Annotated in this window: 191 protein-coding genes, 5 tRNA genes and 1 pseudogene (2 of these 197 cut by a window edge); 137 read left to right on the forward strand and 60 right to left on the reverse strand. The window is 65.6% G+C overall.

The features are described 5' to 3' along the window. Positions 1–996: the 5' portion of a 5-methyltetrahydropteroyltriglutamate--homocysteine S-methyltransferase gene (metE, locus tag ACLD02_RS07605; RefSeq protein ID WP_410298347.1), read on the reverse strand. It extends 1,293 nt beyond the left edge of the window; the window shows 996 of its 2,289 coding nt (coding positions 1–996); its start codon is at positions 994–996; its stop codon lies off the left edge, out of view. A 92-nt stretch (positions 997–1,088) separates the two neighbouring features. Here metE and ACLD02_RS07610 point away from each other — a divergent pair, with 92 nt between their 5' ends. Then, the gene (locus ACLD02_RS07610) at positions 1,089–2,006 is read left to right on the forward strand and encodes a LysR family transcriptional regulator (protein WP_203100451.1); all 918 of its coding nucleotides are present in this window, start codon (positions 1,089–1,091) and stop codon (positions 2,004–2,006) included. Positions 2,007–2,015: 9 nt separating this feature from the next. On the opposite strand, the gene ACLD02_RS07615 is transcribed toward ACLD02_RS07610, so the two are convergent. The 3 genes from ACLD02_RS07615 to ACLD02_RS07625 are packed head-to-tail and all read right to left on the reverse strand — an operon-like array spanning position 2,016 to position 3,238. Continuing rightward, positions 2,016–2,192, reverse strand: coding sequence for a hypothetical protein (locus ACLD02_RS07615; RefSeq protein WP_203100453.1), 177 nt, complete (start codon positions 2,190–2,192; stop codon positions 2,016–2,018). Continuing rightward, positions 2,179–2,643, reverse strand: a complete 465-nt coding sequence (locus tag ACLD02_RS07620) for a CYTH domain-containing protein (protein ID WP_203100455.1) — start codon at positions 2,641–2,643, stop codon at positions 2,179–2,181. The genes ACLD02_RS07615 and ACLD02_RS07620 overlap by 14 nt, the downstream gene beginning before the upstream one ends. Positions 2,644–2,662: 19 nt before the next feature. Then, on the reverse strand, positions 2,663–3,238 hold the full coding sequence (locus tag ACLD02_RS07625; protein ID WP_203100457.1) for a lipocalin family protein: 576 nt from the start codon (positions 3,236–3,238) through the stop codon (positions 2,663–2,665). A 213-nt stretch (positions 3,239–3,451) separates the two neighbouring features. Between ACLD02_RS07625 and ccmA the strand changes: the two genes are divergently transcribed. From ccmA to ACLD02_RS07665, 8 genes are all read left to right on the forward strand, one after another. After that, positions 3,452–4,006 carry a cytochrome c biogenesis heme-transporting ATPase CcmA gene (ccmA, locus tag ACLD02_RS07630; RefSeq protein ID WP_410298348.1) on the forward strand — a complete coding sequence of 185 codons (555 nt, stop codon included), beginning with the start codon at positions 3,452–3,454 and terminating at the stop codon, positions 4,004–4,006. Then, positions 4,003–4,674, forward strand: a complete 672-nt coding sequence (gene ccmB / locus ACLD02_RS07635; RefSeq protein WP_203100459.1) for a heme exporter protein CcmB — start codon at positions 4,003–4,005, stop codon at positions 4,672–4,674. Before ccmA ends, ccmB begins: the two co-directional genes overlap by 4 nt. A gap of 23 nt (positions 4,675–4,697) precedes the next feature. Next, positions 4,698–5,465 carry a heme ABC transporter permease CcmC gene (ccmC, locus tag ACLD02_RS07640; protein WP_410298349.1) on the forward strand — a complete coding sequence of 256 codons (768 nt, stop codon included), beginning with the start codon at positions 4,698–4,700 and terminating at the stop codon, positions 5,463–5,465. Positions 5,466–5,467: 2 nt separating this feature from the next. After that, positions 5,468–5,683 carry a heme exporter protein CcmD gene (gene ccmD / locus ACLD02_RS07645; protein WP_203100470.1) on the forward strand — a complete coding sequence of 72 codons (216 nt, stop codon included), beginning with the start codon at positions 5,468–5,470 and terminating at the stop codon, positions 5,681–5,683. Further along, complete coding sequence (gene ccmE, locus ACLD02_RS07650; protein ID WP_203100472.1) at positions 5,667–6,164, forward strand: cytochrome c maturation protein CcmE; 498 nt, start codon at positions 5,667–5,669, stop codon at positions 6,162–6,164. The genes ccmD and ccmE overlap by 17 nt, the downstream gene beginning before the upstream one ends. Positions 6,165–6,264: 100 nt before the next feature. Next, entirely contained in the window at positions 6,265–7,770 is a 1,506-nt protein-coding gene (locus tag ACLD02_RS07655) for a RimK family protein (RefSeq protein ID WP_410298350.1), read from the forward strand. A 23-nt stretch (positions 7,771–7,793) separates the two neighbouring features. Then, positions 7,794–9,020 carry a DUF2157 domain-containing protein gene (locus ACLD02_RS07660; protein WP_410298351.1) on the forward strand — a complete coding sequence of 409 codons (1,227 nt, stop codon included), beginning with the start codon at positions 7,794–7,796 and terminating at the stop codon, positions 9,018–9,020. Then, the gene (locus ACLD02_RS07665; protein WP_203100478.1) at positions 9,017–9,541 is read left to right on the forward strand and encodes a GDYXXLXY domain-containing protein; all 525 of its coding nucleotides are present in this window, start codon (positions 9,017–9,019) and stop codon (positions 9,539–9,541) included. The genes ACLD02_RS07660 and ACLD02_RS07665 overlap by 4 nt, the downstream gene beginning before the upstream one ends. 19 nt (positions 9,542–9,560) lie before the next feature. On the opposite strand, the gene ACLD02_RS07670 is transcribed toward ACLD02_RS07665, so the two are convergent. Then, complete coding sequence (locus ACLD02_RS07670; RefSeq protein WP_410298352.1) at positions 9,561–10,214, reverse strand: glutathione S-transferase family protein; 654 nt, start codon at positions 10,212–10,214, stop codon at positions 9,561–9,563. A gap of 213 nt (positions 10,215–10,427) precedes the next feature. Here ACLD02_RS07670 and ACLD02_RS07675 point away from each other — a divergent pair. After that, positions 10,428–10,503, forward strand: a tRNA-Glu gene (locus ACLD02_RS07675). Positions 10,504–10,710: 207 nt separating this feature from the next. Then, positions 10,711–10,786, forward strand: a tRNA-Gly gene (locus ACLD02_RS07680). 159 nt (positions 10,787–10,945) lie between these two features. Here ACLD02_RS07680 and ACLD02_RS07685 read toward each other — a convergent pair. Then, on the reverse strand, positions 10,946–11,260 hold the full coding sequence (locus tag ACLD02_RS07685; RefSeq protein WP_410298353.1) for a hypothetical protein: 315 nt from the start codon (positions 11,258–11,260) through the stop codon (positions 10,946–10,948). Between ACLD02_RS07685 and ACLD02_RS07690 the strand changes: the two genes are divergently transcribed. The 7 genes from ACLD02_RS07690 to ACLD02_RS07720 all read left to right on the forward strand — a co-directional run bounded on the left by ACLD02_RS07690 (position 11,238) and on the right by ACLD02_RS07720 (position 19,681). Continuing rightward, the gene (locus tag ACLD02_RS07690) at positions 11,238–11,759 is read left to right on the forward strand and encodes a TRAP transporter small permease subunit (RefSeq protein WP_203100484.1); all 522 of its coding nucleotides are present in this window, start codon (positions 11,238–11,240) and stop codon (positions 11,757–11,759) included. The two genes, ACLD02_RS07685 and ACLD02_RS07690, sit on opposite strands and share 23 nt — an antisense overlap. Next, positions 11,752–13,125 (forward strand): TRAP transporter large permease subunit, encoded by a 1,374-nt coding sequence (locus ACLD02_RS07695; RefSeq protein ID WP_203100485.1) that lies wholly within the window; start codon positions 11,752–11,754, stop codon positions 13,123–13,125. The genes ACLD02_RS07690 and ACLD02_RS07695 overlap by 8 nt, the downstream gene beginning before the upstream one ends. A gap of 82 nt (positions 13,126–13,207) precedes the next feature. Beyond that, positions 13,208–14,290, forward strand: a complete 1,083-nt coding sequence (locus ACLD02_RS07700; protein ID WP_203100487.1) for a TRAP transporter substrate-binding protein — start codon at positions 13,208–13,210, stop codon at positions 14,288–14,290. Positions 14,291–14,370: 80 nt separating this feature from the next. Then, positions 14,371–16,719 carry a xanthine dehydrogenase family protein molybdopterin-binding subunit gene (locus ACLD02_RS07705; RefSeq protein WP_410298355.1) on the forward strand — a complete coding sequence of 783 codons (2,349 nt, stop codon included), beginning with the start codon at positions 14,371–14,373 and terminating at the stop codon, positions 16,717–16,719. After that, positions 16,716–17,546 (forward strand): FAD binding domain-containing protein, encoded by an 831-nt coding sequence (locus tag ACLD02_RS07710; protein ID WP_203100491.1) that lies wholly within the window; start codon positions 16,716–16,718, stop codon positions 17,544–17,546. The genes ACLD02_RS07705 and ACLD02_RS07710 overlap by 4 nt, the downstream gene beginning before the upstream one ends. Beyond that, positions 17,543–18,709 carry a 2Fe-2S iron-sulfur cluster-binding protein gene (locus ACLD02_RS07715; protein ID WP_410298356.1) on the forward strand — a complete coding sequence of 389 codons (1,167 nt, stop codon included), beginning with the start codon at positions 17,543–17,545 and terminating at the stop codon, positions 18,707–18,709. The genes ACLD02_RS07710 and ACLD02_RS07715 overlap by 4 nt, the downstream gene beginning before the upstream one ends. Then, positions 18,710–19,681: an XdhC family protein gene (locus tag ACLD02_RS07720; protein ID WP_410298357.1), complete on the forward strand. Its 972-nt coding sequence runs from the start codon at positions 18,710–18,712 to the stop codon at positions 19,679–19,681. A gap of 61 nt (positions 19,682–19,742) precedes the next feature. On the opposite strand, the gene ACLD02_RS07725 is transcribed toward ACLD02_RS07720, so the two are convergent. Both ACLD02_RS07725 and rnk read right to left on the reverse strand, forming a co-directional pair. Beyond that, entirely contained in the window at positions 19,743–22,586 is a 2,844-nt protein-coding gene (locus ACLD02_RS07725) for an autotransporter domain-containing protein (RefSeq protein ID WP_410298358.1), read from the reverse strand. 77 nt (positions 22,587–22,663) lie between these two features. Next, positions 22,664–23,044 carry a nucleoside diphosphate kinase regulator gene (gene rnk / locus ACLD02_RS07730; RefSeq protein WP_410298359.1) on the reverse strand — a complete coding sequence of 127 codons (381 nt, stop codon included), beginning with the start codon at positions 23,042–23,044 and terminating at the stop codon, positions 22,664–22,666. A 291-nt stretch (positions 23,045–23,335) separates the two neighbouring features. On the opposite strand from rnk, the gene ACLD02_RS07735 reads away from it, so the two are divergent. The 5 genes from ACLD02_RS07735 (at position 23,336) to ACLD02_RS07755 (ending at position 27,137) form a co-directional block, all read left to right on the forward strand. Beyond that, positions 23,336–24,010 carry a histidine phosphatase family protein gene (locus ACLD02_RS07735; protein WP_410298360.1) on the forward strand — a complete coding sequence of 225 codons (675 nt, stop codon included), beginning with the start codon at positions 23,336–23,338 and terminating at the stop codon, positions 24,008–24,010. Between the two features lie 74 nt (positions 24,011–24,084). After that, positions 24,085–25,035, forward strand: a complete 951-nt coding sequence (locus ACLD02_RS07740) for an ABC transporter ATP-binding protein (protein WP_203100510.1) — start codon at positions 24,085–24,087, stop codon at positions 25,033–25,035. Beyond that, positions 25,032–25,805, forward strand: coding sequence for an ABC transporter permease (locus ACLD02_RS07745; protein WP_203100512.1), 774 nt, complete (start codon positions 25,032–25,034; stop codon positions 25,803–25,805). Before ACLD02_RS07740 ends, ACLD02_RS07745 begins: the two co-directional genes overlap by 4 nt. Positions 25,806–25,839: 34 nt before the next feature. Beyond that, positions 25,840–26,664 carry an NADPH-dependent 7-cyano-7-deazaguanine reductase QueF gene (gene queF / locus ACLD02_RS07750; RefSeq protein WP_203100514.1) on the forward strand — a complete coding sequence of 275 codons (825 nt, stop codon included), beginning with the start codon at positions 25,840–25,842 and terminating at the stop codon, positions 26,662–26,664. A gap of 23 nt (positions 26,665–26,687) precedes the next feature. After that, complete coding sequence (locus tag ACLD02_RS07755) at positions 26,688–27,137, forward strand: DUF4870 domain-containing protein (RefSeq protein WP_203100516.1); 450 nt, start codon at positions 26,688–26,690, stop codon at positions 27,135–27,137. Positions 27,138–27,215: 78 nt separating this feature from the next. On the opposite strand, the gene ACLD02_RS07760 is transcribed toward ACLD02_RS07755, so the two are convergent. Together ACLD02_RS07760 and ACLD02_RS07765 are read right to left on the reverse strand one after the other, a co-directional pair. Beyond that, positions 27,216–28,694 (reverse strand): AbgT family transporter, encoded by a 1,479-nt coding sequence (locus tag ACLD02_RS07760; RefSeq protein WP_410298362.1) that lies wholly within the window; start codon positions 28,692–28,694, stop codon positions 27,216–27,218. A 54-nt stretch (positions 28,695–28,748) separates the two neighbouring features. Continuing rightward, complete coding sequence (locus ACLD02_RS07765) at positions 28,749–30,287, reverse strand: adenylate/guanylate cyclase domain-containing protein (protein WP_203100520.1); 1,539 nt, start codon at positions 30,285–30,287, stop codon at positions 28,749–28,751. 150 nt (positions 30,288–30,437) lie between these two features. Between ACLD02_RS07765 and ACLD02_RS07770 the strand changes: the two genes are divergently transcribed. From ACLD02_RS07770 to ACLD02_RS07780, 3 genes are all read left to right on the forward strand, one after another. Beyond that, a complete protein-coding gene (locus ACLD02_RS07770) occupies positions 30,438–31,001 on the forward strand; it encodes a nitroreductase (protein ID WP_410298364.1) in 564 nt (187 codons plus the stop codon). Further along, complete coding sequence (locus tag ACLD02_RS07775) at positions 30,994–31,464, forward strand: YiiD C-terminal domain-containing protein (RefSeq protein ID WP_203100524.1); 471 nt, start codon at positions 30,994–30,996, stop codon at positions 31,462–31,464. Before ACLD02_RS07770 ends, ACLD02_RS07775 begins: the two co-directional genes overlap by 8 nt. Positions 31,465–31,747: 283 nt before the next feature. Further along, positions 31,748–31,835, forward strand: a tRNA-Ser gene (locus ACLD02_RS07780). A 401-nt stretch (positions 31,836–32,236) separates the two neighbouring features. Here ACLD02_RS07780 and ACLD02_RS07785 read toward each other — a convergent pair. From ACLD02_RS07785 to ACLD02_RS07805, 5 genes are all read right to left on the reverse strand, one after another. Continuing rightward, positions 32,237–32,587, reverse strand: a complete 351-nt coding sequence (locus ACLD02_RS07785) for a helix-turn-helix domain-containing protein (RefSeq protein ID WP_203100531.1) — start codon at positions 32,585–32,587, stop codon at positions 32,237–32,239. Beyond that, the gene (locus ACLD02_RS07790; RefSeq protein ID WP_410298366.1) at positions 32,565–32,831 is read right to left on the reverse strand and encodes a type II toxin-antitoxin system RelE family toxin; all 267 of its coding nucleotides are present in this window, start codon (positions 32,829–32,831) and stop codon (positions 32,565–32,567) included. The genes ACLD02_RS07785 and ACLD02_RS07790 overlap by 23 nt, the downstream gene beginning before the upstream one ends. A gap of 149 nt (positions 32,832–32,980) precedes the next feature. Beyond that, on the reverse strand, positions 32,981–35,374 hold the full coding sequence (locus ACLD02_RS07795) for a TonB-dependent receptor domain-containing protein (protein ID WP_238400798.1): 2,394 nt from the start codon (positions 35,372–35,374) through the stop codon (positions 32,981–32,983). A gap of 97 nt (positions 35,375–35,471) precedes the next feature. After that, entirely contained in the window at positions 35,472–36,395 is a 924-nt protein-coding gene (locus tag ACLD02_RS07800; protein ID WP_410298368.1) for a FecR family protein, read from the reverse strand. A 52-nt stretch (positions 36,396–36,447) separates the two neighbouring features. Next, positions 36,448–36,954, reverse strand: a complete 507-nt coding sequence (locus ACLD02_RS07805) for an RNA polymerase sigma factor (protein ID WP_203100536.1) — start codon at positions 36,952–36,954, stop codon at positions 36,448–36,450. A gap of 286 nt (positions 36,955–37,240) precedes the next feature. Between ACLD02_RS07805 and ACLD02_RS07810 the strand changes: the two genes are divergently transcribed. The 4 genes from ACLD02_RS07810 to ACLD02_RS07825 all read left to right on the forward strand — a co-directional run bounded on the left by ACLD02_RS07810 (position 37,241) and on the right by ACLD02_RS07825 (position 41,447). After that, positions 37,241–37,735: a spore coat U domain-containing protein gene (locus ACLD02_RS07810; RefSeq protein ID WP_410298369.1), complete on the forward strand. Its 495-nt coding sequence runs from the start codon at positions 37,241–37,243 to the stop codon at positions 37,733–37,735. Between the two features lie 92 nt (positions 37,736–37,827). Next, positions 37,828–38,481, forward strand: a complete 654-nt coding sequence (locus tag ACLD02_RS07815; protein WP_410298371.1) for a molecular chaperone — start codon at positions 37,828–37,830, stop codon at positions 38,479–38,481. A 45-nt stretch (positions 38,482–38,526) separates the two neighbouring features. Further along, positions 38,527–41,046, forward strand: a complete 2,520-nt coding sequence (locus ACLD02_RS07820) for a fimbria/pilus outer membrane usher protein (RefSeq protein WP_410298372.1) — start codon at positions 38,527–38,529, stop codon at positions 41,044–41,046. Continuing rightward, complete coding sequence (locus ACLD02_RS07825) at positions 41,019–41,447, forward strand: spore coat protein U domain-containing protein (RefSeq protein ID WP_410298373.1); 429 nt, start codon at positions 41,019–41,021, stop codon at positions 41,445–41,447. Before ACLD02_RS07820 ends, ACLD02_RS07825 begins: the two co-directional genes overlap by 28 nt. Here the strand turns inward: ACLD02_RS07825 and ACLD02_RS07830 are convergent. Beyond that, positions 41,441–42,400 carry a formate/nitrite transporter family protein gene (locus ACLD02_RS07830; protein ID WP_410298374.1) on the reverse strand — a complete coding sequence of 320 codons (960 nt, stop codon included), beginning with the start codon at positions 42,398–42,400 and terminating at the stop codon, positions 41,441–41,443. The genes ACLD02_RS07825 and ACLD02_RS07830 overlap by 7 nt on opposite strands. A gap of 331 nt (positions 42,401–42,731) precedes the next feature. Then, positions 42,732–43,724 carry a sodium:calcium antiporter gene (locus tag ACLD02_RS07835; protein WP_410298375.1) on the reverse strand — a complete coding sequence of 331 codons (993 nt, stop codon included), beginning with the start codon at positions 43,722–43,724 and terminating at the stop codon, positions 42,732–42,734. 179 nt (positions 43,725–43,903) lie between these two features. Between ACLD02_RS07835 and ACLD02_RS07840 the strand changes: the two genes are divergently transcribed. Next, a complete protein-coding gene (locus ACLD02_RS07840; RefSeq protein WP_410298377.1) occupies positions 43,904–44,863 on the forward strand; it encodes an OmpA family protein in 960 nt (319 codons plus the stop codon). Here ACLD02_RS07840 and ACLD02_RS07845 read toward each other — a convergent pair. The 3 genes from ACLD02_RS07845 to ACLD02_RS07855 all read right to left on the reverse strand — a co-directional run bounded on the left by ACLD02_RS07845 (position 44,860) and on the right by ACLD02_RS07855 (position 48,242). Then, positions 44,860–45,816: an alpha/beta fold hydrolase gene (locus ACLD02_RS07845; protein WP_203100549.1), complete on the reverse strand. Its 957-nt coding sequence runs from the start codon at positions 45,814–45,816 to the stop codon at positions 44,860–44,862. The genes ACLD02_RS07840 and ACLD02_RS07845 overlap by 4 nt on opposite strands. Before the next feature lie 20 nt (positions 45,817–45,836). Further along, positions 45,837–47,468, reverse strand: a complete 1,632-nt coding sequence (locus ACLD02_RS07850) for a long-chain-fatty-acid--CoA ligase (protein WP_238400800.1) — start codon at positions 47,466–47,468, stop codon at positions 45,837–45,839. A gap of 531 nt (positions 47,469–47,999) precedes the next feature. Beyond that, positions 48,000–48,242, reverse strand: coding sequence for a hypothetical protein (locus ACLD02_RS07855; protein WP_410298379.1), 243 nt, complete (start codon positions 48,240–48,242; stop codon positions 48,000–48,002). On the opposite strand from ACLD02_RS07855, the gene ACLD02_RS07860 reads away from it, so the two are divergent. From ACLD02_RS07860 to ACLD02_RS07920, 13 genes are all read left to right on the forward strand, one after another. Beyond that, positions 48,241–49,461: a branched-chain amino acid ABC transporter substrate-binding protein gene (locus ACLD02_RS07860; protein WP_410298381.1), complete on the forward strand. Its 1,221-nt coding sequence runs from the start codon at positions 48,241–48,243 to the stop codon at positions 49,459–49,461. The genes ACLD02_RS07855 and ACLD02_RS07860 overlap by 2 nt on opposite strands. Before the next feature lie 71 nt (positions 49,462–49,532). Continuing rightward, positions 49,533–50,474, forward strand: coding sequence for a branched-chain amino acid ABC transporter permease (locus ACLD02_RS07865; RefSeq protein WP_203100555.1), 942 nt, complete (start codon positions 49,533–49,535; stop codon positions 50,472–50,474). Between the two features lie 20 nt (positions 50,475–50,494). Next, complete coding sequence (locus ACLD02_RS07870) at positions 50,495–51,745, forward strand: branched-chain amino acid ABC transporter permease (RefSeq protein WP_238400801.1); 1,251 nt, start codon at positions 50,495–50,497, stop codon at positions 51,743–51,745. Continuing rightward, positions 51,742–52,488, forward strand: a complete 747-nt coding sequence (locus tag ACLD02_RS07875; protein WP_203100559.1) for an ABC transporter ATP-binding protein — start codon at positions 51,742–51,744, stop codon at positions 52,486–52,488. The genes ACLD02_RS07870 and ACLD02_RS07875 overlap by 4 nt, the downstream gene beginning before the upstream one ends. After that, positions 52,485–53,183 carry an ABC transporter ATP-binding protein gene (locus ACLD02_RS07880; RefSeq protein ID WP_203100561.1) on the forward strand — a complete coding sequence of 233 codons (699 nt, stop codon included), beginning with the start codon at positions 52,485–52,487 and terminating at the stop codon, positions 53,181–53,183. Before ACLD02_RS07875 ends, ACLD02_RS07880 begins: the two co-directional genes overlap by 4 nt. Before the next feature lie 350 nt (positions 53,184–53,533). Further along, positions 53,534–54,760, forward strand: a complete 1,227-nt coding sequence (locus tag ACLD02_RS07885; protein WP_203100563.1) for a branched-chain amino acid ABC transporter substrate-binding protein — start codon at positions 53,534–53,536, stop codon at positions 54,758–54,760. A 90-nt stretch (positions 54,761–54,850) separates the two neighbouring features. Beyond that, positions 54,851–55,792 carry a branched-chain amino acid ABC transporter permease gene (locus tag ACLD02_RS07890; protein WP_203100564.1) on the forward strand — a complete coding sequence of 314 codons (942 nt, stop codon included), beginning with the start codon at positions 54,851–54,853 and terminating at the stop codon, positions 55,790–55,792. Continuing rightward, positions 55,789–57,030, forward strand: coding sequence for a branched-chain amino acid ABC transporter permease (locus ACLD02_RS07895; RefSeq protein WP_203100566.1), 1,242 nt, complete (start codon positions 55,789–55,791; stop codon positions 57,028–57,030). The genes ACLD02_RS07890 and ACLD02_RS07895 overlap by 4 nt, the downstream gene beginning before the upstream one ends. Beyond that, a complete protein-coding gene (locus ACLD02_RS07900; RefSeq protein ID WP_410298383.1) occupies positions 57,027–57,776 on the forward strand; it encodes an ABC transporter ATP-binding protein in 750 nt (249 codons plus the stop codon). Before ACLD02_RS07895 ends, ACLD02_RS07900 begins: the two co-directional genes overlap by 4 nt. Further along, positions 57,776–58,471: an ABC transporter ATP-binding protein gene (locus tag ACLD02_RS07905; RefSeq protein WP_194296618.1), complete on the forward strand. Its 696-nt coding sequence runs from the start codon at positions 57,776–57,778 to the stop codon at positions 58,469–58,471. Before ACLD02_RS07900 ends, ACLD02_RS07905 begins: the two co-directional genes overlap by 1 nt. 17 nt (positions 58,472–58,488) lie before the next feature. Next, the gene (locus ACLD02_RS07910) at positions 58,489–60,066 is read left to right on the forward strand and encodes a carboxylesterase/lipase family protein (RefSeq protein WP_410298385.1); all 1,578 of its coding nucleotides are present in this window, start codon (positions 58,489–58,491) and stop codon (positions 60,064–60,066) included. Next, on the forward strand, positions 60,063–61,628 hold the full coding sequence (locus tag ACLD02_RS07915; RefSeq protein WP_203100572.1) for an AMP-binding protein: 1,566 nt from the start codon (positions 60,063–60,065) through the stop codon (positions 61,626–61,628). Before ACLD02_RS07910 ends, ACLD02_RS07915 begins: the two co-directional genes overlap by 4 nt. Before the next feature lie 35 nt (positions 61,629–61,663). Next, positions 61,664–62,392: a TetR/AcrR family transcriptional regulator gene (locus tag ACLD02_RS07920; RefSeq protein ID WP_194296615.1), complete on the forward strand. Its 729-nt coding sequence runs from the start codon at positions 61,664–61,666 to the stop codon at positions 62,390–62,392. A 185-nt stretch (positions 62,393–62,577) separates the two neighbouring features. On the opposite strand, the gene ACLD02_RS07925 is transcribed toward ACLD02_RS07920, so the two are convergent. Genes ACLD02_RS07925 through ACLD02_RS07945 form a run of 5 tightly spaced genes read right to left on the reverse strand, consistent with a single transcriptional unit; the run spans position 62,578 to position 67,562 of the window. Beyond that, entirely contained in the window at positions 62,578–63,780 is a 1,203-nt protein-coding gene (locus ACLD02_RS07925; protein ID WP_203100574.1) for an acetyl-CoA C-acyltransferase, read from the reverse strand. Positions 63,781–63,832: 52 nt separating this feature from the next. Continuing rightward, on the reverse strand, positions 63,833–64,753 hold the full coding sequence (locus tag ACLD02_RS07930) for an SDR family oxidoreductase (RefSeq protein WP_203100576.1): 921 nt from the start codon (positions 64,751–64,753) through the stop codon (positions 63,833–63,835). 39 nt (positions 64,754–64,792) lie between these two features. After that, entirely contained in the window at positions 64,793–65,260 is a 468-nt protein-coding gene (locus tag ACLD02_RS07935; RefSeq protein ID WP_203100578.1) for a MaoC family dehydratase, read from the reverse strand. Between the two features lie 19 nt (positions 65,261–65,279). Beyond that, complete coding sequence (locus ACLD02_RS07940; protein ID WP_203100580.1) at positions 65,280–66,365, reverse strand: acyl-CoA dehydrogenase family protein; 1,086 nt, start codon at positions 66,363–66,365, stop codon at positions 65,280–65,282. A 12-nt stretch (positions 66,366–66,377) separates the two neighbouring features. Next, the gene (locus ACLD02_RS07945) at positions 66,378–67,562 is read right to left on the reverse strand and encodes an acyl-CoA dehydrogenase family protein (protein ID WP_203100582.1); all 1,185 of its coding nucleotides are present in this window, start codon (positions 67,560–67,562) and stop codon (positions 66,378–66,380) included. 280 nt (positions 67,563–67,842) lie between these two features. Between ACLD02_RS07945 and ACLD02_RS07950 the strand changes: the two genes are divergently transcribed. Continuing rightward, entirely contained in the window at positions 67,843–68,469 is a 627-nt protein-coding gene (locus ACLD02_RS07950) for a TetR/AcrR family transcriptional regulator (RefSeq protein ID WP_203100584.1), read from the forward strand. A 122-nt stretch (positions 68,470–68,591) separates the two neighbouring features. Here ACLD02_RS07950 and ACLD02_RS07955 read toward each other — a convergent pair whose 3' ends face one another. Next, complete coding sequence (locus ACLD02_RS07955; RefSeq protein ID WP_203100586.1) at positions 68,592–69,371, reverse strand: enoyl-CoA hydratase/isomerase family protein; 780 nt, start codon at positions 69,369–69,371, stop codon at positions 68,592–68,594. A gap of 192 nt (positions 69,372–69,563) precedes the next feature. Here ACLD02_RS07955 and ACLD02_RS07960 point away from each other — a divergent pair, with 192 nt between their 5' ends. From ACLD02_RS07960 to ACLD02_RS07990, 7 genes are all read left to right on the forward strand, one after another. Continuing rightward, positions 69,564–70,241 carry a histidine phosphatase family protein gene (locus ACLD02_RS07960; RefSeq protein ID WP_203100588.1) on the forward strand — a complete coding sequence of 226 codons (678 nt, stop codon included), beginning with the start codon at positions 69,564–69,566 and terminating at the stop codon, positions 70,239–70,241. A gap of 40 nt (positions 70,242–70,281) precedes the next feature. Continuing rightward, on the forward strand, positions 70,282–71,490 hold the full coding sequence (locus ACLD02_RS07965) for an acyl-CoA dehydrogenase family protein (protein WP_203100589.1): 1,209 nt from the start codon (positions 70,282–70,284) through the stop codon (positions 71,488–71,490). A gap of 136 nt (positions 71,491–71,626) precedes the next feature. Then, positions 71,627–72,658, forward strand: a complete 1,032-nt coding sequence (locus ACLD02_RS07970) for a phosphotransferase (RefSeq protein ID WP_203100591.1) — start codon at positions 71,627–71,629, stop codon at positions 72,656–72,658. 21 nt (positions 72,659–72,679) lie between these two features. After that, positions 72,680–73,444 carry an SDR family oxidoreductase gene (locus tag ACLD02_RS07975; protein WP_203100593.1) on the forward strand — a complete coding sequence of 255 codons (765 nt, stop codon included), beginning with the start codon at positions 72,680–72,682 and terminating at the stop codon, positions 73,442–73,444. A gap of 22 nt (positions 73,445–73,466) precedes the next feature. After that, a complete protein-coding gene (locus ACLD02_RS07980; protein ID WP_203100594.1) occupies positions 73,467–74,246 on the forward strand; it encodes an SDR family NAD(P)-dependent oxidoreductase in 780 nt (259 codons plus the stop codon). 60 nt (positions 74,247–74,306) lie between these two features. Then, entirely contained in the window at positions 74,307–75,107 is an 801-nt protein-coding gene (locus tag ACLD02_RS07985; RefSeq protein WP_410298387.1) for an SDR family NAD(P)-dependent oxidoreductase, read from the forward strand. A 2-nt stretch (positions 75,108–75,109) separates the two neighbouring features. Then, positions 75,110–76,030 carry an SMP-30/gluconolactonase/LRE family protein gene (locus ACLD02_RS07990; protein WP_410298389.1) on the forward strand — a complete coding sequence of 307 codons (921 nt, stop codon included), beginning with the start codon at positions 75,110–75,112 and terminating at the stop codon, positions 76,028–76,030. 48 nt (positions 76,031–76,078) lie between these two features. Here ACLD02_RS07990 and ACLD02_RS07995 read toward each other — a convergent pair whose 3' ends face one another. Together ACLD02_RS07995 and ACLD02_RS08000 are read right to left on the reverse strand one after the other, a co-directional pair. Continuing rightward, positions 76,079–76,927 (reverse strand): crotonase/enoyl-CoA hydratase family protein, encoded by an 849-nt coding sequence (locus ACLD02_RS07995; protein ID WP_410298390.1) that lies wholly within the window; start codon positions 76,925–76,927, stop codon positions 76,079–76,081. 13 nt (positions 76,928–76,940) lie between these two features. Beyond that, positions 76,941–78,368, reverse strand: coding sequence for an aldehyde dehydrogenase family protein (locus ACLD02_RS08000; RefSeq protein WP_410298391.1), 1,428 nt, complete (start codon positions 78,366–78,368; stop codon positions 76,941–76,943). A gap of 183 nt (positions 78,369–78,551) precedes the next feature. Between ACLD02_RS08000 and ACLD02_RS08005 the strand changes: the two genes are divergently transcribed. The 6 genes from ACLD02_RS08005 to ACLD02_RS08030 all read left to right on the forward strand — a co-directional run bounded on the left by ACLD02_RS08005 (position 78,552) and on the right by ACLD02_RS08030 (position 84,269). Next, on the forward strand, positions 78,552–79,340 hold the full coding sequence (locus ACLD02_RS08005) for an SDR family NAD(P)-dependent oxidoreductase (RefSeq protein WP_203100604.1): 789 nt from the start codon (positions 78,552–78,554) through the stop codon (positions 79,338–79,340). A 133-nt stretch (positions 79,341–79,473) separates the two neighbouring features. Beyond that, complete coding sequence (locus ACLD02_RS08010; protein ID WP_161383141.1) at positions 79,474–80,280, forward strand: IclR family transcriptional regulator; 807 nt, start codon at positions 79,474–79,476, stop codon at positions 80,278–80,280. Positions 80,281–80,293: 13 nt separating this feature from the next. Next, on the forward strand, positions 80,294–80,737 hold the full coding sequence (locus tag ACLD02_RS08015) for a PaaI family thioesterase (protein WP_203100606.1): 444 nt from the start codon (positions 80,294–80,296) through the stop codon (positions 80,735–80,737). Between the two features lie 201 nt (positions 80,738–80,938). After that, on the forward strand, positions 80,939–81,613 hold the full coding sequence (locus tag ACLD02_RS08020) for a response regulator (RefSeq protein WP_410298393.1): 675 nt from the start codon (positions 80,939–80,941) through the stop codon (positions 81,611–81,613). 75 nt (positions 81,614–81,688) lie between these two features. Continuing rightward, the gene (gene nosP / locus ACLD02_RS08025; RefSeq protein ID WP_410298394.1) at positions 81,689–82,855 is read left to right on the forward strand and encodes a nitric oxide-sensing protein NosP; all 1,167 of its coding nucleotides are present in this window, start codon (positions 81,689–81,691) and stop codon (positions 82,853–82,855) included. After that, positions 82,824–84,269: a hybrid sensor histidine kinase/response regulator gene (locus tag ACLD02_RS08030; RefSeq protein WP_410298395.1), complete on the forward strand. Its 1,446-nt coding sequence runs from the start codon at positions 82,824–82,826 to the stop codon at positions 84,267–84,269. Before nosP ends, ACLD02_RS08030 begins: the two co-directional genes overlap by 32 nt. Here ACLD02_RS08030 and ACLD02_RS08035 read toward each other — a convergent pair. The 3 genes from ACLD02_RS08035 to ACLD02_RS08045 are packed head-to-tail and all read right to left on the reverse strand — an operon-like array spanning position 84,235 to position 87,330. Then, the gene (locus ACLD02_RS08035; protein WP_410298396.1) at positions 84,235–84,774 is read right to left on the reverse strand and encodes a rhodanese-like domain-containing protein; all 540 of its coding nucleotides are present in this window, start codon (positions 84,772–84,774) and stop codon (positions 84,235–84,237) included. The genes ACLD02_RS08030 and ACLD02_RS08035 overlap by 35 nt on opposite strands. Continuing rightward, positions 84,771–85,439 carry a pentapeptide repeat-containing protein gene (locus tag ACLD02_RS08040; protein WP_410298397.1) on the reverse strand — a complete coding sequence of 223 codons (669 nt, stop codon included), beginning with the start codon at positions 85,437–85,439 and terminating at the stop codon, positions 84,771–84,773. Before ACLD02_RS08040 ends, ACLD02_RS08035 begins: the two co-directional genes overlap by 4 nt. A gap of 49 nt (positions 85,440–85,488) precedes the next feature. After that, positions 85,489–87,330 (reverse strand): PQQ-dependent methanol/ethanol family dehydrogenase, encoded by a 1,842-nt coding sequence (locus tag ACLD02_RS08045; protein ID WP_410298398.1) that lies wholly within the window; start codon positions 87,328–87,330, stop codon positions 85,489–85,491. 202 nt (positions 87,331–87,532) lie between these two features. On the opposite strand from ACLD02_RS08045, the gene pedF reads away from it, so the two are divergent. From pedF to ACLD02_RS08075, 6 genes are all read left to right on the forward strand, one after another. Next, positions 87,533–87,976: a cytochrome c-550 PedF gene (pedF, locus tag ACLD02_RS08050; RefSeq protein WP_410298399.1), complete on the forward strand. Its 444-nt coding sequence runs from the start codon at positions 87,533–87,535 to the stop codon at positions 87,974–87,976. Beyond that, the gene (locus tag ACLD02_RS08055) at positions 87,966–88,739 is read left to right on the forward strand and encodes a quinoprotein dehydrogenase-associated SoxYZ-like carrier (protein ID WP_410298400.1); all 774 of its coding nucleotides are present in this window, start codon (positions 87,966–87,968) and stop codon (positions 88,737–88,739) included. Before pedF ends, ACLD02_RS08055 begins: the two co-directional genes overlap by 11 nt. After that, positions 88,726–89,682 (forward strand): quinoprotein relay system zinc metallohydrolase 1, encoded by a 957-nt coding sequence (locus ACLD02_RS08060; protein ID WP_410298401.1) that lies wholly within the window; start codon positions 88,726–88,728, stop codon positions 89,680–89,682. The genes ACLD02_RS08055 and ACLD02_RS08060 overlap by 14 nt, the downstream gene beginning before the upstream one ends. Positions 89,683–89,776: 94 nt before the next feature. Continuing rightward, positions 89,777–91,297, forward strand: coding sequence for an aldehyde dehydrogenase family protein (locus tag ACLD02_RS08065; RefSeq protein WP_410298402.1), 1,521 nt, complete (start codon positions 89,777–89,779; stop codon positions 91,295–91,297). A gap of 73 nt (positions 91,298–91,370) precedes the next feature. After that, positions 91,371–92,399: an alcohol dehydrogenase AdhP gene (gene adhP / locus ACLD02_RS08070; protein WP_410298403.1), complete on the forward strand. Its 1,029-nt coding sequence runs from the start codon at positions 91,371–91,373 to the stop codon at positions 92,397–92,399. Between the two features lie 198 nt (positions 92,400–92,597). Then, positions 92,598–93,026, forward strand: coding sequence for a host attachment protein (locus ACLD02_RS08075; RefSeq protein WP_203100621.1), 429 nt, complete (start codon positions 92,598–92,600; stop codon positions 93,024–93,026). A gap of 97 nt (positions 93,027–93,123) precedes the next feature. Here ACLD02_RS08075 and ACLD02_RS08080 read toward each other — a convergent pair whose 3' ends face one another. From ACLD02_RS08080 to ACLD02_RS08100, 5 genes are all read right to left on the reverse strand, one after another. Beyond that, positions 93,124–95,187, reverse strand: a complete 2,064-nt coding sequence (locus tag ACLD02_RS08080; RefSeq protein WP_410298404.1) for a TonB-dependent receptor family protein — start codon at positions 95,185–95,187, stop codon at positions 93,124–93,126. 107 nt (positions 95,188–95,294) lie between these two features. Beyond that, complete coding sequence (locus ACLD02_RS08085) at positions 95,295–96,914, reverse strand: AMP-binding protein (protein WP_410298405.1); 1,620 nt, start codon at positions 96,912–96,914, stop codon at positions 95,295–95,297. Further along, positions 96,907–98,601, reverse strand: coding sequence for an AMP-binding protein (locus tag ACLD02_RS08090; protein ID WP_203100627.1), 1,695 nt, complete (start codon positions 98,599–98,601; stop codon positions 96,907–96,909). Before ACLD02_RS08090 ends, ACLD02_RS08085 begins: the two co-directional genes overlap by 8 nt. 85 nt (positions 98,602–98,686) lie before the next feature. Continuing rightward, entirely contained in the window at positions 98,687–100,201 is a 1,515-nt protein-coding gene (locus ACLD02_RS08095) for an aldehyde dehydrogenase family protein (RefSeq protein WP_203100629.1), read from the reverse strand. A gap of 2 nt (positions 100,202–100,203) precedes the next feature. Beyond that, complete coding sequence (locus ACLD02_RS08100) at positions 100,204–102,345, reverse strand: PQQ-dependent dehydrogenase, methanol/ethanol family (protein ID WP_203100631.1); 2,142 nt, start codon at positions 102,343–102,345, stop codon at positions 100,204–100,206. 221 nt (positions 102,346–102,566) lie between these two features. On the opposite strand from ACLD02_RS08100, the gene ACLD02_RS08105 reads away from it, so the two are divergent. Then, positions 102,567–104,444, forward strand: a complete 1,878-nt coding sequence (locus ACLD02_RS08105; protein WP_410298406.1) for a sigma-54-dependent Fis family transcriptional regulator — start codon at positions 102,567–102,569, stop codon at positions 104,442–104,444. On the opposite strand, the gene ACLD02_RS08110 is transcribed toward ACLD02_RS08105, so the two are convergent. The 4 genes from ACLD02_RS08110 to ACLD02_RS08125 form a co-directional block, all read right to left on the reverse strand. Beyond that, positions 104,432–105,010: an acyloxyacyl hydrolase gene (locus ACLD02_RS08110; RefSeq protein ID WP_410298407.1), complete on the reverse strand. Its 579-nt coding sequence runs from the start codon at positions 105,008–105,010 to the stop codon at positions 104,432–104,434. The two genes, ACLD02_RS08105 and ACLD02_RS08110, sit on opposite strands and share 13 nt — an antisense overlap. A gap of 159 nt (positions 105,011–105,169) precedes the next feature. Continuing rightward, on the reverse strand, positions 105,170–106,654 hold the full coding sequence (locus ACLD02_RS08115; protein ID WP_410298408.1) for an efflux transporter outer membrane subunit: 1,485 nt from the start codon (positions 106,652–106,654) through the stop codon (positions 105,170–105,172). Continuing rightward, on the reverse strand, positions 106,651–109,800 hold the full coding sequence (locus ACLD02_RS08120; protein WP_410298409.1) for an efflux RND transporter permease subunit: 3,150 nt from the start codon (positions 109,798–109,800) through the stop codon (positions 106,651–106,653). Before ACLD02_RS08120 ends, ACLD02_RS08115 begins: the two co-directional genes overlap by 4 nt. Before the next feature lie 27 nt (positions 109,801–109,827). Continuing rightward, a complete protein-coding gene (locus ACLD02_RS08125) occupies positions 109,828–111,072 on the reverse strand; it encodes an efflux RND transporter periplasmic adaptor subunit (RefSeq protein WP_410298410.1) in 1,245 nt (414 codons plus the stop codon). A 116-nt stretch (positions 111,073–111,188) separates the two neighbouring features. Here ACLD02_RS08125 and ACLD02_RS08130 point away from each other — a divergent pair, with 116 nt between their 5' ends. From ACLD02_RS08130 to ACLD02_RS08260, 27 genes are all read left to right on the forward strand, one after another. After that, positions 111,189–111,857, forward strand: a complete 669-nt coding sequence (locus tag ACLD02_RS08130) for a TetR family transcriptional regulator (protein WP_410298411.1) — start codon at positions 111,189–111,191, stop codon at positions 111,855–111,857. Between the two features lie 115 nt (positions 111,858–111,972). Further along, positions 111,973–113,175: an acyl-CoA dehydrogenase family protein gene (locus ACLD02_RS08135; protein WP_203100649.1), complete on the forward strand. Its 1,203-nt coding sequence runs from the start codon at positions 111,973–111,975 to the stop codon at positions 113,173–113,175. Between the two features lie 17 nt (positions 113,176–113,192). Further along, on the forward strand, positions 113,193–113,957 hold the full coding sequence (locus ACLD02_RS08140; protein WP_203100651.1) for an SDR family NAD(P)-dependent oxidoreductase: 765 nt from the start codon (positions 113,193–113,195) through the stop codon (positions 113,955–113,957). A gap of 88 nt (positions 113,958–114,045) precedes the next feature. Next, positions 114,046–115,101: a phosphotransferase family protein gene (locus ACLD02_RS08145; protein ID WP_410298412.1), complete on the forward strand. Its 1,056-nt coding sequence runs from the start codon at positions 114,046–114,048 to the stop codon at positions 115,099–115,101. Positions 115,102–115,156: 55 nt separating this feature from the next. After that, positions 115,157–115,963 carry a 5'/3'-nucleotidase SurE gene (surE, locus tag ACLD02_RS08150; protein ID WP_203100655.1) on the forward strand — a complete coding sequence of 269 codons (807 nt, stop codon included), beginning with the start codon at positions 115,157–115,159 and terminating at the stop codon, positions 115,961–115,963. A 334-nt stretch (positions 115,964–116,297) separates the two neighbouring features. Continuing rightward, positions 116,298–117,974, forward strand: a complete 1,677-nt coding sequence (locus tag ACLD02_RS08155) for a long-chain fatty acid--CoA ligase (RefSeq protein WP_203100657.1) — start codon at positions 116,298–116,300, stop codon at positions 117,972–117,974. Positions 117,975–118,099: 125 nt separating this feature from the next. Continuing rightward, positions 118,100–118,963: a branched-chain amino acid ABC transporter permease gene (locus ACLD02_RS08160; protein WP_203100659.1), complete on the forward strand. Its 864-nt coding sequence runs from the start codon at positions 118,100–118,102 to the stop codon at positions 118,961–118,963. A gap of 11 nt (positions 118,964–118,974) precedes the next feature. Further along, the gene (locus ACLD02_RS08165) at positions 118,975–119,991 is read left to right on the forward strand and encodes a branched-chain amino acid ABC transporter permease (RefSeq protein WP_238400804.1); all 1,017 of its coding nucleotides are present in this window, start codon (positions 118,975–118,977) and stop codon (positions 119,989–119,991) included. A 2-nt stretch (positions 119,992–119,993) separates the two neighbouring features. Then, positions 119,994–120,779 carry an ABC transporter ATP-binding protein gene (locus ACLD02_RS08170; protein ID WP_238400805.1) on the forward strand — a complete coding sequence of 262 codons (786 nt, stop codon included), beginning with the start codon at positions 119,994–119,996 and terminating at the stop codon, positions 120,777–120,779. Continuing rightward, positions 120,766–121,473, forward strand: a complete 708-nt coding sequence (locus tag ACLD02_RS08175) for an ABC transporter ATP-binding protein (protein WP_203100663.1) — start codon at positions 120,766–120,768, stop codon at positions 121,471–121,473. Before ACLD02_RS08170 ends, ACLD02_RS08175 begins: the two co-directional genes overlap by 14 nt. A 71-nt stretch (positions 121,474–121,544) precedes the next feature. Next, on the forward strand, positions 121,545–122,708 hold the full coding sequence (locus tag ACLD02_RS08180; RefSeq protein ID WP_203100664.1) for an ABC transporter substrate-binding protein: 1,164 nt from the start codon (positions 121,545–121,547) through the stop codon (positions 122,706–122,708). A gap of 252 nt (positions 122,709–122,960) precedes the next feature. Then, positions 122,961–125,045, forward strand: coding sequence for a 3-hydroxyacyl-CoA dehydrogenase NAD-binding domain-containing protein (locus tag ACLD02_RS08185; RefSeq protein ID WP_410298413.1), 2,085 nt, complete (start codon positions 122,961–122,963; stop codon positions 125,043–125,045). A gap of 31 nt (positions 125,046–125,076) precedes the next feature. Beyond that, on the forward strand, positions 125,077–126,276 hold the full coding sequence (locus tag ACLD02_RS08190) for an acyl-CoA dehydrogenase family protein (protein ID WP_203100668.1): 1,200 nt from the start codon (positions 125,077–125,079) through the stop codon (positions 126,274–126,276). 13 nt (positions 126,277–126,289) lie between these two features. Further along, complete coding sequence (locus tag ACLD02_RS08195) at positions 126,290–127,441, forward strand: acyl-CoA dehydrogenase family protein (RefSeq protein WP_410298414.1); 1,152 nt, start codon at positions 126,290–126,292, stop codon at positions 127,439–127,441. A gap of 148 nt (positions 127,442–127,589) precedes the next feature. Next, positions 127,590–128,621, forward strand: a complete 1,032-nt coding sequence (locus ACLD02_RS08200; protein WP_203100672.1) for an NADP-dependent oxidoreductase — start codon at positions 127,590–127,592, stop codon at positions 128,619–128,621. Positions 128,622–128,630: 9 nt separating this feature from the next. Beyond that, positions 128,631–130,079 (forward strand): MDR family MFS transporter, encoded by a 1,449-nt coding sequence (locus tag ACLD02_RS08205; RefSeq protein ID WP_203100674.1) that lies wholly within the window; start codon positions 128,631–128,633, stop codon positions 130,077–130,079. After that, positions 130,079–130,999, forward strand: coding sequence for a ketopantoate reductase family protein (locus tag ACLD02_RS08210; RefSeq protein WP_203100676.1), 921 nt, complete (start codon positions 130,079–130,081; stop codon positions 130,997–130,999). The genes ACLD02_RS08205 and ACLD02_RS08210 overlap by 1 nt, the downstream gene beginning before the upstream one ends. A 96-nt stretch (positions 131,000–131,095) precedes the next feature. After that, positions 131,096–133,573, forward strand: coding sequence for a TonB-dependent siderophore receptor (locus ACLD02_RS08215; protein ID WP_410298415.1), 2,478 nt, complete (start codon positions 131,096–131,098; stop codon positions 133,571–133,573). Between the two features lie 16 nt (positions 133,574–133,589). Continuing rightward, positions 133,590–133,847, forward strand: a complete 258-nt coding sequence (locus tag ACLD02_RS08220; RefSeq protein WP_203100680.1) for a hypothetical protein — start codon at positions 133,590–133,592, stop codon at positions 133,845–133,847. Beyond that, positions 133,847–134,152, forward strand: coding sequence for a hypothetical protein (locus ACLD02_RS08225; protein WP_410298416.1), 306 nt, complete (start codon positions 133,847–133,849; stop codon positions 134,150–134,152). The genes ACLD02_RS08220 and ACLD02_RS08225 overlap by 1 nt, the downstream gene beginning before the upstream one ends. 2 nt (positions 134,153–134,154) lie before the next feature. After that, complete coding sequence (locus tag ACLD02_RS08230; RefSeq protein WP_410298417.1) at positions 134,155–135,798, forward strand: PepSY-associated TM helix domain-containing protein; 1,644 nt, start codon at positions 134,155–134,157, stop codon at positions 135,796–135,798. A 100-nt stretch (positions 135,799–135,898) separates the two neighbouring features. Then, entirely contained in the window at positions 135,899–136,819 is a 921-nt protein-coding gene (locus ACLD02_RS08235; protein ID WP_203100686.1) for a LysR family transcriptional regulator, read from the forward strand. A gap of 139 nt (positions 136,820–136,958) precedes the next feature. Further along, on the forward strand, positions 136,959–137,642 hold the full coding sequence (locus tag ACLD02_RS08240) for a class II aldolase/adducin family protein (RefSeq protein WP_203100688.1): 684 nt from the start codon (positions 136,959–136,961) through the stop codon (positions 137,640–137,642). Next, positions 137,639–138,226, forward strand: a complete 588-nt coding sequence (locus ACLD02_RS08245; protein WP_410298418.1) for a TRAP transporter small permease — start codon at positions 137,639–137,641, stop codon at positions 138,224–138,226. The genes ACLD02_RS08240 and ACLD02_RS08245 overlap by 4 nt, the downstream gene beginning before the upstream one ends. Before the next feature lies 1 nt (position 138,227). Next, positions 138,228–139,487, forward strand: a complete 1,260-nt coding sequence (locus ACLD02_RS08250; protein WP_203100692.1) for a TRAP transporter large permease — start codon at positions 138,228–138,230, stop codon at positions 139,485–139,487. A 1-nt stretch (position 139,488) separates the two neighbouring features. Further along, the gene (locus ACLD02_RS08255; RefSeq protein ID WP_203100694.1) at positions 139,489–140,412 is read left to right on the forward strand and encodes a 3-hydroxyacyl-CoA dehydrogenase NAD-binding domain-containing protein; all 924 of its coding nucleotides are present in this window, start codon (positions 139,489–139,491) and stop codon (positions 140,410–140,412) included. 36 nt (positions 140,413–140,448) lie between these two features. Further along, positions 140,449–141,432, forward strand: coding sequence for a TRAP transporter substrate-binding protein (locus ACLD02_RS08260; RefSeq protein ID WP_203100696.1), 984 nt, complete (start codon positions 140,449–140,451; stop codon positions 141,430–141,432). A gap of 73 nt (positions 141,433–141,505) precedes the next feature. On the opposite strand, the gene ACLD02_RS08265 is transcribed toward ACLD02_RS08260, so the two are convergent. Together ACLD02_RS08265 and ACLD02_RS08270 are read right to left on the reverse strand one after the other, a co-directional pair. After that, complete coding sequence (locus ACLD02_RS08265) at positions 141,506–142,261, reverse strand: class II aldolase/adducin family protein (RefSeq protein ID WP_203100698.1); 756 nt, start codon at positions 142,259–142,261, stop codon at positions 141,506–141,508. Positions 142,262–142,410: 149 nt separating this feature from the next. Further along, positions 142,411–143,376 carry a zinc-binding dehydrogenase gene (locus ACLD02_RS08270; protein WP_203100700.1) on the reverse strand — a complete coding sequence of 322 codons (966 nt, stop codon included), beginning with the start codon at positions 143,374–143,376 and terminating at the stop codon, positions 142,411–142,413. 104 nt (positions 143,377–143,480) lie between these two features. Here ACLD02_RS08270 and ACLD02_RS08275 point away from each other — a divergent pair, with 104 nt between their 5' ends. Continuing rightward, on the forward strand, positions 143,481–144,509 hold the full coding sequence (locus tag ACLD02_RS08275) for an MBL fold metallo-hydrolase (RefSeq protein WP_203100702.1): 1,029 nt from the start codon (positions 143,481–143,483) through the stop codon (positions 144,507–144,509). Positions 144,510–144,661: 152 nt separating this feature from the next. Here ACLD02_RS08275 and ACLD02_RS08280 read toward each other — a convergent pair whose 3' ends face one another. Next, positions 144,662–145,813, reverse strand: coding sequence for an acyl-CoA dehydrogenase family protein (locus ACLD02_RS08280; protein WP_256245497.1), 1,152 nt, complete (start codon positions 145,811–145,813; stop codon positions 144,662–144,664). A 202-nt stretch (positions 145,814–146,015) separates the two neighbouring features. On the opposite strand from ACLD02_RS08280, the gene ACLD02_RS08285 reads away from it, so the two are divergent. Next, positions 146,016–147,221: a 3-oxoadipyl-CoA thiolase gene (locus ACLD02_RS08285; RefSeq protein WP_203100706.1), complete on the forward strand. Its 1,206-nt coding sequence runs from the start codon at positions 146,016–146,018 to the stop codon at positions 147,219–147,221. Between the two features lie 85 nt (positions 147,222–147,306). On the opposite strand, the gene ACLD02_RS08290 is transcribed toward ACLD02_RS08285, so the two are convergent. Next, on the reverse strand, positions 147,307–147,723 hold the full coding sequence (locus tag ACLD02_RS08290; RefSeq protein ID WP_410298419.1) for a GntR family transcriptional regulator: 417 nt from the start codon (positions 147,721–147,723) through the stop codon (positions 147,307–147,309). A 187-nt stretch (positions 147,724–147,910) separates the two neighbouring features. On the opposite strand from ACLD02_RS08290, the gene ACLD02_RS08295 reads away from it, so the two are divergent. From ACLD02_RS08295 to ACLD02_RS08365, 15 genes and pseudogenes are all read left to right on the forward strand, one after another. Further along, positions 147,911–148,714, forward strand: a complete 804-nt coding sequence (locus ACLD02_RS08295) for an AraC family transcriptional regulator (RefSeq protein ID WP_410298420.1) — start codon at positions 147,911–147,913, stop codon at positions 148,712–148,714. Between the two features lie 174 nt (positions 148,715–148,888). Then, positions 148,889–149,455, forward strand: a complete 567-nt coding sequence (locus ACLD02_RS08300) for a hypothetical protein (protein ID WP_203100711.1) — start codon at positions 148,889–148,891, stop codon at positions 149,453–149,455. A gap of 58 nt (positions 149,456–149,513) precedes the next feature. Beyond that, a complete protein-coding gene (locus tag ACLD02_RS08305) occupies positions 149,514–149,969 on the forward strand; it encodes a MarR family winged helix-turn-helix transcriptional regulator (RefSeq protein WP_203100713.1) in 456 nt (151 codons plus the stop codon). Positions 149,970–150,180: 211 nt separating this feature from the next. Beyond that, the gene (locus ACLD02_RS08310; RefSeq protein ID WP_203100715.1) at positions 150,181–150,609 is read left to right on the forward strand and encodes an organic hydroperoxide resistance protein; all 429 of its coding nucleotides are present in this window, start codon (positions 150,181–150,183) and stop codon (positions 150,607–150,609) included. Positions 150,610–150,701: 92 nt separating this feature from the next. Further along, positions 150,702–151,463: a sulfate transporter CysZ gene (gene cysZ / locus ACLD02_RS08315; RefSeq protein WP_203100716.1), complete on the forward strand. Its 762-nt coding sequence runs from the start codon at positions 150,702–150,704 to the stop codon at positions 151,461–151,463. Positions 151,464–152,000: 537 nt separating this feature from the next. Next, on the forward strand, positions 152,001–153,566 hold the full coding sequence (locus ACLD02_RS08320) for a ShlB/FhaC/HecB family hemolysin secretion/activation protein (protein WP_203100718.1): 1,566 nt from the start codon (positions 152,001–152,003) through the stop codon (positions 153,564–153,566). Positions 153,567–153,615: 49 nt separating this feature from the next. After that, positions 153,616–165,552: a filamentous hemagglutinin N-terminal domain-containing protein gene (locus ACLD02_RS08325; RefSeq protein WP_410298421.1), complete on the forward strand. Its 11,937-nt coding sequence runs from the start codon at positions 153,616–153,618 to the stop codon at positions 165,550–165,552. A gap of 119 nt (positions 165,553–165,671) precedes the next feature. Further along, positions 165,672–166,067: a hypothetical protein gene (locus ACLD02_RS08330; RefSeq protein WP_410298422.1), complete on the forward strand. Its 396-nt coding sequence runs from the start codon at positions 165,672–165,674 to the stop codon at positions 166,065–166,067. Between the two features lie 139 nt (positions 166,068–166,206). Further along, on the forward strand, positions 166,207–166,605 hold the full coding sequence (locus tag ACLD02_RS08335) for a hypothetical protein (RefSeq protein ID WP_410298423.1): 399 nt from the start codon (positions 166,207–166,209) through the stop codon (positions 166,603–166,605). A gap of 54 nt (positions 166,606–166,659) precedes the next feature. Next, positions 166,660–167,061, forward strand: coding sequence for a hypothetical protein (locus ACLD02_RS08340; protein ID WP_410298424.1), 402 nt, complete (start codon positions 166,660–166,662; stop codon positions 167,059–167,061). A 202-nt stretch (positions 167,062–167,263) separates the two neighbouring features. Beyond that, positions 167,264–174,448: an RHS repeat-associated core domain-containing protein gene (locus ACLD02_RS08345; protein ID WP_410298425.1), complete on the forward strand. Its 7,185-nt coding sequence runs from the start codon at positions 167,264–167,266 to the stop codon at positions 174,446–174,448. Positions 174,449–174,463: 15 nt separating this feature from the next. Further along, complete coding sequence (locus ACLD02_RS08350; protein WP_410298426.1) at positions 174,464–175,054, forward strand: hypothetical protein; 591 nt, start codon at positions 174,464–174,466, stop codon at positions 175,052–175,054. A gap of 357 nt (positions 175,055–175,411) precedes the next feature. Further along, positions 175,412–176,684, forward strand: a pseudogene (locus ACLD02_RS08355) (IS5 family transposase). 216 nt (positions 176,685–176,900) lie between these two features. Continuing rightward, positions 176,901–177,314: a hypothetical protein gene (locus ACLD02_RS08360; RefSeq protein WP_410298427.1), complete on the forward strand. Its 414-nt coding sequence runs from the start codon at positions 176,901–176,903 to the stop codon at positions 177,312–177,314. A 252-nt stretch (positions 177,315–177,566) separates the two neighbouring features. Then, positions 177,567–177,968 carry a hypothetical protein gene (locus ACLD02_RS08365; protein WP_410298428.1) on the forward strand — a complete coding sequence of 134 codons (402 nt, stop codon included), beginning with the start codon at positions 177,567–177,569 and terminating at the stop codon, positions 177,966–177,968. A 248-nt stretch (positions 177,969–178,216) separates the two neighbouring features. Here the strand turns inward: ACLD02_RS08365 and dbpA are convergent, their stop codons facing one another. After that, complete coding sequence (gene dbpA / locus ACLD02_RS08370; RefSeq protein WP_410298429.1) at positions 178,217–179,599, reverse strand: ATP-dependent RNA helicase DbpA; 1,383 nt, start codon at positions 179,597–179,599, stop codon at positions 178,217–178,219. 354 nt (positions 179,600–179,953) lie between these two features. On the opposite strand from dbpA, the gene smc reads away from it, so the two are divergent. The 6 genes from smc to ACLD02_RS08400 all read left to right on the forward strand — a co-directional run bounded on the left by smc (position 179,954) and on the right by ACLD02_RS08400 (position 188,479). Continuing rightward, complete coding sequence (gene smc, locus ACLD02_RS08375) at positions 179,954–183,460, forward strand: chromosome segregation protein SMC (protein ID WP_410298430.1); 3,507 nt, start codon at positions 179,954–179,956, stop codon at positions 183,458–183,460. A 73-nt stretch (positions 183,461–183,533) separates the two neighbouring features. After that, positions 183,534–184,559: a cell division protein ZipA gene (gene zipA / locus ACLD02_RS08380; RefSeq protein WP_410298431.1), complete on the forward strand. Its 1,026-nt coding sequence runs from the start codon at positions 183,534–183,536 to the stop codon at positions 184,557–184,559. A 192-nt stretch (positions 184,560–184,751) separates the two neighbouring features. Beyond that, entirely contained in the window at positions 184,752–187,094 is a 2,343-nt protein-coding gene (gene ligA, locus ACLD02_RS08385) for an NAD-dependent DNA ligase LigA (RefSeq protein ID WP_203100729.1), read from the forward strand. Positions 187,095–187,206: 112 nt separating this feature from the next. Next, positions 187,207–187,785 carry a hypothetical protein gene (locus tag ACLD02_RS08390; protein WP_203100731.1) on the forward strand — a complete coding sequence of 193 codons (579 nt, stop codon included), beginning with the start codon at positions 187,207–187,209 and terminating at the stop codon, positions 187,783–187,785. 12 nt (positions 187,786–187,797) lie between these two features. After that, the gene (locus tag ACLD02_RS08395; protein ID WP_203100733.1) at positions 187,798–188,226 is read left to right on the forward strand and encodes a hypothetical protein; all 429 of its coding nucleotides are present in this window, start codon (positions 187,798–187,800) and stop codon (positions 188,224–188,226) included. Between the two features lie 13 nt (positions 188,227–188,239). After that, on the forward strand, positions 188,240–188,479 hold the full coding sequence (locus ACLD02_RS08400; RefSeq protein ID WP_410298432.1) for a YheU family protein: 240 nt from the start codon (positions 188,240–188,242) through the stop codon (positions 188,477–188,479). A gap of 289 nt (positions 188,480–188,768) precedes the next feature. On the opposite strand, the gene ACLD02_RS08405 is transcribed toward ACLD02_RS08400, so the two are convergent. Together ACLD02_RS08405 and mnmC are read right to left on the reverse strand one after the other, a co-directional pair. Beyond that, a complete protein-coding gene (locus ACLD02_RS08405; protein WP_410298433.1) occupies positions 188,769–189,161 on the reverse strand; it encodes an MAPEG family protein in 393 nt (130 codons plus the stop codon). A 12-nt stretch (positions 189,162–189,173) separates the two neighbouring features. Next, positions 189,174–191,036, reverse strand: coding sequence for a bifunctional tRNA (5-methylaminomethyl-2-thiouridine)(34)-methyltransferase MnmD/FAD-dependent 5-carboxymethylaminomethyl-2-thiouridine(34) oxidoreductase MnmC (gene mnmC, locus ACLD02_RS08410; RefSeq protein WP_410298434.1), 1,863 nt, complete (start codon positions 191,034–191,036; stop codon positions 189,174–189,176). A gap of 91 nt (positions 191,037–191,127) precedes the next feature. Here mnmC and ACLD02_RS08415 point away from each other — a divergent pair, with 91 nt between their 5' ends. After that, on the forward strand, positions 191,128–192,006 hold the full coding sequence (locus ACLD02_RS08415) for an AEC family transporter (RefSeq protein ID WP_203100739.1): 879 nt from the start codon (positions 191,128–191,130) through the stop codon (positions 192,004–192,006). A 183-nt stretch (positions 192,007–192,189) separates the two neighbouring features. On the opposite strand, the gene ACLD02_RS08420 is transcribed toward ACLD02_RS08415, so the two are convergent. Beyond that, positions 192,190–192,813 carry a hypothetical protein gene (locus ACLD02_RS08420; protein WP_410298435.1) on the reverse strand — a complete coding sequence of 208 codons (624 nt, stop codon included), beginning with the start codon at positions 192,811–192,813 and terminating at the stop codon, positions 192,190–192,192. Between the two features lie 101 nt (positions 192,814–192,914). On the opposite strand from ACLD02_RS08420, the gene ACLD02_RS08425 reads away from it, so the two are divergent. The 5 genes from ACLD02_RS08425 (at position 192,915) to ACLD02_RS08445 (ending at position 200,174) form a co-directional block, all read left to right on the forward strand. After that, positions 192,915–195,440 (forward strand): ATP-binding protein, encoded by a 2,526-nt coding sequence (locus ACLD02_RS08425; RefSeq protein ID WP_203100742.1) that lies wholly within the window; start codon positions 192,915–192,917, stop codon positions 195,438–195,440. 79 nt (positions 195,441–195,519) lie between these two features. Next, on the forward strand, positions 195,520–196,902 hold the full coding sequence (locus tag ACLD02_RS08430; RefSeq protein ID WP_410298436.1) for a TolC family protein: 1,383 nt from the start codon (positions 195,520–195,522) through the stop codon (positions 196,900–196,902). After that, positions 196,899–197,876, forward strand: coding sequence for an HlyD family secretion protein (locus ACLD02_RS08435; protein ID WP_203100744.1), 978 nt, complete (start codon positions 196,899–196,901; stop codon positions 197,874–197,876). The genes ACLD02_RS08430 and ACLD02_RS08435 overlap by 4 nt, the downstream gene beginning before the upstream one ends. Position 197,877: 1 nt before the next feature. After that, positions 197,878–198,996, forward strand: coding sequence for an ABC transporter permease (locus tag ACLD02_RS08440; RefSeq protein ID WP_410298437.1), 1,119 nt, complete (start codon positions 197,878–197,880; stop codon positions 198,994–198,996). Then, positions 198,993–200,174: an ABC transporter permease gene (locus tag ACLD02_RS08445; RefSeq protein ID WP_410298438.1), complete on the forward strand. Its 1,182-nt coding sequence runs from the start codon at positions 198,993–198,995 to the stop codon at positions 200,172–200,174. Before ACLD02_RS08440 ends, ACLD02_RS08445 begins: the two co-directional genes overlap by 4 nt. A gap of 180 nt (positions 200,175–200,354) precedes the next feature. Here the strand turns inward: ACLD02_RS08445 and ACLD02_RS08450 are convergent, their stop codons facing one another. The 3 genes from ACLD02_RS08450 to ACLD02_RS08460 all read right to left on the reverse strand — a co-directional run bounded on the left by ACLD02_RS08450 (position 200,355) and on the right by ACLD02_RS08460 (position 203,561). Next, entirely contained in the window at positions 200,355–201,590 is a 1,236-nt protein-coding gene (locus ACLD02_RS08450; protein ID WP_203100747.1) for an NADH:flavin oxidoreductase/NADH oxidase family protein, read from the reverse strand. Positions 201,591–201,658: 68 nt separating this feature from the next. Then, the gene (cmoB, locus tag ACLD02_RS08455; protein WP_410298439.1) at positions 201,659–202,627 is read right to left on the reverse strand and encodes a tRNA 5-methoxyuridine(34)/uridine 5-oxyacetic acid(34) synthase CmoB; all 969 of its coding nucleotides are present in this window, start codon (positions 202,625–202,627) and stop codon (positions 201,659–201,661) included. Between the two features lie 214 nt (positions 202,628–202,841). After that, positions 202,842–203,561 (reverse strand): hypothetical protein, encoded by a 720-nt coding sequence (locus ACLD02_RS08460; RefSeq protein ID WP_410298440.1) that lies wholly within the window; start codon positions 203,559–203,561, stop codon positions 202,842–202,844. 183 nt (positions 203,562–203,744) lie between these two features. On the opposite strand from ACLD02_RS08460, the gene ACLD02_RS08465 reads away from it, so the two are divergent. Beyond that, a complete protein-coding gene (locus tag ACLD02_RS08465) occupies positions 203,745–204,050 on the forward strand; it encodes a hypothetical protein (protein ID WP_410298441.1) in 306 nt (101 codons plus the stop codon). Positions 204,051–204,081: 31 nt separating this feature from the next. Here ACLD02_RS08465 and ACLD02_RS08470 read toward each other — a convergent pair whose 3' ends face one another. Continuing rightward, positions 204,082–204,831, reverse strand: coding sequence for an SCP2 sterol-binding domain-containing protein (locus ACLD02_RS08470; protein WP_203100755.1), 750 nt, complete (start codon positions 204,829–204,831; stop codon positions 204,082–204,084). A gap of 281 nt (positions 204,832–205,112) precedes the next feature. Between ACLD02_RS08470 and ACLD02_RS08475 the strand changes: the two genes are divergently transcribed. From ACLD02_RS08475 to ACLD02_RS08485, 3 genes are all read left to right on the forward strand, one after another. Continuing rightward, entirely contained in the window at positions 205,113–206,333 is a 1,221-nt protein-coding gene (locus ACLD02_RS08475) for a DUF445 domain-containing protein (protein ID WP_203101401.1), read from the forward strand. Between the two features lie 2 nt (positions 206,334–206,335). Continuing rightward, complete coding sequence (locus ACLD02_RS08480) at positions 206,336–206,629, forward strand: hypothetical protein (protein ID WP_238400806.1); 294 nt, start codon at positions 206,336–206,338, stop codon at positions 206,627–206,629. 82 nt (positions 206,630–206,711) lie between these two features. Continuing rightward, positions 206,712–207,164: a phasin family protein gene (locus ACLD02_RS08485; protein WP_203100757.1), complete on the forward strand. Its 453-nt coding sequence runs from the start codon at positions 206,712–206,714 to the stop codon at positions 207,162–207,164. Positions 207,165–207,799: 635 nt separating this feature from the next. Here ACLD02_RS08485 and ACLD02_RS08490 read toward each other — a convergent pair. From ACLD02_RS08490 to ACLD02_RS08520, 7 genes are all read right to left on the reverse strand, one after another. Beyond that, positions 207,800–209,629, reverse strand: coding sequence for a long-chain-acyl-CoA synthetase (locus ACLD02_RS08490; protein WP_203100760.1), 1,830 nt, complete (start codon positions 209,627–209,629; stop codon positions 207,800–207,802). Positions 209,630–209,869: 240 nt separating this feature from the next. Next, positions 209,870–211,813, reverse strand: coding sequence for an acetyl/propionyl/methylcrotonyl-CoA carboxylase subunit alpha (locus ACLD02_RS08495; protein WP_410298442.1), 1,944 nt, complete (start codon positions 211,811–211,813; stop codon positions 209,870–209,872). A 106-nt stretch (positions 211,814–211,919) separates the two neighbouring features. After that, positions 211,920–212,735 carry an enoyl-CoA hydratase/isomerase family protein gene (locus tag ACLD02_RS08500; RefSeq protein ID WP_410298443.1) on the reverse strand — a complete coding sequence of 272 codons (816 nt, stop codon included), beginning with the start codon at positions 212,733–212,735 and terminating at the stop codon, positions 211,920–211,922. Between the two features lie 63 nt (positions 212,736–212,798). After that, positions 212,799–213,956 carry an acyl-CoA dehydrogenase family protein gene (locus ACLD02_RS08505; RefSeq protein ID WP_410298444.1) on the reverse strand — a complete coding sequence of 386 codons (1,158 nt, stop codon included), beginning with the start codon at positions 213,954–213,956 and terminating at the stop codon, positions 212,799–212,801. Between the two features lie 38 nt (positions 213,957–213,994). Further along, positions 213,995–215,605: an acyl-CoA carboxylase subunit beta gene (locus tag ACLD02_RS08510; RefSeq protein ID WP_203100768.1), complete on the reverse strand. Its 1,611-nt coding sequence runs from the start codon at positions 215,603–215,605 to the stop codon at positions 213,995–213,997. Further along, entirely contained in the window at positions 215,602–216,477 is an 876-nt protein-coding gene (locus ACLD02_RS08515; protein WP_410298445.1) for an SDR family oxidoreductase, read from the reverse strand. The genes ACLD02_RS08510 and ACLD02_RS08515 overlap by 4 nt, the downstream gene beginning before the upstream one ends. Before the next feature lie 93 nt (positions 216,478–216,570). After that, entirely contained in the window at positions 216,571–218,364 is a 1,794-nt protein-coding gene (locus tag ACLD02_RS08520; protein ID WP_203100772.1) for an acyclic terpene utilization AtuA family protein, read from the reverse strand. Between the two features lie 203 nt (positions 218,365–218,567). Here ACLD02_RS08520 and ACLD02_RS08525 point away from each other — a divergent pair, with 203 nt between their 5' ends. The 10 genes from ACLD02_RS08525 to ACLD02_RS08570 all read left to right on the forward strand — a co-directional run bounded on the left by ACLD02_RS08525 (position 218,568) and on the right by ACLD02_RS08570 (position 227,933). After that, positions 218,568–219,161 carry a TetR/AcrR family transcriptional regulator gene (locus ACLD02_RS08525; protein WP_203100774.1) on the forward strand — a complete coding sequence of 198 codons (594 nt, stop codon included), beginning with the start codon at positions 218,568–218,570 and terminating at the stop codon, positions 219,159–219,161. Continuing rightward, positions 219,158–219,346 (forward strand): hypothetical protein, encoded by a 189-nt coding sequence (locus ACLD02_RS08530; protein ID WP_203100776.1) that lies wholly within the window; start codon positions 219,158–219,160, stop codon positions 219,344–219,346. Before ACLD02_RS08525 ends, ACLD02_RS08530 begins: the two co-directional genes overlap by 4 nt. An 87-nt stretch (positions 219,347–219,433) precedes the next feature. After that, positions 219,434–219,509: transfer RNA gene (locus ACLD02_RS08535), tRNA-Val, on the forward strand. Positions 219,510–219,545: 36 nt separating this feature from the next. After that, positions 219,546–219,622, forward strand: a tRNA-Asp gene (locus tag ACLD02_RS08540). Between the two features lie 607 nt (positions 219,623–220,229). Beyond that, positions 220,230–221,591 (forward strand): hypothetical protein, encoded by a 1,362-nt coding sequence (locus ACLD02_RS08545; protein WP_410298446.1) that lies wholly within the window; start codon positions 220,230–220,232, stop codon positions 221,589–221,591. A gap of 62 nt (positions 221,592–221,653) precedes the next feature. Continuing rightward, positions 221,654–222,727 carry a cyclic nucleotide-binding domain-containing protein gene (locus ACLD02_RS08550; protein WP_203100780.1) on the forward strand — a complete coding sequence of 358 codons (1,074 nt, stop codon included), beginning with the start codon at positions 221,654–221,656 and terminating at the stop codon, positions 222,725–222,727. Between the two features lie 48 nt (positions 222,728–222,775). After that, positions 222,776–223,666, forward strand: a complete 891-nt coding sequence (locus tag ACLD02_RS08555) for an NAD(+) kinase (protein WP_203100782.1) — start codon at positions 222,776–222,778, stop codon at positions 223,664–223,666. A gap of 207 nt (positions 223,667–223,873) precedes the next feature. Further along, positions 223,874–224,158 carry a YeaC family protein gene (locus tag ACLD02_RS08560; protein WP_203100784.1) on the forward strand — a complete coding sequence of 95 codons (285 nt, stop codon included), beginning with the start codon at positions 223,874–223,876 and terminating at the stop codon, positions 224,156–224,158. Continuing rightward, positions 224,158–226,788, forward strand: coding sequence for an aminopeptidase N (gene pepN / locus ACLD02_RS08565; RefSeq protein ID WP_203100786.1), 2,631 nt, complete (start codon positions 224,158–224,160; stop codon positions 226,786–226,788). Before ACLD02_RS08560 ends, pepN begins: the two co-directional genes overlap by 1 nt. A 146-nt stretch (positions 226,789–226,934) precedes the next feature. Next, positions 226,935–227,933, forward strand: coding sequence for a quinone-dependent dihydroorotate dehydrogenase (locus tag ACLD02_RS08570; RefSeq protein ID WP_410298447.1), 999 nt, complete (start codon positions 226,935–226,937; stop codon positions 227,931–227,933). A 245-nt stretch (positions 227,934–228,178) separates the two neighbouring features. Here the strand turns inward: ACLD02_RS08570 and rmf are convergent, their stop codons facing one another. Next, positions 228,179–228,382, reverse strand: coding sequence for a ribosome modulation factor (gene rmf / locus ACLD02_RS08575; RefSeq protein ID WP_194297037.1), 204 nt, complete (start codon positions 228,380–228,382; stop codon positions 228,179–228,181). A gap of 180 nt (positions 228,383–228,562) precedes the next feature. Between rmf and rlmKL the strand changes: the two genes are divergently transcribed. Then, the gene (rlmKL, locus tag ACLD02_RS08580; protein WP_410298448.1) at positions 228,563–230,674 is read left to right on the forward strand and encodes a bifunctional 23S rRNA (guanine(2069)-N(7))-methyltransferase RlmK/23S rRNA (guanine(2445)-N(2))-methyltransferase RlmL; all 2,112 of its coding nucleotides are present in this window, start codon (positions 228,563–228,565) and stop codon (positions 230,672–230,674) included. A 10-nt stretch (positions 230,675–230,684) separates the two neighbouring features. Beyond that, positions 230,685–230,686 carry a 2-nt sliver of a glutaredoxin family protein gene (locus ACLD02_RS08585; RefSeq protein WP_410298449.1) on the forward strand. 259 nt of this gene lie beyond the right edge of the window, so only 2 of the gene's 261 nt are visible here; the start codon is cut by the window's right edge — 2 of its three bases fall inside, at positions 230,685–230,686; its stop codon lies beyond the right edge, outside the window.

Consider the following 230,686-nt stretch of genomic DNA (forward strand, 5'->3'; position numbering starts at 1 on the left):
CAGCGAGCAGGAGGGTGCCAGCCACAGCCGGTCGCCCAGTTGATCACGCAGCGGCGCCAGGGTTTCCAGCAGGGCGTCGAGATCGGCGCGCCAGATGTTGCGACCGTTGATCACGCCCAGGGACAGCACCTTGTCGCCCAGCCGTGGCAGCACCTGTTGCAGGTCGTCGTCACCACGCACCCGATCCAGGTGCAGGCCGGCCACCGGCAGTTGCAGGGCGGTGAACAGGTTGTCGCGCAGCCCTTCGAAGTAGGTGGCCACCAGCAGTTTCAGGTCACTGGCGCCGGCCAGGCTGTCGTAGACGCGCAGGTAGGCGCGCTGCCAGTCGTCGGGCAGGTCCAGGGCGAGGATCGGCTCGTCGATCTGTACCCAGGTGACGCCCTGGTCGGCGAAGCGCCGCAGGATGTCCCGGTACACCGGCACCAGCCGTTCCAGCAGGGCCAGCTTGGCGCTGTCGGCGGCGCCGTCGAACGCCTCGCCCTTGGCCAGGTAGAGGTAGGTGAGCGGGCCGGGGATCACCGGCTTGGCGTCGTGACCCAGGGCCCGGGCTTCCTGCACCTGCTCGAACAGGCTGCCCCGGGCGATGCGGAAGTCCTGGTCCGCCGCCAGTTCCGGCACGATGTAGTGGTAGTTGGTGTCGAACCACTTGGTCATCTCGCAGGCCGCCGCTGGCGTGCCGCTGGGGGCACGGCCCCGGGCCATGCGGAACAGGGTGTCCAGATCCACGGGCTGGTCGGCGCCGTGATTGAAGCGCGCCGGGACCACGCCCAGCAGGCAGGAGAATTCCAGAATCTGGTCGTACCAGGCGAAATCGCCCACTGGCACCGGTGAGACACCGGCCTCGGCCTGCAGCGCCCAGTGGCGTTCGCGCAGGCTGCGGCCCACGTGTTCCAGTTCGCTCTGCTGCAGGGTGCCGGCCCAGTAGGCCTCCAGCGCCTGCTTGAGTTCCCGGCGCGCACCGATGCGCGGAAAGCCGAGGTTGTGTAAACGGGTCATGATGGCGTCCTTTCGATTTGAATGGCGCTATTGTGGTGGCGGTGCTACATGAGACAAAATCAAATCCCTAATTCTTAATATGAGGATTGCTCATGTTGGAGCTGCGCCATCTGAACACCCTGCTGGCGATTCAGGAGGCCGGCAGCCTGGTGGACGCCGCCGAGCGGCTGCACGTGACCCAGTCCGCCCTGTCCCATCAGCTCAAGGATCTCGAGCACCGGCTTGGCGTGTCGCTGATCGTGCGCCGTACCCGGCCGATCCGCTTCACGCCGGCGGGGCAGCGGGTTCTGGAGCTGGCTACCCAGGTGTTGCCGCTGGTACGCCGCACCGAGACCGAGTTGCGGCGGCTGGCCGCCGGTCGCAGCGGGCGCCTGCACATCGCCATCGAATGCCACTCCTGTTTCCAGTGGCTGATGCCGGCGCTGGACCGGTTCCGGGAAGGCTGGCCGGAGGTGGAGCTGGATCTGTCCGCCGCCTTCAGCTTCACGCCGCAGAGCGCCCTGGTGCGCGGCGATCTGGACATGGTGATCACTTCCGATCCGGTCGGTGACGAGGCGGTGCGCTATCTGCCGTTGTTCCGCTATGAGCTGGTGCTGGCGGTGGCGCGCGGGTCGGCATTGTCGCAGCGGCGTTTCGTCAGCGCGGAGGAACTGGCCGACCAGGTGCTGATTGCCTACCCGGTGGAGCACGAACGGCTGGATGTGTTCACCGCCTTCCTGGACCCGGCCGGGGTGGCGCCGGCGTCGGTGCGCACCGCCGAGCTGACGCCGATGATGGTGCAGTTGGTGGCCGCCGGGCGGGGCGTGGCGGCGCTGCCCAACTGGGCGCTCACCGAGTACCTGGATCTCAAGCTGGTGGAGGCGGCGCGGCTTGGCGAAGCGGGGGTTTGGCGCACCCTATACGCGGCGGTGCGCGATGGTGATGAGTCGGTGCCGTTCATTCAGGAGTTCATGGAGACCGCGCGCACCTTGTGCTTTCAGAACCTGTCGGGCATCAAGCGGGCCGATTGAGGGCCGCCCTCAGGAGGGCCCCTGGGGCGCCAGGGGTTTGACCCAGTAAAGTTGCTTGTGGCCACGTTTGCGGTAGCGTTCGCAGACCCGCTCGGCCTGGTCGCGGGAGTGGAAGCGCTGCATCACGAACAGATTGCCGTTGTCGTCCTGGCGCCACAGGATGTACTGCACGTTACCAGCGGCCATAGGGGCTGCGGCTCAGGGCGCTGTTGTAGTAGCGCGGGTCCTCGGTGACCTCCTCGCCCAGCCAGCCAGGGTGGCTGAAGGCTTCGTCCTCGTGCCGCAGTTCGATTTCCGCCACCACCAGGCCTTCGTTGTCGCCATGGAACACGTCCACCTCCCAGACGTGGCCGTCCAGGGGCAGGCGGTAGCGGGTTTTGTCGATTACTCCTTCCGGGCACATTTCCTCGAGCATGGCGCGGGCATCGTCCGCCGGAATCGGGTATTCGAATTCACTGCGCCGCGCGCCGTGGGTCTCGCCCTTGATGGTGAGCCACGCCTGGTCATCGCGCACCCGTACCCGCACGGTGGCCTGGCGGGCATGGCTCAGGTAACCCTGCACCAGGCGTTCGCCGTCCAGGCCGTCGAGAAAGTCGGTGCGCGTGACGCGGAATTTACGTTCGATCTCCACCGCCATGGGAATCTCCGGGTCCGTTTCAGCCTTCCGCCGGGGCCGGGGAGGTCGGCACCAGGTCGCGGTTGCGCTCGAGTTCGTCCACCGGGAAGCCCTTTTCCCGGGCGCTGGACACCAGGGCCTGATATTGATCCTCGGGCAGGCGCGGTTGCCGGGCCAGAATCCACAGGTATTCTCGGCCCGGCTCGCCGATCACCACGGTCCGGTAATCCTTGTCGAGAGCGATGATCCAGTAGTTGCCCTCGGCGATCCGGGGCAGCAGCCGGGAAAACCAGTTGTCGAAGCGCACCTTGAGTTTGGCGTTGCCGGAATCCGGCACCACCCGGGCTTCACCCTCGGCGACGCTGGGGCCGTCCTTGCGCTGACAACGGTTGATCACGCGCAGGCCGCCGTCGTCCATGGGTTCGTAGGTGGCCGTGGAGTTGTAGCAGCCGCGTTGGAACCATTGCGGCAAACGGGCGATTTCATGCCAGGTGCCGGCGTAGCGTTGCAGGTCCACCTGGTCGACGGTGGCCAGGGGGCGGTCGTCGCCGCCGCAGGCGGTGAGCAGCAGGGCGAACAGGGCACCGGCGGCGCCACGGAGAGTCGGGAAACGCATGGTCGGAATCCTTTCGGCGCGGAACAGGGCGCCCTAGTCTAGCCTAAATCGGGCGCCCTCGTCCGGGGCGCCCCGAATCCGATCTGGATCAAGGCCACGGGGCATCCGGGGCGCTATCGCCATGCTATACTGCCGCGCCGATTCAGGGAGGTTCTGACTATCACTGCGCCACGCCTCACAGTGCGCCGTTTAAGCTGCGAGCGGGATGACCGGATGCTGTTCCGGGACCTGGATTTTTCCGCCCACGACGGCCAGATCTGGCAAATCACCGGCGCCAATGGCGCCGGCAAGACCACCCTTTTGCGAATCCTCGTGGGCCTGCACGGTTTCTACGAAGGAGAGGTGCGCTGGGACGGGCCGCTGGCGCCATCGCTGCTTTATCTGGGCCATCAGCCCGGCGTGCGTGAGGAACTCACCGCCCGGGAAAACCTCCGATACAGTCAGGCCCTGGCGGGCCAGAGCGGCGACCTGGACGCGGCCCTGGACGCGCTCGGCCTGTACGGCTTCGAGGACGTGCCCGCCGGGCGGTTGTCCGCCGGCCAGAAGCGGCGCATTGCCCTGGCCCGGTTGTGGCTGGGCGACAAGCGCGTCTGGGTGCTGGACGAGCCCTTCACCGCCATCGACCAGGACGGTGTGGCGCGGCTGGATGCGCGCCTGCGCGAGGCCGCCGCCGCCGGCACTCTGGTGCTGTACACCTCCCACCACCGGGTGGGCGAGGACGTGCACCGCCTGCACTTGAGTGGCGCCGGCGCCGAGGTGCTGGCATGAGCGCTATCTGGTGGGCGTCGTTGCGCCGTGAGCTGACCTTGATCTGGCGGGCGCCCGCGGACATGGTGCAGCCGCTGTTCTTCTTCGTGGTGGTGGTGAGCCTGTTCCCGCTGGGGCTGTCGCCGAAGCCGGAGCTGCTGGCCCTGGTGGCGCCCGGCGCGGTCTGGGTGGCGGCCCTGCTGGCGGTGATGCTGTCCCTGGATGGCCTGTTCCGCCGTGATCAGGAAAGCGGCGCCCTGGACCAGATGCTCACGGCCCCCGTGGTAACGGTGGTGCCGGTGAGCGCCAAGCTGCTGGCGCACTGGCTGCTCACCGGCCTGCCGCTGGCGCTGATCGCGCCGCTGCTGGGCTACATGATGCAACTGCCGGTGGCGGTGCTGGACACGCTGATGGTGAGCGTGCTGCTGGGCACGCCGACCCTGACCGTGGTGGGCGCCATCGGCGCCGCGCTCACGGTGGGGCTCAACCGTGGCGGTATTCTGCTGGCGGTGCTGGTGCTGCCGCTGTACATCCCGGTGCTGGTGTTCGGCGCCGGCGTGGTGCGCACCGCCCAGGACGGGTTGCCCACCGACGGGCTGTTGGCGGTGCTGGGCGCGATTCTGGCGCTGGCCCTGAGCCTGGGGCCGGTGGCCGTGGCGCTGGGCCTGCGCATCAGCGCCGGGGATTAGTCAGAGCGGTTTTAGGGGCTTTTATGTGGAAAACAATTAAACGCTGGTACCACCAGCTTGGTTCACCCCGCTACTTTTACGGCTTCTGCAACGCCGTGCTGCCCTGGCTGGTGCCCATCGCTCTGGTGGTGCTGGTGGTGGGGCTGGCCTGGGGCCTGGCCTGGGCGCCGGTGGAGCGCTACCAGGGCGACAGTTACCGTATCATCTACATTCACGTGCCCGCCTCCAGCGGCGCTTTGATGGGCTATATCGCCATGGGCGTGGCCGGCCTGGTGGCGCTGGTCTGGCGCATGAAAATGGCGGAGGTGATGCTCAAGGCCCTGGCGCCGTTCGGCGCCGTGCTGGCGGCGGTGTCCTTGATCACCGGCGCGCTTTGGGGCAAGCCCACCTGGGGCACCTACTGGCAGTGGGACGCGCGCATGACCTCGATGCTGATCCTGCTGTTCCTGTACCTGGGCATCATCGCTCTGCAGAGCGCCATCCGTGACCCGCGCCAGGCGGCCCGGGCCGCTTCGCTGCTGGCGGTGGTGGGGGTGATCAACGTGGTGATCGTCAAGTATTCCGTGGAGTGGCTGCAGACCCTGCATCAGGGCGCCACCCTGAAGATGGTGGGCGAATCGTCCATCAACGATGCCATGAAATACCCGCTGCTGATCAGCATGCTGGGCCTGTGGCTGCTGTACGCCGCCAACGTGCTGATCCGCGCCCGCGCCGAGGTGCTCAGCCGCGAGCGGCGCAGCGGCTGGGTGCGCAAGCTGGTGGCGCCGGACGACGGCAAGGGCGGGAGATAGCCATGTATTTCGACAGCTTCGCCGACTTCCTGGCCATGGGCCGGCACGGCTTCTATGTCTGGACCGCCTACGGATTGAGCGCGCTCCTGATCACCGCCAACATGCTGCTCGCGCTGCGCCAGCAGGGACGGGTGCGCGCCGAGCTGGCGCGCCGCGCGCGCCGCGATGCCCGCGACAACGCAACCTCTTCGGAGCACCTTGATGAATCCGGTTCGTAAACAACGTCTGATGGTGGTGCTGGCCATTCTGGTCGGCCTGGCCATCGCCGTGGGGCTGGCGGTCTACGCCCTGCGCCAGAACATCAATCTGTTCTATACCCCGCAACAGGTGGTCAGTGGCGAGGCGCCGGTGGGCACCAAGATGCGGGTCGGCGGGCTGGTGGAGGAAGGCTCGGTACGCCGTGATCCGCAGACCCTGGACGTGACCTTCGCGGTCACCGATGGCAAGGGCACCTTCGATATTCACTACCAGGGCATCCTGCCGGACCTGTTCCGCGAAGGGCAGGGGGTGGTCGCCAATGGCACCCTGGTGAGCCGCGACCGGTTCGAGGCCGACGAGGTGCTCGCCAAGCACGACGAGACCTATATGCCGCCGGAAGTACAGGACGCGCTGGAGAAAGCCGGCCACCCCGGCAACGCCGGAAAAACCGGCCAAAACGGCGAAGCCGGAAGCTACGGCGGCCAGTACGGCGACCCCTGAGTCGCGGGCCCGGCCGGGCCGGCGCGAAAGTGATTGTCGGCCCGCCGGGCCTGGCATACAGTGCGCCGGACCACCCCTTACGCGAGGCCATCCGGGCACCATGAGTCAGGTCATCATCCTGGTCGACGATCCGGCCGACTGGGCCGCCTATTACCCCACCCGCCATCTGCTCGCCGCCCGCGATTATCTGCAGGCGGCGACGCCGGTGTGCACCGACAAGAAAGTGCAGGTGATCAACCTGTGTCGGGGCTACAAGTACCTGTCGCCGGGCTACTACTGCTCGCTGCTGGCGGAGGCCCGTGGCCAGCGGGTGATGCCCTCGGTGCGCACCGTCAACGACCTCAGCCGCAAGGCCCTCTACGGCTTGCACTTCGGCCACTTCGAGAATGCCCTGGACCGGGTGATCAGGAAGCGCGCCCCGGGCAAGCAGGGCGAGGACGCCACCCGGCTCACCCTGACTCTGTATTTCGGCCACACTGAACAGGAAGGCCTGGCGGAGCTGGGCCGGCAGATTTTCGATCAATTACCGTGCCCGATCCTGCGCGTGGCGTTCCGGCGCCGCGACGACCAGTGGATTCTGGAATCGATTCGCACGGTCAGTCTCAAGCAGCTCAAGGGCGATGAGGAAGACGCCTTTGCCCGTGCCCTGGAGCGCTTCGACGCACGCGTCTGGCGCAACCCGCGCCGCCGTCGTGGCGACCGCTATGAGCTGGCCATGCTGGTGGACGAACGGGAAGCCCTGCCGCCCAGCAACAAGACCGCCCTGAAGCGTTTCATCAAGGCTGGCCGCGAACTGGGCATCAAGGTGGAGCCGATCGACCGCGACGATTACGCGCGGCTGGGCGAATACGATGGCCTGTTCATCCGCGAAACCACCGGCCTGGACCACCACACCTACCAGTTCGCCCGCAAGGCGGAGCAGGAAGGCATGGTGGTGATCGACGACCCCGGCTCGATCCTGCGCTGCACCAACAAGATTTACCTGGCGGAACTGATGCAGGCCAACAAAGTACCGGTGCCGCCCACCGCCTTCGTGTTCGACGATTCCGATGCCCAGGTGGAACGTCTCATCGACGAACTGGGGCTGCCCATGGTGCTCAAGATTCCGGACGGCAGTTTTTCCCGGGGCATCAGCAAGGTGGCCGATCGCGACGCCCTGCGTGACGCCCTGCGCCAGTACCTCAAGCAGTCCGCGGTGGTGCTGGCCCAGGCCTTCATGTACACCGATTACGATTGGCGCATCGGCGTGCTCAACAACCGGCCGCTGTTCGCCTGCCAGTATTTCATGAGCAAGGGCCACTGGCAGATCTACCACCACAAGGACGGTGGCAAGACCAGCTCCGGCGGCTTTCGCAGCCTGGCGGTGCGCGACGTGCCGCCCAAGGTGCTGCGCACCGCCCTCAAGGCGGCGCGGATGATGGGTAACGGCCTGTATGGCGTGGACCTGAAACAGTCCGGCGACGAGGTGGTGGTGATCGAGGTGAACGACAACCCCAACGTGGACGCTGGCGTCGAGGACCTGTGGCTGGGCGAGGATCTGTACCGCCAGATCATGCTGGAGTTCCTGCGCCGGCTGGAGGCCAAGCGGCTCGGCCTGCCCCTGTAGGAAGCGGGAGTGAGAGAGCGAGGATGCGACGATATCTGATCCGCCGGGCGATTCGAAACTGGTACGCCGACGGCGACATCGACGAAGCCACCGCCCGGCGTCTGCTGGCCCGGTACGGCTCCGCTCTGGACGAGCGGCCGCCATCCGCCGCCGGGCCGGTGCTGGCGGTGGCCGGGCTGTTCCTGGGGCTGGCCTTGCTGCTGGTGGTGTCCGCCAACTGGGAACAGCTGCCGCGGGGCTTGCGGCTGGCCGGTCTGATGTCGCTCACGGCGCTGCTCAACGGCGTCGGCGTGGCGCGCTATCTGCGCCATAGCGCCGGGGCCTTCTGGCTGTTGCTGGGCGGCTTCGCCTACGGCGCCTCGGTGATGCTGATCGGCCAGATGTACCACCTCGGCGAGCATTTCCCCAACGGTCTGTTGCTGTGGGCGTTGGGGGGGCTGCCCCTGGCGTTGCTTACCCGGAGCCGCCTGCTGGCGCTGCAGACCCTGGCGGTGGCGGTGGCCTGGATGGTGATGGAGAACCGCTATGGCATGCCCTGGGCCATGCCGCTGTTTCTGGTCGCGGCCGCCGGGGTGGCGCGCTATCGGAACAGCGCCGTGCTCACCCTGGCCACCCTGGCGGCCGCCGCTGGTTGGGGCAACCTGATGCTTACCTGGGCCTACGCCACCGACTTCGGCCCGGACACCGCCGAGGGCATGATCAGTTTCAACCTTGCCTTGCTGGTGCTGGCGGTGGCGCTGTCCCGGCGCCCGCGCTGGTTCGGCGCCGCCGGCCCGTTGCTGGCCGTGGGCGTGCCGCGCCTGGTGCTGTTGGCGTTGCTGCCGTTCACCTTCGTGGACATCTGGCGCGACTATCTGGCACTGGCCTGGACCTGGCTGGACCCGGGGCTGTGGGCCGGTCTGGCGGTGCTGGTGCTGGCCGCGCTCGCCGGTCAGCCGTTACTGGCCGCGGTCAGTGCCGGCCTGCTGGCATTGGTGCACACCGGCGGCCTGCCACACCAGGCCCTGGCATGGGCGGTGGCGGTGAATCTGCTGGTTCTGGCCCTGGCCCTGCGCTGGCTGCACCGGGGGCTGGTGGAAGGGCAGGCGGGTCTGTTCTTCACCGGTCTGGTGGCGATGCTGCTGCTGGCGGCGCTGCGTTACCTGGATCTGATCGGCGGCTACCTGGGCGCCGCCGGCTTGTTCATCGCCATGGCCACGCTGCTGTTGTTGGTGGCGTTCTACTGGCGCCGTCGGGAGGCACGGTCATGAATCGCCTGTTGAACCGTTCCCTGCTGAAGGTGGCGCTGATCACGGCGGTGGTGGCGCAATTGCTGGTGCTTGGCGGCCTGGCCGGCTACAGCCAGTATCCGTTGTGGGTGGGCAGGGAGGTGAAGGTGGCGACGCTGCCGGTGGACCCCCGGGACTGGTTCCGGGGCCAGTATGTGCGGCTGGACTATCCGTTCAGCCGCCTGCCGATTCCCGATATGGAACTGCCTCGCGGTGGCGATTCGGTATTCGTGCCGTTGCACCGGGAAAAAGGGCTGTGGCGGCCAGGCCGCGCCCGCCTTCGTGAACCGGATAACGGCCCCTACCTGCGCGGTCGCATCACCTCGGTCAGCGGCGGACGCATGCACGTACGTTATGGCATCGAGGCCTGGTTCGCATCGCCGGAGGAGGCCCGCCGGCTGGAAGCGGATCTGCGCGACGGTGGCGTTGCCCGGCTGCGGGTGGCCCCGGGCGGGCGCGCCGCGCTGGTGGCGGTGGAGCGGGGCGCCGGGCCGGCGCCCTGAACTCAGCCGGGTCTCTTCTTCAGCCGAGCACTTTTTTCAGGAAGCCGCTTTCCTTGGCGATGGTGTCGGCGAACGGTGCCAGGTCATGAAGGCGCCGGGTGTGGGCGGCCAGGTTGGGGTGGCGACCGTCGTCGGGGCGCTCGCCGCCGTGGGCGAAGTTGACCATCTGGCTGGCCACGGCGATGTCGGCCACGGTGGGCCGGTCCCCGACCAGATAATCCTTGCCTTCCAATTCCCGCTCCAGGTAGTCGAGCAGCGGAGGAATGCGGTGAGCGAGGGCGTCGCGGGCCTGCTCCTCGTCGCATTGCTGGCCAATCAGCGGCTTTACCACCCGGTTGCGGAACACCATGAAGGTGCACTGCGGCGCGAGCTCGTAGTCGGCGTATTTCTCGAACCACAGGGTGCGTGCGTACTCGTAGGGGTCGGTGGGGTAGAGCGCCGGCTCCGGCTGGATGCGCTCCAGATAGGCGCAGATCACCGCCGAATCCGCCAGGTAGCGGCCATCCACTTCCAGGGCGGGAATGCGGCCCAGCGGGCTGATCGCTTCATAACCTTCGGGTTTGTTGTTCGGGTCCACCATCACCGATTCGTACTCCAGGCCCTTGAGGGCCAGCACCATGCGGGTCTTGCGGACGAAAGGCGACAGAATGGCGCCGTAGAGTTTCATGGGCATGCGTCTCTCCCGGTCGGGGCCCCCAACGGCGGGGCCGATTTCGAAGCCTCAGGGATATAGCAGCGGGCCGGGGTGGTCAATGGCCCATTGTGCTTGCGGCGGGGTGGTGGATGAGCGAATTGGCGAAAGATTCGGCAGACGCGCGCCGCCGGTGAATTTCTCCTTGACGATGGGGGCGCCGATTTCTATTCTACGCGCCGCTTGAGAGCACGGGTCCCCTTCGTCTAGTGGCCCAGGACACCGCCCTTTCACGGCGGTAACAGGGGTTCGACTCCCCTAGGGGACGCCACTCAATCTGGCCGATCACACAGCAGCTTGCCGTGGCAGGCAGCGGTTGAAGGCCAGAAGTCGAACTGCCTTAATGGGGTTCGACAAGGAGCCGGCATGGCCGGCGACGAAGAATGGCCTCGCGTGCGAGGGCAGCCCCGGAGGGGTGAGGCGCGAAGCGCCGAATACTCCCCTAGGGGACGCCACTCAATCTGTTCACAAGCGCCAAGCGGGAATAGCTCAGTTGGTAGAGCACAACCTTGCCAAGGTTGGGGTCGCGAGTTCGAATCTCGTTTCCCGCTCCATTTTCTCCCCCTGGAACCGCCCCGGTTCCACCTCGACGTGCTTCTTTTCCTGCCCGGACCTTGCCCGGATTCGTTCGCCCCTGAAGCGGTCTGGCCGGTGATGGTCCGCCTGCTGAAACGCTCTTCCCGAAACACTGTTGCAAAGGCCTCTTGATTCGTTTAGCGTTGATTATAGTCAGTGTACTGATAAATAAATCGTGATACGCGATTCAGAAAGAATAAAAAAATAACAGCAATAACAAAGGGTTGAGAAAAATGACCGAGGAGCCAACGCACCACCTGTCCATAAAAATAGGTGCTACCCATCCTAATTTGGCGTTCCAGCGCGCCGCTTTCCCCGCCGCCCATGGCCGCGGAAAACCCAGGGACATCGACATGATCGTGGAGCCATTTAGCGGTGCCCGCTGAACGGGCACGACGTTGTAACGGCGATGGGCAGGAGAAAAGCGGTATGGAGAGGTTGGCGGGTCTCATTGATGGTCTCAATGATGGCATCGGTGAAATCCTTAAATGGGGCATGCCGGTCATCGCGGTGATCTGCGCGGTGGTGGCGGTGCTCCGCTACGGTTTCGAACTAGGGTTTCCCTGGCTGTCGGAAATCTATATCTGGCTCAATGGCGCCCTGTTCACCCTGGGCTCCGCCTATGTGCTGCGCCACGAAGGTCATGTGCGCGTGGATCTGTTCTACAACCTGCTCTCCGTGCGTGGCAGGGCCTGGATCAATCTGCTCGGCACCCTGGTGCTGCTCTATCCGATGCTCTACTTCATCGCCGTCAAGGCGTGGCCGGGCATCCAGCGTTCCTGGGCGCGTCTGGAAACGTCACCTACCATCGGCGGGCTGCCGTTCATGTACCTGCTGAAAAGTTGCCTGTTGGGGTTCTGCCTGCTGCTGGCCTTGCAGGGGCTGAGCCTGGTGCTCCGTTCCATTCTCGTGATTCGCGACCCGTCCGCTGGAGAGAAAGGCCGTGGCTGAGCTGTTCCTGCTGATTCTGCTCGTTGTTCTGATTGTTGCTCTGCTAAGCGGTTTTCCGGTGGCGTTCGCCATTGGCGGGGCCTCCATTCTGGTGGCGGCGCTGGCGTCGTGCTTCGGCGCTTTCGACATGCTCATGCTTGGCGCGTTGCCAGGGCGCATTTTCTCCATCATGACCAACGAAACCCTGCTGGCGGTGCCGTTGTTCGTGTTCATGGGGGCGATTCTGGAGCGCTCGCGCATCGCCGAGAATCTGCTTACCACCATGGGCCAGTTGTTCGGGCGGGTACCGGGCGGTCTGGGGGTGGCGGTGATCATCGTTGGCGCGCTGCTGGCCGCGTCCACCGGCGTGGTGGGCGCCACCGTGGTGGCGATGGGGCTGATCAGCCTGCCCGCCATGCGCCGCGCCGGTTATGACGAGCCCCTGGCCAGTGGCCTGATCTGCGCCGCCGGTTCCACCGCCCAGATCATTCCGCCCTCCACGGTGCTGATTCTGCTCGGCATCATGCTCCAGGACGCCAATACCCAGGCGATGCTCAGCCAGGGCGGCTTCAACGGTACCCAGATTGGCGTTACCGATCTGTTCACCGCCGCGCTGGTACCCGGTTTGCTGCTGGTGTTTTTCTACCTGCTGGTGATGGGCGTCCGTGCCGTGTTCAACAGTGAATCCTGCCCGCCGCTGACCATGAACGACGAGGAGCGCCGCACCCTGCCCAAGCGGGTGCTGTTCACCATGCTGCCGCCGCTGGCGCTGATCGTGCTGGTACTGGGCTCGATTCTGTCCGGCATCGCCACCGCCACCGAATCCGCCGCCCTGGGCGGCGTGGGTGCCTGCGTTCTGGCGATCCTGGGCCGGCAGTTTTCGTTCAAGGTGCTCAAGGAAGCCAGCCGTTCCTCGCTGTCCATGAGCCTGATGATCTACGCCATCCTGATCGGCGCCACCATTCTGTCGCTGGTGTTTCGCGCCCTGGGCGGGGAGGACGTGATCGCCGAGCTGCTGGGCGCGGTGCCTGGCGGTGTCACCGGCGCCATTCTGTTCGTGCTGCTGGTGATGTTCGTGCTTGGCTTCATCCTCGACACCTTCGAGATCATCTTCATCGTCGTGCCGATCTTCGCGCCACCGCTGATCATGATGGGCGCCGACCCGCTGTGGCTGGGCGTGGCATCCGCCATCGTCCTGCAGACCAGCTATCTGACCCCACCGTTTGGCTACGCCATCTTTTTCCTGAAGGGGGCGGTTACCGACCTCAAGCTGACCACCGTGTATCGAGGTGTGATCCCATTCGTGATCCTGCAATTACTGGGCGTGGTGGCGATCTGGATCTGGCCGGATCTGGTGTTGTGGCTGCCGGGATTGCTGGCTGACTGATTACCGTCACTCCGCCGGCGGTGACCGCGTCGTCGGTGGAGGTTTTTGCGCATTTCACCGCGGAGATTGAGGAGCTACACCCATGAAGAGACGTGATTTTCTGTTCAAGGCCGGTGTCGCCGGCACCGTCGGCGCCGCCGCCGCCACCGTCAGTTTTCCCGCCATCGCCAAGGGCGCCATTGAATGGCGCATGCAAAGCACCTGGCGGCGCAACTCGCCGTTGCTGTCCACCGGCCCTGACCTGGTGGCGGACTACGTCAACAAGGCTTCCGGTGGTCGTATGAAACTCAAGGTGTACACCGCCGGCGAAGTGGTGGGGCCGCTGGAAGTGTTCGACGCGGTCGCCGATGGCACGCTGCACATGGGGCACGGCTATCCGGCATTCTGGTCCGGCAAGCACCCCGGTTTCCAGTTCCTGGCGCCGTTGCCCTTTGGCATGACCTCCCAGGAACAGAACGCCTGGTTCGCCTACGGTGGCGGGCAGCAGCTCATCGATGAGTTGTACGGCGAGTTCGGGCTCAAGTTCTTCCCCAGTGGTAACACCTCGGTGCAGGGCATCTGGCTGAACAAGGACATCAACGCCGCCGCTGACTTCAAGGGCATGAAGATTCGTACCGGCGCCCTGGCCGGCAGCGTGCTACAGGAGTTCGGCGCGGTGCCGGTGCAACTGCCCCTGGGCGAGGTCACCCAGGCGCTGCAGAACGGCACCATCGACGGCGCCGACTATGTGGGCCCGTTCAACGACATGGCGTTCGGCCTGCCGCAGGTAGCGCGCAACTATTACTGGCCCGGCTGGATGGAGCCCAACGGCGTGCTCGACTGCTTCGTTAATCAATCCGCCTGGGACAAGCTCGACAGCGACCTCAAGGAAGTGCTGGTCGGTGCCAACGCCTACGCCAACCAGATGGTGCTCAGCGAATTCGTGGCCAAGAACGCCCAGGCGCTGCAGCAAATCAAGAAGGACTATCCGAAGGTCAATGTCACCACCTTCAACGCCGACACCCTCAAGGAGCTTAAGAAGGTGTCCGGGGACGTGGTCGCCGGGGTGGCGAAGAAGGACGCTCTGGCCAGCAAGATCCACCAGTCAATGTCTGATTTCATGGCGGTGGTACGGCCTTATTCGGAAATCACCGAAATGGAATACATGACCGCGCGGGCGAACTGATCCGATGCGATGCGACGCGCGGGCGGGTGCCTTCGGGCGCCCGCCCGCGCCGTTGGTTTTTGAAGGATGCGAGGTAGAGGATGAATAAGACCGGTATTGGTGCCCGTGTACGTCGGTTGGAAGACGACCGTCTTGTTCATGGCAGAAGCCGTTATGTGGGCGATATAAAAATGCCGGGCATGTGTGACGTGGCGTTTTTGCGCAGCCCGCTGGCCCATGCCCGGATCAAGGCGGTGAACAAACCGGAGGGGAAGGAAAGCCGCGTTCTGTGCGCCGCTGATCTGGACGGCGTGCGACCGATCGTCGCCGAATCCACCTTGCCCAGTTACCGGGTTTCCGAGCACTGGCCGCTGGCGCGGGACAAGGTCCGTTTCGTGGGCGAGCCGTTGGCCATGGCGATCGGCCGCAACCGCGCCGAGGCCGAGGACCTGCTGGAGGAAATCGATCTGCGGCTGGAGGCGTTGCCGCCGGTGATCTCGCCGACCGTGTCGATGGCCGATGACGCCGCGCTCGTGCACGAGCAATGGGACGACAACATGTTCCTGAAGCTGTCGGTGGGTCAGGACCCGGCGAATGCCCGCGACAACGCCGACGTGGTCATCAAGCGCGAATACCGCACCGCGCGCCAGGTCATGAACCCGATGGAAGGCAAGGGCGTGGTGGCCTGGTGGGATTACCGCGACGGCCAGCTGGTGGTGACCTCATCCACTCAGGTGCCGCATATCATCCGCAACGGTCTGTCCCGTTGCCTGGGCATCGACGAATCGCTGATCCGCGTGATCGCCCCGGAAGTGGGCGGCGGCTTCGGCTACAAGTGCATTCTGCAGCCCGAGGAAATCGCCGTGGCCTGGCTGGCCTGGACCCGGCGTAAACCGTTCCGCTGGCTGGAGGATCGCCGCGAACACCTGACCGCGGGCGCCAACACCCGCGAACACTATTATTCCATCACCGCCTACGCGGACAAGCGCGGGCGGGTGCTGGGCATGGACGCGGAAGTCACCGTGGACGTGGGCGCCTATTCGGTGTGGCCGTTCACCGCCGGCCTGGAAGCGGCCCAGGCCGGCGGCAATCTGCCCGGCCCCTATGATTTTCGCGAGTACCGCTGCCAGGTTAACGCGCCGGCCACCAACAAGCCGCCGTTCACGCCCTATCGCGGGGTGGCGCGCCCCGGTGTGTGCTTCGCCATGGAACTGACCATTGACGCCATTGCCCGGGAAGTGGGCCGTGAACCCTGGGAGGTGCGCGCCGAGAACCTGGTGCCGGCGGACGCCATGCCCTATGTGAACGTCACCAACAAACACTACGACACCGGCGACTATCCCGGTTCGTTGATGCGCGCCAAGGAAGCGATCCGTTTTGATGAGGTGCGCGAGCGACAGAAAACCCCGGAGCCGGATGGCCGTTTGATCGGCATCGGCTTCGCTACCTACACCGAGCAATCCGCTCACGGCAGCAAGGTATTCGCGCAATGGGGGCTGGCGTTGATTCCCGGCTACGACGAGGCGCGCATGAAGCTGACGCCGGACGGCGGTGTCGAGGTTCGCGTCGGCATTCAGAGCATCGGCCAGGGGCTGCAGACCACGCTCGCCCAGGTGGCCTCGGAGATTCTTTCCATCCCGGTGGATCGCATCCGCGTGTTGATGGGGGACACCGGCACCACGCCGTATTCCTACGGGGCGTTCGCGTCGCGGGGCATCGTGATGGCCGGCGGCGCGGTGTCGCGGGCCGCCGAAGCGCTCGCCGAACGCATCCGTGTCATGGCCGCCCGGCCGTTGCGGTGCGCTCCGGAGGAGGTCCGGTTGGAGGGCGATCGAGTGCACGGCCCCAACGGCAGCCTGAGTTTCGCCGAGGTGGGCCGGATCTGGTATCTGCGCCCGGACGAACTGCCGGAGGGTGACCGTCACGGTGGCCTGGAAGTCACCGAGGCCTACCGGCCGAAAACCGACAACGGGGTGTTTTCCTATGCCTCCCACGCGGTGGTGGTGGCGGTGGACCCGCAGACCGGCAAGGTCGAGTTGCTCGACTATGTGATCGTCGAGGACGCCGGCCGGGTGGTGAACCCGATGATCGTGGAAGGCCAGACCATCGGTGGCACGGTGCAGGGCATCGGCACCGCCCTGTTCGAGGAGGTGCTTTACGACGATCAGGGCCAGCCGCTCACTTCCACCCTGGCCGACTATCACCTGCCGGGCGCGGCGGAAGCGCCGCACATCCGCATTCAGCACACCGAGAGCCCGTCGCCGCATACCGCCCACGGTATCAAGGGCGTGGGCGAGGGCGGCGCGATCGCCCCGGGCGGCGCCATCGTCAATGCCATCAACGATGCGCTGGCCGGTCTCGGCGTGGAACTCAACCGCATTCCCGCCACCCCGGAGCGTGTTCTGACGGCGATTCTCGGCGCCCGCTCCGGCAAGGAGAACGCATCATGAAACCCGTGAAGTTTGATTACCTGCCGGCCCGGGACGGCGCCGAGGCGGTGCGGCTGCTCACCGAACATGGCGACGAGGCCAAGTGCATCGCCGGCGGCCAGTCCCTGGGGCCGATGCTCAACCTGCGCCTGGCGCGACCGGCGGTGCTGGTGGATCTGCACCGCGCCGAGGACCTGACCGGCGTGGAGGAAAGCCGCGACGCCATCGTCTATGGCGGCGCCGTGCGTCACGCCGACTTCGAGGACCGGAGGGTGGCCGACGCCGCCCGTGGCATGTTGCCGTTCGTGGCCTCGCGCATCGCCTACCGGGCGGTGCGCAACCGCGGCACCCTGGGCGGCAGCCTGTCCCACGCCGATCCCGCCGCGGACTGGGTGTGCGTGATGACCGGCCTGGGCGCCACCTATTTGTTGCGCGGCAAGAAAGGCGTGCGTGAGGTGCCGGCGGAAAAATTCATCCACGCCGCCTTCATGACCGAGCTGGCGCCCAACGAAATTCTGGCCGGCGTGCGGGTGCCCCGGCTTAGCGAAAGCGCGCGCTGGGGCTACTACAAGTTCTGCAAGAAAGTGGGCGAATTTTCCCAGGCCACCGGGGTGGTGGTGGTGGACCCGGAACGGGGTTACTGCCGGGTGCTGGTGGGCGCCCTGGACAGCCCGCCGGTGCCCCTGGAGCCGGTGGCGGAAGCGCTCGCCGCCGAGGGGCCGACGGCGGCCCTGGCGGTACTGGACGCGGCGGTGGACACGGCCCTGGGTGATTATCCCGAGGTTAACCGCCAGCTTTACAAGGTCGCGGTGCGGCGCGCCCTGGCACGGATTGGAGCTACTCGATGAGCACGAAACCGTCTCTCTCTGAACTGACCCTGGACGTCAATGGCGAGGCCGTCAGCGGCCAGGTGGAAGGGCGCACCAGCCTGGCGGATTTTCTGCGCGACGATCTGGACCTGACCGGCACCCATCTGGGTTGCGAGCACGGTGTGTGCGGCGCCTGCACGGTGGAAATGGACGGCCAGCCGGTGCGGGCCTGCATTACCCTGGCGCGGGCCTGCGAAGGGCGCAGCGTGCGCACCATCGAGGGTGGCGACGACGATCCGGTGATGGCGGCGCTGCAGGAGGCGTTCATGCAGTTTCATGGCCTGCAGTGCGGCTTTTGCACGCCGGGCATGCTGGTAGCCTGCCGCGACATTATCCTGCGCCACCGGACGCTGAGCGATGAGCGGATCCGCATTGCCCTGGGCGGCAACATCTGCCGTTGTACCGGCTACGTGGGCATCGTCAACGCGGTGCGCTCGGTGTTCGAGCGCCGCGATCAGTTGCTGGCCGACGCCACCGAACCAACGGCGCCGCCGGAGGAGCCGGCCTGGGAGGGTACTCCGTTCAGGCCGTTCAAGCGTCGCGCCGGGCAGATGACGGCGGTTACCGCCACGCCGTCGGACGGCGACGACGATGACCAGACTCTGCGTGAATCGATCACCGTGCGAAAACCGGCGGACGAGGTCTGGGCCTTTCTCAGTGATGTGGAACGGGTGGTGCCCTGCGTGCCGGGGGCGCGTTTGCTGTCGGTCAATGGCAATGAACTGGAAGTGGAGATGGAAGTGTCCCTGGGTGCGATCCGCGCCCGTTTCCGGGGCAACGGCCGTTTCCACTTCGACGACCAGACCCGCAAGGGGCGCATGGAAGGCGAAGGGCGGGACGCCCGCAGCGGCTCCAGTGCCAGCGGCGCCATGGATTTCGCCGTGATCGCCGACGACGGCGACCAGCGCTGCCGCATTGAGTTCGTCGCTTCCTACAGCGTCACCGGGCCGTTGTCCCAGTTCAGCCGTGGTGGTCTGGTGAAGAGCTTCGTCGGCGCCATGGCGCGGATGTTCGCCGACAATGTGCAGACGGTGCTGTCCGGAGGGCAGGTGTCCGAGGGCGGAGGCGCGGGCCTGAGTGTGGTACGGCTGACGCTGAATGTGATCAAATCCTGGTTCCAATCCCTGTTCCGGCGAGAATGAATGCAACACCTTGATCTTCAGGTCGTCTCCCAGGCCCGGGCCTGGTTGAGTGAAGGCGAGGCGCTGTGGTTTTGCACGGTCCTTTCCACTTTCGGTTCTTCCCCCCGGGAGCCCGGCTCCCTGTTCGTGGCGCGCGCCAACGGCGCCCATGCCGGCTCCCTGTCCGGCGGCTGCGTGGAGGAGGATTTCCTGGCGCGGATCGCCGCCGGGGAATTCCAGGCGCCGGCCATGGTGGTGCGCTACGGCGGCGACAGCGTGGACGCACCGGGGGTGACGCTGCCCTGCGGCGGCTCCCTGGACGTGTTGGTGGAGCACTGGCTTCCCGACGCGGCGCGACGCGAGCATCTGGCCGCGCTGCATGAGGTGATGGCCGGGCGCACCCCCCGGCGGCGGCGGGTGTCGTTGCGCGACGGCGCCGCGTCGCTGGAAGAGGCGCCGCCCCAGGGCGCGGCGGTGGAACGTCACGGCGACCAGGTGCTGATCCGGGTGGGGCCCACGCGGCGTTTGATCATCGCCGGCATTTCGCCGGTGTCCCGTTTCTGCGCGGAGTTCGCCACCGCCATGGGGTTCGAGGTGATCGTGTGTGATCCGGACCCGGAGGCCTGCGCGGACTTCGCGGTGGCCGGGGTGACGGTGCGCGAGGTGTTGCCGTCGCTGTTCATCGAGGCGGAGGGCTGCCACGCGGCCACCGCGGTGGTGGCCTTGACCCATGATCCGCGCATCGACGATCTGGCGATGATGGAGGCGGTGCGCACGCCGGCCTTCTACATCGGCGTGATGGGGTCCCGGGCCACGTCCGCCAAGCGGGCGGAGCGGTTGCGCCGTTCCGGCCATTTGAGCGAGTCGGAGATCGAGCGGTTGCACATGCCGATCGGGTTGGCGCTGGGCAGCAAGACGCCGGCGGAGATCGCCTTGGCGGTGATGGCGGATATTTTGCGGGTCTACCGGGGTAAGGGGCGTTCTTTGCTCTAGGGTGGTTGGGGCCCCGGAAGGGGCCCACGCCCGGACGCTTCGCGGTAGCGTCCCCGGCGTATCAGAACGCAAGGTTCAGGGTGAGGTTGGCGCCTTGTTGTCGGGTGTCGCTGGCGAAGCGGCCCTGGTAGGCGAGGCCGAGACGGGTGCGCGGCGTGGGCGCCAGGCTCAGGCCGGCTTCCAGCAGGGCCGCCTCGTCGGCCACCGGCAGGCCGGTGACGGTGAAGCGTTGCCCGCCGGCGAAGCCGTGCTCGGTGCGCGGGTTCACGTCGCCGGTGGTGCGTTGCCAGCCCAGGGTGCCGTGGGCGCGGGCGTCCAGGCCGGCGAGGCCGAGGCCGGTGCCCAGGCGCAGGCCCAGGGTGGCGACGTTGAGGTCGGCGTCCTCGCCGCCGCCGCTGAGGGCGGCCGGGTCGCCGGTTTCCCGGTGGCGGTCTTCCTGGTAGCGCACCCGGGCCAGGCCGGCGAAGGGTTCCAGGGCCACCGGGCCGGCGTCGAAGCGGTAACCGGCTTCGGTGAACAGCTGGGTGGTGGTCGCGTCGTAGCGGTCGCCGGCGCGGCCCTGGTAGCCGTCGAAGGCGATCCCGCGTTCGGTGTCCACTTGGTGGCGGCTGTGGCCCAGGCCCAGGCTGAGCCGCAGGCGGTCCAGGCGGGTGCCGGCGAACAGGCCCAGGTGGTAGTCGTCGCTTTCCGCCCGGTTGTCGCCGCCGTCCACGTCCAGCCGGGTCTGGCCGTAGCCGGCCAGCGCGCCCAGGCGCCAGCCCGGCGCCGGGCGGGCGTCGGCGCCCAGGAACAGGCCGCCGGCGCGGTGTTCGGTGCCGGCCACGCCGCCGCCCGCGTCGCGGTCCGCCCAGGCGCCATAGGCGCGGGTCCAGACGGTGGCGCCGCTGTCCGCGTCGCGGGCCAGCAGGGTGGCGCCCGGGGCGCCGGGGCCCTGGGTGGCGCGCAGGCGGTCGCCGGCGGCCTGGCGCAGGAAGCGGCTGTCCTCGATCAGCGCCGCCCGGGTGGAGGCATACACCGCCCCGGCCAGTTGGTCGAAGGCGTCGCGCACGGCGGCGCCGTCGGCGGCCTGCAGCAGCAGGGCGTCGTGCACCGGGTCGCCGATGCCGCGTTGCTCGGCGGCGTTGGCGGCGGCGCTCTGGTTGGCGGTGCGCGCCATGCCGGCGAAGGTGGCGTCGTTGCGCACCAGGCGCAGGCTCACGGTGTTGCTGTCGTAGTCCAGCAGCGGCTGCAGGAACGCCAGGTTGGTGCTGACCTGGTCGAAGCGGCCGGTGACGCCCTGGTCGGCGTCGATCAGGGTGTAGCGGGTGAACGGCTGGTAGTCGCCGCCGGCGTCGATGTGCGCCACGCTGCCGCCGTTCAGGGTGGCGCCGCCGGTGACCCGCACCCGGTCCGCCGAGCCGTCCCCGGCGCCTTCCACCTGGAACACCGAGCCGGACTCGAACACCAGATCGCCGTCCACGGTGAGGGTGCCGATGGAATTGCCCGGCGCCAGGGTGGCGCCGTCGGTGAGGCGGGCGCCGCCCAGGGTGCCGGTGCCGCCTAGCAGGGCGCCGTCGGTCACGGTCACCGTGGAGCCGGCCACGGTGCCGTTGACGATCAGCGCGCCGCCGTCCACCCGGGAGGCGCCTCGGAACAGGTTGTTCCCGTTCAGCACCAGGGTGCCGGTGCCGGCCTTGGTGAGGCCGCCGTCGCCGTCCAGGGCGGTGTTGATGATCAGGTCGTGGCCGTTGCTGTCGATGATCGCGCCGCCGGCCCGGATCACCACGTCGCCGTCATTGAAGTTGAGGAAAAGGCGGTCCTGGTCGCTGCTGGCGAGGAAGCGGCCACCGTCGAAATAAAAGGTGCCGGCGCCCGCGTCCCGATCCACCCAGGGGGTTTCCAGGGTGCCGCCTTCGCCCAGCGTCAGCGAGCCGGTGCCCGAAGCGTTCACCCCGACCACCACGCCGTTTGCGCGTACCGTGCCGCCATCGGCGATAGTGAGTTCGCCGTTGCCGTTGTTGCCCAAAAGAATGGCGCCCCGGTTGTTCCACAGCGCGCCGTTACCGAGCACCGTCACGCTCCCCGACGAGCCCGCCTCGCTGCCCACGAAGGCTACCCCGTTGGACAGGGTGGCGCCGGCGTTGACGGTGATCTCGCCGCCGCCCTGGCTGCCCACCACCAGGTTCGAGGCCATTTCCCAGCCGGCGTCCGCGCCGCCCAGGCTGACCCGGCCCTGGCCGCCGGCGCCGCTGCCAACGAAGCCGTTGTCGCTGATCACGGTGCCGCCGGCGCCGACGCTTACCTGGCCGTCGCCGGCGCCGCCGACCACCAGATCACCGCGGTTCTCCCAGCGGCCGCCTTGTACCTGGACCAAGCCTTCTCCGTCCTCGAAGGAGCCCACGTAGCCGATGTCATTGGTGACCGTGGTGCCGGCGCCCAGGGCCAGGGTGCCCGGGCCGATCTCGCCCACCGACAGGGTGTTGCCCGAGTCCAGGCGGCTGCCGTCGCCGCTGAGCACCACCTGGCCGTCGCCCAGGTCGCTGCCGATGTAGGTTTGCAGGGCGGTGACCCGGCCGCCGTCCTCGATGTCGAGGACGCCGTCGCTGAGGTCGCCAACGTAGAGAACGCCGCTGTTGGCCCAGAGCGCGTCGGTGCCGGTGACGGTGGCGGAGCCGGTGGCGCCGTTGGTGAAGTCGCTGCCGATGTAACCCTGGCCGTTCTCCACGGTGCCACCGGCGCCGACGATCAGCTCGCCGCCGATCTGCAAAAAGGAACCGGCCTGCCAGGGGCTGGGGCGGGTGCCGCCGGCGGCGGCCACGGTTTCCCGGTCCCCCACATCGATGCTTTCAGCGCCCACCGGCGTGGTGATCGGCGCCAGCAGCCCGATTCCCACCAGCAGCCGTGACGCCAGGGAAGTTGTTGTCATGTCGTTCGCTCCTGTTCAAGGAACGAATCGCACCACAGAGAGCGCCGGCGCAGCAGTCCCCTAAACAGGGGAGGGCGTCAGGCCGGGGTCACCGCGATCAGGGTCAGGTGCAGGGTCTTGCCCTTGCTGGGCCACTCGATGGTATCGCCCACGCCCAGGCCGAGCAGGGCGGCGCCCACCGGGCTGAGAATCGACAGACGGTCCTCGCCGGCGCCCACCTCGGTGGGCAGGCACAGCACCAGTTCGTGGGTCTTGCCGCTGTCCTCGTGGAGGAAGCGGGCGCGGCTGTTGAGTCGTACCACGGTGTCGGGCATGGCGTCCGGGGCCAGGTAGTGGGCCCGGTCCAGTTCATCGTAGAGGTGGTCCACCACCTCCTCGTCGCCGCGGTGTTTTTCCAGCAGGGCGTACAGGCGATCCCGGTCCAGGGTGGAAACGGTAATCGGGGGCAGGGCGGTCATGGCGCGCTCCGTTCAGTGTTCGCTTGGAATGAGAGTTGTATCGGGGCCCCGGAGCGCCGGACCCCCGGGGCGATACTGAACCGGGTCCGGCGTTAGGGGAGGAAGACGCGCAGGCGCGCGCCGGCGCGGGACGCGCGGGCGGAAACAATGGGAGCGGGGCGGGCGCCGGGTCGGCGTTGCGTGAAAATCATGACGCCCACCATAGCAGGGCGGCGCGGTTTTGCCAGCGCCGCGTGCGCGGTTGGCATTGCCGTCGCGCGTCCGTAAGATGAGTGGGCGCAGAGAGAAGACATGGCCCGATTACATCCCCGCCTCCACGATGCCTTGCAAATGCTGCCGGAAGACCGGCCAGCCCACCTGTTGACCCGCCACTCGGTTCGCGAACTGGCCAAGAACGGGTTCGCCGATTACCGTCTGCCGCTGACACCGGAAGGCGTGGCCATGGCTCGGCAGTGGGGCGCGCGTCTGGAGCGGCCGGTGGCCGGCTTCTATTCCAGCCCGGTGGGTCGCTGCGTGGATACCGCCACGGCCATGGCCGAGGGGGCTCGCGAAGCCGGCCTGATTGATCACCTGCCCGAGGTGATCACCGACGCCACCCTGGTGGAGCCGGGCTGTTACGTGGAAGACCTGAACCGGGTAGGGCCCACCTTCCTGAAGATGGGCGCGCTGCGGTTTCTCAACGCCCATCTGCGCCGCCCGTTCGACGGCATGCTGACGCCGGCGGCGGGTCGCGCCAAGCTGGCCGCCTACCTGCGGGAACGGGAGCCGGCGCCGGGTGCCCTGGCGGTGCACGTGACCCACGACACCATCCTCGCGGTGCTGGTGGCGGAGCTGGAAGGCCGCGACGCCATTGATGAAGGGCACTGGCCGTGGATGATGGAAGGGCTCTGGTTGTGGTTCGAGGAGCACCATCTTCACTGGGTATGGCGTGGCGAGCACGGCCACCGCCCGCTGGACGAGGCTTGAAAGCCGGCATCGCGGTCCCCACGTAGGGCTTTTCCCTGACCTTTTTATCCGACTATCCGACGGCGAGGTGATTCTTGTCCGCCCTGACCATTCGCAATCTCAGAAAAACCTACGCCAATGGCGTGGAAGCCCTCAAGGGCATCGATCTTACGGTGGAGAAAGGCGACTTCTTCGCGCTGCTGGGGCCCAACGGCGCCGGTAAGTCCACCACCATCGGCATCGTCAGTTCCCTGGTCAACAAGACCAGTGGCGAGGTGAGCATTCTCGGTTACGACCTGGACCGCCAGCGCGCCCTGGCCAAGCAGAAAATCGGCGTGGTGCCGCAGGAGTTCAACTTCGGCCAGTTCGAGAAGGTGTTCGACATCGTCGTCACTCAGGCCGGCTTCTACGGCATTCCGGCACGCATCGCCCGGGAGCGCGCGGAAAAGTATCTGCGCCAGCTCGGCCTGTGGGACAAGCGCAAGAATCAGGCGCGCACTCTCTCCGGTGGCATGAAGCGCCGGCTGATGATCGCTCGTGCCCTGGTGCACGAACCGGACCTGCTGATCCTCGATGAGCCCACCGCCGGCGTCGACATCGAACTGCGCCGTTCCATGTGGGATTTCCTGATCGGCCTGAACAACGAGGGCCGCACCATCATCCTCACCACCCATTATCTGGAGGAGGCGGAGTCCCTGTGCCGGCATATCGCGATCATCGACCATGGCCAGATCGTCGAGAACACCGACATGAAGTCCCTGCTCGAGAAACTCCAGGTGGAAACCTTCATTCTCGACCTGGCCAGGCCGGTCACCGAGGCACCGCGCCTGCCCGGCTTCCAGGTGCGCCTGCGTGACGCCGCCACCCTGGAGGTGGAGGTGCCGAAGACCGAAAACCTCAACCGCCTGTTCGTGGAGCTGGCGGAGCTGGATCTGCGCGTGATGAGCATGCGCAACAAGGCCAACCGGTTGGAGGAGTTGTTCGTGCGGCTGGTGGAGCAGAATCTGCCCGGCCAGGCGGCGCCCGCCGAGGAGGTGGCCTCATGAGTGCCTATCAGCAATGGGTTGCCTTCTGCACCATCGTGGTCAAGGAAATCCGTCGTTTCACCCGCATCTGGCCGCAGACCCTGCTGCCGCCGGCGATCACCATGAGCCTTTATTTCGTGATCTTCGGCAACCTGGTGGGCCGGCGCATCGGTGACATGGGCGGCTTCGACTACATGCAGTACATCGTGCCGGGTCTGATCATGATGAGCGTGATCCAGAACAGCTACGGCAACGTGGTCAGCTCGTTCTTCTCCACCAAGTTCCAGCATTCCATCGAGGAGATGCTGGTGTCGCCGATGCCCAACTACGTGATTCTCACCGGTTTCGTGGTCGGCGGCATGGCACGCGGCATGGCGGTGGGGCTGATCGTCAGCGTGCTCAGCCTGTTCTTCACCGACCTCACCATGCAGCACGCCTGGATCACCGTGTCGGTGGTGGTGATGACCTCGGCGTTGTTCTCCCTGGGTGGTTTTCTCAACGCCACCTTCGCGCGTAATTTCGACGACATCAGCATCATCCCGAATTTCGTGCTGACGCCGCTGACCTACCTGGGCGGGGTGTTCTATTCTCTGGATCTGCTGCCGGACTTCTGGCGCGCGGTGACCCTGATCAACCCCATCGTTTACATGGTCAACGCCTTCCGTTACGGCGTGCTGGGTGTGAGCGACGTCAACGTCTACGCGTCACTGGGCGCTATCCTGGTGTTCGTGCTGGTGTTTTACTCGCTGGCGTTGTGGTTGCTGAACCGCGGCACCGGCATCCGGGGATGAACAGGGAAAAGAACAAGGACAAGGAGAGCAGGCCATGAGCTATCTCAAGGACACGCCGCTGGGGCGCAACAGTGATTTCATCGATGAGTACACGCCGTCGCTGCTGTGCCCGGTACCGCGCTGGGACGCCCGCGAGTCGCTGGAGCTGGAGGATACCACGCTGCCGTTCCACGGCATGGACATCTGGAACGCCTATGAATTGTCCTGGCTCAACGAGAAGGGCAAGCCCCTGGTGGCCCTGGCGGAGCTGATCGTGCCCTGCACCTCGCCCAACATCATCGAGTCAAAGTCGCTGAAACTGTACCTCAACAGCTTCGCCAACAGCCGCTTCGACAGCCGCGACCGGGTGGTGGCGACGATCGCCAAGGATCTGGCCGAGGTGGCCGGCGCGCCGGTGGACGTGCGCGTGCTGACCCTGCGCGAAGCGGAACGGGAACCGGCCTGGGAAGAGCACGGCCAGTTGGTGGATACCCTGGACGTGGCCTTTGACCACTTTGAGTACCGCCCGGAGCTGCTGCTCACCGACCAGGGCCCGGAGCAGACCGGCGTGCTGGTCTCGCACCTGCTGCGCAGCCACTGCCCGGTGACCAACCAGCCCGACTGGGGCACCGTGCAGGTGCGCTACACCGGACGCCCGATCAGCCCGGCCAGCTTCCTGCGCTACGTGGTGTCGCTGCGCAACCATCAGGGCTTTCATGAGCAGATCGTGGAGCAGGTGTTCGTGGATTTGTCCCGCCACTGCGCGCCGCGCCAGTTGTCCGTATATGGACGTTTCACCCGCCGTGGCGGGCTGGACATCAATCCGTTCCGGTCCAATTATGAAGACACCCCGGCCAACCGACGTACCATCCGCCAATAAACCCACTACATAGGATCTTTTTCATGAGCGACAACGAAACGCCGGACAATACGCCGAAACCCGACAACGTGACGCCGCCGCAAACCGCGCCCGGGCCCGCGTCCGGCGCGGACAACGCGAGCGCGGATGGCGCGCCGCCCAAGGAGGAGCGTAACCTGGGCATGGCGTGCCACCTGCTGGCGCTGGCCGGGCTGGTGCTGCCGCTGGGCAACATCATCGGGCCGCTGATCATGTGGCTGGTGAAGCGCGAGGAGAGCGCCTTCGTCGACGAGCAGGGCAAGGAGGCGCTGAACTTCAATATCACCATCGCCATCGCCGGCTTTGTATCGTTCCTGCTCACCTTCGTGGTGATCGGCGCTCTGTTGCTGCCCGCCGTGTTCATCTTCTGGATCGTGATGACCATCATCGCCGCGGTGAAAGCCAGCGGCGGCGAGCACTACCGCTACCCCCTCACCCTGCGCCTGATCAACTAGCACCGCCGTCGCGCGGGATGCCGTATAACCCGGCGCCCGCGCGATAACGCCGCCCGCCGCTCCTGCGGCAGGGTTTCCCTACGCCCCCAGGGGCCAGCCGAAGCCGATCCACACCGCCAGCAGAATCGACCAGCCCAGCAGCAACGCCAGGCTGTAGGGCAACATCAGCGCGATCAGAGTGCCGATGCCGGTGTCCGCCCGGTAACGCCGGGCGAAACCCAGCACCAGGGCGAAATACGGCATCAGTGGCGTGATGATGTTGGTGCTGGAATCGCCTACCCGATAGGCGGCCTGGGTGGCCTCCGGATCAATGCCGAGCAGCATCAGCATGGGCACGAACACCGGTGCCAGGATCGACCACTTCGCCGAGGCGCTGCCGATCATCAGATTAATCAGCGCCGCCAGGCCGACGAACAGCAACAGCAGCAGCACCGTGGGCAGCTCCAGCCCGCCCAGCCAGGCCGCGCCCTTCACCGCTAGAACCAGCCCCAGCTGACTGTAGCCGAACCAGGCCACGAACTGGGCGGCGAAGAACATCAGCACCAGATAGCCGGACATCGACGCCATGGTGGTTTCCATCGCCTGAATGATGCCGGCGGCGGAGCGAAAGGTGCCGCTGACGCGGCCGTACACGGCGCCGCAGGCCGCCGCCAGCAGAGCGATCAGTACCACCAGCGAAGACATGAACGGTGACTGCAGAATGGCGCCGTCCTCACCGCGCAGTGGCGCGCCGGCGGGTACCACCAGGGCGGCGATGCCGGCCAGGCCGAGGGTCAGGGTGACCAGGGTCCAGCGGGCCGCGCGCCGGTCCACCCGGGGCGCCAGGTCCTCGCTCTCGGCGTCCGCGTCGGTGCTCGCCACCCGCTTCTCGGTGACGCGCAGGGTGATCAGCGACACCAGGGCGGTGACCAGCACCGTGGACACCATGATGAACCAGTAGTTGCCCGCCGCCGACACCTCGCGCCGGCCATCCACCAGATGGGCGGCTTCCGTGGACAGGCCGGCCAGCACCGCGTCCACCGGCCCGAGCAGCAGATTGGCGCTGTAGCCCCCGGACACCGCCGCGAACGCCGTGGCGATACCGGCCAGTGGCGAACGGCCGGCGAGCTGGAACAGGAAGCCGGCGAGCGGAATCAGCACCACGTAGCCGGCGTCGAAGGCGATGCTCGACATTACTCCGGCGAAGGCCACGGTCACCACCAGGGTACGGTGGGAGGCGCGCCGCACCAGCGCCGCCAGGCCGGCGCCGAGCAGGCCGGAATGCTCGGCGATGCCGAGCCCGAGCATGGCCACCAGCACCACGCCCAGGGGCGCGAAGCCGGTGAAGTTGCCGACCAGATGGGTAAGCACGTACCGCAGCCCCTCGCCATCCAGCAGCGAGCGCACCACGATGCTCCGTTCCTCCAGAGGGTGCTCGGCGGTGACGCCGAGCAGCGCCAGCAGCGCGCTCAACGGCAGCATCAACAGACACAGCCAGACGAACAACAGGGTGGGGTGGGGCAGGCGATTGCCCGCGCGTTCTAGCCAGCCCAGCCAGCCTGAAGACGGTGAGTGCATGATGGTCCCGGTGGTGTTGAGTTCAGGGGTATAACTTGCAACGCCTTTCTTGTATCACATCCGCACCCGGTCCTGAATACGCTGGGCCGCCTGGCCGAGCATCTCCACCACCTTCTCCTGGTCGCGCTCGCGCAGTCGCTTGGCGTCCACGTACAGGGCGAAGCCCTCGGTCTCATAGCGCAGGGTCACCGGCTGGCCTTTCTTCAGTTCGGCGGCGCAGCCCGCCAGGGTCTTGAGAATGGTCTTCTTGTCGAAGTTGTGGATGCGCTCCAGATCCACATGCAGCCCCAGCCCGGCGCTGTCCACGGTGACGAAGCGCCGCTTGCTGCCGGCATGGCGTTTGAGTTCGTGGGCTTCGTACACGGTCACCGGGCGGTTGAACCCCTTCACCTGGATCTCGCCCACGCTACGGCAACGCACCCGGTCCTTCACCAGCCGGTGGGTGCCCTCGGAAATCAACACCTGGCCAGGCCGGCAGGCGGATTCCAGGCGGCTGGCCAGGTTCACGTCGGTGCCGAGGATGGTGTAGTCCATGCGGCTGTCGGTGCCGAAGTTGCCCACGGTGACGAAGCCGGTATTGATGCCGATGCGGATCTCCAGCTTCTGATCAATGCCCTCGTGACGCCATTTCATGCGCAGGAAGCGCATGTATTCCTGCATTTCCACCGCCATGGCCACGCAGCGGAAAGCGTCTTCCTGGGCGCCGGCGCTTTTCGGGTCGCCGAAGAACACCATCACCGCGTCGCCGATGAACTTGTCGATGGTGCCGCCATAGTGCAGGGCAATGCGCGTCATTTCGCTCAGGTAGGTGTTGAGCATGCGCGTGAGGGTATCCAGCGGCAACTCCTCGGAGATGGTGCTGAAGCCACGGATGTCGGAGAAGAAAATGGTCAATCGTTTGCGGCGCGTTTCCAGCTTGGCGTCGCGCTTGCCGGAAAACAGCGAGCCCCACACCTGGGGCGGCAGATACTTGGCCAGCTTGCGGGACAGCTCCACCGCCTGTTGTTGCTGCTCGCTCACCCGTTCCTGGGCCTCGCGCAGAATGCGCGTCTGGTGGTTGGCGTAGAAGGAACTGGCGCCCACATGCAGGGCCAGGCCCACCAGCGACAGCACCGACAGACTCTGCGGCACGGGCGTGGGCTGCCACGGCACGTTCAGTGCCAGCGCTCCCGCGACGGCACCGGCGGCGGTCATCAGCAGGTTGAGCAGCCAGGCCTTGAGGCCGCCGCTGCTCGCCGAATTGGCGTGCACGATGATCAGCAACACCAGGCAGGGCACCACCGAGAAGTGCAGCAGAGCACAGGCCACGCCGACAACGGCGGCGTCGAGCTGCATCAGCACCCGGGACACTCGCTCGGCCCGCACGTCCCGGCGCTGGGCCATGAACACCGCGGTCTGGGCCAGTAATGGCCAGGCCAGCAGTGCCGCCACGCCGAGCAGGAACGCGGAGGGGTACAGCCCCAGGCTGATGCCCGCGAACAGCAGGGTGGCCGCTACCACGAAGGCCAGCAGGCGAATGTAGTTGCTTAGCCGCTGCGCGCGCTGCTTGGGGTCCAAGTACGGGCGCCGGGGGCGATGCTTGGGTGTGCTCATGAAGCGCAATCTGGACGCAATGTTCGAAGGAGCTTACCCAGTTGTGCGTTCAGAAAAAAGACTGATCGAAATTTGCACGCGGGCCGCCGCCGGGGTTCATCGCTTCCATGGGAAGCGGTTACACTACGGCGTTCTCAAGCAGGAGCCACCATGGACACCCTTACCGCTCTGACGCAACGCGTTTCCGTGCCCCGTCTCACCGAGCCCGGCCCCGACGACGATCAGTTGCGCCGGCTGCTGGAGGCGGCCATCCGCGCCCCCGATCACGGCATGCTGCGTCCCTGGCGGTTCATCGTGCTGCGCGGCGAGCAGCGCCAGCGCCTCGCCGACATCATGGAGTGGCGGCTGCTCAAGCGTCAGCCGGACGCCGACCAGGCCGCCCGCGACAATATTCGTGGCAAGGCCCTGCGCGCGCCGGTGATCATCGTTGCCGTGGCCGAGGTCACCGAAGATCACAAGGTGCCGGTCTGGGAGCAGGTGCTGGCGGTGGGTGCCGCCGTACAGAACATCATGGTGGCCGCCCATGCCATGGATTTCGGCGCCATGTGGCGTACCGGGGACCTGGCCAACGACGAAAGCGTCAAGGAGAAGTTTGGCTTCGCCGACAAGGACCAGGTGGTGGGCTTCATTTACCTGGGCACGCCGGCGGTACCGGCCAAGCGGCTGCCCGACGAAAGCCCGGACGACTTTCTGCGCGAGCTGCCCCGTGGCTGACCTGGAGGCTTTGGCCGGGCGGGTGCGCGCCGCCATCCCGCTGACCCGGCATCTGGTATTCCGTTATACCGGCTTCGACGGTGATGCCCTGACGCTGGCCGCGCCCCTGGCCCCCAACCACAACGATAAGGGCACCTTCTTCGCCGGCAGCCAGGTGGCCCTGCTGACTCTGGCGGGCTGGTCCTGCACCACCCTGATCGCCGAGGCGGTGATCGCTGGCACGGACGATCCAGGCCGCGCCGTGGATGTGGTGGCGGTGGAGGGCAGCCAGCAGTATCGGCTGCCACTGAAGGACGATCTCACCGTCACCGCCTGTCCGGCGCCGGGCCAGCGTGAACGTTTCAACGAACGACTGATCCGGCGTGGTAAGGCCACCCTGACGGTCCAGGCCCGCGCCACCAATCCAGCCGGCGACACCGTGTGTGAATTCCAGGGCCTCTACCTGGCCCGGCTGGTGGACTGAGCGCTGTACAAACCCTCGCCAAACGAACCGCGCCGGCCTTGCCAGCATCGCGCCCCTCGGGTACCCTACGCGCCCTCTGCACTGGTCGCAGCCGACCGTTCAGCTGTGTGGAGCACAATCAGTTTTGGTGAGGTGTCCGAGTGGCTGACGCCTTGCCGAAGGCAAGCGAACGTCGCTGCTAGGCAGCGACGGCCCCGAAGGGGTGAGGGCAGAATGCCCGAATAGCGAGCACGCTTGCGTGCGACTGCCAGAGCAGGCGCAACCGGTAGTGACAATCAGTTTTGGTGAGGTGTCCGAGTGGCTGAAGGAGCACGCCTGGAAAGTGTGTATACGGCAACGTATCGAGGGTTCGAATCCCTCCCTCACCGCCAAATAAAGAACCCCGCGCAAGCGGGGTTTTTTATTTGGCGGTGAGGGAGGCTCTGGTAAGAACCCTCCGGTTCGACAAGCCGGCCAAAGGCCGGCGCAGGACGCCACAGCAGGTGGCGCCCCGAAGGGGTGAGACGGCGAAGCCGTCGAATCAATCCCTCCCCCCTGCAGCCCTTTGTAGACGTAGCCAAGTTCCGGGTTTTTTATTTGGCGGTCAGGGCGGCTCTGGTAAGAACCCTCCGGTTCGACAAGCCGGCCAAAGGCCGGCGCACCTTCCCTGACGACCTATGATGCTGTAGGAGCGGCTTTAGCCGCGATCCGGCGTTGGGTGCCGCCCAATCGCGGCTGAAACGGAACGCCGCCCGGCCGCTCCTACTGCGATAGATAGTCCCACAGCCAGCCATCACCCGGTCAGCTGCGCCACCTCGCACTCCAACGCCCGCGCCCAGGCGCGCAGGGTTTCCACATGGGGCCTGTTGCCCGCTTTCTCGGCCTGGGCCACGGCGCCCTGGGTGACGCCCAGCTTCTCGGCCAGGCGCGCCTGGGACAGGCCCCGGTGCTTGCGCCAGGCGGCCATGGGGCTGAGATCCTTGGCGACCATCAGCGTCACCACCTCGTGGGGCAGGGTGACGCGATTGTCGGCGTCCAGCAGCTTCTGGTATTCATCGAACGGCACCACGGCGTACAGTGGGTTGCCGCTGTCATCCCGAATGATCTGCGCGTTACCGTTGTCAGCCTTGGTAGGTTCGCTCATCTCGCTTTTTCACCTCTTGTACCGTAATGATCCGTACTCCGTTGTTCAGATCGAACAACACCCGGTAACGGCCAACGCGAAGCCGGTAGCCGGCCTGGCGCCCCTTCAGGGCCTTAACGTTGGCGGCGTTGGTCGGGCAATCCGCGAGGCGCGCCACCGCGCCGAGAATCGCCATCCGCTGTTTGTGCGGTTGAATCCCGCGCAACTGCTTCACCGCCGTTTTCGTCCATTCGATACCGTACATTCGTCATCCATGACCTGATTTCTTATTTTTTTAATTGAATTATTAGTATTTGGTCATTTTATCTAATTAAAGTCAAGGGGCCGCCGTCCCCGGGGTGGGGACGGCGGTGGTGGGGCCGGAGGAGGATGGGAGATTGGAGGGGGCCGGGCTCAGAAGTCGACGCTGTAGCCCAGGCTGTAGACCCGGCCACGGCCGGTGAAGTAGAAGTCCGGGCTGACCCGGCCGGCCTGGGAGTAGTAGGTCACGTAGTCCTTGTCGAACAGATTCTCCACGCCCAGTTTGACGCGGCCCACCGGCAGGGTGCGCACCAGGGAGGCGTCCACCAGGGTGTAGCCGTCGAAGTCCAGGCCGTCCTGGTCGAAGCTGCGGTCGCGATAGTGGTTGACCTGCACCAGCGAGCGCAGGGTGTCGTTCCAGCTTGCGTTCCAGGTGGCGCCGATGCGGTCGGGGGCCACGCTCAGGCCGTTCAGGGTGGTGTCCACGTCGCCGTCGCCGTCGGTGTCGGATTCCCCTTCCTGGTGGGTGTAGGTGAGGCCCAGCTCATGGGCGTCGGTGACGCGCCAGTCCAGGGTCGCTTCCACGCCCTTGATTTCCACTTTTTCCCGGTTGACCACGAACACGCCGTTCTCCTCGGTGAGACGCTCGCCGTAGTCGGAATCCGATTCAAAGTAGCTCACCTCGAAGCGGGTGCGCTCTCCGTTGAATCGCAGGCCCACCTCCCGGTTGTCGGTGACGATGGGTTTCAGGGCCAGCAGGTTGTCCACGTCCTGGCCGGTTTCGTCGATGCCGCGCAGCACCCGGCCCACGTCGGGCATGCCGAAGCCTTCGGAATAGTTGGCGAACAGCTGCACCTGGTCGGTGAGCTGGTAGGTGGCGCCGATGTTGTAGAGCATCTCGTCGAAGTCCGGATCGCCGCCGCGCACCAGTACGCCGTTGTTGGCTTCCACGGTGCGGTAGTCGTCCACCTTCAGCTTGGCGTACTCATAGCGGGCGCCGCCGGAGAAGGCGAGCCGGTCCAGGGGGCGCAGGTCCAGTTGCACGAAGCCGGCGTAGTTGCGGTATTCGGTTTCCGGCACGTAGACCCGGTCGGTGAGCACCAGGCTCTGGCGGGTTTCGTCGCTGAGCACGTCGAAGCCGGTGGCCAGGTCCAGATGGTCGCGGAGCAGCCCTTGGCGCTTGAGGGTGAACTGGCTGCCCATCTTCTCGGATTCGTTGCGGGTCTGGTCGAGCAGCGTGCCCACCGGGGCCAGGGCCGGGTCCTGGAAGGAGCCGGAGCGCAGCGCGCCAAACTGGCCTTCGAAATCCTGGTAGTAAACCTGGGCGTCCAGTTCATTGCCCAGCCAGTTGCCATGGCTGTAGCTGAGTCGGGTGGTGGTGACCTTGTTGAACATGGGCTCGCCTTCGGCACCGCCTTTCTCGGCGCTGGTGGGAATGCCGTTGGCAAGGTCGCCGGGCACCGCCCGGTAGTCGTGGTCGCCTTCCAGTTCGAAGCGATTGGCGCTGAACGTGATGTTCTGGTTGTCGTCCAGCCAATAGCCCGCCTTCAGAAACAGATCGTGGCTGGTGGAGTCCTGGATCTCGCCGGGGTAGGCGAAGCCGATGGCGCGGTCGCGGCCATCATAGAACAGCCCGCGCTCCTGGCGGCTGGCGGCGGCGACGATGTCCCAGCGTTCGGTCTGCCCGGTGAAGCGGTAATCCAGCTTGTGCCCCAGGCCATCACTCTGGAAGTCGTCGTCGCTGGTCAGGCTGACCCCAACGTGCTGCTGGAAGCCGGGCTTCTCCGGGCGGCGGGTGACGAAGTTGATGATGCCGCCGGTGGCGCCCAGGCCGTATTCGGCGCTGGCGCCGTGGATCACCTCGATGCGTTCCACCATGCTCAGGTCGATGGTGTAGCTGGCGCGCCCGCCGTTGCGCAGCGGGTTCGATTGGGGCACGCCGTCGATCAGAAACTGGGGGGTGCGGCCACGGAAGGTCTCGCCGGTATTGGACAGTTTCTGACGGCTCGGCGAGTAGGACGGAATCAGGTTGGCCAGCACCGCGCCGGGATCATCACTGATCGCCATCTGCTCCTCGATCTGCTGGCGGGAGATCATGGTGATCTTGCGCGGAGATTTGCCGGCCACGGTGTGGCTGCGGGCGGCGGAGACCACCACGTCTTCCAGTTGATGGGCGCTGCTCCGGGCCGGCGGCGCCGGGATCAGGTGCACGGTGAGCCGGCCACTGTCCGGGGTCTGGTTGGTGCGGTAGCCCACGCCGGTGCCGGCCAACAGGACGTCGAGCGCGCCGTTGACACTGTACTGGCCGCGCAGCGGGGCGCTTTGTCGGCCTTCCAGGTCCGCGCCGCCAACGATCAGGTCCACGCCGGCCTGTTCGGCGAAGCTCAGCAGGGCGGAGCGCAGCGGTTGGGCGGGCAGGTCATAGGTGCGCTCCGCCGGCGCGGTGAGTGTGCTCTCGGGTGTTTCGGCCTGGGCCTGGAGCGCGGGGGACAGCAGCATCAGGGCAAGCCCGGCGCCGCCCAGGCGGCGAGAAAACGTCAAAGCCATAACCGGTCGATCCTTACATCAATGGAAATGAGAAGCGTTGTTGTTGAGGGCTATGACGTTTGAATGCGCGGATGCAGTAAATTTTTTTCGTGATCGTTCAATAGAGCAGGGTCAGGCCGGGCAGGTTCTGGCTCTTCAGGCCCAGGCTGGTGGCCAGGGCGGGCACGCCGCTGTCCAGGTTGTCCAGGTGCAGCACCGCTTCCACCGGAGTGCCACCGCGGGCGCGGTCGAGCAGTACCACCGGGCGCGACCGGAAATCGTTGATGCGCGCCAGCGCGGTACTTAGAGGGGTTTGCTCGAACACCAGCACGCCTTGAGCCCAGCCCGCTTCGCGGGCCGGGTCCAGCGGCAGCGGGCGGATGCCGTCCTGGTCCGTGAGGCGGGCGGCATCGCCGGCCTCCAGCAGGCGCTCCCGGCCACCGGGCAGGCGCGCGCGTACCCGGTGCTCGGTGACGCCCACCTGTTCGGCGCCGTCACGATGACGCACCCAGAACGCGGTGCCCCGGGCGGTGAAGTCCGCGTCGCCGCTGTGCACCGTGAACGGGCGCGGTTCATCGGCGTTGATCGGCGCTGGCCGGAACAGGGCCTCGCCGCGCAGCAGTTCCAGGTTCCGGGCACGGTCGTTGTAGGCCACCCGCACGGCGGCGCCCGGGGCCAGGTCCAGACGGCTGCCGTCGGCCAGGGTCAGGGTGAGCGGCGTGGCACCGGCCAGGTAGTCCGCCCTTGCCCGCAGCCACCAGTCCGGCGCCTGCCAGGCGATTACCAGTAGCGCCGCCGCCGCCACCGCGAGCCAGGCGGTGGCCCGGCGTGGCTTGGTGGTGGCGCCGACCGTGGCCGGTGGTACCTCTCCGGCCAGTTCCCAGTGCATCTCCAGCTCCGCCAGGGCTTCGCCGTGGGCCGGGTCGGCGGCCAGCCAGGCCTCCAGGCGGTGCTGCTCCCCGGTGTCCAGAGGGCCGGCCTGGCAGCGCAGCCACCAGTCACGGGCGGTGCGTTCCACGGTGTTGGAGAAAGGCTGGGGCATGGCGTGCGGTCCGTGCGGGAGCTTCCCAGGAGTGGGTTGAGGGGCGCTATTGTCAGTCATCGGCACGGGTCTGGTCGAGGATGTAACGCATGGCCAGCGCCAGGTGCTTCTGAATCGAACTGGTGGACAGGCGCAGGGCCCGTGCCGCCTCGCCGTGGGTGTGACCCTCGATACGGCACAGCTCGAACACCCGCCGGGAACGCTGCGGCAGCCGCTCCAGGGCCGCCGCCACCGCGTCCACCCGGCGTTGGCTTTCGTAAAGGATATCGGGACGCTCGCTGTCGTCGAGCAGGTCGTCCCACTGCTCCGGGGTCAGGGTGTTGGTGCGCCAGGTCTCATGACGGCGACGGTGATCGGTGAGCAGGCGGCCGGCCAGGGTGTACAGGTAGGGCAGGGGACGTTCGATGGTTTGCCGCCGGCTGTGCGCCAGCAGGCGGGCGAAACACTCCTGGGTAAGATCCTCCGCCAACTCCGGGTCGCCGGTACGCAGCCACAGATAACGATGGATCTTGTGGCGGCACCGCGCATACAGATGCGGCATCGGAGGCTGGGAGGTCATGGCTGCCCGTGCGGGAAATCAAACCGTAATTGTTATTGATTCTTATTCCTTTGTCCAGGCACCTCATTATTGGTGAGCTTGGGGTGAGAGAGAGAGAGGCAGTAATAAATAACTAGTGAATGTCAAGATATAGGCTATTGGTATTAATTATTTCTTCTTATTCGTGTGAACTGTATCACGAATAAATAGTGAACTCTGTATTTAGAATCCGCCCGGTGGAGGACGAATCATTTTGTTCTTCACCCCTCAAAACCGAGTCCTAAAGGACCAATCAGGAGTGACTCCGATGAAACAACTTCAGCTTGCCATACTGTCCACCCCCCTGCTGCTGGTCGGCGCGTCGGCGCTGGCCGCCACCACCACCGACACCTTCCAGGTCTCGGCCACGGTGCTGGACGCCTGTTCAGTGACCGCCGGTGATCTGGCCTTCGGTAACGTGGACCTGCTTAGTGGTACCGACGTGGACGCCACGTCCAGCATCGAGGTGACCTGTTCCACGGGTACCGCCTACGATGTGGGCATCGGCCCCGGCACCGCCGATGGCGCCACCACCAGCAGCCGCCAGATGGGCGACGGCGGCACCGGCGCGCTTGATTACGCTCTGTACAGCGACGGCACCCGGGACACCAACTGGGGCGACGTGGTGGATACCGACACCGTGGCCGGCACCGGCGACGGCGGCGTCCAGACCCTGACCGTTTTCGGCCGTGTTCCCAGCGGGCAAACCGGCGTCGCCGCTGGCGCTTACACGGACACCGTCACCGTGACCGTGACCTATTGATGCGGTCGTTTCTCCTCGTGGTAAAGCGGGCGGGAGCGCGAAGCGCGCTCTCGTTCGCCGTTTTGCTGGTTTTGTCGTTTTGGCTGGCGCCGATGGTGGCGTGGGCCGGCGGCATGCGAGTGACGCCGATCCTGCAGGCGCTGCCCCACGATCGCGCGATGGCGGTCTATCGGATTCATAACCTGCGCGATGCGCCGCTCACCGTGCAGATTCGAGCCTGGCGCTGGCAACGGGAGGCCGGTGGTCGCCAGCTTGAGGACGCCCCGGACCTGCTGGTGGTACCGCCGCTGGTGACCCTGGCGCCGGGCCAGCAGCAGTTGGTACGCATCGCCCGGCGCGGCGCGGACCGGGACCGGGAGTTGGCCTATCGGGTCCGTTTTCAGGAAATCGCCGAACGTTCGGCGGGTGCCGGCCTGGCGGTGGGCACCACCGTGACCATGGACGTGCCATTGTTCTTGCTGGCGCCCGCCCCCCGGAAGCAGTCGGAATGGCGTGTGATCCGCGACGGCGGCGAGCCGCGCCTGCGGATCACCAATACCGGCAACCGGTATCTGCGGCTGCCTTCGCTGACGGTGTCCGCCGGCGACGGTCCGGCGCGGTCGCTGGGCGCCGGCGCTCAATACGTCTTGATCGGCGAGACCCGGGAATGGGTGCTGCCGCTGGAGCCCTCGGACCTGGGGGAGGGGCTCACGGTCCATTATCAGGAGAAGGGACGCATGGTTTCCCGGCGCTTGGCCAGCCCCTGACCGATGGGCGATGGCCGGCTCCCGATCTGGCTCGTCGTAGTGGCGTTGCTGTGGTCCACGCACGTGGCGGCGCAACCCGGGGAGCACTGGTACCGCAGCAGCGTGGATCATTACCTGACCCGCTACCACGCCCTGGTGCTCGATGGTGACCGAGGGCTGGCGGTGCGACGCCTGGATCTGATCGAGCTTGGTTTGCCCGTGCCGCCGAAGGGGACCGAGGTATTCCACTACCAGGGCGAGGTGTTCTATCCGCTGTCGTCGTTGCCGGATCTGCGCCTGTTGATCGATCACGACGCCGAGCAAGCGCATTTTCAGCGCCGTGGCTTGTCGGCCCTGCCGACGCCGCCCAATCCGGAACTGCTGCTGACCGTGGCCCTCAACGGCCAGCCCCCGGGTGATCCGGTGCTGGTGCGGTTTCGCGCCGGGCATTTCCATCTCGACGACGACGGCGTGCGCGCCCTGGGGCTGGACCCGGCGCGCCTGCCGGTGCCGGGCCCGGAGGGGTATACCCTGAGCGGGCTGGCCGGGGCTCGGTTCACCGTGGATGTGCTCGCGCAAAGCCTGACCATGACGGTACCGCCGGGCTATTTCGTCACCCACCACCTGAATGCCGGGCACACCCGCCCGGCACCGCTGTCGGCGCCGGTTGAGCCATCGGTCATGCTCGACTATTCGATTACCGAGGGAGGCGACGGCGAACGCCGCTGGCGCAGCGGCACGGTGGACGCGGCGCTGGGCTGGGGCGATGCGTTCTGCGAAAGCCGCCACGCGTACCAATCCTGGGCCGACACCACGTTGCGCCTGGGCAGTCGCTGTGTCTGGAATCAGCCGGATCGGCTGCTGTCGGTGTCCCTGGGCGATGCGGTATCCGACCCGGCGGTGCTTGGCCAGCCGGTGCGCTATGGCGGCGTGCGCATCGGCACCGATTATGGCCTGGCGCCGTCGTTCGCCACCCAGCCCTACCTGTCCCTGGAGGGCAGCGCGCGGGTACCCTCGGTGCTGGAAATCTGGACCGACCAGATGCTCAACGAGCGCCGCGAGATTCCACCGGGTCCGTTCCGCATCGACGATTTGCCCGCCTACACCGGCGCCGGCAACCTGCGCGCGGTGGTGCGCGACGGCAGCGGCCAGCCACTGACCATCGTGCAGCCGTTCTACTCCGACCCGGCATTGTTGGCCCGGGGATTATCGGACTGGTCCCTGGAGTACGGTTACCAGCGGCGCGATCCGTTATCGGCCGACGCCGCCTACGACCGCGACCCCTTCGCCGCGCTCACCGCCCGCCACGGCGTGCGTGACTGGCTGACCCTGGGGGTACGCGGTGAACATTTCGATACCCTCGACCTGGGCGCCGCCGAGGCGCGGCTGCGGCTCGGGCGGCTGGGGGTGCTGGAACTGGGCGGCGCCGCCAGCGACGGCCCGGAGGGTGGCGGCGAAGCCTCGGTGATCGGCTTCTCCCGGCGCGGTCGCTGGCTGTCGCTGGGCTGGCGGCAATGGCGTGCCGGGCAACAATTCGTATCGCTGGGCTACCCACTGCCCGGTGAGGCTCCGGCGCTGCAGCGCCAGTCGAATCTGGGGTTGGTGTTGGGGCGCGGCGTATCGCTGTCGCTGGGACGCGTCGAGCGCCGTTACCACGACGACCGCGACGACCAGGTCTTCGACAGCGCCGGGCTGACACTGTCGCTGGCGGGGGCCGGCCAGTTGTTGATGTCGGTGTTCCAGCCCCGCTCTCCGTCCGGGGACCGCCTTTATACCCTGGCTTTCACCCTGCCGCTGGGCTGGCGCGGCCACGCCACCGCCGCTGCCGGTGGCGCGGATCTGGAGGATCGCACACTGTCCTGGCAGCGCAACCCGCCCGCCGGCCCGGGCACCGGCTACCGGGCCCGGGTGGGCACGGTGCGCGAGCAAACCCTGCGCGAGGGTGACGTGACTGCCCAGAACCGCTATGCGCGGCTACGGCTGTATGGCCGCCGGCTGGGCGAGCAAAGCAGCGGCTACGGGGAACTGAGCGGCGCCCTGATCGCCAACCGGGCCGGCCTGTTCGCCAGCCGTTCGCGGCCCGGCGGCGTGGCGGTGGTGGACGCCGGCGCCTCCGACGTGCGGGTTTACCGTGACAACCATCTGATGGGCCGCACCGGCGCAAAGGGCAAATTGGTGGTGGCCGGCTTGTTGCCTTATCAGCAAAACAGCCTGCGGCTGGCGCCGGAGGATCTGCCCCTTGATGCGCGGTTGGCCAGCGACCGGCAACCGGTGGTCACTGGCCAGCGCCAGGCCTTGACGGTGTCCTTCCCGGTGCGGCGCGACCGGCCGGTGAGCGTGCGTCTGACCCGGACCGACGGCCGCGCGGTGCCCGCCGGGGCGAGCGCCGAGCTCAACAACCGCCGCCGCCTGGTGGTGGGCCACGGCGGGCTGGTGTACGCGCCGCTGGATCAGGCCGGTGGCCTGTCCGGCACGGCCCGCTGGGACGGCGGCGCCTGCGATTTCACGGTAACCGCCCCGGCGGACGCCGATTACCCCCTGGATCTGGGAGCGATACCTTGCCATTCCGACCCCGAGCCACCCTGACCGCGCTACTGGCGCTCGCCGCCGCCCCGGCCCTGGCCTGTTCGGTGACCTCCACCGGGCTGCGGTTCGGCACCATCGATCCGCTCGCCGGCCAGGCGGCCACCGCCACCGCTTCGGTGAACGTGGATTGCCCGGAGGCGGGCGGTTATACCCTGACGGTAAGTCCCGGCCACGGTGACTACGCCGAGCGCTACCTGCTGGCCGGTGAGCGGCGCCTGTTCTACAACGTCTACGCGGACCCCGCCCACGGCCAGGTGGTGGGGGACGGTGGTGGTGTGTCCGTGGCTGTAAGCGGCGACGGCCCGGCGACCACCCACACTCTCTATGGGCTGATGCCGGCGCAACCCGGGGCGGTGCCCGGCGTCTATGCCGACCAGTTGGTGATCACCGTCAGTTATTGATCGCGGCCCGGACGCTTGCGGGCGAAGCCCCAGGCGCCGCGTCGGCCCTGGCGCTGGATGTCCATGTCGTTGCGAATCTGGGCGTGGCTGATCAAGGCGAAAATAAAGGTGCCGCCGATGATATTGCCGGCCAGGGTGGGCAACCCGAAGCGCAGCACGAAGTCCGCCCAACTGGCCTCTCCGGCGAACACCAGATAAAGAATCTCGCTGGCGCCGACGATGATGTGCGGGAACTCACCGATCGCCACCACATAGGTCATGATCAGGATCACCCAGGCCTTGGCCTGGTCCGCCGAGGGCATCACCCACACCATGGTGGCGATCACCCAGCCGGCGATGATGCTCTTGGAGAACATCTCGAAGGGGCTGTTCTCCAGCACCTTGTGGCCCAGGTCCAGGAAGGCGCTGCCCACCTCCGGCGAGAACATGGGCAAATGCAGAAAGGTAAAGGCGGCGATGCCGGCGCCGACCACGTTGCCGGCCAGCACCACGCCCCACAGGCGCATCAGGCACCACAGCTTGCCCAGCGTGGGGTGGCTCATGAACGGCAGCACCGCGGTCACGGTATTCTCGGTGAACAGTTGCTGGCGGGCCAGGATCACGATCAGAAACCCCAGGGTGTAGCCCATGCCGCCAATCAGAAAACCGGCGTTGTTGTCCGGCAGATGGGCGTCCAGCAGACCCCGGGCCATCAACGAGGCGCTCATGGAGATGCCGGCGGCGATCGCCGACCACAGCAACGCCATGGCGTCGCGCTCCAGCTCCTTCTCGCCGGCCACGCGCAGCCGTTCATGAACCGCCGCCGCCCGGGAGGGCAGGTATTTTTCCTGCTCGTCCTCGTCGCCCTGGCCGTCGTCGGCCCCAACGGCCGCCTCCCGGCGTTCCCGCTCAACGGCGTCTTCCCAGGGGCTGCTTTCCTCGTCCTGCTCGGGTCGGTTCTGGTGATCGTTCAAACCGCTCTCCTGTGGGCTGCCGTCAGAGCGTGACGGGTGGCGGAACAGGTACTATAAACCGCCGTACATCAGCGAATCATAAAAGCCGGGTAAAAACCGGGTGCCACCTTTACCCTTCGTCGCCACTTTCAATAATCGCGACTAAAGTCGCTCCTACCCGTTACCCGTCTACGCAGTCGCTCATGACGCTACCTCGGAGCGTCTCGTCGTAGTTCCCCTTCCGGGACCCTGTCAAACAGGATGTTTGACCGGGAGCCCCCAGGGACGGGTGCACGGCGTTCCCGGAAGGGGAACTACGACGAGACGTGGGCTTGAAGAACGAACACCGCGATCAGCCGCCATGCACCACCAGCAAAATGCCCAACCCATACAGCAACAACACCGCCACGCTCTCAAAACCAATACCACCGGGCCCCTGCTCCTCACGCCGGATCAACCCCATCAGCAAGGCGCCGGTCATCAGGATCGACAACGACACCCACACCAGCAGATCGTCGCCCATCTCGGCGTAGATCGAACCGTCCCGGTAGGCGATGTCGGAGGCGGCGGTGAACAGGGTATCGAAGGCGTTGCCGCCGATGATGCCGCCCACCGCCAGGGTCAGAGCGCCTCGCCGCACGGCGGCCACCGAGGTGACCAGCTCCGGCAGGGATGTCACGGTGGCGGTGAGCAGCAGGCCCATGGTGGTCTGCGCCAGACCGGTTTGTTCGGCGATGGCGGTGGCGGCGTTCTCCAGCGCCCAACCGGTGGCGCCGAGCAGCGCGCCCAGGCCGAGAAAGGCAATCAACAGGGTTCGCAGGGAACGCCGCAGATTGTCCTCCTCGGGTACGTCCTCGCGGGTTTCCCGGGTGCGCGCCGGCTGCCACATGGGCTGGTCCCGGGTGCTCTGGATCAAGCGCAGACCATACGCATAGGTCGCCAGCAGCACCGGCGTGGCCGGGTGGATGCCGAACAGGGTCACCGGCGGCGCGAAGGCGCCCACCAGGATCACCGCCATCAGGGTTACCAGCAAGGCGCCCTGCATCAGGTTGGCGGCGGAGGCGGCGGCGTGTTCCAGATTGGCGCGCCGGTAGAACAGATCCGCCACGGCGAGAAAAGCAGTCTGCACCGCGATGCCGCCCAGGGCGTTGCTGAGCGCCAGATCCGCGTTGCCCTTGAGGGCGGCGGTCACCGACAGCACGCTGCCGGACAGGGACGTGGTGGCGCCCAGCAGCACGGCGCCCGCCAGGGCCTCGCCCACCCGGGTACGGTCGGCCAGCTCGTCCACCACGGCGGTGATTCTGACGCCGGCGGTGGCGACGATCGCCACGCAGGCGAGGAACACGGCGATGCTCAGGGGCAGGGAATCGTGAAGGAAATCGATGGGGCGCTCCTGTCCGGATCAGGCCCGAGTCTACCGGTTACGGCGGCGGGCAAAAAAGGCCACCGGGTTTACACTTTTTCCACAGTGGCGGGTCGTGAACTTGGTCATGATTGCCGCCGTGACCGCAACAGGGGAACGGCATGCACATCATCACCAGGAGCGTCCTGATGGCCTCCGCCTTGCTGGCCGCCACGCCGGCCCTCGCCGCCGGCGAGCAGGCCGATCCGCGCGGCTGGAACGCTTCGGCCATGGGGATCTATGTGTTCGAGGACCAGGACCGCAACGACGTTGATTATGGCACCGGCCTGCGCTTCGGGCTGGGGCGGCAGCTCGGCGAGCACTGGGACCTGGAATGGAACGGCTTTGGCAACGCCCTGCAAAGGGACCGTGCCGGCGGCCAGCACTGGCAATATGGCCTGGGCGTGGACGCGTTGCGTTATAGGTATCGCGAGGGGCCGTCACCCTATGTGCTGCTGGGCGGCGGCGGCGTTTATACCGATTCCAACCGGGGCACCGACACCAACGGCTTCCTGAATGCCGGCGCCGGCCTGCACTTCCGCGACGTATGGGGCGCCATGGGCCTGCGTATGGAGCTGCGCTACGTGATGGATTTTTCCGACGATGGCAGCGGCAACGAGCCGTTCAACGACCTGCGCGCCCTGGTGGGGCTGACCTTCCCGCTGTTCGGCGGTGGAGATCTGCGCACCGAGACCCGCATCATCGAACGCGAACGGGTGGTGGTGAAGCCGGTGCCGATGGCGCCGCCGGAGGTGCTGCATGGCGTCAACTTCGAATTCGATTCCGCGCGTCTGACGCCCAACGCCAAGACCGTTCTGCGCGAGGTCGCCGAACGGCTGGGTGCTTACCCCAACAGTGAAATCGAGATTGCCGGGCATACCGACTCCACCGGCGACGCCGGTTACAACCAGCGTCTCTCGGAGCGGCGCGCCGCTTCGGTGCGGGATTTTCTGATCGATCTGGGCGTCGACCCGGGCCGCCTCCAGGCCAGGGGCCATGGCGACACCCGCCCGGTGGACAGCAACGCCACCGAGGACGGGCGCGAGCGTAACCGCCGCATCGAAATGCGACGCATCCGCTAGCTCAGAAAGCGGCCCAGGTGGTCGTTGACGGTATCGGCGGCTTCCATCTGCACCCAGTGGCCGACATCGTCGAGCAGCACGATGTCGGTGAGGTTGTCCATTAGTTCCGGCATGCGTTTGAGGGCGCGGCCGGCGAACTGGATCACCGGGTCTTCCTTGCCGGCCAGGAAAAACGCCGGCGGGTGGATGCGTTCGCGACCGTCCGCTTTCTGCTGCTCCCAGGAAGCGTCCATGGCCCGGTACCAGTTGATCGGTCCGGTCAGTCCGCTGCGCCGAAAGCTGTCTTCATAGACGTCCAGATCCGCTTCCGTCATCCAGTCCGGCTGCGGGCCGGTGGGCGACTGCAGGATATCGAGCATGCCGGTGGCGGCGCCCTTGACCCGGTACTTCTCCTTCATGCCGGGGCCGGAAATGGCGTGGTACATGCGCTTGAGAAAGTCGCGCACGTCCGCCTCCAGTTCCCGCTCCGGCACCTCCGGCTGCTGGAAATACAGCTGGTAGAAGAAACGATCGCCAAAGGCGGCGCGCATTTGTTCGGTGGGCGCCTTGGGGCCGATGCCCGGGTAGGGCACCGACAGGCCGGCCACGGCCAGCACCCGCTCGGGCTCCTGCCGGGCCACCTGCCAGGCCAGGGCGCAGCCCCAGTCGTGGCCCACCACCCGGGCCTGGTCCACGCCGAAGGCATCCAGAATGCCCATCACATCGGCCACCAGGATGTCCTGGCGGTATGCCGATGCCGGCTTGGGGGCGGCGCTGCGTCCGTAACCGCGCAGGTCCGGCGCCAGTACATGGAAGCCCCGGTCGGCCAGGTAGGGCATCTGGTAGCGCCAGGAATAGCCGCATTCCGGGAAGCCATGCAACATGATCACCGTGGGATTGGCGGGATCGCCGGCGGCGCGCACGAAGAATTCCAGGCCGTTGGCGGTGACCGTGTGCTCCTTGAAATCGTTCATCCTGTTCCTCCAGGTGGTGTTCAGCCGGCGGCGGCCAGGTGGTCGCTGAAGCGATCGCGCAAATGCCGCTTGGATACCTTCCCGGTGGCGGTGTGCGGTAACTCCTCGACGAACAGCACGTCGTCCGGCAGTTGCCACTTGGCGATGCTTTCACCCATATGATCGAGCAGCGCCTGCTTGTCCTGGGCGGCGCCGGGGCGTGGCACCACGATCAGCAGGGGGCGCTCATCCCACTTCGGATGGGGCACGCCGATCACCGCGCACTCGGCCACATCCGGATGGGCGGCGGCCAGGTTCTCCAGGTCGATGGAGCTGATCCATTCGCCGCCGGATTTGATCAGGTCCTTGGCGCGGTCGACGATGTGCAGGGTACCGTCCTCGTCCAGCGACGCCATGTCGCCGGTGGCGAACCAGCCGTCCTTGTCGAACGCCTTGGCGTTGGCCTCCTCGTTATTGAAGTACGCTTTGATCACGGTGGGGCCCTTTACGTACAGCTCGCCCACGGCTTCACCGTCCTGCGCCACTTCGTGGCCCTCGTCGTCCACCAGTTTCATGCGCACGCCGAACAGGCGGCGCCCGGCGCTGCTTTTGATGTCCAGGCGCTCCTCCAGGGGCAGTTGGTCCTCGCCCTCCACCAGGATGCCCATGCTGCCGGTGGGGTTCATTTCCGTCATGCCCCAACCCTGCATGGCTTCGATGCCGTAATCCTGCTCGAAGGCGCGCAGCATGCTGCGCGGTGGTGCCGAGCCGCCGATCAGAACCTGGCGCAGGTCGCCGGGCTTGCGACCCCGTTCCTTCATCTCGGTAAGCAGCCCCATCCACACCGTGGGTACGCCCCAGGCGCCGGAGACGTTCTCCCGGTCCATCAGGTCGAACAGGCTGGCGCCGTCCAGCGCCGGGCCGGGCATGATCAGCGAGCAGCCGGTAAGCGGCGCCGCGTAGGGCAGGCCCCAGGCGTTGACGTGGAACATGGGCACCACCGGCAGAATGCGGTCGCCAACCCGGAACACGCCATTGGAGCCGGCCAGGGCGAACAGCGCCTGCAGCAGGCAGGAGCGGTGTGAATAGAGCGCGCCCTTGGGATTGCCGGTGGTGCCGGAGGTATAGCACAGCGCGCAGGCGGTGTTCTCATCCAGCTCCGGCCAGTCGTAGCTCTCCGGCTGGCCTTCCAGCAGCTCCTCGTAGCACAGCAGGTCGTCGCCGTCGGGCATGTGCGCGCGGTCGGTCATGGCCACATAGCGGGTGTGGGCGGGGAACTGGTCGCGCAGGCCGGTGATCAGCGGTGTGAAGGTGGTATCGAAGAAAATCAGGGTGTCGTCGGCGTGGTTGACGATGTAGGCCATCTGATCCGCCGGCAGGCGCGGGTTGATGGTATGGCACACCGCGCCAATGCCGGCGATGGCGTAGTACAGCTCCATGTGGCGGTAGCCGTTCCAGGCGATGGTGGCTACCCGGTCGCCGGGTTTCACCCCTTGGGCCACCAGAGCGTGGGCCAGCCGCGCCACGCGGCGCCGGGTCTGGCGGTAGGTCTGCCGGTGCTCGCCGCCTTCCACGGTGGCGGAGACAATCTCCGCCTTGGGATGGACCTGGGCGCCATAATCAAGAACGTCCATCAAGGACAACGGCGCGTCCATCATCAGCCCATTCAACATGTGTCTCTCCCTCGCTCGGCCACGGACGATGCCGGGCCGGTGTTTTTATTTTGAACGGTTGTTTTGAAATCGTTGGTGAGCAATTCATACCGACGGCGGGGGAGGGGGTCAAGGCGCGATGGGAACTTTTTGCCACCGGTGTTACTTGAGGTAACAGGGCAAGGAAAAAAATAAGAAAAGTGGCAACAAAGCGCCATTTTTTTCCCGCCGTGTGAAACCCGCCCGCTTCGCGGGCGCGGTGCCGGCTCAACCGCTCCTGGTAGCGAAAACGCCGCCGTTGCGGGCTCTTCCGGGGCACGCGGCGCGCTGGCGCGATCGCCCCGTTGCCCGTCGCAATCGAACATTGCCGGCGGAGATTGTTGGGTTCATGCTGAAAACAGCGTCATCCTTGGGCTGGCGGCTTATTTAGGCCTGCATTGTTGACCTAAGGGTGTCCTGGAAAGAGGATAAAAATTGGCGCTGGACAGATTTATTTTCGTGCGCACATACTACCAAGTATGTTCACGGCACCGCCCCGCGAGCGAGAACGTTTCAGGCGGCGGCATGGATTAACATCGCTTTGCGAGCGCGCATAAAAAAACAAAAAAGCGCGCCCCATAAAAATACCGGAAGCAACGCAGCCCGGGCCTGAGGTCCGGAATGGAAAACATACAGAAAAAGTAAACAAAAAAAGTTGTCGCGTATCCATCGCGGATGGACGCCAAAGTGAAATGCCGGTTCGCCTAGCGAGACGCCAGGCGGCGGCAGAACAACAACAATCGTGGAGAGCGTCATGCTGAAATCCCTTTTCACCTTTATCACTGCCTCGCTGTTGCTGGTCGGTACCGCCGGCGCCGCCGAGACCGTGAAACTTGCCCTGATCGATCCCCTCACCGGCCCCATGGCCGGCGCCGGCCAGCCGGCACTGGAACACCTCAAGTTCGAAGCCAAGCGCATCAACGCCAACGGCGGTATCGCCGGCAAGCAACTGGAAATCGTGGGTCTGGACAACAAGGTAAACCCGCAGGAAAGCCTGGTGCAGTTGCAGAAAGCCATCGACAGCGGCATCCAGTACGTTACCCAGGGCAACGGCTCCTCGGTGGCGTCCGCGCTGATCGGCGCGGTGGAGAAGCACAACCAGCGCAATCCGGGCAAGGAAGTGCTGTATCTGAACTACGCGGCGGTGGACCCCTCGTTCACCAATGAGCGTTGTTCCTTCTGGCATTTCCGCTTCGACGCCAACGCGGACATGAAGATGAACGCGCTGACCACCTACATCGCGGAAAACAAGGACATCAAGAAGGTGTACCTGATCAACCAGGATTACAGCTTCGGCCACGCGGTGTCCAAGGCCGCCCGCGAAATGCTCAAGGAAAAACGCCCCGATATCGAGATCGTCGGTAACGACTTCCACCCGCTCGCCAAGGTGAAGGACTTCACTCCCTACGTGTCCAAGATCCAGTCTTCCGGCGCCGACGCGGTGATCTCCGGTAACTGGGGTCAGGACATCACCCTGCTGGTCAAGGCCGCCGCCGAATTCGGCCTGGACGCGCCCTTCTACACTTACTACGGCGCCAGCTCCGGCGTGGTCACCCAGCTCGGCGACAAGGGCGTGGACCGCATCTATCAGATCAACGAGTACTACGGTGACTTCGAGGATCCGGAGATGGCCAAGCGCCAGGTCGAGATGTACAAGGAAACCGGCTGGGACTTCTACTACCTGCGCTTGAGCACCATGCTCGACATGTTCAAGAAAGCCGCCGACAAGGCCGGCTCCACTGATCCGGTCAAGGTCGCCAAGGCGATGGAAGGTCTGACTCTGGAAACCACCAATGGTGAAGTGGTAATGCGCGCCGAGGATCACCAGATCCAGCTGCCGATGTTCATGTCCGTGATGAAGGACGACATGAAGTACGGCGCCGAAGGCACCGATTACAACTTCCACAAGGTAGCCCGGATCGAACGTGAAGACGTCACCCTGCCTACCACCTGCCGCATGCGCCGTCCCAAGTAAGACGGTCCGGCATCCCTTCGTGATCGTGCAGTAGGGGCAGTGGCCATGGCCACTGCCCCGGGAGCCTTGTCATGCTCGAAATAGTGATTTTCTCGACCCTGAACGGCATCTTGTACGGCCTGTTGCTGTTCATGCTGTCCAGCGGTCTGACCCTGATCTTCTCGATGATGGGCGTGCTTAACTTCGCCCACGCCAGCTTCTACATGCTGGGCGCCTATTTCGCTTATACCCTGGGTATGCACACCGGCTTCTGGCCGGCGCTGATTCTGGCGCCGTTGCTGGTGGGCGGTCTCGGCGCGCTGGTGGAGCGTTTCGGCCTGCGTCGGGTGCACGCCAACGGCCACGTGGCCGAGCTGCTTTTCACCTTCGGCCTGGCCTACGTGATCGACGAACTGGTGCAGATGGTATGGGGTACCGTGGCGGTCGCCTACCGCGAACCGGAATACATGCGCGAGCCGCTGTTCACTCTGTTCGGCACCGATTACTCCATTTTCCGCGGGGTGGTGATTCTGATTTCCATCCTGATGTTCGTGGCGTTGTGGTACCTGCTCAAGAAAACCCGGGTCGGCCTGATGATTCGTGCCGCCCTGACCCACGGCGAGATGGTCGGCCATCTGGGTCACAACGTGCCGCGTCTGTTCATGGGCGTGTTCGGGTTCGGCTGCGCGCTGGCCGGCCTGGCCGGCGTGATCGGCGGCCCGATCATGGCCACCGAGCCGGGCATGGCGGCGACCCTGGGCCCGATCGTGTTCGTGGTGGTGGTGGTGGGTGGCATGGGCTCCTTGCAGGGCGCCTTCTATGCCTCGCTGCTGATTGGCCTGATCCAGACGTTCTTCGTGGCCATCGACGCCTCGGTGGCGGATCTGGTCAATGCCATGGGGGCCAATCTGGACCCCTACGGTGAGCTGGGCCGTATTTCCCTGGCCACCCTGGCGCCGATGACGCCGTTCATCCTGCTGGTACTGATCCTGATCTTCCGGCCCCGCGGTTTGATGGGGGAACTTGAACCATGAGCCAGGATATGTCCGTTCCCATGCAACCTTCAAAATCCCGCACCTCCCTGCGTGGCCTGGTCCCCTGGGTGGTGTTCGCCGCGGTGCTGCTGTTGCTGCCGGTGGTTTTTCAGGGCAACAGCACCGCCTTTACGCTTCTCAACGTGATTGGCATCAACATTGTCTTCGCGTTGTCCTACAACATGCTGCTCGGCCAGGGGGGCATGTTGTCCTTTGGCCACGCCGTGTTCTTCGGCCTGGGCAGCTACGCGGCCATGCACGCGATGATCGCCATCGACGACGCCTCCTACGCCGGCGAGGGCTTCTGGGCCCACGTACCGGTGGTGGGCATGCCGGTGATCGGCATGATCGCCGGCGGCCTGGTGGCCCTGGTGCTGGGCTGGCCGTTCTGCCGGCGCGCCGGTACCGCCTTCGCCATGATCACTCTGGGTCTGGGCGAAATGGTGGCGGCGGCGGGGCAGATGTTCCCGTCCCTGTTCGGCGGCGAAGCTGGTATTTACGGTAACCGCATGGTCGGGCCGCAGTGGTTCGGCCTGGAACTGGCGCAGTCCGACGATGTGTACTGGTTCATGGCGTTCTGGACCTTCGTGGCGGTGTTCGCCATGTGGGCTTTTACCCGCACGCCCTTGGGGCGCATGTCCAATGCGGTGCGCGACAACCCGGATCGTCTGCAATTCATCGGCTACCCGCCGCGCAATATCCGTTTCATGATCTTCATCGCCTCCGGTTCCTTCGGTGGCCTGGCCGGCGGCATGGCGGCGGTCAACTATGAAATCATCACCCCCGAGGCCCTGGGGCTGATCCCCTCCGGCCTGGCGCTGCTGATGGCGGCCGTGGGCGGGCTGGGCGTGTTCTACGGCCCGATCATGGGCGCCATCGTGGTGACCCTGATGAACTCCATGCTCAGTGACTACACCGACGCCTCGATTCTTTATGTGGGCCTGGTGTTCCTGTCCATCGTGATGTTCGCGCCGCGCGGTCTGGGCGGCGGCATCGAGCAGGTGCGGGTTGCCTGGCGCGAAGGTGACCTGGCTCGGCGCTTGCCGGGCTGGTTGTCCGGCGCGTTGGCGGTGGGGCTGATCATCGTCGGCATGGTGGTGCTGGTGGAGATGCTGTTCCAGGCCACCCACGGTGACGATGAATTCGCTCAGGTACTGGGCATGGAATTCGACGCCGCCGCGCTGTGGGGCTGGCTCACCGCCGCGGTGCTGGTGGTTCTGGGCGCGGTGATCAAGCGCGCCACCAACAAGCTGCGGGAGGATCAGGCATGAGCGCACTGTCCATCAAGGGGCTGACCAAGAGCTTTGGCCCCGCGGAAGTGATCTGCGGCGTCGATCTGGACGTGGCGGAGAATGAAGTTCACGCGGTGATCGGCCCCAACGGGGCCGGCAAGTCCACCTTCTTCAACCTGCTGTCCGGGGCGTTCGCGCCCAGCGGGGGCGAGATCTACCTGAAGGGGGAGCGCATTGACGGCCTCACGCCGGAGAAAATCCAGCAACGGGGCCTGTCGCGCTCGTTCCAGGTCTCCAATGTGTTCGGCAACCTGTCGGTGTTCGAGAACATTCGCTGCGCCTGCTTCAAGCAAAGCGGCGCCGGCTATGTGTTCTGGCGTTCGGCGGCCAAGGTGCGCGCGGCCAACCAGCGCGCCGAGGAAGTACTGGATATGATCGGTCTGCAGGCGCTGCGTGATGTGCCGGCGGGCGCGTTGCCCTACGCCAGTCAGCGGGCGCTGGAAATCGGCATGACCATCGCCTGCGGCGCCGACGTGGTACTGCTCGATGAGCCCACCGCGGGCATGAGCAACACCGAGACCACCCAGGCCATCAACCTGATCCGGCAGGTCGCCGAGGGCCGCACCCTGATGATCGTGGAACACGACATGGGCGTGGTGTTCGAGCTGGCCGACCGTATCTCGGTGCTGGTGTACGGCAAGATCATCGCTACCGGCACGCCGGAGGAGATCCGCAACGATCCGCGGGTCAAGGAAGCCTATCTCGGGGAGGAGGCGGCATGATGCTGGAAGTCAACGACCTGCACGCCTACTACGGCAAGAGCCATATTCTCAATGGCGTCAATTTCTCCATGCAGGAAGGGGAAGTAGTGGCCCTGTTGGGCCGCAACGGCGTGGGCCGCTCCACCACGGTGAAATCGATCATGGGCGAGGTCCCGCCGCAGGGCTCGATTCGTTTCCGTGGCGAGGAAATCGCCGGGATGCCCAATCACCGGATCGCCCGGCGCGGGCTCGGCTACGTGCCCGAGGACCGGGATATTTTCCCGACCCTGACGGTGCGTCAGAACCTGGAGCTGGGCATCAAGAACACCCGCAAGCCGGGCAAATGGAAGGTGGAACAGTTCCTGGATATGTTCCCCAACCTGGCACGCCGGGCGGATTCGCCGGCCGGCGTGCTGTCCGGTGGCGAGAAACAGATGCTGACCATCAGCCGCACGCTGATGGGCGATCCGGAGCTGATCATGATCGACGAGCCCACCGAGGGGCTGGCGCCACTGATCGTCAAGCAGATCGGCGAGCTGATTTCGGAGATCGCCAAGGCCGGTGTGTCGATTCTGTTGGTGGAGCAGAAGCTTTCCATCGCCATGGATATTTCCCACCGGGTGCTGGTGATGGGCCACGGCCAGATCGTCTTTGAAGGTACCCCCGAGGAATTGCGCGAGGATGAAGCCACCCGTAAGGAGTGGCTGGAAGTCTGACCGCGTGTTGTTTGTGTTCCATCGTCAATGGGCTGGCCCGCTTCGGCGGGCTTTTTTTTGGTGCGTCGTTTTTGAGCGGGGGTGTTACCTATGGTAACCATTGGCCCCCGCATCGGGCCGGCGTGAATCGGATCGTGACGCGCGCGCCATGGCCGCACGACGTCATGGCATTCTCCAAGTTGTTGTTTTCAAAGCAATGATGATGATCTTCCAGCGGGTATGGGAGGCCTGTATGGACAGCTTCGTCGACTGCCTTTTATTATCTCTCGCGTGAGTGAATGAAGTGAGCGCCGCTCGGCGTCGCCGTTTCGTTCCGTTCGAGCGATAAAATAACAACGTTGGAGAGCACCATGGTGAGACCCTTCCTCAAGCTGTTCGCCGTTTCCCTGGTTCTGCTGTCGGGCCTGGCCCGGGCGGCGGACGCGGAGCCGGTACGCTTTGCGCTGATCGATCCCCTGACCGGCCCGATGTCGGTGGTGGGCCAGCCGGCATTGGCCCAGCTTCAGTTCACCGCCGAGCGTCTCAACCGGGACGGCGGCATGGACGGTCATCCGATCGAGATCGTCGGGTATGACAACAAGATCAATCCCCAGGAAAGCCTGGTGCAGTTGCAAAAGGCGATTGACGACGGCATCCGCTACATCATTCAGGGCAACGGTTCCTCGGTGGGTTCCGCGCTGCTGAGCGCGATCAACAAACACAATCAGCGCAATCCGGATGACCGGGTTCTGTATCTGAACTACGCGGCCATCGAGCCGTCGTTCACCAACGAACGCTGTTCCTTCTGGCATTTCCGCTTCGATTCCCACGTGGACATGAAAATGAACATGCTCACGGATTGGATCGCCGACAATCCGGACGTGAAGAAAGTATTCCTGATCAACCAGGATTACAGCTTCGGCCATACCGTGTCCGAGTCCGCCATGCGCATGCTCAAGAAGAAACGTCCGGACATCGAGATCGTCGGCAACACCTTCCATCCGCTGGGCAAGGTGAAGGATTTCTCGCCTTATATTTCCAAGATCAAATCGTCCGGCGCGGATGTGGTGATCACCGGCAACTGGGGCCAGGACATCAACCTTCTGATCAAGTCCGCCGCCGAGTACGGCGTGGATGTCCCCTTCCTGACCTATTACGGCAGCACCCCGGGCACCATCACCCAGGTGGGTGACAAGGGCGTGGACCGGGTCTACCTGATCGCCGAATATCACGGCGATTTCACCGATCCGGAGATCGCCGAGCGTCAGGTCAGTCTCTACAAGGAGAAAGGCTGGGATTACTACCCGCGCGTGGCGGCGATGCTGGAAATGATGAAAAAGGCCGGTGACGAGGCGGGCAGCGTCGATCCACTGGCGGTGGCGAAGACGCTGGAAGGCCTGGAATACGACGCCGCCGGCGGCCATCTGACCATGCGCGCCGCCGATCATCAGTTGCAAATGCCGCTGTACCTGTCCGTGCTCAAGGACAACATGAAGTACGGCGCCGAAGGAACCGACTACAACTTCCATCAGGTGGCGCGTTTCGATGCGGATCAGGCGACCCTGCCCACCACCTGTCGCATGCGCCGCCCGGACTGATCCCGCCTTCTTCCGGTTCGATTCTTACGCGCGCTTTTATTCCGCGATTTAAAAGGGGCGGCGGCACACCGCCGTCCCGGGAGTCGTTTGATGCTCGAAGTAATCGTCTTTTCCACGCTTAACGGGCTGCTCTATGGGCTGCTTCTGTTCATGCTGTCCAGTGGTTTGACGCTGATTTTCTCGATGATGGGCGTACTGAATTTCGCCCACGCCAGTTTTTACATGCTCGGCGCCTACTTCGCCTATGCGCTGGGGCTGCATATCGGGTTCTGGCCGGCGCTGTTCCTGGCGCCGCTGCTGGTGGCGGTGCTCGGCGCCGTGGTGGAACGCTTCGGCCTGCGGCGCGTGCATGAGAATGGTCATGTGGCGGAGCTGCTGTTCACCTTCGGGCTGGCCTATGTGATCGACGAAACCGTGCACCTGCTGTGGGGTTCGATCCCGGTGTCCTACAGCGCGCCGGAAGCCCTGCGCGCGCCGCTGTTCAGTCTGTTTGGCACCGACTACTCCATCTATCGGGGCGTGACCATGATGATCGCCATCCTGATGTTCGTGGCGCTCTGGTTCCTGCTCAAGAAAACCCGGGTCGGCCTGATGATCCGCGCGGCGCTGACGCACGGCGCCATGGTCGGCCACCTTGGCCATAACGTGCCGCGTTTGTTCATGGGCGTGTTCGCGTTCGGCTGCGGGCTGGCGGCCCTGGCCGGCGTGATCGGCGGCCCGCTGCTGAGCACCGAGCCGGGCATGGCGCAGTCGTTGGGCCCGGTGGTGTTCGTGGTGGTGGTGGTCGGCGGCATGGGGTCCCTGTTGGGGGCTTTCTACGCTTCACTGCTGATCGGCCTGGTGCAGACCTTCTTCGTGGCCCTGGATGTGTCGATCGGTGATTTGCTCAACGGGCTGGGTTTCGCCGTGGACCCCTATGGCGAGGTTACCGGCATCACCCTGGCGTCGATCGCGCCGATGACGCCCTTCATTCTGTTGGTACTGATTCTGATTTTCCGCCCGCGTGGCCTGATGGGGGAGCTTGAACCATGAATGAATCGCTTTCCTGGTGGCGCCCGGTGGCGCCCTGGGCGATCAGTGCGCTGGTACTGGTGACCCTGCCTCTGGTGGTGGCCGGTAACGGCACGTTCAGCATCATCAACGTGGTCGCCATCAACATCGTTTTCGCGCTGTCCTACAACATGTTGCTGGGTCAGGGCGGCATGCTGTCCTTTGGCCATGCGGTATTTTTCGGGTTGGGTGCCTATGGGGCGATCCATGCCATGAATCTGATCGGCGAGGCCGGTTACGACGGCCACGGTTTCTGGGCGTTTTTCCCGGTCTATCTGCTGCCGCTGGTCGGCTTCGCATGCGGCGCTCTGGCGGCGCTGGTGGTGGGCTGGCCGTTCTGCCGGCGCGCCGGCACCGCCTTCGCCATGATTACCCTCGGCCTGGGTGAGCTGGTCGCCGCCGGCTCGCAAATGTTCCCCACCGTGTTCGGCGGCGAGGCGGGCGTGTTCAGCAACCGCATGGTGGGCCCGGTGTGGTTTGGCCTGGAGCTGGCCCAGCCCGCCGACGTGTACTGGTTCATGGCGTTCTGGACCCTGGTGGCGGTGTTCGCCATGTGGGCGTTTACCCGCACGCCCCTGGGGCGCATGTCCAACGCGGTACGCGATAACGCCGACCGGCTGCAGTTCATCGGCTACCCGCCACGCAACCTGCGGTTCCTGGTGTTCATCGCCGCGGGCGGCTTCGCCGGGCTCGGCGGCGGCATGGCGGCGGTGAACTACGAAATCGTCACCCCGGAATCCCTGGGCCTGCTGACCTCGGGCCTGGCCCTGCTGATGGCCGCGGTGGGTGGTCTGGCCGTGTTCTACGGACCGATGGTCGGCGCCATCCTGGTCACGGTGATGAACTCCCTGCTCAGTGACTACACCGACGCCTCGATATTGTACGTGGGGCTGGTGTTCCTGGCGGTGGTGATGTTCGCCCCCGGCGGGCTGGGCGGCGGCATCGAACAGGTGCGTCTGGCCTGGCGGCGCGGCGACCTGGGCGCGCACCTGCCGGGTTGGCTGGGCGGAGCCCTGGCGGTGCTGCTGATCGCCCTCGGGCTGGTGAGCACCATCGAACTGGTTTATCAGATCAGCCATGGCCGCGACAAGCTGGCGCGGCTGCTCGGTCTGGAACCGGACCCGGCCTCGCCGCTGGTGTGGTTGGGCATTATCACGCTGTTCGCCGCCGGCTATGGCGTGGCGCGCGTCAGCGGACGATATCGGGAGGCACGCGCATGAGCGAAGCATTGAACATTCTTGGGCTGAAGAAAAGTTTTGGTCCCGCCGAGGTGATCCGTGGTGTCGATCTGACCGTGGCCCGTGGTGAAGTGCATGCCGTGATCGGTCCCAACGGGGCCGGTAAATCCACGTTCTTCAATCTGGTGTCCGGTGCGTTCGCGCCGAGCGCGGGCCAGGTGAGTCTGCACGGCCGGCGTATCGATGGTCTGGCGCCGGAAAAAATTCAGCAGCGTGGTCTGGCCCGTTCCTTTCAGGTCAGCAACGTGTTCGGAAATTTGTCGGTGTTTGAAAATCTCCGGTGCGCCTGCTTCAAGCAAAGCGGGGCGGGCTATGCCTTCTGGCGCCCGGCCGGGTCGGTGAAGCGGGCCAACCGTCGTGCCGAGGAAGTGTTGGAGATGATCGGCCTGACGGCGCTTCGCGACAGCCCCGCCGGCGCCTTGCCCTATGCCAGTCAGCGTGCTTTGGAAATCGGCATGACCATCGCCGGGGACGCCGACGTGGTGCTGCTGGATGAACCCACCGCCGGCATGAGCAACACCGAAACCACCCAGGCGGTGTCGCTGATCCGTCGTATCGCGGAGGGGCGCACCCTGATGATCGTCGAGCACGACATGGGGGTGGTGTTTGAACTGGCGGATCGTATCTCGGTGCTGGTGTACGGCGAGATCATCGCCACCGGCACGCCGGACGCGATCCGTAACGATCCACGGGTCAAGGAAGCCTACCTGGGCGAGGAGGCGGCGTGATGCTGGAAGTCAAGGACCTGCACGCCTACTACGGCAAGAGTCATATTCTCAACGGTGTCGATCTTTCCATCGGCGAAGGGGAGGTGGTATCGCTGCTCGGCCGCAATGGCGTGGGCCGCTCCACCACCGTCAAGGCGATCATGGGCGAAGTCCCGCCGCGGGGTTCGATCCGCTTTCGCGGTGAGCAGATCGCCGGGCTGCCCAACCATCGCATCGCCCGCAAGGGATTGGGCTACGTGCCCGAAAGTCGGGATGTGTTCCCGACCCTGACGGTGCGGGAGAACCTGGAGCTGGGCGTCAAGAACACCCGCAGGCCGGGTAAATGGAAGGTACCGCAGTTCCTCGACATGTTTCCCAATCTGGCGCGGCGCGCGGATGCCCCGGCCGGTGTCTTGTCCGGCGGCGAGAAACAGATGCTCACCATCAGCCGCACTCTGATGGGCGACCCGGCGCTGATCATGATCGACGAACCCACCGAGGGGCTGGCGCCGTTGATCGTCAAGCAGATCGGGGAGTTGATCGCCGAGATCGCCGCGGCCGGCGTGTCGATCCTGCTGGTCGAACAGAAGCTCTCCATTGCCATGGACATCTCCCACCGGGTGTTGGTGATGGGCCACGGGCGCATCGTGTTCGAAGGCACGCCGGCGGCGCTGCGTGGCGATCAGACTGTGCGTGGCGAATGGCTGGAAGTATGAACGGCGGGGGCGGTGGAATGGGTGACGCGATGGCACGGGTTTCCGCCGGGACGCTACGGGGGCGCCGCCAGCGGGATCTGAATATCTTCAAGGGGATACCCTACGCGCGCCCGCCGGTGGGCGCGTACCGCTGGCGGCCACCACAACCCATGCCGCCCTGGTCCGGCGTGCGCGACGCCACTCGCTTCGGTCCGGCCTGTCCGCAGCCGGCGTCGCGGCCGGGCAGTCTTTACGCGCCGGCGCTGCCGGGGCTGAATGAGGATTGCCTGACGCTCAACATCTGGGCCCCGGCGAACGCGCGGGGCGCGCCGGTGCTGGTCTACATTCATGGTGGCTCGCTGAATACCGGCGGTGGCGCCGAACCCATGCTGGACGGCGCCGCCCTGGCGCGCCGTGGTCTGGTGGTGGTGACCCTCAACTACCGGCTGGCGGTGCTTGGTTATCTGGCCCACCCGGCGCTCAGCGCCGAATCCGAGCACGGCGTATCCGGCAACTATGGCCTGCTCGACCAGATCGCGGCGCTGCGTTGGGTGCGCGAAAACATCGCCGGGTTCGGCGGTGACCCGGACCGGGTCACCGTGGCCGGCGAATCCGCCGGCGCGCTCAGCGTCCTGTATCTGCTGGCGTCGCCGCCGGCGCGGGGCCTGTTCCAGCGGGCCATCGCGCAGAGTGCCTACCTGATTTCCCATCCGGCCCTGGCTCACCGGGAATGCGGTGAGATGCCCGCCGAGGAAATCGGCGAACGGCTTGCCCACGCGCTGGGCGCGCGGCGGATCGCGGACCTGCGTGCCCGGGATGCCGCCGAGCTGGTCCAGGCGGCGGCGGACGCCGGCTATATGCCGCTGGGCAATGTGGACGGTCACTGGCTGCCGCGTCAGCCGCTGGACGTGTTCGACCGTGGCGAGCAGGCGCCGGTGCCGCTGCTGGCCGGCTTCAACAGTGGCGAGGTGCGTTCGTTGCGTTTCCTGTTGCCGCCAGCGCCCGCCGACAACGCCGTCGGCGAGCGCGCCATACGGGATGGCTATGGCGACCTGGCCGATACCTTCCTGCGCATCTATCCCATCGGCGATGGCGAGGAGGCGCGCCTGGCGGCGCTGCGTGACGCTTTGTACGGCTGGACCGCCGAGTACCTGGTGAGAGCGCGTACGGCACGCGGCCAGGACGCCTGGCTGTATCTGTTCGACCACGGTTACCCCGCCGCCAACGAACGTGGCTTACACGGTTTTCATGCCGCCGAGATTCCCTATGTGTTCGGCACCGCCGCGCGTACCACCCCGCTGTGGCCGCGCATTCCCGACAATGACGATGAACGCCGGCTGTCGCGGGCGCTGGGGGATTACTGGGCGGCGTTTGTGCGCGACGGGCAGCCCGCCGCCGTGGACCAGCCCCGCTGGCCGGCCCATGGCGAACATCCCCGTGGCCGCTGGCTGCATATTGGCGCGGCGCCAACCCCGGTGGTCGATCCCATGCCGGGCCGTTTCGCGCTGCATGACGAACTGGTACGTCGCCGGCGGCGCGCCGGCGATACCCCCTGGAACTGGAACATCGGCATCGCGGCGCCGCCGCGGTCGAGCGCGACATCGGAGGCACCATGACGGACGGCGCGATGCAGCGTTACACGCTGACCCTGAATAAATTTCTCGACCATGCCGCTAAATGGCACCCGCATGCCGGTGTCAGCGGCGCGCTGGACGATGGCGGGGTGGAGCAAACCGGTTATCTGGTGCTGCGGCGCCGCGCCCGCCGGATCTCGGCGTTGCTGGCCGGTCTCGGTATCGGTGTCGGTGACCGGGTGGCGACGCTGGCCTGGAACAGCCGCGCCCACCTGGAAGCCTGGTACGGCATCATGGGAATGGGCGCGGTCTGCCATACCCTCAATCCCCGTCTCACCGACAGCCAGAGTGCCGCCATGGCGCGTCAGTCCGGCGCCCGCGTACTGATCGTCAGCGCCGATCTGGCACCGCTGGGCCAGCGCATCGCCGCCCTGGCGCCGGCCCTGACCGAGCTGTTCGTGATCGATGGAGACGGCGAGCCGCCGGCCCTGGAGTCGGCCTTGGAAGACCTGGACGATACGGCGGTAAGCTGGGGCGATTTCGATGAACACAGTGCTTCCGGGCTGTGCTTCACTTCCGGCACCACCGGTGATCCCAAGGGGGTGCTCTATGATCACCGTTCCATTTACCTGCAGACCCTGCGGTTGCTGCAGGCGGATGTGCTCGGCCTCGGTTTCGGTGACCGGGTGCTGGCGGCGGTGCCCATGTTTCACGCCAACGCCTGGGGATTGCCATTCGCGGCGCCGGCCGCGGGCGCCGACCTGGTGTTTCCGGGCCGCCACCTGGATGGCGCCAGCCTGGCGCGCCTGATCGCCACGGAGAACGTCACCCTGGCCGCCGGCGTGCCCACCGTCTGGCTCGGCCTGCTTGAGCATCTGGAAGCGCAGGGCGGTGAACTGCCATCCTTGAAACGCATTCTGGTTGGCGGCGCGCCCATGTCGGCGACGCTGATGGCACGGCTCGAGCAGCGTCTGGGCGTCAGTGTGCAGACCAGTTGGGGAATGACCGAACTTTCCCCCCTGGGCACCATCACGCCCGCCGCCGAGCCACGGCGCGATGCCGCGTCGGCGGGCCGGGTGGCGGTTGGCATGGATCTGTTGCTGACCGATGAGCAAGGCACACCGCTGCCCGAGCAGCGCAACGTTGAAGGGCACCTCCGAGTGCGTGGCGCCGCCGTGGTGGAGCGTTATCTTGGCCAGCGACACGGTGCTCTGGACGAGCGCGGCTGGTTCGCCACCGGCGACCTGGCGCGCATCGACGAGCAGGGCCGGCTGACCATTACCGGCCGCGCCAAGGACCTGATAAAGTCCGGCGGCGAATGGATCAACCCGGCGGAGCTGGAGGCCATCGCCGGCGCGCTCCCGGCGGTGGCACAGGCGGCGGTGATCGGTCGCCGTGATGGACGCTGGGGGGAACGGCCGGTGCTTGTTATCGAAACCAAGCCCGCGCAAACCATCGAGGATCGAGAAATACTGGACGCCATGCGCGACCGCGTGGCTTCATGGTGGCTGCCCGACGCGGTGGTGCGCGTGGACCGCATGCCACTGGCCGGTACGGGAAAAATCGACAAAAAACGCCTGCGCGCGGAATTTGGCCAAGCTTGACCGGTTTCGCGCCGACCCGACGAGTCTTAACAACGATGACAGCCCGAGAAAAGCCCGCCGGCAAGGCGGCCAGCGGTGCGCGGCGCAAGGGGCCGAGCCGGGCCGAGCGCCGCGCCGAGATGACCGAGCGGATTCTGGACGCGGCGGAGTACCTGTTCTCCCAGCATGGCCTGCATGGCGTGACGCTGAAGGATGTGGCCAGACGCATCGACGTGCATCACACGCTGATCAACTATTACTTCGATGACAAAAAGCAGCTTTTCGACGCCGTGTTCGCGCGCCGGGCGGTGGAGACCAGCAGCCGGCGCATGACCGCCCTGGACGACTATGAGCGTTCCTGCGACGGCGCGCCCACCGTGGAGGGGGCGCTGCACGCCTATCTGGATACCGACCTGGATACCTACATTCAGGGCGGCGAGGGCTGGCGCAACTACGCCGCGTTCGCCGCCCAGGTGGCGAACACCCCGGAGTGGGGCGCGGAGATGATGGACAAGCACTTTGATCCGGTGGTGCTGCGTCTCATCGACCTGCTCAGGAAGGCGCTGCCGGACGCCACGGAGGAAGACATTTTCTGGGGTTATCATTTCGTCACCGGTGCCCTGGTGCTGACCCTGGCGCGTACTGGTCGTATCGACAAACTGTCCGGCGGGCTGTGCCGGTCCGACGACTTTGAAGCGGTGAAGAAACGCATGGCCCGTTTCATGGCCGCCGGCCTGATCGAGATCTGCGAGGGGCGTGAGCCCCCAGCCTGGGATCGCGTCTGAATCGAGAATAATAAAAAGGCCGCGTCAGCGGCCCTCGTGCGGTGATGATTCTTGGGAAGGGGCGTCGGTTGACGCGATCGTCACCACGATAATGGCCGGTGTGTTTTGGGGACACACCGGCCTGCTGACGCGGCAAAGCGTTGCCGGGCCCGGAAAGGGACGGGCCCGGCGATTCGATGAAGCGTTTAGAATACTTCGAACAGGCCGGCGGCGCCGATGCCGCCACCCACGCACATGGTCACCACCACGTATTTAACGCCGCGACGCTTGCCTTCGATCAGCGCGTGGCCGGTCATGCGCGCGCCGGACATGCCGTACGGGTGGCCAATGGAGATGGCGCCGCCGTTGACGTTGTACTTGTCCGGGTCGATGCCGAGCGTATCACGGCTGTACAGACACTGGCTGGCGAACGCCTCGTTGAGTTCCCACAGGCCGATGTCGTCGACGGTCAGGCCAAAGCGCTTGAGCAGTTTCGGCACCGCGAACACCGGGCCGATACCCATTTCGTCGGGATCGCAACCGGCCACGGCCATGCCACGGTAGGCGCCCAGCGGGGCCAGGCCGAGACGCTCGGCTTCCTTGGCTTCCATCAGCACGCAGGCGCTGGCGCCGTCGGAAAGCTGGGAGGCGTTGCCGGCGGTGATGAACTTGCCTTCCGGCACGGACATGCCGTCCTTGAACACCGGCTTCAGGCTCTGCAGCCCTTCCAGGGTGGTTTCCGGACGGTTGCCTTCGTCCTTGGAGAGGGTCACTTCCCGGTCGGAAATTTCCTTGGTCTCCTTGTTCATCACCTTCATGCTGGTGGTCAGCGGCACGATCTCGTCGTCGAACTTGCCGTCCTGCTGGGCCTGGGCGGTGCGCATCTGGGATTGGAACGCGTACTCGTCCTGGGCATCGCGGGATACGTTGTAGCGGTCGGCCACGATCTCGGCGGTTTCCAGCATGCTCATGTAGATGTCCGGGCGGTGCTCCACCAGCCACGGATCACGGGCGCGGAAGGTGTTCATCTTGTCGTTCTGCACCAGTGAGATGGACTCCAGGCCGCCGGCCACGGCCACGTCCATGTTATCCACCATGATTTCCTTGGCGGCGGTGGCGATGGCCATCAGGCCGGAGGCGCACTGACGGTCCATGGTCATGCCGGCCACGGAGGTCGGCAGACCGGCGCGCAGCGCGCACTGACGGGCCACGTTGCCGCCGGTGGAGCCCTGCTGCATGGCGGCGCCCATGATTACGTCCTGGATGCTCTCCGGGTCGATGCCGGCGCGTTGCACGGCGTGCTTGATCACATGGCCACCCAACTCCTGGGCCTGGGTGTCGTTGAAGGCACCGCGATAGGCCTTGCCGATCGGGGTACGGGCGGTGGAAACGATTACGGCTTCTCTCATGATGGGCCTCGTTGTTTGAATGTCGTTGAAAAGGGTGGGGCGGACGTCACCGTCAGCCCAGCTTGATGCCCTTGGCGTGGGCGGCCTTGGTCAGAATCTTGGAGACATGCTCGCCGCCATTCTGCATCTCGCGGGCGTTGCTCATGTCGCCGAGCTCCTCGAAGCGCGCGGCGATGGCGTCCGGCGTGCGTTCGCCTTCTTCCAGATAGATGCCGTCGCTTTCCATCAGACGCACCATGGCGTAGCAGCCGGCGCCGGCCAGCACGATGCGGCGGTTGGGCGCCTGGTCGCTGGCCAGGAACAGCACCGCCGGGGTGATTTCCGACGGTTCCAGCAGTGCCAGTACTTCCTTGGGCATCAGATCCTCGGTCATGCGGGTGGCGGCGGTGGGCGCCACGCAGTTGACCTTGATGTCGTATTTCTCGCCTTCCAGGCACAGGGTGTTCATCAACCCGGCCACGCCCATCTTGGCGGCGCCGTAGTTGGCCTGGCCGAAGTTGCCGTACAGACCTGAGGTGGAGGTGGTCATGATCACGCGGCCATAACCTTGCTCGCGCATTACCGGCCACACCGCCCGGGTACAGATGGCGGAGCCGGTCAGGTGCACGGCCACCACCTTGTCCCAGTCGCTCATGTCCATCTTGGCGAAGCTCTTGTCGCGCAGAATGCCGGCGTTGTTGACCAGAATATCGACGCGGCCCCACTGGTCCAGGGTCTGCTGGACCATGGCCGACACCTGTTCCTCGCTGGAAACGTCGGCGCCATTGGCGATTGCCTCGCCGCCGGCGGCGGTGATTTCCGCGACCACCTTCTCGGCGGCCTCGCTGGACCCGCCGCTGCCGTCGCGGGCGCCGCCGAAGTCATTGACCACCACCTTGGCGCCCAGGCGGGCCAGTTCCAGGGCGTGGGACCGGCCCAGGCCGTTGGCCGCGCCGGTGACGATGGCCACCCGGCCTTCGAAATTAATACTCATGCATTTCTCCTAAATGTAGCCGCGCCTACGGTGACAAAATCAGCCGAGAATAATCAGGCTCAGCCATTCGCAGGCGATGGCCGGCTTTTCCACGCCGTCGATCTCGACGCTGATGGCGTAGCGGATCAGCAACTGATTGTCACCACGCGGTTCCACGCTGGCCAGCTTGAAATGACCGCGTACCTGGGAGCCGGAACGTACCGGGTTCAGAAAGCGAACCTTGTCGAAGCCGTAGTTGATGCCCATCACGGTGCCTTCGATGGAGGGCACCACGTCCATGGCCATGGCGGACAGCAGGGACAGGCTCAGGAAGCCGTGGGCGATGGTACCACCGAACGGTGTTTCCTTGGCGGCCCGTTCCGGGTCCACATGAATCCACTGCGGGTCCTCGGTGAGATCGGCGAACGCATCAATGCGGCTTTGATCCACCGGGAACCAGCGGGAGGTGCCCAGGTCCTGACCGACCTTGGCTTGCAGTTGTTCGACGTTGAGCGTGTTGTTGGACATTGTCGTGCTCTCCTTAACTTCAGTAACCGCGCAGGGCGGCGAAGCGGTCGGCGCAGTAGTTGGCGTCGCCCAGGGTTTCGCCGCCGGCGCGCGCGCGCTTGAGGAAGAAACCGATGTCGAATTCATCGGTCATGCCGATGCCACCGTGCATCTGAACGCCTTCCTGACCGGCCAGCAGGGCCACCTTGGCGGCCTTGGACTTGGCGGCCAGCACCAGCTGGTCGGCGTCCTCGGCGCCCCGGTCGCAGGCGTCCAGGGCCTGCATCGCCAGCGCCTCGCTCATGGCGACCTCGCCACTGAGCAGGGCGGCGCGGTGCTGCAGTGCCTGGAAGGTGCCGATCAGACGACCGAACTGCTTGCGCTCCTTGAGGTAGGCCAGGGTGCGCTCGAACACTTCCAAGGCCAGCCCGGACAGCTCCGCGGCCAGCACCGCGCGTCCGGCGCGCAGCGCCGCGTCCAGGGCGGCGGCGCCGTCCGCCATGGCTTCGGCGGGGGCGTTGTCAAAGCGCACCCGCGCCGCGTTGCGGTCATCGGCCATGCGCGTGCGCTCGATGGTCACGCCCCCGGCGTTCGGGTCCACCAGGTAAAGGCCGGCGCCGTTATCGCCCTGCGCGGCCACCAGCAGCAGGTCCGCCACGTGGCCATCCAGCACCAGCAGCTTGGCGCCGCTCAGGGTGCCGTTTTCCACCCGGGCCTGGATCGCCTCGGGACGGTGCTTGGCACCGTCGTCCACGGCCAGGGCGGTGATCGCGCGGCCCTCGGCGATGGCCGGCAGCCACTCGGCCTTCTGGGCGTCGCTGCCGCCGGCGCTAAGGGCGGCGGCGCCCAGCACGGCGCTGGACAGGAACGGCGTCACCGACAGGTTGCGGCCGATTTCCCGGGCCACCAGGCCGGCGCCCACCAGACCGAAGCCGATGCCGCCGTGTTCCTCGGGCACCAGGATGCCGGTCAGGCCGGCTTCCACCATGGCCTGCCAGAGCGGCTCGTCGTAGCCTTTCTCGTTGTTCTCGTCGCGCAGTTGGCGCAGGTGCGACACCGGGCCCTTGTCGGCCATCAGCCGCGCCACGGAGTCCTGCAGCATCTGTTGTTCGTCGTTGAGTTTCATTGGTCCGACTCCTTATGCGTCCGGCAGGCCCAGCAGGCGTTTGGAAACAATCCCCAGCATCACTTCGGAAGTGCCGCCCTCGATGGAATTGCCCTTGGAGCGCAGCCACTCGCGGGCGTACAGACCACCCATGGTGCGCTCGCTGTCCCACTCCAGGCCTTCCGCGCCCAGCGCGTCCATCATTACTTCGTAGCGGCGCTTGTTGAGCTCGGTGCCGTAGTACTTGAGCACCGCGGACTGGGCGCCCACGCCCTGGCCGGCTTCCGCCTCGGCGCGGATTTTTCCGACCAGCGCCGTGAACGCGATCTGGTCGATCTCCAGACGGGCGATGTCGGCGCGCAGGGCGGTGTCGGCCAGCTTGCCGTTTTCGGTGCCCACGTATTCCGCGGCCAGCGGGCCCAGGGCGCGGCCCTTGAGGAAGCCCGGCGGCTCGCCGCCGATGTTGTTACGTTCGTGGGTGAGCAGGTACTTGGCCACGTCCCAGCCCCGGTTGAGCTCGCCGACCACCTGGTCCTTGTCCACCTTGACGTCGTCGAAGAAGGTTTCGCAGAACGGTGACTCGCCGGAAATCAGCTCGATGGGACGGGTGGTGACGCCTTCGCTTTCCATGTCGAACAGCACGAAGGAGATGCCGTTATGCTTGGTCGCGTTCGGGTCGGTACGCACCAGGCAGAAGATCCAGTCGGCCTTGTCCGCGTAGGAGGTCCAGATTTTCTGGCCGTTGACCAGGAAGTGGTCGCCCTTGTCCTCGGCGCGGGTCTGCAGGCTGGCCAGGTCGGAGCCGGCGTTGGGTTCGGAGTAGCCCTGGCACCAGCGGATCTCGCCACGGCAGATCGGCGGCAGGTGCTGGCGTTTGAGCTCCTCGCTGCCGAACTTGAGCAGTGCCGGCCCGAGCATCCAGAAACCGAAGTTGCTCACCGGCGTGCGCGCGTTGATGCGCTTCATTTCCTCGTCGAGGATCGCCGCCTCTTCCGGGGTCAGGCCCCCGCCGCCGTATTCCTTGGGCCACTGGGGCGCGGTCCAGCCTTTATCGGCCATGCGTTCGAGCCACACCTTCTGTGCCTCGGATTGAAATTCCCATTTACGGCCGCCCCAGCAGTGCTCGGACTGGCTCTTCATGGGTTGGCGCATTTCCTCCGGGCAGTTGGCTTCCAGCCAGGCCCGGGTTTCCGCGCGGAACGGTTCGAGATCCGACATCTGTTTCCTCCCGAGCTGTTTCGAAACAGCTTTTCATTTATAGGCAAGTCGGTCCCAGAGTATGTTGGCACCATAAAAGGGCGTCCAGAGTGAAAAGCGGCATGGTTAACGGCAGTAATGTCATGATCGACCATGCCGTGTGCAAAAGCGGCTAGCCCGATGGTCGGCGACACTCCCGATTTCGGGGCGAAAGTGCCAAAATCGGGCAATGCCGCGCCCCTGATTTTGCTACAGTGGTGCACATTCCCCCCAATGCGAGCCCGGCAAGAGGATTTCATCCATGGCACACCCCCGGGGCGAGCTGGACGCCAGCCCCCGCGACACCATTCTGGACGCGGCGGCACGCGCCTTCATGGAGCGCGGCTTCAAGGCCACCAGCATTGACGATATTGCCCGCCGGCTCGGCGCCACCAAGGGCATGGTTTACCACTACTTCGACTCCAAGGCGGAGCTGTTCTTCGAGATTCACCAGCGCGGCATGGACGCGCTGGTGCAGGCCATCGATCCGGAGCTCAAGCGCGATGCCCCGGCGGCCGAGCGGCTGCACGCCATGGCCCGCCGCCACGTGGCCACCCTGATCGAGACCCAGCATTTCCAGCGGGCCGTGGCCGAAGGGGTGCAGATGCACCTGCGGGTGAGCACCACCGAGGCCCAGCGCCGTGAGCTGACCCGGCTGCAGAACCGCCGGCGGCGCTATGAGCAGGTGTTCCTGCAGGTGCTGTGCGAGGGCATCGAGGAGGGCGACCTGCACGCCAGTGAGCCCCGGCTGGCGATCAAGCCGGTGCTGGGCGCGCTCAACTCGGTGATCAGCTGGTACCACCCGCGCTACGACACCGGCCCCGGCGCGCTCGATGCCCTGGTGGAAGAGGTCACCACCGTGGCCCTGCGTGGTCTGACCGCGCGCTGACCGCCTCGGTAGTGTAGGAGCGGCTTCAGCCGCGATAAGGCGGCGCAGCGCGAGTCGACCGCCGGGCTATCGCGGCTGAAGCCGCTCCTACGGCACGGTTCTCGGTCGCGCTTATTTCTTGTTCAGGACTTTTTCTTGTTCAAGAAAGTGTCGAAGATCGCCCGGGTCTCGTCGCTGAACATGCGCTCGCCGAATAACACCGATTCCTTGTTGATCTGCTCGCGCACCGCGTCGGCGCCGTGGCGGGTGAGCTGCTTGGTGTAGCGCATTGCCTGGGGCGGTTTGGCGGCCAGCCGGGCGCCCAGCGCCAGGGCCTGCTCGCGCAGTTCGTCGTCGCCGCAACGGTAGGCCACCAGGCCCATGCGCAGGGCCTCGTCGGCGTCCAGGGTGTCGCCGGCGAGCAGCAGCCGGTTGGCGTTCTGGCGGCCCAGCCGGTTCGGCAGGATCAGGCTGGAGCCGGCTTCGGGCACCAGTCCCAGGTTGATGAAGGCGGTGTAGAAGCGGGCGCTGTCGGCGGCGATCACCAGATCGCAGTGCAGCAGCAGGGTGGTGCCGATGCCGGTGGCGTTGCCGTGTACCGCGGCGATCACCGGTTTGTCCAGTTCCAGCAGCCGGTGTACCAGTTGCATGGCGTCGCTCAGCTCGCCGCTGCGGCGTGCCTCCGGGTCGGCGTTGAGGAAATCGCCGATATCGTTGCCGGCGGTGAAGGCGCGCCCATTGGCGTCCAGCAGCAAGGCATTGAGATCGTCGCGGTCGCGGAAATGATCCACGGCGCGGCTCAAATCCCGGTACATTTCCGCGCTCAGGGCATTCAGTTTGTCGGGCCGGTCCAGGGTTACTTCCAGCAGGGCGCCATGCTCGGTGGTGCTCACGAAGCCGCTTTTCAGGTCCAGGCTGCTCATTGTTCTCTCCCAGTCACGCCGTGGCAAAGCAACGAAAATATCGGAATCTCATTTCATAAAGCAAGCATTGCCTGCCGGATCGGTGGGGGCCGCTTTATGCATGGGATTTATTCCGAGGGATGCAAAATATCAATTTCACTAACTTGGGGGGCTGCTCTAGGCTGTTTCCACCAATGCGAGGACAAGCACCCCATGGCCGAGTTTTTCCTGGTCCGGCACGGACAGGCGTCGTTCGGCGCCGATAACTACGACAAGCTGTCCACCCTGGGCCACCAGCAGGCCCGCTGGCTGGGTGAGTATTACCGCGACCGGGGGCTGGGCTTCGATGCCCTGGTCACCGGCGACCTGGTGCGTCACGTGGAAACCGGGCAGGGCATTCTTGAAGGGCTCGGTACCGGGCTCGACGCCGACGTGCAGCCGGGCCTCAATGAATTTGATTTCCACTCCGTGGTGGACGCCTTTCTCAGTGCCCATCCGGATCAGGCGCCGCCGGAGGGCGCGCCCATCGCCGCCTTCTACCGGGTGCTCAAACGCGCCATGCAGCACTGGCAGGCCGACGGTCTGGAAGGGGCCCTGCCGGAAAGCTGGCGCGGCTTCCACGATCGGGTGGCCGCCGCCATGGCGCACATCCAGGACCGGTACGCGGACCGCCGGCGGGTGCTGGTGGTCAGTTCCGGGGGCGCCATCGCCATGTGGATGCGCCACATGCTGGCCACCGCCGATGACACCGTGGTGGAGCTGAATCTTCAGATCCGCAATACCGGGGTCACCCAGGGCTTCTTCAATAAAAACGTCTACCGCTTGTCGGTGTTCAATCAGGTGCCGCACCTGGACCGGGAAGATCGCAGCGACTCGATTACCTACAGCTAATTACTGACCGGAACCCGACGGGTTCCCATGGGAGAGAACGATGGATTTTCAATACTCGGAAAAGACCCAGGACCTGATCAACCAGGTTCGTGACTTTATTGACAATGAAGTGGTGCCCGCCGAGCACACCTACCACGAGCAGTTGGAAAAGAGCCCCTGGGAAACCCCGCCGGTGCTTAACGAGCTCAAGGAAAAAGCCCGCGCCAAGGGGCTGTGGAATCTGTTCCTGCCCAAGGAGCACGGTGAGTGGAGCCCGGGCCTGAGCAACCTGGAATACGCGCCGCTGGCCGAACAGATGGGGCGCCACCACATCGCTTCCGAGTGCTTCAATTGCTCCGCGCCGGATACCGGCAACATGGAAGTGCTGGCCAAGTACGGCAACGCCCAGCAGCAGGAGCAATGGCTCAAGCCGCTGCTGGAAGGCAAGATCCGCTCCGCGTTCGCCATGACCGAGCCGGAAGTGGCGTCCTCCGACGCCACCAACATCGAAACCTCGATCAAACGCGACGGCGACGACTACGTGATCAACGGCCGCAAGTTCTACATCTCCGGCGCCATGCGCAAGAGCTGCGAGATCATGATCGTGATGGGCAAGACCGACCCGGACAACCCCAACCGCCATGAGCAGCAATCCCAGATCCTGGTGCCGGTGAACACCCCCGGCGTTACCGTCAAGCGCCCGATGTTCGTGCTCGGTTCCCCGGACGCGCCGGAAGGCCACGCCGAGGTGATCTTCGAGAACGCGCGCGTGCCCAAGGAAAACATCATCCTTGGCGAGGGCCGGGGGTTCGAGATCGCCCAGGGCCGCCTCGGGCCGGGCCGCATCCACCACTGCATGCGTCTGATCGGCGCCGCGCAGCGCTCCCTGGAGCTGATGTGCAAGCGCGTCAACGAGCGGGTGGTGTTCGGCCAGCCGATGATCAAGCAGGGTTCGGTACGCGAGGACATCGCCAAGAGCTACTGTGAAATCGAACAGGCCCGCTTGCTCACCCTCAAGGCGGCGGACATGATGGATCGGCACGGCAACAAGGAAGCCAAGGAACTGATCGCCATGATCAAGATCGTGGCGCCGAACATGGCCATCAGCGTGATCGACCGGGCAATCCAGATCCACGGCGCCGTGGGTCTCAGCCAGGATACGCCGCTGGCCGGTTTCTTCGCCTACGCGCGTACCCTGCGGCTGGCGGACGGTCCGGATCAGGTGCACATGATGCAACTGGGCCGTAACCTGGCCAAGCAGTACGCCTGAATCAGTTGAAAGTTGAAAGTTAAAAGTTGAAGCGACACAAGACGCGCGGGCACGGCTTGGGTAACCGCCCAGGCCGTGCACGCGTTTCAACTTTTAACTTGTCGCTTTCAACTTTGTTTTTTTAAGGAGGATGCCCATGTCCCAGGTGGACACGCTGGATACCGAACGTCTCGCCGCATACCTGGAAACCCATGTGGACGGTTTCCAGGGCCCGCTGACCGCCACCAAGTTCGACGGCGGCCAGTCCAATCCCACCTTCCATATCCGCGCCGCCTCCGGCGAGTATGTGCTGCGCCGGCAGCCGCCGGGCAAGCTGCTCAAGTCCGCCCATGCCGTGGATCGGGAGTTCCGCGTGATGAGTGCCTTGCGTGACACCGCCGTGCCGGTGCCGCGCATGCATCACCTGTGCGAGGACCGGGACGTCATCGGTTCCATGTTCTACCTGATGGAGTTCTGCCAGGGCCGGATCTTCTGGGACGCGGCCATCCCCGAGGTGGACAACGCCGCCCGCACCGCCATGTACACCGAGATGAACCGCGTGCTGGCGGCGCTCCACGAGGTGGATCTGGAGGCCGCCGGCCTCACCGATTACGGCAAGCCGGGCAGCTACTTCGAGCGGCAGCTGGGCCGCTGGAGCAAGCAATACCGAGCCTCCGAGATCAACCACATCCAGGCCATGGAGGATTTGATGGTCTGGCTGGAGCAACACCAGCCCGCCGACGATGGCCAGGTATCCCTGGTGCACGGCGATTACCGGCTGGACAACATGATGTGGCACCCCGAGGAGCCGCGCGTGATCGCCGTGCTCGACTGGGAGCTGTCCACCCTGGGTCACCCGCTGGCGGACCTGGCCTACCAGTGCATGCAGCTGCGCATGCCGCAGCAGGGCGGCAACCTGTCCGGCCTGCAGGGCAAGGACCGGTCGGCGCTGGGCATTCCCACCGAAAAGGAATACGTGGCCATGTACTGCCAGCGTCGCGGCATCGACCACATCGACCATTGGGAGTTTTATCTGGCGTTCAGCTTTTTCCGCCTGGCGGCCATTGCCCAGGGCGTCGCCAAGCGCGCCCAGGACGGTAACGCTTCCAGCAAGAAAGCCGCCGCCGTCGGTCAGGTGGTCGAGCCCCTGGCGCAAATGGCCATGCGGATCGTCCGCGAAGGCGCTTAAAACGATAACGGGAGAGATTTTATGAGCACCAATCTGTTTGATCTGAACGGCAAGATTGCCCTGGTGACCGGCGCCAGCCGTGGTATTGGCGAGGAAATCGCCAGGCTGCTGGCGGAGCAGGGCGCCCACGTCATCGTTTCCAGCCGCAAGATCGACGGCTGCCAGGCGGTGGCCGACGCCATCAACGAAGCCGGCGGCAGCGCCGAGGCGTTCGCCTGCCACATCGGCGAGATGGCCCAGATCGAAGCGATCTTCGAGCACATCAAAAGCACCCACGGCAAGCTCGACATCCTGGTCAACAACGCCGCCGCCAACCCCTACTTCGGCCACATCCTGGACACCCCGGTGTCCGCCTTCGACAAGACCGTGGACGTGAACCTGCGCGGCTACTTCTACATGTCCGTGGAAGGCGCCAGGCTGATGCGCGACAACGGCGGCGGCGCCATCGTCAACACCGCCTCCATCAACGGCCTGTCGCCGGGCCCGATGCAGGGCATCTACTCGATTTCCAAGGCGGCGGTGATCAGCATGACCAAATCCTTCGCCATGGAATGCGCCGAGTTCAACGTGCGCGTCAATGCCCTGCTGCCCGGCTTGACCAAGACCAAGTTCGCCGGCGCCCTGTTCCAGCAGGAAGAAATCTACAAGCGCGCCATCGCCCAGATCCCCATGCACCGCCACGCGGAGCCCAGGGAAATGGCCGGCACCGTGCTGTACCTGGTGTCCGATGCATCCAGCTATGTCACCGGCGAATGCGTGGTGGTCGACGGCGGTTTCACCATATAAACGGCGCTTGATGGAGGTTCTTATGGACCCGATGCTGGATTTCACCGGCAAGGTGGCGCTGATCACCGGCGCCGCCAGCGGTTTCGGTCGCGGTCTGGCCGCCGAGCTGGGCAAGCGCGGTGCCCGCCTGGTGCTCGGCGACATCAACATGGACGCGCTGGATAAACTGGTGGCGGACCTGGAAGCGGGCGGCGTGCAGGCGTTGTCCCGTCGCTGTGACGTATCGTCCGAGGACGACTGCAAGGCAATGGTCGATACCGCCCTGGAACATTTTGGCCGGCTCGACCTGGCCGCCAACAACGCCGGCATCGCCCACGGTTTCATCGGCGTCGAGGAACTCACCGAAGAGGTGCTCGATCAGCAGATGAACGTCAACGTGAAAGGCGTGATGTTCGGCATGAAGTATCAGATTCCGGCCCTGCGCCAAAGCGGTGGCGGCGCCATCCTCAACACCAGTTCCATGGCGGGCATCGGTGGCGGGCCCAAGATCGGCGCCTACGCCGCCTCCAAGCACGCGGTGATCGGCCTGACCCGCACCGCGGCGGTGGAATGTGGCCGCAAGAATATCCGCGTCAACGCGATCTGCCCGTATTACACCCGAACCCCCCTGCTCGAGGGCGACGGCCTGGCCAGCGGTGGCGAGGCGGAAAAGACCCTGGCGATGATGGCCGCCGGCAGCCCCATGAAGCGCATTGGCGAGCCGGAGGAGATCGTCGCCGTGATGCTTATGTTGCTATCGCCGGCGAACACCTACATGAACGGGCAGGCCATTGCCGTGGACGGCGGCGTCTCGGCGTTTTAACGCATCAGCTGCAGGAGCGGTGGGACCGCCGCTCCTGCGACTCAATATCGGGAGAGTGAAATGAGCAATCGTCTGGCGGATAAAATCACCATCATCACCGGCGCCACCTCCGGCATCGGCGAGGCCACCGCGCGACGCTTCATCGAGGAAGGCGCCACCGTGGTGCTGGCAGGCCGTTCCCAGGACAAGGGCGAGGCGCTGGCCGAGGAACTGGGCGAGCGGGCCCTGTTCAAGCGCACCGACATCATGAGCGAGGACGACATCGCGGCGCTGGTGGATTTCACCATCGACCGTTTCGGTCGTCTGGACTGCCTGTTCAACAATGCCGGCGCCGGCGATCGAACCACCGTGGATTCCTTCGACGAGCAGGAATTCGCGCGCATCATGCGGCTGCTGGTGGGCGCGCCGGCGTTCGGCGTCAAGCACGCCGCCCGGGTAATGAAGGAAAGCGGCGGCGGCAGCATCATCAACAACGCCAGCATCGCCGGGCACCGTCTCAACCAGGGTGGCTATCTGTATTCCGGCGCCAAGGCGGCGGTGGCGCACATGACGCGTCTGGCCGGTGCCGAGCTGGGTCCGTTCAATATTCGCGTCAACGCCATCTCGCCGGGGGCCGTGGCCACGCCGATTTTCTGGGGCGGGTCCGAGCGTGCCCAGAACCTCAGTGACGAGGAAAACCAGCGCAAGATGGAAAAGCTGCAGAGCAACCTGGCCAAGGCCACGCCGTTGCCGCGCGCCGGCCTGGCGGACGACATCGCCTACGCCGCCGTCTTCCTGGCCAGCGACGAAGGCAGCTTCATCAACAGCCACGATCTGGTGGTGGATGGCGGCCGCATCGCCATGTTCAACGAAAAAGGATAAACATGTCCGATTACACGGTTATCACCGATGGTCTGCGATTTCCCGAAGGCCCCATCGCCATGCCCGACGGCACCTTCATCGTGGTGGAGATCGCCGCCGGCCGGCTCACCCGGGTGTATCCGGATGGTCGCAAGGAAACCGTCGCCGAGCCTGGCGGTGGCCCCAATGGCGCCGCCATCGGCCCCGACGGGGCCTGCTATGTGTGCAACAACGGCGGCATGCAGTTCCACGAAAAGGACGGTTTGCTGATCCCCGGCGACATGCCCGAGGATTATTCCGGTGGTCGCATCGAGCGCATCGATCTGGATACCGGCAAAGTGGAAGTGCTGTACACGGAAGTGAATGGCGAACCGCTCAAGGGCCCCAACGACATCGTGTTCGACAGGCAGGGCGGCTTCTGGTTCACCGACCTGGGCAAGGGGCGGGGCCGTAGCCAGGACCGGGGCGGCCTGTACTACGCCCGCACCGACGGGTCCCTGGTGCGTGAAGCGGTGTTCCCGATCCCCACTGCCAACGGCGTGGGCCTGTCACCGGATGAAAAAACCGTGTACGTGGCGGATACCATGCCGGGCCGGTTGTGGGCCATGGACATCATCGGCGAAGGGGAGGTGGCGCGACCGGAAGGCGGGCTGTTGCCGGGTCGTCTGGTGGGGCAGCCGTCGGAATTCTGCTACTTCGATTCCCTGGCGGTGGACGCGGACGGCAACATTTGCGTCGCCACCATCTTCCATTCCGGCATCACCATCTTCTCGCCGGATGGCGCCAGCGTGCGGCATGTGCCCACCGACGATCTGGTGACCACCAATATTTGTTTTGGTGGCGAGGATCTGCGCACCGCCTACATCACCCTGTCCAGCGCCGGCAAACTGGTGTCCATGCCCTGGGAGCGTCCGGGGTTGCCATTGAATTTCCTGAACGTGTAACGACAAGCGCCGCGCGGCCGCCCTTGAAGGCGCGGCCGCGCCGTGCTTTCAGACGCCGCCTTCGACCTTGCCGGCCAGTGGCGGCAGGGGCGTGAAGTCGCCGTCACCGCCATGCTGGCCCGCCTCGATGGCGGCTTGTACCTCTTCCACGTGCAGCATGCCGGCGTTCCAGGTCACCACATAGTCGAGCGCGTCGGCGGTGTTGTGATCCCGGGCGTAGGTGATCATGCGTTTGCAGCCGTGCACCGCCAGGGGTGACTTGCCGGCGATCTCACGGGCCACTTCCAGCGCTTTTTTCAGGGTCGCCTCGCGGTCGTCCAGCACCGCGTTGAACAAGCCCCGCTGCTCCGCTTCCTCGGCACCCATGCGCCGCCCGGTGTAGGCCAGTTCGCGCACGATGCCCTCCGGCAGCAGCTTGCACAGGCGCGGGAAGGTACCCACGTCGGCGGTCAGCCCGACGTTGATTTCATAGATGGTCAGGAAGGCGTCGGCGCTGGCGTAGCGCAAATCGCAGGCGCTGATCAGGTCCACGCCACCGCCGATGCAGCCGCCATGCAGCGCGGCGATCACCGGCACCCGGCAGTCTTCCAGGGCGCTGAAGGTTTGCTGCATCAGCGCGGTGTGCTGGCGGAAGCGCGCCGCCTTCTGCACCCGGGCGGTGCGATCAGCCGGGTCCGGCGGAGCGCCGAACATGCCCAGGTCCAGGCCGGCGGTGAAGTGCTTGCCGTTGGCGTTGATAACGATGACGCGCACGTCGCCGCCGGTATCCAGGGCGCGCACCGCCGCCGGCAGTTCGTTCCAGAAATCCGCGTTCATGGCGTTGAGCTGATCGGGGCGGTCCAGGGTGATCAGCGCCACGCCATCGTCCACGGAGACCTTGAGGGTTTGATAGGTCATGGTGGTCCGGCCCTCAGGGATGGAACACGGATTTGGTTTCCAGGAATTCCTCCAGCCCGTAGACGCCCCATTCGCGGCCGATGCCGGAATGCTTGTAGCCGCCAAACGGAGCCGGCAGGTCCAACTGCGCGCCGTTCAGGTGGACCATGCCGGTGCGCAGCCGCGCGGCCACCTCGGCGGCGTCCTCCACGGTGGCGCCATACACATAGCCGGACAGGCCATAGTCGGAGTCGTTGGCGATGGCTACCGCCTCATCCACGCTCTGGTAAGGCATGATCACCAGTACCGGGCCGAAGATTTCCTCGCGGGCGATCAGCATCTGGTTGTTGACCTGGCTGAACACCGTGGGCCGGGCGTAGAAACCCTTGTCCAGGCCGTCCGGCTTGCCGGGGCCGCCGCACACCAGCTTGGCGCCTTCCTCGATGCCTTTCTCGATCAGCGATTGCACGCGCTTGAACTGGCGCTCGTTGGCGATCGGGCCCAGTTTGCTGCTCTCGTCCCGGGGATCGCCCACTTTCAGTTTCTCGCACACCTGGGCGGCGATGGCTTCCGCCTCGCCCAGCTTGTCCGCCGGCACCAGCATCCGCGAGGGCGCGTTACAGCTCTGGCCGGTGTTGTTCATCATCGATTGCACGCCGTGGCCCACCGCTTTCTGGAAGTCCGCGTCCGGCAGGATGATGTTGGCGGACTTGCCACCCAGTTCCAGGGACACGCGCTTGAACGTGTCGGCGGCCTCCTTGCTCACCGAGGCACCGGCGCGGGTGGAGCCGGTCAGCGACACCATGTCCACGCGCGGGTCGGAGGACAGCATCGGGCCCACCTCGGCGCCGTCGCCGTAGATCATGTTGAACACACCGGCGGGCAGGCCGGCCTCATCGACGATCTCGGCCAGCACCATGGCGGACAGCGGCGCGAACTCGCTGGGCTTGAGCACCATGGTGCAGCCGGCGGCAATGGCCGGCGCCACCTTGCACAGCACCTGGTTCATGGGCCAGTTCCAGGGCGTGATCAGGGCCGCCACGCCGGCCGGCTCGCGGCGCACGGTGGCGCGCCCCAGGGTTTGTTCGAACTCAAAGCCCTTGGCGGCGTCCAGGGTGGCCTTGATATGACCCAGGCCCATGGGGGCCTGCACCTTGGCCGCCAGACCGTGGCGCGGCGCGCCCATTTCCCGGCTGATGGCGTCGGCCATGTCGTCCAGGCGTTTCTGGTAGGCGCCCATCAGGCGCTCCAGCATCGCCAGCCGCTCCTCCAGCGGCAGGCCGGCGAAGCCGTCGAAGGCGTCACGGGCGGCCTGGATGGCCGCGTCCACATCGCCATGGCCGGCCAGATACACGGTGCCTTCGCTGGCCTCGGTGGCCGGGTTGATCACCTCGAAGGGCCGTGCGTCAGCGCCGGGCGCCACCCAACGGCCATTGATATAAAACTGCGCCAAATGGCTCATGAAACACTCTCCCTGGGTAAATGATTTGAAAGTTGAAAGTTGAAACGCGCTGCCGGGTTTCCAACCTGCCATATTCGGCTGTTTCTGCCCAGTCTATTTTTGGAATGCTGTTCCAAAATCTTGACCGGTTGCCGCCGCCGTGTCATCTTCCAGCAAAATTATAAAAGTCTTGAGGAGAGCATCATGCAGCGATTCCAGCAACGCACCGTCCTGATCACCGGCGCGGCCAGCGGCATCGGTCGCGCGGCGGCCCGCCGCTTCGCGGAAGAGGGCGCCGGCCTGGTGTTGGTGGATCGCGACGAAGCCGGCCTGGAAGAAACCCGCGCCGCGCTGCCGGAGGGCACCGAGGTGATGACCCGGGCCCTGGATGTTTCCGATGAAGCCGCCGTGGACGCGCTGGTGGCGGCGGTGATCGCCGAGCGGGGCCGTATTCATGCCCTGTGCAACAACGCCGGCATCGCTGGCGGGGATTATTCCGGCATCACGGAGACCGACACCGATACCTGGCGGGCGATTCTCAACGTCAATCTGCTCGGCCCGGTGTTCTTCACCCGCGCCGTGGGTCGCCACATGCGCGAGCAGGGCGGCGGCGCCATCGTCAATACCGCCTCGGTGGCGGGGATTCGTTCCGGCGCCGGCGGCAACGCCTACAGCGCTTCCAAGGCGGCGGTGATCAACCTGACCAAGACCGCCGCCTGCGATCTGGGCCAGTACAACGTGCGCGTCAATGCGATCTGCCCGGGGCTGATTGAAACCGGCATGACCAAGCCGGTGTTCGATTACGCCCGCGAGCGTAACAAGGAAGAAAAACTGGGCAGCCGTTGCGAACTGCGCCGCTATGGCCGGCCCGAGGAAATCGCCGCGGCCATGGCGTTTCTGGCCAGCGACGATGCCAGCTACGTCACCGGCCAGGCGCTGGCGGTGGATGGCGGCAACACCGCCTCGCTGAACCTGCCCGGCATGAAGCACTGAACCAACCGATAACGACACCGAGCGGGGCCCCCGAAAAGGGGTCCTATGTGAAACGGCTTTTTGATATATTTGCCGGTTTTATAAACAACTATAAAAGAAATTCATCCCGAAGCCTGACTGAGGAAGACAACCCATGCGACGAGCCGCTCTTGGAAAAGACGGAGCCGCGGAGAAGGACCGCAATTTCGTGACCGCCCTGGCCCGGGGCCTGGATATCCTGCGCTGTTTCGGTCCGTCCGATGAGTACCTGGGCAACGCCGAACTGGCCAAGCGCACCAATATTCCGCGCCCCACGGTGTCGCGGATGACCGCCACGCTGACCCAGCTCGGTTACCTGCGCTACGCGGAAAATCTGGAAAAGTACCGGCTCGGCCCGGGGGTACTGGATCTCGGCTACCGCTACCTGGCCAGCGAGGGGGTGCGCGACATCGCCCGGCCGTTCATGCAGGAGCTGGCCGACGCCACCGACTGCATGGTGGCCATCGCCGCCCCGGACGGTGCCTCCATGACCTACATTCAGGTGTGCCAGGGCTCCGGCCCGCTGGTGCTGCGCCTTTCCGTGGGGTCCCGGGTCGCCACCGGCACTTCGGCGGCGGGCCGTGCTCTGCTGGCGGCGCTGCCGGAGAACGAGCGTGAGCCTTACTATGAGGCGATCCGCGCCCAGAACCCGGACGCCTGGCCGGAGGTGCAGCGCGGCCTGCAGCGTGCCTGCAAGGAATATCAGGAGTATGGCTTCGTCACTTCCGACGGAGAATGGAACCGGGATGTGAGCGCCGTGGGCGTGCCGCTGATCCTGGATAACGGCGGCCAGGTGGTGCCGTTTAATTGTGGCGGCTCGTCGTTACGGCTGAGCCGTCGAATTCTGATCGAGAATCTCGGCCCACGCCTCAAGGAGGTCGTGGATCAGGTCCGACAAATGGTGCAGGGCCGGGAAGTATGACGAGACCCGTTGAATGAAAATGGACATGGCCACGGCCTCCCGCAAGTTCGATTATGGTTTTCCGGCTCTGCTGGGCTTTGAGTTTCTGGAGTGGGAAGAGGGCCGGGCGGTGCTCGGCCTCAAGGTGGAGCAACGCCATCTGAACCTGGCTGATCGCGTGCACGGTGGCGTGCTCGCCACCCTGCTGGACGTGGCCGGCGCCTGCGCCGGCACCTGGTGCCCCTATCCGGACCGCATTCGCAAGGCCATCACCCTGTCCATGACCACCACCTTCACCGGCCAGTCCGGGCTCGGTTATATCCGTGCCATCGGCACCAAGCGTGCCGGTGGCAGCCGCATCTTCAACTCCACCGTGGACATCCTCGACGAGAACGACCAGTTGCTGATTATTGGCGAAGGCACCTTCCGCCTGCGCAGCGGCTCCGAGGACCCCCGCGGCCAGCCCATGGACCGCTGACCGGGCATCCTCCATCGCTTGATATCCTACGGCAACGAGCTCAGGCTCGGTGACATTCGGGGGCGATACCGCCCAAAGTACCGTCGGACTAGGACTTTAGGCGAATATGCGACGGCGGCGGGGTCCGCGTCCGGTTCCGGCGTGGTAGTCTGTCGCGATAGCAAGAATAACCGGAAGCGCCGCGCAGGGAGTCCGCCCGCCATGTACCAGGTCCTGATCGCCGATGACCATCCGTTGTTTCGCGAGGCCATAGCCCGGGTGATCGACGACGGTTTTCCGGGGAGCACTCTGCTGGAGGCCTCCAGCCTGGATGCCGCCCTGGAGGTGGCCGCCGACAACGACGACCTGGATCTGGTGTTGCTGGATCTGAACATGCCGGGCATGCAGGGCCTGGGCGGCCTGATCCAGTTGCGCAACGAGTTTCCCACCCTGCCGGCGGTGGTGGTGTCCGCGGAAGAAGACAAACGGGTGATTCTGCAGACCATGACCTACGGCGCCGTCGGTTTCATCACCAAATCCACGCCCCGCAAGCAGATGATCCTGGCCCTGGAGCAGATCCTTTCCGGTTCCATTTACCTGCCCTCGGACATCATCCGCGCCGACATGGCGGCCGCGCCGGCGCGGCCGGAAAGCGCGGTGCCGCCGGAGGTGCTGGAAACGCTTACCCGCAAGCAGCTCCAGGTGTTCGAGCGCATGGCCCGGGGCGAGCCGAACAAGGTGATCGCCTACGAACTGAACATCGCCGAGAGCACGGTCAAGGCCCATGTGTCGGCGATTCTTCGCAAGCTGGGCGCCACCAACCGGGTGCAGGCGATTCTCGCCGCCGGCGATATTGATTTCGGTGCCTATCTGCGCCGCCCGGCCTCGCGGGTGTGAGCCGCGCTGTTCCGGGGCGCCGGTGCGTGCCGCATAATAAGCATGACAACGACAATGTCTCCCCGGGAGGCCGACATGACCGCGATACCCCCGTACGCCGTCGTCACCGCCTACAGTGATGCCCGCGATGAGCAGCAGGCGGCGCGCTCGCTGGCGGAGCGCCTGCGCCATCCCAATCTGGGCTTCGTGCTGTTCTTCTGCTCCATTGATTACGATCTGGACCGGCTGGCCGGGGCCCTCAGCGAGGATTTTCAGGGCGTGCCCCTGTGCGGCTGCACCTCCGCCGGGGAAATCACCGCCCGAGGCTACGACCGCGACACGGTGGTGGCGATCGGTTTCGACCGCCGCTTCTTCGCCGTTTCCCACCGGTTGATCGAACGTCTGGACGGTTTCACCCTGGCCGACGCCCAGCAGCTCACCGACGGCCTGCTCGGTGACTGCCGGGACGGCCCCGGTGGCCCGGTGAGCGCCGACAACAGCTTCGTGCTGACGCTTCTGGACGGTCTTTCCGTCAACGAAGAGCTGGTGCTCGCCACCCTCAACGCGGCCCTGGGCAGCATCACCAGCTTCGGCGGTTCCGCCGGCGACGACTACCGGCTCTCGCGCACCTATGTGTACAGCGACGGCGCCTTCCACAGCGACGCGGCCATCGTGCTGATGGTCACCACCAGCCTGGATTTCGAGGTGTTCAGCATCCATCACCTGCGCCCGGACACCCGCAAGCTGGTGGTCACCGCCGCCGACGCCGAGCGGCGCGTGGTGCAGGAACTGAACGCGGCCCCGGCGGCGGAGGAATACGCCCGCCTGGTGGGGGTGCCGGTGGCGGAGCTCAACGACGAGGTGTTCGCCCGCTATCCACTGGCGGTACGCATCAACAGCGACTACTACGCGCGCTCCATCCAGCGCGTCAACGACGACCTGAGCCTGTCGTTCTATTGCGCCGTGGAGAACGGCATCGTGCTTACCGCCATGCGCACCGGCTCGCTGATCGGCGAGACCCGGGACACCCTGAACGCCATCGAGGCGAGGCTGGGCCCGGCCTGGGTCACCATCGGCTGTGACTGCTGCCTGCGCCGCATGGAGATGGAGAGCGGCGGTTTCGCGGAACCCGCTTCCGCCTTGCTGCGCGAGCACAAGGTGGTCGGCTTCAACACCTACGGCGAGCAGTTCAACGGCATGCACATCAACCAGACGCTGACGGGGGTGGTCATTGGTCGACGACACCGAATCCCGGGATCCTGACGGGGAATCTCCCTGGCAGTTGCACGAGGCGCGCCTGATGGCGGAGAACGCCCGCCTGCGGCGCATCTGCGACGCTCTTATCGAGCGGGTGGAGGAGAGCAACATGGCGCCCACCGCGCCCTACGCCGCCTTCCAGCACTCGGTGGTGCTCGCCGAGCAGGTGCGCGAGCGCACCCAGGCCCTGCGCGAAGCCAACCAGCAGTTGCTGGAGGAAATCGAGGTGCGTCGGCGGGTGGAAGCACGCCTGCGCGAAGCCACCGCCAAGGCGGAGCGGGCCAGCATCTCCAAGACCAAGTTCGTGGCGGCGGTGAGCCACGATCTGATGCAGCCGCTCAACGCCGCGCGCCTGTTCACCAGCGCCTTGCAGGACGCGCCGGACCAGAACACCGATTTCATGCTCACCCACATCAACACCGCCCTGCACGATCTGGAATCGCTGATCACCACCCTGGCGGATGCCTCCAAGCTGGACGCCGGCGTGGTCACCGCCGAGCCGGTGGTCTTTCCGCTGCGTCGCCTGCTCGACGTGCTCGCCGAGGAATACAAGCAAATGGCCGCCCACGAAGGTCTGCGGCTGCGTTACGTGCCTACCTCCGCGGTGGTGCGCTCCGATCCGCAACTGCTCAACCGGGTGATGCGCAATCTGCTGTCCAACGCCATCCGCTACACCGGCAGCGGTTCCATCCTGCTCGGCTGCCGGCGCCGGGGCGAGCAGGTGGAGGTGGTGGTGGCGGATACCGGCATCGGCATCGGCGAGGACCAGATCGAGGACATCTTCCAGGAGTTCAAGCGCGGTAAGCAGGCGGTGAAATACCATGAACGCGGTCTCGGCCTGGGCCTGTCCATCGTCGAGAAAATCAGCCGCATTCTCGACCATCCGCTGTCGGTGACCTCGCGGCTGCATCGTGGCTCCCGTTTCTCCCTGCGTTTGCCGGTGGCCACCCTCAGCGCCGCCGAACAAAGGTCCCTGGCACCGGCCACGGAAGGGGCGGTGTCCCTGGCCGGCCAGCCGGTGTGGGTGGTGGACAATGACGCTGCCATCCGTGCCGGCATGCGCACCTTGTTGCAGCGCTGGGGCTGTGAGGTGGTGGTGGCGGAATCCCTGGCGGCGCTGCGCCGCCAGGTGGACACCCGCCAGGACCCGGCCCTGGCGCTGATCATGGATTACCACCTGGACCCGCACAGCGACGATGGCCTGGCGGTGGCCCAGCGCATCAACGACGGCCGCCAGGTTCCGCTGCCGGTGATCATGGTCACCGCCGACCGCGAGCAGCCGCTCAAGCAGCGCTGCGCCCGGCGCGGCCACACCCTTCTCTACAAGCCGCTCAAGCCCATGAAGCTGAAGCTGGCCCTGCAGCAGGCCCTGGGGCAGGGCGGCGTCAGCGCCCCGGAGGCGCCGGCCTCGTCCCGCTGACCGGGCGCCCGGCGGCGCGCCAGCCGTCCACTCCCAGCGGGTACCAGTACACCGCCGGATGGCCGGCGGCCAGGGCGCGGCGGGCGGCGTTCCAGGACAGCCAGCAGTCGGAGCGGCAGAAGAACACCAGCGGCCGTTGCCGGTCGTGCTCGGTGAAGGCGCGCAGATGATCCAGCAGGTAGGCCCGCCAGCGCGGCGCCAGCGGCGTGGTGCCGGTATTGGGCAGCCAGACCGCGCCGGGCAGGCTGGGGTGGGGGCGTTCCAGCAGAAAGCCGCCGGCCGCCCAGGTGGCGTTGTAGACGTCGATCAGCACCGTGTCCGGCCGCCGCCGGCGCAGGGCCACCAGGGCATCGGTGTCCAGCACCGTGGCGCCGTCCAGGCTGGCCGGGGTGGGCGCCCGGTAGGGCGGGCGCCGGTAGCCGTCGGCGTCGAAGGCGGGCGCGGCGGCGGCCAGCGCCGGCAATGCCGCCAGCAGTACCCCGATCAGCGCGGCGCGCACGGTCACCAGTCTCGGGGGCAGCCGCTGCAATCGCGCATGTAGGTGCCCTGGAAGTTGGTGAAGCGCAGGCGCGCGCCGGTCACGTCGGCGCCTTCCAGCGTCGACAGGTTGAGCTTGGTTTCCTGCAGGTTGGCGTCGCGCAGGTCGGCGTGCTCCAGGTTGGATTTGTTCATCCAGGCCATCTCCAGATTGGCCGCCCGCAGGCGCGCGTGGCGCCAGCTGGCCCGGGTCAGACGGCCGAACTCCAGGTTGGCTCCGGTCAGGTCGGCGCCGTCGAAGTTGGCCTTCTGGGCGAACAGATTCCAGCTGTCGATGGCCACCAGCCGGGCCTGCCGCAGGTCGGCACCGCGCAGATTGGTGCTGATCAGGATGGCGCGGGTCAGATCGGCACCGCCGAGGTCGGCGTCGGCCAGATTGACGCCGCGCAGGTCCGTATGGCGCAGATCGGCGCCGCGCAGGTTGGCGCCCTGGAAATCGGCACCGCGCAGGTCCAGGTTGGCGAGCACGGCGCCGCTCAGGTCGGCGCCGGGGCATTGGGTTTTCCGTTCCAGCACGCAGCCGTTGTGGCGCGGCGGCGTCCAGGTGTCGTCGGCGCGCGGCGGCGTATCCAGCAGCAGGGCGCCGGCCATTACCAGCAGCGTGCTGAGCAGAAGCTTGGCTCGGATTCGCATGGGGAAACTCCGAAAACGGAGCCGGCCCGCGAAGGGCCGGCCGGGGGGGTTATTGTCGGGCCAGTTTCTTGGCGAACTCGGGCAGCTTGAACACCCAGAAGGAGCCGCCCTGGGAAATCGGCCGGGTCAGGTCGGCCATGTCGCCGCCCCACAGCGGCACCGCGCCACCGTAACCGGCGGTCACGCCGATGTACTGGTCGCCGTCCATTTCCCAGGTGATCGGCGGGGATATGATCCCGGTGCCCACCTGGAACTTCCACAGCTCCTCGCCGGTTTTCGCGTTGAACGCCTTGAAGTAACCGTCGCCGGTGCCGGTGAACACCAGGTTGCCCTGGGTGGCCAGCACGCCGGCCCACAGCGGCATCTTCTCCTTGTGCTGCCAGACCACGTCGCCGGTGGTCGGGTCCATGGCGCGCAGGATGCCCACATGGTCGTCGAACAGTTTCTTGATGCGGAAGCCCATGCCCAGATAGGCGGAGCCGGGCTTGTATTCCACTTCCTCGGTCCAATAGTCCTCTTTCCAATGGTTGGCGGGCACGTAGAACAGGCCGGTGTCGCGGCTGTAGGCCATGGGGTTCCAGTTCTTGCCGCCCAGGAACGGCGGTGACACCTCGACCGCCTTGGAGCGAGTCTCGCCGTCCTTGAGCCGCGCCGGGCGCTGGCCTTCCACCTCGATGGGGCGGCCGGTGTCCAGGTCGATGCCCTTGGCCCAGGTGATGCCGTCCACGAACGGGAAGGCGTTGATCAGCTCGCCGCTGGCGCGGTCGGTGACGTAGAAGAAGCCGTTGCGGTCGGCGTGGGCGCCGGCTTTGTGGGTCTTGCCATTCTCGTCCTGGTAGTCGAACAGCACGATCTCGTTGTTGCCGGAGAAATCCCAGGTGTCGTTGGGGGTGTGCTGATAGAACCACTTGATCTCGCCGGTGCTCGGGTCCACGCCCACCTGGCCGGAGGTGTAGAGGCTGTCGTAGTCCCCCGGGTCGCCGCCCGGCGCGGTGCGCGCCCAGCCGTTCCAGGGGGCCGGGTTGCCGGCGCCGATGACGATGGTGTTGGTGTCCGGGTCGAAGGTGGCGCTTTGCCAGGGGGCGCCGCCGCCGTGGCTCCAGGCTTTCACCTTGCCGGTTTCGGTGTCCGGATCGTCCGGCCAGGACGGCGCCCGAGGGTCGCCGCTGGGGGTGCTTTCCTCGCCGTTAAGCCGGCCCATGTGGCCTTCCACGAAGGGCCGCATCCAGATTTCCTCGCCGCTGTCCGGGTCGCGGGCGAACAGCCGGCCCACCACGCCGAATTCATCCCCGGAGGAGCCGTGGATCAGCAGCACCTTGCCGGTCTTCTGATCCTTCACGATGGTGGGCGCTCCGGTCATGGTGTAGCCCACCTTGTGGTCGGCGAACTTCTTGCGCCACGCCACCCGGCCGGTGTCCTTGTTGAGCGCCACGATGCTGGCGTCCAGGGTACCGAAGAAGATCTTGTCGCCGTAGATGGCGGCGCCCCGGTTGACCACGTCGCAGCAGGGCCGGATGTCGTCCGGCAGCCGGTGGCTGTAGTCCCAGAGTTTCTTGCCGGTGCGCGCGTCGATGGCGAACACCCGGGAATAGGAACCGGTCACGTAGATCACGCCATCGTGGACCAGGGCCTGGGATTCCTGGCCACGCTGCTTCTCATCGCCGAACGAGAACGACCAGGCCGGCGTCAGCATGCCCACGTTGTCCGCGTTGATGTTGGTCAGGGTGCTGTAGCGCTGGGCCTGCACGCCCAGGCCGTACATCAGCACGTCGTCGGTGGTTTTCGCGTCGTTAAGGATGTCCTTCCAGGAAACGTCCTTGGCCAGGGCGCCGCCACTGGCACCCAGACCCAGCAGGGTCGACACCGAAAGGACGCCGATTATTTTTTTCATGGTTTGAGCCTCTTGATGGTCGAGACCGTCATTTAGGGGCAGGAGCCGGCGGCGCCGCTACCGACCGGCGGCGCATTCCGCCCCGTCAATTGGATCTACGACCAAGGGCCCGGGGGCTCTGCGTCCAAGGGGGAGTATGGCCCGGTCGGGTGGCTGGCTAGATTGGGGAGTGACGCGAACCCCGAGCAAAAAGGACCCGACCATGATGAGAACAACAACCCTGCTGGCCCTGGCCCTCACTCTGCCCCTCGCGCCCCTGGCCCAGGGCCACGGTGACGTCACGCCGCAATCGGTGAACACCCGCGGCCTGGAGGATCTGGGCGAGCAATGGCGCGACAGCAACCCCTACCGGGAACCCCACGAACAGCACGACCTGGCGGTGGAAGTAGGCCGCTCCGCCTACAACCAGAACTGCGCCTCCTGCCACGGCCTGGAAGCCAAGTCCGGCGGCATCGCCCCGGATCTGCGCGAGCTGGAAAACGGCGACTACGGCGACCAGTGGTTCAAGGAGAAGGTGATCAACGGCGCCAGCCGCAATGGCCGGGTACTGATGCCGCCCATGGCCAATTACCTGAGCCAGGAAGCCCTGTGGGCGATCCGCACCTGGCTGGAAACCGTGAGCCTGGAGACCACCGGTGAACTCTAGACCGGCGCCGGCTGGAGTCCTGGCTCCGCTGGTGATGCTGATGCTGGCGGCGTTGCCGGTGCCGGCCGCCGCCACCGGCGATCCCCTGGAGTCGTTCATGTGGGAGCGCTACCGGGCGCGTTTCCTGGGCGACACCCCGGTGCGCTTCGACGACCGGGTGCGGGTGATCACGCCGGATTTCGCCGAGGACTCCGGCCGCGTGCCGGTGGCGGTGGAAGCGCCGGCCTTCGACGGCCGCTTCCAGCGCATGCTGCTGTGGATCGAACTGAACCCGATCCCGCTGGTGTTCGATTACCGGCCACTCAGCGACGGCCTCGCCCGGGTGGCGCTCAACGTGCGCCTGGAGCAGTCGTCGCCGGTGCGCGCCGCTTTGCTCAGCGACGGCGTCTGGTACGTGGGCAGCGCCCGGGTGGAGGGCGAGGGCGGCGGTTGCTCCACGCCCGGTATCGCCAAACAGGTGGACGACTGGTCGGAGACCTTCGGGCGGGTGGCGGCCCGCAGGTTCGCCGACCCGGCCGGTAGCCGGCTGCGGGTGAAACTGTTCCACCCCATGGACAGTGGCCTGATCCCCAGCGTCGACGCCTTCTACGTGGAACGGGTGGCGTTCCTGCGCGACGGCGAGCCGGTGGCGCGCTTCGACTGGCACGCCTCGGTGAGCGAGAACCCTGAACTGGCGGTGACCCTGAGCGGTGGCGAGGACGTCGCCTATCGGTTCCAGGCCCGGGACAACAACGGCAATGAGTTCGACCATGGGATTCCGTGACACGGCTCTGCTGGCGGCGCTGCTGTGGCCGTTGGGCGCCGGCGCCGCGCCACCGCCCTTCGAGCACCGCCTGACGCCGCGACCGGTGGCGGAGCACACCTGGATGGTGGAGGGCCGCCCCGAGGAGCTCAGCGAGGACAACGGCGGCGACATCGCCAACAGCGCTTTCATCGTCACCGGCCACGGCGTGCTGGTGATCGACACCGGCAGCACCCTGGCCTACGGCCACGCCCTGCGCGCCGCCATCGCCGGCGTCACCGACCAGCCGGTGCGCTGGGTGCTCAACACCCACCACCATCCGGACCATGTGTTCGGCAATGGCGCCTTCCCGGAGGCGGAGATCGCCGCCCTGCCGGGCACCCGCGCCGCCTTCCGCCGCCACGGCGAGGCCTTCCGCGACACCCTCTACCAGCGCCTGGGCGACGCCGCCCGGGGCACCGGCCTGGTGCCGGCCAGCGTGGATCTGGCCGCCGGCGAGCGGCGCTTCGGCGGCTACCCGCTGCGGCTGCTGGCGTTGCGCGGCCACAGCGGCAGCGACCTGGCGGTGCTGGACCCGGCCACCGGGGTCCTGTTCACCGGCGATCTGGTGTTCCACCACCGCGCGCCCACCACGCCCCACAGCCCGGGCATCGCGGTCTGGCGCGACGATCTGGCCACGTTGGCGGCGCTGGACTTCAAGGTGTTGGTGCCGGGCCACGGGCCGGTGGCCCGGGACCCGGGCCCGATCGCCGCCACCGACGCCTGGCTGGCCTGGCTGCATCGGCGGCTGCGCGCCGGCGCCGAACGGGGCGCCACCGCCAACCAGGTGATCGACGCGCCCCTGCCCGAGGCCATCGCCGCCTGGCCCCTGGCCCGTTACGAACTGACCCGCTCGGTGAGCCACTTCTACGCCGACTACGAGCGCCGCTACCTGTGGGGCGAGCCGGCGGCTACGACCAAATGAGGGCGCCGACCAATACCTTGGTCGCATGCGCGTGGCGCGCGGCCGGGACTAACCTGATTCTGACGATTCGCACCAATAACGAGGACACTTCGCGATGATTTACGATAACCCCGGTAGCCAAGGAGCCGTGGTCTCCTTCCAGGAACGCTACGAGAACTACATCGGCGGTGAATGGGTGGCCCCCGTCCACGGCCGCTACTTCGACAACGTGAGCCCGGTGAACGGCCGGGTATTCTGCCAGATCGCCCGTTCCTCCACGGAGGACATCGACCTGGCCCTGGACGCCGCCCACAAAGCGGCGCCAGCCTGGGGCCGCACCTCCGCGGGTGAGCGCTCCAACCTGCTGCTGCGCATCGCCGACCGCCTGGAGCAAAATCTGGAAGCCCTGGCCGTGGCGGAAACCTGGGACAACGGCAAGGCGGTGCGCGAAACCCTCAACGCCGACCTGCCCCTGGCGGTGGACCACTTCCGCTACTTCGCCGGCTGCATCCGCGCCCAGGAAGGCAGCGCCGCCGACATTGACGCCAACACCGTGGCCTACCACTTCCATGAGCCGCTCGGCGTGGTCGGCCAGATCATCCCCTGGAACTTCCCGATCCTGATGGCTGCCTGGAAGCTGGCCCCGGCCCTGGCCGCCGGCAACTGCGTGGTGCTCAAGCCCGCCGAGCAGACCCCGGCCTCGATTCTCAAGGTGATGGAATTGATCGGCGACCTGCTGCCCGCCGGTGTCATCAACATCGTCAATGGCTTCGGCGAGGAAGCCGGCCAGGCCCTGGCCACCAGCAAGCGTATCGCCAAGATCGCTTTCACCGGCTCCACCCCGGTGGGCTCGCACATCCTCAAATGCGCGGCGGAAAATATCATCCCCTCCACCGTGGAACTGGGTGGCAAGTCTCCCAACGTCTACTTCGCCGACATCATGAACGCCGAGCCACAATTCATCGACAAGGCGGTGGAAGGCCTGGTGCTGGCGTTCTTCAACCAGGGCGAGGTGTGCACCTGCCCGTCCCGGGCCCTGATCCAGGAAGAGATGTACGACGACTTCATGCAGCGCGTGCTCGAGCGCATGAAGACCATCAAGCGCGGCAACCCGCTGGACACCGACGTGCAGGTGGGCGCCCAGGCCTCCCAGGAACAGTTCGACAAGATCATGTCCTACATGGAAGTGGCCCGCACCGAGGGGGCGGAAGTGTTGTCCGGCGGTGACCGGGAAACCCTGGACGGCGATATCGGCGGCGGCTTCTACATTCAGCCCACGCTGCTCAAGGGGCACAACAAGATGCGCGTGTTCCAGGAAGAGATCTTCGGCCCGGTGGTGGCGGTGACCACCTTCAAGGACGAAGAGGACGCCCTGGCGATCGCCAACGACACCGAGTTCGGCCTCGGCGCCGGTGTCTGGAGCCGCGATATCAATGTGGCCTTCCGCATGGGCCGGGGCATTCAGGCCGGGCGTGTGTGGACCAACTGCTACCACGCCTATCCGGCCCACGCCGCCTTCGGCGGCTACAAGAAATCCGGGGTGGGCCGCGAGACCCACAAGGTGGCCCTGGAACATTACCAGCAAACCAAGAACCTGCTGGTCAGTTACGACATCAACCCCCTCGGCTTCTTCTGAGTCGAGTTTCCCCCTACAAGAAAGACATCACGCGGGCGGCCCCTGGCCGCCCGCCCGGCGAGGAGTTATGAGCATGGAAAAGACAATGAAAGCCGCCGTGGTGCGCCAGTTCGGTGAGCCGCTGGCGATCGAGGAAGTCGCTACCCCGCGCCCCGGGCAGGGGGAAATCCTGGTCCGCGTGGCCGCCTCCGGCGTCTGCCACACCGACCTGCACGCCGCCCACGGTGACTGGCCGGTGAAACCGGAGCCGCCCTTCATTCCCGGCCACGAAGGCGTCGGTCACGTGGTGGCGGTGGGCCAGGGGGTCAAGCACGTCAAGGAAGGCGACCGCGTCGGCGTGCCCTGGCTCTATTCCGCTTGTGGCCACTGCGAGCATTGCCTGGGCGGTTGGGAGACACTGTGCGAGTCGCAGCAAAACACCGGTTATTCAGTGAACGGCGGCTTCGCCGATTACACCCTGGCCGATGCCGGCTATGTGGGGCAACTGCCCGACAACGTGGATTTCCTGGAGATCGCCCCGGTGCTGTGCGCCGGCGTGACGGTCTACAAGGGCCTGAAGATGACCGAGGCGCGTCCCGGCCAGTGGGTGGTGATCTCCGGCATCGGCGGGCTCGGCCATATGGCGGTGCAGTATGCCAAGGCCATGGGGTTCAACGTGGCCGCCGTGGACATCGATGACGGCAAGCTGGCGCTGGCCGAGCGGCTTGGCGCCACGCTCACCGTCAACGCCATGAAGGCGGACCCGGCGGAGGTGCTCAAGCGCGAGATCGGCGGCGCCCATGGTGTACTGGTCACGGCGGTATCGCCGAAGGCCTTCGATCAGGCCCAGCGCATGCTGCGCCGGGGTGGCACCCTGGTGCTCAACGGTCTGCCGCCGGGTGAATTTCCGCTGCCGATTTTCGACACGGTGCTCAACGGTATCACCGTGCGCGGCTCCATCGTCGGCACCCGGCAGGACCTGCAGGAAGCGCTGGATTTCGCCGGCGAGGGCAAGGTCAAGGCCACCGTGGCCACGGAAAAACTCGACAACATCAACGATGTCTTCCAGCGCATGATCGACGGCAAAATCGAAGGGCGCATCGTGCTGGATATGATGTCCTGAATGCGACGCTGAATTCGAAGTTATTCCTGCCTTGATGACGCCGCCCCTACAATCCCGGGGGCGGCTTTTTTTTGATCGCGCTTTTGATCGGTTTGATGCTTTTTTACCGGCGTGACGGGGGGCACGGGTTGAACGGGAAGGGCGGGGGCGCGAGGTTAGGGGGGAAGGAGCAGTCACACACGGAACCAGGAGAGAGCCATGACCACCTACGTGATCGCCAGCAACGCCGCCCATGCCCGCGTGTTCGCCCACCAGGTCGGTCGCATTCGCGAAATCGACCATCTGGACCATCCGGAAAGCCAGGCCCACGCCGGCGATCTGCGCACCGGCGAAGGCGGCCAGGAAGGCAGTGGCGCCCTGCATGGCAACCCCCGCGCCACCGGCAACCAGCAGGCCACCTCCGACAAGCACGCGGCCTTCTTCGCCAAGGAAGTGGCATCCTACATGAAGGCGGCCCATGACAAGGGCGGCGTGGACGATTTCATCCTGATCGCCGAGCCCCGTTTCCTCGGTGCCCTGCGCGACAAGCTGGACGATCCCACCAGGGAGGTGGTGATCCGCGAGGTGGACAAGGATCTCACCAAGCAGAGCGTCAAGGACATCAAGAAGGCGGCCGGCATCATGTGACCTGGCGGATGGATCGCGACTGAAGCGGAATGCCGCCCAGTCGCTCTTACGCCGAGGGATGGCAGCGTAGGAGCGACTTTAGTCGCGATCCCGCCCCTCACCACGCATAGGACGCCCCCGCGTACCAATGCCGCCCGGGCGCCGGTTCGTAATAGCCCCGATCCGCCGGGTCGGGGCGGTCGCTGTTGGCGTTGATGCGCAGGTTGGCGATGTAGTCTTCGTCGAACAGATTTCCAACCCCCGCGTACAGCGTCAGCGCGCGTCCGCCCAGGCGCCATTCCCGCCCGCCGCGCAGGCCGGCGACCACTGAATCATCCACTTTCGTGTCGTTGGTGTTGTCCGCGTAGACGGAGCCGCTGTAATCGCCGTCGATGATCAGGAAGGTGCCGTCGGGCCCGCGCCAGGCCGCTTCCACGAACAGATGATGGCGCGGCAGGCCGGGCAGCCGGTTGCCGCTCACGTCCTGGTTTTGCTGATCGTCGAAGAAATCGTCGAATTCGAAGTCCGAGTAGGTGTAGGCCAGGGTCAGGGTGAGCCGCTCGGTGGTCTGGTGCTCGAGCATCAGTTCCAGGCCGTCGCGCCGGGTGCGCGCGGCGTTGTCATAGAAGGTGCGGCCGTTCAGTTCATAGGGGGTGATCTCGTCGCGCACCCGCACGCTGAACAGGGCGATATCGTAGAACAGCCGGTCGCCCAGGCGGCCACGACCGCCGACCTCCCGGTTCACCGCCTTCTGCGGGTCCAGGTCCGGGTTGAAGCCGCCGGCGCCGGAGGGGTTGGCCAGCTCGGTGAAGGTGGGGGTCTCGAAGGCATTGCTGACCGTGGCATAGACGCTGTGGCGCGGGTTCAGGTGCCAGGTGAGGCCGGCGCTGTAGCTGCCTTCATTGAAGGTCTGGTCGCCGCTCTGGTCGCCATCCGCCAGCAGGTGGTCGTCGATGTCCAGGCGCACCCGGTCGGCGCGCGCCCCCAGGGCCAGCACCAGGGTGTCGGTGAGGTCGGTGTCGGCCTGCACGAACAGGCCGCTGGCGGTGGCGGTCTGGTCCTCGTTGGCGGTCTCGCCGGTGACCTGGCCGGCCACATCGACACCACGCCGGCCACGGTCATCCCGCTGACGATCGGCGTCCACGCCGACCATGAAACGATGGTTCAAACCGAACAGGCGCGCCTGGTTGGTGTATTCCAGGCGCAGCCCGTAAAACAGCCGTTCATAGTCGATCAGGCTGCTGCCAGGGAAGGGCAGTTGCTGGCGGAAATCCCGTTGCGTGACGAAGCCGCGCACGCGCAACTCACCGCCCAGGCCACGCTCCCGGTAAAGCACCCCCAACCGCTGCTGGGTCACTTCCTGGCCGGCGTCCAGCAGCTTGGAAAAGCGCGCCGCCTGGTCGCGGTCGTCGTTCACCTGGGCGCGGGTCAGACCGCCCGGGTCCTCGGCCACCGGCGTGTCCAGAGCGGTGAAGAACAGTTCCAGATCCCGGTCCCGGGACAGCGCCCGGCCGACCCGGGCGTTGAGCAGGTATTTCTCCATGTCGCTCTGCTGGCGCTGGCCATCGTGGCGCATGCCGGTAAGGCTTAGATAATGATGGCCCTGGCGGTCGGCCCCGCCCAGTTCCAGGCGGGTTTTGCGGTAACCGTCGCTGCCGCCGGCGACGCTGAAACGCTGATCGTATTCCAGGTCCCGACCGGTGCGGGTGGTCATGTCCACCACGCCGCCGGTGGCGTTGCCGTACAGCACCGAGGACGGGCCGCGCAGCACGGTGATCGATTCCAGGCCGTCCAGGTCGATGGCGTCCACCTGGGACTGGCCATCCGGCAGGGTCTCGGGGAAGCCGTCCACGTTGAGGCGCAAACCGCGCACCCCGAACGGCGCCCTGGCACCAAAGCCCCGGCTGGAAAGCCGTAGCCCCTGGGCGAAGTTGTAACGGTTCTGAAGGTACAGGCCGGGCACCCGCTTGAGGGGTTCATCGAGCTGCAGCCCCGGCTGGCCGGCCTGCTCCCGCGTCGCCTCGATCACCGTGGCGGCACCGGGCAGATCGGCGAGATCCCGTTCCAGCCGCGTGCCGGTGACGGTCACCGCGTCCAGTTCATGGTCAAGGCCGGCGGGCAGAGCGGCGGCGGGCAGGGCGAGAGCGGCCCCGCCCAACCAGACAAGCAGGTGGCGATGCATGAAGGTCCTCGAAATTATCATTCTTGATGTTACCGGGACGCTAGCGATTAACCACCGCCGGCTCAATGCGTTGCGTGCCAAAGTCGCTGATGATTGGTGCCAAAGTATTACCGCTCCGGGGTTGCCTGCCCGCGCAGCAGGAAACGCTGAATCTTGCCGCTGGGCGTTTTCGGCAGGCTGTCCACGAATTCAATCCGGCGCGGATAGGCGTGCGCCGAAAGACGGTGTCGCACCTGCTCCTGCAGTTCCCGGGCCAGCGCCTCGTCGCCGGCGTGGCCGGCGCCGGTGACCACGAACGCCTTGACGATTTCGGTGCGCTCCGGGTCCGGCACGCCCACCACCGCCGCCTCCACCACCGCCGGATGCTCGATCAAGGCGCTCTCCACATCGAACGGGCCGACCCGGTAACCGGAGGTGGTGATGATGTCATCGTCCCGCCCCACGAAGCTGATGGTGCCGTCCTCGTTGCCCTCCACGGTATCGCCGCTGAGATAATAATCGCCCAGAAACGACTTGCCCGGCGCGGATGGATAGCCCTCGAACCAGAACAGCGGCGACTGGCGCCGGTCCACCGCCAGAATGCCGGGCTCACCGGGGGGCAGCTCCCGGCCCTGGTCGTCCACCACCACCACGCGATGGCCGGGCACCGCCATGCCGGCGGCACCTTCGCGGACCGGGTGACTCAGCGCGTGGTGGTTGCACAGCACCATACCCAGCTCGGTCTGGCCGTAGTGGTCGTGGATGGTGACGCCCAGCTCTTCGGCGAACCAGCGGATCACCGCCGGGGTAAGCGGTTCGCCGGCGCTGCTGACGGCGCGCAGCCGGCCACGCAGCGCCGCCACCACCGGCGCGCCGCCCGCCATCATCAGGCGGAAGGCGGTGGGCGAGCCGGCCAGGTTGGTGATCCGGTATTTCTCGATCACCCGGCAGGTGCTCTCGACGCTGAAGCCGCCGCTGTAGAAGGTGGTGGCGTGGCCCAGGGCCAGCGGGCCGGTGATCGCGTAGTACAGGCCGTAGGCCCAGCCCGGGTCGGCCAGGTTCCAGAACCGGTCGTCCTCGCGCAGGCCCACCGCGTCACGCAGGTAGCCCTGGAAGGCGAGCACCGCCTTGAGCGGTACCGGCACCGCCTTGGGCAGGCCGGTGGTGCCGGAGGTGAACATCATCAGAAACGGGGATTGGGCGTCGCGCATCACCGGTGGATGGTGGTCCCGGCTGCCCTCGAGCAGGGCATGGAAGTCGCCATCACCGGCGCGGTCGGCGCCCACCGTGATCACCGCCGCGTCGGTGGAGACCTCGTCGAGTTTGTCCCGATTGTCGCGGTCGGTGACGATGACGCGGGTGTCGGCGGCATGCACCCGGTGCTCGATGGCCTTGGGCCCGAAGGCGGTGAACAGGGGCTGATAGACCGCGCCCAGGCGCCAGGTGGCGAGCACCGTGATCAGCAATTCCACCCGCCGGGGCAGCAGCCCCGCCACGCGGTCGCCGGCGCCCACGCCCCGTTCCGCGAGCACCGTGGCGAAGCGCCCGGCGGCGTCGCTCAGTTGCTCGAAGGTGTACTGCTCGCCCTGGCCATCCTCGCTTTCCTGATACAGCGCCACCCGGTGGTGGCCCAGGTGGCGGTCGCAGCATTCCACGCAGGCGTTCAGGGCCTCCAGGGACCCGTTCAGGTCGCGCTCGACGGCTTGCCGCAAATCGAACTGACGGGCGGCGCTCTGATAATCACGCATGGCCATGCTCCTTCAGATTCCGTTCGCTGATTTCACGCATGCGGAATTTCTGGATCTTGCCGGTGACGGTCATCGGGAAATCGTCCACCAGACGGAACCAGCGCGGCACCTTGAAGTGGGCAATGCGGTCCTGGCAGAACGCGCGCAGCACGGCGCCGTCCACCTCGGCGCCGGGGCGTGCCTTGACCCAGGCGACGATCTCCTCGCCGTAGCGCTCGTCGGCCACGCCGATCACCTGCACTTCCTCCACCGCTTCGTGGGTGTAGAGGAATTCCTCGATTTCCCTCGGGTAGACGTTCTCGCCACCACGGATGATCAGGTCCTTGGCGCGGCCGACGATGCGCACGTAACCCTGCTCGTCCATCTGCGCCAGGTCGCCGGTGTGCATCCAGCCCTGTCCGTCGATGGCCTCGGCGGTGCCCTGCGGATTGTTCCAGTAGCCGAGCATCACTGAATAGCCCCGGGTGCACAGCTCGCCGATCTCGCCGCGCCCGACGGTGGCGCCGTGTTCGTCGACAAGCTTGGTTTCCAGGTGCGGCTGGGTGCGGCCCACGGTGCTGACGCGGCGCTCCAGTTCATCGTCGGCGCCGGTTTGCAGGGACACCGGGCTGGTCTCGGTCATGCCGTAGGCGATCTGCACCTCGCTCATGTGCATCTCGTCGATCACCTTGCGCATTACCTCCACCGGGCAGGTGGCGCCGGCCATGATGCCGGTGCGCAGGCTGGACAGGTCCACTTCCTGGCGCACCGGGCTGGCCAGCTCGGCGATGAACATGGTGGGCACGCCATACAGGGCGGTGGCTTTTTCCTCGGCCACCGCGCGCAGCGTGGTTTCCGGGTCGAAGCCGGCGTCCGGGTAGATCATGGTGGTGCCGTGGGTGACGCAGGCCAGGTTGCCCATCACCATGCCAAAGCAGTGGTACAGGGGCACCGGGATCACCAGCCGGTCCCGTTCGTTGAGGCCCAGGCTCTCACCCACCAGGTGGCCGTTGTTGAGGATGTTGCGGTGGCTCAGGGTGGCGCCCTTGGGAAAACCGGTGGTGCCGGAGGTGTACTGAATATTGATCGGGTCGTTGGCGTCGAGTCCGCCTTGCCGCTGGCGCAGGGTCTGTTCGGACACCCGCGCGCCGTGGTCGGCGAGCTGGCGCCAGGGCAGGAAGCCCGCCGGCGGCTGGTCCGCCAGGCTGATCACGCCGCGCAGTTCCGGCGCGCCCGGGTCGTCGAGCCGGCCCGGTTCGGTGCCGGCCAGGGACGGCACCAGATCGAGCACCATGCGATGGTAATCGGAGGTCTTGAAGGTGTCCGCGCAGATCAGCCATTGGCAGCCGGACTGATTGAGCGCGTAGCGCAGGTCCTCCAGCCGGTAGGCCGGGTTGATGTTGACCAGAATGGCGCCGATCTTGGCGGTGGCGAACTGGGCGATGCACCACTCGGCGCAATTCGGCGACCAGATGCCGACCCGGTCGCCGGCGGTCAGGCCCAGCGCCATCAGGGCGCGCGCATGGCGCTCCACCTCGGCGCCCAGCTCGGCCCAGCTATAGCGCAGACCCTGGTGGCGCACCACCAGGGCTTCGCGGTCGCCATGGCGGCTCACGGTGGCGTCGAAGGCATCGCCAATCGGAATCTCGAACAGTGGCCCGGGTTCCGGGCCCTTGGTGTAGGAGGGCTGGCTGTTAGAGGGGGGCATACTTCCTCCACGTCATTGTTATCGGAATGTTCGTGGTGCGAAACGCCGGCGGCCGGGGCCGCCGGCAAGCGGGTGGGACGAATAACTACAATGCCATTACCACGGATTTTGTTTCCAGATAGGCATTCAGAGAATCGCGACCCATGTCACGGCCGAAGCCGGACATCTTGTAGCCGCCGAAGGGCATGGTCGGGTCCAGCATGTTGTGGCAGTTGACCCAGACGCTGCCGGCCTTGAGGCGGGGAATCAGACGGTGCACCCGGGACAGGTCGTTGGACCAGACGCTGGCGGCGAGCCCGTAGGCGCTGTCGTTGGCGCGCCGGGCCACTTCCTCGATGTCATCATAGGGCAGCGCCACCACCACCGGCCCGAAGATCTCCTCGCGGGCCACGCGCAGGGCGTCGTCGGTGCCGGCGAACACGGTGGGGCGCACGAAATAGCCCCGCTCCGGCGCGGCGCCGCCCCGTGTCATCACCTCGGCGCCTTGTTCACGACCGGAATCGATATAGCCGAGCACCCGCTCCATCTGCTCCCGGGAAACCAGCGGGCCCATCTGATGGTCCGGGTTCAGCCCGTGGCCCAGGGTGATCTCGTCGGCCAGCCGGGCCAGCCCCTCCACCACCTGATCGTAGCGGCTCTTGTGCACATAGAGCCGCGACCCGGCGGAACACACCTGGCCGTGGTTGAAGAAGATCGCCTGGGCGGCGCCTTGGGCGGCCTGCTCCGGGTCGTAGTCGTCGAGCACGATCATCGGTGACTTGCCGCCCAGCTCCAGGGTGACGCGGGCCATGTTGTCCATGGCGGCGCGGCCGATCATCTGGCCCACTTCGGTGGAGCCGGTAAAGCTGATCTTGTTGATGCCCGGGTGGCGGGTCAGCGGCGCGCCGGTGCCCGGGCCGTCGCCGGTGATCACGTTGACGACGCCGGCGGGGAAGCCGGCCTCCTGAATCAACTGCCCCAGATACAGAGCGGACAGCGGCGTCTGCTCGGCGGGCTTGAGCACCACGGTGCAGCCGGCGGCCAGGGCCGGGGCCAGTTTCCAGGCGGCCATCAGCAGCGGGAAATTCCACGGCACGATGGCCGCCACCACGCCCACCGGCTCACGGCGGGTAAAGGCGGAGAACTCCGCCTCCGGCGCCGCCATCAGCGCCGACACTTCATGGGTGCCGCCTTCGATCTTGGTGGCCCAGCCGGCCATGTAGCGGAAGAAGGCGATGGCCAGGGTGACGTCCACCGCTTCCGCGATCTGCGCCGACTTGCCGTTGTCCACCGAGTCCAGTTGCGCCAGCACCCGGGCGTCGCGCTCCATCAGATCGGCGAGTTTGAGCAGCAGCCGCTCGCGGCCGGCGGGCCGGGCCCGTGCCCAGGGGCCGTCTTCCAGCGCCGCGCGGGCTGCCGCGACGGCGTCGTCCACGTCCGCCTCGCCGGCGGCGGGCACGCTGCCCAGGGATTGCTCATCCGCCGGATTGATGACGTCCAGGCGGCCGCCATCGCGGGCGTCGCGCCAATCGGTGCCAATCAGCATGCGCTGCTGGCCCTGTTCCAGGAAGCGGCGGGTACGTTCGTCGAGCAGTTGGGTTGAATCGTTGTTCAGGCTCATGGTCATTTTCCTTTTTGTTGTTGCTGTTGCGCGCGGACGGCGTCGGCGGTGCCTTGGATGAAGGCCTTGAGTTTTTCCACGTCTTTCTTGTCGAGACGGCCAGTGAAATCCGGCATGCCCCGGGACATGAACGGGCCGGCGAACACGAACTTGTCCAGATCGCTGATCACGGCCTTGTCGGAGTAGCCCAGGTTGGGCAGGTTGCCGCCCGGGTCCACGGCGGGCACGCCATGGCAGAACACGCAGTTGCTGACGAACAGGGCGGTGCCTTCCGGCACCAGGTCCGGGTCATAGGACACGCCCTGGAGCAGGGTCTTGTCCGCCGCCCCGGGCCGTTGTCGGGCCTTGGCCTTGCCTTTCAGGGCGAAGGTGTAAACGGTGCCCGGGTTGGCGCGGTTGGGGGTCGCTCTCTGGCTTTGCCCGTAGACGCCGCCCCAGCCGGCGGCGATGGAGACGTACTGGACATCGCCGATGCGGTAGGTGACCGGCGCGGCGATCACGCCGGTGGCCAGCGGCGTCTGCCACAGCAGGTCGCCATCCTTGGCGTTGAGCGCCAGGAAACGACCGTCGGCGGTGCCCTCGAACACCAGGTCGCCGCCGGTGCTCAGGGTGCCGCCGTTCCAGGGCGACGGGTGTTCGTGGCGCCAGGCTTCCTTTTGCTTCACCGGGTCCCAGGCCACCAGACGGCCAAAGGGTTGGCTGGTGGGCGGCACGCTGTTGATCCTGGAGGCGGTGTTCCAGCCCACGCCGCTCATCGGCTGGCCGGGTTTGTTGCTGCCGTAGCCGTCCCAATCCGGGTCCACCGCCAGATTCAAGGGCACGTTCTGGGCCGGGAAGTAGGCCAGCCCGGTGTTCGGGTTGAACGACATGGAGTGCCAGTTATGCCCGCCAAAGGGGCCGGGGATGATGTCGAACGCCTTGTCGGTGCGGCGTACCTCCGGCACCACCTTGGGCCGTCCGTTTTCGTCGTAGCCGGTGGCCCAGTTCACATCGACGTAGTTCTCCGCCGAGATGAACTCGCCGTTGGTGCGGTCGACCACGAAGAAGAAGCCGTTCTTGGGGGCGTGCAGGATCACCTTGCGCGGTTTGCCGTCGATCTTCAGGTCGGCCAGGATCATGTCCTGGGTGGAGGTGTAGTCCCAGCTGTCCCCCGGGGTTTCCTGGTAGTGCCAGACGTATTCGCCGGTGTCCGGATTGAGCGCCACGATGGATGCCACGTAGAGGTTATCGCCCCCCGCCGGGCTGCGTTTGGACCAGGCCCAGGGCGAGCCGTTGCCGGTGCCGATGTACATCAGGTTGAGCTCCGGATCGAACGCCATGCTGTTCCACACCGTGCCGCCGCCGCCGGTTTCCCAGTATTTGCCGCTGGGGTCCCAGGTCTTGGCCGCCCGTTCCATGGCTTTGTTCTCGAACGGCTTGGACGGGTCGCCGGGCACCGTGAACCAGCGCCAGGCCTGTTCGCCGGTGTCCGCGTCGTAGGCGGTGATGTAGCCGCGCACGCCCAGCTCGGCGCCACCGTTACCGATGATCACCTTGCCGTTGAACACCCGGGGCGCGCCGGTGATGGTATAGGCATGGTCGTGGTCGATGATGGTGTCGCGGTGCCACAGCGGTTTGCCGGTGGCGGCGTCGAGAGCGATCAGACGGCCGTCCAGGGTGGCGATATAGACCTTGCCCCGGTATACGGCGACGCCCCGGTTGACCACGTCGCAACAGGCGGATTCGGCGGTTTCCGGCGGTACTTCCGGGTCGAACGACCAGAGCGCGGCGCCGGTATCGGCGTCCAGCGCGTGCACCACGCTCCAGGACGCGGTCACGTACATGACGCCGTCCACCACGATGGGCGTGGATTCAATGCCGCGCTGGCTGTTCAGGTCGTAGGTCCAGGCCAGGCGTAGCTGGTCCACGTTGTCGGTGTCGATCTGATCCAGCGGGTTGAAGCGGGTTTCCTGGTAGTCGAAGCCATGGGCCGGCCAGTCCTGGCCGCTGTCCCGGTTGGCGATGATGTGGCCGGCATCCACCGGGGCGACGGTCTCCTGGTCCGCCTTGTCGGCGTGGGCGCCGCCGGCCAGCAACAGCGAGGCGCTGATCAGGGCCGCCGACAGGCGAGCGCCAAGGCCCGGTGCGAGGGTGTGATTCGTCATGATGTTGTCCTTATTAGAGGGGTTGACGTCGGTTGTGCCTTCGCAGGGGCCGTGCCATACTTTGGAAAACCCGGAAAAAAGATACAAAAACGTTTAAAAACAAAGGGTTATGGCTTTATCAGGGAGAGCCCGGGGCGTACTGGCAAGACCGCCTGTCTCGTATTGAGACAGGTGCGCCCCGGTCGGCTGTATAACAACAAGACACTTTGTCGGAGACGAAGATGCCCGCGACCGGTTTGCAAATGGACCGCCACTTGCTGGAAGCCCGGCGGTTGTTCGAGGAAGGCAGGGAAGTGCCGCCGGGCTGGGTGCGCGGCGAAGTGATCCGCTCCTGGCAACGCTCCCGGGAATACGGCCTGGCCCCCGGTGACCGCCGCCTTTTTTCTCCGGTTTCCCGCCAGGCGTTGCGCCGTCTGCATGAATACCGCGAACAGCTCCTGCACTACGTGGAGCCGGAAATGGAGCGGCTGTTCAAGGCATTGCGCGGCACCGACTGGGTGCTCGCCTGTCTGGAGGCCGAAGGCTGGGTGGTGCGTTCGATGAGCGGAGACCGGGCTTGCCCGGACCTGGGCCGGGCGTTACGCGCCGGCGGTAACCTGGATGAGACGGTGGCCGGCACCACCGGGCCTGGTTGCGCGCTCACCGAGCGCCGCCCCAGCGTGGTGACCGGCGGCGAGCATTTCCTGGAAGAGGCGGGCGGCTTCATCTGCGCCGCCGTGCCGCTGTTCGCGCCGGACGGCGAACTGGCCGGCGTGCTGAATGCCTCGCGGCGTCACGACGGGCGCGCCATGGGCGTGCTTGAGCCGCTGGCGCTGGCGGCCCGGGAGGTGGAGAACCGCATGGTGGAAAACCTGGCCGGGGACCTGCGTCTGGCGATCCATTACCGTTCCGAACTGACCGATTCCCCGGTGCGTGGCCTGATTCATTTCGACCGCGACGGACGCCTGCTGGGCGCCAATCCGGTGGCGCGCCAGTTGCTGGATCTGGCGCGGCTGGAAGGGGAGGGCCGGCCGGTTACCCTGGAGCGGCTTTGGGGGCGGGCGGTGCCGTCCCTGCGGCGCGCCGGCGGCGAGCCGGTGGCGTTGGCCTGCCAGGACGGCGGGCGGCTTTATGTTCGCGTGGAAAGCGCCTCCCGGTCGATGGTGGCCACGCCCCGCCGTGACGTCGGCGAGGCGGCTTCCGGGCCGCTCTATGAACGCGCTTTGAAAGCCTTTCGCGGCGGCGTGCCGGTGCTGATCAATGGAGAAACCGGCACCGGCAAGGACCGGCTGGCGCGCTGGCTCCACCAACGGGGCGGCGCGGGCCAGGGGCCGTTCGTGGCGGTGAATTGCGCCTCCATTCCGGAGGGGCTGATCGAATCCGAATTGTTCGGCTACGAGGAGGGGGCCTTTACCGGTGCCCGCCGTGGCGGCATGGCCGGCAAGTTCGAACAGGCCGACGGCGGCACCCTGTTTCTCGATGAAATCGGCGACATGCCGCTGACGCTGCAGGCCCGCCTGTTGCGGGTGCTCCAGGACCGGGAGGTGACCCGTCTCGGCGGCGGTCGGGTGCGCCCGGTGTCGTTCTCTCTACTGTGCGCAACCCTGCAGCCCCTGGACCGGGCCATCGCCGAGGGTCGTTTTCGCGAGGACCTGTTTTACCGCATCAACGGCCTGCGGGTGGCGTTGCCGGCGCTGCGCGAGCGCGCCGACCTGGCGGCGCTGATGGACTCGCTGCTTGAGGAGGTGTCGCCCTCGACGCCGGTGCCCCGGCTGTCGCCGGCGGCGCGGCGGACGCTGATGGCCCATTCCTGGCCTGGCAACATCCGCGAACTGCAACAGGCATTGAGACTGGGCGCGGTGCTGGCGGAGGATGGCTGGATCGAGCTGGAGCATCTGCCCGCCGCCCTGCAGGAGAAGGCCGGCGAGCCGGAGACCGAGCCTCCGGCGGGCACCCTGGACGGGCAGACCCGGCAGGCGATGCTGGCGGCGTTAAGGGCCCACGGCGGCAACGTCTCCGCCGCCGCCCGTGGCCTGGGCATCGGGCGCGCCACCTTTTACCGCAAGATGCGGCGCTTCGGGCTGAACCGACAGGCCGGGCAGGAGTTTCAGAACCGGTAGGCGAGGGTCAGCGACGCCAGATTCATGCCCGGGTTGGGTTTGTACAGCCGTGAATTGGAAGTGTGCTGGCCGCGAAAGCCCACCGCCAGTCGGGGCGTTAACTGGAACACCAGGCCGCCGTGGCTGGTGAACTGGATATTGCCGCCCATATCGTCATCGTCGATGTGCGGGTGGCTCATGTAGGAAGGCTGCACGCCGAACAGAAAGTAGAGCCGGTCGCTGGGCCAGTTGACCCGCGCCACCGGGCCGAAAATATAGACCTCGGTCCGGTTGTCGCGACCGTTGCCATCTTCCCCTTCCCAGCGTTCCACGGACAGATCCCAGTAGGCCTGGACGAGATCGCCGGGCAGCCAGGATTCCACCGCGTGGGTTTGCAGCCAGGGTGATGGCCAGCTCACGAACAGGCTTTGGTAATCCAGCCCCTCGCCGCCGCCAACGCGGGCCCCGGCCTCGACGCCGGGTTCGGCGGCGCCGGCCTGGCCGCACAGCGCCTGGGCGGTCACCAGCGTGCCGCCGGCAATGGCCCTCACGGCGCGGCGTCCCAGGCCACGTAATCCGTTCTTCATGGTGTGTCTTCCCGAGCAATAAAAGCGCAACAGGCGCGGTTTATACTCCAAACGGAGTGGTGTTTCCCGACAATGGGGAAAACGCGAAAAAGATCAGCGTAAATGTCCAAGCATGGGAGACGGAGCCGGTCGCCGGCGGGGCCGGCGACCGTGACGGGATCAGCCTTGGGGCGTGCTCCCGGTGTCCTTCGTGGCACCGGCCGCGGCGCCGGCCTGGGCGGCGCCGATCAGCGTGGCGCGGTCCGCCGCGCCGCCGCCGCCGAGGGCCCGGTACAGCGTGATGCGGTTGGCCAGCTTATCGAGCGTCACCGACACCCGCTGCTGGCGGGCGGTGAGCAACTCGCGGCGCGCGTCCAGCACCGCCAGATAATCGTCGGCGCCCTCCCGGTAACGCGCCTCGGCCAGAACCAGGGAACGCTCGGTGGCGTCCACCAGGGCGGTTTGCGCGCGTTCCTCATCGGCCAGGGAATCCCGGGCCGCCAGGGCGTCCGCCACTTCCTGGAAGGCGGTCTGGATGGCCTGCTCGTAGCGGGCCACGTTCTGGTCACGGCGCACCTCGGCCAGGTCCAGGTTGGCCCGGTTGCGGCCACCGCTGAAGATCGGCAGCGAAATGCTGGGTGAAAACGCCCACGCCTTGGAGCCGCTTTCGAACAGCCCGGACAGCTCGGCGCTGGCGGTGCCGGCGGAAGCGGTCAGGCTGATGCTCGGGAAGAACGCCGCCCGCGCCGCGCCGATGTTGGCGTTGGCGGCACGCAGAGCATGCTCGGCGCGCTGGATGTCCGGGCGCTGGCGCAAAACCGAGGAGGGCAGCGCGGCGGGTACTTCCGGCAGCGTGGCCACCGCCGGGTTATCCAGGTCCTCGCCGGGCAGCGACGGCAGCGGCGCGCCCACCAGCACCGCCAGGGCGTTGCGGTCGGCGGCCACCCGGCGCTGGTAGCGGGCCTGGTTGGCGCGGGCGGTTTCCAGGGCCACCTGGGCCTGGCGCAGGTCCAGTTCCGAACCCAGGCCGAGATCGAAGCGGCCTTGCACCAGATCCACGGATTCGCGCTGGGCGCTCAGGGTTTCCTCGCTGATGCGCAGGTTTTCGCGGTCCGCCATCAGTGTCAGGTAGGCGTTGGCCACCTCGGACACCAGGGTGATGCGGGCGCTGTGGCGCGCTTCCTCGGTGGCCAGGTAGGACTCCAGCGCCGATTGCTTGAGGCTGCGGATACGCCCGAACAGATCCAGCTCGTAGGCGGCGATGCCCACGTTGACGCCATACTGGCTCTGCACCGTGCTCTCGCCGCTGCTGCTCAGATCGGCGGGTACCCGCTGGCGGGTGCCGTCGCCGTTGACGCTGACGCCGGGCAGCAGGTCCGCGCCTTCGATGCGGTACTGGGCGCGGGCCTCGGCCACGTCCAGCATCGCCAGCCGCAGGTCCCGGTTGTTGCTCAGAGCGGTGTCGATCAGTTGCTGCAGGTGCGGGTCGGTGAACAGTGCCCGCCAGCCGGGCAGCATCACCGAGCCGGTGGCGGCGACGCCGTCCTCGCCCAGGGTGGCCGGCACCGGCGAGGCCGGTTGCCGGTAGTCCGGGGCCAGGGTGCAGCCGCCCAGGGTCAGGGCGGCCAGCAGGGGCAGGGCGCAGGGTCGATTCAGAACGCTCATGGCCGTGCCTCCCGATCCTCAAGGGCGGTGCCGCCGTCCTTCTTGCCGGTCAGCGGCACGCCGGAGATGCGGCGCACCAGGGCATAGAACAGCGGGATGAAGAAGATCGCCAGCACGGTGGCCGCCACCACGCCGCCGAACACCCCGGTACCGATGGCGTTGCGGGCGCCGGAGCCGGCGCCGGTGCTCAGCATCAGCGGTGTCACGCCGAGGCCGAACGCCAGGGAGGTCATCAGGATCGGACGCAACCGCATGCGCGTGGCTTCCAGGGTGGCCTTGAGCAGTGAGTAGCCCTCGTCCTCCAGGTCCTTGGCGAATTCGGCGATCAGAATGGCGTTCTTCGCCGACAACCCCACCGTGGTGAGCAGGCCGACCTGGAAGAACACGTCGTTGTTCAGGCCACGCAGCATGGCCGCCAGCACGGCGCCGATCACACCCAGGGGCACGATCAGCATCACCGCGAACGGAATCGACCAGCTCTCGTACAGCGCCGCCAGGCACAGGAACACCACCAGCAGCGACAGAGCATACAGAGCGGGCGCCTGGGCGCCGGCCTGCTGTTCCTGGAACGACAGGCCGGTCCATTCGAAACCGAAGCCCTGGGGCAGGTCCTGGGCGAGCCGTTCCATGGTGGCCATGGCTTCACCGGTGCTGACGCCGGCGGCGGCGTCGCCCTGGATGTTCATCGACGACACGCCGTTATAGCGCTGCAGTTGCTGCGGGCCATAGGTCCATTCGCCCTCGGAGAAGGTGCTGAAGGGCACCATCTCGCCGGCGCCGTTGCGTACGTACCAGTCGTTGATGTCCTCGGGCAGCATGCGGAAGGGCGCGTCGCCCTGCACGTACACCCGCTTGACCCGGCCCCGGTCGATGAAGTCGTTGACGTAGCTGGAGCCCCAGGCCACCGACAGGGTGTTGTTGATGTCGTCCAGGGACACGCCCATGGCCTGCGCCTTCTGGCGATCCACGTTGAGATCGTAGGTGGGCGCGTCGGGCAGACCGTTGTAGCGCACCTGGGTCAGCGTGCCGGCCTGGTTGGCGGCGCCCAGCAACTGGTCGCGGGCCTGTACCAGGGCGTCATGGCCCTGGCCGCCGCGATCCTGCAACTGGAAGTTGAAGCCGCCGGAGGTGCCCAGCGCCGGGATCGCCGGCGGATTCAGGGCGAAGATGATGGCCTCGCGGATTTGCGAGAAATAGCCCATGGAACGGCCAATGACCTGGCGCACGCCGTTGGTGCTCAGGTCCCGTTCTTCCCAGTCCTTGAGCCGCACGAAGGCGATGCCCGAGTTCTGGCCGCGACCGGCGAAACTGAAACCACCCACCGTGAAGATGGACGTTACCGCCTCTTCCTTGTTGAGGTAGTAGTCCTCCATCTTGCCGAGCACATCCATGGTCTGGCCCAGGGTGGAGCCCACCGGCAATTGCACCTGGCTGAGCAGGATGCCCTGGTCTTCCTCGGGCAGGAAGGCACTGGGCAGGCGGGTGAAGGTAAAGCCCAGCACCGCCACGATGGCCACGTAGATCAGCAGGTAGCGGCCGCGATGGCCGATCATCTTCTCGACCCGGCTCTGGTAGCCGTGGCTGGCGCGGTTGAAGTTGCGGTTGAACCAGCCAAAGAAACCTTTCTTCTCGTTGTGCTGGGCGGAGGAAGGCTTGAGCATGGTGGCGCACAGCGCCGGGGTGAGGATCAAGGCCACCAGCACCGACAGGGTCATCGCCGACACGATGGTGATCGAGAACTGACGGTAGATGGCGCCGGTGGAGCCGGGGAAGAACGCCATCGGCACGAACACCGCCGACAGCACCAGGGCGATGCCGACCAGGGCGCCGGTGATCTGATCCATGGATTTGCGGGTGGCTTCCAGGGGGCCGAGCCCGTCTTCCTCCATCACCCGTTCCACGTTTTCCACCACCACGATGGCGTCGTCCACCAGCAGACCGATGGCCAGCACCATGCCGAACATGGTCAGGGTGTTGACCGTGAAGCCGAACGAGAACAGCACCGCGAAGGTGCCCAGCAACACCACCGGCACGGCGATGGTGGGGATCAGGGTGGCGCGGAAGTTCTGCAGGAACAGGAACATCACCAGGAACACCAGGGCGATGCCCTCGAACAGGGTTTTCACCACCTCCAGGATGGAGATCTTCACGAACGGCGTGGTGTCGTAGGGGTAGGAGATCTCCATGCCCTCGGGGAAGAACTCGCTCAACTCATCCAGGCGAGCGCGCACCCGGTCGGCGGTGTCCAGGGCGTTGGCGCCGGAGGCCAGGTTGATGCCGATGCCGGAGGCCGGCATGCCGTTGAAGCGGGCGTCGAAGTTGTAGTTCTCCGAACCGAGCTTGATCTCCGCCACGTCGCGCAGGCGTACCCGGGAGCCATCGTTGTCCACGCGCAGCAGGATCTCGCCGAATTCCTCCGGCGTTTCCAGCAGGGTTTGCACGATGATCGAGGCGGTGAGCTGCTGGTTTTCCACCGCCGGCTGGCCACCCAGCTGACCGCCGGTGACCTGGTTGTTCTGCACCGTGATCGCCTGGATCACGTCGGTGGGGGTCAGGTCGTACTGGTTGAGCTTGTTCGGGTCCAGCCACACGCGCATGGCGTACTGGGCACCGAACAACTGGGTGGTGCCCACCCCCTGCACGCGGCTGAGCGGGTCCTGGACGTTGGCGCCCAGGTAATCCGACAGGTCGGTACGGCTCATGCTGCCGTTGCTGGACGTGGCGGCCAGCACCATCAGGAAGGAGTCGGACGACTTGCTGACCTGCACCCCCTGCTGCTGCACCACCTGGGGCAGGCGCGGCGTGGCCAGCTGCAGTTTGTTCTGCACCTGCACCTGGGCGATGTCCGGATCGGTGCCGGCGGCGAACGTCAACGCGATCTGCGCGGTGCCGGTGGAATCACTGGTGGAGTCGATGTAGAGCAGGTTGTCGATGCCGTTCATCTGCTGCTCGATGACCTGGGTCACCGAGTCCTCCACCGCCTCGGCGGAGGCGCCGGGGTAGGTGGCGCGGATCGAGACTTCCGGCGGCGCCACGGTGGGGTATTGCTCCACCGGCAGGTTATAGATCGACAGTGCCCCGGCGAGCATCATGACGATGGCGATCACCCAGGCGAAGATGGGTCGGTCAATAAAGAATCTGGCCATGATTGTCCCTGTTGCGTGGGCGTTCGTTTACCGCGCGTCTTGCGCCTGGGCGTCGTCTGTCTGGTCGGTCTTGGGCGCCGATGTGCCATCGGCGCTGTCTTCCGGTGTCACCGTGATGGTGTCGGAATCCGACGTGTCCTGTTTCAGCTCCACCGGTTTCACCGGAGCGCCGGGGCGAATTTTCTGCAGGCCCTCGACAATCAGCCGGTCGCCGGCCTGAAGGCCGTCGCTGATCAGCCAGCGGTTGCCCACCGTCCGTTCGGTGGTTACCCGCCGCTGCTCGACCTTGTCGTCCTGGCCGATCACCAGGGCGGTGGCGTTGCCGTTGGGGTCCCGGGTGACGCCTTTCTGCGGCACCAGGATGGCGTCCTCGCGCTCGCCCTGGGGCAGCCGCGCGCGCACGAACATGCCGGGCAGCAGGTCGTTATCCGGGTTGGGGAACAGGGCGCGCAGGGTCACGGAGCCGGTGCTTTCCTCCACCGCGAATTCGGAGAACTGCAGGGTGCCGGCCTCGCCGTATTCGCTGCCGTCTTCCAGCAGCAGGGTGACGCGGGCCTTGTCCTCGCCCACCTGCTGCAGGCGGCCGGCCTGCAAGGCCGCGCGCAGGCGCCGCAGCTCCTGGTTGGACTGGGTCAGATCCACGTAGATCGGATCAAGCTGGCGGATGGTGGCCAGCGCCTGGGTCTGGTTGGCGGTGACCAGGGCGCCGGGGGTCACCACGGAGCGACCGATGCGGCCGTCGATGGGGGCCTTGATGGTGGTGTAATCCAGGTTGATGCGGGCGGTTTGCAGCGCCGCCCGGGCGGCGTCCACCTGGGCCTGGGTCTCGCCCAGGGCGGCCTGGGCCTCGTCGTACTCCTGCTGGCTCACCGCCTTCATCTTCAGGAGCTTGTCGAAACGCTCGGCGCGCAGACGGGTGGACTTCAGGGTCGCCTCGGCGCTGGCCACGTTGGCCCGGGCGCTGGCCACGTCGGCCTTATAGAGGCTGTCGTCGAGCTGATAGAGCGGCTGGCCGGCTTTCACCAGCTCGCCACCTTCGAACAGCCGCTTCTCGACGATGCCGGTGACCTGGGGGCGCACCTCGGCGATCTGGTAGGGGCTGGTGCGGCCCGGCAGCTCATTGATCAGCGTGAAGTTCTGGGACCGCACGGTGATGAAGCCGGCCTCCGGCGGAGCGCCGGCCTGCTGTTGCTGCTCGCCATTACCGCCGCAGGCGGCCAGGGCCAGGCTGAAAAGAACAATAAAGGGGAAGAACACCGAACCTGTGCGCATGGAAACCTCGGTTCTTTGATTCGTATCAAGCCAGGGAAGCTCGGAAGTATACATACATCCAAGAACGTATGTATAGTAGGGAAAAGTGAAACTATCGTGGAACCCAGGACCGGACCATGGCCCGACGCACCAAAGAGGAAGCCCAGGAGACCCGCGAGCAGATCATCGATGCCGCGGAGTTGGTTTTCCATCGTAAGGGCGTGGCGCGCAGCTCCCTGAACGACATCGCCCAGCAGGCGGGAGTGACGCGCGGCGCGATCTACTGGCATTTCAAGAACAAGCAGGATGTGTTCGCCGCCATGCTTGAGCGCCACCGGCTGCCCACCGAGGCGCTCTCCCAGCGGGCCGAGGACCCCAGCGAGTCCGACCCTCTGGGGCGTTTTCGTGATCTGCTCATCAGTGTCCTCCAACGTACCGTGCGTGACCCGGGTCATCGCAGGGTATTCGAGATCCTGTTCTATAAATGTGAATTCACCGACCAGACCGACCCATTGATGCAGCGGGTCCGGGAAAGCTTCCTGGACGGTGGCGACAAGGTGCGGCGCACCCTGCTCAACGCCGTCGAGCGTGGTCAACTGCCCGCCACCCTGAACCTGGACCGGGCCGTCACCCAGTTGCACGTGCAAATGACGGGCCTGCTTTACACCTGGTTGCTGCTGCCCGGTTCCTTCGACCTGGACCGCGAGGCCGCCGACTTCGTCGACAGCTACATCGCCACCCTTCGTTACTGCCCCACCATCGCCGGAGAGGGCGCCCACACGCCGCCTGGCGGCCTCGATCCGTAAACCTGAAACACCATTTCGATTTATTTGACGGAACCGATCCTCCATGCCACATTGCCGGACCTACCGATAAGTATGTCCGCCGTTAGCGGGCGCATAACAATGCGAGGAGAGCGCCATGCTGCCCCTTTCCGAACGGGCCCAGGGCCTGTACGACCAATTGGTCGATTTCATGGACCAGCACGTCTATCCCAATGAAACGGTGTACGCCGAGCAGCACGCCGCCAGCGAGGATCGCTGGACGCCGCCGCCGATCCTCAAGGAACTCAAACAGAAGGCCAGGGCCGCCGGCCTGTGGAACCTGTTCCTGCCGGAAAGCGACCTGGGTGCCGGGCTCAGCAACTACGATTACGCCCACCTGTGCGAGGTGATGGGGCGCGTTGCCTTCGCTCCCCAGGTATTCAACTGCGCCGCGCCGGATACCGGCAACATGGAAGTGCTGGCCCGCTATGGCAGCCCGGAACAGCAGGAACAATGGCTCAAGCCCCTGCTGGCCGGCGAGATCCGCTCCTGCTTCTCGATGACCGAACCGGCGGTGGCTTCTTCCGACGCCACCAACATCTGCACCGAGATCAAACGGGACGGCGACGACTACGTGATCAATGGCCGCAAATGGTGGTCTTCCGGCGCCATGTCCAGCGACTGCAAGATCGCCATCGTGATGGGCAAGACCGACCCGAACGCGCCGCGCCATCAGCAACAGTCCCAGATTCTGGTGCCTCTGGATACCCCCGGGGTCCGGATCGAACGCGCTTTGCATGTGTTCGGCTATGACCACGCCCCCAAGGGGCACGCGGAAATCGTCTATGACAATGTGCGCGTGCCGGCGTCCAACCTGATTCTTGGCGAAGGCCGTGGCTTCGAGATCGCCCAGGGCCGCCTGGGACCGGGCCGCATCCATCACTGCATGCGCACCATCGGCCTGGCCGAGCGCGCCCTGGAAGCCATGTGTCAGCGGGTCGAGGCCCGCGAGGCCTTCGGTCGCAAGCTGTCGCAGTTCGATTCCATTCGCAAGGACATCGCCCGTTCGCGCCTGGAGATTGAACAGGCGCGCCTGATGACCCTCAAGGCGGCGCACATGATGGACACCGTGGGCAACAAGGTGGCCCGTCAGGAAATCGCCATGATCAAGGTGATCGCACCGGAAATGGCCCTCAAGGTGGTGGACCGCGCCATTCAGGTGCACGGTGCCCTGGGCGTGTGCCAGGACACCTTCCTGGCGTCCGCCTGGGCCAACCTGCGCACCCTGCGCCTGGCCGACGGCCCGGACGAGGTACACCTGGACACCATCGCCAAGCTGGAGCTGGGTCGGTATCGGTAAAACCAAGGAGAACAACAATGAGCAAACTCTTCGATCTGACCGGCCAGGTGGCCCTGATCACCGGCTCCACCCGGGGCATCGGCAAGGCCATCGCCGAGGAAATGGCCCGCGCCGGCGCCAAGGTGGTGATTTCCAGTCGCAAGCCGGAGCCCTGCCACGAAGTGTGCGAGGCGATCAAAGCGGAAGGCGGCGAGGCCATCGCCGTGCCCTGCAACGTGGGCAAGAAAGACGACCTGATGAACCTGGTCGACGAAACCCTGGCCGCCTTTGGCAAAATCGATATTCTGGTGTGCAACGCCGCCACCAATCCGGTCTACGGTCCCACCGCCGAGCTTACCGACGAGGCCTGGGACAAGATCATGGACACCAACGTCAAGGGCACCTTCTGGCTGTGTAACCGGGTGCTGCCGGAGATGGACAAGAACGGCGGCGGCAAGGTGGTGATCATTTCCAGCATCGCCGGCCTGCGCGGTAATACCGTGATCGGTACCTATGGTGTGTCCAAGGCCGCCGAGGCGGCCCTGGCCCGCAACCTGGCGGTGGAGTGGGGGCCGCGCAACATCCGTGTCAACGCCATCGCCCCGGGGCTGGTGCGCACCGACTTCGCCAAGGCACTCACCGAGGACCCGGAGCGCCGCAAGCGCGCCGAGGAGCGTACCCCGGTACGCCGTATCGGCGAGCCGGTGGACATCGCCGGCGTGACGCTGTTCCTGGCCAGCGACGCCAGTGCCTATGTCACCGGTCAGACCATTGTCGCCGACGGCGGCGAGACCATCTGTTAACACGGCTGCAAGCTTCAAGCCGCAAGCTGGAGGTGGCGGCCTGATGGGCCGGAGGCTTGCGGTTTGAAGCCGATTTGAGGGTTTCATTATGGAAGGTCAACCGGAAATCGTGCCGGTGCTGGAGGCGCACCGTCTCGACGAGGGCCGCCTGGCGGACTACCTGGCCGGCCAGGATCTGCTCGATGGCCCGCTGAAGGTGCGCCAGTTCCAGGGTGGGCAATCCAACCCCACCTATTTGCTGGAAAGTGGCGCGCGCCGCTATGTGCTGCGCAAGAAGCCGCCCGGCAAGGTGTTGCCCTCGGCGCACCAGGTGGATCGCGAGTACCGGGTCATGAAGGCCCTCGGCGAGCATGGCCAGGTGCCGGTGCCGACCATGCGCGTACTGTGCGAGGACGAGACGGTACTCGGTACCAGCTTTTACGTAATGGACTTCGTGCCCGGCCGGGTCTACAGCCAACCGCAACTGGAAAGCCTTGACAAAGCCGACCGCGCCCGTCTCTACCACGACAAGATCGACACCCTGGCGCGGCTCCACCGGGTCGACTACCAGGCCGCCGGGCTGGGTGATTTCGGCAAGCCCCAGGGCTACGTGACCCGGCAGGTGAAACGCTGGAGCGCCCAGTACGAGGCCTCCAAAACCGACGACCTGCCGGCCATGGATAACCTCATGGCCTGGCTGGCGGACCATATCCCCGACGACGACAGCGCCGCCATCGCCCATGGCGATTTCCGGCTCGGCAATTTGCTGGTGGATAATCACGAGCCCCGGGTGGTGGCGGTCCTGGACTGGGAACTGGCCACCATCGGCCACCCGCTGGCGGACCTGGCCTATTGCTGTCTGCCGTACCATATGCCCCATGGCGTCAACGGCGTGCGTGGCCTGGATGGGCTTGATCTAGCCGCCCGCGGCATCCCCGACGAGCGTACCCTGCTGGAACGCTACTGCGAGGGCGCCGGCCGTGATGGCATCAGCGACTGGCCGGTGTTCCTGGCGTTCGCCCTGTTCCGCTCGGCGGCGATTCTGCAGGGCGTTTATGCCCGCGCCCTGCAAGGTAACGCCAGCGATCGAAACGCTCTGGAAGTGGGCAAACGCGCCGGGCTGATCGCCGAGCGGGGCTGGCAGATCGCGCGGACCCATAAATAAGAGTTGTAGGAGCGGCGGTTCCGCCGCTCCTACCATGATGTTCAAGAGGTCGGTAATGAAAATGTTCCGCAAGATTCTGGTCACCAACGATGACGGTATCGACGCCCCGGGCCTGGTGGTGGCCGAAGCGGTGGCCGCCGAGCTCGCCGAGGAGGTGTGGACGGTGGCGCCGGAACACGACCAGAGCGGCGTGGGGCAGGGCATCTCCCTGCATTCGCCGTTGCGCGTATACCATCATGGCGAACGCCGCTTCGCGGTATCCGGCACACCGGCGGACTGCGTCATGTTCGCCATGGCCGAGTGGTTCGCCGAGGACGCGCCGGATCTGGTGTTGTCCGGGGTCAATTGCGGCGCCAACCTGAGCGACTCGGTGATGTACTCGGGCACCGTGGGCGCGGTGCTGGCGGCGGCCCACCTGGGCCTGCCGGGCATTGCCCTGAGCCAGGCCTTCGTGGGCGACCGCGAGGCCATCAATTACGAGCCCACCGCACGCCATTCGGCGCCGCTGATTCGTCAGCTTTGGGAAACCGGCGCCGACCGGGACGGCTACCAGCGGGCCTGCTGGAATCTTAATTTTCCGGACCAGCCGGTGGCGGAGCTGCGCGGTTGCCGCTTCACCCGCCAGGTGAGTGGCGGCATCGCCGGGCCGCGCCTGGTGCATGGCACCGACGGCCGCGGCCTGTCCTACCACTGGCTGGCGTTCGAGCGCCGGCCTGGCTCCATCGAGCATCCGCGGTCCGACGTGGTCGCCCTGCGCGACGGCTATGTTTCGGTGATGCCGCTGCAACCGACCCGTTGCGACGACGTGTTCGCCGAACAATGCTGGAATCAGGATGAGGCGCCGCGTCTTGATCGTGGATGAACTCGTTCCCGTAAGGACTGGGCGGCTGTGATCGCGGCTGAAGCCGCTCCTGCAAGGTCTTGTCCGGCGGTGTGAATCGCTCCTGTCGGGAGGGGGCTGTAGGAGCGGCTTCAGCCGCGATACGGCGTTTCGGAGTGCCGTTTCGTTTTTGGAACGTTATTCCGAAATAGTATTGACGGCCCTGGGGCGGCGTGTCAGATTGACCGCCAGATTCACTCCGGAGACCGCCCCCGGGTGCCCCGAGCGGGCGCTTGGGTGTGCTATTTCCTGTATCTAACAAAAACGGCGTGGCCCGATCCGCGCCGCAAACAGCATCACAAGGGAGAGTACAGGCATGTTCGATCGGCATTTCGCCGTCTGGCCGGACGGGGCCCCGCACCATCTGACCCTGCCGGAAACCAGCCTCTATACCAACCTGGAGATTTCCGCGCTGCGCTACCCCGACGAGAACGCCGTTGTCTATTACGACAAGGCCATCTCCTATCGGGAACTCAAGGAGCAGGTGGACGCGCTGGCCGGACAGCTCGAGCATCTCGGCGTGGAAAAAGGCGACCGGGTACTGCTTTTCATGCAGAACGCGCCGCAATTCATCATCGGCTATTACGCCATCCTGCGCGCCAATGCCATCGTGGTGCCGATCAACCCGATGAACCGCAGCGCCGAACTGGAGCATTACCTGGAAGATACCCAGGCCGCCGTATGCCTGTGCGGCCAGGAAGTGCTGCCCCAGATCCAGCCGCTGATCGGCCATGAGCGTCTGCGCCACGTGATCGTGGCTGCCTACGGCGACTATGCCGCCGCCGACACCGACCTGGACCTGCCCGCGGAAGTGAAGGCGCCGGCGCAACCGGTGCGCGGCGAAGGCCTGATCGGCTGGGCGGATGCCCTGGCCGCCGGTCACCGCCCCGGTGAACTGCTGGTGGGCCCGGATGATCTCGCCGTGTTCCCGTACAGCTCCGGCACCACCGGCGCGCCCAAGGGGTGCATGCACACCCACCGTTCGGTGATGGCCACCTGCGTGCACGGCGCCGCCTGGCGTCCCGGCGGCGGTCGTGAAGGCGTGGTGCTGGCGACCCTGCCGTACTTCCATGTCACCGGCATGCAGGGCGCCATGAACAGCCCCATTTTCCTGGGCGGCTGCATCGTGCTGATGACCCGCTGGGACCGCCGCGTGGCGGCGAAGCTGATCGAGCGTTACCAGGTCACCAGCTGGACCAACATCGTCACCATGGCGATCGATCTGCTTTCCGATCCGGAGGTGGAGACCTTCAACCTGTCCAGCCTGCAGAACATTGGCGGTGGCGGCGCGGCCATGCCGGAGGCGGTCTCGGACAAACTGTTCAATCTCACCGGTCTGCGCTATATGGAAGGCTACGGCCTGTCCGAAACCATCGCCGCCACCCACATCAACCCGCCGGAGCACCCCAAGAAGCAGTGCCTGGGCATTCCCGTGTTCGACACCGATTCGCGCATCATCAACGAGGATACCGGCGAAGAGCTGGGCGTGGGCGAGGTGGGCGAGATCGTGTCCCGTGGCCCGCAAGTGTTCCAGGGCTACTGGAACCGTCCGGAAGAAACCAAGAAGGCCTTCATTGAACTGGATGGCCAACGTTTCTTCCGCACCGGCGACATGGGCTACTACGACGAAGAGGGCTATTTCTTCATCGTCGACCGGGTCAAGCGCATGATCAATGCATCCGGATTTAAAGTCTGGCCCGCCGAGGTCGAAAGTCTTATGTATCGACATCCGGCGATCCAGGAGAGCTGTGTGATCTCCGCCCCCCACGAACGGCGCGGTGAAACCGTCAAGGCGTGCGTGGTGCTGGCCAAGGATCAGAAGGGCAAGGTCAGCGAGAACGACATCATCGAGTGGTGCAAGGAGCAGATGGCCGCCTACAAGGTGCCGCAAATCGTCGAATTCCGTGACGAGCTGCCCCGTTCACCCACCGGTAAGCTGATGTGGCGCGCGCTTCAGGAAGAGGAGTGGGCCCGCGCCAAGAAACAAGCCTGAGCAAGACAGTACACAACAGAACAACACAAAAACCGAAGCCGTCTCGACAGCGCGGGCCCGTTCAATGGTGGGACCTTGGGGCACCGCGCGAGGCGGTTTCATAACCATAACGAGGAGTTCAAGCCTTGGACGCGTTTCTGCAGCAAGCGCTGAATGGCCTGACGCTGGGCAGCATCTACGGGCTGGTGGCCCTGGGGCTGACCCTGGTGTACGGCATTTTGCACGTTCCCAACTTCGCCCACGGCGCGCTCTACATGGTGGGCGCCTACATCAGTTACTTCATCATGGTCGAGCACGGCCTCAACTACTGGGTCGCCATGCTTGGCGCCGGCCTGGTGGTGGCGCTGCTGTCGGTGCTGTGCGAGCGGCTGGTGTTTCATCCACTGCGCCATGCGCCACCGATCCATGACAAGATCGCCGCCATCGGTATTCTGTTGTTTCTCGAGGCATTGGTGCAGATGCACTGGGGCGCCGACTTCCGGCGCATGCCCACTCCCTATACCGAAATCTTCCACTTCGGCTCCCTGACCCTGCCGGCCCAGCGTCTGCTGATCATCGTCGGCGCCTTCAGCCTGATGGGCGCGCTGCATCTGTATCTGAAGAAGACCATGACCGGTTCCACCATCATCGCCATGGCGCAGAACCGCGAAGGCGCTTTCCTGGTGGGTATCGACGCCAACCGGGTGGCGATGATGACCTTCGCCATCGCCGGTTTCCTGGCGGCGGTGGGCGCCACCCTGTTCGCGCCGATCAACCTGGTCTACCCGGCCATGGGGCACCTGGTGATCATGAAAGCGTTCGTGATCATCATCCTGGGCGGCATGGGCAGTATCCCCGGCGCCATCGTCGGCGGCTTGATCATCGGCTTCGCCGAAGCCCTGGGTGGCTACTACCTGTCCGGCACCTACAAGGATCTGATCGCCTTCGTGCTGCTGGTGGCGATCCTGTCGATCAAACCCACCGGCCTGTTCACCAAGGGGGTGCGCTAATGGACCGCGTCATGAACTTCCTCGCCAGCCCGGCCATGAAGGTGGTGCTGCTGGTGGCGGCGATCCTGTTCCCCTGGGTGGCCGCCAGCGAATACCAGATCTACGTGATGGCGCTGGCCTTCGTCTGGGCCATCGCCGTCTACGGCCTTAACATCATCACCGGTTACTGCGGCCAGCTGAACCTGGCCCACGGTGGTTTCTTCGCCATCGGTGCCTACGCCGTGGGGTTGCTCACCGTGGATTACGGCTGGGCGTTCTGGCCGGCGTTCATCGCCGCCGGCGTGCTCGGCGCTTTCTTCGGTTTCCTGGTGGGCGTGGTGTCCCTGCGCCTCAAGGAACATTACTTCGCCATCTTTACCCTGTGCGTGGGCTTCATCATCTATCTGTTGATCGAAAAATGGGAAGAGCTCACCCACGGTACCCTGGGCGTGATCAGCATCGCGCCGCCGGAAGGCTTCGGGCTGGTGGACTTCACCGAGACCATCCCGTTCTACTACCTGGTGCTGTTCTTCCTGGTGCTGGCGATCTGGCTGATCAGCCGCATCTCCCGCTCCCTGGTGGGCCGCACTTTCCTGGCTATTCGTATCAGCGACGATCTGGCCCAGTCCCTGGGTATCAACCTGATGCGCAACAAGGTCCTGGCGTTCGTGCTGTCCACCACCTACGCCGGCCTGGCCGGGGCGCTGCTCGCCGGCGTGGTGCGCTTCATCGGCCCCGACCTGGCGGAAATCACCCACACCTTCGACGTCATCACCTACCTGCTGGTGGGCGGCATCGGCACCCTGATGGGGCCGCTGGTGGGCACCCTGCTGATCACCTGGATCACCCAGGCGGTGCAGTCGTTCGAGGAATACCGCATGATCGTGTTCGGCCCGCTGCTGGTGGTGCTGGTGATCTTCATGCCCAAGGGCATCGTCGGCACCTTCCTGACCTGGCGTGGTCGCCGGCTGGCGAGCAAGGCGCCAGCCCGGCGCGCCGAGTCCCGGGTCGGTGATTCCAGTGACGGCAACCAGGGGGAGGCCGGCTGATCATGGCGGATAACAAAACAATGCTGAGCATCAAGAACCTCACCAAGCGCTTTGGCGGGCTGGCGGCGGTCAATGACGTGAGCGTCGATTTCCAGGCCGGCCAGATCAATGCCATCATCGGCCCCAACGGCGCCGGCAAGACCACCTTCTTCAACCTGGTGGCCGGCGCCATGCCCCCCAGCGAAGGCAGCATCGAATTCCAGGGCATCGATGTCACCGGCATGTCGCCGGACCGCATCGCCCGGCTGGGCATCGCCCGCACCTTCCAGACCACCATGCTGTTCGATCAGTCCACGGTGCTGGACAACCTGATCGTCGGCCATCGCCTGCGTACCCAGTCGCGGCTGTGGGATGTGATCATCAATTCCAAGCGTCTGCGCGACGAGGAGAAGAAGTGCCGCGCCCGCGCCGAGGAAGTGCTCGACTTCGTCGGCCTCTCGCATCTGGGGCACCGCTACATCGTCGACATCAGCCAGGAAGAGCGCAAACGGGTGGCCTTTGCCCTGGCCATGGCCACCGACCCGGAACTGGTGCTGCTGGACGAACCGGCCGGCGGCATCAACCCGGAGGAAACCGAGAACCTGGCCGGTCTGATCCGCAAGATGGTCGATCACGGCATCACCGTGTGCCTGATCGAACACAAGATGGACATGATCATGAGCCTGGCGGACAAGATCATGGTGCTCGACCATGGCGAGAAGATCGCCGAAGGCACGCCGGAACAAATCAAGAACGATCCGGTGGTGATCGAAGCTTATCTGGGGAGTGACGAAGATGTTGAAGCTTGAGAACGTCGACGCCAAATACGACGGCTTCAAGGCCCTGGATGGCGTGTCCATGAACGTGGAACAGGGTGAGTTGGTGGTCTTGCTGGGCGCCAACGGCGCCGGCAAGACCACCCTGTTCAATACCATCAGCGGGCTGCTCAAGCCCAGCGCCGGTCGCGTCAGCCTCAACGGCCAGGACGTGACCGGTCGTAAACCCTCGGCGCTGGTCCAGGCCGGCGTGGTACAGTGCCCGGAAGGCCGCAAGCTGTTCCCGGAGATGTCGGTGATGAAGAACCTGATGCTCGGCGCCTACGTGCACCGGCGCGACAGGGCCGGCATGAAAAAAACCCTGGGTCACGTTCTTGAAATGTTCCCCATTTTGAACGACAAAAAGGATGACGCCGCCGGCTCACTGAGTGGCGGCCAGCAGCAGATGGTGGCCATCGGTCGTGCTCTCATGGGACGCCCCAAGCTGCTGATGCTCGACGAACCTTCCCTGGGGCTGGCGCCGCTGGTGGTCAAGCAGGTGTTCAGCGCCGTGCAGGCGATCAACCAGGAAGGCACCACCGTGTTGCTGGCGGAGCAAAACGCCTTCGCGGCACTGAAAATCGCCACCCGGGCCTACGTGATCGAAAACGGTCGCCTGGTGATGGAGGGTGATCGCGAGACCATGCTCGGCAACGAAGCGGTCCGCAAGGCCTACATCGGGGCCTGACACGCATCAACGCGACACGCACCACAACACACAACAATAGCCCAACAAAAACAATGGGAGAGAAAAGCATAATGAATCTGACCAAAACCTTTAAACGCCTGGCGACCGCCAGCGCCGTGGCCCTGGCCCTGGGTGGCGCGGCTCACGCCGAGGAAGTGACCATCGGTTTCACCGGTCCGCTCAGCGGCGGCGCCGCCCTGTACGGCGAGAACACCCTGGAAGGCATGCGCATGGCCGCCGAGGAAATCAACGCCGCCGGTGGTTTCGACGTGGATGGCGAGAACTACACCCTCGAGATCGAATCCCTGGATGACAAATACTCGCCCAGCCAGGCGGCGGTGAACGGCAAGCGCCTCGTGCAACAATACAAGGCGCCGGTGATTTTCACCCCGCACTCCGGTGGTACCTTCGCGCTGCAGGCGTTCAACGAGCGCGACGGCTTCCTGATCATGTCCTACACCTCGGTGCCGGCGGTAACCGCCAAGGGCAACGAGCTGACCGTGAAGATCCCGCCCAACTTCACCGATTACCTGGTGCCGTTCACCAAGATCACCATGGACCGCTTCGGCAAGAAACTGGGCGTGGCCAATGCCACCCACGACTACGCCAAGTACTGGACCAAGGAATTCGTGCCGGTATGGCGCAAGGCCGGCGGTGACGTGGTGTCCATGAACCCGATGGATTACAACAAGTCCGCGGATTTCTACACCGGCGTCAGCAAGGTGCTTTCCGAGAAGCCGGACGTGCTGTTCGTGGGGGGCGCCTCCGAGCCCACCGGTCTGGTGGTGCGGCAGGCCCGGGAGCTGGGCTTCAAGGGCGGCTTCGTGATCATGGACCAGGCCAAGATCGATGAAGTGGCCAAGGTGTCCGGCGGCCTGGAATCCCTGGAAGGTTCCGTGGGCGTGGTGCCCCTGGCCGAGTACAACACCCCGGGCGCGGAGCGTTTCGTCAAGCTGTGGAAAGAGAAGCACGACGGCGTTGCCACCTCGGAAACCGCCTACCACTACTTCGCCACCTACCTGGTGATGCACGCCATGCAGGAAGCCGGCAGCGTGGACGACCCGCGCGCCATTCGCGCGGCCATCCCCAAGGCCCTGGCCAAGGTGGACCCCAACCACAACCCCTATGACGTGACCGACATCACCGAGGACGGTAACCTGGGCGCCGATCCGCAAATCGCGGAAGTGGTCGACGGCAAAGTGGTGATTCGCGAAACCTCCGACTACAAAGAGTAAGCCCGCCACCGGCGGTACCAAGGGCACCCGGGAGGGTGCCCTTTTTGATTCCGCCAGCCGGAGGCCTCCGTGCCGTGATCCGGTCATTGGCGGGCTCGTCCGCTAGATAAAACCAAGTTTCGAATTATTGATAAAAGGCCCGCTTTTCTTATACTGAGGGGCCTGGAATTCAACCCGTTCTAAAGGCCACCGGAGACGCCGGAAACATGGCGAAAAAAGACATTTCCGGGGCTTTTTGCTGAAGGAGAGATCATGAGCGACGTAGTCAGCTACCGCCTGGAAGGCGACATCGGCGTCATCAGCGTCAATTACCCGCCGGTCAATGCCCTGGGGCAGGGCGTGCGCGAGGGGCTGGTCGAATGTCTGCGCCAGGGGCTCAAGGACGACCAGGCCAAGGCTCTGGTGGTGATCGGCGAAGGCCGTACCTTCCCGGCCGGCGCCGACATCCGTGAATTCGGCAAGCCGCCCCAGGGCCCGGCCCTGCCGGACGTGGTCGCCGAGTACGAGAGCAGCGACAAGCTGGTGGTCGCCGCCATTCACGGCACCGCCCTGGGCGGTGGCCTGGAAGTGGCGCTGGGCTGCGACTACCGCGTGGCCGTGGGGTCCGCCAAGGTGGGCCTGCCGGAAGTGAAACTGGGTATTCTGCCCGGTGCCGGTGGCACCCAGCGTCTGCCGCGCCTGATCGGCGCCCAGAAGGCCCTCGAGGTGATCGTCTCCGGTAACCCGGTGAAAGCCAAGGATGCCCTGGCCCTGGGCATCGTCGACGAGATCGTCGACGGTGATCTGCTGGAAGGGGCTTTGGCCTACGCCCGCAAGCTGGCCGCCGACAACGCGCCGCTGCGTCGCATCCGCGATCTGCAGGCACAAAAGGAAGACGCCGACCTGTTCAGCAACTTCGAGAAATCCATCGCCCGCAAACAGCGCGGCTTCAAGGCCCCGTTCCACTGCATCAAGGCGGTGCAGGCGGCGGTGGAGCTGCCCTTCGACGAGGGTATGAAGCGTGAGCGCGAGCTGTTCGCCGAACTGCTGGTGAGCCCGGAATCCCGCGCCCAGCGCCACGTGTTCTTCGCCGAGCGGGAAGTGGCCAAGGTGCCCGGCCTGGCCAAGGACACCCCCAAGCGCGAGATCAACCGGGTGGCGGTGATCGGCGCCGGCACCATGGGCGGCGGCATCGCCATGAACTTCGCCAACGCCGGCATCCCGGTGAAGATCCTGGAAGTGAAGGAAGAGGCGCTGGAGAAAGGCATCGCGGTGATCCGCAAGAACTACGAGAACACCGCCAAGAAAGGCCGCATCACCGCCCAGCAGGTGGAAGACCGCATGGCGCTGATCCAGCACACCCTGAGCTACGACGACCTGTCCGACGTGGACCTGGTGATCGAAGCGGTGTTCGAGAACATGGACGTGAAGAAAGCCGTGTTCTCCGAGCTGGACCGGGTCTGCAAGAAGGGCGCGATCCTGGCCACCAACACCTCCACCCTGGACGTGAACCGCATCGCCGCCTTCACCCAGCGTCCCGAGGACGTCATGGGCATGCACTTCTTCAGCCCGGCCAACGTCATGAAGCTGCTGGAAAACGTGCGCGGCGAGAAAACCTCCGATGACGTGATCGCCACGGTCATGGACCTGAGCCGCCGCATCGGCAAGGTCGGCGTGCTGGTGGGCGTGTGCCACGGCTTCGTCGGCAACCGCATGCTGCACAAGCGTCAGGCGGAAGCCGTGCAACTGGTCAACGAAGGCGCCAGCCCCGCCCAGGTGGACAAGGTGCTGTTCGATCTGGGTTTCCCGATGGGCCCGTTCGCCATGTCCGACCTGGCCGGTATGGACGTGGGTTATCGCATTCGCGAGGAGCTGCGTAAGGAAGATCCCGACAACGCGCCGCCGCGTAACTGGACCGACGAACTGGTCGAGCAGGGCCGCTTGGGCCAAAAAACCCAGGCCGGTGTGTTTGACTACAAGGAAGGCGACCGTACCCCGGTGCCTTCATCCGAGGTTGACGCTCTGATCGCCAAATTCCGCGAAGAGCAGGGCATTCAGTCCCGTGAAGTCAGCGATCAGGAAATCCTGGAGCGCTGCATGTACGTGATGGTCAACGAAGGCGCCAAGATCCTGGAGGAGGGCATCGCCGCCCGCCCCCTGGACGTGGACGTGATCTGGATCTACGGCTACGGCTTCCCGGTGTACCGGGGCGGCGTGCTGTTCTGGGCCGATTCCGTGGGCCTCAAAACCATTTATGACAAGGTGAGCCAGTTCCACAAGGAAACCGGTGACGATGTATGGAAGCCGGCGGCGCTGCTCGAGAAGCTGGCCAACGAGGGCAAGGGCTTTTACGGCTGAGCTCGTTCATCGCGGCATTAGAGAGGACACTATGGATATTAATTACACCCCGGAAGAGCGCGCGTTCCGTGACGAAGTGCGTACCTTCCTGAACGACAAACTGCCGGCGGATATTTCCCGCAAGGTGAAAGAGCACAAACGCCTGGGCAAGGAAGACACGGTCCGCTGGCAGAAGATTCTTAACGAGCAGGGCTGGCTGGCCCTGCACTGGCCGAAGGAACATGGCGGCACCGGCTGGAGCCCGATCCAGAAGCACATCTTCGAGGAAGAGTGCGCGGAAGCCGGCGCTCCCACCGTGCTGCCGTTCGGCGTCAACATGGTCGCTCCGGTGATCATCAAGTTCGGCACCCAGGAGCAGAAGGATTATTACCTGCCGCGCATCCTGCGCAGTGACGACTGGTGGTGCCAGGGCTACTCCGAGCCCGGCGCCGGTTCCGACCTGGCCGGCCTGAAGACCCGCGCGGTGCGCGAAGGCGATCACTACATCGTCAATGGCCAGAAGACCTGGACCACCCTTGGTCAGCACGCCAACATGATTTTCTGCCTGGTGCGCACCGACCCGGATGCCAAGAAACAGGAAGGCATTTCCTTCCTGCTCATCGACATGGAGAAAAGCGAGGGCATCACCGTGCGCCCGCTGATCACCCTGGACGGCGAGCACGAAGTAAACGAAGTGTTCTTCGATAACGTCAAGGTTCCCGTGGAGAACCTGGTCGGCGAGGAGAACAAAGGCTGGACCTGCGCCAAGTACCTGCTCACCTTCGAGCGTACCGGCATTGCCGGCGTCGGTTCCTCCAAGGCCGCCCTGGCGCACCTCAAGCAAGTGGCCCGCGAGCAGATCGTCAACGGCAAGCCGTTGATCGAGGAGCCGCATTTCCGCGCCCGCCTGGCGGACGTGGAAATGGAGCTGATGTCCCTGGAGATGACCAACCTGCGCACCGTGGCCGCCGCCGAGGCCGGTGGCGTGCCCGGCGCGGAAAGCTCCTTCCTGAAAATCATGGGCACCGAGCTGCGTCAGGAGATCACCGATCTGTTCCGCCGCGCCGCCGGCCCCCACGCGCTGCCGTTCCTCCCCGAGGAGCTGGAAGGCGATTTCGAGGGCCCCTACGTGGGTCCGGAATTCGCCGCCTCCGTGGCCAGCCGCTACTTCAATTTCCGCAAGCTCTCCATCTTCGGGGGCTCCAACGAAATTCAGAAGAACATCATCTCCAAGATGATCCTCGGACTGTAAGGAGTCGACCAACATGGATTTCAAACTCAACGACGAGCAGCGCATGCTCGAAGAGACCGTGGGTCGTCTGGTCCGTGACACCTATACCTTCGACGCGCGCAACAAGATCCTGGAGTCCGAGCAGGGCTTCAGCACCGACATGTGGAACCAGTTCGCCGAGCTGGGCCTGCTGGGCGTGCCGTTCTCCGAGGAAGCCGGTGGCTTCAACGGCGGTGGTCCGGAGCTGATGGTGGTGGCCGAGGGCTTCGGTCGTGGCCTGGTGGTGGAACCCTACCTGGCCACCGTGGTGCTCTCCGGCACCCTGATCGACAAGCTCGGCGACGATGCCCAGAAAGAACAGTGGGTGAGCGCCATCATCGGCGGTGAAACCCGCTTCGCCCTGGCCGCCTACGAGGCCCGGGGCCGCTACGACCACACCGTGGTCGAGACCAGCGCCAAGAAGGATGGCGACGGCTATGTGCTCAGCGGCGAGAAAGCCGTGGTCCTGCACGGTGACAGCGCCGATCAGCTGGTGGTGATCGCCCGCACCGGTGGTGACGCCGACGCCCGCGACGGCCTCAGCGCCTTCATCGTCGACGCCAACGCCGACGGCGTGAGCCGCAAGGGCTACCCGACCATCGACGGTCTGCACGCCGCCGAGATCACCCTGAGCAACGTCAAGGTCGGCGCCGATGCCCTGCTGGGCGAGGAAGGCAAGGCCATCGACGCTCTGGAAGCGACTCTGGATCTGGCCCTGATCACCCTGTGCGCGGAAGCCTCCGGCGCCATGGAAGTGGCCTGCGACCAGACCCTGGAATACATCAAGGAACGCCAGCAGTTCGGCGTGCCGATCGGTAAATTCCAGGCCCTGCAGCACCGCATGGTGGAAATGCGCATGGAACTGGAAAAAGTGCGTTCCATCACCATGCTCGCGGCCTGCAGCCTGGACGCTCCGGCGGACCTGCGCAAGAAACGCATCTCCGCGGCCAAGGCCCAGGTCGGCAAATCCGGCCGCAAGGTGGCCGAGGAAGCGATCCAGCTGTTCGGTGGCATGGGCATGATGGAGGAGACCCCGGTTTCCCATTACGCCAAGCGCATCGTGATGATCGACCACTGGTTCGGCGACCGGGAATACCATCTGGGTATCCTGGAAACCCTGATCGATGTGGACGACCACGCGGCGTAACCAAAAAGGGCGGCCCGCGGGTCGCCTTTTTTTGTTGTCCTAATTCTCCGTAGGAGCGACTTCAGTCGCGATCAACCGCCTTGGCAATCGCGACTGAAGTCGCTGCTACGGTTTGTCACGAATAACAAATTTATCGGGAGAGAGCATCATGACCGTCAATCGCCAGATCATTCTCGCCAAACGTCCCACCGGCATGCCCGGTGATGAAAACCTGAAACTCCAGGAAGGCAGTGTCCCGGAAGTGGGCGACGGCCAGGTACTGGTACGCACCATCTATCTGTCCCTGGACCCCTACATGCGCGGTCGCATGAGCGCCGCCAAGTCCTATGCCGCCAGCGTCGAGGAGGGCTCCGTCATGGAGGGCGCCACCGTGGGCCAGGTGGTGGAATCGCGCAGCGGCGACTTCAAGCAGGGCGACTATGTGCTGTGCCCCGGGGGTTGGCAGGAGTATTCCGTCAACAGCCCGAAAATGATGCGCAAGCTGGACCCGGCCCAGGCACCGATCAGCACCGCCGTGGGCGTGCTCGGCATGCCAGGCTTCACCGCCTATGTGGGCCTGGATGAAATCGGCAAGCCGCAAAAAGGCGAGACCGTGGTGGTGTCCGCCGCCGCCGGCGCGGTGGGTCAGGTGGTCGGTCAGATCGCCAAAATCCAGGGCTGCCGCGTGGTCGGCGTGGCCGGCGCCGAGGACAAGTGCAAGCACGTGGTGGAAGCCTATGGCTTCGACGCCTGCGTGAACTACAAGGACGCGGACTTCCGCGACCAGCTCAAGAACGCCTGCCCCGACGGCATCGACGTCTACTTCGAGAACGTGGGCGGCGAGACCTTCGACGCGGTGATGGAGCTGGTCAACGATTTCGCCCGCATTCCGGTGTGCGGCCGTATCGCCCACTACAACGACACCGAGCAGCCCCAGGGCCCGGACCGCCTGCCCGGCTTCATGGGCAAGGTGCTGGTCAAGCGTCTGCTGCTCAAGGGCTTTATCCAGTTCGATTACGCCCACCGTGGCCCGGACTTCCAGCGTGATATGAGCGCCTGGATTCGTGACGGCAAGGTCAAATACCAGGAAGATGTGGTGGACGGCCTGGAAAACGCCGTGTCCGCGTTCCAGGGACTGCTGCAAGGCAAGAACCGGGGCAAGCTGCTGATTCGTGTCGGTGACGACCCGACCCTGAAGTAAGGGTCCTCCATGTCCGACAATCCGGCCGTGGCGCTCCTGTTCGAGCGTCATGGGGCCCGCTATCGATGGTTCGCCACCGTCACGGTGATGCTCGGCACCCTGTCCGTGGTGCTCGCCGCCACCATCATCAATGTGGCGGTGCCATCGATCATGGCTCAATACGCTCTGGCCCAGGATCAGGTGCACTGGCTCGCCACCGGTTTTCTGGCGGCGATGACCGTGGGCATGCTGCTCAATGCCTGGGCGGTGGCCCGCTTCGGGTCCCGCCGGGCGTTCCTGCTGGCCATGGGAATCTTCATCGTCGCCTCCCTGGTGGGCGGGTTCGCCGACAGCTTCACCGTGCTGGTGCTGGCCCGCGTGGTGCAGGGGGTGATGGCCGGCATGATCCAGCCGCTGGCGATGATCACTATCTTCCAGGTGTTTCCGCTGCACAAGCGCGGCCAGGCCATGGGCATCTACGGCATGGGCGTGATCCTGGGGCCGGCCATCGCGCCGGCCCTGGGCGGCGTGCTGGTGGACGCCTGGTCCTGGCGTGCCACCTTCTTCGTGGTGTTGCCCGCCTGCGCCCTGGCCATGGCCCTGGGCCGCGCCTTCCTGCCCGACCACCGGGAAGCGGATGCCCCCCGTCTGGACTGGGCCGGCCTGGCGCTGCTCAGTCTGGGACTCACCGCCACCCTGTGGGCGATGGCCTCCGGGTTGCGCCGTGGCTGGCTGGAGCCGTTGCTGCTCAGCGCCCTGGTGGGCGGTCCGTTGCTGTTGATTGTCTTCGTGCTCTGGCAGCGGCGCGCCCCCCATCCGTTGTTTGACCTGCGGGTGTTCGCCACCCCTGGCTTCGGCGGCGGTTTCCTGCTCTCCATGGCGATTGGCGCCGGGGTGTTCGCCTCCACCTATCTGTTCCCGCTGTATTTCCAGCAGGTATCCGGGTTGAGCGCTTCCGCCTCCGGTCTGATGCTGATGCCCGCCGGCCTGGCCATGGCGTTCATCTTCCCGTTCGTCGGTTACCTCACCGACCGCATGCCGATCACCGGCCTGGTGGCCGCTGGCCTGTTGTTCTTCATCGCCAGCATGGTGATGATGCGCGCCGCCGATGCCACCACCACCGGTGCCTGGCTGATTGCCTGGGCGATACTGGCGCGCCTCGCCATGGGCCTGATGATGCCGCCGGTGACCACCGGCAGCCTGATGATGTTGCCGCCGGCGCTGATTTCCCAGGGCTCCGGCATCATCAACTTCGGCCGCCAGATCGGTGGTGCCCTGGGCATCAACCTGTGCGCCATCTGCGTACAATTTTTTTCCGACCGTTACTGGCGGGCTTTCCCCGAGGCCGGCCACGGCCACGCCTTCGAGGTGGGCTTCGACGACGCCTATCTCATGTTACTGATCGTTTTCGTTCTCGGTTTCTGGCCCCTGCGCGCGCTGCGCCGGGGCGAGCAACGAATGCACGCGGAGAAATCCTGATGACCGATTCCCAACCCCATGCCCTGATTATCGGCGCCGGCGCCATTGGCAGCTTCTACGGTGCCATCCTCAAGCGCGCCGGCTGCACCGTGAGCGCCGTGGTACGCTCCGAATACGACGCCATCAAGGAGCACGGTTTCCAGTTCGAAAGCCCCCTGGGGGATATCTCCTGGACCCCGGACCACCTGTACAGGGACGGCGATGCCCCGGCCGCCACCCCGGACTATGTGATTCTGGCCACCAAGGTGCTGCCCGGCAGCGACCGCGCCGCCCTGGTCAAACCCTGGGTGGGCGAGGGCACCCGCATCGTGCTGATCCAGAACGGCCTGGACATTGAACGTGAACTGGCCGACGCCTACCCGGACAATCCCATTATCAGTTGCCTGGCGTTCGTCGCCGTGAGCCGGGTGGCGCCCGGGCGCATCAAGCACAACGCCTATGGCCGCCTGGTGATGGGGCGTTTCCCGTCCGGCCTGGACGTTCACTGCGAAGCCCTGCGTGACCTGTTCGTGGCCGGCGGCATCGACATCAAGCTGGCCGAGGACGTGGTTCGGGAACGCTGGCTCAAGTGCGTCTGGAACACGCCGTTCAACCCGCTCTCGGTGCTCGCCAACGGTGCCGATACCCTGACCATGCTGGACGCCCCCGGTGGGGAGGAACTGGTGCGCGGCATGATGGAAGAGGTGATGGCCGCCGCCGCCGCGGACGGGCACCCGTTGCCGCCGCAACTGGTGGACAGCAACATCGAAGGCACCCGCAAGATGCCCGCCTACAAGAACAGCATGGCGCTGGATTACCTCAATGGGCGGCCCATCGAGCTGGATGCCATCCTTGGCAACGTGGTGGCCATCGCCCAGCAGCACGGCGTCGCCGTGCCGCGTTTGGAAACCATGCTGGCGGCTCTGCGCATGCGCGCCTGATTGCCCCACCGTGAAGACGGCGTGATTGCCTGATCCTCCTTAATGAGACTACAATTAATAATAATTCTCATTAATGATATGAAGAGGTGATGGCCGATGCACATGCGGATTGGCATGACGCCCAGCGCGGGCGTGTTGATGGGGTGTTTCGCGGTTTCCCTGGGCGCCCTGGCGCCGCCGGCGCTGGCTCAGGCAGTGGATTCACCCCGTGCCAGCCATCGTCCGCAGCGCGTGCGGGTGGCGGTGCCCGCCCAGGATCTGAGTCGGGCGCTGGCCAATCTTTCCCAGCAGACCGGCGTGCCCATCCGCCACGCCGGCGGTCTGCCGGCGATCACCGCCAACGCGGTCAACGGTACCCTCAGCCTGGATCAGGCCCTTGCTACTCTGTTGGCGGGCAGCGGCCTCACCTGGCGCTTCACCGACGACGGCGTGTGGGTGGAAAGCGACGCCTCCGAGAGCCACCGTCTGGAGCAGGTCGAGGTGGTCGATCAATCGCCGGTAGCGGAATACGCCTGGGGCGCCGCCAGCAAGGGCTATCTGGCCACCCACTCCGCCACCGCCACGAAAACCGACGCGGCGCTACTGGAGGTGCCGCAATCAATCTCCGTGGTCACCCGCCAGGAAATGGACGACCGTGGTTCCGACACGGTGATGGACGCGCTCAATTACGCCGCCGGTGTAAGCACCGAGCTGTCGGGCATCGACAGCCGCGTCGACGATATCCGGATTCGTGGCTTCGACGCCGGGAGCTGGAGCAACAACATGTACCTGGACGGCCTGCGCATGCCCCGTGGCGGCCAGTGGACCACCACTCAGGTGGACGCCTACGGGCTGGAGCGCGTGGAGGTCATGAAGGGCCCCGCCGCCGTGCTGTACGGGCAGGTGGCGCCCGGCGGGCTGGTCAACATGGTGGCCAAGCGGCCGGCCCATGATCACCGCAACGAGGTGGTGCTGGAGGCGGGCAGCTTCGACCAATACGAAGGCGCCTTCGATCTTGGCGGCGATCTCACCGGTGATGGCCAGGTACTGGGCCGTTTGGTGGGTTCCTACAACGATGGCGATGCCCAGGTGGACGAGACCGAACTGAGCCGGCTCTACCTGGCGCCCAGCGCCACCTGGTTCGTGTCCGACGACACCGACATCACCTTCCTGAGCTATTACCAGAAGGACGAAGGCGGCTCCACCTATCAGTTCCTGCCGGTACAGGGGCTGCTGTATCCCACTCCCTACGGCTACATCGACCGCGACACCTTTCTTGGCGAGCCGGACTGGAACACCTATGACCGCGAACAGTGGGCGCTGGGCTATGACCTCAACCACTATTTCAACGACGTCTGGTCGTTCCGTCAGAACGTGAAGTACAGCTATGTGGACTCCCTGTTCCGAACGGTGGTGTCCAACCCGCGTCTCACCGTCGCCAACGGTGGCCTCAACGCGGACAACCGCACCTTCCCCCGGCGTGGCGTGAAAGGCGAGGGCGATCTGCGCAGCATCCAGGCGGACAACCAGTTCAAGGCCCGTTTCCGCACCGGCGGCCTGAGTCATGACATGGTGATGGGCGTGGACTATCTGCGCAGCCACTGGCAGGCCACCCGTTACATGGTGACCGCCAACATCACCGACATCGATGTCTTCAATCCGGTCTATGGTGGCGCCGCCGGGTTCGAGGAAAGTCTGGCGGTGCAGATCGATCAGGACCGCATCGAGCGCCAGACCGGCGTCTACCTGCAGGACCTGATCGCATTGAATGACTGGCGGTTCACCCTGGGCGCCCGCCAGGATTACTTCAAGGTGGATGCGCTGGACGACGCGGACTCCGCGGACGACGACGCGCTCACCTGGCGTGCCGGCGCTACTTATCTGTTCGATAACGGCCTGGCCCCCTACGCCAGTTACGCCACCTCCTTCGAGCCGCTCAGCGGCGACGATTCCAGCGGTTCCCCGTTCGAGCCCTCCGAGGGCAAGCAATACGAAATGGGGCTGAAGTTCCAGCCGCCGCGCAGCAACAGCCTGATCACCCTGTCACTGTTCGATCTTTATCAGACCAACCTGGTGGTCACCGACGGCAACCCGCCGGCCAACGCGGAGTGTCTCAGCACCGGTTCCTGCCAGCGACAAACCGGCGAGACCCGCACCCGGGGCGCGGAGCTGGAAGCCAAGATGTGGCACGAAAGCGGGCTGAGCGTCACCGCCAGCTACACCCACCTGGACACCGAGGTCACCGAAGGTGATCAAGAGGGCAACGAGAAGCCCCTGGCGCCGGAAAACATGGCCAGCCTGTGGCTGGACTATCAATGGCGCCAGGGCGCCCTGGCCGGCCTCGGCCTGAGTGCCGGCGCTCGTTATGTCAGCAGCCTGTATGGCGACGCGGAGAACCTCTACCGGCTGGACAGCTACACCCTCTACGACGCCTCCCTGCGTTATGACCTGAGCCACCTGGGCGCCCGTGGTGTTACCGTGGCGCTCACCGGGCGCAACCTCAAGGACGAGGAATACCTGACCACCTGCACCGTCTACGGCTGTTCGTTCGGCTCGGCGCGCAATATCACCGCCAGTGTCAAATACCGCTGGTAACAGGAGGGAAGAGCACATGGCCATCGCCATCAGTCTGATCCTGAGCATCGTCGGCACCGCCTTGCTGTATCTCGCCTCGCCCAACCAGGGCTGGCTGCGCCAGCCGCTGGGGAGGGCCTGGGTGCCCTGGGCGGTGGTGATGGTGTTGTTGTCCTGGCCCGCCTGGATGGGCGCCCTCGATCCCAAGGCCGGTTTCTTCGCCGCCCTGACGCTGCTGATGCTGCTGCTGGGGCTGTTGCCGCTGCTTTCCTTGCTGCGTGGCGGGGCCCGCTGATGGCGAAACCGAAGTACACACCGATCCGGCCGGACTGGTGGAGCAAGACCCTGGCCGGTGGCGTGCTCGGGTTTACCCTGGGTGTCGCGCTGAGCGGTCTGTTCGCCTGGCTGGGCCCCGGCGGCATCGAAGCCGCCAACAAGGTGCAGGTGGTGATGTGGCTGGTGCCGGTGCCCTGGATGGCGGCCTTCTCGCTGGTCTATCTGTTTCCCAGCGGCGTGCGCGCCTGGTTGTGGCTGGGCGCCGCCAACCTGCTGGCCTTCGGCGCGCTGGTGGTGGCCCGTGGCGCGCTGGCGGGGGGATGATCATGCGCAGTGACGTCATCCGCGTTTACAAGAGCCTGCACACCTGGACCGGCCTGATCGCCGGTATGTTGCTGTTCATCGGCTTTTACGCCGGTGCGCTCACCATGTTCAAGGACCCCCTGGATCGCTGGGCCACGCCCCCCTCGCAGCAGAAGGTGGCGGCGACGGACTGGCCGGCGGCGGGGCAGTGGCCGGCGCTGATCGCCGCCACCCTGGACGCCCACCCTGGCGCGGCGCGGGGCTTCACTTTGCACCTGAAGCGCGAGGAAAACACTCCGGCACCCCTGGTCTGGCGCGAAGGTGGCGACGAACATGGTGGCGGCCGGGTGCGGGGAGCGACCCTCGACGCCGACGGCGAACTGGTGACCCTGGAGACCGCCCCTTCGGCGATGGCGGAGCTGATTGATCTGCTGCATCAGACCGGTGGCATCCCCGGTCGCGGGCACCATTACTGGGGCGTCTACGCCATGGGCGTGGTGTGCGTGCTGTACGTGCTGGCGCTGGTGTCCGGGCTGGTGGTGCTGCTGCCCACGCTGGTCAAGGATTTCTTCGCATTGCGGCGCGGACGCAACCTCAAGCGGTTCTGGCTGGACGCCCATAACGTGGTGGGCATCACCAGCCTGCCGTTCCATCTGATGATCGGGCTCACGGTGATCGTGTTCGCTTTTCACGACCAGATCTACGGGGCGCTGGGGCAGGTGGTCTATGGCGACCGGCCCCTGTTCGAGCGGCCCGCGCCCGCGCCGGAAAGCGCCCCCCGAGGCGTGGATCATCTGCTGGCGCCGGCCACCTTGCTCGCCACGCTGCGCGAAACGGAGCCCGCCTTCGTGCCACGGGAGCTGATCTACAGCGACCCGCTGGGCCCCCGCGCCGACCTGCGCGTGGCCGGCGAAAGCGAAGGGCATATGCGGCGCGGCGCCAATCGCGGCTTCGCCAGTCTGGACCCCTACACCGGCGCGATCACCAACCTGGATTATCTGCCCGGCCATGAAGATACCTGGATTGATATCGTCACGGTGTTCTTCGCTCTGCACTTCGGTAATTTTGGTGGCCCGGTGATTCGCTGGAGCTATGTGCTGCTGGGGCTGGGCGGTGCTTTCCTGTTCTATACCGGTAACCTGCTGTGGGTGGAAAGCCGGCGTCGCAAGCAACGACGCGGCGCGGCGCCGGTCAGCCAGCGCCGTGCCACGCGGGCGATGGCGGCGGCCACCGTGGGGGTGTGCTGGGGCTGCGTGGCCGGCGTGTCCGCCGCCATGGTGGCGGGCAAGTGGGTGCAGGGTCTGGTGACGGACCCCAACGCCTGGTATCCGGCGGTCTACTACACCGTTTTCCTGGGCAGCGTGGCCTGGGCTTTCTGGCGCGGCGCGGCCCGAGCGGTGGTGGAATTGCTGTGGGTCAGCGCTCTGACGACCCTGGCGATCCCGGTCACCGGCCTGGTGGCCTGGCTGGCGCCGTCGCTGCCACCCTGGGTGTATCCCCGGCCGGGGTTGCTGAGCGTGGAGATCAGCGCATTGCTGGCCGGCGGTCTGCTGGTGCTGGCGGCCCGCCGCACCGCCCGCCGGGTACGGCAAGGTAGTGCCGACAGTGTCTGGTCGCGGGCGGACGCCGATGGCGAGGCCCGCTCGTCGTTGCCCGGATCGGTGTGAAGGCTGCACGCGGTGGCGCCTTGTGGCCGTGAGATGCCGGGTTACACTGTCCCGGTGCCGGGCGAGCGCGCCGGCGATGCGATGACAAGGAGAACACGCGATGCCGGATCCGGGGTGGACACGGCGGGTCAAGCTGCAGCAGTTGCGGGCTATTCTGGCGGTGGCCGATCACGCCAGTCTGGTCAAGGCCAGTGAACGCATTGGCCTGAGTCAGCCGGCGATCAGCAAGATCATCAACGAGGTGGAAGCGGATTTGGGGGTGCGGCTGTTCGTGCGCAACAGCCGTGGCACCCACGCGACCGGGTTTGGCGAGATGCTGGCCGGCCACGCCAAGCGGGTGTTTTCCCAACTCGAGCAGGTTGAACAGGAAATCCACGACGCCCGCGAGGGGCTCAGCGGCCATGTGGTGGTGGGCGCCCTGCTGGCCGGCAGCGCTCAGTTGCTGCCCCGGGCCATGGCGCGGCTGCACCGCCGCCTGCCGGGTATCCGCACCACCGTGGTGGAAAGCACCTACGAGCATCTGGTGCCGTCGCTGCACCGGGGCAGTCTGGATTTCATTGTTGGCCGTTTGCCCGCCTACCGGTACCGCGAGGGGCTGGCGGTGGAGCCGCTCTACCAGGAGGAGATTCATTTCGTGGTGCGCCCCGGCCACCAGGCGCTTGCTCTGGCGACCCCGGATCTGGCCGACCTGGTGCGCTGGCCCTGGATTCTTCCGCTGCCGGATACCACCCTGCGTCAGATGCTGGAGGCGGCGTTTCTTGACCGCAACCTGGAGTTGCCGGTGGCGCCCTGCGAGTCCCTGTCCGTGGCCGGTAACCGGGCGATGATTCTGGAAAGCGACTGTATCGGTACCTTTCCATCCCGGGTGGTGGCCCGGGACCTGGAGGCGGGCCTGCTGGCACGGCTGCCGGTCACTCCGGCCCTGCCGTTCGGGCCGGTGGGAATTTCCTATCTCAAAGGCACGGCGTTTTCCAAAGCGGCGGAAGCATTGCTGGCGGAGATGCGCTCCCAGGAACTATAGCCTTGGGTTATAGCTGAGCGCCGTAAATTCATTACATGACATATCCCGGGCCGGGGTAACGTGACCTTGCTTTCACAGGCCGCGCCCGGACGCTCACTCCCCGGGCACGGTGACCTCGAAGAACAACAAAGGCATCGTGATGACCTCCTTGATCGATACTCCCCTGGCCGATCATCAGATCACCGTCCGCAAGGCCGCCCGTGCCCTGGGGCGCCATGGCCTGGCGCACGCCTATGGCCATTGCAGCCAGCGGCTCGACGACAACCACTTCCTGGTGTGCGCGGCCCGTCCGCTGGGCACCATCGCCCCGGGCGAGGAGGGGCGCGTGGTGGCTCTGGACGAGCCACTGCCGGAGGGCGTGCTCGGAGAAGTGCGCATTCACCGGGAGATCTACCGTCGCCGGCCGGACGTGGGCGGCGTGGTGCGGGGCATGCCGCCTCGGGCCATGTCACTGTCGGTGCTGGGCCGCACGCCACGCTTGCTGCACGGAATGGGCGCTTACTTCGTCGATGGTATTCCACTCTGGGACGACCCCCAATTGATCCGGGATGACAGCGACGCCGAACGCCTGGCCGGACAACTGGGCGGCGCGGCCGCCATTGTCATGCGCGGTAACGGCGTGGTGACCGCGGGCCCCAGTCTTCCGGACGCGGTGGTGCTTGGCTGGTACCTGGAGGACGCCGCCCGTATCGAAATCGACTGTCTGCCGGCGGCGGATGCCGTCCGCCCCCTCGGCGAACAGGAAGCGCGCCGCCGCGCAACCCGCTCCGGGCGCATCTTCGAGCGCATGTGGGATTACCTGACCCACGGAGACCCGGAATGAGCGCCGCGGCTCCGGAAACGGCGCCGCGTTCCGGATTTCTGCCCCGCCTGCAGCGGTTCAGCACCGCCATGGCCGGGCTGGAACGGGGTGTCGCCGGCCTGTGTCTGGCCGTGGTGTTTGTGCTGCTGGTGCTCAACATCGTCACCCGCGCCGCCGGCCAGGCGCTGTTCTGGGTCGATGAGGCCGCCATCACCGCCATGGTCTGGATGGCGTTCTTCGCCGCGCTGGTGGGATTGCAGGCGCGCTCCAATATTGCCGTGACGCTGCTTGCCGACGCCGTGCCGATCGCCGTCCGTCTCTGGCTGGCGGTGTTGGTGGACCTGATTCTATTGCTGTTCGTGATCGCCCTGGCGGTCATGGTATGGCGCTGGTTCGCGCCGGTGGCGGTGTGGCGCGCCGGCGGTGATCTGCGGGCGTTCGCCGAACAGACCTTCAATTTCATGTACCAGGAGCCGACGCTCACCCTGGGAATTCGCAAGGTGTGGCCGTGGTTGGTGCTGCCGATGTTCGTGCTCGGTGGTCTGGTGCACTGCGTCGCTAACCTGGACGACAGCCTGGCCCAGGCGCTGGCGGGGGAGGACTGACATGGTCATTGCCTTCTTTATCGGGCTGTTGCTGGTGGGCGTGCCGGTGGCTTTCGTGCTGGCGCTGACCGCATTGTTCTATCTGTTCTCCAGCGGCAACTCGGTTCTGCTGGATTCGTTTCCGCAACAATTCTACGGTGGCCTCGAGAACTATGGCCTGCTGGCGCTGCCTCTGTTCATCCTGGTGGGTGAATGCATGAACGAGGGCGGCATCGCGCGGCGTTTGATGGCCATGGCCGCCGCGCTGCTTGGCTCCATCCGTGGCGGACTGGCCTACATCAACCTGCTCTCCAACATGATGATGGCCTCCATCCTCGGTTCCACGGTGGCGCAGATCACGATCATGTCGCGGGTGGCGGTGCCGGAGATGGAGCGGGCTGGCTACCCACGCGATCAGGCGGTGGCGATCACCGCCGCCGGTGGCATGCTGGCACCGATTATCCCGCCGTCCATGCTGTTCGTGATCTTCGGTGTGATCGCGCAGATATCGATCGGGGATCTGTTCATTGCCGGTATCCTGCCCGGCGTGCTGCTGGGGCTGGCATTCTTCGCGGTGTTGGGCTGGATGGCGCGCCGCCACCGGTTTCCCGCCACCGAACCCATGTGCTGGCGCCGCCGGCTTATGGCCCTGCGCGACGGTCTCGCCGCCGGCTTGATTCCCGCGCTCATCGTCGGCGGTATTCTCAGTGGCCTGGCGACCCCCACGGAGGCGGCGGCGCTGGCCTGCCTGGGCTCGATTCTGGTGGGGCGATTCGTTTACAAGGAATTCGATCCGCGCGCCCTGTGGCCGGCCCTCAAGCGCACCGCGTTGAGTTCCTCGGTGGTGTTGATTCTTATCGCCGCCGCCAACCTGTTCAGTTGGGTGATCACCTACGAGAATCTGCCGGCCCTGGCCGCTCAGTGGATCCAGGCCGCCGCGGGTTCACCGGCCCTGTTCCTGGTGCTGGTCACACTGGCGTTGCTGGTGGTGGGGATGATCCTGGACCCGATCCCGGCGTTGATCCTGGTGGTGCCGGTGCTGTTGCCGGTGGCGACCGGGGTTTACGGCATCAGCCCGTTCCATTTTGGCGTGATTGTTTGCCTGACCCTGGTGATGGGGCTACTGACTCCACCGGTGGGCTCGGCGCTGTTCACCGCCTCGACGCTGTCCGGGGTGCGCGCCGAGCGGCTGTCGCTGCTGCTGCTGCCTTATCTGCTGGTAATGCTGGTGGTGATGGCGCTGCTGATCTTCTTCCCGTTCCTGACCACGGCGCTGATCTGAGATGGCGGCGCCGGTGTATTCCACCGCGGTGCTGGGCGCCGGCCTGATTGGCGCCGGCTGGGCCGCGCTCTTCGCCCTGCGCGGGTGGCCGGTGGTGGTGGTGGACCCGGCGCCGGATGCCGGCGAACGGGTCACCGCCATGATCGAACGGGCCAGGCCGGTGCTGGACCGGCTTGGCCTGTTGGCCGGGCAACCCGCCACGCCGACGGTGATTCCGACCCCGGGGCCGACTCTGCGGGACGTGGTGCTGGTGCAGGAAGCCTTGCCGGAACAGCCGGCACTCAAGCGAGAGGCGTTATTGGCGCTGGAGAGCTGGATCGGTGCCGACGCACTGATCGCGTCCAGCTCCTCCGGGCTTATGCCGTCGCAATTGCAGGCCGGCCTGCGTCACCCGGAACGGCTCCTGATCGCGCACCCCTGTAATCCACCCTGGTTGATGCCGGTGGTGGAACTGGTCGGCGGTGGGGCAACCGGGCCAGCCACGCTGGACCGCGCCGAGGCGCTGTATCGGGCCCTGGGTCGGGAACCGGTGCGCCTGCGTCGGGAGGTGCCGGGGCATCTGCTCAACCGGTTACAGGCGGCGTTGTGGCGCGAGGCGGTCTATCTGGTGGCGGAGGGCTACGCCACCGTCGCCGACGTGGATACCGCGGTGACACGCGGGCTGGGTGCCCGGTGGGCCTGCTGCGGCCCCCACGAAATCTTTCATTTGGCCGGTGCCGACCGGGGGCTGGCCGGCTTTCTCGAGCAACTGGGGCCCGCCGTGGAGGATTGGTGGCGGGACCTGGGCGAACCGACCCTGGACGCGGCCACCCGCGACGCGCTGATCGCCGGCATGGATCAGGCGGCGGCCGGGCGCGGCGTGACGGCGCTCGCCGAGCGTCTCGATGCGCTGATGCCGAAGGTATTGGAGGCACTCCGGGACTGATCCTGACATCACTGCAAAAAAACAAGGGAGATAATCATGAAAAGAATCCACGCTGGTGTGCTGCTGATCGCACTGATGGCCCTGTTTCCTTTAGCCGCGCAGGCCAAGACCCTGCGTCTGGGGCTGATCACGCCACCCTCCCACCAGTGGACCCTGTCCGCCCAGGCCATGGCCAAACAGGTGCGGGAAGAAAGCAACGGTGAGCTCGATATCCTGGTGTTTCCCTCCGGCCAGCTCGGTAGCGAAGCGCAAATGGTGCAGATGATGCAGCGCGGCGCCCTGGACATGGCGTTCCTGGCCGCCGGTGAACTGGCCAACCGGGAGCCGGATTTCGCCGCTCTGTTCGCCCCTTATCTGGTGGAAACACCACAACAGGCCCGCGAGTTGCTGCAAGGGGACAGCGCGCGGAAATTGCTTGCCGAGGGGCGGCGTCTGGGCTTGGTGGGGCTGGGGTTCGGCATGGCCGGTTTGCGCCAGATCGTGGTGCGTGGCGAGGTCAACAGTATCGATGATCTGGCCGGGCGAAAAATCCGCACCATGCCGGTCCAGCCGGAGCGGGATTTCTGGAACAAGATCGGCGCCGCGCCCACCCCGATCCCTCTGCCGGCACTCTATGACGCCTTCGCCAATGGCCAGGTGGACGGTATGCAGATCGATTTCGAGGGCACCTGGAACACGCGTTACCTGGACTACGCCGGCACCGTGATTCAATCCAATCACATGATGTTGCCGATGATCGCGGTGGCCTCGGCGCGCACCTGGAAGGGGCTCTCCGAGGACGAACGCGCGTTGTTGAACAAGCGGGTCGGTGCGCACCTGGACGCTTTGTTCGATACCTACGCGGACATCGATGCCCGCTATCTGGCGAAAATCCGTAACGAGTCGGATGTGCCGGTGATCACCGTGGGCCGCGATTTCTTTGGCAACGGCGTCGATCTCTGGTATCGGGAGTGGCGTGAGAAAGCACCGCTGCTCAAGGCGCTGGAAAAGGAAGCGGCGGCGATCCGGGGCGAACAATAGAACGGTTGAGCGCCCCCCGGGGGGGATCGCGACTGGGCGGCATTCCGCTTCAGTCGCGATCAACGACGCCTGATCAACTGGCGTAATCGGAGCCGATGCGCTCCAGTTTACGCAGCAGCGCCGGCCAGGTCAGTTTGCTGGCCATGCCCAGTTGCTGGGACTGCTCGGCGGTGGTGTCGATGGCCGCCTGGGAGGGCAGGTAGGGTTCGCCCTGGTTGAGGGTGCGCACCTGGATCTCCGCGGCCTTCATCAGGAAGTACATGTAGGTGAAGGCCTCGCCCACGTCGCGACCCACGCTCAGGGTGCCGTGGTTGCGCAGCAGCATCATGTTCTTGTCGCCGAGATCCCGGACCAGCCGTTCGCGCTCATCCAGGTTCAGGGCCACGCCTTCATAGTCGTGGAAGCTGAGATGTTGCAGGCACAGCATGGCGGTCTGGCTGAGCGGCAGCAGGCCGTCCTTGTGGGCGCTTACCGCCACCCCGTCCGGGGCGTGCAGGTGCAGCACCGCGCCCGCTTCCTCGCGGGCCATGTGCACGGCGCTGTGAATGGTGAAACCGGCCGGGTTGACCCGGTTGGTGGCGCCGCCATCGACGATCTCGCCGTTCTGGTCCACCTTCACCAGGGAAGACGCGGTGATTTCATCGAACAACCAGCCGTAGGGGTTGATCAGAAAGTGATGCTCCGGGCCCGGCACGCGGGCGGACAGGTGGGTGAACACCAGGTCTTCCCAGTCATACAGGGCCACCAGCCGGTAGGCGGCGGCCAGATCCTTGCGGACCTCCCACTCTCCCTGACTCATGGTGCTCTGGCGAGCGGTTGCTTCGGTCATTGCGGCACCTCATTTGTTGTGAAATAGTGTTTCATTAATATAACAACAGTGTTGAACCGATGGCTATTCGTAGGAGCGGCTCCGGCCGCGATGCCTCGCGCGGCCAAGCTGCTGCCCATGTCACCGTGAACGCTCTTTCGCGGCTAACGCTAGTCGTTCACAAGCACCCGCTTGCCGCTGAAGCTGTCCTCCAGCATGTGCCGGTGCGCCGCCGGCGCGTCACTGAACGGGAAGGACGCCAGGGGCAAAGGCTTGAGCCGGCCGCTGGCGAACAGCGGCGCCAGCCGGTCGTTGAAGACCTCGGCGATGGCGATGCGTTTTTCCAGCGGCTGGCTGCGCATGGTCATGGCCATCATGGTCGGCCGGCGCGCGATCAGGGCACGCAGGTTGAGCTCGGTGGTGGCGCCGCCCAGGGCGCTCAGCATCACCAGCTTGCCCTCCACGCGCAGGGCCTTGAGCACGGTTTTCCAGTCCGGGCCCACCATGTCCAGGATCACCGCCACGCCGTCGCCGGTGAGCGCCTGGATGCGTTCGGGCAGGGTGTCGTCCTCCAGCACGCCTTCCAGCAGGCCCATCTCGCGGGCCGTGGCCAGGTTGGCCAGGTCGCGGCTGGAACCGATCGGGCGCGCGCCCAGGGTGCTGGCCAGCTGGGTGGCGGCCAGGCCGACGCCGGCGGTGGCCGGGCGGATCAGGCACCACTGGCCGGGCTGCAGGCCGCCTTCCAGGAACAGGCCCCGGTAGGCGGTGAGAAAGGCCTCCGGGATGGTGGCGCCGGTGGCGAAGTCCAGTTCGTCGGGCAGCGTCAGCGTCTCGCGCTCATGGACCACCAGTTGTTCGGAATACGCCGCGCTGGGGATCAGCCCCATCACCCGGTCGCCCACTTTCCGGCCCATGACGCCGTCGCCCACCGCGTCGATGACGCCGGCGTATTCCAGCCCCGGCACGCTGTTGTCGAAGCCCGGGGGCGCCGGATACAGGCCCTGGGTCTGCATGATGTCGGCGCGGTTCACGCCCACCGCGCGCACCGCGATGCGGACCTGGCCGGTGCCGGGTTCCGGCGCCTCGGCGTCGTCCAGTTTCAGAGTGTGGTCGTCCTGAATGCGCCACGCTTGCATGCTGTTTCTCCCTGCCAAACCGGGCGGCCTCGCCGCCCCGGTCAAGTTCATGTTGTCGCGCGCGCCGGGATCACCGGGCGCGCGCCCAGAAAGAGTGTCCCGGTATGAGCTCAGCGCTTCAATATCCTTTCACCGAGCCGCCGGCGTCCGGCCACCGTATCCAGGTGGCCCCCGGCGTCCACTGGCTGCATTTTCCGCTGCCGTTCTCCCTCGACCACATCAATCTGTGGCTGCTCGAGGACGGTGACGGCTGGACCCTGGTGGACACCGGTTTCGGTTCCCGCGCCACCCGCGAGCTGTGGCGCGCCACCTTTGATCAGGCTCTGGATGGCCGGCCGATCCGGCGCATCCTGGTGACCCACTACCATCCGGATCACATCGGCCAGGCCGCCTGGCTGGCCGGGCACTTCCAGGCCCCGGTATGGATGACCGAGGGCGAGTGGGCGCTCACCCATCGCCTGCAGACCGCCAGCGACCAGGAGGTGGCGGACGGTTTCCGGCGGTTGTTTGGCCGCCACGGCCTGGGCGAGGCGGACCTGGCCGCCCTGGCCGGTCGCGGCAACGGCTACCGCAAGGTGATACCGGAACTGCCGCCGTCGCCGGTGATCATCGCCGAAGGCGACACCGTGTCGATCAACGGTGATGCCTGGCGGGTGCACATCGGTCGGGGTCATGCCCCGGAACACGCCTGCCTGTACCGTGAGCAGGACCATCTGCTGATCAGTGGCGACCAGGTGCTGCCCACCATCTCCAGCAACCTTACCGTGCGCGCCCATCAGCCGGACGAGGACCCGGTCACCGAGTTCGTCGATTCCCTGCGCGCCCTGCGCGCGGCGCTGCCGGCGGATACCCTGGTGCTGCCGGCCCATGGCCTGCCGTTTCGCGGGCTGCACCAACGCATCGACGATCTGTGCGCTCACCACGACGAGCAGCTTGATGCCGCCCGGGACGCCTGCGCCGAACGGCCGCTGACCGCCTTCGATCTTCTGCCGGTGCTGTTCAAGCGCGAACTGGACAGCCACCAGCTGATGTTCGCCATGGGCGAGAGCATCGCCCACCTGAATTGCCTGCACGCCCTCGGCCGGGTACGGCGCGAAGAACGGGACGGATGCCTCTACCACATCGCGGTCTAGCATACCGTTCGGTATGGGCGGGGCATTGTATAAATTGGCTGGGGTAGGGGGGATCGCGACTGAAGCGGAGTGCCGCCCAGTCGCTCCTACAACCCCGTAGGAGCGACTTTAGTCGCGATGGCGGTCGGCTCAAGCCGCAAGCTTGCAGCCGCTTATTGCGCGTCGCGGACCATACCGCGGGCGATCACGATCTGCTGGATCTGGGTGGTGCCTTCATAGATGCGGAACAGACGCACGTCGCGGTAGAAACGTTCCACCGCATACTCGGCCATGTAGCCCGCGCCGCCGTGGATCTGCACCGCCCGGTCGGCCACCCGGCCCACCATTTCCGCGCAGAACAGCTTGCAGCAGGAGGCGTCGAGGCTGACGTTCTTGCCGGCGTCCTTGCTGCGCGCCGCTTCCAGTACCATGGAGCGACCGGCGAAGGCTTCGGCGCGGGAGTCGGCCAGCATCGCCTGGATCAGCTGATGGTCGGCCAGGGGCTGGCCGAACTGCTTGCGCTCCATGGCGTATTTCAGGGCGTCCTCGATCAGGCGCTCGGCCACGCCCACGCACACCGCCGAGATGTGCAGACGGCCCCGGTCCAGTACCTTCATGGCGGTTTTGAAACCCTGGCCTTCCTTGCCGCCGATGATGTTCTCGGCGGGCACCCGGCAGTTATCGAAGGTGATGTCGCAGACATGGGCGCCTTTCTGGCCCATCTTCACGTCCGGCTTGCCACGGATCAGGCCCGGGGTGTCGCCTTCCACGATAAAGGCGGTGATGCCGCCGGCGCCCTTGTTGTCCGGATCGGTGCGCGCCATCACCGTGTACAGGCCGGCTTCCGGGCCGTTGGTGATGTAGCGCTTGGTGCCGTTCAGCACATAGTGGTCGCCGTCCTTGTCCGCCCGGGTTTTCAGGCTGGCGGCGTCGGAACCCACATCGGGCTCGGTGAGACAGAAGGAACCGATCACTTCGCCGGTGGCCAGCTTGGGCACGTACTTGCGCTTCTGTTCCTCGGTGCCGTCGATCAGGATGCCCTGGGCGCCGATGCCGTTGTTGGTGCCGAACAGGGAACGGAACGCCGGCGAGGTATGGCCGATCTCGAAGGCCACCAGGGCTTCTTCTTCCATGGTCAGGCCGAGGCCGCCGTACTCTTCCGGAATGGACAGACCAAACAGGCCCATTTCCTTCATTTCGTTGGCGATGTCCTCGGGGATGGCATCGTTTTCCGCCACGGTCTGTTCCGCCGGAATCAGGCGGTCGCGCACGAAACGGCCGATGGTGTCGACAAGCTGGTTGAGCACTTCCTGGTCGCGAATCATGGGGCTCTTCTGTCTTATTGGTTAGTCTGGAGGTTGGTCCGTCCGGAGGCATGACCGATGGGTCGCCGGCGGCTTGCATCGCACTCTGTCACGACCTATTCTTTCCGTCAAGTTTCGGAATAACATTCCGCTATGCGGACTATCACCCTTTTTTATGGCGGTCGCGCCCTGCGTCCGTCTTCCCCGATTCGAGGACCTCTCCATGCTCGACGCCTACATCTATGACGGCCTGCGCACCCCCTTCGGCCGCCACGCCGGCGCGCTCGCGCCGGTGCGCCCCGACGACCTGCTGGCCGGAGTGATTCGTGCCCTGATCGCACGCAACCCGTTCGCTCCGGAAGACTTCGAGGACCTGGTGGCCGGCAACACCAACCAGGCCGGGGAGGACGCCCGCAACCTGGCCCGCCACGCCGGCCTGCTCGCCGGGCTGCCGGAAACCGTGGCCGGCCTCACCGTCAACCGGCTGTGCGGCAGCGGCCTGGCCGCCACCCTGGACGCGGCGCGCATGGTCACCGTGGACGAAGGCCAGTTGGTGATCGCCGCCGGCGCCGAGTCCATGAGCCGCGCGCCCTTCGTCATGGCCAAGGCGGAATCGCCCTACAGCCGCAACATGCCCATGTTCGACAGCACCATCGGCGCGCGCTTCCCCAACCCGCGCATCGAGCAGCAGTTCGGCCGCGACACCATGCCCGAAACCGCCCAGAACGTGGCCTCCGAGCTGGGCATCACCCGGGAGCAGGCGGACGCCTACGCCGCCCAGTCCCAGCGCCGTTACGAAGCGGCCCGCGCCGACGGTTTCTTCGCCGCCGAGCTGCAGGCCGTGGAAGTGCCCCAGGGCCGCAAGAAGCCGCCGCTCAGCGTTACCGAGGACGAGCACCCGCGCCCCGGCACCGATGTGGAAAAGCTGGCCAAACTGCCCGCCATCGTGGAAGGCGGCGTGATCACCGCCGGTAACGCCTCCGGCGTCAACGACGGCGCCGGCGCCCTGATCATCGGCTCCCGCGCCGCCGGCGAGAAAGCCGGCATCGCCCCGCGCGCCCGCATTATCGCCGGCGGCGTGGCCGGCGTGCCGCCGCGCATCATGGGGCTGGGCCCGGTGGGCGCTTGCCGCAAGGTGCTGGATCGCGCCGGCCTGACCCTGGCGGACATGGACGTGATCGAAATCAACGAGGCCTTCGCCGCCCAGGTGCTGGGCTGCTGCAAACAGCTCGGCCTGGAAGGCGACGACGAGCGCCTCAACCCCAACGGCGGCGCCATCGCCGTGGGCCATCCCTTGGGCGCTTCCGGCACCCGCCTGGCGCTCACCGCCCTGCGCCAGCTGGAGCGCATCGACGGCCGCTACGCTTTGGTCAGCCTGTGCATCGGCGTGGGGCAGGGCGTCGCCATGCTGATCGAACGCCAACGCTAACCCGCCGCCGGAGGGATGATCGAGACTGAAGCGGTGCGCCGCCCGGCCGCTCCTACAGCGGGGGGCGGCCACTGTAGGAGCGACTTCAGTCGCGATCCGCGCCGTGGCCGTCGAGGAAGGCCCGGGCCAGTCGTTCCGCTTCCTCGGCGGTGGCCACGATCCGCAGCCGCACCTTGAACAGGCCCGCCAGGGCCGCGCTCTGAGCCCGCATCATGGTTCGTTTACTGGTATCCGGTTCCACCGCCACCATGCCCCGGCAACGGCGCGCCAGGGTGTCCCGGTTGCGCTTCATCCACAGGGTGCGGCGTTTACGGTCCTCATGGGCTTCCCGGTGTTCGCCGTCGATGGCGGCGACCACCATCACGAACGGATCGGGCTGCCCGATCAGGGTCTCCATCTCCGCCTCCCATTGCACCGCGTAGCCCTCCGGCAGCCCCTCGGGCATCAAACGCACCAGCGGAAAGTCGGCCACATCGTGTACCTGAAAGTCATTCGGATTCATGGCCCGTCCCCCGGTCGGTGTTGGGGCGGTTCACGCCCAGGGTGTTTTGTTGCTCGGCAAGAATATCGTTGGCTCGCATTGTCGTTTCCTTGAGTCGGGGCCGGGAATCAGGGTGCGATCCAGACTAGCCGCGCGCCTCTGACTGAAATACCGTATTGAAGACATTCAATATCGGAAATACGCCAATATGACCTGGACCAGGATGCCCCTGACGGGGGGCAGCGGCACTTTCCCGGCCTTTCAGGGCCCGCTGCTTGCCCGCATCTGGGACAAATCCCAGGCCAGCCGCGAGGCCCACGCCGCCGGCGTCCATCAGCACAAGGAAGGGCAGCTGTGCGGCGCCACGGAAGGGCTGTTGACCGTGCACACCGGTGACACCCGCTGGGCGGTGCCCGCTCTGCACGCCATCTGGATTCCGCCGCGCCGGGAGCACGGCATCGACCCCCACGGTCAGTTCGACGGCTGGGCCATGCTGATCAACGAAACGCTGTGCCAGGGGCTGCCGGCGGAACCCTGCATCCTGCGCGTCTCCGGTCTGCTCATGGAGGCGGTGAAGCGCGTGGCCGGCTGGGATGAACAGACCTGGGCGCCGGAGCGGGATCCGCTGGTGGCGGTGATCGCCGCCGAGATTCGTGCTCTACCGGACGCGCCCCTGGGATTGGTCATGCCCCGGGATCCAAGGCTGGCGCGCATCGCCGACGCCCTGCTGCGCGACCCGGCGGACCGGCTTGGGCATGCGGAATGGGCGAGTCGGGCCGGCCTGTCGTCGCGCACCCTGTCGCGCCGGTTCCCCCGGGAAACCGGGCTGGGCTTTCAGGCCTGGCGTCAACGCGCCCGTTTGCTGCGGGCTCTGGAACACCTGGCCGCCGGCCTGCCGGTGACCACCGTGGCCCTGGAATGCGGCTACGACACCTCCAGCGCCTTCATCGAGGCGTTCCGCCGGGTCTTCGGCGTGACGCCGGGCCGCTGGAAAGAGCGCGGGCCGGCGTGAGGCCTTGCCATCACGTTACGTTCCTGCCGGCAAGCCGTGGCAAAGGCAGACCGCATCACGCTGGCGGTGTGACCCGGGCGGCGGATTGGCACGCCAGCACGTTATTGCGCGACTCTCTATCTTGAACCCGGGTGGTGAGTGCGGCTTGATAGCCGGCTGACCAAGGAGAGTTCAATGAATGTGAAACGTCATGCCCTGACGCTGGCCCTGCCGGCGCTGCTGGCCGCCTGTGGCGGCGGGAGCGGTTCTTCCGGTGGTGGTGGCGATGAACCGCCTGCCAACGAGCCGCGCAATGTGGCGCTGCCGGAAAACGGTGGCCAGGCCGACGCCAATTACAACCAACAAAGCGCCGGCCTGGTCAACGATGGCATTGCCTACCAGGAAGACAGCAACGAGGAACTGCTGGCGGATTATTGGCAGGGCAACGTGGAGGATGATTTCGTGGTCGTCAACTTCGACCGCGTCTATGAAGTGTCCGAATTCAGCTTCTACACCAACATGGCCCAGCAGGTGAACAACGAGCCCGACCGGCTCTGGGTGGCGGTGTCCGCCGATGGCGATCAGTTCGAAGCCATCAACCTGCGCGAAACCTGCGATACGGCGACCTGGATGGGCCGCTACCGGATACGCTGCCAGGTGGAAGACCCGCTTACCCTGAAAGCCCTGCGGGTGCATACCCGCTTTCAGGTCAACGCTCACAACTTCCACGTTGCCGAGATCGAGGCCTGGGGAGTGCGCTGATCGCCGACTGCCTGAATGCGCTTGCTATTAAATGGCGCGCTATGTAATCATCCGCTCCATGAGTGATGACACCGACACCCCGGACTCCCTGCTGCGGCTCGACCTGCAGGTCTGCTTCGCGCTGTACTCCACCCAGCTGGCGATGACCAAGGTCTACCGCAAGCTGCTGCGCGAGCTGGATCTCACCTATCCCCAGTACCTGGTGATGATGGTGCTGTGGGAGCGTGACGGGCAGTCGGTGTCCGCCATCGGCGAACGCCTGTTTCTGGACTCCGCCACCCTGACGCCGCTGCTCAAGCGCCTGGAGAGCGCCGGCCTGCTGCACCGCCGCCGCGCGGCCGAGGACGAACGCCGGGTGGAAGTGCGCCTGACCGACGCCGGCCAGGCCCTGCGCCGCCGCGCCGAGGCGATCCCCGAGGCGGTGGCCTGCGCCAGCCGCTGCGAGCCGGAGGAGTTGGTGGCGCTCAAGGAGCAGTTGGAAACCCTGCGGCGGCGGCTTACTGAAACGTCCTGAACGCCGCGGACGCCCTGAACGCCTGTCGGCGTTATCGCGACTGAAGTCGCTCCTACAGCACTCTCGCGGTAGTTATCGCGACTGAAGCGGAACGCCGCCTACGGGAGGTTGTAGGAGCGACTTCAGTCGCGATCAGACTGCGCCGGCAACGTACAAGCCATTAAATAGCGCACGATTTAATCGTGCAAAATCAAGCAAACGGAGAAACCCCATGACCATCGAAAAGACCCTCTATCAAGCCGAAGCCCGTGTCACCGGTGGCCGCGACGGCCACGTCACCAGCAGCGACAAACAGCTCGACCTCCAGCTCACCACGCCCAAGGCCCTGGGCGGCCCCGGCGGTGACGGCACCAACCCGGAGCAATTGTTCGCGGCGGGCTATTCCGCCTGCTTCCTCAGTGCCCTGAAGCTGGTGGCCGGCAAGGCCAAGGTGGCGCTGCCCGACGACACCCACATCAATGCCAAGGTGGCGATCGGGCCGGACGGCGAGGGCTTCGGCCTGGCCGTGGTCCTGGCGGTGACCCTGCCCGGCCTGGAAGAAGATGACGCCCGCGCCCTGGTGGAAAAGGCCCACGTGGTGTGCCCGTACTCCAACGCCACCCGGGGCAACATCCCGGTGGAGCTGGAAGTCCACGTTTGAGCCCGCGCTCCTGGCCCGGCGTCACCGCCGGGCACTGGCCTCGATGGCCGGCAATGCTAGAATCGGCCGGCATTCGCTGAAACGAGGTCGTCGTGTCCCAAGTCACCCGCGCGCTGGATTATCTGAAACAAGGTCTCACCCTGGCCCGCAGCCCCGGGCTGCGGGCCTACGTGGTGGTGCCCATGATCTTCAACGTGCTGGTGTTCGGCGGCCTCTATTACCTGTCCGGTCAGTGGATCGCCGGCTGGATCAGCACCGCCACCGCCGGCTGGGCCTTCGACGGCGGCCTCAGTTTCCTTAACGGCGCCATCGATTTCCTGGTCAGCGCCGCCGTGGTGCTGGTGTGGATTCTGCTGCTGGGGTTGCTGGCCAGCGTCTTTACCCTCGGCGTGCAGTTGATCGCCGCGCCCTTCATGGGCTTTCTGGCGGAAAAGGTGGACGTGCGTGTCACCGGCCGGCCATTGCCGGAGGAATCCATCGCCGCGATGACGGTGCGGGTGTTCAAGCGCGAGCTGCGCAAGACCTGGTACTGGCTGTGGCGGGCGGTGCTGATCCTGTTGGTGGTGCTGGTGATCTACTTCATCCCGGTGGTGAACGTGTTCGCGTCGGCGGTCTGGTTCCTGTGGTCCGGCTGGTTGCTGGGCATGCAATACATCGACTACGCCGCCGACAACCGCCAGGTGCCGTTCACCGAGATGCTGGAACGCCTCAAGACCAAACGCTGGCTGGTGCTCACCTTCGGCTCGGTGATCCTGGGCCTGACCATGCTGCCGCTGGTGAACCTGGTGATCATGCCGGTGGCGGTGATCGCCGGCACCCTGGTGTGGGTGCACGAATTGGAACAGGTATCTTGACTGACCCCTTTTTTTGTTCCGCTCAAAAAGCTTTTTTCTAATGAAAAAAGCTGGTTTTTTTTAAGTATCGTTTCGTTTTCAAAATGTTCCCAATGAAACAGGATTGTTTTGGCCCCGTCCGGGGCCGAAATAATCCGTCATTTTCTCCCCAAGTACCTCGAAATACTCTTATTTTCTCGCTCTGATATTTTTGTCTTAGTGCAATTTTTTCATACGTAAATCACATCAACATTCAGCCCTGAAAACCCTTCGGAACGTAAAAGAATGTTGATTGACCGTATGGTTTTGGTGACATAGATTCCAAAAATTGTGAACCAGTTGGTTGCGAACGCTGGTTTGCAAAAATACGCAAAGCCAGAAAATAACGTCAGGAGCCGCTGGCTCCATCGGGGGAAAGCACAATATGGGAGCACCAACCACACCCTCCCTGCGCATCACCGCGCCCGGTTCCATCCTGCCAGTTCCTTTTTCGGCCAAGCCCGCCGCCATCTCCGGTTCTTCCCGGCGGGCGGACCAACCTCTCGGGATCTACTTCGCATGAGCAGTAAAATCAGATTCTTGCCCGCCGCCGCGCTGGCATTGATGTTGGGTGCCGCCGGCCCGGTGGCCATGGCCCAGGAACCCGCCGCCCGCCAGGTGCTGGTCAACGGTGTCGCCTTCCAGGGCAATACCACCTACAGCGCCTCCGACCTGTCCGGGTTGATCGCCTCGGAAATCGGCAAGCCCATGACGCTCAAGGATATCCAGGGCCTGGCCGCCAAGGTCGAGGCGTTCTACCACGACGCCGGCTACCCGCTGGTCAAGGTGGTGGTGCCCCGGCAGGCCTTCGCCGACGGCAAGCCGGTGGAACTGGTGGTGCTGGAAGGGCGCCTCGGTGAAGTGCGTATCGAGGGCGAGCGCCGCTACCACACTCAGCGTATCCGCGATGCCCTGGCCGCCAGTGGCGTGCGCGCCGGCGAGCCGCTGCGCCTGGACCGGGTGGAACGGGCACTGACCCGTATCAACCGGGAAGCCGGCGTGGAAGCCAGCGCCACTCTCAAGCCCGGCGCCGAGCAGGGCTACACCAACCTGGTGGTGGCGGTGGAAGAGGGGCCGCTGCTCAGCGGCAGCCTGGAAGTGAACAATTACGGCAGCAAGGACACCGGTCGCTACCGGGTGGTGCCCTCCATCAAACTGGAGAACCTGAGCGGTCGGGGCGACAGCGCCAACCTGATCGGCATGCAGTCTCTGGGTGACGGTGATGCCTGGTTCGCCTACGCCGACTACGCCACCCCGGTGAACAGCCGTGGCACCAGCGTTCAGGTGTACGGCTCCACCGGTAACGTCAACGTTGGCCGTGACTTCAAGGTGCTGGAAGTGGAAGGCGACAGCACCGGTGCCGGCCTGGGCGTACTGCAGGATCAGATTCTTTCCGCGCGCAGCATCCTCACCTACAGCCTGTGGCTGGAGGGCACCAACCTGGATCAGGAGATGCTCGGTGTCACCGTGGCCGAGGACCGGGTGCGCAAGGTGCGCCTGGGCGTGGCCTGGGACCGCACCGACCTGTCCGGACGCAGCCTGGTATCCCTGGATCTGCATCAAGGGCTGGGGGAGCGCCTGGGCGGCATGGACAACGACTCGGTGCTGTCCAGCCGCGCCTTCGCCGGCGCCGACAACGACTTCACCAAGATCACCCTGGACCTGACCCGCATCCAGCGGCTTAACGCCCGTACCCTGTTGATCCCGCGCCTGTACGGCCAGTACGCCTTCGATCCGCTGGTCTCCAGCGAGCAGTGGGCGATCGGCGGCGTCAACTCGGTGAAAGGCCACGCGCCCTCGGTGTACTCCGGTGACAGCGGCGTCACCGCTTCCCTGGAAGGGCGCTACGACCTGTTCGCCGATAACCACCGCTACCAGTTGATCGGCCAGATCAGCCACGGTCGCATGCACATCAAAAAACCATTCTACGACCAGGACGGCGAGCAGGATATCTCCGGTGTCAGCCTCGGCGTGATGGCCCGGCCGCTGGACCCGGTCGAGGTGCGCCTGGAATGGGGCCTGCCGCTGGGGCCGGAAACCGGCGATGACAATTATTTCTACGCTCAGGCGCGCTACCGCTTCTGAGGGGGGCCGGGCCAGTCGGCCCGCATACGACTTTCACGGGTGACAGATCATGGCACGGAATAACAAGCGCAAAGCTTCGGTGGCGGTAGCCGTTTCGGTTTCGGTGTTCGGTTTCAGCGGCACGGCTCAGGCCGGGCCCAGTGGCGGCAATGTGGTTCGCGGCGATGCCCAGATCACCAACCCCGCGGCGCTGGAAACCTTGATTCAGCAGACCTCCGGCAAGGCGGTGATCAACTGGAATGACTTCAGTATCGATCCCGGCGAGCTGGTGAAATTCATTCACCAAAATGCCAGCGATGTAACGCTTAACCGGGTCACCGGCGGCAGCGTCTCGCAGATCAAGGGCGCGCTCACCGCCAACGGCAACATCTTCCTGATCAACCCCAACGGTATCGTGTTCGGCGCCGACGCCACCATCGACGTGGCCGGCCTGCTGGCCACCACCTTCGATATCGCCGACGACGACTTCATGGACGGCAAGTTCAATTTCAGCGGCGAGCTGATGAACAGCGCCTCCATCAAGAACCAGGGCACGATCACCACCGACGACGGCGGCTTCGTCTACCTGATTGCTCCCAATGTGGAGAACACCGGCCACATCATCGCCAACGTCGGTCGCGTGGCCCTGGCCAGCGACGGCAGCTATGACATCGACCTCACCGGCAACGGCCTGGTGAAGTTCTCGGTCACCGACGCGGACCTGACCGGAGCCACCGGCTCCATCAAGAATGGCGCCGGCGGCCAGATCGAGGCCGGCCACGTGCTGCTCTCCGGCAGCCAGAAGGACGCCGTGGTCTCTTCCGTGGTCAACCAGGGCGACATCACCGCCGCCACCGAGCTGACCATGGCCGGCGACGACCTGGAGCAGTCCGGTAATCTCACCGTCACCGGCCCCGATGGCGAGGTCCGGCTGCAGGCGGACAACGCCATTACCTCCAACGGCGGGCTGATCAAGGGTGACAGCGCCGTTCTCGATGCCGGTACCGGCATCGGCGCCGCCGGCGCGGTCAATACCGAAGTGGATCACCTGACGGTGAGCAGCGACGAGGGCGCTATCCGCGTCGACGAAGCGGACCAGCTCGCCAGCCTCAGTATCGACACCGGCGACAGCGCCGAGATCAACCTCAAGCACGAAGTCCAGGACCCGATCACCGGCGATCCGCTACTGGTCAATGCCAGCGTCGATTTCGATGGTGACCGTCTGTCCACCTCCGGCATCGTGGCCACCGACCTCGATTTCACTCACTCCGACGGTGGCGTGACCCTGAACGGCGCCCATGTGGATGGCGATCTGGCCGTCACCGCCGCCGGCGATATCCTCGGTAACGGCAACCTGGACACCGCCGCCAGCGGCGAGCGCGTGGCCCTGTCCACCACCGTGGACGGCGCCACCATCGGCGCGGAGAACAACGCTCTGCGCCTGGACGCGGACACCCTGCGCGCCGAGGCGAAAAAAGGCCACGTGGTGATCACCGACACCGACGGCGACCTGACCCTGGAGCGGGTCAGCACCGGTGACAACAGCGTCGAGGCCGGCCTGCGCGCCCTGATTACCGCCGAGGACGGCGACCTGCGCGGCAGCAATGGCGCCCAGGCCAACGTGGAGGCCTGGGCCACCAACCTGCAAGCCGATGGCGCCATCGGCGGGGAAGGGCAGGCGGTGACCACCGCCGTGGACGTACTGTCGGCCTCCACCCAGGACGGCGGTATCTATATCGATGAACAGGACGGCGAGCTGATGCTCGGTCGGATCAGCGCCGGCGAACGCGTCAGCCAGGGCGGCCAGACGGTATCGTCCACCGGCATCGCCGGAGCCGACGGTGACATCACCCTGAGCACCGGCGCGGCGGGCACTCATGACGTCATGATCGCCGCTGAAGACAACATTCTTATCGGTGACCAGATCTCCTCCCCGGACGGGCTCGGGCTGTTGTCCCGCCAGGGTGGCATTTACCAGAGCGGGGACAGCGCGACCCTTACCGGTCGCTTCATTTACCTGGCCGCCGCCGGTCGCCTGGGTCAGGATGGCGGCGCCCTGAAAACCCGCAGCAATCGCCTTCGCGCCTATTCCGGCGGCGACGGTATTTATCTGGCCGAGGACAACGGCCTGAACGCCGAGGAAATCCGCTCCCTGGGCGAAAACGCCGAAGTCAGCCTGCAAGCCACCCTGGGCGACGTGGTCCTGGGCCTGGTGGAAGCCGACAACGGCGAGGTGTCCGTGACCAGCCAGGACGGTGACATCCTCGCCAGTGGCGACGCCGACCAGATCGTGCGCGGCAATCACCTGACCCTGGACGCCGACGGTGCCATCGGCACCGCCGCCCAGGCGCTGAACACCGAGGTGGGCGGCCTTACCACCAGCACCGGCACCAGCCTGGCCGGTACCTACGTGGCCAACACCGGCCTGCTGTCGAGCCTGGACGTGACCACCGTGGGCGGCAATGTCTCGGTCTCCGACGACGATGGCGGCATTACCTTCGACCGCGCCGACGAACATCTGGCGGTGCGGCGCGACAGCGCCCAGGGTCTGGATCTGGCCTTCAACAACCAGGCCGGCAACCTGATCGTGGAAGGCGCCGATCTGTCCGGCCATGACGTCGACCTCACCGCCAGCGGTCGCATCGGCGACGGCGGCGGCCTGCTCGCCGCCGACGCCCTGACCCTGGACGCCGGCGACGACATTGATCTCACCACCAACGCCAATAGCATCGACGCCACCAGCGCCGACGGCGACATCGATCTGGATAACCGGGGCTCCGGCGAACTGACCCTGAACGCGTCGGCCGGCGGCGCCGATCGCGGTGTCACGGTCAGCCACCAAGGCGATCTCACTCTCGGCCAGGTGTCCGCCGACGGGATGATCCGGCTTACCGCCGAGGGCTCCCTGAACGGTGACGGTGAGAGCACCGCCATCACCGGCAACGACGTGCAACTGGACGCCGCCCGCATCGGCAGCGACAGCCGCGCGTTGTCCACCGCCGTGACCGGCAGGCTGTCGATGCTATCCGGTGGTGATATCCACGTCAGCAACGTGGGCGCGCTGAGCATGTTGGAGGGTGAAGCCAGCGACGATATCGATTTCAGCCAGTCCGGCGACGCCGTGCTGGGTCGCTTGTCCAGCGGCGGCAGCGTCACCTTCTACGCCACCGGCCGGGTCAGCGACGGCAACGGCGACGACAACAACATCGTCGCCGGAAACCTGGACCTGGACGCCCAGCAAATCGGCGCCGTCGACGGCACCGTGGACGCCCTGGAAATCCGCGTCGACGAACTGGTGGTCAACGCCAGCAACGGTGGCATCTATCTGCGCAACCGTGACAGTGGCCCGCTGAGCCTGATCCGCGCCCGCGCCGCCGGTGGCGACGTGGACATCGACAGCGCCGGAAGTATCGGCCTGGGCACCGTCACCGCCGCCAGCGGCAACGTTACCCTGACCAGCGGCGGCGCCATCAACGACGCCCGCCCGGACGGTTCCGACGAAGCCAACGTGGTGGCCCGCAAGGTGGACATGCGCGCCGAGCAGGGCATCGGCAACACCGGCCCCCTGGTGCTGGACGTGGACCGCATGTCGGTGAGCGGCGGTAACGGCGACGTCAACGCCGCCAGCCCTGGCGCCGTGGAAGTGGACGCCGACAGCCTGGTGGGCAAGGGCGCCAGCGGCGTCACCATCGTGGCCGCCTCGATCACCGTGCTCGACAACAACGGCGGCACCCTGGTCATGGACGGCGGCAAGCTGGTGCTCACCGCCACCAACGGCAACATCGTGTTCCTCAACCAGGACGACACCATCCGCCTGCCCGGCGGTGGCAGCATGACCCTCACCGCCCGCGCCGACGGCGCCAACGAAGGCTACAACGGCAACATCATCACCGGTAATCTGGTCACCGAGGGTGGCGATATCACCCTGGACGCGGATCGCAACGTGACCCTGGGCATGCTCGACACCGGCGGCACCGGCGATGTCTACGTGATCGCCCGCGACGGCGTGATCCTGGACGGCAACGGCGCCGACCAGAACGTGCGCGGCGACCACGTCACCCTGATCGGCAACACCCCCAGCGAGCGCGACGCGGAAATCGCCCGCGACACCGCCATCGCCGACTATGCCGGCAAGGTGGCGGAGCTGAACGCCAAGATCCTGCAGCTGGAGGTTCTCCAGCAGCAGCTCGAGGCCTACCTGGCGGCGCTCAATCAGGCGATCGTCAACCGGAATATCAGCCAGGCCAACCTGGCCAGCGCCCAGGCCCGGGTGAATGAACTCTCCCGTCAGTTGAACGCGGCGCAGAGCACCCTGAACACCCTCAACCGGGTGGTCTCCGTGGCCCAGATCGCGGTGGACGCCATGGCCATGGTGGCCGGCGGCGCCCAGGCGGTCCCGTTCAGCGGCGACGGCGGCGCTGAAGCCACCTTCCAGGGCCTGAGCCTGGCACTGTCCGCCGCCCAGGTGGCCGTGGATGAGTACGACCGCAATACCTTCTCGCCGCTCTCCGACCGGTTCAACGTGGCGCTCAATGACCTGGACGTGGCCAAGGCCTATCTGGGCGACGCGGTCACCAACGTGGAAAGCTGGACCACCCTGCGTAACACCACCCAGGTATCCCGGGACATGGCCGACCAGTCCGTGTTCAAGGCCACCGCCGCCCGCGACGCCAGCCAGTTGCTGCGCACCCAGGCCATCGCCGCCTACGACCAGGCCCAGGACATCGACATGTCCGCCGCCAAACCGCTGGGCATCCAGGCCAACCAACTGGACATGGGCACCAGCAGCGGCCGGGCATTGAACAGTGGCGTCTACCTGGATTCCACCGGCAGCCTCGGCCTCGGTGACATTGAATCCGTGGGTGATATCCGCGTCGAGAACGTGGCCGGTACCATCAGCGTGGTGGGGGATGTGGTCAGCCCGACCCTGATTTCCCTGCAGGCGGAAGGCGCGGTACGTGGCATCGGTGGTAGCTGGGTGAACGGTGAATGGGTCGCCGACGCCGGCACCCTGCACGCCCCGGCCATCGCCGTGCGCGCCGGTCAGGGCGTCGCCGACGAGGAGGATTCGCTGCACACCGACACCGATGAAATCGCGGTCGACGCCGGCGACGGCGACGCCTTCGTGATCAACGATAATGGTGGCGACGAACTGGTGCTCGGCACCGTGGACGGCCTCAGTGGCCTCACCGCCGCCGGCGACATGGGGCTGTGGAACAAAGGCGACCTGCGCCTGAAAACCCAGGTGGTCGACACCGAGATCACCACGGACAGCCAAACCTATCTGTACGCCCAGGGCGGCGCCATCATCGACGACAACGGCGACACCCTGAACGTCACCGGCGGTGACCTTGAGTTCCGCGCCGACGGCCAGGTGGAACTGGACACCAAGGTGGACCGCGTGGTCGACAGCGGCACCAGCGAAGGCGACGTGCTGCTGCGCGAGCGCGATGACCTGGCGCTGATCGCCCTGGAAACCCTGAACGGTGACATCGACGTGACCGCCGGCGGTAATCTGACCGTCCATCAACTGGCCGCCGCCGGCGACAGCGCCACCATCGCGCTGGACGCGGACGGCCGCATCGACGACGACCAGGACAACGACACCGGCATCGTCGCCAAGCGTCTGGAACTGACCGCCGGCGGCGCCATCGGCGCTACCGGCTCCTTCGCCCAGCGCGGCCTGGACACCGCCGTGGACGTGGTCACCGCCGACGCCAAGGGCGAGATCAATATTCACGACGCCGACGACCTGGACGTCGAGAAAGTCACCACCACCACCGGCAACGTCACCCTCACCAGCGACAACGGTGACCTGCATCTGGGCGAGGTGCGCACCGACGGCGAGAACGGCAACATCACCCTGGTGGCCCACGGCGCCATCGACGCCCTTAACGAGGTGGATGACACCCCGGAACTGTACGCCGATCAACTCGCCCTGCGCGCCGGCAACGGCATCGGCACCGCCGACCAGGCCCTGCTGATCGAAACCGGCGCCCTGGAAGCGGACGCCGGCGACGGCGGCCTCTACCTGTTCAACCAGAACCGCGACCTCACCGTGGGTGGCGTGACTCCGAACCTGAGCCTGCCCGGCCTCACCGGCCTGGACGCCAACGGCGACCTGCATCTGACCGTGGCCGACGGCGCCCTCACCGTGAACGAAGCGGTGACCCAGACCGGCGAAGGCGACACCCGCCTGAGCAGCGGCAAGGGCCAGTTGCTCAACGCCAACCTGGACGCCGACGGCGACCTGAAGCTGACCGCCACCACCGGCGACATCACCGCCATCAACGGCGTGCAACTGACCAGTGACGGCGATCTGTCCGCCACCGCCACCGAAGGTGGTGTCAGCCTGGTACAGAACAGCCGTGCCCAGGCCGAGGGTGACGTGACCCTCAAAGCGGGCACCACCGCGTCGCTGACCAACGCTAGCGTCCAGGCCGGCGGCGACCTGACCCTGACCGGTGAAAACGGCAACGTGACCCTGGCCAACAGCCAGGCCACCGGCGCCGGGGACGTGACCGTCAGCGCCGGCGACAACATCACCGTATCCAGCGAGTCCACCCTCACCGCCACCAACGGGGCCCTGAAAGCCACCGCCACCGATGGCAACCTGGAGATCAATAACGGCAGCAGCGCCTCCGCCGCCACCACCCTGGATCTGAAGGCGGGCAACCAGGCGGCGCTGATCAACGCCACCGCCCGGTCCGGCGGCGACATGAGCATCACCGCCGAGGACGGCGACGTGCTGCTCACCAACAGCCGCGCCGCCACCGACGGCGGGCAAACCGTCAGCGCCGGCGAAAGCGTGCGCCTGAACCAGTCCCAGCTGCACACCGAAACCGACGGCGACATGAAAGTAACCGCCGAGGCCGGCGACATCAGCCTTCTTAACAGCCAGATGATCGCCGGAGGTGCCTTCGACGGTGAGGCCGGCGGCAACGCCCTGCTGACCAACGGTCTGATCAGCGCCGGCAACTCTCTGGACCCGGAATTCGACGGCTCTCTGGACCCGGAATTCGACGGCTCGCCGGACCCGGAAGTCGTGGCCACTCTGGACCTGGACGCCGGCGGCAGCGTGCGTCTGACCCAGGGCAGCACCATCACCGGCGCCGACGACACCCATGTGGGCGCCGAGGAAGGCGAGCTGCTGGTGGTGGATAACGGCAAGATCCTCTCCGATGCCGATATCGACCTGAGCGCCGGCACCAACGCTACCTTCAACACCGGCCGCGCGGTGGCCGGGCAGGATCTCACCCTCACCGCCGGCCAGAACGTGAGCGTTTCCGGCGGCGGCAACCTGACCGCCACCGAGGGCGACCTGTCGGCCACCGCCACCGGCGGCGATGTGCTGTTCACCCAGAACAGCAGCGCCACCGCCGGCGGTGACCTGAAGCTGACCGCCAACGGCAACACCATCCTCACCAACGCGCTGATCAACGCCGGCGTCGACCTGGCGTTGACCGCCACCGAGGGCTCCCTGCGCCTGACCACCAGCAACGCCACCGCCGGTGGCAAGGTGGAGGCCCTCGCCGGCCAGGACCTGCAGTTGTCCGGCAGCTCCACGCTGATCGCCAACGATGGCGGCCTCACCGCCACCGCCACCAACGGCACCCTGAACCTGAGCCAGGGCAGCCGCGTCGCCGGCACCGATGACGTGGACCTGCGCGCCGGCACCGACCTGTCCGTGAATGCCTCCACCGTGGAATCCCTGGAGCAGGATCTGAGCCTCACCGCCGACACCGGCAGCGTGACCCTGGTGACCGCCACGGCCACCGCCCAGGGCGACGCCACCGTCACCGCCGCCGACAACGTGGCGCTGTCCGCCGGCTCCCGGCTCACCGCCACCGACGGTGACCTGGACATCACCGCCACCGAAGGTGACCTGACCGTAAGCCAGTCCTCCAGCCTCACCGCTGGCAACGACCTCACTGGTGACGCCGGCACCGACCTGGCCTTCACCACCGGCGCCACGGTGACCGCCGGCGGCGACCTGGACCTGGACGCTGGCGATGACCTGAGCGTGACGGACGCCACCGTGCGCGCCGACGGCGACGCCGCCCTGACCGCCACCGACGGCAACCTGTCGGTGACCCGTGGCACGGTCACCGCCGGTGGCTTCCTGGATGGCGACGCCGGCAAGGGCATCCTGCTGACCGCCGCCAACCTGACCAGCGGTTACTCGGTCATGGTGCCGTTCGCGCCGGTACCCCTGGAGCCGCAGCCCGAGGGCAACGTGGATCTGACCCTGAACGCCGGCAGCGGTGACATCGCCCTGTCCCAGGGCAGCGCCGTCGAGGCCGCCGGGGCGCTGGTGATGGACAGCGAGGAAGGCAACGTCAGCCTCACCAACGGCAGCCGCGCCACCGCCGTCACCGACGCTACCGTGGCCGCCGGTGCCGGTGTCAGCCTGGCCCAGGGCTCGCGCCTGGAAGCCACCACCGGCGACCTGGACGTGACCGCCACGGACGGGGACTTCACCGCCCGGGAGAGCTCCGTGCTGCGCGCCGGCGGCGACTTCACCGGCAACGCCGGCGGCGACCTGGCCTTCACCGAAGGTGCCCAGGCCGACGCCGACGGCGACCTGGACCTGGACGCCGGCGACAACCTGACCGTCCAGGACGCCACCGTGCGCGCCGATGGCGATGCCGCCCTCACCGCCGCCGAGGGTGATCTGGCGGTGACCCGCTCCAGCGTCACCGCCGGTGGCTTCCTGGACGGCGACGCCGGCGGGGCCATCACCCTGACCAGCGCCACCCTGGCCAGCGGTCAGCCGGCGCCGGTAACGCTGTTCGCGTTCGCGCCGCTGCAAGCCGGTAGTGTCGATCTGAGTCTGAACGCCGGCAGCGGCGACGTGACCCTCACCGGCGGTAGCCAGGCCACCGCCGCCGGGGCTCTGACCCTGGGCAGCGAGGAAGGCAGCGTCGTCCTCACCAACAGCAGCCATGGACGGGCGGCCACCGACGCCACCCTGACCGCCGCCACCGACGTGCGCATCAACAACGGTTCGTCCGTGGATGCCGACGAGGGCGACCTGACCGTCACCGCCACCGATGGTGACCTGAGCGTTACCAGCGGCGCCACGCTCACCGCCGGCAACGACCTCACCGGCACCGCCGGCCAGAACGTGACCCTGGATCAGGCCACCGCCGAGGCGGGCGCCAAGCTGTCCCTGACGGCCCAGGGGGCGGACCTGTCCCTGGCCAACAGCCAGGCCACCGCCGCCACCGACCTGGATCTCAAGGCCAAGGGCGACCTTACCGTGGATGGCTCCCAGGCCCGCGCCACCGAGGGTGATCTGAGTCTCACCGCCACCGACGGTGACCTGACCGCGCGCAACACCAGCACCCTGGCCGCCGGCGCCGATCTCAGCGCCGAGGCCGGCGGCGACCTGGCCTTCACCACCGGCACGGACGCCCGCGCCGGCGGCGATCTGGACCTGGACGCCGGTGCCGACCTGACCGTCGAAACCGCCACGGTGCGCGCCGAAGGCGCTCTGGATCTGACCGCCGGTGAACAAGGCGACCTGGCGGTAACCAGCGCCAGCGTCACCGCCGGCGGCGCGCTCACCGGTAAAGCCGGCGGCGGGGCCACCCTGACCGCCGCCACCCTGACCAGCGGCGACGCACCGGGCGCCGACCCGGCGGACCTGAGCCTGACCGTGGGCAGCGGCGACCTGACCGTCACCGACGGCAGCCGGGTCACCGCCAGCGACTCGCTCACCGTGAGCAGCGATGAGGCGGCGGTGAAGGTGGACGATGGCAGCTATCTGGAAGCCAATCGGGACGTGACCGTCACCGCCGGCACCGACGTGGGCTTCGATAACGCCAGCCTGGACGCCGTAAACGGCAACGCCCGGATCACCGCCAGCGACGGCGCCCTGACCCTGGCCAACAACGCCGCTCTGAGCGCTGGGGCGGACCTGGAGGCCAGCGCCGGTGGCAAGATCACCATGGACGCCAGCAGTGTGATGAACAGCGGCGCCGGGATGACCCTGGAAGCCGGTGACGACGTGGCCCTGTCCACCCTGCGTGCCGGTGGCGACGTGTCCGTGACCAGCGAGGAGGGCGGCATTCAGGCCGACCCGGCCATCGCCGAGCACATCCACGGCGACAACCTGTTCCTGTCGGCGGCCAAGAGCATCGGCTCCACGCTCAGCGGCCTGAAGACCCGCGTGACCAACCTCTACGCCACCATCACCGGCAGCGGTGATCTGCATCTGGAGGACCTGGACACCGACGGGCTCACCGTCAAGGACAGCAACCTGGCCGACGGCGATGCCCACCTGCGCGCCGGCGGTGACCTGACCATCGATGCCCTGGCGGTAAACGGCGATGCCGTGCTCGACAGCGCCGGCCGCCTGGCCACCAGCGCCGAAGGCACCCTCAGCGCCGACGATCTGCAGGGCACCGCGGTCAACGGCATCCGCCTGAACAGCGAACTGGACAGCGCCACCCTGGCGGTCAGCGGCACCGGCGACATCGACCTGGACAACCAGGGCGACCTGCGCCTGGACGGCGCCACCACCGCCGCCGGCGACATCGACGTGGACAACGCCGGTGACCTGGGCATTGGCCGGGTCGCCGCCGGCGATCACGATGTGGCTCTCAGCGCCGACGGCGCTATCCGCAAGGACGGTGCCGGTGAAGTCCAGGGCGTCAACGTGACCCTGCGCGCCAACGACGGCATCGGTGAATGGGCCACCAACAACCCCACCGAGGGCTTCCTGAACCTGAGCGCCCAGCACATCGACGCGCTCTCCGTTGCCGGTGACCTGTTGCTGAACCAGCAGGGCCCGGTACTGATCAGCCAGGCGCGCACCGGCGACGGTCGTGTCGGCGTGCAAGTGGAGAACGGCGATGCCACCCTGGGCGACATCCGCGCCCAGGGCCAGGTGACCGTGGTCGCCAATGACGGCAAGCTGATCGACGATGGCGATGCCGACACCCGCGTGGTGGGCGACGAGGTGCGACTGGCCGGCCGCGACGGCGTGGGTACCGACACCACCGCCATCGCCACCCGCGCCAACAGCCTGGATCTGCGCGCCGAAAGCGGTGTCATCAACGTGGAGGAACAGGACGGCCTGGCCGGCCTGGACGCCCACATCGAGAACGGCGACATCCGCGTGCGCACCCTGACCGGCGACCTCACCGTCGACGAAGTACAGGCCCTCACCCCGGGCAACGCGGTGATGCTCTCCGCCGTGGCCGGCGCCATCCTCGATGGCAACGGCGAAGCCAACAACATCGTCGCCGCGCTGCTCGAACTGAGCGCCGCCACCGGCATCGCCCGCGCCAGCAACCCGCTGAACGTGGACGTGGACACCCTGGGTGCCGCCGGCGGCAGCGGTGGCGTCTACATCAACAACCGCGGCACCGGCCCGCTCACCGTCACCGGCCTCACCGGCCAGGGCGGCCTGGGCCTGAACACCAGCGGCGACCTGGACCTCACCGGCGACGTCACCGGCCGCCGCGTGGACCTGGCCGCCGCCGGTGATTTCACCCAGGGCGGCCGCATCAGCGGCACCGAGGGCGTCACCGTGATCTCCAACGGCAACGTCACCATGGTCGCCGGCGCGCGCACCGACAGCACCGGCGACATCGGCTACCGGGCCGGCGGCGACCTGACCGTGGACACCCTCCACACCACCACCGGACTCACCGGCGGCAAGGTGACCCTGGAAGGCCGCACCCTGACCAGCAACGCCACCGAATCCGGCTCCATCCGCGCCGGCCAGGTGGACGTACGGGTGCCCACCGACAACGGCGAACGGGTCTACGATCTGGTGGATACCACCAACGGCAAGGCGCGGGTGTCGCTTAACCAGCGCACCCTGGGCGGCAAGATCGTCGAGGACTCCCAGTACGTGGGCGACCTGACGCACCCGCAAAGCCTCGACACCCCGCGCCTGGTGTTCAACCCGTTCGAAAGCTTCCAGCCGAACACCACCGGCCAGGGCTTCCAGCCCGTCCCCGGCGACAACGGCGAGTGGCACTACGAGCCCTGAGTTTTCCCGTACTCACCCCCGCTTGGGAGCCCGGCCTCGGCCGGGCTTTTTTTTGTCTGGTGTTTGCTTTAAATAAATCGAGGGGTTAAGTTCATAGGCGTATAAGAATAGGGGGTAAAATGAAATACATAATCATGATTTTTCTAGGAATTTTCATGGCCGGCCAGGCCGGAGCGCAAAAGGTCTGGGAGAGAGGGTTCGAAGTAAAAGACGTGTTGATATATAGCATGGCGGGCTACGGAATAGTGACGGCCAAGCTAGAAAGGGATTCAGGTATTGATACGGGGTGTGTGCCAACGGATCATCATGGAATCTTTAGTTACTGGGTTGAAGGGAACTTTAACAGTCGGGTCCAGACATGGGTCTCGGGGTTGCTTGCGGCGCAAGCGCAGGGGGGTGAAGTCGACATCTTAATCGACACGGATCAATGCAATACGGCGGGTCAGTGGGACGCTTTTGGTGCGCCAGCCGGATTGGGGCAGCGATTTACCGGGGTCAGAGTGAAAACACCTTGATCTTCAATAAACGAAGCTTTGCAGGCGAAGTTTCAAAGGGGTGACTGTGAGATATCTCTTACACAACAAGGGAGACATTTCCTACATACCGCAATGAGAAGAATATATAGAATCCGCAGAGAAGAATATAGGGGGAGGTATGAAATTAAGAATTCTAGGGATAATAGTTGTTGCTGTTTTTTGTGGGCAAGTTTCGGCGGATATGGTGTGGGTGGGGAGTCACCGGATAAAAAGCGTGATGGTTTATAATGAAAATAATAGGAACGTTATAACGGTACGATTTAAAGAAGATGCCGTTTTTGACACGGGATGCGCGCCAACAGATCAACATGGCATTGTCAGCTTTCTATACAAGAGCGATCTGAATAATACGCACCAGGGGTTGTTGTCAATTCTGTTGTCTGCGCAAGCACAATCGTCGGATGTCAATGTTTTGCTGGATGCCGCCGATTGCAATACGTCCTCTGTGTGGGGACGTTTCGGTAACCCGGCAGGTCTCGGCCTTAATCTTCTTGGTGTTGAAGTCGTTTCCAATTAGGTGCCGCCTTTTTGTATTAAAAATTATTGCCGTGCAGGTTTTTCTGGAGGGTGCATGAGGAGTTCGATTCTTGTTGGCGTATTGACCTTTTTTTTGTGCAGTCAGAGCCAAGCTGCTAGACAGTGGGCGTTTCAAGAAATCTATGTCAAGGACGTTTTAGTATATAACCAGGGTGGAAATAATGTGGTGACGGTTCGGATGGCAGGGGTGCCGTCCGATAACAACGTGGGGTGTAATCCCACGGATGCGCACCACATCGTATCTTTTTGGTACGATGGTTCTATAAATACAACAGTGCAAACCTGGGTATCGGTTTTGTTGTCGGCTCAAGCTCAGGATTTGCCTGTGGACCTCTGGGTCGATATGAACAATTGTAGTTCTGGAAGTCAGTGGAACCATTATGGGGCGCCTTATGGTCTTGGCTTGCGTTTAATGGGCGTGAAAATAGCGAAATAGTGTTTCAGTGAGTGTGTACGATTTGGCTGCTTTGGGAGCCGCTTATTGCGTTTGTCAAGGTTGGGATGAGGGGCTCGAGTTTGTGCGGACAATCCGCTCAGGCCAATTAATGGAATAGATAAGGTGATATTTCTGCTGCTTTCTTTGAAAGCTGTCAGCTGGTCATCTGTTTTATAAAATGAGGAATGGTGAGGGGGTTAAGGTGAGGAAGGGGTTTGTTTTTTTTGTTTCGATTTTCTGTTTTTTATTATCTTCCAACCTTCTTGCTGCGCGGCCGTTGAGCTTGCAGAAGCATAATTACGTTGTCTACCACCAGGATATATCCAGTGTCGAGCATGGACTTGACGGTATTCCTGACATCTTACTTGTTGCGGCGCCCAACTATGTGCCTATTGGGGCGGGTGTTACCTTTCCAGTACCAATATCCGCGGGCTACGAAAATCTTCTGTTTTGCGGGACTGTTTCTGGCGATTTCGAGCCTTGCACCCTATCCGGTGACGCTGAAATTCCCGATCAGCCGACCGGCGACTATGAGGTTTTGTTAGGGGACTTTGATGGCGATGGCGAGCTGGATATAGTGCTTCATTCAAAGGTTTCCTCAAAAAATACGCTTTACCTTGATAACAATGGAGATGGTTCTTTCGGCTTGAAAGACCAGTTTAAAAAACTTGACGGGCTATGGGTTTCTGGTAACTCCGATGTGAATGTGACGGATCGTCTGGGTGCTAATGGGGCGGAAATAGTTATTGATGGTGACTATTATGCGGAATTGGCCAGCGGCCGGTTTCAAAGTCCGCACCGGATTAGTCTTTTATACTCGTTGACCGGGGCCTCTCAGTCGAGTTTTTCGGTCAGTCAGGGGCAGGCCCATTTTTCAATACCCATTCAAGTTGCTAGTGGTGGCTCGGGTGTGACACCTAGTGTTTCCTTGAATTACTCCAGTGATGCCGAATACGGCCAAGCGGGCATGGGGTTTCAGATCTCCGGGCTATCCGCCGTGAGGCGTTGTGGGCACAAGAATCTTCAGGACGGATATACTCAAGGTGTGGATGGTTCGAATGAAGATTTGGCGTGTTTAGATGGTGTCAGGCTAGTGCTTGTCAGTGGGAGCTATTGGGAGAGTGGCTCAATCTACCGGCTGGAAAAAGAAGATAGTTCGCGCATCGTATTTGAGAACGGCGGTTTTACCCAGTATCGAAAAGATGGTGACCTTTACAAGTACGGGCAATCGGAAAATTCCAGGGTTCGTGGTAAAAGAAACAATAGCGCGGTGGGCGTTTGGGCGTTGGAGTCTGTCTCAGATCGCTTAGGTTATGGGTATCGCGTTTCATACTTGCCAGATCAGGCATCATTTTTCCCGAAGAAGATCGAATACACTATCCAAGAAGGGTCTGATCAGTCTGGTTATGCTGGCGTTGAATTTCATTATGAAGCTGACCCTTATGGGAAAACGACCGCGATACTAGGCCGAAAGCTTAGTCTTGGGCTTCGTTTGAAAAGTGTTTACAGCCAGGTGGATAAGGCAACTCTTCGCGAATATCATTTCTTCTATGAAAGTAATGAAGTTACTCGTCGCTCCTTGATGACGAGTTATGCCGAGTGTAACTATAGAGGTGAGTGCTTTAATCCGACGACGCTGGATTGGCGAGGGGGCGACGCCCCCAGTTTTGCAAACGGTCAATATATTCGATTTCCAGGAAATCCCTTGGCTTTATATGAGGAGGGGTTTACTAAAGTTGGTTTTAATCGTTGGGCGGATATTAATAGGGATGGCGTGGATGACTATTGCCGCGTGTCTCCGACAGATGACCCCGGAACTCGCTGGAATACGGCGGAAGTGCTTTGCTACCTAATCAATGAATCAGGGCGTTTTGGTGATTCGATACCAATTGATGTGGTCCTGAACGGTACCGATTTGATGCAGGCGCCATTGGATTTCCTGAATTGGAATGTGGACCCGGCATGGAGAGATATTAATAATGATGGCTACGTTGATTTTTGCTATTCGATACCGAACGGCGACAAGGCTTGGGATTCCTCCGATCGGTTGAAATGCCACCTTAATAGCGGTGGGGACGACATCAGTTTCGAACAGACGGTATCAAGTACTGTTAATCGGCCAACCGGTATTTTTCAGGTTTCAGGGCGGTCCTGGGTGGACTTCAATAATGATGGCTGGCTAGATTATTGCTTTTCCTATACTCAGAATGATGAAAAAAAATATGTAACTTGTGCAATCAGGGAAGGTGAAAATTTCAGTTTTAATGATCGAGCAGTTGTGCGCCACGTAGATGAGGTTCCTGGCTATTGGGTGGATATCAATGGTGATAGTCTTCCCGACTACTGTCGAGTGAAAGATAATAAAATTACATGCGATTTGAATAGAAAAGGCCAGGATCTAAACGGTGGGCGTTGGTCGAAAACAGGAAGTAATTACAAAGACGACAAAGATATTGATGCGCCGTATTTCATGGGTACCTCCACAAAGCGTTTTTCCGCGCGTTTTGTCGACTTCACGGGAAATGGGTATTCCGATTTTTGTAGAATATACATAACCAATAGTTCCGGTCGTGGTGGGTATCGGGCGAAATGCTTGGAATCTACCGGACAGGGTTGGGGGAGTGAGGTCGTATCTCCGTTCATGAAGATTAGTGATAGCCCTTGGAGTGAATACGATGGGTTTTCCGAGGCGATGGCCGAGGCAACCCAGTTTATGGATGTTAACAAAGATGGCCTGATCGATTGGTGTGTCGAGGACAAATCCGTGCTGAGGTGTATGCTGAGTACGCCTGAAGGGTTTGGAAATTCTGTTAATAATTATGCCATGCCAATATTCCCTGGGACCCTGATCTCGAGAGGGCTGAGGGGCATAAACCGTGGTTGGGCCGACATAAATGGGGATGGCCAGGTTAGTTATTGTGCGCTCTACTTTAAGTCACTTTATCCGGAGGACAATCGGGGAATGGCCTGTTTTGACTCGGGCTCGTCAGAGAGACATGATTATTTGGCCGGCGTGACTAACGGTATGGGGCTTTCTTATCAGGTTGATTATAAAGATATTTCCGATCCGTCGGTGTACGCGCACGACCGAGGGGTCGGAGAGTATGGCGAAATTTATATCGGATCGGGCATTAATGTTGTTTCTCGTTTGAGCGTTTCGAATGGTATAGGTGGATTTAATGAGCAGAGCTATTTTTATAAAAACTATGGATATATTGAAGGGGGGATAGGAGGTCTGGGTTTTCGTTATATAGAGACCACATCAGAGAAAGATAGGAAGATCAATGAAACCTGGTATCTTCACGAACCATACCTGCATCAGACGGGGTATATAGAGAAGAATAAAACCAGTTACCTTACAAGCAGCGGTGCGCTTCAAGAGGTTTCTGTTCAGGAGAACACCTGGGAAACCGTGACCTATGAAGGCTCTGGTTTCCACGTTGTGGCGCATGATGAGACGATCTGGAATGGTGACAGCCAAACTCCTTTGCGCTACAGGGTGCAGCAGATAGAAAGCCAATCGGAGAGCTATGATCTAAATGGTGCTTTCATACAGGCTTCATCATCGACGCATGCTTATGACGATTTTGGGAATTTGACTAATGTTGTCGAAACCACATCCGGACCCCAGCAGAGCTTTACGAAAACGGTTGTCAGTCAGTTTGATGATTACCTGGATGACTGGATATTGGGGCGGCTTACTCGTTCCACGGTTACCCATGCCGGGGCTTATCAAGGCTCCGCGGTGCCCGCAATTACTAAAGTTTCGGAGTGGGAGTATTACTCTGCGTCCCAGTCAACGTTCGCGGGTATGCTTAAAAAAGAGATTATTGAACCGGACAGTCCGGATCTTCGAAAGGAAAAAAGCTACACATACAACGATTTCGGTTTAAAGGAGACGGTTACCACATCAGTGGCGGGGTTGCCTTCCCGTACCGTTGAGTTCGGGTACGACTCGAGAGGCCGTTTTCAGACGAGCGTCACCAACGATCTCGGGCACCAGGTTATTTCCAGTTATGATGAAGTCACCGGTGCTAAGCTGACCGAACAGGATCCGAATGGCCTGGTTTCTACCTGGGAATACGACTCCGTGGGACGGTTGGTCCGCAAGACCTCGCCGGGCGGGCAATCCACGGAAGTACGCATTCAAGCTTGTCTATCCAATTGTCCTGCGCATGCCGTATATTACTCCGAAAGCTGGCAGGCATCCGCCGGTGGTACGGTGATGTCGCCCAAGACGCGTGAATATAAAGACAAACTCGGGCGAACAGTTCAAACGCGTACCCAGGGCCTTGACGGTACTTATATCTACAACGTTGCACAATACGACGCCCAGGGACGTTTACTGCGTAGCAGTCAGCCCTACAAGTCGGGTGGCGCAGTACACTGGGACGAAGTGTTGCAACGGGATGCCATGGGCAGACCGACCCGGCGAATGGCTGCTTCTGGTGCCCTGACGGAGACCCACTTTAACGGCCTGACCACCACTCAGACGACCTCCTGGAGCGGGCAACTCGGAGCGGGCGCGCAGGTGCGTGTCTCGTCCGTTACCGACGATGTGGCCGGGCATATGCGAAAGGCGACAGATAACGATGGCCGCCGGATTACTTATTTCTACGATGCGACGGGTCAGCTCATCAAGGCGTTATTGCCCGGTGGGGTGGAGCTGGTCAATCAGTACGATTTGCTCGGGCGCAAGGTCATGTCCAGCGACCCGAACATTGGTACTTGGCGATACGCTTACGATGGCTATGACGAGCTCGTTCTGCAGGAGAATGGCTCCGGCCGTCGCGTCTGTTTCAGCTATGACGTGCTCGGGCGCCAGGTGGCCCGTACCGACGATTATCTGGCGGCGTCTGACTGGACACAGGCGCTCAATTCGGCGCTAAGTGGCTGCCAGGGACAGATTGCGGATACCAGTTGGAGCTATGATGCGATCGATAAGGGGGTGGGACGTTTGGCCTCTGTACGGACATCTGCCGGTTACGAACAGGAGCCGTTCTACGACAGCTTGGGCCGCGTGGTCCGTACCGAGACCCGCTACGCACAAATCGACTACGTAAGCACCCAGCAATACGACGAGGATACTGGCAAGATCGCTGTGATGACCCCCGCTCATCGCGATCAAGGTCCAAGTGTCAGTGTGGAGTACCGGTACAACAATCTAGGTTTCTTGACTGAGCTCGGTAAGGCGGGGTCGTCGGACTACTATTGGCAGATTTTGGCGCAAAATGCCCGCGGAGACGTTACACGGCGGCGCTTCGCCAATGGGATGATCGAGAATCAGGCGACCTACAACGACGCTACCGGCATGATTTCGCAGATTCGCTCCAAGATGACGCTGGCGCCTTCCTGGAGTATCCAGGATGAGAACTATGTCTACGATGCCAATGGCAACCTGCTGCAGCGTTCCCAGACGAATACTACGCAAAATCTGGCCATTGAAGAAACGTTCGAGTATGACGACCTGGATCGGCTGATCCGGGCCAGCGTTGAAAATCTCGGTGAACCGGGACTGTCGTTTGAGCAAACCGCTCAGTACGACATCGCCGGCAATATTACCGCTCGAAACGATGTGGGCAGCTATGCCTACCAGGAGACCTGCCAATACCAGGGAGAGACCTACACCCCTGGCCCAGGCGCGGTGACTCAGGTGACCGGTGTAAGGAGCGAGCAATACTGCTACGACGCCGGCGGCAATATGCTCACCGGTGGTAACAAAACCATTTCCTATACATCTTTCAATAAGCCAGTTTCCATTAGCACGCCGGATGCCCAGGTACAGTTTGTCTACGGACCATCCAGGGAGATTCTGCGCAAGGTCAGCACCGCATCCGGTCAGTCCATCAATAAAACGTCCATTGGATCCTACGAAACGCTGACGATTTCCAAGGCTGGCGCGACGACGGTCAAGGAGCGCTGGTCCCTGCCGGGCGGGGTTGTCGTCTCACTGGAAGACGGCGATGCGTCGACCTTGAAAGATGAGTACCTTTTCTCCGACGCCCTGGGCTCCATCGTCGCGGTGGCCAACCAGCTGGGGGGGGTCAACGAACGATTCCAGTACGACCCCTGGGGTCGCCCAAGACAAGGCCTCGACTGGGTAAGCCTGTCAGATCTGGATTGGTTCGACCTGGAGCGTGACGAAAACACCACGGGTAAAGGTTTCACTGGCCACGAAATGCTGGACCAAGTCGGAGTGATCCACATGGGGGGGCGCATCTATGACCCGACCCTTGGCCGATTTATGAGCGCCGACCCGGTAATTAAAGGCCTAACCAATACTGAGAGTTTCAACCGCTATAGTTACGTTCTGAACAACCCGATGAGCTACACCGACCCTACTGGGTACTCTTGGTGGAGCGAGAACGTGACGGACAAATGGCGAGATGTAAGAAAGAAATTTAGGCGCCAGGTCATGCAGTTCGTTATGGGGCCAGTTAATGAAGCGCTTTTTTATCACGGTGGGCGTGCATTGGCTAAATTTGCTAGCCGTAATAAGTATGCTGGCGAAGTCATCGGCACTATAAGTACAGCCTGTGGTCCCTACGCCCCTATCTGTAACGCCGCAGCCAACGCAAGTATGGCCTATGCTAACGGTGCGCCATTGTCCGATGTTTTTGAAATTGGTCTGAAAACAGCTGCGCTTGCGTATTCGAATCAATATGCCGCCGGTCGCATAGGGCAATTCCGTGCAGGGGACAGCGTAGTCCGCGAGGTGATCGCCACGGGCCTACATGGAGCCAGAGGAGCGGCGTTTGCTAAAATGTCTGGCGGCGATGCACGGTCCGGTCTTTGGGGAGGGCTTACGGAATCGGTGATAGGTGGCGGAATACACGATCAGATATCAAACAAGGTGGGCGGAACGTTAGCTGCTGCCCTGGCTAGCGGCACCATATCTGAGGTGACTGGAGGTAAGTTTGCTGTTGGTGCTCTCCAGGGAGCTATAGGTTATAGGTTTAATGAACTTGGAGGTGAAGAAAAGGAGGGAGAGCCTCATTATGCCCCTGGGAAACCTGAGGATTTTCCTATTCTTAAAAAGTTGCATAATCTGGCGTATCAGGCTGCTGGGGAAGTCGATGCAAACTGTACCGGTTGGTGTGGTTTGCCATGGGTTCGGGGATCTAGAATACATAAAGTCTTCGCAGATAAAGTAAGAGCGTTAGGCGTCGATTACGCCGCTGAGATTAGTTACAAAAATGGCGTCGTTGTCCGCTATGGAATGGCTGGGTCTATTAGGGCGGATGCTGTTTATGGAGATGTGGCTTCGCCAAAATTTGTTGTTGAATTGAAGACGGGATATTTTGGGTGGGTAAGTCGAGGTGAGGCGAAATCTTACTTTAGGCACTTGCCTAGGAATACGGATCTTTACCCTTTGAAGGTTCCATAGGATTGAGTTTTTTTAATGAATAGATCAAATTTTGTAAAATCTGTGATGAGAGATGTGGTCGATATGGCAAACATAAATAATTATTTTTATGTATTGCCGGTTGAGCATATATTGAGTGGTTTTTTTTGTGAAATGACTCCGCGAGGTGCGTATGTGTGGAGGTTTATTTACCCGTTGTTCGATACATCGGATGAAATTCATTTGCTATATAGTCAGAGGCTTGACTATCCGGAAGATTATATCGACTTTGAGAAAGTCGATAAGTCTAATCTTGCAGCCGTCTTTTGTGAGCGAATAGAAAACAAGGTTGAGAGGGCTAGGAGTATGGCAACGCTTCACAATTTTTGCTCGTACTGTGAAGGTCGAGCAGCTTTGTTGGAGCATGAGCTCTCTCAAATGGCCTATGGGTTTGCTTTATTATTGCTTGATCAAAATGAGAGGGCATGTGACTTTCTTAATAGAGCAAAGAACTATTTGAGGGGCTCACATAAAGAACGATGTATAAAAGTGCTGCAGTTGCTCTCTCAAGAGCCGGAAGGCGCGAAGCGCCTTATTTTGAATTGGGAGGATGAAAATAAATATAAGCTTGGTGTCCGCACAATCTGATGTGCCGTAATTGCCTCTCGCCAGCATGCCGTGCCCGTCGCGTTGGAAGCTGTGGGCGCATTTGCCCGACCGGTTAGGATCAAAGATTGGGCGGGGTACCCGGATCAATAGTGCCAAATTCTGTAAGGGGAATTCGAAAGTGAAACATTCAGGATTTAGGACTTTCTTTTGGGGGTCGATCCCTGGGCCTAGACAAAGTCTACATGGGGGACGCATTTATGACCCGACCCTTGGCCGATTCATGAGCGCCGCCCCGGTAATTAAAGGCCTAAGTGGCCTCTAAAATATTTCCAACACACTGATTTTATTGATGAATCGGCCCTGATAGGTTATCTGGAATCACCAGGAGGGTTTTCCATGACGCACCGACGCTCCCAGGCCGAACGCACCGAGAACCAGGAGCGCGATCTGTTCCGAGCCCGCATGGGCGAAGTGATCGACATGAAGTACCCGCTGGTGCGCGTCAGTCAGGCGATACTATGTCGGACGTTGATCGAATCGGTGGGTGACTCGTTGCCGCTGGTGCCGGCGGGCCCGGCCCGGCTGGTGCTGGGGCTGACGTACTTGAAGCACGCCTACGATCTGTCCGATGAGGCCGTGTGCACACGCTGGCTGGAAAATCCCCATTACCAAGTATTTCTTCTGTGGTGAAGTGTTCTTCCAGACCCGATTGCCGTGCGACCTATCGTCGTTCACACGGTACAGGAAACGATTGGGGGAAGCCGGTGTGGAAGAGCTGTTGGCGCAAACGATTGAAGCGGCGAAGCGTCTCAAGGCGGTACGCCGCTCGGATCTGAAGCGGGTGGTGGTGGGCAGCACGGTCCAGGAAAAAGGCGTGGCGTATCCCACGGATAGCCGTCTGCTTGAGGTAGCGTGCCAGAAGGTGGTGGAAGCGGCCACGCAGGAGGTGTTTCTCTAAGGCAAAGGCTACGCGCGGATGGGCCCGAAGCTGGCGATCCAAGCGGGACGCTACGCGCACGCGAAGCAGTTCAAACGGATGCGTAAGGTGCTGCGCAAGCAACGCACGATCCTGGGTCGGTTGCTGCGTGACATTGGCCGTAAGGGTAGCCAGGAAGCGCTGGAGCGGCTGGCGCCGCCCCTGGAGAAAGCGGAGCGGCTGCGCGGTCAAACGCCGAAGGGCAAGAATTAGCTCTACGCCTGGCACGCGCCGGAGGTGGAGTGCATCGGCAAAGGGAAATCCCGGCGCCCTACGAGTTCGGGGTAAAGGTGGGCATTGCGATCACGGCGAAGAGTGGGCTGATCGCGGGCGCCCTCGGCTTCCCTGGGAACCCGTACGACGGCGACACCCTGGCGGAGCATTGGGAACAAACCGGCATTCTCACCGGCGTCGAACCGGAGACGGTGCTCGTTGACCTGGGTTACCGGGATCGGGAACTGGACGCGCCCGTGTGCTGCACAAGGGCAAAAGAAAACACTGACAAGGAGCGACTGGCGCTGGCTGAAACGCCGGTAGGCGGCGGAGCCGACCATCGGGCACTCGAAGTCGCAACACCGGATACGGCGCTGTCACCTGCAGGGCCAACTTGGTGACGCCTTGAGTACGGTGTTGGCGGCGACCGGTTACAACCTGCGCAGGGTGATGCGGTGGTTGTTGCTTCTTTGCGCCTGAATAGGGTCGTCGCTGATCGGCCTGAATCGAACTCAGCGATGCTTGGCATCGAGGGAGCCGTGAATGACGGGGGCTTTGTGAAGCGAGGGGTAAAATGATGAAGAAATATTCTAATTTTATTGCTGTATTTTATTGTGGTGGAGGATTTGGTATCAGGGTGCTGATCTGGTCTTGGTGGTTTTAATCGCGTTTATGGGTGTGTATAGAGGGTTGGATATGAAATTTAGAATTCTTTTGGTGGTGTTCATTTCTTTCATTGCGATTATTGGGCATGCTGCTGATAGAGGCTGGTACATAAAAAATGCCGAGGTCGTTTCGGTTGGCTCTTATTATGATGGTAATCATGTACTGATGCTCAAATTCAGGGCTTTGCCGGCCGACGTTTCCATTCCTGTGTCGAATTGTGCCCTGACATGGAGTGATGGGAATACGACCGCATCTGACGTGATGGTTGTTACTTGGTGGTCGGAGGATAAGCCCCATTCAAGGGTTCAGGCTCAATACTCCACGGCGCTCGCTGCCCATGCCCAGAAGTTGCCTGTGGATATCCATTTTGAGACCTCTCGCTGCTCCTCTACTTCCGCTCGTCCATATGGCAATTTCTGGACGGGCATTAGGTTCTCTGAGTGACCAGTCAGTAGCTCGGCAAAAAGCGTGCTCTGACGAAGGGGGTGCTAATGGCATGGGATTGTGAGGGGCGTTTGGATTTTGCTGCGGTATGACAGTTGACAGTTGACAGTTGGCGGTCGCGTCGGCCAGGAAGCCCAAATCTGATTGTGGTGGTCTTGCCACCCTACGTGCGTCGCTGGGATATTGGTGCGTGGTTTAATTCGGATTCTTGAAATATCTGGTTTTAAAAGTTGCTTTGGCAAGGAGGTTGTGGTGAGCGTAATGAAGGGCATTTTCGTTGTTTTGCTCTTGTCTCTTTCTTCATACTCATTTGCTGATCGGGTATGGCTCGATCAAGATTTGATGGTTGAAGATGTGGCGGTGTATACGCGGTATGAAAAAAATGTTATGACTTTGAAGGTTTCCTCCAGTGAAGAGCTGAATCTCGGCTGCCCCCCTACAGATACTCATCATATCTTTAGCTTTTGGACTAAAGCTGATTTCAATGGTGCTATAAGGACTCAGATTTCTACCTTGCTTTCTGCCCAAGCTCAGCAACTTCCTATAAGGATATTGGTGGATATCGGCAACTGCAACACTAGTGGCTGGGATGGTTATGGGGCACCATTGGGACTGGGTGTCGCTTTTTTTGGAGTTAGGGTCGTTAGAGAATAGCGCCTTGCTCGCTACATATATGAAGAGGATGGTCTTTCGGAGGTTTTATTGGCTTTCCATTGAGCCCCCTTAAGTTTTTATGTGGCAGTATCGGCAGTCGGTCGTTATGTTTATCGAGGACAACAAGCACTATTTTATGACTCATCGTGAAGAAGTGGGGAATGGCGCTGGGCTGTCAGGTGAATACCATCACTACGCAGCATGTTGTAGCCGCTCCTTGCGTGAGGGACGCCTTCCACGGCAGCCGGCTAAAGCCGCCGCACCCGCAGGGAGCGGCCCTTGATCTTGCCGGCCTGGAGGCGCTGCAGGGCCTTGTCGGCGACGGCGCGGTCCACGGCCACGTAGGCCTGGTGGTCGAAGAGGGTGATCTTGCCCACCTTGTCGCCGGGCAGGCCGGCGTCGCCGGTGAGGGCGCCGAGGATGTCGCCGGGGCGCAGCTTCTGCTTGCGGCCGGCGCCGATGCACAGGGTCGCCATGGGCGCCCGCAGCGGGCTCCGGTCGGCGTGGGGGCGCACCTGGTCCAGGTCGTGCCAGGGCAGGGTGCCTGGGTGCTGGTCCTCGATGGCCAGGGCGCGGCGCATTTCCGGCGGCGCCACCAGGGTCAGCGCCAGGCCGCGCTCGCCGGCGCGGCCGGTGCGGCCGATGCGGTGGGTGTGGGTTTCCGGGTCGCGGGCCGGTTCCACGTTGATCACCAGATCCAGGGCGGCGATGTCCAGGCCCCGGGCGGCCACGTCCGTGGCCACCAGCACCGCCAGGCTGCGGTTGGCGAACAGGCCCAGCACCTGGTCCCGGTCGCGCTGCTCCAGGTCCCCGTTCAGGGCCCGGGCGGAGACGCCCTGGGCGTTCAGGTGGTCCGCCACCTCCTGGCATTGCCGCTTGGTGGCGCAGAAGGCCACGCAGGACGTGGGCCGCAGGCTGTAAAGCAGACGCGTCACCGCCTCCAGGCGGGTTTCCGGCGTCACCTCGTAGAAACGCTGCTCGATGTCCGGGCGGTCCTCTTCCGTGGCCACCTTGATGGACACCGGATCGTGCAGGAATCGGCCCGCCAGGGTCTGGATGGCCGGCGGCCAGGTGGCGGAGAACAGCAGCGTCCGCCGCCGCGCCGGGGTCCGTTCGACGATGCCGGCGATGCTGTCCACGAACCCCATGTCCAGCATCCGGTCGGCCTCGTCCAGCACCAGGGTATTCAGGCCGTCCAGGGACAAGGTGCCCTTGGCCAGGTGCTTCTCGATTCGTCCCGGGGTGCCGACGATGATCTGCGCGCCGTGCTCCAGGGAGCCCACCTGGGGCCCCATGGCCACGCCGCCGCACAGGGTCAGCACCTTGATGTTGTCCGTCCCCCGGGCCAGCCGCCGCAGCTCCCGGGCCACCTGGTCCGCCAGCTCCCGGGTGGGGCACAGCACCAGGGCCTGGCAGCGGAAGTCCCGGCGGTCCAGCGAATGCAGCAGCCCCAGCCCGAACGCGGCGGTCTTGCCGGAGCCGGTGCCCGCCTGGGCGAGCACGTCCCGCCCCTCGAGAATGACGGGCAGGCTGCGCGCCTGGATCGGCGTCATGGCCGTGAAGCCCAGCGACGCCAGGTTCGCCAGCGTGGCGGCGTCCAGCGGCAGGGAAGCGAAATCGGTATCGGTCATGGCACGGCCTGGAAAGCAGGGAAGGGCGCGCATTCTAGCACCTTCCGCCCCCATCCCGTCCGCCGGCCATGCGTTCCATATGTCCCATACGTCCCATACGCCGTAGGAGCGACTTCAGTCGCGATCAGCCTGGCGGAGCGGTGATCAACCCGCCGGGCCATCGCGACTGAAGTCGCTCCTACGGCGATCTCCACCCTGCGGAGCGGTTACCGCAAGCACACGTAAAAAGCCCCCGGGCCGGGTGAATTCAAGCCCTCTTGCCGCTAGACTAGTCTGCTTTAGATCGCTCACGGTCCCGCCGCCGGCGGGACCCTCGGCCCGAGTTGGAGCGGCGATGGCCGCGGTTCGCACCCTATGAGACTGAAAACCATCAAGCTGGCCGGCTTCAAGTCGTTCGTGGACCCCACGTCGGCCCTGTTTCCGGACAACCTGACCGCCGTGGTCGGGCCCAATGGCTGTGGCAAATCCAACATCATCGACGCGGTGCGCTGGGTGATGGGCGAATCCTCCGCCAAGCATCTGCGCGGCGAATCCATGGCCGATGTCATCTTCAACGGCTCCAACGCCCGCAAGCCGGTGGCCCAGGCCTCCATCGAGCTGGTGTTCGACAACTCCGACGCCACCGTCACCGGCGAGTACGGCAAGTTCAACGAAATCTCCGTGAAACGCCAGGTGACCCGGGACGGCCAGTCCAACTACTTCCTCAACGGCACCAAATGTCGCCGCAAGGACATCTCCGATATTTTCCTGGGCACCGGTCTGGGGCCGCGCAGCTACGCGATCATCGAGCAGGGCATGATTTCCCGCCTGATCGAGGCCAAGCCGGAGGAGCTGCGGGTTTATATCGAGGAAGCGGCGGGCATTTCCAAGTACAAGGCGCGCCGCCGCGAGACCGAGAACCGCATGCGCCGCACCCGCGAGAACCTGGAGCGGCTCACCGACATCCGCGATGAGCTGGAGCGCCAGCTCGAGCGCCTCAGCCGCCAGGCCGCCGCCGCCGAGAAGTACAAGCAGTACAAGGAAGAGGAGCGGCACAAGAGCGCCCAGCTCAAGGCGCTGCGCTGGAAGGGCCTGGACAACCAGGTCAAACAGCTGGATCAGGTGATCGGCGAGCTGGAAGTGGCCCTGGAGGCGCGCATCGCCGAGCAGCGCCACGCCGACGCCGAAATCGAGCAACTGCGTGAGAACCACAACGACGTCCAGGAAAGCTTCAACCAGGTGCAGCAGCGCTACTACGCCCTGGGCGCCGAGGTGGCGCGCCTGGAGCAGAGCATCCAGCACCAGCGCGAGCGGCGCCAGCAGCTTTACGAGGAGCTGGAGCAGGTGAGCGCCAGTTGGAAGGAGGCCGAGGCCCACCAGAGCGCCGACGCCGAGAAACTGGCCCAACTGGACGAAAACCTGGCCAGCCTGGAGCCGGATCTGGAGCTGACCCGGGAGCGCGAGGAAACCGCCGCCGAGGCCCTGGCCCTGGCCGAGGACGCCATGCAGGAGTGGCAGCAGGCCTGGGAAGCGTTCAATAACAAGGCCGGCGAATCCCGCCGTCAGGCGGAGGTGGAGCAGTCCCGCATCCAGCACCTGGAAAAATCCATCGAGCGCCTGGGCGACCGCCTGGAGCGCCTGGCCAAGGAGCAGGAATCCCTGGATTCCGGGCCCCTGGCCCAGGAAATGCGCCAGCTCGAGGAGCAGGTGGCGGAGTTCCGCGAGCAGGGCGAGGAAAGCGAGCTGCGCGCCGAGAGCCTGCAGGAGCGCATCAACCAGCTGCGCCGGGAGAACGGCGAGCGCGGCCGCGAGCTGGACGAGGCCCGCGACCGCTTGCAGGCGGCCCGCAACCGTCACACTTCCCTGGAGGCCCTGCAGAAGGCGGCCATGGGCGACGACGGCGCGGTCAGCGACTGGCTGGAACGCCATGAACTGGACCGGCAGGCCCGCCTGGCGGACCGCATCCAGGTGGCTGAAGGCTGGGAAAAAGCCGTGGAAGCGGTGCTCGGCGATGCCCTGCAGGCGGTGGTCATCGACGGCCTTGACCGGGTCGGCGACTGGCTCGCCGATCTCACCCATGGCCGCGTCACCCTGATGGACGCCAACGCCGCCGGGCCCGCGGCTTCAGGGGCGCCCGCCGCCGACGCCCTGATCAATCACGTTACCGGCGATGTCCCCGAAGGCCTGCTCACCGGCGTGCACGCCGCCGACGATCTGGGCGCCGCGCTGGCCCTGCGTCCGCGCCTGGCCGCCGGCGAATCCGTGGTCACCCGGGACGGCATCTGGCTGGGCCCGGACTGGCTCAAGGTGATGCGCGAGCAGGACCAGGAAGCCGGCGTGCTGGAGCGCCGCCGCGAGCTGGAGGCTCTGGCCGGCACCATCGACGGCGCCGAGGCCCGGGTGGAGGAACTCAAGGCCGCCTTGGAAGAGGCCCGCGAGGCGATCGCCGAGCTGGAGGAAGAGCGCGAGGAAGTGCAGCGCCAGGCGGCCCGCCTGAATCGGGAGCTGGGCGAGGTGAACGCCCAGGTCAGCGCCCGCCAGGTGCGCCTGGAGCAGATCACCATGCGCCGCGAGCGCCTCGGCAACGAGATGGAGGAAGCCCGCGGCCAGCTCAGCCAGGAAGAACAACAGATCAAGGAGGCCCGCGCCGTGCTCCAGGAAGCCCTGGACGCCATGGAGCAGGACTCCGGCGAGCGCGAGGCGCTGCTGTCAAAACGCGACCAGGCCCGCGCCGCCCTCGACGATGCCCGCCAGCAGGCGCGCCAGCAACGGGACCTGGCCCACCAGTTGGCCATGGACGCCCAGGGCGCGCGCACCCAGGCGGATGCCCTGCGCCAGAACCTGGACCGTTTGTCCTCCCAGGTGGCCAGCCTCGGCGAGCGCAAGGCGCAGCTCGAGGACCAGGCCAGCGACGGCGGCGATCCGGGCCTGGAGCTGCAGGAGCAGCTGGAGGAAAAACTGGAGCAGCGCCTGGAGTCCGAGCAGCAACTCGCCGAGGCCCGCCGCCGCCTGGAGGACGTGGAGCACCGCATGCGCGACCTGGAAGGCCGGCGCGGCCAGCACGAACGCCAGGCCCAGGAAGTGCGCGATGCCATCAACGGCAAGCGCATGCAGTGGCAGGACCTGACCACCCGCCGCCAGACCGTGGCCGAACAGCTCGACGAGCAGCACTTCGACCTGAACACGGTACTCGACAACCTGCCCGAGGACGCCGAGGAGAAAGCCTGGGCCGAGGAGCTGGAGCGCATCGGCCAGCGCATCGCCCGCCTGGGCCAGATCAACCTGGCGGCCATCGAGGAATACCAGCAGCAGTCCGAGCGCAAGCAGTACCTGGATCAGCAGAACGACGATCTGGAAGACGCGCTCAAGACCCTGGAAAACGCCATCCGCAAGATCGACCGGGAGACCCGCACCCGCTTCAAGGAGTACTTCGACCGCATCAACAAGGGGCTCCAGGAGCTGTTTCCCAAGGTGTTCGGCGGCGGCCACGCCTACCTGGAACTCACCGGCGAGGACCTGCTCGACACCGGCGTGGCGATCATGGCGCGGCCCCCCGGCAAGCGCAACAGCACCATTCACTTGCTGTCCGGGGGTGAAAAAGCGCTCACGGCGTTGTCCCTGGTATTCAGTATCTTCGAACTGAACCCGGCGCCGTTCTGTCTGCTTGATGAGGTGGACGCGCCCCTTGACGACGCCAACGTGGGGCGTTTCTGTAATCTGGTGTCGGAAATGGCGGAGCGGGTACAGTTTATCTACATCACGCACAACAAGATCGCCATGGAGATGGCGCACACCCTGATGGGCGTGACCATGCACGAGCCGGGCGTATCCCGCCTGGTATCCGTGGACGTGGACGAAGCCGCCGAAATGGCGGCCATGTAATGCGGGAAGTAATGCGGGAACACATTGATCCGATGAATCTGGGCGACGCGAGCCAAGCTAAGGAAGAGGCAACATGGGCCTGAATCTGGAAACACTGATTGGCATCCTGGTCATTCTGATCCTCCTGATTCTCGCCGATGGCGTGCGACGCATGATCCGCGAGCGGCATGGCCGCCTGCGCATGCGCATCGACCGCCGTTTCGGCAAGGACAAGGGGCAGCAAAACGCGGACGACGAGGACGACTACCCCCATGACCTGGGCAAGCCCCGGGTCCGCCGCCGCGACCAGGCGTCCATCGACATGGACGGCGTCGACGACGACGGCGACGCCGCCGATCCGCCGATGATGATGGACCCGGCGGACGCGCCGACGGATTCGGGCGCCGCCCGCCGCGCCGAGCAGGGCACCTTGTTCGGCGGTGAAGGCGAGGCCGAAGCGGAGCCGGCGCCCCGCGCCGCCGAACCGCCGCGCCGCGCGGCGTCCGAACCGCCGGCCCCGGAGCCCGAGCCCGAACCGGCCCCGGAGCCGCCCCGCGCCGCGGACGCGCCGCGAACCAATACCGGCGCCGACTCCGGTAGGAGCGGCTTTAGCCATGATACCGCCGAGGACGCCCCGGAGCCGCGCCGCGCGACCACGAACCGCGCGCCGGCCCAGGAAGCCCCGCCCCTGGAAGTGATCGTGTTCCACCTGATCGCGCGCCGCCCGGAACGCTTCGACGGCCAGGCCCTGCTTCGCATGCTGCTGGAAGGTGGCCTGCGCTACGGCGACATGCAGATCTTCCACCGCCACCGCGATACCCGCGCCGGCGAGCAGCTGGAATTCTCCGTGGCCAACGCGGTGGAGCCGGGCACCTTCGACATCGACACCATGGAAGACGAAGGCTTCGCCGGCATCACCTTTTTCATGAAGCTGCCCGGCCCCGGCGAACCGCTGGCCTCCCTGGACCGCATGCTGGCCATCGGTCGGCGCTTGGCGGAAGAACTGGACGGCGAGCTCAAGGACGAACAGCACAGCGTGCTTACGCCGCAAACCATGGAACACCTGCGCCAGCGCGTGCAGGAATTCGAACGCCGCCAGCGCGTCTCCCACGGCGCCTGACCGACCGCCCACGGCAACACAGTAGGAGCGGCTGGGCGGCACCCCGCTTCAGCCGCGATAACGGCCTGGTCGGAACCCACCTGATCGTTATCGCGGCCCAAGCGCAGCGCCCGCCGGCCGCCCTGAACCGACTCCGTGCACAGCCCGACCCCGACACAATCCGGCACCCGTAACCCAAGGACCCGATTCCCTGTGACCTCGAAGAAAACCCCGGCCCCCGCCGACGAGATCCAACAACTGCGCACCACCCTCAACGACTGGTCCTACCGGTACTACACCCTGGACGACCCGTCCGTGCCGGACGCTGAATACGACCGTGCCTTCCGCCGCCTGCAGGAACTGGAACAGGCGCACCCGGAGTTGATCACCGACGATTCCCCCACCCAGCGGGTCGGCGACGCCCCCCTGGACGCTTTCGATGAAGTGCGCCACGCCGTGCCGATGCTGAGCCTGGGCAACGCCTTCAGCGACGATGAACTGCGCGATTTCGACCAGCGCGTGCGCGAACGCCTGGATGTGAGCGGGCCGGTGGATTACGTGGCCGAACCCAAGCTGGACGGTCTGGCGGTGTCCCTGGTCTACGAGAACGGCCGCCTGGTGCGTGGCGCCACCCGGGGTGACGGCGAAACCGGCGAGGACATCACCGCCAATGCGCGCACCATCGAATCGATCCCGCTGCGCCTGCGCGGCGACCATCCGCCCACGCTGCTGGAGGTGCGTGGCGAGGTGGTGATGCCGCACAGCGGCTTTCACGACCTCAACCGCCGCCAGGAAGAGGCCGGGCACAAGACCTTCGCCAACCCGCGCAACGCCGCCGCCGGCAGCCTGCGCCAGCTGGATTCCCGCATCACCGCCGAGCGCCCCCTGGAGTTCTACGCCTATTCGGTGGCGCGCCTGGAAGGCGAGCCCTGGCCGGACACCCACTCCGCCATGTTGGAGCGTCTGCGCGAGCTGAACCTGCGGGTCAACCCGGAGGTGAAGCGCTGCCAGGGCCTGGAGGCGCTGCTGGCCTTCTACAACGACATCCAGCAACGACGGGACCAGCTCGACTACGACATCGACGGCGTGGTCTACAAGGTGGATCGCTTCGACTGGCAACGGGATCTGGGCTTCGTCAGCCGCGCGCCGCGCTGGGCCATCGCCCACAAGTTCCCGGCCCAGGAAGAACTCACCGTGCTCAATGACGTGGACTGGCAGGTGGGCCGCACCGGCGCCCTGACCCCGGTGGCCAAGCTGGAGCCGGTGCAGGTGGGCGGCGTCACCGTCAGCAACGCCACCCTGCACAACATCGATGAAATCCGCCGCCTGGACATTCGCGTCGGCGACACCGTGGTGATCTACCGGGCCGGCGACGTGATCCCCAAGGTGGTCAGAACGGTGCCGGAACGGCGCCCCGACGATGCCCGCGAGATCCATCTGCCGAAACGCTGCCCGGTGTGCGACAGCGAGATACTGCGCGCCGACGACGGCGTGGTGGCGCGCTGCACCGGCGGCCTGATCTGCGGCGCCCAGCGCCGCCAGGCGATCAAACACTTCGCCTCGCGCCGGGCCATGGACATCGACGGCCTCGGCGACAAGCTGGTGGACGCTCTGGTGGACCAGGGCCTGGTCGACAACGTGGCCGATCTCTACAAGCTCAAGGCCGAGGACGTGGCCGAACTGGAGCGCATGGGCGAGAAGTCCGCCGCCAATCTGATGGCCGCTTTGGAAGCGTCCAAACGCAACAGCCTGAGTCGCTTCCTGTTCGCCCTGGGCATCCTGCAGATCGGCGAGGAAACCGCCAAGGCCCTGGCGGACTGCTTCGGTGACCTGGAAGCGATCCGCCACGCGCCATTGATGTTGTTCCTGCAAGTGCCGGACGTGGGCGGCGAGGTGGCCCGGGCCATCGCCGCCTTCTTCGCCGAGGAGCACAACGAAACGGTCATCGACGAACTGCTTGCCGCCGGCGTTACCCCGGCCAGCGACGGCGTGCCGTCGCGCCGTTTCGTGGACAGCCTGACCCTGGCCGGCTTTCTGCGCGGCGCCAAGTTCCTGGGCATGCCGCTCAGCGGCGTCGGCGACAAGACCCTGGAGACCCTGGGCCGCCACTACCGCACGCTGGAGGCGCTGGTCCGGGCGGTGGAGGCCGGCGAGGACGACGCCGACACCGGCGTCAAGGCCGCTACCCTGGAGAAGCTGAAGGAAGGCCTGCGCGCCGATGATTGGCTGGCGCGCCTGCGGGCCGCCGAGGACTACGCCGCCGGCCTGGCCGCCAAGGCCCCCGCCGGCGACGCCGACGAGCGTCCCCTGGAAGGCCAGACCTGGGTGCTCACCGGTACCCTGAGCCGGCTTACCCGGAGCGACGCCAAGGCGCGCCTGGAAAGCCTGGGCGCCAAGGTGGCCGGCAGCGTCTCCAAGAACACCGCCCGGGTGGTGGCCGGCGAGGCCGCCGGCTCCAAGCTGGCCAAGGCGGAGAAGCTTGGCGTCGAGGTCATCGACGAGGACAGCTTCGTCCACTTCCTGGCCGGCCACGGCATCGCCTTGCCGGAACAATGAGCGCGGCCCGGGCAATCGCGGCTGAAGCCGCGCCGCCGCCACGCCCACCAGGATGGCGGCCCGCCGCCCCGCCGGTTACCATGTCGCCAAGCCGAAATCGTGAGGTCCTTTCATGCGCGTCCTGGTTCTGGCGCTGACGCTGCTGCTGCTCGGCGGCTGCGCCACCACCCCCACCCACATCGATGACGTCTGCGCGGTGTTCGATCAGAAGGGGGGCTGGTTCAACAACTGGTACAAGGCCGCCAAGCGCAGCGAAAAGGAATATGGCGTGCCGGTGGCGATCCTGATGGCCACCATCTACAAGGAATCCGGTTATCAGGCCCACGCCAAGCCACCGCGCACCAGACTGCTCGGCATCATCCCCTGGAAACGCCCCTCCAGCGCCTACGGTTACCCCCAGGCCCTGGACGGCACCTGGGCCTGGTACCAGCGCGAAACCGGCCACGGCGGCGCCAAGCGCGACGACTTCGGCGACGCGGTGGACTTCGTTGGCTGGTATCACTACCAGAGCCACGTGCGCAACGGCATCGCCCTCAACGACGCCTACCACCTGTACCTGGCCTACTACGCCGGCCACGGCGGCTACGCCCGGGGCGTCTGGAAAAACCGGTCCTACATGCAGCGCTCCGCCCGCCGCGCCCAGGACATGGCCAGCCGCTACGCGGTGCAGTTGGAGCGTTGCGGTCGATGAGCGGAGTCCGATTTGGATAACGAATCCATCGTTTACGGCTGCATCAAACACCTGCCGTTCGGCGACGATCGGCAGCGCAAGGCCAGTTGTTTCCACAACCGCCGCGCGTTGCGCGAGCTGCCGGAGGCGGACGAGTGGCCGTTCCTCAGCCAGGACATGTTCGCCATCGCCGGCGACCCGGGCAGCGGCGCCGGCTTCCAGACCCAGGTGATCCACTTCGGTATGTCCTACCGCGCGGTGGAGTACGAATGGGAGCATTGGATCGCCAAGTTCGAACGGTTGCTCAAGCGCATGTACTGGGTCAGCGCCGTGGTGCACCTGGAAACCGAGCTGGCCGGCTTTCACACCTTCCTGTGGGACAGCGCCGACGATTACCACGAACCCTCGGACGAGCCGCTGCGAGTGCGCTGCGAATGGTCCCGGGAAGGCAACATGGTTTAAACGGATTGCGCTTATGAGCATGCCGATCATCGTGCCCTGGTCCGACATCGACCGCGCCACCCTGGACAACCTGATCGAGGAATTCGTCACCCGCGACGGCACCGATTACGGCGAGCAGGAAGTCGCCACCGCCACCAAGGTGGAGCAGGTGCGCGCGCAGCTGAAACGCGGCGAGGCCGCCGTGGTGTTCGACGAAGCCACCGAAACCGTCTCCGTCATGACCCGCGAGCAGCTCCGCGAGCTGGGCTTGTAGCGGCCTTCTGGCTTGGTTCTCCATCCGGGCCGCGTCTCGTCGTGGTCCCCCTTCCGGGAACGTCGTGAATCCATCCCTGGAGACTCCCGGTCAAACATCCTGTTTGACAGGGTCCCGGAAGGGGGACCACGACGAGACGCTACGAGGTAGCGTCCAGTAGTGCGGTAGGAGCGACTTTAGTCGCGATCATCGCCGTGCCAGCTTCATCGCGACTGAAGTCGCTCCTACCACACAATCTGACCGCCAACGCCACACTACGGAGACGCGGCCCCGATGGAGAACCGCCGCTTCAGTACGCCACAGCCACCACCAACAAATGCACGCTGGCGACCAGGAACACCGTCCAGGTGGCGATGATGCCGAGCTTGCGGAAATTGTTCACCTCGCTGCCCGGCCCGGTCATGCCCCAGGCATGAGCCACCCGCCCCAGCACCAGCAGCGCCCCATACAGATGCAGCGCCCAGGCGTTGGCGCTGTTGCCCTCCAGCAGCGCGACCAGGATCAGCGCCAGGGGAATGTATTCCACCGCGTTGCCATGGGCGCGCACCGCCCGGGTAATGCGCGTGTCGCCGCCGTCGCCCAGGGAGATCCCCCGGCCGAAGCGGTAGCGCACCACGTTGAAAGCCAGGGCCAGGACCAACAGGCCGCACAGGGCGGCGTACAGGGCGGTGATCGGAAACATGGGCGAACCTCGTTATCGTTTTTTTCGTTGTCGTTTCAGGAATCTGACCGGGTCCAGGGCGTCCAGCAATGGCCGGTCCGCCGGTGGCGGCGCGTCGCTGATGCGGTCCGCCAGGATCTCCGCGCACAGCGGCGTGCCGGTGATGCCCCGGCTGCCGTGGGCGATGCTCAGCCACAGGCCGGGCAGGGCGGCCAGGTCGTCACTGGCCGGGTCCGGCAACGGGCCGGCCAGGGGCAGAAAGTCGGTGCTCTGACAGCGCAGGCCCACCCGCCGATCCACCACCCGGATGCCGTCGCCGCCCAGCTCCGCCCAGTAGTCCGGCAGGTGGTGGCGCAGTTGCGCCAGGTTGGCGTCGTCGTCCTGGTCCCGGGGCGCCGGGTCCGGGTCGTGCAGATCGAAGGTGGCGCCCACGCAGTGCAGGCCGTCCAGGGCCGGAGTCAGGTAGCCGCCATGGCAGCGGGCCCGCTCCCAGGCGGCGCTGGCTTCGGTGGCCGCGCAGTAGCTCACCTGGCCGCGAATCAGCTTGAGCGGCAGCCAGTCCAGGGTGGCGCCGTCCACGCTCATGTCCCGGGCGGCGCCGGCGGTGGCGATCACCACCGCGTCGGCGGCGAGCTCCTCGCCGTCGTCCAGGGTGGCCCGGGCCGGGGTGCCGCTGGCCAGGGCGGTGACGGCGGCCCGCCGTACCCGGATCGCCGGGTGGTCGAGCAGGGCGTGGCACCAGGCCGGCGGGTTCAGATAGCCGCCGCCGCGCAATTCGGCGCGGTCGTCACCGGCCAGCAGCAGCGAGTCCGGCCAGGCGCCGCTGTCGGCGGCGGCGCGGATCTTGGCACGCTGCTTGTCGTCCACATAGTGCTGGATCACCCCGTTCAGGGCGCCCTGGCCGTCCGCCGGGAAGCGGTGCCGGGCCAGCCAGCGCAGGGCATGGCCATAGCTGAGCTGGTAGAAACGATTCTGGGCGGTGAGGTGCGGGCTGGGGGTGCTGTAGACCACCCCGGCATGATTGCCGGAGGCCGCCGTGGCGATGCCCGCCGGGTCCACCACGGTGACCCGCCAGCCGCGCTCCGCCAGGGCCCGGGCGGCGGTGGCCCCGGCCAGGCCGGCGCCGGCCACCAGCGCCTCGCCACGGCGCTGACGTCCGGGCCGCCAGGCCGCCGGGTCGGCACCGAAGGTGCCCACCACCATGTGCCGCTTGTGGCCGAAGCCGTCGATGCGTTCGACCTGGAAGCCGGCCTCCGCCAGCCCACGGCGCACCGCGCCGGCGGCGGTGAAGGTGGCCAGGGTGGCACCGGGCCGGCTATGGGCGGCGAGCTGCTCGAACAGAGCCGGTTGCCACATGGCCGGGTTGCGCGCCGGCGCGAAGCCATCCAGGAACCAGGCGTCCACCCGCGCCGGGCACAGCCGCCAGAGAGCCTCCGCGTCGCCGAACATCAGCGTCAGGCCGATGTTGTCCGCCAGGGTCAGGCGGTGGTAACCCGGCGAGGCCGGTGGGTACTGGGCCAGTAATTCGGTCGCCGGGGCGCCCAGGTCCGGCCAGTGGGCCAGGGCCCGGGCCAGGTCACCGGCCCGCAGCGGGTGCTTCTCCACCGAGAACAGTTCCAGCCGCGCGCCGGTCGGGGCCTGTTCGGCGAACAGGCGCGCCGCCAGCAGTATGTTCAGGCCGGTGCCGAAACCGGTTTCGCCGATCACGAAGCGGTCGCCATCGGCGAGGGCGGCGAAGCGCCGCGCCAGGCGGTTGCCGTTCAGGAACACATAGTGGCTTTCAGCGCGGCCGTCCTGGCGGGAGAAGTAGGGGTCGTCGAAGTCCCGGGCCACCGGCGTGTGCTCCTGCCAGTGCAATTGGGCGGGTTGGATCGGGGCGAAATCGCCGTTGGACATGTGGGAGCCGGCTCCTCAGACTACGCCGTTTGAATCGGGCCGCTTGAATCGGGATGCGCCCGGCGTCGCGCGCCGGGGCGAGGATAATATCATGATCGCTAAAATCTGGGCGGTGATGGCGCCGGTGCTGGCCTGCGCTGGCGTGGGCCTGTTCTGGGGCCGCACCGGCCGGCCTTTCGACACCCGCATGGTCACCGGCCTGGTCACCACCGTGGCGACCCCCTGCCTGATCGTCGCCACCCTGGGCAAAAGCGACCTGGACCTGGCCGCCCTGGCGCGCATCACCGGTCTGTTCCTGGCGGTGCTCACCCTCACCGGACTGGTGGCCTGGCTGGTGCTGCATCTGTGCGGACGACCGCTGCGCGTGTTCCTGCCCTCGATGATGTTCCCCAACACCGGCAATATGGGCCTGCCATTGTCGATGCTGGCGTTCGATGAGCACGGTCTGGCGCTGGCCCTGGCCTGGATGATGCTCACCTCGGTGGTGCAGTTCTCCTTCGGGCTGGCGGTGGTCAGCGGCCAGGGGCTGTCCTGGAAGCTGTTCCGTCATCCGATTCTGGTATCGGTGGTGATCGCCGTGGTCATGGTGCTGTTCCGGGTGCGGTTGCCGGAATGGCTGTTCAACAGCGTCCATTTGATCGGCAATCTGACTATCCCGCTGATGTTGATCACCCTGGGCGTGTCGCTGTCCCAGTTGCGGGTGCGCCATCTCGGCCCCGGCGCCGGTTTCGCCGTGCTGCGGTTGGTGCTTGGTTTTACCGCCGCCTGGCTGGTGTGTGAGCTGGCCGGCGTGGAGGGGGTGTTGAGAGGCGTGATCCTGATCCAGTCCACCATGCCGGTGGCGGTGTTCAACTACCTGCTGGCGCAGACCTACCGGCAGGGGCCGGAGGAGGTGGCGGCCATGGTGGTGTTCTCCACCGTGCTGTCCTTCCTGACCCTGCCGCTCCTTCTTGCCGTGGCCTTGCCGTAATCCTCCTCCAAAAACCGCCGGCGCGGCTTACCCCGGAGCGGAGCGGCGTGGCCCCCTTTCCGGGACCCTGTTTGACAGGATGTCAAACCGGGAGCCCCCAGGGACGGGTTCACGGCGTTCCCGGAAAGGGGGCCACGCCGCTCCGCGCCCCGGATGGAAAACCCAACCCGGAATCCGCCACGATCACGGCTCGAACGCCCGAAACTCGGCCAGCGCCCGCTTGCTCAGCCGCAACAGCGCCGTGGTGTCCGCCTCCCGGCTGGCCGCCTCGATGCGGATGAAGCGGTCGCCGTCCACGGTCAGCAGCAGGGTTTCGTAAAGAGGCCGGCGGTTTGGCCGATTGATCAGGTAGGCGCCGCTGGCGGTGACATGCCCCTCCAGGTCGAACAGCCGTTCCCGCACCACGCGTAACGACAGATCGTCGCTGTTGTAGACCCGATTGACGCGTTGCTGGCGCAACTGGCCGTAATGTCCGGAGACAAGGCGGGTGGCGTCCAGATCCTGCCAGCCTTCGGGCAGGCCATAGAGGGTCAGGGTGAGGCGCCGGTTCGGATCGCCGTACACCCAGCGGCGCCAGCCCTGGTCGTCGTTGCTGATCTCACCGTCGCGGTCCAGGCCGGCGAGGCGCGGCGGTGCCTGGGCCGCCGCCAGCCAGGCGGGCATCGCCGCCGGCGCCGGAGGAGTGCGGTCCACGGCGTCGCGGGCGCGCAATTCGGGTATGGTGGCGGTAGGTGGCGGGCTGGCGCAGCCGCCAGCCAGTACAACAATCAATAATGCCGGCAGGATCTGGACACCCCGGAGATACATGAACACCATCCTGTCACGCGGTCTTCGTTAGTCTGGCGCTTTCGGTGTGAACATCGCAAGCCCCGCTGACCCCGCGCGCGACCAGGGAGGACGCAGGTGTGATGAAGCAACGACGGTTTCCCGCGGTGTTGCTGCTGGTGGCACTGGTGACGGTGCCGTTCGTGGTGATGGCCACGCTGTTATATCAGTACCGCCTGGAACTGCACGATCGTCATCATGAGGTGCAGGCGGATCTGTTGGTGTTCGCCGCCGGCCTGCGCGCCAGCGAACCCCTGGAGCAGAGCCGGGATCTGGCGGCGGCGGCGGCGGTGAGCACGTCCGAGGAGCTGGCGGCCCGCTATCAGGCCGCCGTGGCCGAGGCCGATCAGCGCCTTGATAGCTATCGGCTGGCGATGGAAAACGAGGGCACTCCGGACCTGGCCAACATCGTCGCCGGGGTGGAGAGGGCCTGGCGGGCCATGGAGGCGGGTGCCGCCGTGGGGGGCGTGTTGGCGCCCTTCCGGGCTCTGGATCAGATCGATGGTCGCCTGCACGCTTCCCTGGCGGCGGTGCTGTATCTGTCGCACCTGTCGGACAGCCGCCTGGCCAGCCCCGGCCGCGCGCTGGTGCTGCCCCTCAATGGCCTGCGCGAGGTGCGCCGCCACCTCGGCGTGGTGCGCGCGCTGCTGCTGTATGGCGGCACCACCGGTAATACCCTGGACCCGTTATCCCTCTATCAATTCCACAGGGCCCGCGAGCAGTTGAAAGAGGCCATGGCCGACGTGGACCAGCAACTGGCCGCCCCGGACGGCCCGGAAATGGCCGTGCTGCAGCGTCGCTGGAATCAGGTCCGGGACGACTTGAACGATTACCTGCGCTGGAGCAGCGAGGCGGTGGACCTGTCCGGCGACCTGTCGATGTCCTGGCGCGAGGGGCTGGCCCGGGCCGATGGCCCACTGGCCGGCCTGCGGGCGCTGGCGCGTACCTCGGTGGACATGGCCGGCGCCCTGGCCCGCAACGGCCACGATCGGGTGGTGCGCGACACCGCCTGGATGCTGGCCGGCCTGGCCCTTGCCTACGCCCTGGTGCTGGCGGCCAGCCTGCTGTTCCTGCGCATCACCGCCCGGGCGGTGCGGGGCAACGCCGAGGTGCGTGCCAAGAGCCAGTTCCTGGCGCGCATGAGCCATGAAATCCGCACCCCCCTCAATGGTGTGCTGGGGCTGGCGGAACTGTTGCGCGAAACCGATCCCTCGCCCCGCCAGCAGGACTACATCGCCCTGATCGAGAACGCCGGGCGAACCCTCAATACCCTGGTCAACGACGTGCTCGATTACGCCAAGCTGGAGGCGGGCAAGCTGGAGCTGGATATCGGTGAATTCGATCCCGCCGCCCTGGTGATTGAGTGTGCCCACATGTTCAGCCTGCCGGCCAGCGACAACGGTGACCTGGTGCTGGTGGACGTGGACCCGGCCTTGCCGGCCCGGGTGCGTGGTGACGCCACCCGCCTGCGCCAGGTGCTTATCAACCTGATCGCCAACGCGGTGAAGTTCACCCGCCACGGCTGGGTGCGGGTACGCGCCCGCTGTGAACGGGCCGGCCAGCACGATGTGATCCTGTCGTTTTCGGTGGCCGACAGCGGCCTGGGCATGAGCCGCGAGGAGCAGCGCCGCCTGTTCCAGCACTTCAGTCAGGCGTCCGCGTCGGTGGCGCGGCGTTTCGGTGGCACCGGCCTGGGGCTGTCCATCAGCCAGGAGCTGGTGCGTCTGATGGGCGGCGAGATCCAGTTGCGCAGTGCTCCGGGGCAGGGCGCCCGTTTCCACTTCGCGCTCACCGTACCGGTGGCCGCGCCGCCGGTGCCGATGCCCGAGCCGCCCCGGGAGCCGGCCTTGATCTGGGACCAGGTCGGCAATCTCAAGGGCCTGATCGACGGCGACCGGCGTTTCGCCCACGTGCGCGTGGTCACCGATCAGGAGGGCGCCCGTGCCGCCCTGGCCGAAGCGGACGCCACCCACCTGCTGGTCAACGGCGTCACCGATGGCGTGTTGCTCGACCAGGGACTGCGCCCGGCCCGCCAGCGCAACGCCGGTTTCCGGCCACTGTTGTTGTGTGGCATGCGCGAAAGCGGCGAGGTGGTGATGCGCGATGACATCACCCTGGTGCGCCGCTCGGTCCTCACCGTCATGGAGCTGCTGCAACTGCTCAGCGACAGTGGCCCGGGCCAGGTGCCTCTGCTGTCCCGGCGCGAGCCGGAGGACGACCGCGCCGGGCTGCGCGTGCTGGTGGCCGAGGACAACCCGGTCAACCAGATGGTCACCCGGGGCTACCTGGAGCGGCTTGGTGTACCGGCACCGGTGCTCAGCGACGACGGCCAGCGGGCCCTGGCCGAATTCACCGCCGGCGGCGGTGCCTACCGGCTGGTGCTGATGGATCTGGACATGCCGGTCATGGACGGTTTCGAGAGTGCCCGGCGCATGCGCCGCCTGGAGCGGGACAACGGCTGGCGGCCCGCGGTGATCCTGGCGCTCAGCGCCCATGTCATGCCCGAGTACGCCGAGCGCATCCAGGAGGTGGGCATGGACGGGCAATTGATCAAGCCGCTCACACTGAGCGCCTTGCAGGCTGCGCTGCATCAATATTTGACCGCCTGATCCGGGAACCGGTAATCACCCGGTGTTATTATGTTTCCTTCCATCGAGCCGGTTTCGGGGTGGGGCAGGGAGAGTGAGTATGTGGAGGCTTCTGGCGGTGCTGTTAATGGGCGCCGCCACCATGGGCGCCGGGGCGGCGCCCTTGACGTTCGAGCAGGCCTGGGGCCGTCTGCTCGCCGAGGACGACAACCTGGCCGCCGGTGCCGCCGCCGAGGACAGCGCCCGGGCCCTGGCCGATTCCGCCCGCGCCCTGTTGCTGCCCCAGGTGGAATTGCTGGGCACCTATACCCGCCTGGACCGGCGACCGGAACTCAATGTGCTGGATCTGGAGCCGCTGGACAGCCTCGCCGGCACCAGTGCCGGCCAGTTGCTGGTGCAGTTGCTGGGCGGCCCGGATGTGTTCAGCACGCCGCTCACCGACGATCGCGACATCGCCCGTTCCTCGCTGCTGGCGTTCTGGCCGCTGTACACCGGCGGGCGCGTGCACGGCCAGCGCCGTCTGCTGGAGCTGGGCCGCGACGAAGCCGGCGCCCTGCGCGAGGAGCTGCGGCGCGCCCGCTTCCTGGAGCTGGTCGGCGCCTATTTCGGGCTGGTCACCGCCGAGCACCTGGTGGCCACCCGCCAGGCCGCCGCCGACACCCTGGCCGGCCACCTGGAGGCCGCCCGCCGGCTCGAGGAGCATGCCCAGATCGCCCGTGTCGAGCGCCTGGCCGCCCAGGCCGCCTACGACCAGGCGCGCATCGATCTGGCCTCGGCCCGGGAAAAACGGGACATCACCCGCCTGGCCCTGACCCGTCTGGTGCACGCGCAAACGCCGGTGACTCCCGCCTCGCCACTGTTCGTCCACCCACTGCCCGAGGACGACGCGCTCGAGCAACGCCTGGAGGATCACCCCGGCCTCAGGCTGCTGGCCCTCAAGGAGCAGGGCGCCCGCGCCCGGGGCGACATGGCCCGGGGACTGTTCCACCCCAACCTGTTTCTGTACGGCAGCTACAACCTGCACGAGGACGATGCCCTGATCAGTGAGCTGACCCCGGACTGGATGGTGGGCGTGGGTGTGCGTTTCGCCTTGCTCGACCGGGCCGGGCGTGGCGGCAAGGTGCGCGCCGCCGAGGCCGCCGTGGAGCGGGTACGGCGGTTGCGCGCCGGCGCCCGCCGGGAGCTGGCGGTGATGCTGGAAAGCCAGTACCGGGAGGCACGCCGTGCCCTGAACGAATACCGCACCCTGGCCAGCCAGATCGAGCTGGGCGAGGAAAATCTGCACCTGCGCCAGCGCGCCTTCGAGGAAGGGCTGGGCCGTTCGCTGGACGTGGTGGACGCGCAAACGGCGCTGTCCGCGGCGCGCACCCACCGCCAGGCGGCGGCGTTCCGCTATGTGGTGGCGCTGGCCCGGGTGATGGCGCTCACCGGCCAGGTGCGGCGCTTTATCGACTATCAGGAACAAGGGGAACAGACACCATGAAAGCGCGCGCCGTTTTGATCGCCCTGGTGGCCGTGGTGGCGGTGGCGCTGCTGGCGACCGCCTTCTGGAACGCTTATCGCCCGCGCACGCCGCTGCTGCAGGGCCAGGTGGAAGCCCGCCAGTACCTGGTCTCCTCCAAGGTGCCCGGGCGCCTGGCCGAAACCCTGGTGCGCAAGGGCGACCGGGTGGCGAAGGGCGACCCGGTGTTCACCATCGACAGCCCGGAATTGGAGCAGAAACTGGCCCAGGTGGACGCCCTGGACCGCATATCCTCCGCCCTGATCAGCGCCGTGGAAGGCGGCACCCGGGAAGAGAAGATCCAGGCCGCGCGCAGCGAATTCGAGAAGGCCAAGGTGGCCGAACAGCTCGCCGAGACCACCTACCGGCGCGTGCGCGCCCTGGCCGACGAGGGCGTGGTAGCGCGTCAGAAGCTCGACGAAGCCTATACCGCCTGGCAGGTGGCGGTGAAAACCCGGGTCACCGCCGGCCAGGTGCTGAAGCTGGCGGAGGCGGGGCCGCGCTCCGAGGCCCGCGACGCCAGCACCGCCACCGGCGATGTCACCGCCAGCCTGCGCCAGGAAGTCCAGGAACTGCTCGACGACGCCCGCGTCACCGCTCCCCATGCCGGCGAAGTGGACGACGTTGCCCTGCAACCCGGCGAACTGGTGCCCCAGGGCTTCCCGGTGGTGACCCTCACCGATCTGGACGACGCCTGGGCGGTGTTCAACGTGCGTGAGGATCACCTGGCCCGGTTCCAGCCCGGGGAGGTGTTCACCCTCTCGATACCGGCTCTGGACCGGGAGGCGGAATTTCAGGTTTCCCATCTGGCCGCCCGGGGTGATTACGCCACCTGGCGGGCCACCGGCGCCGGCCAGGACTACGACCTGCGCACCTTCGAGGTGGAGTTGCGTCCCAGGACCCCGGTGGATGGCCTGCGCCCCGGCATGAGCGTGCTGCTGGAGGCGGAGCCCTGAGATGGCGCTGCCCGATGGCGGCCAGGCGCTGCGCGAGGACCCCTGGCTGCGCCTGCTGAGCCTGTGGCTGCCGCCCCTGGCGACGCTGCTGTTCCTGGCGATCTTCGCCCAGGGCGCGCCCCGGGATCTGCCCCTGGCGGTGGTCAACCTGGACCCGGGCGGCGCCTCCCGGGCGCTGATCCGCGCCCTGGACGCCAGCCCCGGGCTGGCGGTGCACCGGGAATACCGCTCCCTGGCGGGCGCCCGCGTCGCCCTGCGCCGGGGCGAGGTGCTCGCCACCCTGGTGATTCCCGAGGACTTCGCCGGCCATCTGCGCCAGGGGCGCAGCCCCCGGCTGGCGGCCTTTGAGAACACCCAGTACCTGCTGGCCGGCAAGTTCATCGGCTCCGCCCTGGTGGACGCGGTGGGCGACTACGGCGCCCGGGCCGGGGCCGCCTTGCGCCTCGCCCACGGCGACCCGGCACCGCGTGTGGCCCTGGCGGTGAAGGCGGTGCGCCCCCAGGTGGTGTCGTTGTTCAACCCGGCCATGAGCTACGCCCGTTTCCTGGTCACCGCCATCGCCCCCGCCATGTGGCAGGTGCTGCTGGTGGTGGCCACCGTGCTGGCGGTGTTCTGGCGGCTGCGGCGGGCGCCGTTGCCGGCCGGCAACGGTGCCCGGCTGAAGGCGATGACCTCGACCCTGGCGCCGCTGGGCCTGGTGTTCTGGCTGCAGGGGCTGCTGATGCTGGCCCTGTTCGCCGTGTTTCTGGAGTGGCAGCCGGCCGGCGGCTGGGGCTGGCTGCTGCTGGGCCTGGCGCTCACCGTGCTCGCCGTGCAGGCGATGGCGGTGCTGATCGTGGCACTGATGCCCGAGCCCCTGCATGCGCTCAGTGCCTGCGCCGCCTACCTGGCGCCGGCGTTCGCCTTCATGGGTATTACCTTCCCGCGCGCCGACATGAACACCCTGGCCTGGTGGTGGGGCGCGCTGATGCCCTCCACCCACTACATGGAACTGCAAGTGGCGGTGGCCGACCACGCCGCGCCCTTCGCCACCCTGTGGCCGCCACTGGTGGCGTTGCTGCTGTTCCTGGCGCCGTTGCCGCTCAGTGTCCGGGCCCTGCCCGGGGGCGGTGCCTCATGAGCCGGCTGGCGCGGGCCTGGGGCCAGGAGTGGCGCTATCTGTACCGCGACTCCGCGGTGATGATGGTGCTGCTCGGCGGGGTGTTGTTCTATGCCTTTCTGTACCCGCTTCCATACCGCCACAACGTGCCCGGCGAGCAACCGGTGGTGGTGGTCAACCGGGATCATTCCGCCCTGGCGCGGGAGCTGACGCGGCGGGTGGAAGCCACCCCGGAGGTGCGGGTGGTGGCCCGGCTCGATGACGAGGACCAGGCCCGGGAATGGATCGCCGAGGGCCGCGCCCACGGCCTGCTGGTGATCCCGGCCCATTTTCAGCGCGACCTGATGCTGGGCCGGCCCACCACGCTCAGCTACGCCGGCGACGCCAGCTACTTCCTGATCTACAGCCGGGTGGTGGAAGGGCTGCTCACCGCCGGCACCACCCTGAGCCTGGAAACCCAGGCCCGCCGCGCCCTGATGCAGGGCCGCGAGATGACGCGCATCCCCGGCGAACTGCAGCCGGTACGGCTGGTACGCGAAGGTGCCTTCAATCCGCTGGAGGGCTATATCGATTACGTGGTGCCGGCGGTGTTCGTGCTGATCCTGCACCAGACCCTGCTGATCGCCGCCGGCTGCCTCACCGCCCGCGACCGCTGGCGGCGCGGGCAGGGCGAGGCCGCCGTGCCGCTGCGCCTGGCGCTGCCGCTGCGCTTGCTCAACTTCGTGGCCATCTACCTGCTGTTCGCGATGCTCTATTTCGGCGTCTTTTTCCAGTACTACCAGGTGCCGCGCCACGCCGATCCCATCGCGCTGCTGGCCCTGGCCACCCTGTTCCTGACCGCCACCGGCCTGTGCGCCCTGGCCTTGGGTTACGCGGTGAACCGCCTCGAAGGGCCCACCCTGGTGGTGCTGGTCTCGTCCCTGCCGATCGTGTTCTGCGCCGGCTTCGTGTGGCCTTCGCAAAGCCTGCCCACGGCGCTGCGCTGGCTGGCGGACCTGGTCCCGGCTACCCCGGGCATCCAGGCCTTCCTCAAGCTCAACCAGATGGGCGCCGCCCCCCATGAACTGGCGCCGGAGCTCACGCTGATGCTGGCCCAATGCCTCGGCTACGGCCTCCTGCTGCTACTCCTCGCCCGCCACCGCCGCCCCCCACAACCGCTCTGGGTACCGCTTCAGTCGCGATCCCCCCCAACCAACTAGCGGGCGAACCACTGTTGACGTTCACCTCGAAGCGTCTTGGTGTGGCCCCCTTTTCGGGACCCTGTCAAACAGGATGTTTGACCGGGAGCCCCCATGGACGGGTTCACGGCGTTCCCGAAAAGGGGGCCACACCAAGACGCGGCCCGGCTGGAGAACCCAGCCTTCGTACCGAACCCCAAATCAGGCCCGCAACCGCCCCATCCGCAGCCGCCGCCAGCCCACCACGCCGGCCACCTTCAGCAACGAACTGAGCCCACCGGCATCCGCCATCGGCGCCTTGCCCCGCGCGATGCGCGCCAACTGCAGCGTATACCAGGACACCTCCATCATCGCCGCGTTGTCCACCGCGCGAATCCCGGTACGGATCGGCGCCACCGCGCTGGTCACCGCCTCACCTTCCAGCAGCCGCCGGCTGAACGCCGGGTCCACCACCAGCGGCCGCGCCAGGCCGATCAGATCCGTGGCGCCGTCCGCCAGTGCCGCCGCCATGCCGTCCCGGGAGCGGAAACCGCCGGTCACCATCAACGGCACCGCCACCCGCCGGCGTACCTGCTCCGCGTACTCCAGGAAATACGCCTCGCGCCGGCGCGTGGATTCGCGCACCCCGGCTCCGGCCATGCGCGGCGCCTCATAGGTGCCGCCGGAAATCTCAATCAAATCCATGCCCCGGGCGGCCAAGGCCTCCACCACCGCCAGGGATTCCTCCTCGCCGAAGCCGCCTTTCTGGAAATCGGCGGAATTGAGCTTGATCGACACCGGATAATCGTCGCCCACCCGGGCACGGATCTCGTCGTACACTTCCAGCACGAAGCGCATGCGCTTGTCCGGGCTGCCGCCGTACTCGTCCTCGCGCCGGTTGTGACGTGGCGACAGGAACTGGCTCACCAGATAGCCGTGGGCACCGTGGATCTGCACGCCATCGAAACCCGCTTCCTTCATGATCGCGGCGGTCTCGCCGAAGCGGCGCACGATGTCCTGGATCTCCGCCACGCTGAGCGCCTTGGGGGTGTGGAAGAAGCGTTTCAGGCCCGGGTCCTCGAAGGGCAGGGCGGAGGGCGACACCGAGCGCCGGTTGAGCGCCGCCGGTGCTTGCTTGCCCGGATGGTTGAGTTGCACCCAGATGGCGGCGCCGGTTTCCTGGCCGGCGCGGGCCCAGTCGCGCAGACGCGGCAGGTCGCGGCGGTCCTCCACCACCACGTTGCAGGGCTCGCCCAGGGCATGGCGGTCGATCATCACATTGCCGGTGATCAGCAGGCCGGTGCCACCCCGCGCCCAGGTCCGGTACAGGCGTGGCAGGCGGGGCGTGACCCGGTTGCCCGGCGTGCCAAGGGTCTCGCTCATGGCCGACTTGGCCAGGCGGTTCTTAAGAACGGCCCCGCAGGGCAGGGTCAGGGGTTGTTCCAGGGTGACGGTCATGGCGGTCCTCGCACTCGATGAACTGGCCCGCGCAGTGTGCCCCGGAATGCCGGGTCCTTGCGGGCCAATCAGCGGCGTTTGCGGGCCACCAGGGTGGCCCGGCGAGGCGCCGGGTGGCCCTCCCGGGTGCGTGACGGATGGTCCGGGTCGAGGAAGTCCGGCAGCGATTGAAAGCGCATCCAGTCGGTGGCGCGCTGCTCGTCGGTGGTGGTGACGGTTTCGTCCACGCAGCGTACCTCCTCGAAGCCACTGCGCCGCAGCCAGATCGCCAGGTGGGCGCTGCTGGGCAGGAAGAACACATTGCGCATCGCCGCGTAACGGCCCTCGGGCATCAGCACGGTGTGTTCGCCACCTTCCACCACCAGGGTCTCCAGTACCAGCTCGCCGCCCGGGCGCAGGGCGCCGGCCAGTTCCAGCAGGTGGTCCAGGGGCGAGCGGCGGTGGTAGAGCACGCCCATCGAGAACACGGTGTCGAAGGCGGCGCTGGCGGGCAGCTCTTCCATGCGCAGCGGCGCGAACCAGAACGGCGCCCGCGGCGCGTAACGCCTCACCGCCAGATACTGCATCAGGAACAGGATGGTGGGGTCGATGCCGAGCACGAAGTCGGCGCCGGCGCCCACCATGCGCCAGCCGTGGTAGCCGCTGCCGCAACCCACGTCCAGCACCCGGCGACCGCGCAGGTCGGACAGGTGCGGCGCCACCCGTTGCCACTTCCAGTCGGAGCGCCATTCGGTGTCCACGGTTTGGCCGAAGAACTCGAACGGGCCCTTGCGCCAGGGGATCAGCCCTTGCAGGGCGGTCACCAGGGCATCGCGATCCACCGCCGCGCCCGGCGCACCCAGGGTGACGGTGTCCCGGTCCAGGTCATGGGGCGCGGGGCCCGGTGGCAGGGCGGCCACGGCATCGCGCCAGCGGGGCAGGTCGCCGTGGGGCTTGTCGATCAGACGCTGGCGGCTCAGCGCCAGCACCGGGTCGGCGCCGTTGCCGAGCACCGGGGGCAGGGCCGTGGCCAGTTCATCCAGATAGGTTTCCAGCATGGCGCGGATTATCCCGGTGGGGTGTGGTTGCCGCAATGGGGGGATGGCGCTAGCCGGGGCGCGGAGCGATGTGGCCCCCTTTCCGGGAACGCCGTGAACCCGTCCCTGGGGGCTCCCGGTTTGACATCCTGTCAAACAGGGTCCCGGAAAGGGGGCCACATCGCTCCGCTCGGCAGTGATCCTCACCGTCATTGTTCTTCGTGGTGGTGCGGGCCTAGGAGGGGGTGGCACCGGGGATCAGGGACGCTTCCAGCAGGTGGTCGATGAGGCGCATGCGGGTGGGTTCGTCCAGGCGCCGCAGGGCCGGCGACAGCTCGCGCACCAGGATGCCTTCATCATGGCGGCTCAGTTTCTCCACCAACTCGTGGAGCTCGCCGGACGCCGCCGCCGGCTCGGTGCCCGCCGTCGCCGCGAAACGCTCCAGGGCGGCGCGGGCCCGGCGCGACAGAATCGGCTCACCGCCGTCCTCCTCGGCGGCCAGCAGACAAAGGGTGTCCATCAGCAGTTCGCGGACCGGTTCGCGGCTTTCTTCTTCCTGGTCGCTCTCGGACACATGCACCGCCATGCAGGGATGAAGCCGCAGCGCCCGCTCATCCAGTGTGAAGCGGGTGCGCTCGAACCAGCCGCGCAGGCGCTGGCCCAGGCACACCGCCCCCTCCACCCGGGTGCCAGGCAGGCACAGCACCAGATAGCCCCGCTGCCAGGCCACCAGGCCGTCCTCGGCGCGGATGCGCCGCTCCACCGCCTGGGCGAGCTGGCGTTGTAGCTGGCGCAGCCGCTCGCCGCCCAGTTGGCGGCCAATGGCCGGCAGTTCCTTGAATTGAATGGCCAATAAGGACAACGGCAAACGGTGCCGTTGGCACAATGAGAAAAGCTGCGCCAGCGGGGCAAGACCTTGGCTGTGGGTGCGTGAAGCGTCCGTCCCGGAAGTCATTCTGTGATCCCGTGTTGAAGTTATTATCTGCTCCTGCGTTACACGGGCTTTCCTTAGCAATACGGCAGCGGGGTTGCCGCTTTTCACATAGTAAGTGTTTCGCTAAGCAATACTTCCGGTTCGTACCAACGGTTACAGGAAATCCGGTTTTGGTTACGAACCCGTTATCCGGGACCGTTCTGTATGACCACGATTTTGCTCACCGCCGTGATTTCTTCCGCCATTACGTTGTTCGTGGTGGCGCTGTGGGGCCACTTCTATTTACAGCCGCGTTTGAAGAGTGGCCTGAAACGGGAACTGGACGAGGAAGCGCGCAAGGCGGCGGATCTGATCGCGGCGAGCGTGGAGGAGGCGGTGAAGCGGGGCATCAACGAGGGCGTGCGCAATCTGCCCACCCGGGAGATGCTGGAAGAGACCAGCCGCAGCCTGGCGCGTTCCAGCACCGAGTTGGTGGGCGAGCGCCTCAGCAAGTTCTTCGGCAAGAAATAGCCGCTTCGGCGGCACTCCGCTTCAGTCGCGATCAGCGCTCCCGGTGCATCAGCCGCCCGATGATCAGGGCCAGGCCGAAGCTGATCATCGCCAATGACACATAGTCGTGGGCGAAGGCGCGCCAGGTGTCCTGCCACTGGCCCAGGGCGCGCAGCAGCGCCACCAGCATCAGGCCCAGGCCGGCCACCAGGAACGCCAGATCGAGCCGGCGCGCGTGGCGGATTTCCCGGCGCAGGCCGCGCACCTCCTCGATCAGATCTTCCTGCAGCAGTTGCTGGCGGGCCATCTGCGCCGCCAGGTCCCCGAGGTGATCGGGCAGCCCGGCCAGCTTCTCCAGCCACACCGGATCTTCCCGGCGCAGCACCGCGAGCAGTTCCTTGAGGCGCACATGGTCGTCCAGCCAGTTGCGGGCCAGCGGCCACAGGCTGAATTCGCTGATCATGCTTTGCAGGCGTTCCAGGGTGTCCGGCGGGCCGGTGATGCGCAGGCGTTCCTCGGCGTCACCGCTGTTGGGGGCCAGCAGCCAGTGCAGCATGGCGCCCAGGGGCCCGCGCACGCGCACGTCCACCGGGCCCTCGTATTCGTCGTGCAGCTCCACGCCGTCTTCATAGATCAGCATATAGAGCACCCACATGGGGTTCTCGCCGCGTACCCGCACGGCGGTGCCGTGCAACGCCGCCAGTTGCTCGCGCCCGCGCGGGTCGCCGGTAAGCGCCTGGTTGAGCAGGGTTTCCAGGGCGCCGTACATAAGCAGCCCGGGCAGGGTGGACGGCGTGGTCATGGAATACGAAATCCTTCTGTTCTGGCGTGCGAATACTGGCTGGAAGTATGGGGCAAGCGGGGGCGGTTGCCAAAAATTACGCGCCGACGCTGAGTGGACGACCGCCAGTGTCCCTATACTAGGAAGCGGATTATTACCATAACATTGGCTTTCGTGACCGGCGCGCGCGCCCCGAGGGAGCTGTTCTCGGCGGGACCGGGCGGCTAGGCTTGTGGCTCCTCGGTGTTTGGAAGATGCCGAAGGCTCGCCGCGTCCACCCTGGGAGGGGGTTGTTGCCCGACATGCTGGATTCGTTGTTTTCCCATCCGGATTTCTGGAAGTACTTCAGCCTGCCGTTTATCGCCGGCGCCGTGGGTTGGGCCACCAACTGGATGGCCGTGCAGATGACCTTCTATCCGTTGGAATTCATCGGTATCCGCCCGTTCCTGGGCTGGCAGGGCATCATTCCGTCCAAGGTCGAGAAGATGGCCGCCATCGTGGTGGACAAGACCCTGCAGAAACTGGGCAGCCTGGACGAGTTTTTCCGTGAGATGGAGCCGGAAAAAATCGCCGCCCACCTCACCAAGAGCATCCAGGCCCGCATCGAGGAATACGTCGACGAGGTAATGACCGAACGCAACGCGGTGCTCTGGGAGAACCTGCCCCTGGCGGTGCGCAAGCGGGTCTACGCCCGGGCCCGCCGCGCCATTCCGGCGGTGATGGACAACGTGGTCGATGACATCAGCCGCAACCTGGAAAACCTGGTGGACATGAAGCACATGATCGTCGAGCGCATGCGCTCGGACAAAGCGCTCATGGTGCAGATGTTCAAGGAAGTGGGGGAGCCGGAATTCCGCTTCGTCACCAACTCCGGTTTCTATTTCGGTTTTCTGTTCGGCCTGGTGCAGGTGCCGGTGTTCATTCTCATGCCCGCCAACTGGGTGCTGCCGGTGTTCGGTTTCATTGTCGGCATCGCCACCAACTGGCTGGCGTTGAACGTGATCTTCCGGCCCCTCAATCCGGTGCGGGTGGGGCCGTTCCGGCTTCAGGGGCTGTTTCTCAAGCGTCAGAAGGATGTGGCCGAGTCGTTCGCCCGGCTCACCACCGAGGAACTGGTGACGTTGCGCAACATTATGTACCAGGTGATCAACGGCCCCCGTGGCGATCGCACCAAGGCGTTGATCAAGCGCCACCTCAAGCCGCTGCTCAATGGCGGCTTCGTGCGCACCGCCGCCCAGCTTACCGTGGGCCCCGGTGGCTACGCCGACCTCAAGCGCGCGGTGGAGGACAAGGCCGTGGACCTGGCGGTGGAGCCGTTCGAGGACGACCGCTTCAACCGCGAGCGCAGCAGCATCATCGAGCGTCTCATGCGCGAGCGCATGCAGGGGCTCAGCTCCGAGGAATTCCAGGACCTGCTGCGCCCGGCGTTCCAGGAAGACGAGTGGATTCTGATCCTGGTGGGCGGTTTCCTGGGCGCCATGGCCGGGCTGGCGCAACTGATCTTCGTGTTCGGGCTGGCGTGACCATGAATACCGTGACCCTCTCATCCTACGATCTGGCGCTGCTGCTCACCGGCTGTGCATTGCTGTCCGCCCTGATCACCCTGGTGGTGGTAGGGCTGGTGGTGAAATTCTGGCTCGGGCCACGCCTTGAACGGCATATCGACGCCCGTTTCGAGGCCGGCGCCGACCGCCTCACCGAGCGCTTCGTGGCGGTGCTTACCGGCAAATCCCGGGATTTGATCCGCGATCGCGCCCGGGATCTGGCCCGCTTCGTGGGCGGACGCCGGCCCCGCGAGGAAGGCGAGGACCGGGAATAGCTTGTCGGACAAGCCATTGGCCGGGCCTGTCATTTTTGGCCTATACTCCCGCGCTGCCAGCGTTTGACCGAGAGTGAGGCCCATGTCCGATCGCGACGAACACCAGGATTCCCAGCCGCGGGATGAGCGCGGCCACCCCCTGCGGGCGCTGTCCGGCGCTTCCCGCGACCTGCGCAAGTACACCCACCAGATCTGGCTGGCCGGCCTGGGCGCCTACGCCCGCGCCGAGGAAGAGGGCAGTGGTTTCTTCGATGCCCTGGTGGAAGCCGGGCGCGAGGTGGAGCGTCGCGCCAAGGAAAAGACTCCGCGGGTGGAAGACATAAAGGAACGGGTGCGCCATCACACCGGCGAAACCATCGATCGCATGGAGAAGGCCTTCGACGATCGCCTGGGCAAGGCTCTGTCCCGGCTCGGCATTCCCAACAAGCGGGAAGTGGATGCCCTGCGCCAGCGCGTCCAGGAGCTCACCGACGCCCTGGAGCATATGGAACACGATGACGACGACACCCCGCCGGAGCAGGGCGGCCCGCGCTGATTCGCCCCACGGCGGGGCAGGCGCCCCGCCAAAACCGGTTATGCGCCGGTTCCCACCAGATTGCCCACAGAATTATCCACAGGATGGCCCCGGTTCGCGCCAAAGCGGGGCACCCGCGCCCGTGCTTCACTCACCGCCGGCACCGTGGCGGTGCTTTTCGTGTGTCCATTCGCGTGACGTCATTTCACTATTGACAAGATCGTGAAACCCGGAAACTGTGCACAGCTTCGTCGGGATTGGGAAAGAAGGTAACAGGGCACCCCGCAACATGGGAAATAGGCTTTATATAAAACATAAGTCATTGTTTTTATTGTTTTTTCTTATTTTGGTCAAAAAAACGTCAAAGAGAGGAAAGGGCCTTTTTTACGCTGTTGGGGCCACTTTTCCGCGTTTTCTTCACAGGTTTATCCACAGGATCTGTGGAAAACCCGGGCGGTGGAAAAATCGCTCTCCAGCGGTCCGGTTCGGGATGTGAAAGATTGGTTAAATTCACCGCAGTCCGCGCGGCCCCCCGGGATGACCGCGCCGGGCCCGGTCTTCCAGCGTTTTTTCACATCCTTATCCACAGCATCTGTGCATAAAAAAACGCGGGCCCGGAGGCCCGCGTTTTTGTTCAGCCGCGATGGGTCGGCGGTCTAGAAGCGGTACTGCCCACCGTCGATGCCTTGCTGAACCTCCGGCGTGAGACGCTGGTAACAGCTCTCGCCGGGCAGCAGCACATAGACCGGATCGTCATGCTTGCTCAGGTCGTACTTCTCGTCCTTCAGCTTGTTCTTCTGGTGCTTGAAGGTGCCGGTGGTTTCCACCCCGTGGTCGGTGATGCGCAGGAACACCGGAATCGCGTAGGGCGGCAGCTCGCGCTGCAGGTAGGCGCACAGCGCCGGCCAGTCCACATCATCGTGGGGGCGGTCCAGGCGCAGTTCCGCCATGCCGGCGCGACCGTTGGTGCCGGGGATCTCCACGCCGTAGACCACGGATTCCACGATCTGCTCGAAGCCGTCCAGGATCTGCTCCACCTCGGTGGTGGACACGTTCTCGCCCTTCCAGCGGAAGGTGTCGCCCAGGCGGTCGACGAACTGGGCGTGGCGGAAGCCGATGTCACGCATCATGTCGCCGGTGTTGAACCAGGCGTCGCCTTTCTTGAACACGTCCCGGAAGATCGCCTTCTCGGTCTTTTCCGGATCGGTGTAGCCGTCGAACGGCGTCTTGTCGGTGATCTCGCCGAGCATCAGGCCGGATTCGCCCTTGCCCACCTTGATCATGTAGCCGTTCTTGTCGCGCACCGGCTCGTCGGCTTCCTTGTCGTACTTGACGATGGCGTAGCTCACCGGTGAGAAGCCCACCGTGTTGTCGAAGTTGAACACATTGGTGAACGCCACGTTGCCCTCGGAGGAGGCGTACAGCTCCACCACGCGTTCAATGCCGAAGCGCGCCTTGAACTGTTTCCAGATGCTCGGGCGCAGGCCGTTGCCGACGATGGTGTGCACCGGGTTGTCGGCGTCGTTGGGTTTCTCGGGCTGCTCGTTGAGATAGCGGCACAGCTCGCCCACGTAACCGAAGGCGGTGCAGTTGTGCTTGCGCACGTCGTCCCAGAAGCGGCTGGCGGAGAACTTGCGGGCGATGGACAGGCCGCCTTCGCCGGCGATCACCGAGGCCCAGCAGATCACCATGCCGGTGGCATGGTAGAAGGGCAGGGTGCAGTACAGGCGGTCGTCCTTGCCCAGGCGTACCGCGGAGTAGCCGAAGGCGCCGTAGGCTTTTTCCCAGCGGCCGTGGTTGAACACCACCGCCTTGGGCAGGCCGGTGGTGCCGGAGGTGTAGATGTAGAACAGCGGATCGCGCAGGAACGTCTGGTTGGTGGTGGCGGGATTCTCGCTGGAGCAGTCCTTGATCTCGGTGGCCAGGTTGGCGAAACCCTCCGGCGCGGTGCCCGGGTCCGCCAGGGTGTCCTGATCGGCGAAATAGAAGAAGTTCTTCTTCAGGTCCAGGTCGTCACGGATATCGCGGATGGTCTCCACCAGCTCCTCGCCGATGATCGCCGCCTTGGGCTCCACCAGGTTGAAGCTGTGCACCAGCACCTTGCCTTTCTGGGAAGTGTTGAGCAGGGCGGCGCACACGCCCAGCTTGGCGCAGCCAAGCACCGCGGCCAGCAGCTCCGGGCGGTTCTCCACGTCCACCGCCACGGTGTCGCCCTTCTTCAGGCCGATGGAGGCCAGGTAGTCGGCGATGCGGTTGGCCCAGGCGTTGAACTGCTTGTAGGTCAGTTCGCGGTCGTCCTGCAGCACGGCGACGCCGTTGGGATTGCCGGCGGTGGCCTGCTCGAAGGCCACGCCGAGCCCCAGCGGCTTGGAGGTATCGGTGATCTTGCTCATCTTGGAGCCCTTGATCAGACCGGGCAGATTGCCGATCACTTCAGGCACCTTGGAAAGCAGCTTGGGCAACGTAATCACGTCGGCGTTGCTCATGGGGTCTCCACTGTCTGTGTTCTTGGAATGCCCGGACCACGCCGGGAGCTCAAACCGATTGCAAACGGGACCCGCCGGGCCTCGGAAGCGGGGTATACCTTACCGGTGGATACGTATACCGGCAATCGATCCGAGACGCCCTGTGCGACCAGTCGGTCGCTTCCCTACAACGGGGCCGCCCGTAGTGAACCATATTCTGGCACCCTCGTGCCTTGGCCCTGGGAATCCCGTGGCTTGTCCTTAAAGCTCATCGGTTACCGTGATCAGCAACTGCTGACGCTTGACCTGATCGCCGGCGGCGGCCTCCACCCGTTCCACCCGGCCATCGCGATCCGCCTTCAGGGCGTGCTCCATTTTCATCGCTTCCAGTACCGCCAGGGTCTGACCCTTTTCGACCGTGTCGCCGGGGCTTACGTTCACTTCGATCACGGCGCCGTCCATGGGCGCCTTCAACTGTCCGGAGCCGGGGCCGTCGTCGCCGGCCCCGGCGCGGTGGGTGCGCTCCTCGAAGGCCACCCGCGCGGCACCGTCCTGCAGCCACAGCGTCTCGCCCTGGCGCCACCAGCGGTAGCGGCGGCGCACGCCGTCCACGCTGGCCACCAGGTCGCCATCCTGGTGGACCAGGTCCAGGGTCAGCCCGGGCTGGCCGTGCACGCCGTCCGGCGTCAGATACAGGGTGCGTTCCTGCTCGCCGCTGGCCAGCACCAGGGGCTGGGCACCCAGGCCACTGGAATGCCAGCCGGCGTAACCACGACCGGCGGCGGCGCCGGAACGACCCAGCAGCAGCGCCGCCAGACCCCACAGGGTGTCGCATACCGCCAGCGGCTCCAGGGCCGGATCATCGGCGAACGGGCCGCCGATAAAGGCGGTGGTGGCGGCGCCGGTGGCGAATTCCGGGTGGCGCAGGATCGCCGCCAGGAAGCGGCGGTTGTCGTCCAGCCCCATCAGCTCGGTATCCTCCACGGCGCGGATCAGTCGCCGGCGGGCCTCGTCGCGGCTGGCGCCGAAGGCGATGATCTTGGCCAGCATGGGGTCGTAGTGGCTGCCCACCTCGGCGCCGTCCACCAGCCCGTGGTCCACGCGCACGCCGTCGCCGGTGGCGGGGCGCCAGCGTTCCACGGTGCCGGTTTGCGGCAGGTAGTTCCGCGCCGGGTCCTCGGCATAGAGGCGCACCTCCATGGCGTGGCCGCTGAGTGTCACCTGTTCCTGGCTGAGCGGTAGCGGCTCGCCGGCGGCCACGCGCAGTTGCCAGGCCACCAGGTCCTGGCCGGTGACCAGCTCGGTGACCGGGTGCTCCACCTGCAGCCGGGTGTTCATTTCCAGAAAGAAGAAGTCGCCGTCGTCGCCGAGCAGAAACTCCACCGTGCCGGCGCCTACGTAGTCGCAGGCCCGGGCGGCGTTCACCGCCGCCTCGCCCATGCGCGCGCGCAGCCCGTCGTCCACCGCCGGGGAGGGCGCCTCTTCCACCACCTTCTGGTGGCGGCGCTGCACCGAGCAGTCCCGTTCGCCCAGATGAATCACATTGCCGTGGTGGTCGCCGAACACCTGGATCTCCACGTGGCGGGGGTTGACCACCGCCCGCTCCAGGATCAGCTCATCGTTGCCGAAGCTGCTTTTCGCTTCCTGGCGAGCGCTCTTGAGCTGGGCGGCGATGTCGCCGGCGTCGGTGACCACCCGCATGCCGCGGCCGCCGCCGCCGGCGCTGGCCTTGATCATCAGCGGCAGGCCGACCCGCTCCGCTTCGCGGATCAGGGTGTCGTCGTCCTGGGCCTCGCCCTGGTAGCCGGGCACGCAGGGCACGCCGGCCTCCTGCATGGCGATCTTGGACAGGCGCTTGGAGCCCATCAGCCGGATCGCCGCCGGCGGCGGGCCGATGAAGGTAATGCCGGCGGCGGCGCAGGCCTCGGCGAAGTCCGCGTTCTCGGACAGAAAGCCGTAGCCGGGATGCACCGCGTCGGCGCCGGTGCGCCGGCAGGCGTCCAGCAGTGCCTCGCTGTTCAAATAGGAGCGCGCCGCCGTGGCCGGGCCGATGCACAACGCTTCGTCGGCCAGGGCCACATGGCGGGCGCCGGCGTCGGCCTCGGAAAACACCGCCACGGTGCGATAGCCCAGCGACTGCGCCGAAGCGATCACCCGGCAGGCGATTTCGCCCCGGTTGGCGATCAGAATCTTTTCAAAGCTCATCGATGATTCCTTGTCATTTGTTCCCGGTCGTGGCGCCGTTATCGCGACTGAAGTCGCTCCTACCGCGATGAGAACCGCTGTAGGAGCGACCGGGCGGCGTTCCGCTTCAGTCGCGATCGTCGGCCCAGGACGGCGCTCGTTTCCGCACGAAGGCCAGGGTGCCTTCCTGGCCCTCGTCGCCGTTGACGGCGTCGGCGAATTCCCGGGCGGCCCGGTCCAGCAGCTCCTCCATGGGCACGCTATCCACGTCCAGCACCAAGGCCTTGGTGGCGCGGTTGGCGCCGGGGGCGCAGCGGCGCACCTGGTCGAGCAGCTCGGTGAGCTTCTTGTCCAGCTCCTCGGCGGAATCGGCCACCTCGTGAACCATCCCCAGGGCCAGGGCCCGGTGGCCGTCGAAGCGGGCCCCGGTGAGCGCCAGCCGGCGCGCCTGGGTGAGCCCCACCCGCCGCACCACGAACGGCGCGATCTGGGCGGGAATCACCCCGAGGCCGGTTTCCGGCAAGGCGAAACGGGCGTCCCCGGCGGCCAGGGCCACATCGGACACGCACGCCAGCCCGAAGCCGCCGCCCATCACCGCGCCCTCCAGCACCGTGATCAGTACCGCCGGCAGACGGTTGGCCCGGGTGATCATTTCGCCGAAGCGGCGGTTGAGGCGGAAGAACGCCTCCGGGTCGCCGTCGGCGGCCTTTTGCCGGGCGCCGGCCATGTCCTTGATGTCGCCACCGGCGCAGAAATGCCCGCCGGCGCCACGCAACACCAGGGCGCGCACGCTTTCATCGCGCTCCACCGCCTCGAAGGTGGCCATCAGCTCTTCCACCATGGCCAGGCTCATGGCGTTGCGTGCCTCCGGACGGTCCAGCGTGACGCGCAGCACGCCGCCGTCGCGGTGCAATGTGATCGTCTCGGTTCTGGGTAAATCCATAGCTCTGTCTCGTTCTGAAAACGGGCGGCCTGACGGTCGCGATACAGGATGCATCCTGTATCGTTATTTTTTCTTGCCGGGCAGCATGTTCATGGTCTTGCAGATAATGCCCAGCATCACTTCGTCGGCGCCGCCGCCGATGGAGGCAAGACGACCATCGCGATAGAGCTGGCTGGCCGGGTTGTCCCACATGAAGCCGTTGCCGCCCCAGTACTGCATGCAGCCGTCGGCCACTTCGCGCAGCAGTCGCCCGGCTTTGAGTTTGGCCATGGACGCCAGGCGCAGTACGTCGCCGCCGTTCACATAGGTCTCGCAGGCCTGCCACACCAGGGCGCGCAACAGCTCCACCTCGGTCTGCAATTCCGCCAGCTTGAAATGCACCGATTGGTTGTCCAGCAGGGACATGCCGAACACCCGCCGCTCGCGGGCGTACTCGATGGTGTCGCGGATCAGGTTGTCGCAGCCCTTGAGGGCGTTGGCGGCCCCCCACAGGCGCTCCTCCTGGAACTGCATCATCTGCATCATGAAGCCCATGCCTTCCTGGCCGATCAGGTTGCTTTGCGGCACGCGCACATTGTCGAAGAACACCTGGGCGGTCTCCGAGCTGCGCATACCCAGCTTGTCCAGATGCTTGTCCACGGTGATGCCACCCGCGTCCTTGGGCACGATGATCAGCGACTTATTGACGTGGGGCTTGTCGTCGGAGGTGTTGGCCAGCAGGCAGAAGAAGTCGGCGCTCGGCGAGTTGGTGATCCACATCTTGGTGCCGTTGATCACGTAGTCGTCGCCGTCTTTTTTCGCGTTGGTCTTGATGTTGGCCACGTCGGAACCGGCGTGGGGCTCGGACACCGCGATGGACGCCACCATCTCACCGGCGATGGCCGGCGCCAGGTAATCGCGCTTGAGCTGCTCGGAGCCGAACCGCGCCAGGGCCGGGGTGGCCATGTCGGTCTGCACGCCAATGGACAGCGGCACGCCGCCGCAGGCGGCGCCGCCGATCTCCTCGGCAACGATCAGGCCGTAGGAATAGTCCAGGCCCATGCCGCCGAATTCCTGCGGTTTGGTGACGCCCAGCAAACCCAGGTCGCCCATCTTCTTGAAGACGTCATGGATCGGAAAACGACCGGCGTTCTCCCACTCCGGCACATAGGGGTTGATTTCCTTCTCGACAAAATTACGCACCGTGCGGCGCAGTTCTTCGTGTTCCTGGGTGAATTGCATGTCCTGCTCCTGATGTCCGTTTGTCTTGGCGATCGCTCTTACAGCCGCGCAACGCCGAACGTATTGGCGTGTGGTTCCCGTTGTTCCGCTTGCCGGAAGATATCCAGCACATAGGCCAGCACCTTGCGGGTGTCGCGGGGGTCGATGATGCCGTCGTCCCACAGTCGCGCGGTGGCGTACAGCGCGGTGGACTGGGCGTCCAGTTTCTCGGCGGTGCTTTGCTGCAGCATGTCCAGCACCTTCTCGTCCGGTTCCAGGCCGTTGGCCCGTTGCTTGGCCTCGGCGACGATGCGCAGCACCATGCCGGCCTGCTGGCCGCCCATCACCGCCACCCGGCTGTTGGGCCAGGCGAAGATGAAGCGCGGGTCCAGGCCGCGGCCGCACATGGCGTAGTTGCCGGCGCCGTAGGAACCGCCCACCAGGATCGAGACCTTGGGCACCCGGGCGTTGGCCACCGCCTGGATCATTTTCGAGCCGTGCTTGATGACGCCGTTCTGTTCCGCGTCGGTGCCGACCATGAAACCGGTGGTGTTGTGAAGAAACAGCAGTGGCCGGCGGGTCTGGTCGCAGAGCTGGATGAACTGGGCCGCCTTGGCGGCGCCGCGGGGGGTGATCGGGCCGTTGTTGCCGAGCACGCCCAGCGGCTGGCCCTCGATCTCGATCCAGCCGCACAGGGTGGCCGCGTCCCACTCGTTCTTGAAATCCAGGAAGTCGGAATCGTCGGCGATGCGGGCGATGATCTCGCGCACGTCGTAGGGCTTCTTGGCGTCGTCGGGGACCACGCCGAGCAGTTCCTCGGCATCGAACCGGGGCGGCTTCCAGTCGCCGGTGGCCGCCGGGGTGTCGCGCAGGCCCAGCTTTTTCATGATGTCGCGGGCATGGCGGATGCCGTCGGCGTCGTTCTCCGCCAGGTATTCGGCGGTGCCGGCCACGCCGGTGTGCATTTCCGCGCCGCCCAGCTCCTCGTCGCTGGCGATCTCGCCAGTGGCCGCCTTGAGCAGCGGCGGGCCGGCCAGGAACATCTTGGCACGGTCGCGCACCAGCACCACGTAGTCCGACAGCCCCGGTTGGTAGGCACCACCGGCGGTGGCGTTGCCGTGCACCACGGTGATCTGCGGCACCCCGGCGGCGGACAGGCGTGCCTGGTTGGCGAAGGTGCGCGCGCCCTCCACGAACACATCGGCGGCATAGTTCAGGTTGGCGCCGCCGGATTCCACCAGGCTGATGATCGGCAGCCGGTTTTCCAGGGCGATCTTCTGCAGGCGCAGGGTCTTGTACAGGCCGGACGGGGTCACGGTGCCGCCCTTGATGGCCGAGTTGGAGGCCACCACCAGGCAGCGCACCCCGCACACATAGCCGATGCCGGCGATGGTGCCGCCGCCGGCCTCGGTGCCGTCCCGGTCGTCGTGCATCTTGTAGCCGGCCAGGTTCATCAGGCTCAGAAACGGTGAGCCCGGGTCCAGCAACCGCGCCACCCGCTCATGGGGCAGCAACTGGCCGCGTTTTTCGAATTTCTCGCGTTTGCCTTCGGCGGTGTCCACCACCTTCCGCTCGATGGCGCGGAATTCCTCCACCGCCTTGAGCAGCGCCTCGCGGTTGTTCCGGTACGCCTCGCCGTGAGGGTCCAGGACGGAGTCGAGCACGGTCATTGGATGTCCTTCAATACGGCCGGAACGACGGCGCGATGGAAGCCGTCATAGGGTTTCGAGTTGGCGTGGTCGGGCAGCGGGAACATCGCCACGTTGCCCTGGCTGGCGCCGCCGTCGATGCGCAGCGTGTCGCCGTTGATGAAGGCGGCGCCGTCGCTAAGCAGAAAACAGATCGCCGAGGAGACTTCCGCTTCCATGCCCAGGCGCTTGAGCGGCACCGCGTCGCGCAGCGTCTTGATGGTTTGCTGCATGCTTTCCGGGTAGGTATCCATGCCGGAGGAGGCGATCCAGCCCGGCGCCACCGCGTTCACGCGCACCCCGGCGCAGGCCCATTCCAGGGACGCGGTCTTGGTGAAGTTGTCCATGCCGGCGCGGGCGGCGCCGGAATGGCCCATGCCGGGCATGCCGCCCCACATGTCGGCGACGATGTTGACGATGCCGCCGCCGGTCTTGTTCATGCCCTGCATGAACACTTCCCGGGCCATCAGGAAGCCGCCGGTCAGGTTGGTGCGGATCACCGTTTCCCAGCCTTTCTGGCTGATCAGCGCCAGCGGCGACGGGAACTGGCCGCCGGCGTTGTTGACCAGACCGTCCACCTGGCCCACGGCGTTATAGATGGCGGCCACGGTATCGCGCACCTTGTCCTCGTCACGGATGTCGCAGGCGAAGCAGAGCGCTTCCTGGCCGGTGTCCTCGAGAATTTCCCCGGCCACCGCCTGGAGCTTGTCCTGCTTGCGGCCCAGCAGCACCACCCCGGCGCCCAGCGCCGCCAGCTCATGGGCGGTGCAGCGGCCGATGCCGGAGCCGCCGCCGGTGACGATCACGGTCTTGCCGGCGAACAGGTCGTCGCGGAAAACGGAACGGTAGGGCATTCGTCATATCCTCACTGCAATTCATTAAAGTCGGTGGCGCCCGCGCGCCGTGGCTGTCGGTCGCGGCTGAAGCGGAACGCCGCCCGGTCGCTCCTACAGGGTGGTTTTCTCGACCTCATTAGCGATGTCCTGGCTCACCGGAATCGGCATGTCCAGCAGCTGCTGGGCGAACGCCTTGCCCTGCGGGTCGATACGCAGGCTGGCGATGCCGCCGCCGCCCAGGGCGTGGCGCAGCAGGAAATTGAAGGCGTGGAAACCGGGCAGCTCCCAATGGCTCACGGAGCCGTGTTCCGGGTCCAGCACATGGCGCATATAGTCGGCCACCGCCTGGTCGGTGAGCGCCGCGCGCAGGTAGGGCAGGTACTCCGGCTTGCGCGCCATGACGCCGATGTTGGCGTGGTCGCCCTTGTCGCCGGAGCGCGCCCAGGCCAGCTTCACCAGCGGCACGCTGGCCGGACCGCCGGCGGTGTCGGTGCCCTGGCTGGAGGGCAGGGCGGTGAGGTCCAGCGGTTCGCCTACCGGCACGCCCACCTCCACCGGCTCACCGTCCAGATCCACGGTGGCGGTCACGTCCACCTTCGGTACCAGGGTCGAGAACAGGCGGATGCGCGGCACTGGCTTCGGCCGCCCGCCCACCAGGCCGGACAGGCCCGGCGCCATGCCGGTGGCGGCCTGGGCGATCTCCCGGGCGAACAGGCCCAGGGCCTTGCGATCGTCATGCAGGGCGGCGATCTTGACCACCACCTCGCGGGTGTCGTCGCGGCGGGCGTGGGCGCCATAGGTGGCCTCGCTGCCGAGGATTTCCACGCTGGTGTCGCGGAACGGCGCCAGGCCCAGGGCCTGGAGCTGGGCGCCGGTTTTCTTGAGGATGGCGTCCGCCACCACCCGGCCCTTGGTGGGGGCGTCGAGGCCCGCCATCAGGAACGACACAGTGATACGCTGGCCGTCCGGCCAGGTGGCGGACACCTTGTAGGTGTCGGTGGGCGGCCGGCCCCGGGCGCCGCTTACCCGCACCCGGTCGTCGCCGTCCTGCTCCAGGGTCACGGCGGTGAAGTCGCACACCACGTCGGGAAGAATGTAGGCGCGCGGGTCGCCGATCTCGTAGAGCACCTGTTCACCCACCGTGGCCGGCGTCACCAGGCCACCGGTGCCGGCGGGTTTGGTGACCACGAACTGGCCATCGGCGTGGCACTCGGCGATCGGGAAGCCCATGTCATGGAAACCGGGCACGTCCCGCCAGTCGGTGAAGTTGCCGCCGGTGCACTGGGCGCCGCACTCGATCACATGGCCGGCCAGGGAACCCTGGGCGAGCTTGTCGTAGTCGTCGTCGGCCCACTGGAACTCATGCATCAACGGGCCCAGTACCAGGGCGGAGTCCGCTATCCGGCCGGTGAGCACCAGGTCGGCGCCGGCGTCCAGGGCCGCCTGGATCGGCAGGGCGCCCAGGTAGGCGTTCATGGTCAGCGTCATGGGCGGCAGCGGCGCGCCGCTGTCGAGCTCGGTGCAGCCGGCGAATCGCTCGCGCTGGCCGTTCAGGTCGTCGCCTTCCACCAGAGCGATTTTGAGATCCACGCCGGCCTCGGCGAATACCGCCTGCAAGGCCTCCCGGCAGGCGCGCGGATTGACGCCACCGGCGTTGCTGATCACCTTGATCTTCCTGTCGCGGATTTCCCGGGCCAGGGGCGCCATTACCTGATGCACGAAATCGTGGGCGTACCCCGCGGACGGGTCCTTCATGCGCGCGCCGGCCATGATCGACAGGGTGACCTCGGCCAGATAGTCGAACACCAGATAGTCGATGTCGCCTTTGCGCACCAGTTGGAAGGCGGCGCTGTTGGTGTCGCCCCAGAAGGCCGCGGCGCAGCCGATACGGACGGGATCGCTCATGGGACCGGCTCCTGATTGCCGTGATGGATCGGATTCCGTAAGCTACCAAGCAAGCGCTTGGTTTGGCAAGAGGCAAACTATAAGCAGGGCATGAGCAGGGCATGCTGTAGGAGCGGCTTCAGCCGCGATAGGGCCTGTTTGAAGCTTGCCGCTTGCGACTCGCCGCTTGCCGCTTTTAAATGCGCCGCCAGGAGGAACGACCCATGCCCGACAATCCGTCCATCCATGGCATCGACAACTCGCCCCGGGGGCGCCTGTTGAGCGCCGCCGCCCAGTTGTTCCGCGCCAAGGGGTTCGACCGCACCACGGTGCGCGACATCGCCGCCGCCGTGGGCATCCAGAGCGGGTCCATCTTTCACCACTTCAAAACCAAGGAAGACATTCTCTACGCGGTGATGGAAGAAGTGATCCGCTTCAATACCGAGCGCCTGCGCCAGGCGGTGGCCGCCGCCGACACGCCGCTGGAACAACTGCGCAACCTGGTGCGCGCCGAACTCACCGCCACCGTCGGCGATACCCGCGAGGCGATGACGGTGATGGTCCAGGAGTGGCGCTGCCTGAGCGAGGACAACCAGCGCCGGGCCCTGGCCCTGCGCGATGTCTACGAGCGCCTCTGGCTGGACGTGCTGGGCGCGCTGCACGAGCAGGGCGCCTTCCGCGCCGACCCCTTTATCCTGCGTCGCCTGATCACCGGCATGATCGGCTGGACCCCGAACTGGTTCAGCGCCAACCGGCGCCTGTCCCTGGATGACCTGGCGGATCTGATCGTCGACCGGGTGGTGGGGGAGCGGCCATGATCGGCAACGGCTACCCGTGGGGCAATGGCTACACCATCATGGAAGAGGGCGAGCTGGACCGGGACACCTGGCAACTGCGCGTGCACCACTATCTGGTGGCGGGGCCGGATGGCCGCGCGCTGCCCCGGCGCTTCCCGTCCATGGACGCCGCCAAGGCGTTTATCGACGATCAGGACAAATTATGACCGAACGGTGTCGCGGGTCGAAAAAAGCCGTTGACACCCCGGGCCCAATCCCTAAAATGGCGCCCACTTCGCGACGCGAAGCACCCAGGGTGGTTAGCTCAGCTGGGAGAGCATCTGCCTTACAAGCAGAGGGTCGGCGGTTCGATCCCGTCACCACCCACCAGTTTCCCATCGGGCTTCAGAGCCCAAAGGGAGAGTCGGAGCGGTAGTTCAGTTGGTTAGAATACCGGCCTGTCACGCCGGGGGTCGCGGGTTCGAGTCCCGTCCGCTCCGCCACTTCTTCATGATTCTTCCTCCTTGATAGACATTGTAAGGTTGAAGTTCAGGGCATCGGCTCACCGCCGGTGCCCTTTTTGTTTGTGGCGCCGATCACGCCCGGGGAACTCCCGGCCGATTTCTCCCTCCAAGAATCCGAACGACCACGGGAACGGTCGTTCATCAAGCCGTCACATAAGGGCGGCTATTCTCCAAAGACCAATAGCAAAGCAGAGAAAACAAGTAAGAAAGGAGTAAACCATGGACGAATATCTGGAAGAACAACTGGAACAGAAACTGTGGCTGGAAAGCTACGATGAGCTCGATGACGACCTGTGCGACGATGGTGTGGAGCTGTAGCTCCGGCCTCCGTCGCCACCCGCTTCACCTCTCAACCACCTCTCCCCTGATTCACCCTCCGACCTGATTTCCCATCGCCACGTCCGCGCGCATCGCGTGCGAAATTGGTGACCGGCTTCCTTGTGCCAGCATTACGACACTGCCTATTCTGCGTCCAATCCGGGGGCCGGCGGCGGGGGCAGCGTGCCGCGGCGACTGACCGGCAGCGGCAGGGAGTGACACCGCTTGTCACCGGTTGGCACCGATAACAACGATTAGGGAAGGCGTCATGGCGGGTTCGTCCGTAACCTCCGAAGCGATTCTGTTCTACGACCGCAAAGGCATCTTCAAGAGCATGCTCCACGCCGATTTCGAGGCGATTCTGGACGGTATGGTCGGGGTGCCGGAATTCGCGCGCCGGGAAGTGCGGGGTGCCTACTGTCTGGTCAACGGCCAGCTCAAGATCAAGGCCATGGTGCTGTTCCTGATTGAATTCGACGACGACGGCATGGCCGACCATACCTGGAACGTGCCCCTGCGCCATCTGGCCGAGCACGGCGGCCCGGGGCCGGACATGGGCGCCGGCCCGATCCGTCTGGCCTGCCGCAGCCAGTGTCCGGTGGCCTGGCATCAGGATCAGCTCTGGGACCCCTCCATGAAGCCCGGCGCCAATGATTTCGTGGCCGCCCGCGATCTGGTGCGCCAGCGTGGCGCCAAGATGGGCCTGGAGGTGGACGATGACCTGCCGCCGCCGCGCGCCGTGCCGACCCTCTCCGACGAGCCGGCGCCCACGGTCAAGGGGAGCCGCGCGGACCCGCGCGAGGACGCCGAACGGGTGCGCCTGGCGCGCACCATCAAGGAATTGCGGCTGCGCATCCACACCCTGGAAAGTGGTCAGAAGGAGGAATTGGCCCAGCTCCGCTACGCCCAGCAGCAGAAGGAGGAGATCCTCAGCGCTCAGTTGGAAAAGGTGCTGATGCAGTTCAAGACCCTCAAGTCCCAGAACGCCGCCCTGCGCGAGCAGAACGGCTCGCTCAAGGCCCAGGTGGAGGCCCTCGACCGGGCCCTCAAGGAACAGGCCGGCCGCGACGCGGAGCAGGGCAGCGAGGTGGAGCGCCTGGCCGAGCAGTACCGGCTTACCCTGGAGCAGCGCCTGGAAGAGGAGCGGGCGCGCCTGGCCGACGAGATCCACACTCGGGAAATGGACGTGCTCACCCGCGACGAGGTGATCAGCCAGCTGCGCGAGCAACTGACCACCTTCAAGCGCGACCAACTCGATGAGGCCCACTCCGGCGCCCGCAAGATGCTGGAAAAGCTGGAGGACCTGGGCCTCAGCTTCATTGCCTTCCACCCCGGCGCCGGCCATGTGTCGGTGCCCGCCGGGCAGATTTCCGACTACATGGACAACCCGCAGGCGTTCGCCGCCCGCAAATGCCTGGTCACCGAGGATCACTACCGGGCCTGGCTGGAACACTACGAGAACCCGGTTTGCCGGGTACCGGTGGGGCCCGACCAGGCGCCCTGCGGCAAGCGCGTGATCCGGGTGGACGTGCCCAACCAGTTCAAGCCCGGCGTGTCCGATTGCAACTCCAACCGCTGCCCCCATTGCCGTTCGGATTCTTCCATCGACAATGTGTTGAAGTTCCGGTGAGCGAGAGGTTGGTAAGTTTTTTGCAGGCCAATAAGAATCCGACGTATAGGGGAGTCGCTGTAATGGCTCGGGAATCCATCGATAAACGCCTTCTGCAGACGTTCGTGCCGGTCAATGCCCTGTCCGGCGACCAGCTCGACTGGCTGCTCGACCAGCAGGAGGTACGCCGCTACGAAGCCGGCGACATCCTGTTCCGGCAGGGCGACCGGGACAACACCACCATCTATCTGCTCAGCGGCCAGGTGGAGCTGTTCAGCGAGCGCGGCGAACGTACCCTGGTGAGCGCCGGCGATGGCGCCTCCTGGCACCCGCTCGGCCACTTCCAGCCGCGCCGCGACGACTGCCGTGCCCTCACCGAGGTGAGCGTGGTGCGTTTCGACAGCTTCCGTCTGGACACCATCCTGTCCTGGGACCAGTCCGCCGGCTACGTGATCCTCGACATCAACGCCAACGCCGCGTACCAGCATGACCGCGAGTGGATGATCCGGCTGCTCAAGTCCAACCTGTTCCACCGGGTGCCGCCCTCCAACATCCTGGAAATCTTCCGCCGCCTGCACGCCCGCCGCTGCAAGGAAGGCGAGGCCATCGTCCGCCAGGGCGAGCAGGCCGACTGTTGCTACATCATCAAGGAAGGCGTTTGCGAGGTGGCCATCACCCTGGGCGGGCAGAGCGAGGCCACCCCGGTGGCCATGCTCGAGGAAGGGCAGTGGTTCGGCGAGGAGGCGCTGCTGTCCGGCAAACCGCGCAACGCCACCGTTACCATGGCCACCGACGGCGTGCTGATGCGTCTGGACCGCCAGGACTTCGATGCCCTGCTGCGCGAGCCGGTGGTGCACGCCATCGACGCCGAGCAGGCCCGCGCCCGCATCGAGGCCGGCGGACGCTGGCTGGACGTGCGCACCGCCGATGAATTCGACCAGCAGCACCTGGAAGCCGCCGCCAACATGCCGCTCAGTGCCCTGCGCCTGAAATCCCGCCTGCTGGACCCGGGGCGGCCCTATGTGGCCTATTGCGATACCGGTCGGCGTAGCGCCACGGCGGCATTTTTGTTAAAAAACGCCGGTCTGGACGTATACGTGCTGGATGGCGGCCTTAATGGCAATGCTGATACCCTGCACGAACACCTTACCGAATAGCCGTTCCCGCGCCGTGCCGGGGCCGGCGCTGGCAACGGGCCCCGCAACGTGTCCCAGGAAAAATTTCGCATCATCGGTTTGATCGCCCGCTCGGAAAGCGAACAGGCGCTGTACTCCATGCGCCAACTGATTCATTTCCTGCACGGTCGCGACTGCACCGTGATTCTCGACAAGGCGATCGCCGACAGCCTCGCCGAAATGGGCCTGCAGGCCGCCACCACCGCGCAGATGGGCGAGGCCTGCGACCTGGTCATCGTGGTCGGTGGCGACGGCAGCCTGCTGGGCGCCGCCCGCACCCTGGCCCGCTATGACATCCCGGTGCTGGGCATCAACCGTGGCCACCTGGGCTTCCTCACCGACATCCTGCCCTCGGAAATCGAATCCCGTGTTGGCCAGGTGCTGGACGGGGACTACGCCACCGAACGACGCTTCCTGCTCGACATGGAAGTGCGCCGGGGCAAGAGCGTGGTGGGGGAGGGCAGCGCCCTCAACGACGTGGTGCTGCTCTCCGGTGACAGCGTCCACATGATCGATTTCGAGCTGACCATCGACGGCCATTTCGTTTATGCCCAGCGCTCCGACGGCCTGATCGTGTCCACCCCCACCGGCTCCACCGCCTACGCTTTGTCCGGTGGCGGCCCCATCATGCACCCGCGCCTCGACGCCATGGTGCTGGTGCCGCTCAACCCGCACACTCTCACCAGCCGCCCGCTGGTGGTGGATGGCGACAGCGAAATCAAGATCCAGATCACCACCGAAAAGGTGAACCCCCTGGTCAGTTGCGACGGCACTGCCGGTACCCGCCTCAAGGTCGACGACGTCATCGCCATCCGCAAGAAGCCCCACCGCCTGCGGTTGATCCACCCGCCCGGCCACGACTTCTACCAGGCCTGTCGTTCCAAGCTGGGCTGGAGCACCCGTCCCGGCGACGGTAATTGAACCCGATCGCGACTGAAGTCGCTCCTACACCGGATCAAAGTCGTAGGAGCGACTTCAGTCGCGATGCCGGCCGCCGCCGCGGCCGTTGGTTGCAACTTGCAACGGCGCTTCCACCGGCAAGGCCTGTCTCGCGCCTGCATCCTGTATCTTGAATCCTGTATCCTTACCCCCCATTCCATAACGCACAGTTTTCGACAGGTACCCGCGATGTCTTCCGCTCCCTCTTTTGACCAGATGATCGACTCCATGACCCTGGAGGTCTGGCACAACATGCGCACTGCCGTGGAAACCGGTCGCTGGCCCGACGGCCGCAAGGTGAGCGATGAGCAGCGCGAGCTGTGTCTGCAGGCGGTGATCGCCTGGGAAGCCCGCAACCTGCCCGAGGAGGAGCGCACCGGCTACGTGCCCAGCCACTGCAAGAGCCAGGCGGGCGGCGGGGAATCCGAGCAGCCGGTGTCCCTGCGCCCCGCCGGCGGAAAGGGAGAACACTGATGAGAGACGGACAACCCAACCCGGTCACCCGCCTGGCGGACTACCAGCCGCCGGCCTGGCTGGTGCCCGACACCAGCCTGGACGTGGACCTGCGCGATGGCCACGCGCTGGTCACCGCCCGTTTGACCCTGCGCCGCAACCCGGCCCGCGACGACCAGCCGGCGGATCTGGTGCTCGACGGCGAGAACCTGGACCTGCGCGCCCTGACCCTGGACGACCGTGAACTCAAGCCCGGCGACGACTACCGCCTGGACGGCCCGAAGCTGGTGATCCCCGGCGCCCCGGACGCCTTCACCCTGACCTCCGTGGTGCGCATCGAGCCGGAAAAGAACACCGCCCTGGAGGGCCTGTACCGCTCCAACGGCATGTACTGCACGCAATGCGAGGCGGAAGGCTTCCGCCGCATCACCTTTTTCCCGGATCGCCCGGACGTGCTCAGCCGCTTCACCACCACCATCCACGCCGACAAGAGCGCCTACCCGCTGCTGCTCTCCAACGGCAACCCGGTGGACGCCGGCGAGGAAGAGGGCGACCGCCACTTCGCCACCTGGGAAGACCCGTTCCCCAAACCCTGCTACCTGTTTGCCCTGGTGGCCGGGGACCTGGCCTGCCTGTCGGACACCTTCACCACCGCCTCCGGCCGTGAAGTGGCCCTGCGCCTGTACGCCGAGCACCGCGACCTGGACAAGCTCGACCACGCCATGGATTCACTCAAGCGCGCCATGGCCTGGGACGAACAGGTGTTCGGCCGCGAATACGACCTGGACATCTTCCAGATCGTGGCGGTCAGCCACTTCAACATGGGCGCCATGGAGAACAAGGGCCTCAACATCTTCAACACCTCCTGCGTGCTGGCCCACCCCGACACCACCACCGACGCCGCCTTCGAGCGGGTGGAATCCGTGGTCGCCCACGAGTACTTCCACAACTGGAGCGGCAACCGGGTCACCTGCCGCGATTGGTTCCAGCTCAGCCTTAAGGAAGGCTTCACCGTGTTCCGCGACCAGGAGTTCTCCTCGGACATGAACTCCCGCGCCGTGGTGCGGGTGGAAAACGTGGATTTCCTGGTCAACCATCAGTTCCCCGAGGACCAGGGCCCCATGGCCCACCCGGTGCGCCCGGCGGCCTACCAGAAGATCGACAACTTCTACACCTTGACCGTCTACGAGAAGGGCGCCGAGATCGTGCGCATGCAGCATCAGTTGCTCGGCGCCAAGGACTTCCGCCGCGCCACCGACCTCTACTTCGAGCGCTTCGACGGCCAGGCGGTTACCTGCGACGACTTCGTGGCCTGCATGGAAGAAGTGTCCGGGCTCGACCTGACCCAGTTCAAACGCTGGTACAGCCAGGCCGGCACCCCGGTGCTCACGGTCACCGACGACTACCGGGATGGCGAATACCAGCTCACCATTGAGCAGCACACCCCGGCCACCCCCGGCGAACCGGACAAGCAGCCGCTGATGATCCCGATCAAACTGGCCCTCCTGGACGGCCAGGGCCGGCCGCTGCCCCTGGACGACCAGGGCGGCACCGAAACCGTGGCGATCCTGCGCGAGCCCCGCCAGGTGTTCCGCTTCCGGCTGCCGGAACAGCCCACGCCGTCCCTGCTGCGCGGCTTCTCCGCGCCGGTGTCGCTGCGCTACGACTTCAGCGAGGAGCAGCTCGTCACGCTGCTGGCCCACGACAGCGACGGCTTCTGCCGCTGGGACGCCGCTCAGCGCCTCTACTTCGCCGCCCTGGCGCGCATCATCGACGATGGCGAAAGCGCCGCCGACCAGTTGCCCCGGCTCGCCCCGGTGCTGGAGCGGGTCATCGCCCGCGCCGCCGAGGACCCGGCCCAGGCCGCGCTGCTGCTCGGCCTGCCCGCCGAAAACGCGGTCGGCGACCGCCACGCGCCGCTGCGCCCGCAACGGGTCCATCAGGCGGTGAGCGGCCTGCGCGCCGCTCTCGGCGAGGCCCTGGCCGACCACTGGTGGCGCCTGGCCGAGCAGTTCGACGAGCCCCGCTACCAGAGCGGCGGCGATGCCATGGGCCGCCGCCGTCTGCGCCGGCTGGCCCTCGCCTACCTGGCCGCCGCCGCCGGGCAGGGCGCCCTCGACGCGACCAGGGTGGGCGAATACCTGGGCCGCGACTTCGACCAGCCGACCTGCATGACCAACGCCCAGGGCGCCCTGCGCGACCTGGTGCACAACGGCCTGGACGACCAGGGCCGCCTGGCCCGCTTCGCCGAGCAATGGGCCGATGAACCGCTGGTCATGGACCAGTGGTTCGCCATCCAGGCCACCGTGCCCGGCCCGGACACCGTGGCCCGGGCCGAGGCGCTGCTCGACCACCCGGCCTTCGAGTGGACCCTGCCCAACCGGGTGCGCGCGGTGATCGGCACCCTGGTCAACGGCAACCCGTCCGCCTTCCATGCCCCGGACGGCAGCGGCTACGCCCTGTTCGCCCGGGCGCTCAAGAAACTCGATGGCATCAACCCGCAGATCGCCGCCCGGCTCGCCAACGGCGGCGCCCGGCTCAAGCGCCTGGAGCCGGACCTGGCCGGCAAGCTCGGCGACGCCCTGCGTGGCATCCGCCCCGGCGCCTCCGCCAACCTCGCCGAGGTGCTCGACCGCATCCTCGGCGCCTGAGCGCCGCCTGAAGTCGCTCCTCCCCCCCGTAGGAGCGACTTCAGTCGCGATTCGCCGCCGAACATCACGCCCAGGCGCCCCCGTCCCCGTGCCCCCGCCGCGCCGCTGGCGTATACTCCCCGCGCCGATCGCTCTGGAGCCGCCCCGTGCTGTACCGCCTTGCCCGTCCGCTGTTGTTTTCCCTGTCCGCCGAACAGGCCCATGACCTGACTCTGGACCTGCTGCGCCGGGGCGCCGGCAAGCTGCTGCCCGGCACCGTGCCGGACCGGCCGGCCTCGGTGATGGGCCTGGACCTGCCCAACCCGGTGGGCCTGGCCGCCGGCCTGGATAAGAACGGCGACTGCATCGACGGCCTGGCCACCCTGGGCTTTGGTTTCCTGGAGGTGGGCACCGTCACCCCGCGCGCCCAGCCCGGCAACCCCAAGCCGCGCCTGTTCCGCCTGCCCGAGGCCCGCGCCATCATCAACCGCATGGGCTTCAACAACCACGGCGTCGACGCCCTGGTGGCCAATGTCCGCGCCAGCCGCTACCAGGGCGTGCTGGGCATCAACATCGGCAAGAACAAGGACACCCCGGTGGAAAACGCCGTGGACGACTACCTGATCTGCCAGGAGAAGGTCCACGCCCTGGCCAGCTATCTGGTGGTCAATGTGTCCTCGCCGAACACCCCGGGGCTGCGCAGCCTGCAACACGGCGACGCCCTGGACGCGCTGCTCGGCACCCTGCGCGAGGCGCAAACCCGGCTCGACCAGCAAAACGGCAAGCGCGTGCCCCTGGTGATCAAGATCGCCCCGGACAACAACGAGCAGGAACTGGGCGCCATGGCGGAAGCCTTCATACGCCACGGCATCGACGGCGTGTGCGTCGGCAACACCACCCTGGAGCGCCCCGGCGTGGAACGGCTCCAGCACGGCGGCGAGCAGGGCGGCCTGAGCGGCGCCCCGCTCAAACCCATCGCCGACCGGGCCCTGGCCACCATGCGCCGCGCCCTGGATGGCCGCCTGCCGATCATCGGCGTGGGTGGCATCCAGAGTGGCGCCGACGCCGTCGAGAAGCGGCGCCTGGGCGCCGACCTGGTGCAGGTCTATTCCGGCCTGATCTACCAGGGCCCCGGTCTGGTCCGCGACATCGTCAAGGCCTGGTAACCCCGGCGCCATAGGAGCGCCCCGTAGGGGCGACTGGGCGGCACTCCGCTTCAGTCGCGATAAAGCGTTGGATCAATGGCACCGCCCAATCGCGGCTAAAGCCGCTCCTACAGTGCATTACCAGGGCAGGGTGGGCTGGCCGCCCAATTAAAAAGGGCCCTGGAGGGGCCCTGTGGGGTCGACGCGCGAAGCGCCGGCGCTGAACGGAAAAACGTATCGAAATTGTTTGATCTGGCTTGAAGCTTTCAGAGGTCCTTCAGGTTGTGAATGCCGGCAACGCCGATCATGCCTTGAACTTGGTTGGTGCGCCCTTCACGCCAGCCCTGCATCCAGTTACTGCGGGCCTGGAGGGCGCCGAAGGGGCAGAAATCGCGGGACTTTCCTCGGTATCCGGCCTGGTAGCCCCGGCTGTAGGCACGATCATCACGACTGCGTTTTTGTCGCTTCATAGACATTGTCCTCACTTGTCGTTTTCGAAAGCCTCGTAGTCGAGTATGGAAAAGCCCTCCCCGGGTGTCGAATAACAAGTCGCCATAATAGGGGAGGGTGTTAAACGGATGACGCATAACGGTCATTTTGATGAAATGGCCTGAAATTCAGTCCCATCAGGTACTTACAAGGCGAAGCCCATGCAATTCATCATCACCTGCCTGCCCGGCCTGGCGCCGCTGCTCGCCGACGAGCTCACCGAATTGGGCATGTCGGTAACGGATCGCGGTAACGCCCATGTGGCCATCGAGGGCCGCCAGCAGGACGGCCTGCGCGCCTGCCTGTGGTCGCGGCTCGCCGAGCGGGTGCTGCTGCCGGTGGCGGAACTGGCGGTGCCCCCGGAAGACGCTCCGGAAAAGCTCGCCGAGGCGGTGGACTGGCACGCCCTGGTTCCCCCGGGCGGAGCCCTGCATCTGAGCCTGGATCATGGCAAGGGCGTGCGCGGCGACAGCCGGGTAAGCACCAAGCGCCTGTTGCGCGGCCTGCCCACCGACATCACCGTGGCACGCCGGGAAGCCGGTGCCTGCTGCCTGCGCGCCCGGCTCGACCCGGACGCCGCCTGGCTGTGGCTGGACCTGGCCGGCACGCCCCTGCACCGGCGCGGCTACCGCCTGGCCGGCGGCCGCGCGCCGCTGCGCGAGAATCTGGCCGCGGCCCTGCTGCGCGCCGGCGGCTGGCACCGTGACGACCGTCCTGGCCTGCTGGTGGACCCCTTCTGCGGCAGCGGCACGGTGGCCATCGAGGCCGCCTGGATGGCCGCCGGCATCGCCCCCGGCGCCCTGCGCAAGGACTACGGCTTCCAGGCCTGGCGCGGCTGCCGCCAGACCCTGGCCCAGGAGGCCCTGGCCGAAGCCGCCGCCAGCCTGGAAAGCCCGGCGGCGCTGCCCGCCCTGAAAGGCTTCGACGCCGACAACGACGCCCTCAAGTACGCCCAGCACAACGCCGAGCGGGCCGGCATGGCCGGCGCCATCCACTTCGAGCGCCGCGAGCTGGGCAACCTGCGTGACCGGGACCTGGCCGCCGAGGGCCTGGTAGTCACCAACCCGCCCTGGGGCGAGCGCCTCGACGAGCAGGAGCAGGCCGCCTGGCTGTACGCCGGCCTGGGCCGCCTGCTCGGCGAGAAAGCCCCGGCCTGGCGGGCGGTGCTGCTGGGTGCCGACGTCACCGCCCTGGACCGCGCCGGCATGGATCTGGAAGCACAATGGAAGGTGCGCAACGGCGCCCTCACCAACTTCATCCGCGTCAGCCGGCCACGCCCGCCGGCCCCCCGGGAGCCGCTGCGGGTCGGCGAGGCGCCCAGTTTCGAGCTGCCGGAGCCGGCGGTGCCGCTGTTCAACCGGCTGCGTAAGAACGGCAAGCACCTGCGCCGCTGGCTCGACCGGGAAGACATTCAGGCCTACCGCCTCTACGACCGGGACCTGCCGGAATTCAACGTGGCCGTGGACATCTACGGCGACCAGGTGCTGGTGCAGGAATTCAAGGCCCCCTCCACCGTGGACCCGGAAAAAGCCCGCCAGCGCCGCCAGTGGGCGGTCACCGCCACCCGCGCCGCCCTCGGCGTGCACCGCGAGCAGGTGCACCTGCGCACCCGCGAGCGCCAGAAGGGCCGCGACCAGTACCGCAAGCTCAACAATCAGAACCGCTACCAGGTGGTCCGCGAAGGCCGCGCCCACCTGCTGGTCAACCTGGATGACTACCTGGACACCGGCTTGTTCCTGGACCACCGGCCCATGCGCCTGCGTATCGCCGAGGAGGCCGCCGGCAAGCGCTTTCTCAACCTGTTCGCCTACACCGGCGCCGCCACCGTCCAGGCCCTGGCCGGCGGCGCCCGCCGCGCGGTCACCGTGGATACCTCGCGGCGCTACCTGGACTGGGCCGGCTGCAACCTGGCGCTCAACGGCTTCGCCACCGACCGCCACCCGCTGGTACGCGCCGACGCCCAGGCCTGGCTGGACGACTGCAAGGAACAGTTCGACCTGGTATTTTGCGATCCGCCCACTTTTTCCAATAATAAGGGGCGCGACGATTTCGTCGTCCAGGAGCACCACGGCGATCTGATCCGCCGCATCATGAAACGGCTGGAACCGGGCGGCGTGCTGTATTTCTCCTGCAACTACCGCCGCTTCGAACTGGAGGAGAGCCTGCGCCGCTGGTACGCCGTGGAGGACCTCACCGGCTGGAGCCTGCCGGAGGACTTTCGTCGCAACGGCGCCATTCACCACTGTTACGCGATTCGACATGCCGATGACTAAGACACCGGAGAT

The sequence above is a fragment of the Alloalcanivorax sp. C16-2 genome (genome assembly GCF_046507615.1).
In the GTDB taxonomy this organism is placed as follows: Bacteria; Pseudomonadota; Gammaproteobacteria; order Pseudomonadales; family Alcanivoracaceae; genus Alloalcanivorax; species Alloalcanivorax marinus_A.

What these genes read in the sequence shown, in the direction of transcription:
- ACLD02_RS07610 (WP_203100451.1), top strand. Translation starts at nt 1,089, where the DNA reads ATGTTGGAGCTGCGCCATCTGAACACCCTGCTGGCGATTCAGGAGGCC.
- ACLD02_RS07615 (WP_203100453.1), bottom strand. Translation starts at nt 2,192, where the DNA reads ATGGCCGCTGGTAACGTGCAGTACATCCTGTGGCGCCAGGACGACAAC.
- ACLD02_RS07620 (WP_203100455.1), bottom strand. Translation starts at nt 2,643, where the DNA reads ATGGCGGTGGAGATCGAACGTAAATTCCGCGTCACGCGCACCGACTTT.
- ACLD02_RS07625 (WP_203100457.1), bottom strand. Translation starts at nt 3,238, where the DNA reads ATGCGTTTCCCGACTCTCCGTGGCGCCGCCGGTGCCCTGTTCGCCCTG.
- ccmA (WP_410298348.1), top strand. Translation starts at nt 3,452, where the DNA reads ATGCTGTTCCGGGACCTGGATTTTTCCGCCCACGACGGCCAGATCTGG.
- ccmB (WP_203100459.1), top strand. Translation starts at nt 4,003, where the DNA reads ATGAGCGCTATCTGGTGGGCGTCGTTGCGCCGTGAGCTGACCTTGATC.
- ccmC (WP_410298349.1), top strand. Translation starts at nt 4,698, where the DNA reads ATGTGGAAAACAATTAAACGCTGGTACCACCAGCTTGGTTCACCCCGC.
- ccmD (WP_203100470.1), top strand. Translation starts at nt 5,468, where the DNA reads ATGTATTTCGACAGCTTCGCCGACTTCCTGGCCATGGGCCGGCACGGC.
- ccmE (WP_203100472.1), top strand. Translation starts at nt 5,667, where the DNA reads ATGAATCCGGTTCGTAAACAACGTCTGATGGTGGTGCTGGCCATTCTG.
- ACLD02_RS07655 (WP_410298350.1), top strand. Translation starts at nt 6,265, where the DNA reads ATGAGTCAGGTCATCATCCTGGTCGACGATCCGGCCGACTGGGCCGCC.
- ACLD02_RS07660 (WP_410298351.1), top strand. Translation starts at nt 7,794, where the DNA reads ATGCGACGATATCTGATCCGCCGGGCGATTCGAAACTGGTACGCCGAC.
- ACLD02_RS07665 (WP_203100478.1), top strand. Translation starts at nt 9,017, where the DNA reads ATGAATCGCCTGTTGAACCGTTCCCTGCTGAAGGTGGCGCTGATCACG.
- ACLD02_RS07670 (WP_410298352.1), bottom strand. Translation starts at nt 10,214, where the DNA reads ATGCCCATGAAACTCTACGGCGCCATTCTGTCGCCTTTCGTCCGCAAG.
- ACLD02_RS07690 (WP_203100484.1), top strand. Translation starts at nt 11,238, where the DNA reads ATGGAGAGGTTGGCGGGTCTCATTGATGGTCTCAATGATGGCATCGGT.
- ACLD02_RS07685 (WP_410298353.1), bottom strand. Translation starts at nt 11,260, where the DNA reads ATGAGACCCGCCAACCTCTCCATACCGCTTTTCTCCTGCCCATCGCCG.
- ACLD02_RS07700 (WP_203100487.1), top strand. Translation starts at nt 13,208, where the DNA reads ATGAAGAGACGTGATTTTCTGTTCAAGGCCGGTGTCGCCGGCACCGTC.
- ACLD02_RS07705 (WP_410298355.1), top strand. Translation starts at nt 14,371, where the DNA reads ATGAATAAGACCGGTATTGGTGCCCGTGTACGTCGGTTGGAAGACGAC.
- ACLD02_RS07710 (WP_203100491.1), top strand. Translation starts at nt 16,716, where the DNA reads ATGAAACCCGTGAAGTTTGATTACCTGCCGGCCCGGGACGGCGCCGAG.
- ACLD02_RS07715 (WP_410298356.1), top strand. Translation starts at nt 17,543, where the DNA reads ATGAGCACGAAACCGTCTCTCTCTGAACTGACCCTGGACGTCAATGGC.
- ACLD02_RS07720 (WP_410298357.1), top strand. Translation starts at nt 18,710, where the DNA reads ATGCAACACCTTGATCTTCAGGTCGTCTCCCAGGCCCGGGCCTGGTTG.
- ACLD02_RS07725 (WP_410298358.1), bottom strand. Translation starts at nt 22,586, where the DNA reads ATGACAACAACTTCCCTGGCGTCACGGCTGCTGGTGGGAATCGGGCTG.
- rnk (WP_410298359.1), bottom strand. Translation starts at nt 23,044, where the DNA reads ATGACCGCCCTGCCCCCGATTACCGTTTCCACCCTGGACCGGGATCGC.
- ACLD02_RS07735 (WP_410298360.1), top strand. Translation starts at nt 23,336, where the DNA reads ATGGCCCGATTACATCCCCGCCTCCACGATGCCTTGCAAATGCTGCCG.
- ACLD02_RS07745 (WP_203100512.1), top strand. Translation starts at nt 25,032, where the DNA reads ATGAGTGCCTATCAGCAATGGGTTGCCTTCTGCACCATCGTGGTCAAG.
- queF (WP_203100514.1), top strand. Translation starts at nt 25,840, where the DNA reads ATGAGCTATCTCAAGGACACGCCGCTGGGGCGCAACAGTGATTTCATC.
- ACLD02_RS07755 (WP_203100516.1), top strand. Translation starts at nt 26,688, where the DNA reads ATGAGCGACAACGAAACGCCGGACAATACGCCGAAACCCGACAACGTG.
- ACLD02_RS07760 (WP_410298362.1), bottom strand. Translation starts at nt 28,694, where the DNA reads ATGCACTCACCGTCTTCAGGCTGGCTGGGCTGGCTAGAACGCGCGGGC.
- ACLD02_RS07765 (WP_203100520.1), bottom strand. Translation starts at nt 30,287, where the DNA reads ATGAGCACACCCAAGCATCGCCCCCGGCGCCCGTACTTGGACCCCAAG.
- ACLD02_RS07770 (WP_410298364.1), top strand. Translation starts at nt 30,438, where the DNA reads ATGGACACCCTTACCGCTCTGACGCAACGCGTTTCCGTGCCCCGTCTC.
- ACLD02_RS07785 (WP_203100531.1), bottom strand. Translation starts at nt 32,587, where the DNA reads ATGAGCGAACCTACCAAGGCTGACAACGGTAACGCGCAGATCATTCGG.
- ACLD02_RS07790 (WP_410298366.1), bottom strand. Translation starts at nt 32,831, where the DNA reads ATGTACGGTATCGAATGGACGAAAACGGCGGTGAAGCAGTTGCGCGGG.
- ACLD02_RS07795 (WP_238400798.1), bottom strand. Translation starts at nt 35,374, where the DNA reads ATGGCTTTGACGTTTTCTCGCCGCCTGGGCGGCGCCGGGCTTGCCCTG.
- ACLD02_RS07800 (WP_410298368.1), bottom strand. Translation starts at nt 36,395, where the DNA reads ATGCCCCAGCCTTTCTCCAACACCGTGGAACGCACCGCCCGTGACTGG.
- ACLD02_RS07805 (WP_203100536.1), bottom strand. Translation starts at nt 36,954, where the DNA reads ATGACCTCCCAGCCTCCGATGCCGCATCTGTATGCGCGGTGCCGCCAC.
- ACLD02_RS07810 (WP_410298369.1), top strand. Translation starts at nt 37,241, where the DNA reads ATGAAACAACTTCAGCTTGCCATACTGTCCACCCCCCTGCTGCTGGTC.
- ACLD02_RS07815 (WP_410298371.1), top strand. Translation starts at nt 37,828, where the DNA reads ATGGTGGCGTGGGCCGGCGGCATGCGAGTGACGCCGATCCTGCAGGCG.
- ACLD02_RS07840 (WP_410298377.1), top strand. Translation starts at nt 43,904, where the DNA reads ATGCACATCATCACCAGGAGCGTCCTGATGGCCTCCGCCTTGCTGGCC.
- ACLD02_RS07845 (WP_203100549.1), bottom strand. Translation starts at nt 45,816, where the DNA reads ATGAACGATTTCAAGGAGCACACGGTCACCGCCAACGGCCTGGAATTC.
- ACLD02_RS07850 (WP_238400800.1), bottom strand. Translation starts at nt 47,468, where the DNA reads ATGTTGAATGGGCTGATGATGGACGCGCCGTTGTCCTTGATGGACGTT.
- ACLD02_RS07860 (WP_410298381.1), top strand. Translation starts at nt 48,241, where the DNA reads ATGCTGAAATCCCTTTTCACCTTTATCACTGCCTCGCTGTTGCTGGTC.
- ACLD02_RS07855 (WP_410298379.1), bottom strand. Translation starts at nt 48,242, where the DNA reads ATGACGCTCTCCACGATTGTTGTTGTTCTGCCGCCGCCTGGCGTCTCG.
- ACLD02_RS07865 (WP_203100555.1), top strand. Translation starts at nt 49,533, where the DNA reads ATGCTCGAAATAGTGATTTTCTCGACCCTGAACGGCATCTTGTACGGC.
- ACLD02_RS07870 (WP_238400801.1), top strand. Translation starts at nt 50,495, where the DNA reads ATGCAACCTTCAAAATCCCGCACCTCCCTGCGTGGCCTGGTCCCCTGG.
- ACLD02_RS07875 (WP_203100559.1), top strand. Translation starts at nt 51,742, where the DNA reads ATGAGCGCACTGTCCATCAAGGGGCTGACCAAGAGCTTTGGCCCCGCG.
- ACLD02_RS07880 (WP_203100561.1), top strand. Translation starts at nt 52,485, where the DNA reads ATGATGCTGGAAGTCAACGACCTGCACGCCTACTACGGCAAGAGCCAT.
- ACLD02_RS07885 (WP_203100563.1), top strand. Translation starts at nt 53,534, where the DNA reads ATGGTGAGACCCTTCCTCAAGCTGTTCGCCGTTTCCCTGGTTCTGCTG.
- ACLD02_RS07890 (WP_203100564.1), top strand. Translation starts at nt 54,851, where the DNA reads ATGCTCGAAGTAATCGTCTTTTCCACGCTTAACGGGCTGCTCTATGGG.
- ACLD02_RS07895 (WP_203100566.1), top strand. Translation starts at nt 55,789, where the DNA reads ATGAATGAATCGCTTTCCTGGTGGCGCCCGGTGGCGCCCTGGGCGATC.
- ACLD02_RS07900 (WP_410298383.1), top strand. Translation starts at nt 57,027, where the DNA reads ATGAGCGAAGCATTGAACATTCTTGGGCTGAAGAAAAGTTTTGGTCCC.
- ACLD02_RS07905 (WP_194296618.1), top strand. Translation starts at nt 57,776, where the DNA reads ATGCTGGAAGTCAAGGACCTGCACGCCTACTACGGCAAGAGTCATATT.
- ACLD02_RS07910 (WP_410298385.1), top strand. Translation starts at nt 58,489, where the DNA reads ATGGGTGACGCGATGGCACGGGTTTCCGCCGGGACGCTACGGGGGCGC.
- ACLD02_RS07915 (WP_203100572.1), top strand. Translation starts at nt 60,063, where the DNA reads ATGACGGACGGCGCGATGCAGCGTTACACGCTGACCCTGAATAAATTT.
- ACLD02_RS07920 (WP_194296615.1), top strand. Translation starts at nt 61,664, where the DNA reads ATGACAGCCCGAGAAAAGCCCGCCGGCAAGGCGGCCAGCGGTGCGCGG.
- ACLD02_RS07925 (WP_203100574.1), bottom strand. Translation starts at nt 63,780, where the DNA reads ATGAGAGAAGCCGTAATCGTTTCCACCGCCCGTACCCCGATCGGCAAG.
- ACLD02_RS07930 (WP_203100576.1), bottom strand. Translation starts at nt 64,753, where the DNA reads ATGAGTATTAATTTCGAAGGCCGGGTGGCCATCGTCACCGGCGCGGCC.
- ACLD02_RS07935 (WP_203100578.1), bottom strand. Translation starts at nt 65,260, where the DNA reads ATGTCCAACAACACGCTCAACGTCGAACAACTGCAAGCCAAGGTCGGT.
- ACLD02_RS07940 (WP_203100580.1), bottom strand. Translation starts at nt 66,365, where the DNA reads ATGAAACTCAACGACGAACAACAGATGCTGCAGGACTCCGTGGCGCGG.
- ACLD02_RS07945 (WP_203100582.1), bottom strand. Translation starts at nt 67,562, where the DNA reads ATGTCGGATCTCGAACCGTTCCGCGCGGAAACCCGGGCCTGGCTGGAA.
- ACLD02_RS07950 (WP_203100584.1), top strand. Translation starts at nt 67,843, where the DNA reads ATGGCACACCCCCGGGGCGAGCTGGACGCCAGCCCCCGCGACACCATT.
- ACLD02_RS07955 (WP_203100586.1), bottom strand. Translation starts at nt 69,371, where the DNA reads ATGAGCAGCCTGGACCTGAAAAGCGGCTTCGTGAGCACCACCGAGCAT.
- ACLD02_RS07960 (WP_203100588.1), top strand. Translation starts at nt 69,564, where the DNA reads ATGGCCGAGTTTTTCCTGGTCCGGCACGGACAGGCGTCGTTCGGCGCC.
- ACLD02_RS07965 (WP_203100589.1), top strand. Translation starts at nt 70,282, where the DNA reads ATGGATTTTCAATACTCGGAAAAGACCCAGGACCTGATCAACCAGGTT.
- ACLD02_RS07970 (WP_203100591.1), top strand. Translation starts at nt 71,627, where the DNA reads ATGTCCCAGGTGGACACGCTGGATACCGAACGTCTCGCCGCATACCTG.
- ACLD02_RS07975 (WP_203100593.1), top strand. Translation starts at nt 72,680, where the DNA reads ATGAGCACCAATCTGTTTGATCTGAACGGCAAGATTGCCCTGGTGACC.
- ACLD02_RS07980 (WP_203100594.1), top strand. Translation starts at nt 73,467, where the DNA reads ATGGACCCGATGCTGGATTTCACCGGCAAGGTGGCGCTGATCACCGGC.
- ACLD02_RS07985 (WP_410298387.1), top strand. Translation starts at nt 74,307, where the DNA reads ATGAGCAATCGTCTGGCGGATAAAATCACCATCATCACCGGCGCCACC.
- ACLD02_RS07990 (WP_410298389.1), top strand. Translation starts at nt 75,110, where the DNA reads ATGTCCGATTACACGGTTATCACCGATGGTCTGCGATTTCCCGAAGGC.
- ACLD02_RS07995 (WP_410298390.1), bottom strand. Translation starts at nt 76,927, where the DNA reads ATGACCTATCAAACCCTCAAGGTCTCCGTGGACGATGGCGTGGCGCTG.
- ACLD02_RS08000 (WP_410298391.1), bottom strand. Translation starts at nt 78,368, where the DNA reads ATGAGCCATTTGGCGCAGTTTTATATCAATGGCCGTTGGGTGGCGCCC.
- ACLD02_RS08005 (WP_203100604.1), top strand. Translation starts at nt 78,552, where the DNA reads ATGCAGCGATTCCAGCAACGCACCGTCCTGATCACCGGCGCGGCCAGC.
- ACLD02_RS08010 (WP_161383141.1), top strand. Translation starts at nt 79,474, where the DNA reads ATGCGACGAGCCGCTCTTGGAAAAGACGGAGCCGCGGAGAAGGACCGC.
- ACLD02_RS08015 (WP_203100606.1), top strand. Translation starts at nt 80,294, where the DNA reads ATGAAAATGGACATGGCCACGGCCTCCCGCAAGTTCGATTATGGTTTT.
- ACLD02_RS08020 (WP_410298393.1), top strand. Translation starts at nt 80,939, where the DNA reads ATGTACCAGGTCCTGATCGCCGATGACCATCCGTTGTTTCGCGAGGCC.
- nosP (WP_410298394.1), top strand. Translation starts at nt 81,689, where the DNA reads ATGACCGCGATACCCCCGTACGCCGTCGTCACCGCCTACAGTGATGCC.
- ACLD02_RS08040 (WP_410298397.1), bottom strand. Translation starts at nt 85,439, where the DNA reads ATGCGAATCCGAGCCAAGCTTCTGCTCAGCACGCTGCTGGTAATGGCC.
- ACLD02_RS08045 (WP_410298398.1), bottom strand. Translation starts at nt 87,330, where the DNA reads ATGAAAAAAATAATCGGCGTCCTTTCGGTGTCGACCCTGCTGGGTCTG.
- pedF (WP_410298399.1), top strand. Translation starts at nt 87,533, where the DNA reads ATGATGAGAACAACAACCCTGCTGGCCCTGGCCCTCACTCTGCCCCTC.
- ACLD02_RS08060 (WP_410298401.1), top strand. Translation starts at nt 88,726, where the DNA reads ATGGGATTCCGTGACACGGCTCTGCTGGCGGCGCTGCTGTGGCCGTTG.
- ACLD02_RS08065 (WP_410298402.1), top strand. Translation starts at nt 89,777, where the DNA reads ATGATTTACGATAACCCCGGTAGCCAAGGAGCCGTGGTCTCCTTCCAG.
- adhP (WP_410298403.1), top strand. Translation starts at nt 91,371, where the DNA reads ATGGAAAAGACAATGAAAGCCGCCGTGGTGCGCCAGTTCGGTGAGCCG.
- ACLD02_RS08075 (WP_203100621.1), top strand. Translation starts at nt 92,598, where the DNA reads ATGACCACCTACGTGATCGCCAGCAACGCCGCCCATGCCCGCGTGTTC.
- ACLD02_RS08080 (WP_410298404.1), bottom strand. Translation starts at nt 95,187, where the DNA reads ATGCATCGCCACCTGCTTGTCTGGTTGGGCGGGGCCGCTCTCGCCCTG.
- ACLD02_RS08085 (WP_410298405.1), bottom strand. Translation starts at nt 96,914, where the DNA reads ATGCGTGATTATCAGAGCGCCGCCCGTCAGTTCGATTTGCGGCAAGCC.
- ACLD02_RS08090 (WP_203100627.1), bottom strand. Translation starts at nt 98,601, where the DNA reads ATGCCCCCCTCTAACAGCCAGCCCTCCTACACCAAGGGCCCGGAACCC.
- ACLD02_RS08095 (WP_203100629.1), bottom strand. Translation starts at nt 100,201, where the DNA reads ATGAGCCTGAACAACGATTCAACCCAACTGCTCGACGAACGTACCCGC.
- ACLD02_RS08100 (WP_203100631.1), bottom strand. Translation starts at nt 102,345, where the DNA reads ATGACGAATCACACCCTCGCACCGGGCCTTGGCGCTCGCCTGTCGGCG.
- ACLD02_RS08105 (WP_410298406.1), top strand. Translation starts at nt 102,567, where the DNA reads ATGCCCGCGACCGGTTTGCAAATGGACCGCCACTTGCTGGAAGCCCGG.
- ACLD02_RS08110 (WP_410298407.1), bottom strand. Translation starts at nt 105,010, where the DNA reads ATGAAGAACGGATTACGTGGCCTGGGACGCCGCGCCGTGAGGGCCATT.
- ACLD02_RS08115 (WP_410298408.1), bottom strand. Translation starts at nt 106,654, where the DNA reads ATGAGCGTTCTGAATCGACCCTGCGCCCTGCCCCTGCTGGCCGCCCTG.
- ACLD02_RS08120 (WP_410298409.1), bottom strand. Translation starts at nt 109,800, where the DNA reads ATGGCCAGATTCTTTATTGACCGACCCATCTTCGCCTGGGTGATCGCC.
- ACLD02_RS08125 (WP_410298410.1), bottom strand. Translation starts at nt 111,072, where the DNA reads ATGCGCACAGGTTCGGTGTTCTTCCCCTTTATTGTTCTTTTCAGCCTG.
- ACLD02_RS08130 (WP_410298411.1), top strand. Translation starts at nt 111,189, where the DNA reads ATGGCCCGACGCACCAAAGAGGAAGCCCAGGAGACCCGCGAGCAGATC.
- ACLD02_RS08135 (WP_203100649.1), top strand. Translation starts at nt 111,973, where the DNA reads ATGCTGCCCCTTTCCGAACGGGCCCAGGGCCTGTACGACCAATTGGTC.
- ACLD02_RS08140 (WP_203100651.1), top strand. Translation starts at nt 113,193, where the DNA reads ATGAGCAAACTCTTCGATCTGACCGGCCAGGTGGCCCTGATCACCGGC.
- ACLD02_RS08145 (WP_410298412.1), top strand. Translation starts at nt 114,046, where the DNA reads ATGGAAGGTCAACCGGAAATCGTGCCGGTGCTGGAGGCGCACCGTCTC.
- surE (WP_203100655.1), top strand. Translation starts at nt 115,157, where the DNA reads ATGAAAATGTTCCGCAAGATTCTGGTCACCAACGATGACGGTATCGAC.
- ACLD02_RS08155 (WP_203100657.1), top strand. Translation starts at nt 116,298, where the DNA reads ATGTTCGATCGGCATTTCGCCGTCTGGCCGGACGGGGCCCCGCACCAT.
- ACLD02_RS08165 (WP_238400804.1), top strand. Translation starts at nt 118,975, where the DNA reads ATGAACTTCCTCGCCAGCCCGGCCATGAAGGTGGTGCTGCTGGTGGCG.
- ACLD02_RS08170 (WP_238400805.1), top strand. Translation starts at nt 119,994, where the DNA reads ATGGCGGATAACAAAACAATGCTGAGCATCAAGAACCTCACCAAGCGC.
- ACLD02_RS08175 (WP_203100663.1), top strand. Translation starts at nt 120,766, where the DNA reads ATGTTGAAGCTTGAGAACGTCGACGCCAAATACGACGGCTTCAAGGCC.
- ACLD02_RS08180 (WP_203100664.1), top strand. Translation starts at nt 121,545, where the DNA reads ATGAATCTGACCAAAACCTTTAAACGCCTGGCGACCGCCAGCGCCGTG.
- ACLD02_RS08185 (WP_410298413.1), top strand. Translation starts at nt 122,961, where the DNA reads ATGAGCGACGTAGTCAGCTACCGCCTGGAAGGCGACATCGGCGTCATC.
- ACLD02_RS08190 (WP_203100668.1), top strand. Translation starts at nt 125,077, where the DNA reads ATGGATATTAATTACACCCCGGAAGAGCGCGCGTTCCGTGACGAAGTG.
- ACLD02_RS08195 (WP_410298414.1), top strand. Translation starts at nt 126,290, where the DNA reads ATGGATTTCAAACTCAACGACGAGCAGCGCATGCTCGAAGAGACCGTG.
- ACLD02_RS08200 (WP_203100672.1), top strand. Translation starts at nt 127,590, where the DNA reads ATGACCGTCAATCGCCAGATCATTCTCGCCAAACGTCCCACCGGCATG.
- ACLD02_RS08205 (WP_203100674.1), top strand. Translation starts at nt 128,631, where the DNA reads ATGTCCGACAATCCGGCCGTGGCGCTCCTGTTCGAGCGTCATGGGGCC.
- ACLD02_RS08210 (WP_203100676.1), top strand. Translation starts at nt 130,079, where the DNA reads ATGACCGATTCCCAACCCCATGCCCTGATTATCGGCGCCGGCGCCATT.
- ACLD02_RS08215 (WP_410298415.1), top strand. Translation starts at nt 131,096, where the DNA reads ATGCACATGCGGATTGGCATGACGCCCAGCGCGGGCGTGTTGATGGGG.
- ACLD02_RS08220 (WP_203100680.1), top strand. Translation starts at nt 133,590, where the DNA reads ATGGCCATCGCCATCAGTCTGATCCTGAGCATCGTCGGCACCGCCTTG.
- ACLD02_RS08225 (WP_410298416.1), top strand. Translation starts at nt 133,847, where the DNA reads ATGGCGAAACCGAAGTACACACCGATCCGGCCGGACTGGTGGAGCAAG.
- ACLD02_RS08230 (WP_410298417.1), top strand. Translation starts at nt 134,155, where the DNA reads ATGCGCAGTGACGTCATCCGCGTTTACAAGAGCCTGCACACCTGGACC.
- ACLD02_RS08235 (WP_203100686.1), top strand. Translation starts at nt 135,899, where the DNA reads ATGCCGGATCCGGGGTGGACACGGCGGGTCAAGCTGCAGCAGTTGCGG.
- ACLD02_RS08240 (WP_203100688.1), top strand. Translation starts at nt 136,959, where the DNA reads ATGACCTCCTTGATCGATACTCCCCTGGCCGATCATCAGATCACCGTC.
- ACLD02_RS08245 (WP_410298418.1), top strand. Translation starts at nt 137,639, where the DNA reads ATGAGCGCCGCGGCTCCGGAAACGGCGCCGCGTTCCGGATTTCTGCCC.
- ACLD02_RS08250 (WP_203100692.1), top strand. Translation starts at nt 138,228, where the DNA reads ATGGTCATTGCCTTCTTTATCGGGCTGTTGCTGGTGGGCGTGCCGGTG.
- ACLD02_RS08255 (WP_203100694.1), top strand. Translation starts at nt 139,489, where the DNA reads ATGGCGGCGCCGGTGTATTCCACCGCGGTGCTGGGCGCCGGCCTGATT.
- ACLD02_RS08260 (WP_203100696.1), top strand. Translation starts at nt 140,449, where the DNA reads ATGAAAAGAATCCACGCTGGTGTGCTGCTGATCGCACTGATGGCCCTG.
- ACLD02_RS08265 (WP_203100698.1), bottom strand. Translation starts at nt 142,261, where the DNA reads ATGACCGAAGCAACCGCTCGCCAGAGCACCATGAGTCAGGGAGAGTGG.
- ACLD02_RS08270 (WP_203100700.1), bottom strand. Translation starts at nt 143,376, where the DNA reads ATGCAAGCGTGGCGCATTCAGGACGACCACACTCTGAAACTGGACGAC.
- ACLD02_RS08275 (WP_203100702.1), top strand. Translation starts at nt 143,481, where the DNA reads ATGAGCTCAGCGCTTCAATATCCTTTCACCGAGCCGCCGGCGTCCGGC.
- ACLD02_RS08280 (WP_256245497.1), bottom strand. Translation starts at nt 145,813, where the DNA reads ATGATTCGCGACCAGGAAGTGCTCAACCAGCTTGTCGACACCATCGGC.
- ACLD02_RS08285 (WP_203100706.1), top strand. Translation starts at nt 146,016, where the DNA reads ATGCTCGACGCCTACATCTATGACGGCCTGCGCACCCCCTTCGGCCGC.
- ACLD02_RS08290 (WP_410298419.1), bottom strand. Translation starts at nt 147,723, where the DNA reads ATGAATCCGAATGACTTTCAGGTACACGATGTGGCCGACTTTCCGCTG.
- ACLD02_RS08295 (WP_410298420.1), top strand. Translation starts at nt 147,911, where the DNA reads ATGACCTGGACCAGGATGCCCCTGACGGGGGGCAGCGGCACTTTCCCG.
- ACLD02_RS08300 (WP_203100711.1), top strand. Translation starts at nt 148,889, where the DNA reads ATGAATGTGAAACGTCATGCCCTGACGCTGGCCCTGCCGGCGCTGCTG.
- ACLD02_RS08305 (WP_203100713.1), top strand. Translation starts at nt 149,514, where the DNA reads ATGAGTGATGACACCGACACCCCGGACTCCCTGCTGCGGCTCGACCTG.
- ACLD02_RS08310 (WP_203100715.1), top strand. Translation starts at nt 150,181, where the DNA reads ATGACCATCGAAAAGACCCTCTATCAAGCCGAAGCCCGTGTCACCGGT.
- ACLD02_RS08320 (WP_203100718.1), top strand. Translation starts at nt 152,001, where the DNA reads ATGAGCAGTAAAATCAGATTCTTGCCCGCCGCCGCGCTGGCATTGATG.
- ACLD02_RS08325 (WP_410298421.1), top strand. Translation starts at nt 153,616, where the DNA reads ATGGCACGGAATAACAAGCGCAAAGCTTCGGTGGCGGTAGCCGTTTCG.
- ACLD02_RS08330 (WP_410298422.1), top strand. Translation starts at nt 165,672, where the DNA reads ATGAAATACATAATCATGATTTTTCTAGGAATTTTCATGGCCGGCCAG.
- ACLD02_RS08335 (WP_410298423.1), top strand. Translation starts at nt 166,207, where the DNA reads ATGAAATTAAGAATTCTAGGGATAATAGTTGTTGCTGTTTTTTGTGGG.
- ACLD02_RS08340 (WP_410298424.1), top strand. Translation starts at nt 166,660, where the DNA reads ATGAGGAGTTCGATTCTTGTTGGCGTATTGACCTTTTTTTTGTGCAGT.
- ACLD02_RS08350 (WP_410298426.1), top strand. Translation starts at nt 174,464, where the DNA reads ATGAATAGATCAAATTTTGTAAAATCTGTGATGAGAGATGTGGTCGAT.
- ACLD02_RS08360 (WP_410298427.1), top strand. Translation starts at nt 176,901, where the DNA reads ATGAAATTTAGAATTCTTTTGGTGGTGTTCATTTCTTTCATTGCGATT.
- dbpA (WP_410298429.1), bottom strand. Translation starts at nt 179,599, where the DNA reads ATGACCGATACCGATTTCGCTTCCCTGCCGCTGGACGCCGCCACGCTG.
- smc (WP_410298430.1), top strand. Translation starts at nt 179,954, where the DNA reads ATGAGACTGAAAACCATCAAGCTGGCCGGCTTCAAGTCGTTCGTGGAC.
- zipA (WP_410298431.1), top strand. Translation starts at nt 183,534, where the DNA reads ATGGGCCTGAATCTGGAAACACTGATTGGCATCCTGGTCATTCTGATC.
- ACLD02_RS08390 (WP_203100731.1), top strand. Translation starts at nt 187,207, where the DNA reads ATGCGCGTCCTGGTTCTGGCGCTGACGCTGCTGCTGCTCGGCGGCTGC.
- ACLD02_RS08400 (WP_410298432.1), top strand. Translation starts at nt 188,240, where the DNA reads ATGAGCATGCCGATCATCGTGCCCTGGTCCGACATCGACCGCGCCACC.
- ACLD02_RS08405 (WP_410298433.1), bottom strand. Translation starts at nt 189,161, where the DNA reads ATGTTTCCGATCACCGCCCTGTACGCCGCCCTGTGCGGCCTGTTGGTC.
- mnmC (WP_410298434.1), bottom strand. Translation starts at nt 191,036, where the DNA reads ATGTCCAACGGCGATTTCGCCCCGATCCAACCCGCCCAATTGCACTGG.
- ACLD02_RS08415 (WP_203100739.1), top strand. Translation starts at nt 191,128, where the DNA reads ATGATCGCTAAAATCTGGGCGGTGATGGCGCCGGTGCTGGCCTGCGCT.
- ACLD02_RS08420 (WP_410298435.1), bottom strand. Translation starts at nt 192,813, where the DNA reads ATGTATCTCCGGGGTGTCCAGATCCTGCCGGCATTATTGATTGTTGTA.
- ACLD02_RS08425 (WP_203100742.1), top strand. Translation starts at nt 192,915, where the DNA reads ATGAAGCAACGACGGTTTCCCGCGGTGTTGCTGCTGGTGGCACTGGTG.
- ACLD02_RS08430 (WP_410298436.1), top strand. Translation starts at nt 195,520, where the DNA reads ATGTGGAGGCTTCTGGCGGTGCTGTTAATGGGCGCCGCCACCATGGGC.
- ACLD02_RS08435 (WP_203100744.1), top strand. Translation starts at nt 196,899, where the DNA reads ATGAAAGCGCGCGCCGTTTTGATCGCCCTGGTGGCCGTGGTGGCGGTG.
- ACLD02_RS08440 (WP_410298437.1), top strand. Translation starts at nt 197,878, where the DNA reads ATGGCGCTGCCCGATGGCGGCCAGGCGCTGCGCGAGGACCCCTGGCTG.
- ACLD02_RS08445 (WP_410298438.1), top strand. Translation starts at nt 198,993, where the DNA reads ATGAGCCGGCTGGCGCGGGCCTGGGGCCAGGAGTGGCGCTATCTGTAC.
- ACLD02_RS08450 (WP_203100747.1), bottom strand. Translation starts at nt 201,590, where the DNA reads ATGACCGTCACCCTGGAACAACCCCTGACCCTGCCCTGCGGGGCCGTT.
- cmoB (WP_410298439.1), bottom strand. Translation starts at nt 202,627, where the DNA reads ATGCTGGAAACCTATCTGGATGAACTGGCCACGGCCCTGCCCCCGGTG.
- ACLD02_RS08460 (WP_410298440.1), bottom strand. Translation starts at nt 203,561, where the DNA reads ATGACTTCCGGGACGGACGCTTCACGCACCCACAGCCAAGGTCTTGCC.
- ACLD02_RS08465 (WP_410298441.1), top strand. Translation starts at nt 203,745, where the DNA reads ATGACCACGATTTTGCTCACCGCCGTGATTTCTTCCGCCATTACGTTG.
- ACLD02_RS08470 (WP_203100755.1), bottom strand. Translation starts at nt 204,831, where the DNA reads ATGACCACGCCGTCCACCCTGCCCGGGCTGCTTATGTACGGCGCCCTG.
- ACLD02_RS08475 (WP_203101401.1), top strand. Translation starts at nt 205,113, where the DNA reads ATGCTGGATTCGTTGTTTTCCCATCCGGATTTCTGGAAGTACTTCAGC.
- ACLD02_RS08480 (WP_238400806.1), top strand. Translation starts at nt 206,336, where the DNA reads ATGAATACCGTGACCCTCTCATCCTACGATCTGGCGCTGCTGCTCACC.
- ACLD02_RS08485 (WP_203100757.1), top strand. Translation starts at nt 206,712, where the DNA reads ATGTCCGATCGCGACGAACACCAGGATTCCCAGCCGCGGGATGAGCGC.
- ACLD02_RS08490 (WP_203100760.1), bottom strand. Translation starts at nt 209,629, where the DNA reads ATGAGCAACGCCGACGTGATTACGTTGCCCAAGCTGCTTTCCAAGGTG.
- ACLD02_RS08495 (WP_410298442.1), bottom strand. Translation starts at nt 211,813, where the DNA reads ATGAGCTTTGAAAAGATTCTGATCGCCAACCGGGGCGAAATCGCCTGC.
- ACLD02_RS08500 (WP_410298443.1), bottom strand. Translation starts at nt 212,735, where the DNA reads ATGGATTTACCCAGAACCGAGACGATCACATTGCACCGCGACGGCGGC.
- ACLD02_RS08505 (WP_410298444.1), bottom strand. Translation starts at nt 213,956, where the DNA reads ATGCAATTCACCCAGGAACACGAAGAACTGCGCCGCACGGTGCGTAAT.
- ACLD02_RS08510 (WP_203100768.1), bottom strand. Translation starts at nt 215,605, where the DNA reads ATGACCGTGCTCGACTCCGTCCTGGACCCTCACGGCGAGGCGTACCGG.
- ACLD02_RS08515 (WP_410298445.1), bottom strand. Translation starts at nt 216,477, where the DNA reads ATGCCCTACCGTTCCGTTTTCCGCGACGACCTGTTCGCCGGCAAGACC.
- ACLD02_RS08520 (WP_203100772.1), bottom strand. Translation starts at nt 218,364, where the DNA reads ATGAGCGATCCCGTCCGTATCGGCTGCGCCGCGGCCTTCTGGGGCGAC.
- ACLD02_RS08525 (WP_203100774.1), top strand. Translation starts at nt 218,568, where the DNA reads ATGCCCGACAATCCGTCCATCCATGGCATCGACAACTCGCCCCGGGGG.
- ACLD02_RS08530 (WP_203100776.1), top strand. Translation starts at nt 219,158, where the DNA reads ATGATCGGCAACGGCTACCCGTGGGGCAATGGCTACACCATCATGGAA.
- ACLD02_RS08545 (WP_410298446.1), top strand. Translation starts at nt 220,230, where the DNA reads ATGGCGGGTTCGTCCGTAACCTCCGAAGCGATTCTGTTCTACGACCGC.
- ACLD02_RS08550 (WP_203100780.1), top strand. Translation starts at nt 221,654, where the DNA reads ATGGCTCGGGAATCCATCGATAAACGCCTTCTGCAGACGTTCGTGCCG.
- ACLD02_RS08560 (WP_203100784.1), top strand. Translation starts at nt 223,874, where the DNA reads ATGTCTTCCGCTCCCTCTTTTGACCAGATGATCGACTCCATGACCCTG.
- pepN (WP_203100786.1), top strand. Translation starts at nt 224,158, where the DNA reads ATGAGAGACGGACAACCCAACCCGGTCACCCGCCTGGCGGACTACCAG.
- rmf (WP_194297037.1), bottom strand. Translation starts at nt 228,382, where the DNA reads ATGAAGCGACAAAAACGCAGTCGTGATGATCGTGCCTACAGCCGGGGC.
- rlmKL (WP_410298448.1), top strand. Translation starts at nt 228,563, where the DNA reads ATGCAATTCATCATCACCTGCCTGCCCGGCCTGGCGCCGCTGCTCGCC.